The following is a 228,335-nucleotide window of genomic DNA, read 5'->3' as shown; positions in this document are numbered from 1 at the left end:
ATTGCCGATGTAGCGTTCGGTGGTGGCGTAGGTTTGGGCTTTGGGCGGCACCGGATACATCTCGGCGGTGTCGATGAAATTGATCCCGGCGCTCTTGGCCCGTTCAATCTGCGCGAAGGCCTCGGCCTCGCTGTTTTGCTCACCCCAGGTCATGGTCCCAAGGCAAATTGCACTCACGTTCAGATCGGTACGGCCTAGCTGGCGATAGTCCATCGGGTGCTCCCTTGGCAAAACAATCATAAAAGCAGGTTGAAAATTTTTTCGCAATCTGCATAATTGCGCACCTCTTTCTGCAGTGGAAGTGATGCGCCGCCGCCGAAGAATCTTGCCGTTGAACGGACGCGCCGACCCGAGCCCCCGAAAGCGTCTGTATCCGGCTGCCTTTGACTTGTCAAAGTACGCACTATTCAGTAAGATCCGCCGTCTAAATTATCAGGGCGGCCCCTGAGGCTATAAAGAATGAAAACTTTTACTGCTAAACCGGAAACAGTAAAGCGCGACTGGTTCGTCGTCGACGCTGCTGGTCAGACCCTGGGTCGTCTGGCCACCGAAATCGCGAGCCGTCTGCGTGGCAAGCACAAGCCTGAGTACACTCCTCACGTTGACACCGGCGACTACATCGTCGTAATCAACGCTGAGCAGATTCGTGTAACAGGTGCTAAAACCACCGACAAAATCTACTACTCCCACTCCGGTTTCCCGGGCGGCATCAAGTCGATCAACTTCGAAAAGCTGATCGCCAAAGCCCCTGAGCGCGTGATCGAGACCGCGGTTAAAGGCATGCTGCCTAAAAACCCGCTGGGTCGCGACATGTATCGTAAGCTGAAAGTCTATGCGGGCGCTGCACACCCTCATACTGCTCAGCAGCCCCAAGAACTGAAGTTTTAACGGAATAGTTCATTATGTCGGCGACTCAAAATTACGGCACTGGCCGTCGCAAGACCGCAACCGCACGCGTTTTCCTGCGTCCGGGCACTGGTAACATCTCCATCAACAACCGTTCGCTGGATAATTTCTTCGGCCGCGAAACTGCCCGCATGGTAGTTCGTCAGCCGCTGGAATTGACTGAGACTGTCGAAAAATTCGACATCTACGTCACCGTGATCGGTGGTGGTGTAAGTGGTCAAGCTGGCGCAATCCGCCACGGTATCACTCGCGCTCTGATGCAGTACGACGAAACTCTGCGCGGTGCACTGCGCAAAGCTGGCTTCGTTACTCGCGATGCACGTGAAGTTGAACGTAAGAAAGTCGGTCTGCGTAAAGCGCGTAAGCGTCCGCAGTACTCGAAGCGTTAATTCGCTTTCGCGTTCAAAGCGCCCAGTCTCCTCGCGGAGCTGGGCGTTTTTTATGGGCGGCGTTTTATGGTGTGACAACTTGCCACATCCGCAGAGGCCCTATACTACAAGGCTTGGCGCTGGTGTCGGGTGGTAATTACCTTGTCAGAATAGGGGCTTTTCATTACCATTCTGCAAAATTTTTATAAGTTCAGATTTTTACTTAGTAGATGCCTGATTTAACAGGCCACAAAGCTGATGGGAGAGGACTGAATGAGCAATGACGGCGTGAATGCAGGCCGGCGTCGCTTCTTGGTAGCAGCCACATCCGTGGTGGGTGCTGCAGGAGCGGTGGGGGCTGCGGTCCCGTTCGTGGGGTCATGGTTTCCCAGTGCCAAGGCGAAAGCTGCAGGTGCACCGGTGAAAGTGAATGTCAGCAAGATTGAACCAGGTCAGCAGATGATTGCTGAGTGGCGCGGTCAGCCGGTGTTCATTGTCCGCCGTACCGAGGAAATCCTGGGGAATCTTAAGAAGATCGAGGGACAGCTGTCTGACCCTTCCTCCAAGAACTCGACACAACCAACTTATGTCGACCCGGAAGTGCGATCGATCAAGCCAGAAATTCTGCTGCTGATCGGTATTTGCACTCACTTGGGCTGTTCGCCGACCTTCCGTCCAGAAGTGGCGCCTGCGGATCTGGGCAAAGACTGGGTGGGTGGCTATTTCTGCCCTTGCCACGGTTCCCACTACGATCTGGCTGGCCGCGTCTACAAGTCGCAACCTGCGCCTTTGAACCTGCCAGTTCCCCCGCATTCCTATGAGTCGAACGACATCATTGTCGTTGGCGTCGATACGGAGAAAGCGTGATGAGCAAGTTCATGGATTGGGTTGATGCGCGCTTCCCCGCAACCAAAATGTGGGAAGACCATCTCAGCAAGTATTACGCCCCGAAGAACTTCAACTTCTTCTACTTCTTTGGCTCCCTGGCACTGCTGGTTCTGGTTAACCAGATCGTTACCGGTGTCTGGCTGACCATGAGCTACACCCCGTCGGCGGAAGAGGCCTTCGCCTCCGTCGAATACATCATGCGCGACGTCGAGTACGGCTCGATCCTGCGTCTGCTGCACTCCACCGGCGCTTCGGCGTTCTTCATCGTGGTTTACATGCATATGTTCCGTGGCTTGCTCTACGGTTCGTATCAGAAGCCGCGTGAGCTGGTGTGGGTCTTCGGCATGCTGATCTACCTGGCGCTGATGGCTGAGGCCTTCATGGGCTATCTGCTGCCGTGGGGCCAGATGTCCTACTGGGGTGCCCAGGTGATCATCTCGCTGTTCGGTGCGATCCCGGTCATCGGTAACGACCTGACCCAGTGGATCCGTGGTGACTACCTGATTTCCGGTATTACCCTGAACCGCTTCTTCGCCTTGCACGTCGTGGCGCTGCCGATCGTGATTCTCGGTCTGGTGGTGTTGCACGTTCTGGCGCTGCACGAAGTTGGTTCGAACAACCCGGACGGCGTGGACATCAAGAAATACAAAGACGAAAACGGTGTACCGCTGGATGGCATTGCTTTCCACCCGTACTACACCGTGAAAGATATCGTCGGCGTGGTGGTGTTCCTGTTCATCTTCTGCTCGATCGTGTTCTTCTTCCCTGAAATGGGTGGTTACTTCCTCGAGAAGCCTAACTTTGAAGTTGCGAACGCCTTCAAGACCCCGGAACACATTGCACCGGTTTGGTACTTCACCCCGTTCTACGCGATCCTGCGTGCGGTTCCGGACAAGCTCCTGGGTGTTATCGCCATGGGTGCTGCGATTGCCGTGCTGTTCGTGTTGCCTTGGCTTGACCGTAGCCCGGTCAAATCCATGCGCTACAAAGGCTGGCTGAGCAAGATCTGGCTCTGGGTGTTCTGCATTTCGTTCGTGATTCTGGGTGTGCTGGGCGTTCTGGCGCCTACGCCAGGTCGTACGTTGCTGTCGCAGGTATGTACCTTCCTGTACTTCGCCTACTTCATTCTGATGCCGTTCTACACCAGGCTCGAGAAGACCAAACCGGTTCCGGAAAGGGTGACTGGCTGATGAAAAAGCTATTTGCTGTATTGATTCTCGCGGCGTTGCCTGTGTTCTCCTTTGCGGCTGAACACGGTGGCCCGGAGCTGGAAAAAGTCGATATCGACGTTTCCGACAAAGCGGCCATGCAGGACGGCGCGCGTACGTTCGCCAACTACTGCATGGGTTGCCACAGCGCCAAGTTCCAGCGCTATGAGCGTGTTGCCGACGATCTGGGGATTCCTCACGATCTGATGCTGAAAAACCTGGTGTTCACGGGTGCCAAGATCGGCGACCACATGAGCATCGGCATGCAGCCGGCAGACGCCAAGGCATGGTTCGGCGCCGCGCCGCCAGACCTGACCCTGGTGGCTCGTGTTCGTGGCACTGACTGGCTCTACGGTTACCTGAAGTCGTTCTACGAAGATCCGTCGCGTCCTTGGGGTGTGAACAACAAGGTGTTCCCGAACGTCGGTATGCCTAACGTTCTGGTCGGCCTGCAAGGTCGTCAGGTGGTAGGTTGCAAGCAGGTTCCAATCGTCGAGGGTGGCAAGAAGCAGTATGATCCTCTGACCGGTACGCCTTTGACTCATGAGGCGTGTGACCAGCTGACCATCGTGGAAAAAACCGGCGCGCTGAACGAAGAGCAGTTCGATGAGAAGGTCAAGAATCTGGTGACCTTCCTGGCCTACTCGGCCAACCCGGTGAAGCTGCAGCATCAGCGCATCGGTACCTACGTGTTGCTGTATCTGGCGTTCTTCTTCGTATTCGCTTACTTGCTCAAGCGTGAATACTGGAAAGACGTACATTGATAAAACGTTAAGCAATTGCTGTTGAACGCGCGCGCCCAAGGGCGTCTCTGAACGTGTAACGAGCCTGGTCCGTCAGGCGTTACGGGAGACGCCCTCTGGGCGCGCGCGTTTTTCCGCTTCCGATAATTTCAACAAGCGAGGAGGACCGCCATGGGCGTGACCAATCGGTTGGCCTGTTACTCCGACCCCGCTGACCACTATTCCCACCGAGTGCGCATCGTACTGGCAGAGAAGGGTGTCAGCGCCGAGATCATCAGTGTGGAGGCGGGTCGTCATCCGCCAAAACTGATCGAAGTGAACCCTTACGGCAGCTTGCCCACCCTGGTCGATCGTGACCTGGCGTTGTGGGAGTCGACCGTGGTGATGGAATATCTGGATGAGCGTTATCCGCACCCGCCGCTACTACCGGTTTATCCTGTAGCGCGTGCCAACAGTCGCCTGCTGATTCATCGTATTCAGCGTGACTGGTGTGGTCTGGTGGATCTGATCCTGGATTCGCGGACCAAAGAGGCGGCGCGTGCCGTGGCCCGTAAAGAGTTGCGTGAAAGCCTGACCGGTGTTTCGCCGTTGTTCGCCGACAAACCGTTCTTCCTCAGCGAGGAACAAAGTCTGGTGGACTGCTGCCTATTGCCAATACTCTGGCGTTTACCGATTCTGGGTATTGAACTGCCGCGGCCTGCCAAGCCGCTGCTTGATTACATGGAGCGCCAGTTTGCGCGTGAGGCTTTCCAGGCGAGTCTGTCTGGCGTCGAACGCGATATGCGCTAAGGCTTAAGGAGCCGCTATGAACTCCAGTCGACCTTATCTGGTCCGCGCGCTCTACGAGTGGATTGTGGACAACGATTGCACCCCGCACATGCTGGTCAATTCCGAGTACCCGTCTGTACAGGTGCCACAGGGTTTTGCCAGTGATGGACAAATTGTCCTGAACGTTTCGCCTGCCGCTGTGCGTCACCTGCACATGGACAACGACGCGGTCAGCTTCGAAGGGCGTTTCGGCGGCGTGCCGCACACCCTGTACGTGCCTATCGCTGCGATCCTGGGCATTTACGCCCGGGAGAATGGCCAGGGCATGGTGTTCGACCTGGAATCGCCTATGGACGACGAGGAAGAGATCGAGCCCGATGACGATCTGCCGCCACCCGATAGCGAGCCGCCACGCCCAACCGGCCGGCCAAGCTTGAAGGTAGTGAAGTAACAAAAAAGGCGATCCAGATGGATCGCCTTTTTTGTGTCTGTTGTTCTATCAATCTATCGGACTGTAGGAGCAAGCCGTGCTCCTACAGGGGCGCGGCAGTTATCAGTCGATGTATTCGAACAGTTTCACGATCTTCTGCACGCCGGAAACACCTTGTACCAGGTTGGTGGCCTGAGCGGCTTCCTGCTTGGTCAGCAGGCCCAGCAGGTAGACGATGCCGTTCTCGGTCACGACTTTGATGCGCGAGCCAGGGATGCTGGCGTCGGTGAGCATCTGGGTTTTGATCTTGGTGGTCAGCCAGGCATCGTTCTGGCGGGCCAGCAACGAAGATGGTTGCAGGATTTGCAGTTCGTTGTGCACGGTCTTGACGCGCTGAACGGCGGCTGCAGCTTGCCCGGCCTGTTCCTTGAGATCGGCGCGCGGGGTTTGTCCGGCGAGCAGCACCACGCCGTTGAAGCTGGTGACGACGATGTGCGAGTTGTTGTCCAGGTCCGGATTGGCCTTGGCAACGTTCACGCCCACCTTGGTATCAATCAAGGAGTCATCGATCTTGCTGCCGAAAGTGCGGGTGCCGCGGTCGTCTTCAATGGGGGCTTCACGGCTGGCGGTAATCACCGAGGTGCAACCGCTGATGCCAAGGCACAGGGTCAGGGCCAGAAGGCCAAGGCGATGAGGGGTCATTCTTCACTCCCGAACAATTGGCTGTCGATCAAATCGCAAAGGCAATGGATCGCCAGCAGGTGGACTTCCTGAATACGTGCAGTGACGTTGGCCGGTACACGAATCTCGACGTCTTCGGGCAAAAGCAGCGAAGCCATGCCGCCGCCGTCACGACCGGTCAATGCTACGACAATCATTTCGCGATCATGTGCGGCCTGGATCGCTTGAATAATGTTTGCCGAGTTGCCGCTGGTAGAAATCGCCAACAGTACGTCGCCGGGTTGGCCGAGGGCGCGGATCTGTTTGGAGAAGATTTCGTTGTAGCTGTAGTCGTTGGCGATCGAGGTGATCGTCGAGCTGTCGGTTGTCAGTGCGATGGCAGGCAGGCTCGGACGCTCACGTTCGAAGCGGTTGAGCAACTCCGAGGAAAAATGCTGGGCATCGCCGGCCGAGCCGCCGTTGCCGCAGGAAAGCATTTTGCCTTCGTTGAGCAGGGCGTTGACCATCACCTGGCTGGCTTGCTCGATGTGCGGTGCAAGTACGTCCATCGCCTGTTGCTTGGTGTCGATACTGGCCTGAAAAAGCTGGCGAATTCGCGATTGCATGTCCATCTGTGTGACCTTAAGTAGCGCGGCGTGGTGGCACAGGAATGTGCAGCCCGCAAAGCAAAGAGCAAAAGTGCAGGGTGAAAATCGGCCTTGCCTGAGAGCATTCAGCTGTCAAAGGCGTTCCGTAGCCAGTTCAATTGGGCGGCGGTGCTGTCGATGGCAACCACATCGAAACGACAGGGGTGGTTGGCCCAGCGTGACTCGCGCTGCAAAAAATACTGCGCCGCGAGAATCAATTTTTGACGCTTGCGCGCATCAATGCTGGCGAGCGCGCCACCCCATTGGGTGTTTTGTCTGTAGCGGACTTCGACGAATACTACTGTATCGCCGTCAAGCATGACCAGATCAAGCTCGCCGCGTTTACACAACCAGTTCTGCGCCAGAAGGCGCAGACCCTGTTGCTGGAGATGCCTGAGCGCCTGGCTTTCTGCATCTCGACCGCTTTGTGAGCTTGACCTGTCGGGCATCAGCGCGGGGTATCGGGCAGGCGTTGAACCTGGCCGCTGACAAACTGTGCCCACGGCAACTGGCGCTGGATGCGTTGAGATGGCGTCATGCCCAGGCTGCCCGACTGACCTTCGATGCGGCTATCCGGCAAGGCCTTGAGCTGGCCCAGGCGCGGCGCCAGACGATAGGCGTCCACGCCCATGGCGTACAAGCGGCCCAGGCTGCTGCCGGCTTGCGGCCACTGTGCGGTCACTTGTTTGCGCAGTGGGTCGTTGGCGTCCAGTAGCCACGGGGTTTCGCAGAAGCGAATGCCGTTCATGTCGTTGTACTGATTCTGGTCACCGCTGGCGCTGTACACGTGGGAGGTCGCGTAGACCGGCACGTCACCGGCGTACTGGAAGTTCAGGGTCGGCTTGATCTGCTGGGCTTGCTGAGGCGTGCCGGCCAGGAAGATGAACTCGATATCCTGACGGCGTGCAGGCTGGGCCGCGATCTGGGTGCCGACGGTACTTTGCAGGCTTTTGGCGCGACCTTCGCTTTGACGCAACTGGAACAGGTCGGCGATCTGCTGGGCCAGGGCGACCGGCTGGTCAATGCGCTCGATACCGATAACCGTGCCGCCATTGGCTTCCCAATCCTGACGGAAGGCTTTGAGCACGCGATCGCCCCATTCGCCTTTCGGCACCATGGCAGCGGCACGATGCAGGCCGTCGGCGCGCGCGCGACGCGAAACCTCGCGGGCTTCGTCTTCGGCGGCAAGGCCGAACTGGAACAGTTGCGCAGGGCCTTGTTCGCCTTCGCTGTAGTTCAGCGCAAGGGTGGTGATTGGCAGTTGCGGGCGGGCGCTGAGTTGCTTGACCAGTGGTTTTTCCAGCGGACCGACCACCAGTTGCACGCCATCGGCCTGGGCTTTGCGATAAAACTCGTCCAGCGAAGTCAGGCGCGAGCTGTCATAGAACTGGATGCTTGGCGGTTTTTGCCCGGCTTGTTGAGCCTGGTAATGAGCCGCCATGAAGCCTTCACGCAGTGCTTTGGCAACCGATGCCAGTGGGCCATCTTGCGGCAGCAGCAGGGCGATCTTGTTCAGTGGCTGGCTGGCCAGTTCCTTGAGCTTGGTCAGTGGCAGCGGCAGTTGAATGGCGGCCGGGTGCTTGGGGTTCTGAGCGCGCCAGTTGTCGATGGCGGCCTGTTGTTGCTCCAGGGTGCCGGCGGATTTAACGGCCAGGGCCAGGCTCAACCAGCCACCGAGGTCGTCAGTGCTGGCAGGTTGCAGCTGTTCGGTCGGCAGCGAGGCGATCAGTGCCCAGATACTTTCGTGGTTCTTGCTGGCTGCATCACCGCTGAGCAGCGGTGCGATGAAGATCCGCTCGCGAGCGGCGGCCAGTGTCTGGCCGTCTGCTTCAAGCGCTCGGGCGTGAACAGTGCCGGTACGCACTTGTTGCTCCACCAGCAATTCACCCAGGCGTTGCAGGCTTGGGTGACCCAATGCGCTCAGCGCGGCTTTCGGCTGGTTGCGGGTCATGGCCAGTTCGGCCGCCAGGGTGCTGGCGAAGACCTGTTGGCCAGGTTTCAACTGCTCCAGCGGGACGAGTTGAAGAATTTGTGCGGACTTGCCGGCATTGCCCTGGCGGTAGGCCAGGTCGGCCGCGCTCAAGCGCAGCAAGGCTGCCTTGTCCGGTGATTTGCTGGCAGTCGCCTGTTCAAGCAATTGCTCGATACTGGCATCCGGGGTCCGTGGAAGTTCGCCAAGGCTGGAGGAGGGCGAGCTGGCGCAAGCCGCCAACAGGGCAGCGAGGCAAAGGGCAGAGAGCAGCCGCAGGCAAGCGATCATGTAAGTGTTCCTGATACTCGATCAAATTAGCGTCGAATTGTACCCAAGCGCTGGCCGGGGCGCGATGTTACTGGCGTTAAACGGTCAATTTAGGTCGTGTAAATGTTGCTGGACCCGAGAAAAGCCTGCGTCGCAAGATTTCTGCCACACGCATTCAAAGTGCTTCTACGCGCTACAATGCCGGTTTTACCGATCATGAGGTGTGCGTTTTGACTGCTCCAGGTGCTTTGAATTCCGCTGCTGGCTCGCTTTATGTGGTGGCGACGCCCATCGGCAACCTGGACGACATCAGTGCGCGGGCACTGAAGATCTTGCGCGAGGTGGCGTTGATCGCCGCTGAAGATACCCGTCATTCGTTGCGTTTGTTGCAACACTTCGGGATCACCACTGCGCTGGCGGCGTGCCATGAGCACAATGAACGCGATGAAGGCAGTCGCTTTATCACGCGTTTGCTGGCCGGTGACAATGTCGCGTTGATCTCCGATGCCGGCACGCCGCTGATTTCCGATCCGGGTTATCACCTGGTGCGTCAGGCGCGCGCGGCCGGCATCAGTGTGGTGCCGGTGCCGGGTGCGTGCGCGTTGATCGCCGCGCTGTCGGCGGCGGGCCTGCCCTCGGACCGGTTTATTTTCGAGGGTTTCTTGCCGGCCAAAGCGGTGGGGCGTCGGGCGCGTCTGGAGGCTATAAAGGAAGAGCCGCGCACGCTGATCTTCTATGAGGCGCCGCACCGGATTCTTGAATGCCTGCAAGATATGGAACTGGTGTTCGGTCCTGAGCGTCCGGCCTTGCTGGCGCGTGAGCTGACCAAAACCTTCGAAACGCTTAAAGGACTGCCATTGGCTGAGCTGCGCGGGTTTGTCGAAGCCGACAGCAATCAGCAGCGCGGCGAGTGTGTGGTCCTGGTGGCTGGCTGGACGGCGCCGGAAACCGAGGATGCGGTCAGTAGCGAGGCGATGCGCATTTTGAATCTGCTGCTTGAAGAGATGCCGCTCAAGCGTGCGGCGGCGCTGGCAGCGCAAATCACTGGCGAGCGCAAGAATGTGCTGTATCAGGTAGCACTGGAAAAACAAAAAACCGAGTAAAAACGCGGGTTGTAGAGCGGCAAAAGGCTTTTAGCGCTTGTTCTTCGGCCGCTCTGCCGTTAACCTTCGCGGCGGAGAGTCGATCGGACAGTCGCTGCCCTCTATGAAAATTAGGGGGGGGAGGAAAGTCCGGGCTCCATAGGGCGAAGTGCCAGGTAATGCCTGGGAGGCGTGAGCCTACGGAAAGTGCCACAGAAAATAACCGCCTAAGCGCTTCGGCGCCGGTAAGGGTGAAAAGGTGCGGTAAGAGCGCACCGCACGTCTGGCAACAGTTCGTGGCTAGGTAAACCCCACTTGGAGCAAGACCAAATAGGGTCCCAAGGCGTGGCCCGCGCTGGGACCGGGTAGGTTGCTAAAGGTGTCCAGTGATGGCCATCGTAGACGAATGACTGTTCAAGACAGAACCCGGCTTACAGATCGACTCTCCACCTTTTTTCGCGTCTGCTGAGTCATCGGCAGCAGCACCGGTAATACTGATTGGCCACCTGCTTGATCTCAAGGCAGTGGCACCGAGATAGTGGCCATTTCCCTCCCTGCTTGAATCACTAGCAGAAGCGCTTTTGTAATACCGAAAAAATCTTACTCTTAACAAATTACTTTAACTTCTGAGTCTAGCTTTCTGAGTGGATTGAAGTTATTGGGCAAAATCCTCCGCCAAATTCTCGTTACCCCTCCTCTTACGCTCCTAAATCTCCGTTCTGTAAGGGTTTTCCTTTAATCCGTGCCTTGACGGTGCAGTGGGCGCATTCCTATAGTGTGCGCAAGTGGCGGAAAGTGGCATGAAGTGGGTTTTTTGAGCTCAAAACGCTAATATTTGGAGAAACGCAGACGTGTTTCGCGGAGCCAACGCTATCAGTCTCGATGCAAAAGGCCGACTCGCCATGCCGAGCCGGTATCGTGACGAGCTCGTTTCGCGAAGTTCCGGGCAATTGATCGTCACGATCGATGCCGTTGATCCCTGTTTATGTGTTTACCCGCTCGATGAGTGGGAGCTGATTGAAACCAAACTGCGCGCACTGCCTTCGCTTCGCGAAGAAAACCGCCGTTTGCAGCGTTTGCTGATTGGTAATGCCGTCGACCTCGAGCTCGACGGCAGTGGTCGTTTTCTGGTTCCACCCCGTCTGCGCGACTATGCCAAGTTGGATAAGCACGCGATGTTGGTAGGCCAACTGAACAAGTTCCAATTGTGGGACGAGGATGCCTGGAACGCGGTTTCTGCTGCGGACCTGGCTGCTATTCAACAACCGGGCGCCATGCCTGATGAACTGCGTGATTTGATCCTGTGACTATTGATAGCGGCTTTAACCACATCACCGTACTGCTTGACGAAGCCGTCGAGGCTCTCGCTGTACGCCCTGATGGTTGCTATCTGGATGGCACATTCGGGCGCGGCGGACATAGCCGCCTGATACTCAGCCAGCTCGGTCCCGATGGACGGTTGCTGGGGTTCGATAAAGATCCCCAAGCGATTGCCACCGGGCAAACGCTAGCGGCCGAAGACGGCCGCTTTGTCGTTGTGCAGCGCAGCTTTGCCGAGCTGGGTTCGGAAGTAGCCGAGCGTGGTCTGGCCGGTAAAGTCAGCGGCGTTTTGCTCGATCTGGGCGTGTCTTCGCCACAGCTCGACGACCCTGAGCGCGGTTTCAGTTTTCTCAATGACGGCCCGTTGGACATGCGCATGGACCCGTCCCGCGGGATCAGCGCTGCCGAATTCGTCAACACCGCCCCCGTCGAAGAAATTGCCCGTGTGTTCAAGGAATACGGCGAGGAGCGTTTCTCCGGTCGTATGGCGCGCGCGGTGGCCGAACGTCGTGATATCAAACCGTTCGAGCGTACGGGCGACCTGGCGGAAGTCCTGAAAGTTGCGAACCCGGCGTGGGAGAAGGGCAAGAACCCGGCGACCCGTGCGTTCCAGGGGCTGCGCATTCACGTCAACAACGAACTGGGTGATCTTGAGGCCGGCCTCGAAGCCGCGCTGGAATCCCTTGAAGTGGGCGGGCGTCTGGTGGTGATCAGCTTTCACTCGCTGGAAGACCGTATCGTCAAACTGTTCATGCGCAAACTGGTCAAGGGTGAAGCCGACAACCTGCCGCGCAACCTGCCGGTGCGACACGTCGCCTTCGAACCCAAAATCAAAGTCCATGGCAAAGCGCGGACGGCCTCCGACGCCGAACTCAAAGCCAACCCTCGTTCCCGTAGCGCCGTCATGCGTGTCGCGGAGAAGCTGCGGTGAGCAAGCTTTTCGCCAAGCCACTTCCAGGCGGAAGCTTTTTCATGCTTTTGCTGTTCGTCGGCATATTGGTGTCCGCGATTGCGGTGTCTTACAGCGCCCACTGGAACCGTCAGTTGCTGAATGCGCTGTATGGCGAATTAAGCGTGCGCGACAAGGCGCAAGCCGAATGGGGCCGGTTGATTCTTGAGCAAAGCACCTGGACCGCGCACAGCCGTATCGAAGTGCTGGCGAGCGAACAATTGAAGATGCACATCCCGGGCGCGGCAGAAGTCCGCATGGTGGCGCCATGATGAAACTCGAGGGCGCCCTCTTTCCCTGGCGATTCCGTGTGGTGTTGGGGCTGCTGGCACTGATGGTCAGCGCGATCGCCTGGCGTATTATCGACCTGCAAGTGGTCGACCGCGATTTCCTCATCGGTCAGGGCGATGCGCGCAGTCTTCGCCATATCCCCATTCCGGCTCACCGTGGTTTGATCACCGACCGCAACGGCGAGCCGTTGGCCGTGAGTACTCCGGTGACTACGCTGTGGGCCAACGCCAAGGAAATGCAACTGGCCAAGGACAAGTGGCCGGCCTTGGCCGTTGCGTTGGGGCAGGACCCGAAGGCGCTGACCGAGCGTCTTGAGGCTCAGGCCAACAAAGAATTCATTTACCTGGTGCGCGGGTTGACCCCCGAGCAGGGCCAGGTCGTGCTCGACCTTAAAGTGCCTGGCGTTTATGGCATTGAAGAATTCCGGCGCTTTTACCCGGCCGGTGAGGTCACCGCCCACATGGTCGGTTTTACCGACATTGATGACCGTGGTCGGGAAGGCGTCGAATTGGCCTATGACGAATGGCTGGCCGGAGTCGCCGGCAAACGTCAGGTCATCAAGGACCGCCGCGGCAGACTCATTAAAGATATACAGGTCACCAAAAACGCCAAGGCCGGCAAGCCCTTGGCGTTGTCGATTGACCTGCGCCTGCAATACCTGGCCAACCGCGAGCTGCGCAACGCCATCGTCGAAAACGGCGCCAAGGCTGGCAGCCTGGTGATCATGGACGTGAAGACCGGCGAGATTCTCGCCATGGTCAACCAGCCAACCTATAACCCGAACAACCGTCGCAACCTGCAACCGGCAATGATGCGTAACCGCGCCATGATCGACGTGTTCGAGCCGGGCTCGACCATGAAAGCGATCTCCATGAGCGCGGCACTGGAAACCGGCCGCTGGAAACCGAGCGATACCGTCGAGGTTTATCCGGGCACCCTGCAACTGGGCAAATACACCATTCGTGACGTCTCCAAGACCGAAGGGCCGGTGCTCGACCTGACCGGCATTCTGATCAACTCCAGTAACGTGGGCATGAGTAAGGTTGCCTTCGATATTGGCGGTGAAACCATTTTCCGCCTGGCGCAGAAAATAGGCCTCGGCCAGGACACCGGCCTGGGGTTCCCGGGTGAACGCGTCGGTAACCTGCCCAACTATCGCGAGTGGCGCAAAGCCGAGACAGCCACGTTGTCGTATGGCTACGGCCTCTCGGTGACCGCCATTCAGTTGGTCCACGCTTTCTCGGCGCTGGCCAACAACGGTCGCATCGCGCCGCTGACCCTGATCAAGACCGACAAGACTGCGCAAACCACCCAGGTGATTCCGGAGAAGGTCGCGAAAACCATGCAGGGCATGTTGCAGCAAGTGATCGAGGCCCCGCGTGGCGTATTCCGTGCCCAAGTGCCGGCTTACCATGTGGCCGGCAAGTCCGGTACTGCACGTAAAACGTCGGTGGGCACCAAAGGCTACGCCGAGAACTCCTACCGCTCGCTGTTCGCCGGTTTCGGCCCGATGAGTGATCCGCGTTATGCCATCGTGGTGGTCATCGATGAGCCGAGCAAGGCAGGCTACTTCGGTGGTCTGGTCTCTGCGCCGGTGTTCAGCAAAGTGATGTCCGGCACCCTGCGCCTGATGAACATCACCCCGGACAACCTGCCGCCGACCCAGCAAGCCAACGCAGCACCGGTCATTCCCGTTAAAGCCAATGGAGGGCGTGGCTGATGTCTCTGAGCCTGAACAAGATTTTCGCCCACGCGGGTCGTGATCTGCTGATTCGCGAACTGACCCTGGACAGCCGCAATGTGCGGGCTGGCGATCTGTTCCTCGCTGTGCCTGGCGGAAAACTCGATGGCCGCGCGCACATCGCCGATGCCTTGCAGCGTGGCGCAGCCGCCGTGGCTTACGAAGTCGAAGGCGCGACCGTGCTGCCGATTACCGACGTGCCGCTGATCCCGGTCAAGGGGCTGGCCGCGCAACTGTCGGACATTGCCGGGCGCTTTTACGGCGACCCGAGCCGCCACCTGAATCTGGTCGGTGTGACCGGCACCAACGGCAAAACCAGCGTGACCCAATTGGTTGCGCAGGCACTGGACCTGCTGGGACAGCACTGCGGCATCGTCGGCACCTTGGGCACCGGTTTTTACGGTGCGCTGCAAAGTGGCCTGCACACCACGCCCAACCCGATTGCGGTGCAAGCTACCCTTGGCGACCTGAAAAAGGCTGGCGCCAAAGCCGTGGCCATGGAAGTGTCGTCCCATGGCCTGGATCAGGGGCGCGTCACCGCGCTGGCCTTCGATGTGGCGGTGCTGACCAATCTTTCCCGCGATCACCTGGACTACCACGGCACCATGCAGGCCTACGGCGAAGCCAAGGCCAAGCTGTTTGACTGGAGTGACCTCAAGTGCCGGGTGATCAACCTGGACGACGAGTTCGGTCGCCAGTTGGCCGCTGAAAAACGCGAGTCCCGACTGATTACCTACAGCCTGGAAGATGCCAGCGCTTACCTGTATTGCCGTGAGGCTCAATTCGACGACGAAGGCGTGCGCGCCACACTGGTTACGCCTCAAGGCGAGCACCATTTGCGCAGCACCCTGCTGGGTCGCTTCAACCTGAGCAATGTGTTGGCGGCTGTCGGTGCCTTGCTGGGGCTGGACTACGCGCTGGATGAGATCCTGCGCGTGCTGCCGAAACTTGAAGGCCCTGCCGGTCGCATGCAGCGTCTGGGCGGCGGCTCTCAGCCGCTGGTGGTGGTCGATTACGCCCACACCCCGGATGCGCTGGAAAAAGTCCTGACCGCGCTGCGCCCGCACGCCAAGGGCAAATTGCTCTGCCTGTTCGGGTGTGGCGGTGATCGCGACCGTGGCAAGCGCCCGTTGATGGCTGAAGTGGTGGAACGTCTGGCCGATGGTGTGCTGGTCACCGACGACAACCCGCGCACCGAAGACCCGGCACGAATTTTCGACGACATCCGCGCCGGTTTCACGGCTGTGGATAACATTCGTTTCGTCGCTGGCCGTGGCCAGGCGATCGCCCAGTTGATCGCCGGTGCCTCGGCGGATGACGTGATCGTCCTCGCGGGCAAAGGTCACGAGGACTATCAGGAGATCAGCGGCAAACGCCATGATTTCTCCGACCTGGTGGAGGCCGATCGTGCCTTGGCCGCGTGGGAGGTGGCCCATGCTTAAGGCCTTGTTGCTGAGTGACGTGGCCGGTCCGTTGGCCGGTCGTGTGCTCGCCGCCGATAGCCGTTTCGAGGGAGTGAGCATCGACAGCCGGGCAATCAAGCCGGGCCAGTTGTTTGTCGCCCTGACCGGGCCGCGTTTCGATGGTCATGACTACCTGAACGAGGTGGCTGCCAAAGGTGCGGTCGCAGCCCTGGTCGAGCGTGAAGTGGCAAACACCACCCTGCCTCAGTTGCTGGTCAAGGACACCCGTCAGGCCCTGGGCGAACTGGGCGCGCTGAACCGTGCGGCCTATTCGAATCCAGTCGCGGCGATCACCGGCTCCAGCGGCAAGACCACCGTCAAGGAAATGCTCGCGAGCATCCTGCGCACGCGCGGGCCAGTGCTGGCGACCCGTGGCAACCTGAACAACGACCTCGGCGTGCCGTTGACACTGCTCGAACTGGCGGCCGAACACGCGGCTGCCGTCATCGAGCTTGGCGCTTCTCGGATCGGCGAGATTGCCTACACCGTGGGCATGACCAAGCCGCATGTCGCCGTGATCAACAATGCCGGGACCGCTCACGTGGGCGAGTTCGGCGGGCCGGAAAAAATCGTTGAAGCCAAGGGCGAGATTCTCGAAGGGCTGGATGCCGATGGCGTCGCTGTTCTGAACCTTGATGACAAGGCCTTCGCGATCTGGAAAACCCGAGCGGGCGGTCGTCAGGTATTGAGTTTTGCCCTGAGCAACAGTGCGGCCGATTTCCATGCCAGCGACCTGGGTCGCGATGCGCGTGGCTGCCCGTCCTTCAAATTGCACAGCCCGCTGGGCGTCGAGCACGTTCAACTGAACCTGCTGGGTAACCACAACGTGGCGAATGCCTTGGCCGCCGCGGCTGCCGCTCATGCCTTGGGCGTGACGTTGTTCGGCATCGTCGCGGGCCTGAATGCCGTGCAACCAGTCAAGGGGCGTGCCGTTGCCCAGTTGGCGACCAGCGGCCTGCGTGTAATTGATGACACTTACAACGCGAACCCCACCTCAATGTGTGCCGCCGTTGATATACTCGCCGGCTTTTCCGGCCGCACCGTCCTGGTGCTCGGAGATATCGGCGAGTTGGGCGAGTGGGCGGAGCAGGGGCACCGCGAAGTGGGCGAGTACGCCCGCGGCAAGGTTTCCGCGCTTTACGCTGTTGGTCCGATGATGGCGCATGCCGTCGCGGCCTTCGGTGAGCACGCACATCACTTCGCCAATCAGGCTGATCTGATCGCGGCGCTGGGCGCCGAGCACGCAACAAACACCACTATTTTGATCAAGGGCTCGCGCAGCGCGGCGATGGAAAACGTCGTTGCGGCTCTGTGCGGTTCGAGCGGGGAGAAACATTAATGCTGCTGCTGCTAGCGGAGTATCTGCAACAGTTCTACAAAGGCTTCGCGGTCTTCCAGTACCTGACCCTGCGCGGGATTCTTGGCGTACTGACCGCGTTGTCGTTGTCGCTGTGCCTGGGGCCGTGGATGATCCGCACCCTGCAGAATCGTCAGATCGGTCAGTCGGTGCGTAACGACGGTCCGCAATCGCACCTTTCCAAGTCGGGTACCCCGACCATGGGCGGCGCGCTGATTCTTTCCGCCATCGGCGTCAGTACCTTGCTTTGGGCAGACCTGCACAACCGCTACGTGTGGGTGGTGTTGCTGGTAACCCTGTTGTTCGGCGCCATTGGCTGGGTCGACGACTACCGCAAAGTGATCGAGAAAAACTCCCGTGGCCTTCCGAGCCGCTGGAAGTACTTCTGGCAGTCGGTGTTCGGTCTCGGCGCGGCTATCTTCCTGTACATGACCGCACAAACCCCGGCCGAAACCACGCTGATCCTGCCGATGCTCAAGGATTACAGCATTCCGCTGGGCCTGGGCTTCATCGTCCTGACCTACTTCGTGATCGTCGGCACCAGCAATGCGGTCAACCTGACCGACGGCCTCGACGGTCTGGCGATCATGCCGACCGTGATGGTCGGCGGCGCACTGGGGATCTTCTGCTACCTGTCGGGTAACGTGAAATTCGCTGAGTACCTGCTGATTCCCTACGTACCGGGCGCGGGCGAGTTGATCGTCTTCTGCGGTGCATTGATCGGCGCGGGTCTGGGGTTCCTCTGGTTCAACACCTACCCGGCCCAAGTCTTCATGGGCGACGTCGGCGCACTGGCGCTGGGTGCGGCCCTGGGCACCATTGCAGTGATCGTTCGTCAGGAAATCGTTCTGTTCATCATGGGCGGCGTGTTCGTGATGGAGACCCTGTCAGTGGTCATTCAGGTTGCCTCCTTTAAGCTGACCGGTCGCCGTGTGTTCCGCATGGCACCGATTCACCACCACTTTGAACTCAAGGGCTGGCCCGAGCCGCGCGTGATCGTCCGTTTCTGGATCATCACCGTGATTCTCGTGTTGGTCGGCCTTGCCACCCTGAAGCTGAGGTAGAACGAGTGTCTCTGATCGCTTCTGACCACTTCCGCATCGTTGTCGGCCTCGGCAAGAGCGGCATGTCCCTGGTTCGCTTCCTGGCGAACCGGGGCGTGTCCTTTGCCGTCGCCGATACGCGGGAAAATCCGCCGGAGCTGGTTACGCTGCGCCGCGATTACCCGCACGTGGAAGTGCGTTGTGGCGACCTGGACGTCGATTTCCTTTGCCGCGCCGACGAGCTCTACGTGAGCCCCGGCCTGGCCCTGGCGACACCGGCCCTGCAAGCGGCCGCGGCCCGTGGCGTGAAACTGTCCGGTGACATCGAGCTGTTCGCGCGTAACGCGAAGGCACCGATCATTGCCATCAGCGGCTCCAACGCGAAAAGCACCGTGACCACCCTGGTCGGCGAAATGGCCGCTGCGGCGGGCAAGCGTGTCGCCGTGGGCGGTAACCTCGGTACGCCGGCGCTGGACCTGCTCAGCGATGACGTCGAGCTGTACGTGATGGAACTTTCGAGCTTCCAGCTCGAAACCACCGATCAGCTTGGCGCTGAAGTGGCCACCGTGCTCAACGTCAGCGAAGACCACATGGACCGTTACAGCGGTCTGCCGGCCTATCACTTGGCCAAGCACCGGATTTTCCGGGGGGCGAAGCAAGTGGTGGTCAATCGTCAGGATGCCTTGAGCCGTCCGCTGATGAGCGAAGGCCTGCCGTGCTGGACCTTCGGCTTGAGCAAGCCGGATTTCAAGGCCTTTGGTCTGCGTGAAGAAAACGGCGAGAAGTACCTGGCCTTCGAGTTCCAGAACCTGATGCCGGTGCGCGAGTTGAAAATTCGCGGTTCCCACAACCAGTCCAATGCCCTGGCGGCGCTGGCATTGGGGCACGCCGTTGGCCTGCCGTTCGACGCCATGCTCTCGAGCCTGCGTACTTTTGCCGGGCTTGAACACCGCTGTCAGTGGGTTCGCGACCTGGACGGCGTCAGCTACTACAACGATTCCAAAGCCACCAACGTCGGCGCCGCACTGGCCGCCATCGAAGGCCTGGGCGCGGACATCGACGGCAAACTCGTGCTGATCGCTGGTGGTGATGGCAAGGGTGCCGAGTTCAAGGATCTGCGTGATCCGGTTGCGGCCAACTGCCGCGCCGTGGTGTTGATGGGCCGTGATTCCGGGTTGATTGGCCAGGCCATCGGCGATGCCGTGCCGCTGATTCACGTCAACTCCTTGAATGAAGCGGTCGAGCAATGCCGGGCCATCGCTCAGCCGGGCGATGCCGTGTTGCTGTCGCCAGCGTGCGCCAGTTTCGACATGTTCAAGAACTACGAAGAACGTGGTCACCAGTTCGTCCGCGCAGTGGAGGATCTGGCATGAGCCTGAGAAACATCATCAAGCCGTATCCTTCGCCGCTCATCACCGGGCGTGGCATTGACCTCGATTTCCCGATGCTCGCGGGCTGTCTGGCATTGCTCGGCCTGGGGCTGGTCATGATTGCATCGGCCTCGACCGAAGTGGCGGCGGCGCAGTCGGGCAGTGCGCTGTACTACATGATTCGCCACCTTATCTACATCGTGCTGGGCCTGGGCGCCTGCGTTGTCACCATGATGATTCCGATCGCCACCTGGCAACGCCTGGGCTGGCTGATGCTGATTGGTGCGTTCGGTTTGCTGGTGATGGTGATCATTCCGGGCATCGGCCGTGAAGTGAACGGTTCGATGCGCTGGATCGGCTTCAGTTTCTTTAACGTCCAGCCTTCCGAGATCGCCAAGGTGTTCGTGGTGATCTACCTCGCCGGTTATCTGGTGCGTCGCCAGAAAGAAGTGCGCGAAAGCTGGATGGGCTTCTTCAAGCCGTTCATTGTTCTGCTGCCGATGGCGGGTCTGTTGCTGATGGAACCGGACTTCGGTGCCACCGTCGTGATGATGGGGGCTGCTGCGGCGATGCTGTTCCTCGGTGGAGTGGGGCTGTTCCGGTTTTCCTTGATGGTTGTCCTGGCGGTTGCGGCGGTGGTGTTGTTGATTCAGGTGCAGCCGTATCGAATGGCGCGTTTGACCAACTTTGCGGATCCGTGGGCGGACCAGTTCGGTGCCGGCTATCAGTTGTCTCAAGCGTTGATCGCTTTTGGTCGCGGAGAGTGGCTGGGTGTCGGCCTGGGCAACAGCGTGCAGAAACAGTTTTACCTGCCGGAAGCTCACACCGACTTCGTGTTCTCGGTCCTGGCCGAAGAGCTGGGTGCCGTGGGTTCTTTGTGCACGGTAGCGCTGTTCGTTTTTGTCTGTATTCGTGGCATGTACATCGGTTATTGGGCCGAGAAAGCCAAGCAATTCTTCGCCGCCTACATCGCGTACGGCTTGTCATTCCTGTGGATCGGCCAGTTCCTGATCAACATCGGGGTGAACGTCGGTTTGCTGCCGACCAAAGGGCTGACCTTGCCGTTCCTCAGTTACGGCGGCAGCTCCCTGGTAATCTGCTCTGCGTGCCTGGGCCTGTTGTTGCGAATCGAGTGGGAAAGTCGAACTCACCTGGGCAGCGAAGAGATGGAATTCAAGGAAAGCGACTTTGCCGAGGAGCCACCCCATGGGCGCTAACGTGCTGATCATGGCCGGTGGCACCGGTGGCCACGTGTTCCCGGCGCTGGCCTGTGCCCGCGAGTTTCAGGCGCGCGGTTACACCGTGCACTGGCTCGGGACCCCGCGTGGCATCGAAAACGAACTGGTTCCGGCGGCGGGTCTGCCGCTGCACCGGATCAACGCCAGCGGTCTGCGCGGCAAGAGCAAGCTGTCGCTGCTCAAGGCGCCGTTCATGCTGCTCAAGTCGATCTGGCAGGCGCGGGCGGTCATCCGTCAGTTGAAGCCTGTTTGCGTGCTGGGCTTTGGCGGTTACGTGACCGGCCCTGGCGGGGTGGCTGCGAAATTGACGGGCGTGCCGGTGATTGTTCATGAGCAGAACGCCGTGGCCGGTACCGCTAATCGGTTGCTGGTGCCGTTGGCCGCCCGAGTCTGTGAAGCGTTCCCCGACACCTTTACCCTGTCGGACGGTCGGCGTACCACCGGTAATCCGGTGCGCACCGAGCTGTTCCTCGAGACACCGCGTCAGGCCCTGGCCGGACGCAAGGCGCGTTTGCTGATCCTGGGCGGAAGCCTGGGCGCAGAGCCGTTGAACAAGTTGCTGCCTGAAGCCCTGTCGCTCGTCGCCCCAGACTTGCGCCCGGAGGTGTTTCATCAGGCCGGCAAACACCACGATGAAGTGACTGCCGAGCGTTACCGCGCTGCGGGTGTCGAGGCGCAGGTGCAGCCTTTCATCAAAGACATGGCCCACGCCTATGGCTGGGCCGACCTGGTGGTTTGTCGCGCAGGCGCGCTGACCGTCAGTGAACTGGCCGCCGCCGGTCTGCCCTCGTTGCTGGTGCCTTTGCCCCATGCGATCGACGATCACCAGACCCGCAACGCCGATTATTTGGCACACGAGGGCGCTGCCTTCCTGATGCCGCAAAGAACGACTGGCGCAGCGGATCTCGCTGCACGCCTGACAGAGGTCTTGATGCAGCCACAACGACTCAACGATATGGCTGGCGCCGCGCGCCGTCTCGCCAAACCCGATGCCACCCGTGATGTGGTCGATATCTGCCTGGAGGTGGCCCGTGGTTGAGAATCAGAAAGCCATGCCACAACCGGAAATGCGCCGCATCCGCCGCATCCACTTCGTCGGCATTGGCGGCGTGGGCATGTGCGGGATTGCCGAAGTGTTGTTGAACCTGGGCTATCAAGTCTCCGGCTCCGACCTGAAAGCGTCGCCGGTGACCGAACGTCTCGAATCGTTCGGCGCACAGATTTTCATCGGCCACCGCGCCGAGAACGCTGCGGCCGCTGATGTTCTGGTGGTGTCGAGCGCCGTGAACACCTCGAACCCGGAAGTCGCGACCGCCCTTGAGCGCCGCATTCCGGTGGTGCCACGGGCTGAAATGCTGGCTGAGCTGATGCGCTACCGCCATGGCATCGCTGTGGCCGGTACTCACGGCAAAACCACCACCACCAGCCTGATTGCTTCGGTGTTCGCGGCCGGTGGCCTGGATCCGACATTCGTGATCGGTGGACGTTTGAATGCTGCTGGCACCAATGCACAGCTGGGCACCAGCCGTTACCTGATCGCTGAAGCCGACGAAAGCGATGCAAGTTTCCTGCACTTGCAGCCGCTGGTGGCCGTGGTGACCAACATCGACGCCGACCACATGGCGACCTACGACGGCGACTTCAACAAACTGAAGAAAACCTTCGTCGAATTCCTGCACAACCTGCCGTTCTACGGTTTGGCCGTGATGTGCCTGGACGACCCGGTCGTGCGCGAAATCCTGCCACTGGTCAAGCGTCCGACCGTGACCTACGGCTTCAGCGAAGACGCTGACGTGCGTGCGATCAATGTTCGCCAGCAGGGCATGCAGACCTTCTTCACCGTGCTGCGTCCTGACCGCGAACCGCTGGATGTGTCGGTGAACATGCCGGGCAACCACAACGTGCTCAATTCCCTGGCCACCATCTGCATCGCCTCCGACGAGGGCGTCAGCGATGAAGCCATCGTTCAGGGCCTGTCGGGCTTCCAGGGTGTGGGTCGACGCTTCCAGGTCTACGGCGAGCTGCCAGTCGAAGGCGGCAACGTGATGCTGGTGGACGACTACGGTCACCACCCGACCGAAGTCGCTGCGGTGATCAAAGCCGTGCGCGGTGGTTGGCCGGAGCGCCGTCTGGTGATGGTCTACCAGCCGCACCGTTACAGTCGCACCCGCGACCTGTACGACGATTTCGTCAATGTATTGGCCGACGCCAACGTGCTGTTGCTGATGGAAGTCTACCCGGCCGGCGAAGAGCCGATTCCCGGTGCCGACAGCCGCAAGCTGTGCAACAGCATCCGCCAGCGCGGTCAGTTGGACCCGATCTACATCGAACGCGGCGTTGACCTGGCGCCTGTGGTCAAGCCGCTGCTGCGTGCCGGCGACATCCTGCTGTGCCAGGGCGCCGGAGACATCGGTGGTCTTGCGCCGAAACTGTTGAAAAGTCCGTTGTTCGCGGGCGCCGTTGCGGCTGCCGGCCCGGAGAAATTGAAATGACTGCTGCCTACGCCAATCTGTTCTCGACGATTGCCCCGAAAGACTTCGGTCGTGTCGCTGTGCTGTTCGGCGGTAAAAGCGCCGAACGTGAGGTATCGCTGAAATCCGGCAACGCGGTGCTTGAAGCCCTGCAAAGTGCGGGCGTGGATGCGTTCGGTATCGATGTCGGCGACGACTTCCTGCAGCGTTTGCTGAACGAGAAGATCGATCGCGCGTTCATCATTCTCCACGGCCGTGGCGGTGAAGACGGCAGCATGCAAGGCCTGCTCGAGTGCCTGGGCATTCCGTACACCGGCAGCGGCATCCTCGCGTCGGCACTGGCGATGGACAAGCTGCGGACCAAACAGGTCTGGCACACCCTGGGTATTCCGACGCCACGTCATGCGGTACTGAGCAGCGAAGCCGACTGTATTTTGGCGGCGACGGAACTGGGCTTCCCTTTGATCGTCAAACCGGCCCATGAAGGTTCCAGTATCGGTATGGCCAAAGTGTCCAGCGCGTCTGAACTGATCGACGCCTGGAAAGCGGCCAGTACCTACGATTCGCAAGTGTTGGTCGAGCAATGGATTCAAGGTCCGGAGTTCACCATCGCCACCCTGCGTGACCAGGTGTTGCCGCCGATTGCCTTGGGCACACCGCACACGTTCTACGACTACGACGCCAAGTACCTGGCCTCCGATACCCAGTACCGGATTCCTTGTGGCCTGGACAGCGCCAAAGAACAAGAACTCATGGACCTCACGGCGAAAGCCTGTGAGGCGCTGGGTATCGCCGGTTGGGGACGGGCTGACGTGATGCAGGACGCCGAAGGGCGGTTCTGGTTCCTGGAAGTCAACACCGCACCGGGTATGACCGACCACAGTCTGGTCCCAATGGCAGCACGCGCCGCCGGTCTGGATTTCCAACAGTTGGTGTTGGCGATCCTGGCGGCCAGTGTTGGCAGCAGCGCTGCCGGTAACAAAGAGCCGCGAGGGTAAGTCCATGCAAGGCCACCAGCTACGTCATCAGCCACCCGCACCCGGCCGCAAGCCGGTGCCGCGGGGTGCCAGCCGGATGGTGGCCAAAGAGCCGATGTCGGTGCGCCTGCCGAAAGCCAATTTTGGTTTTCTCAAAGCCTTGTTCTGGCCCGTGCTGCTGGTTGCCCTTGGGTTCGGTACTTATGAAGGCGCGCAGCGGTTGCTGCCCTACGCCGACCGGCCGATCACCAAGATCAACGTGCAGGGCGACCTGAGCTACATCAGCCAGCAAGCGGTGCAGCAGCGGATCGCCCCGTACGTGGCGGCGAGCTTCTTCACCATTGATCTGGCAAGCATGCGTACCGAGCTGGAGCAGATGCCATGGATCGCTCATGCCGAAGTACGGCGCGTGTGGCCGGACCAGGTGGTGATTCGCCTGGAAGAGCAATTGCCCGTGGCCCGTTGGGGCGACGAAGCGTTGCTGAACAACCAGGGCCAGGCGTTCACGCCGCGTGAGTTGGCCAACTACGAACACCTGCCTCAACTGTTCGGGCCTCAACGGGCACAGCAACAAGTGATGCAGCAGTACCAGGTGTTGAGCCAGATGTTGCGCCCGATGGGCTTCTCGATTGCACGCCTGGAACTGCGTGAACGGGGCAGTTGGTTCCTGACCACTGGCGCCGGTAGCGCAGGCCCCGGGATCGAACTGCTGCTGGGACGCGGTGCCCTGGTAGAAAAGATGCGCCGCTTCATTGCCATTTATGACAAGACGCTCAAAGAACAGATTACGAACATCGCGCGCATCGACCTGCGTTATGCCAACGGCCTCGCCGTCGGCTGGCGGGAACCTGTAGCGCCCACGACGGCCCAACCCGCCGTCGCGAAGAATTAAGAGAGGCAGGACCATGGCAAACGTGCAAAGCGGCAAAATGATCGTCGGTCTGGATATCGGCACCTCCAAGGTAGTGGCGCTGGTAGGCGAGGTTTCGGACGACGGCACGCTGGAAATCGTCGGGATCGGCACCCACCCCTCGCGTGGCCTGAAGAAGGGCGTGGTGGTGAACATCGAATCCACAGTGCAATCGATCCAGCGCGCCATCGAAGAAGCGCAACTGATGGCCGGTTGCCGGATCCACTCGGCGTTCGTTGGCGTGGCGGGCAATCACATCCGCAGCCTGAACTCCCACGGCATCGTCGCGATCCGCGATCGCGAAGTCAGCTCGGCTGACCTTGAGCGCGTCCTCGACGCGGCCCAGGCCGTTGCGATCCCGGCTGACCAGCGGGTTCTGCACACCCTGCCGCAGGACTACGTGATCGACAACCAGGAAGGCGTTCGTGAACCCCTGGGCATGTCCGGCGTGCGTCTGGAAGCCAAGGTTCACGTCGTGACATGCGCGGTGAACGCGGCACAGAACATTGAAAAATGCGTGCGTCGCTGCGGTCTGGAAATCGATGACATCATTCTTGAACAACTGGCTTCCGCGTACTCGGTGCTGACCGATGACGAGAAAGAACTGGGTGTTTGCCTGGTGGACATCGGTGGCGGCACCACCGACATCGCGATCTTCACCGAAGGCGCGATCCGTCACACCGCCGTGATCCCGATTGCGGGCGACCAGGTGACCAACGACATCGCCATGGCGTTGCGCACTCCGACCCAGTACGCCGAAGAAATCAAGATTCGTTACGCCTGCGCGCTGGCCAAACTGGCCGGTGCCGGTGAAACCATCAAGGTTCCAAGCGTTGGTGATCGTCCGCCACGCGAGCTGTCCCGCCAGGCCTTGGCCGAAGTGGTCGAGCCGCGTTACGACGAACTGTTCACGCTGATCCAGGCCGAACTGCGTCGCAGCGGCTACGAAGACTTGATCCCGGCCGGCATCGTGCTGACTGGCGGTACATCGAAAATGGAAGGCGCGGTCGAACTGGCCGAAGAGATTTTCCACATGCCGGTGCGCCTGGGCGTGCCGCATGGCGTCAAGGGGCTGGACGACGTGGTGCGCAACCCGATTTATTCCACCGGCGTTGGCTTGCTGATGTACGGCCTGCAAAAGCAGTCCGACGGGACGTCCTTCTCGGGCATCGGCAGCCGCGACAGTTACAGCAACGAAGAACCTAAAGCCGCCTTGCTCGACCGTATCAAGAGCTGGGTTCAGGGCAACTTCTAAAGATTTACCGCAATACAGCAGCAAGCAGGTTTCAAGCGGCAGGCAACAAGCAGTAGGCAGTAGGCGCAGTAGGCGAAAAAACTAGAGAAATGAAAGGAGAGGGAAAATGTTCGAACTCGTAGACAACATCCCCGCAAGCCCGGTTATTAAAGTTATCGGTGTTGGCGGTGGCGGCGGTAACGCCGTGAATCACATGGTCAAGAGCAACATTGAAGGCGTTGAGTTCATCTGCGCCAACACTGATGCCCAGGCGCTGAAAAGCATCGGCGCGCGGACCATCCTGCAACTGGGCACAGCCGTTACCAAAGGGCTGGGCGCGGGCGCGAACCCGGAAGTCGGTCGTCAGGCCGCTCTGGAAGACCGCGAGCGTATTGCCGAAGTGCTGCAGGGCACCAACATGGTGTTCATCACCACGGGCATGGGCGGTGGTACCGGTACCGGTGCTGCGCCGATCATTGCCGAAGTGGCCAAGGAAATGGGGATCCTCACCGTTGCGGTGGTGACCCGTCCATTCCCGTTCGAAGGTCGCAAGCGCATGCAGATTGCCGATGAAGGCATCCGTCTGCTGTCTGAAAGCGTCGACTCGTTGATCACCATCCCCAACGAGAAGCTGCTGACCATCCTGGGTAAAGACGCCAGCCTTCTGTCGGCTTTTGCCAAGGCTGACGATGTACTGGCCGGTGCCGTTCGCGGTATCTCCGACATCATCAAGCGTCCGGGCATGATCAACGTCGACTTCGCGGACGTGCGTACCGTGATGAGCGAAATGGGCATGGCGATGATGGGCACTGGCTGCGCCAGCGGTCCGAACCGTGCACGCGAAGCAACGGAAGCGGCCATCCGCAACCCGCTGCTCGAAGACGTGAACCTGCAAGGTGCACGCGGCATCCTGGTGAACATCACCGCCGGTCCTGACCTGTCCCTGGGTGAGTACTCCGACGTGGGTAGCATCATCGAAGCCTTTGCTTCCGAGCACGCCATGGTCAAGGTCGGTACTGTTATCGATCCGGACATGCGCGACGAACTGCATGTGACCGTGGTTGCCACGGGCCTGGGCGCAAAAATCGAGAAGCCTGTGAAGGTCATCGACAATACCGTTCATACCTCCATGGCTGCTCAGGCGCCAGCCCCTGCTCGTCAGGAACTGCCGTCGGTCAACTACCGTGACCTGGACCGTCCAACTGTAATGCGCAATCAGGCTCAGGCCGGTGCAGCAGCAGCGGCGAAGCTGAATCCGCAAGATGATCTGGACTACCTGGACATCCCGGCTTTCCTGCGTCGCCAGGCCGATTGATGAAATGTATCAGGGGTATTAGGGTGATTGGTGTTCAGCAAAGGTCTGGTCTGCTATCATCGCCAGCCTTTGTTGATACCAGTTCGCAATTTGCGCTGAAGCGGCCCATGCCATGATTAAACAACGCACCCTGAAGAATATTATCCGTGCCACAGGTGTAGGCCTGCATTCCGGGGAGAAGGTTTACCTGACTCTCAAGCCTGCGCCTGTCGACACTGGCATTGTGTTTTGTCGTGCCGACCTCGACCCTGTGGTGCAGATTCCTGCTCGCGCGGAAAACGTTGGTGAAACCACTATGTCGACCACACTGGTCAACGGTGACACCAAAGTGGATACGGTGGAGCACTTGCTCTCGGCCATGGCTGGCCTGGGCATCGATAACGCCTACGTCGAGCTCTCCGCGTCCGAAGTCCCGATCATGGATGGTAGCGCTGGACCTTTCGTATTCCTGATTCAATCGGCTGGCCTGGAAGAACAGGACGCAGCCAAGAAGTTCATCCGCATCCTGCGTGAAGTGACAGTGGAAGACGGCGACAAGCGCGCCACTTTCGTCCCTTTCGAAGGATTCAAAGTGAGCTTCGAGATCGATTTCGATCACCCGGTGTTTCGCGACCGCACCCAAAGTGCCAGCGTGGATTTTTCCAGTACTTCGTTCGTAAAAGAAGTCAGCCGCGCCCGTACCTTTGGTTTCATGAGTGATATCGAGTACCTGCGCAAGCACAACCTCGCACTCGGCGGCAGCGTCGAAAACGCCATTGTGGTCGACGCGGATGGTGTACTGAACGAAGACGGCCTTCGCTATGAAGACGAATTCGTGAAGCACAAGATCCTCGATGCCATTGGTGACCTCTACCTGCTGGGCAACAGCCTGATAGGTGAGTTCAAAGGCTTCAAGTCGGGGCATGCACTGAACAACCAGCTTCTGCGCAAATTGATTGAGCAGAAAGATGCGTGGGAAGTCGTGACCTTCGAAGACGCCAGCACTGCGCCGATCTCTTACATGCGTCCGGTTGCGGCCGTGTAAGCATTACTCTCTTTCTTTAGTTTTTAAAGGCTGCCTTCGGGTGGCCTTTTTTTATGACCTGTATAACGAGGTAGCCTGCGTTTTTTGGGCGCCTGTTGGGGCCTCATCGCGGGTAAGTCGGATCGCCGCACCGCTTGCTCCTGCGCGCGGCGTGGCTTTGGGTGCGTCAAACCCGTTCGCCAGCTGCCACCACCCGGTTACGCCCGGTGTGCTTGGCGCGGTACAGCGCTTTGTCAGCCTCGAGCATCAACGCTTCAAGACTCTCACCGGGTTTACCCGCCCACGTGCCGAGCCCGATGCTGACGGTGATCGGTGACGTGTCACCGTCGACCGGCGGCAACTGCTCGACGGCAGCGCGGATGTTCTCGGCGATACGCAGTGCGCCGAGGTGATCGGTTTCGGCCAGGACCACACAAAACTCCTCGCCGCCATACCGTGCCAGCAGGTCGGCCGGGCGGCGGATACTCTGGCTGATGACCTGGGCGACATTGCGCAGGGCGTCATCGCCGACCTGATGACCATGGCGGTCATTGAACGCCTTGAAGTGGTCGGCATCGATCATCAATACCGACAGTGGCTTGCTGGAGCGCTGTGCGCGGGACCATTCACGGCTCAGTGCCTGATCCAGTGCGCGGCGGTTGGCCACGCCGGTCAATGCGTCGGTGGCTGCCAGTTGGGCCAGTTCCCGCTCGGCCTGCTGACGCAGCCGCAGTTCGCGGCACAGTAACCAGGTCAGCCACAACAGGCCGAGGCACAGCACGCCGGTTGCGCCGCTGATCAGGATTGCAGTCCGCCGCCACGCGGCGAACACCTCTTCGGTGGACAGTGCAACGCTGACGGTCAGGGGCAGGTTGCCGACACGTGAAAAGGTGTACAGGCGATTTTTTTGGTCGATGCTCGAGACACTGGTGAAGCTGCCAGTGCCCTCGCGCATGATGCGCACGACGTTGGGTCGGCTGCCGAAGTTCTGGCCGATGGCTGCATTGTTCAAGATGGGTTTCTGCGCCAGCAGGATGCCGTCGCTGTTGAGCACGTTGAGGGTACTGTCGCGCCCGATGTCCAGGCTGTTGAACAGTTCGTCGAAGTACGCCAGGTGCATGGAAGCAACGGCGACGCCGAGAAACTCGCCGGTCGAGGAGGAGATACGGCGGCTGAAACTGATGCGCCAGAGGTCTCGATCATCGCAGTTGCAACGCGGCTTGAACGGGCGACTGATGAACATCCCGGTGTCTTTGTTGACGGTATGGGCAAGAAAGTAATCGCGGTCGGCGAAGTTGCCGGGTTTGGGGTCTACCCGCGACGAGTCGGCAATGACATTGCCGTGCTTGTCCAGCAACAGGAAGTCGCCCCGGAAGCGGGCGGTACTGGCGCGGTCGAACAGCACCAGATGGCGGATCTGTGGCGAAACCTTTTGCAGGTCGTCACGCATGGAGGCGGTAATCAGGCCTTGCAGCGCCAGGTCGTAGAGTTCGACGTTGCGCAGCACATCGGCATCGATCAGTTGCACGATGTTGGTCGCGCCACGGGTTGCCGACTGTTTGGCGTTGGCGTGTTCGCGGATCAACAAAAAAGTGACGATGCTGAGGATGGCGATAACGGTCAGCGAGCTGCCGAGGATCAGCATGAATTCGGGGCGTCCGGTCTTGATCGGAACCTCGAGGGGGGTGCGGCTCACAGTCATGGTTCTGATTTCTGCTGGAGGGACGGTATAAGCGTAGTGCCCGAACAGAGGGGGCAGCGTCGCAGCTATCAGTTCATTGATGCGTGTTCATATGATGAGAATGTATAAATCCGGGACACAAAAAAGGCCAGCGAAAGATGCTGGCCTTTTGATGGGGGTGCTTAGAACACATCCATCGGGTAGTCGACGATCACCCGATACTCGTCGGTGTCCTGATCAAGCGTGCCGTAGCCGTTGCCGCCACGGTTGGTCGCCCATTGCAGGCGCACCGCCAGATCCTTGGCTGCGCCACCCTGAACCACGTACTTGAGGTCCAGGTCTCGCTCCCAGTGTTTGGCGTGCTCGCCGTTCTGGTTGTACCAGGAGGCATAACCACGGCTGTGCGGATCGACCTTGCTCAGGTCCAGTTCGCCACGCGAGTACGACACGGCCGAGGTCAGGCCCGGGAAGCCAAGACCGGCGAAGTCGTAGGCGTACTTGAGCTTCCAGGAGCGCTCGTTCGGGCCGTTGAAGTCCGAGTACTGCTGCGAGTTGTCGAGGTAGATGCTGTCGCCCTGGCTGATGTAGTCGAACGGCGTGTTGCCATTCACCCGCTGGTACGCGGCTGTCACGCTGTGGTTACCCACGCCGACGGTGAAGTGCAGGCTGTAGGTGTTGTTGTCGATCTTGCCCAGCAGCGAATCGCCGGTGTCCTGGGTGTGATAGTAATGCAGGCCAGGGTTCAGGCTGACCAGCTCGTTGACCGCATAGGTGTAGTCGAGGTCATAGTAGTACTGGTTCCAGATATTCTTGAGTTCGGACGCATATAGGCTGCTGGTCAGCCCCGGCAAGCCGCTCCAGGCCACGCCGGTCCAGTTCAGGTGCTGGCTTTCGTCGCCGTCCGCCAGTTTGCCGTAGGACGTGCCGATGCGCTGACGGCCGCTTTCGTTGTACGGCTTGGTGAAACTGGCCTGGCCGCCTTCGATCATCCAGCCGTCGAAGCTGTGGTTGGTCAGGCTGACGCCACGAAAGGTCTGCGGCAACATGCGGCTCATGCCACCGGCAATCACCGGGTTGTTGAGGAACAGGTCGCCGGCCTTCAGCTCGGTGTCGAAGGCACGCATTTTCAGGGTGCCGCCCGCGCTCGAAAACGAGCCTGGGGCTTTGCCGTTACCGCTGCCGACCGGCAGGATGCTCGAGCCGTCGGTGCCGCCACCGCCGTCGAGTTTGAGCCCGAGCATGGCGTTGGCGTCAACGCCGAAACCGACCGTGCCCTGGGTGTAACCGGATTCGAAAATCCCGATGAAGCCCTGGCCCCATTCGATGTTGTCGTCGGTCCGCTGCTGGCGGTTGCGATTCATGTAGTAGTTGCGCGCGGTCAGCTTGAGGCTTGCGTCGTCAACGAAACCTTCGCTGTTTGAGGTTTCTGCCGCTTGGGTACTGGCAGCCATCATTGCGGTCATTGCAATGAACAACGGGCTGAGTTTTAAAGTGATACTCACGTGGGGTACAGCTCCTTGGGTTTATAACAAACTTTATTCTTTTAACTGGACGGTGTTTCTTGTTAGAGAAAACGAGTAACCCGATGTGTTTTACACAACGAAAAAAAGCCGCTGACAGCAGCGGCTTTGAAGACAACTTCACCAGGGAAAGAGCCTCGTGAAGTGTCGAGGGAAACTAAGGGGTGTGGCGGATCAGCTGTCTTTTTCAACCTGGGGTTGAGCGTGATTGACGGATGTTTGCTGGGGTTGCACAGCATTTTGCGCCTTGGCGGTCAGTTCAGCCTGGGACTTTTCGAAGGCGTCGGCCCGCGCGGCGTTTTGCGCGATAAAGGCAGGCGACTCTTCGGCCATGGCGAACGGTGACATCAACAAGGAAGACAAAACAAAAGCGCTGGCAATACCCATACTGTTGGACATGTTCAAAGACCTTCTTGCGTGGCAAGTGCTGTTTGGTGCGGCCAAAGTAAAGGTCTTCGGTGTTTCGAAAAAGAGCGGATTACAGAAAGGACTGTTGCGCCATTAGCAATAGTCAGTGACGTTTCGCGTTTCTGTTACTTGAACTCGGCGCCAGTGCATGGGAACGATGATCATCGTTCAGGCGCTCAGGGCGCGCAGTCTAGCGAGATTAAACCGGCAGATAAATACCAAATGTATTTACGCCGCCATCACTGCGCGCAAACACATCCCCGCCATGCATCAACGCAATCGCCTTGACGATGGCCAGCCCCAGCCCATGGTTGGCGCCGCTGTTGCTGCGTGAGGCGTCGACCCGGTAGAACCGCTCGAACAATCGCGGCAGATGCTCACTGGCAATCGGCAACCCCGGATTGGCCACGCTGATACTCACCTGATGTTCCTCGGCTTCAATCCGCACCAGGATCACTTGGCCGGGCGCGGTGTGCTGCACCGCGTTGCTCAGCAGATTGATCAGCGCCCGGCGCAGGTGGGCGATTTCAATCCGCACCTGGGCATCGCCGCTGACCTGGACCTTGACCTGCGCATCCTCAAGAATGAAATCCAGATACTCCAGAGTGGTCGCCACTTCATTGGCCAGCGAAGTCGAGGTCAGTTGGGTGGCCTTGCTGCCCTGATCGGCGCTGGCCAGAAACAGCATGTCGTTGATGATCGAGCGCAAGCGTTCGAGTTCTTCAAGGTTCGATTGCAGGACTTCAAAGTAATGCTCTGCCGAGCGTCCACGGGTCAGGGCAACCTGGGTCTGGCCGATCAGATTGGTCAGGGGCGAGCGCAGTTCGTGGGCGACGTCGGCGTTGAACGACTCCAGGCGTGTGTAGGCTTGTTCGACGCGTGCCAGGGTCGAGTTGAATGCAGTCACGAACTGATCGAGCTCAGGCGGCAGCGGTGACAATTGCAGGCGTGCCGACAGCAGCGGGGGGGCCAGTCGCTGGGCTTCCTGGGACAGTTTGATCAAGGGCTTGAGGCCGATCTTCGCCACCCAGTAACCCAGCAGCGATGCCAGCAACACGCCGATGAACGCCAGGCTGATCAGGGCCATCAGCAACTGGTGTTGGGTCTCATAAATCGTGTGGGTATCGATGCCGATCATGAAGCGCAGCGGCGGGCGCTGGTCCTTGGCCGGGAATTGGCTGACCAGCACTTTCAACGGGTAGGGCTGATCCGGCAATTGCAGGTCGCGCATGCCCGTCGGGCCTTCGGCGAAGGCGCGGATCTGCGGCGTGAGGTTGCCGTATTCGTAAGTCGCATCGCCGCTGATGATCCAGAAGCGGATGCGCTTGTCTTCCTCGCTGAGCAGATTGAGTTTGTTATTGATCTTCACCCAATGTTCCAGCGTGCCGTAACGGCCCACCGTCGACTCCAGCACACTGTAACGCGCATCCAGCTCGGCCTCGGGCAACAGGCCCAGGCCCTTGTCGACCTGTTGATACAACACCCAGCCAATCACCAGGAACACCAGCGCCGCCACCAACGTGAACAGACCACTGAGGCGTAACGCGATTGAATTACGAGGCACGGCGGCTCTCCAACACGTAACCCATGCCGCGAATGGTGTGCAGCAGCTTCTCTTCGAACGGCCCGTCGAGTTTGGCGCGCAGGCGTTTGATCGCGACTTCGACGACGTTGGCGTCGCTGTCGAAATTGATGTCCCAGACCATTTCGGCGATGGCGGTTTTCGAGAGGATTTCGCCCTGACGCCGGGCCAGCACGCTGAGCAGCGAGAACTCCTTGGCGGTGAGGTCCAGTCGCGTCCCGGCACGGGTGGCCTTGCGGCTGATCAAATCGATCCACAGGTCGGCGATGGTCACTTGCACGGGCTCATGCCCACCGCTGCGCCGGGTCAAGGCTTGCAGGCGCGCCACCAGTTCAAGAAAGGAAAAGGGTTTGCCCAGGTAATCGTCGGCCCCGTCACGCAGGCCTTTGACCCGATCTTCGACGCGTTCGCGAGCGGTGAGCATAATCACCGGGGTTTGCTTGCGTGCCCGCAGCGCGCGCAGTACGCCATAACCGTCGAGACCGGGCAGCATCACGTCAAGGATGATCACCGCGTAATCGGTTTCCAGTGCCAGGTGCAGGCCTTCGACCCCGTCCGGGGCGAGGTCCACGGTGTAGCCCTGCTCGGTCAAGCCGCGGTGCAGGTAGTCTGCGGTTTTTTCTTCGTCTTCGATAATCAGAACGCGCATGACCCGCCTCAGTGTGTGCTCGCCAGCGCAGGCGCTGGTGTGGGCCGATGGAATAGCCGCTCAAGCCACAAGTATATGACCGGCGTGGTAAACAGCGTCAGGGCCTGGCTGACCAGCAACCCGCCGACCACCGCGATCCCCAGTGGCTGGCGCAGTTCGGCACCGGTGCCGTAACCGAGCATCAGCGGCAGTGCGCCGAGCAGGGCGGCCAGGGTGGTCATGATGATCGGTCGGAACCGTGTCAGGCAGGCTTCGTAGATCGCTTGCTCGGGTGGCAACCCTCGATTGCGTTGGGCGTCGAGGGCGAAGTCGATCATCAGGATGCCGTTTTTCTTGACGATCCCGATCAGCAGCACCAGGCCGATCAGCGCCATGATCGAGAAGTCCTGCCCCAGAATCCACAGCAGCATCAGGGCACCGAGGCCGGCCGAGGGCAGGGTGGAGATGATCGTCAGCGGGTGCACGAAACTCTCGTAGAGAACGCCGAGAATGATGTAAACCGCCACCAGCGCCGCGAGAATCAGCCACGGCTGGCTGGCCAGCGAACTCTGGAACGCCTGCGCCGCGCCCTGGAAGTTGCCGTTGACCGAGGCCGGCATGCCGATCTCGGTCTTTGCCTGATTGAGCATGATCACCGCGTCACCCAGCGCGATGCCGGGTGCCAGGTTGAACGACAGGTTGGCGGCCGGGAACATGCCGTCATGGGCGATGGACAACGGGCCGATGGTGGGTGCGTCGAACCTGGCCAGCGCCGACAGCGGCACCATTTCACCGCTCAGCGGCGAGCGCAGGTAGAAGTAGGCCAGGCTCTCGGCCTTGCCACGCTGACGGGTGTCGAGTTCGAGGATCACGTTGTACTGGTTGATCTCGGTCTGGAACTCGTTGATCTGCCGCTGCCCGAAGGCGTCGTACAGCGCTTCGTCGACGTCGCTGGCGGTCAGCCCGAAGCGCGCCGCCGCCGCCCGGTCGATGTTGATGTGGGTAATGCTGCCGCCCAGTTGCAGGTCGTTGGAAATGTCGCGGAACGCCGGGTTGCTGCGCAGTTTTTCCGTCAGGCGCTGGGTCCAGGTGTTCAGTGTCGGGCCGTCGTTGCTCTTGAGCACGTACTGATACTGGGCGCGGCTGGGGCCGGAGCTGAGGTTGATGTCTTGCCCGGCGCGCAGGTACAGGACGATGCCGGGCACGTTCATCAGTTGTGGGCGAATCCGGTCGATGAACTGGCTGGCCGACACATCGCGGTCACCGCGTTTTTTCAGGGCAATCCAGAAGCGCCCGTTGGCGATGGTCTGGTTGCTGCCCGAGACGCCCACTGAATGGGAGAAGGCCTGTACCGCCGGGTCGGCGGCGACGATCTCGGCCAATACCTTGTGTTTTTTCACCATGTCCGGAAACGACACATCGGCGGCGGCTTCCGTGGTGCCGAGGACAAACCCGGTGTCCTGGACCGGGAAGAACCCCTTGGGGATAAACACGTAGCCGGCAATCGCCAGGCACAACGTCAGGCCAAAGATGCCCAGCATCAGTTTCTGATGGGCCAGGGCCCGGCGTAGGCCTCGTTCGTAGAGGGCCAGCAAGCGTTCGCCGAACGTGGCTTTGGCGTGGGCGTGATGCACTGGCGCGCGCATGAACAGCGCGGCCAGGGTGGGCGCCAGGGTCAGGGACACCACCACCGAAATCATGATGGTCGAGGTGGCGGTCAGGGCGAACTCCTTGAACAGCCGCCCGACCACACCGCCCATGAACAGCAGCGGAATGAACGCAGCCACCAGCGAGAAGCTGATCGAGACCACGGTAAAACCAATCTCGCCGGCGCCTTTGATCGCCGCTTCGCGCATGCCGTCGCCGGCCTCCAGATGGCGGTGGATGTTTTCCACCACCACAATGGCATCGTCGACCACGAAGCCCACGGCGATCACGATCGCCACCAGCGTCAGGTTGTTCAGGCTGAAACCCATCACGTACATCAAGGCGAAACTGGCGATCAGTGACACCCCGAGCACGCTGGCGACGATCAGCGTCGCGGACCACTGGCGCAAAAACAGCGCCATGACCGCGACGACCAGCAGAATCGCGATCAGCAGGGTGATTTCCACTTCGTGCAGCGACGCGCGAATGGTCTGCGTGCGATCGATCAGCACGTTGACCTGCACCGACGCCGGCAGCATGGCTTCAAGGTCCGGCAGTGCAGCCTGAATCCGGTCCACGGTGTCGACGATGTTGGCCCCCGGTTGCCGTGAAATGACCAGGTTCACCCCCGGTTCATCGCCGGACCAGGCCTGGACGTAGGCGTTTTCCGAGCCGCTGACCACCTTCGCCACATCCTTGAGCTGGACCGGCGCACCGTTTTTATAGGAGACGATGAGCTGGCCGTACTCCTGGGGGTGGAACAACTGATCGTTGGTCGACAGCGTGGAAATACTCGATTCACCGTACAGCGCACCCTTGGCCAGGTTGAGGCTGGTTTGCTGGATGGCCAGTCGAATGTCGGCCAGCGTCAGACCGATGGCCGCGAGTTTGTCGGCCGAGGCCTGGACCCGGATCGCCGGGCGTTGCTGGCCGGTGATGTTGATCTGGCCGACACCATCGATCTGGCTCAATTGTCGTGCCAGCAGGGTTTCGGCGTAGTCGCTGAGTTCGGTGCCGGGCATTTGCGTGGAACTGATACTGAGGATCAGCACCGGGCTGTCGGCCGGGTTGACCTTGCGCCAGGTCGGCAGCGTCGGCATGTCCTTGGGCAGTTTGCCGGCAGCGGTGTTGATGGCGGCCTGCACTTCTTGCGCGGCGGTGTCGATGCTTTTGTCGAGAGTGAATTGCAGGGTCAGGTTGGTCGAGCCCAAGGCACTGCTGGAGGTCATCTGGGTCATGCCGGGAATGGCACTGAACTGCACCTCCAAAGGCGTGGCCACGGAGGAGGCCATGGTGTCCGGGCTGGCGCCGGGTAACTGGGCGGCGACCTGAATCGTCGGGAACTCGGCCTCGGGCAGCGGCGCAACCGGCAGGCGCGGGAAGGCAATCAGCCCCAGCAGCACGAGTGCGAAGGTCAGCAGGACCGTCGCAACCGGGTGGTCGATGCACCAGGCTGAAATCGAGCCCCGGCCCTTCATGGCTGCTGCTCCGACGTGGCAGCCTGGGTTGCGGCCGGCAGGGCGCTGAGCACCTGCACGGTGGCCCCCGGTTTGAGTCGCGACTGACCGTCACTGACCAACACATCACCGGCCTGCACGCCTTTGATGATGTTCAGCTCGCTGTCCTGATAGACCATGTGTACCGGCACGGTTTCGACCTTGTCACCTTTGACCCTGTACACGAAATGCTGGTCCAGGCCTCGCTGGACCACGGTCGGTGGCACCACCAGGGCGCCTTTGTCGAGAGCGGTCTGGATCTTGATCGTCACCAATTGCCCCGGCCAGAGCTTTTGCGTGGCGTTGTCGAACTCAGCCTTGGCGCGCAGGGTTCCGGTGTTGGCACTGATCTGGTTGTCGATCAGCGTCAAATGGCCTTCGCCCAGCAAATCACCGGTAGCACCGTCGGCGCCAATGTAGGCGTCAACGGCTGCGGGCTGCGGTGCGGCGATCAGCCGTTGCAGGGTCGGCAGCATCTGCTGCGGCAGGGAAAACTCGACCGCAATCGGGTCGATCTGGGTCACCGAAAACAACCCCTGGGTATCATTCATACGCAGGAAGTTGCCTTCGTCGACCGTACGAATACCGACCCGGCCTGTCACCGGTGAGTGAATCTGGGTGTATGAAAGCTGTACCTGTGCAGCATCAATGGCGGCCTGATTGCCCAGCGCCGTGGCTTTCAATTGATTGACCAGCGCCTGTTGCTGGTCGTAGGTCTGCCTGGAGACGCCGTCATCCACCGTCAGCAGTTTATAGCGCTTGAGATTGACCTCGGCCACCTGCAACTGTGCCTGGCTTTGGCCCAGTTGGGCGCGGGCCTGATCGAGGTTGGCGCGGATCGTTCGATCATCGAGGGTCGCCAGCAGGTCCCCGGTCTTGACCCGTTGGCCTTCCTTGACCAGCAGTTTGGTGAGGATGCCGTCGATCTGCGGCCGGATCACCACGCTGTGCAATGACAGCACCGAGCCGATGCCGCTGATGTAGCGCGGCACGTCTTGCTCGACAACGCGGACCACATGCACCGGGATCGCCGTCGATGCCGAGAGTTTGCTCGTTGCCGGCCGGATCAGAGCCCAGGTACCGATAGCGACAAGTACGGCGAGGGTGCCGAAAGTCAGGAGAGATTGTTTTGTGATGGGCATCAGGTCAATCGCCGGGGCCAGTGAGTCGGAACGGGGGCCAGTCTGTTTCTGTTATAGCCCTTCGGTCCGGTCAGTACCGTGACGGCTAACTGACAGCGCTGTCAGCTGAGATGACGTCTACGCTGGTTAAACGTCCGGCACCGTGGGCGGACAGAGAGTCCATGGGGTATGGAGATTGCAGCACCCACGTACTTTCCAGACTCCCAGGATGGATCCAGCGTCAGAGAGAAGCCTTGAAATGAAATTGAAAATAGCCGTTTCGAGTGGTGTTCTGTTGTTGTCCCTGGCTGGCATTGCTCATGGGCAGGGCATCAGTTTTGTCGGGAGCATTGTTGAGCGTGGTTGTGAAGTCGCACGTATTGGTGCGATGAATTCTACTGATGCACAGCAGATTGACGTTGGAGCCCGGCTCAGATTGGAGGTTAACCGTGTGGATAACGTCTGTCGCCATGGCACCATACCCTTTACGGCCCGTTATGAGCCGTTGGTTCGCTCTGGTGGGCACAGCAGCTCTGAGTCTGAAGCCGGCGTTGTGACGATTACTTATCTGTGAGGTATTGGGCGACGCGAAAAATCTTTGGGGGGCGACCGAAGGCGAGGGCATGGGTCTCAATCGCACAGGTATACTGCCGGCCTTTCGCGGCCCGCTCATCGGGCCCGACTCAATGCAACACCCGGAGCTTTCATGACTTCCCCGACACAACCGCCTGTGGTTGAAAACGACCAGGCTGACCTGCCAGACAGCGTCGACTCCAGCGCCGACAGCGAAACCAAAGCCGCGATCCCGGCGTTCAAGTTCCCGTTCAAACCGGGCGAACTGGCCGCTGCCAAAAATGCCAATCAGCCGTGGTACAAGAACGGCGCGAAGAACGGTCACACCAAGACCCCCGGCGCAGCGCCTCCTGGCACCCGCCGCTCGATGGGCAAACGCTGAGTCGCCCGTTTACGGCTGGCTGGTAGTTATCCTTCTGTGCTATCGCCTATTCCTACGTGAAATCGGGCTGCATCTTCTGGAAACTCTGCGACCAATCCAAGAGAGTTCTCTGACCTTTCGTTAAACCCCTCAAGCAGGGTACGCAAGGTTCATTGAACTCAAGGAGTCCGTTGCATGTGGTTCTGGAAAAACGCGCAGAAGGTGTTGCTGACGATGGTTTTCGGGGGGCTGGCGAGCGCTGCGGTGGCCCAGGAAAATCGCTGGACAGAGATTCGTTTTGGAGTCGAAGCTGACGTTCCTCCCTTTGAAAGTCGCAATGCCAAGGGTGAACTGATCGGGTTAAACATCGAGTTGGGCAATGCGTTATGCGCCGAACTCGCGGCTCGTTGCGTCTGGGTCGATCAGCCATACGCGACCAATATCGCAGCACTTGAAGCCGGACGTTTTGACGCGATCATGCCGATGACAGCAACGCCGTTGCGTCAAGAAAAAATCGACTTTACCGACAACCTCTATCCGCTGGCCAGCGCCCTGGTGGCGCGCAAGTCCGTTGGCCAGCTATCCACCGTGCAATCGCTCAAGGGTAAACGAGTCGGTGTACTGGCCGGGACCAGCCGAGAAGCCTATGCAAAGGCCAAATGGGCACCTGAAGGTGTAATCGTCCAGAGCTTTGCACTCAACGGTGAGTTGATCAGCAGCCTGCAGGCAGGCGAGATTGATGCCACCTTGCAAGACACCCTGGAAATATCCACCGCTTTTCTGCAAACCCTGACGGGTGCCGATTTCGGTTTTGCCGGTGAGGAAATCAAGGATGAAATGTTGGGCAGTGGGGTGGCCATCGGTGTGCGCAAGGCCGACCCTGATCTACGCGATGCTCTGAACGTTGCGATGCAGCGACTCAAGCAAAAGGGGCAGTACCAAACCATTCTGCAGCGCTATTTACCCTCGTCCGGGCATTCAGGTGGGCTGACGTTTCACCCAGGAGAGGCCGGGCAGGCCTTTTCTCAGGCGGTGCAGGTCGGTTCGACGCTTTACCTTTCCGGAATCCTTGGCGTTGGTGCCGATGACAAGCTGGCGTCGGGAGGGATTCGAGGGGAAATGACCCAGGCCATGAACACCCTGCGCAATACTCTGGAACATCATGGTTCCTCCCTGGATCAGGTGGCCAAGTGCACGGTGATACTCGCGGATATCAAGGACTTTTCCACCATGAATGCGGTGTACACCGGCTACTTTTCACCAGGTCGCCTACCTGCGCGAACGACCTTTGCCGGCAAGCAGTTGGTGCTGAATGCCCATGTCGAGATTGATTGCGTTGCAGTAGTCAAAGCGTAGAGAGGGGATAGTCATAATCGCCAATGATGGCTAAGTGCTCATTTCCTGAGCCAGATCAGTGTTTGTGGAATCAGTGCGCTTAGAGTCAGCAGCCCTGCCGACTCTTCCAATAAAACGAGCGCGCTCTCCATGAAGATCAATCTCCCGGTAACGGGGCGAAATGTGGATTTTGCCCCCGATGCGAACATTCTTTCGACCACCGATCTGACCAGCGCGATCACCTACGCCAACGCCGATTTTATTCAGATCAGCGGCTACAGCCGGGAAGAGTTGCTGGGCTCACCTCACCATTTGCTTCGTCACCCCGACATGCCGTCGGCCGCGTTCGGCCATATGTGGCGCACGCTCAAGCGGGGCCGCTCATGGATGGGCATGGTCAAGAATCGCTGCAAAAACGGTGACCACTATTGGGTCAGTGCCTATGTCACGCCAGTGACGCAGGGCGGGCAGGCGATGGAATACCAGTCTGTGCGCACCAAACCCAGTGAGCAGCAGATTGAGGCGGCCGAAAAAGCCTACGCCCGGATGCGCAGCCCCCGTTCGTCGTTATGGCGGCAGCTGCCGGTGCCAGGGCTGAAATTCAAACTGTGGGCATCGTTCAGTGCGGTGCTGGCCTTGAGCCTGGCGGCGGCCGATTGGTTGGCGTCGTGGTCGCCGTGGTGGTCGTTGCTGGCGCTGGCAGTCGGCAGTGGCGTTGCCGGGATTGCCGTCGGCCTGGCGTTGCGCCCGCTGGGGCGCTTGACCGAACGGGCCCGGGTGATTGCCGACAACCCGCTGAGCCAGGGGATTTATACCGGGCGTCGGGATGAGTTCGGTCAGGTCGAGTTTGCCTTGCAGATGCTTGAAGCGCAGGTCGGCGCGGTGGTGGGGCGCATCGGCGATGCTTCGCAACGCTTGGCGGGCCACGCGGCCGAGTTGGTCGAACACTTGCAAAGCAGCCACAGCAGCACCCTTGATCAACAGGCGGAAACCGACCAGGTCGCTGCCGCGATTCATCAGATGGCGGCCAGTGTGGCTCAGGTCGCCAGCCATGCGCAGCAAGCCTCGCAGGCCGCCGATCAGGCGGAAAGTGAAACCCGTGAAGGCCATCATCTGGTGGGCGAAAGCCGCAGCGCGGTGTTGCGCCTGGCCAGCGAACTGTCCCGTGCCACCGAGGTGATTCATCAACTGGAAGGGCACAGCACGGATATTTCCGGGGTGCTGGAGGTGATCCGCAGCATTGCCGATCAAACCAACCTGCTGGCGCTCAACGCGGCCATCGAAGCCGCCCGCGCCGGGGACGCCGGCCGTGGGTTTGCGGTGGTGGCCGATGAGGTGCGGGGGCTGGCGCAACGCACGCAGCAGTCGACCAACGAAATCCAGCGCATGATCAGCACCCTGCAAAACGGTGCGCGGGACGCGGTGCAGGCGATGCAGCAAAGCAGCGAGCACGTGGAGAACAGCGTCGACCAGGCCCAACGCGCCGCAACGGCGCTGGACGGCATCAGCCAACGGGTCAACCAGATCACCGAAATGAGCCTGCAAATCGCCGCCGCCGTGGAGCAGCAAAGCGCTGTCAGTGAAGACATCAACCGCAACATCATCAGCATTCGCACCGCGTGCGAGGCCACGGTCAGCGCCGGGCAGCAGAGCCACATCAATTCAGAGGACGTGGCGGGGCTGGCGGGTGACTTGCAGTTGCTGGCGCGCGAGTTTTGGCACAAGCGCGGGTAGGTGATCATGCGCCCGTGTGGGAATGCATCCTGTGGCGGGAACAATGTTCCCGCAAGGCATGGGCGCGATGTGCTTATGCGGCGCGCAGGGAAATAAACGCATAGTTCAATGGTGCGGCCGTGGCCACGTGAGCGCCAGCGGCCTGCACCTGCCCGGCGATGTCATCGCACGAGACATGGAACAGCCATTCGCCAGGCGAATCCGGCAACGGCGCTGCCCGAACCTGATCGATGGCTTGGGCAAACGCGGCCATGTCCGGCAGGTAAGCGGTGAAACCGTCGCCTTTGAGGGCCGTGGTGCGAATCCCCAGCCGTTCGCAAATCGCTTCCTTGGCCTGAATGTCGTCGCGGTCGGCCTGGCGTGAGTGCTGGATGAGCGTCGCGAGTTCCGAGTCCACCAACTGGCCACCGACGATCAGCGCCGGGCCCTGTTCCCAGGATTCGGGCGGGCAATCCTTGGCGCTCGGGTTCAGGGGAATATGCGGGTTGATTTCCATCGGGTAGATACGGCACACCAGCGGTCGGCGCTCGTAGATGCCGCAGCGGTTGTCTTCGTCAAGATTCCGGCAGGGACCGGCGTTATACGCGGCAAAGGTGATCGCCACGTGGGCCTGGGTCTCGCCGCTCTGAACGATCACCGACCGGCGTTCGGCGTGTTCGCGTTGTTGCACCGGCAGGCCCAGGCCATTGCCAAGAAAGCCTTCCACCAGCACGATCACGGTGCCGCCATCCGCCGCCCACATGCGGGCTTCGGCGAGAGTCAGAGGGACGTGGTGGTCGTTGCAGCATTTGCCGCAGCCTACGCAGGAATAGGTTGTGTTCATCGGGTGGCCGGTCACAGTCCAGAGGTGTCAGCGATGGCGAAAAACCACCGCGAGGGGCGGTGTCGAAGCAAGTTGTGCGCCAGTCACCGGGGCTGATCGGACGAACGGATCGAGTCCCATTCGGTGACCACCGCGGTTCTGGTTTTTTTGCTGTACAGGCACAGCTCGGTGCCTTGCTGGCCTTTCATGTGTTTTTGCGGGTATTGGCCTTGCAGCAACAGCGCGGTGTAACCAACCCGGTCGTCGAACTGTGCGGGGTTGCCGACGGGTTTGGGGTGGCTCAATTGACTGGCCTGGGTGCAGCGGGCGAGTACGGCTTTGTCGAAGGCTGCCCAGGCATCCGGGCTGGAGGCTTGGGCCAGAGGGGCCAGGGTGGTGAAGCAGAAAAAGCTCAGGGTGGAGGCTTTCATGGTTGGGGCATCCTTGAGTGAACCAAGGTTGGAGTATGCCTGATGGTGTCGGGATGGTTAGGTGGGCCTCATCGCGGGTAAGCCCGGAAGACGTACATTGTGTAGGTGCCGAGCTTGCTCGCGATGGTGGTGTCAGTCCGGAACGATTTCCCGGCGGACGACGCGCATCCCGGCGCTTTCATACAGCGCCCGGGCGCGATGGTTGTCTTCCAAAACCTTCAAGTCGACAAACCCCTCGCGCCGCTGTTGAAACGCATGGAAAGCCTGCAGCAGCAACGCCCGGCCCAGCCCTTGGCGCTGAGCGCGCGGGTGCACCACCAGGTTCTTGATGTAGGCGCTGGTCCAGCACTGAACCACGCCGACAATGCCCTGGGCGTCGGTGGCGATGAAGCACAGTGCCGGGTCGTATTCGGCGTCGGATTCAAAACGCTCGCGCCAGACATCGAGCGCCGGCACTCGGCCGCCGCCTTGTGGATAACCCAGCGCCATCAGCCCATGAATGGCTTCGGCCGATGTCGGGTGGTATTCGCTCAACCGGACGCCATCCGGCCAGACACTCGGCGGCACTTGCGATGAAAGGTCGCGCCGCATGAGCAGGCAGTACGCCTCAGCCAAGGCTTAATACCCTTGCTGGGCGACGGTTTTGGCGGCCTCGATCAGGCACTTGGTCAACTCTGGCGACGAGAACTTGGTCAGCACGGCGTTGGCCCCGGCCAATCGGGCTTTTTCGCTGTTCATCGCGCTGTCCAGCGAGGTGTGCAGCAGCACATAGAGGTGGGCAAAGTCTGGTGTTTCGCGCAGGGTGCGGGTGAAGGCGTAGCCGTCCATTTCCGACATCTCGATGTCCGAGACGATCAGGTTGATCTGCTGGGCGGTGCCTTGCAGGTCCAGCAGGCAATCAATGGCTTCCTTGGCGCTGCGGGCGGTGTGGCATTGCAGGCCGAGATTGCGCAGGGTGTGGACCGACTGTTGCAGCGCCACCTGGCTGTCATCGACTACCAGGATCTTGGCGTTGCCCAGCACTTCGGCGTCTTCCATGCTCAGCTCGGTCGGGGCCATTTCGATCTGCGCCGGGGCGATGCCGTGGATGACCTTTTCGATGTCCAGCACTTGTACCAGCGTGCCGTCGACCTGGGTCACGCCCGTGATGTAGGAGCGCACGCCGCCGGAGCCGAAAGGTGGCGGACGGATGTCGGTGGTCAGGCAGTGAACAATCTTGCTCACGGCTTGTACGTGCAGACCCTGTTTGGAGCGGCTCACGTCGGTGACGATCAGGCAGCCGCCATCCGGGTCGGCCAGGGGCATTTCGCCAATCGCCCGGCTGAGGTCGATGACCGACAACGAAGCACCGCGCAAGGTGGCGATACCTTTGACGTGCGGGTGCGACTCCGGCAGTTTGGTCAGGGGCGGGCAGGGGATGATTTCACTGACTTTCAGCAGGTTGATCGCCATCAGCTTGCCGCTGCGCAAGGTAAAGAGCAGAAGCGAAAGTGAGTCTGCGCGGGCTTTGTTGGAAGACATAAAAACCTTCTGTGGAAAAAGGTGATGGGCGACCGCAAGGGTCGCCAACAACTATCGATGCCGGGTTATCGACTTGTCGGGGGCAGGCTTTAGGGTTAATGGCAGCCCGTTAGTCATACGCTGAAGCTTGTGGCGAGGGAGCTTGCTCCCGCTGGACCGCGAGGCGGTCCCCAGGCATCGGGTTTACGACCGTTGCGGGCGGAGCGGGAGCAAGCTCCCTCGCCACAGGTGAACGAGTTCGGCATGCGATCACTTCATACCCAGTCTTTTGGCCATCCGCCCAAGGTTCGCCCGATCCAAGCCTAGCTCACGGGCGGCGCTGGCCCAATTGTTCTGGTGGCGCTCAAGGCTCGCAGCGATCAACTGACGCTGGTAGTTTTCGGTGGCCTGACGCAGGTCGCTGCCAGCCTCAAGGGCCGGTGCTGCCATGGCGGCAGGCTGCTCGGGTGCGGCGTCGAGGGGGGCGTGAGGTAAGTCCAGGTCTGGCGCGCCGAGGCTCAGAATCTTCGGTCGTTCACGGCAATTGCCCAAGGCCTTCAAGGCGCTGCGGCCAATCAAGTGTTCCAGTTCGCGCACGTTGCCCGGCCAGCCGTAGGCCAGCAGCGCGGTTTGGGCATCGCTGGTCAGGCGCAGGCTGTTAAGGCCCATGCGCGAGCGGTTCTGTTCCAGAAAGTAGCCGCTGAGCAGCAACACGTCCCGGCCGCGATCCCGCAGCGCCGGCACCAACAACGGATACACACTGAGGCGATGGTAGAAGTCGGCGCGGTAGCGGCCGCTGCGTACCTCGAAGGCTAGGTCGCGGTTGGTCGCGGCGATCAGGCGCACGTCCACCTGATGTTCCTTGTCCGAACCGAGCCGTTGCAACTGGCCGCTTTGCAGGACCCGCAGCAACTTGGCCTGAACCGCCAGGGACAACTCGCCGACCTCATCGAGAAACAGCGTGCCGCCATTGGCCAGTTCGAACTTGCCGCGCCGGTCATTCATCGCTCCGGTGAACGCCCCGCGCACGTGGCCGAACAGCTCGCTTTCCACGAGGGTGTCCGGCAGTGCGGCGCAATTGAGGCTGATGATCGGTTTGTCGGCCCGCGGGGACGCGGCGTGAATTGCCTGTGCCACCAACTCCTTGCCCACCCCGGTTTCGCCGGTGATCAGCACGGTCAGGTCGCTGCCGCCGACCAGGTTGATCTCCTCGACGAGGCGTTTGTGGGCCTTGCTCTGGCCAATCATTTCACGCTGCTGCTGGCCGCTGGCCTGGCGATAGACCTCGGCGCGCTGGTGCTCGTCCTCGGCGCGAGTGGCCAGGCGCTCGATGCGCTCGGCGGCGTTGACCGTGGCGGCCGCGAGGCTGGCGAAGGCTTGCAGGGCGTCCAGTTCAATCGGTTCGAAGCGTTCCGGGTCCAGTGCATCGAGGGTCAACAGGCCCCACGGTCGCTCGTCGATGAACAGCGGGCAGCCCATGCAGTCGTGAACTTGCAGGTGTTCGTCGAGGCCATCGACCAGCCCGTCGTAAGGGTCCGGCAAATCACTGTCGCTGGGGAAGCGGGTCGGCCCGGGGCTGGCGAGCAGTGCGGCGAAGCGCGGGTGCTCGCTGACTTTGAAGCGCCGGCCCAGGGTGTCGGTGCTCAGGCCGTTGACGGCGAGCGGCACCAGCCATTCGCCATCGAGGCGCAGCAGGGCGGCGGCATCGCAAGGCAGCAGGGCGCGCAGGGCTTCGAGCAGGCGCCGGTAGCGCTCGCCTTCGGGCAGTTCGCGCGAGAGGTCGGACACCAGCGGCAGAAGGGTGGTCAGCAGGGATTTTGCAGTCATATTGACTCCATGTAGTCAGCGTGACTATAAAACAGCTTGGGTCTTAATGACTACGTGTTATTCAAGTTATTGATTTATATGGTTTTAATTGTTGGCATGGAAACTGATACGTATAGGGTAATCCACTAGAAACTCATTTGTTCAGGAGTGTTCCTTATGCTGAGTGCCCAAGACCGTGCCATCGTTAAATCCACCGTGCCGCTGCTTGAAAGCGGCGGGGAAGGGCTGATCACCCATTTCTACCGCATGATGCTCTCCGAGTACCCGCAAGTGCGGGTGCTGTTCAATCAGGCACACCAGGCCAGTGGCGATCAGCCGCGTGCCTTGGCCAACGGCGTGCTGATGTACGCCCGCCACATCGACCAACTCGATCAGTTGGGCGACCTGGTGGCGAAGATCATCAACAAGCACGTGGCGCTGCAAATCTTGCCGGAGCATTACCCGATTGTCGGCCATTGCCTGCTGCGGGCGATTGGCGAAGTGCTCGGTGAAGAGATCGCCACGCCGCAAGTGATCGCGGCCTGGGGCGCGGCCTATAACCAGTTGGCCGACATCCTGATCGGCGCCGAAACGGCCATCTATGACGAAAAAGCCGCGGCTGTCGGCGGCTGGCGCGGGGCGCGTGAGTTCAAACTGGCCAAGCGGGTGGAGGAGAGTTTTGAAATCACCTCGTTCTACTTCGAACCGACAGATCATGGGCCGATCCTCGCCGCAGAACCGGGTCAGTACATCGGCCTGCAACTGTTTGTGGACGGGGAAGAGATTCGCCGCAACTACTCGCTGTCGTCCCTGGGCGACAACGGCCAGTACCGCATCAGCGTCAAGCGCGAGAACGGTGGCCGTGCCTCCAATTACTTGCATGACCAGTTCCAGGTCGGCGCGAGCATCATGCTGTTCCCGCCCTCGGGCGAGTTCACCCTGACCGCCAGCGACAAACCGCTGGTGCTGATCAGCGGCGGAGTGGGTATTACCCCGACCCTGGCGATGCTGGAAGCTGCGCTTGCCACCGAGCGGCCGGTGCACTTTATCCACTGCGCGCGCAACGGTGCGGTGCATGCGTTCCGTGATTGGGTCGATGGCCTGGCGGCACGTCATCCGCAGCTCAAGCGCTTCTATTGCTACGCCGAAGACGACGGCATCAGCCCGGCGGCGCACAAGGTCGGGATACTGAGCCAGGAGCAACTGGCTGACTGGCTGCCGCAAGAGCGCGACCTGGACGCTTACTTCCTGGGGCCTAAAGGCTTCATGGCGGCGATCAAGCGCCACCTCAAGGCGCTGGGTGTGCCGGAGAAGCAGAGCCGCTACGAGTTCTTCGGCCCGGCTTCGGCGCTGGAGTGATTTTTGAAGGCGACCCGGGAATCCGGGTCGCCTTTTTCGCGAGCAGGCTCGCTCCCACTGGACCGCGTCATACACAGATCAAATGTGGGCTTGCCCGCGAATGGCCTCACCACGGTCCCGATTAGTAAAAATCCCTTAAAAGTTAATCCGCTCTTAACCGGTTTATCGTTTATTCCCCGATGCTGATGATAGGCGCTCGTTCGCAATCATGATCAGGATCACCCCATGTCGCAGGTCGTCATCTCCCGTCGTTTCTCCCTCGCCAGCCTCAGCCTGGCGGCCCTGTTGCTCAGCTCCGTTGCCACGGCCGACAGCGCGTTACTCCAGCCGCAGACCCTGATCGTCGATCAGAGCCTGCCCCAGGCGCAACGCGACTCAATGGTATTGGCGGCCCGGCGCTATGGCAGTTTCTGGAACAGCGGCGATGCGGCACTGGCCAAGGCAGCCTTGTCGGAGCAGTTCATCGACAAGACCCCGCCCGAAGGCCGGGTGCAAGGGCCGAGCGGGCCTTTGCTGGCATCGGCGTTCTTTCGCACGGCGGTACCGGACCTGAGCTGTGAGATCGAGCAGATGATCGTGGTCGGCGACCGCGTGGTGGTGCATTTGCACTTTCGTGGACACTTCACGGGGCAGTTCAATGCACTCAATGGTCATGGTCAGCGTGTAGACTTCCGGGCAACTGATATCTATCAGATCGACAACGGCCGCATTGCGGCCAACTGGCATATCGAAGACAACATCAGCTTGATGCAGCAGCTCAATACGCTGGCGCCTTCGAGCTGATCCACGTACGAAAAAGGGAAACGCGATGAGTGAGGAAATGATGCGGTTGGGACGTGAGCGGCGCTTCCTGGTGTTGTTGGGCATTATCTGCCTGGCACTGATCGGTGGTGCGCTGTACATGCAAATCGTGCTGGGCGAGGCCCCTTGCCCGCTGTGCATCCTGCAACGTTATGCGTTGCTGCTGATTGCCATCAGCGCCTTCATTGGCGCGGCCATGCGCACCCGCCGCAGCATTACCGTGTTCGAAGTGCTGGTGGTGATCTTCGCCCTCGCGGGGATGGGGGTGGCCGGGCATCACGTCTACACCCAGTTCTACCCGGCGGTCAGTTGCGGCATTGATGTGCTGCAACCGATTGTCGACAGCCTGCCGCTGGCCACGCTGTTCCCGCTGGGTTTCCAGGTCGACGGTTTCTGCTCCACGCCGTATCCGCCGATCCTCGGTTTGTCCCTTGCACAGTGGGCGCTGGTGGCGTTCGTGCTGATTGTGGTGCTGGTGCCGCTGCTGACCTCGCGCAATCGCAAACACCTGCGCTGAAAGCCATGCGCTCACCGCCCGGTGAGCCCAAAACGCCCCGGTCCTCCTTGAGAGGTCCGGGGCGTTTTGCATTTCAGTCTCGGTGTAAAAAGTCTGTGATGCGTAGCAATGAACGGTGCGACCCATGTGCGACATGTTGTCACAGGGGGTGTGTCGCAAGCTATTTCAAGGCGGCGAAAAGTTCCCCGGCCGAACCTGAAAAATTCGCCGCTGATCCGTCATTTAAGAGCCCCCCTGATCTGCCGCAGCAGGCAGTTTTAACAGGCTTCAGTGAAACGCCACAGCCCCTGTCGCAAGGGGTTTTGCGGGGGCGAGACGATGGCCTGAAGGGGCGTGACCCTGTCTGAAGTGGGCGAAGTAGGCCTACATTTTCTGGGGTTCTTGTTGAGAATTAATCGCGATAAGATTCGAGATCTTTGCGAAATTCGTTAATGATTGTTGCTGGATTCGATAAAAATTATTTCGGGATGAGTCATGGTTTATAAAACGTTACATATCTACAATCGCCCGCACTGAATTTCCGGCACTGCTCTTTCTTGAGCACGAGGGGCGGTCGAGGGGCTTTTTGAGCTCCATGCGACGCCAGGTGTCGGCGCCTTCCAATAATCCGCACCAAATGGAATTGGTCTGTAACAAGGCCTTTGACCACGAATTCGAATAAGAACTAACCGCTTGCCCAGGATGTGTCGATCGCCGTTTACGTGCGACGGGCAGGCCCTTATTCAATCCAAGAAAAATGCCAACCCTTGGCAGGGTGAAGTGTTGGCGATCAAAACCCAACTGCATTGCGCAAGCTGCTTTAGAGGTCGTGAGATGAGTAAAAACAGGTACCCCAGATTACTAGGCTTATTGCCGCTGCTCGGCACGTTGTTGCTGGGAGGCTGCAACATGACCTTGCTCGATCCCAAGGGGCAGGTGGGTCTGGATGAACGAAACCTGATCATCACCGCAACGCTGCTGATGCTCCTTGTCGTGGTGCCGGTCATCGTGATGACCTTCGCTTTCGCCTGGAAATACCGCGCATCGAACACTGAGGCGACCTACGCGCCGAAGTGGTCGCACTCCACCAAGATCGAAATCGCGGTGTGGGCTGTTCCGGTACTCATCATCATTGCCCTGGGTTACGTGACCTACAAGTCGACCCACGCACTGGACCCGTATCGTCCGCTGGAATCCGACGTCAAGCCGATCACCATCGAAGTGGTCTCCATGGACTGGAAGTGGCTGTTCATCTATCCCGAGCAAGGGATCGCCACCGTCAACAAGATCGTGTTCCCGGCCAATACGCCGATCAACTTCAAGGTGACTTCCGACACCGTGATGAACTCGTTCTTCATCCCGGGCCTGGGTGGCCAGATCTACGCGATGGCAGGCATGCAGACCAAGCTGCACCTGATCGCCAACCAGAACGCCGAGCTTGACGGGATCTCCGCCAACTACAGCGGTGCTGGCTTCACCGGCATGAAATTCAAAGCAATCGCAACGTCTCAGGCAGATTTCGATGCCTGGGTCAGTGACGTCAAGAAGTCACCTAAACAGCTTGAAAAGGCTGAATACGAAGCCCTTTCCAAACCCAGCCAGAACAACCCTGTAGAGCTCTACTCCTCGTTCACGCCGAACCTGTTCCAGACCATCATCGACAAGTATGAAGGCATGAAACCGGGCAAGCCGATGCACCACGAGAAGAAAGAGCACGAAGTGGCCGGCGCCGGTATGGAAGGGATGGACATGAGTTCGCATTCAGCTGCCGGGGCAGAGGAGTAAACGATGTTTGGTAAATTAAGTTGGGAAGCGGTCCCGTTCCACGAGCCGATTGTGATGGTGACCATCGCCATGATCGCGCTCGGCGGTCTGGCGGTGTTCGCTGCAATCACCTATTTCAAGAAGTGGACCTACTTGTGGTCCGAGTGGCTGACCTCGGTCGACCACAAGAAAATCGGCGTGATGTACATCATCGTTGCCATGATCATGCTGCTGCGTGGTTTTGCCGACGCCATCATGATGCGTTCCCAGTTGGCCCTGGCCACCGAGGGTTCGCCTGGCTACCTGCCACCTGAACACTATGACCAGATCTTCACCGCTCACGGTGTGATCATGATCATCTTCATGGCGATGCCATTCTTCACCGGCCTGATGAACCTTGTCGTGCCGCTGCAGATCGGCGCCCGTGACGTTGCCTACCCGTTCCTGAACTCCCTGAGCTTCTGGCTGCTGGTATCCGGCGTAGTGTTGGTAAACGTGTCCCTGGGTGTCGGCGAATTCGCCCGTACCGGTTGGGTTGCGTATCCACCGCTGTCGGAGCTGGGCTACAGCCCTGGCGTGGGTGTGGACTACTACATCTGGGCGCTACAGCTGTCGGGTCTAGGTACGACGCTGACCGGGGTCAACTTCCTGGCCACCGTGCTGAAAATGCGTACCCCTGGCATGAAAATGATGGACATGCCGATCTTCACCTGGACCTGCACCTGGGCCAACGTTCTGATCGTCGCTTCCTTCCCGATCCTGACCGCTACCCTGGCATTGCTGACGCTTGACCGTTACATGGATTTCCACATTTTCACCAATGAACTTGGTGGCAATCCGATGATGTACGTCAACCTGTTCTGGGCCTGGGGTCACCCCGAGGTTTACATCCTGATTCTGCCGGCGTTCGGGATCTTCTCCGAAGTCATCTCGACCTTCTCCGGCAAGCGTCTGTTCGGCCACCACTCGATGATCTACGCCTCGGGCGCGATCTCGATCCTGGGCTTCATGGTCTGGCTGCACCACTTCTTCACCATGGGTTCGGGGGCCAGCGTCAACGCCTTCTTCGGCCTGGCGACGATGCTGATTTCGATCCCGACGGGGGTGAAGCTATTCAACTGGCTATTCACCATCTACCACGGTCGTCTGCGCTTCACCAGCCAGGTGCTGTGGACCCTGGGCTTCATGGTCACCTTCGCCATCGGCGGCATGACCGGCGTACTGCTGGCCATCCCGGGTGCTGACTTCGTGCTGCACAACAGCCTGTTCGTGATCGCTCACTTCCACAACGTGATCATCGGCGGCGCGGTATTCGGTTACATCGCAGGCTTCAGCTTCTACTTCCCTAAAGCGTTCGGCTTCAAGCTGCACGAAGGTTGGGGCAAGGCGGCGTTCTGGTTCTGGATCTCGGGCTTCTTCGTCGCGTTCATGCCGCTCTATGTACTGGGCTTCATGGGCATGACCCGTCGCCTGAACAGCACCACCAACCCTGAGTGGACGCCTTACCTGCACGTGGCCATGTTCGGTGCGGTTCTGATCGCCATCGGTATTGCCTGCCAGTTGATCCAGCTCTACGTGAGTATCCGTGATCGCAAGCAGAACATGTGCGAAGCCGGCGACCCGTGGAATGCCCACACGCTGGAGTGGTCGACCTCCTCGCCACCACCGTTCTACAACTTCGCGGTACTGCCCAAAGCCGAAGGCATCGACCCGTTCACCGAGGCCAAGGAAAACGGTACGGCGTACCAGGCTCCAAGCCGCTATGAACCGATCCACATGCCAAACAACACCGCGACCGGTCTGGTCATGGGTGCTCTGTTGACCGTGTTCGGTTTCGCAATGATCTGGCACATCTGGTGGATGGCCATCGCAGGTCTTGTCGGGACCGTGGTGTACTTCGTGATCCACGCTGCACGCGATGACCAGGGCTACATGGTGCCGGTCGAGACAATCGAACGCATCGAAGCCGAGCAGCACCAGCGTCTGGTAGCGGCCAAAGCCATTCCGGCCACCGCCACCCGTGTTGAAACCTCGTTGGAACAGGCTTAAACCATGTCGAACTTAGTGACCCCTGTTGGACACGCCCATGGTCATGACCATGGGCACGATGACCATCACCACGACTCGGGCGAGATGACCGTATTCGGTTTCTGGCTCTACCTGATGACCGACTGCATTCTGTTTGCGTCGATCTTCGCGGTGTACGCGGTACTGGTTAACAACGTAGCGGGTGGCCCGTCGGGCCACGACATCTTCGAACTGCCGTACGTGCTGGGCGAAACCGCCCTGCTGCTGTTCAGTTCGATCACCTACGGCTTCGCCATGCTGGCGTTGTTCAAGGGCAAGAAGAATCAGGTACTGGGCTGGTTGGCCATGACCTTCCTGTTCGGTGCCGGCTTCATCGGCATGGAGATCAACGAGTTCCACATGCTGATCTCCGAAGGCTACGGCCCTAGCCGCAGCGGCTTCCTGTCCGGGTTCTTCACCCTGGTCGGCACCCACGGCCTGCACGTGACCAGCGGCCTGATCTGGATGGCGATCATGATGTATCAGGTCCAGAAAAACGGCCTGACGGCGACCAACAAGACCCGTCTGAGCTGCCTGAGCCTGTTCTGGCACTTCCTGGACGTCGTGTGGATCTGCGTATTCACCGTTGTTTACCTGATGGGGACTATGTAATGGCTAACGCAGCTCACTCACACAATGGCCACGATAGCCACGACGCCGGCCACGGCAGCGTCAAGTCCTACGCCATCGGTTTCATCCTGTCGGTGATCCTCACCGTCATTCCTTTCGGCCTGGTGATGTACCCGACCCTGCCAAAAGACGTGACCCTGTGGATCGTGCTGGCCTTCGCAGTGATCCAGGTGCTGGTGCACCTGGTGTACTTCCTGCACCTGGACCGCTCCGCTGCCCAGCGTAACAACGTGATTGCGTTCGTGTTCGCTGCGCTGGTGATCGTCCTGCTGGTCGGCCTGTCGCTGTGGATCATGTTCAGCATCCATCACGTCATGATGGCGCACTGAGGAAAGTCCGGATGTCCTTAAAGCACTTTATCCAAATCACCAAGCCGGGGATCATTTTCGGTAACGTGCTTTCTGTGGCAGGCGGGTTTTTCCTGGCCTCGAAAGGGCATGTCGATCTGGCCATCTTCCTGGCGGCGATGATCGGCACGTCCCTGGTCGTGGCGTCAGGTTGCGTGTTCAACAACTGCATCGATCGCGACATCGACCTGAAGATGGAACGCACCAAGAACCGCGTGTTGGTGCAGGGCTTGATCTCCCTGAAACTGGCACTGGTTTACGCGACCGTCCTGGGTGTTGCCGGTGTGGCGCTGTTGTACCGCGTGGCGAATCCGTTGGCCGCGTTGTTCGCGGTGATCGGGTTTGTGATCTACGTCGGCTTCTACAGCCTGTACCTCAAGCGCAAGTCGGTTCACGGCACGCTGGTGGGCAGTCTGTCGGGCGCCATGCCGCCAGTGATCGGTTATGTCGCGGTCAGCAATAGCTTCGACATGGCGGCGCTGACGCTGCTGGTGATGTTCAGTTTGTGGCAGATGCCGCATTCCTACGCCATTGCGATCTTCCGCTTCAACGATTACCTGGCGGCATCGATTCCGGTGTTGCCGGTGAAGCGCGGGATTCAGGTGGCCAAGAAGCACATCCTGATCTACATACTGGCGTTCCTGGTGGCGACGTTGATGCTGACGTTCAGCGGCTACGCTGGCATGAGCTATCTCGCTGTCGCGGCGGCCATGGGCATGTACTGGTTGTACATGGCGTGGACTGGCTATAAGGCGGTGGATGACACGGTCTGGGCACGCAAGCTGTTCGTGTTTTCGATTTTCACCATCACTGCGCTGAGCGTGATGATGTCGCTGGACTTCAAGGTGCCGAGTGAGTTGTTGCTGACTTACGCGCCTTAAGGTTTTTGCGGTTGTACGAAAAGCCCCGCCTTCGAGAGAAGCACGGGGCTTTTTGTTGGTCGTGATTTACCTGTGGGAGCGGGCTTGCTCGCGAAGACGGTCTGACGGGCGACCCATCTCTTGCAGGTGTACATATCCGTTGCTGTAGTCATGACTGCTTATGGTTTCGCCCTGACGGCGACTCACTTTTGCAGACGCCGAAAAGTAAGCAAAAGGCTTCGCCCCAAGCGTACGGCACCTCGCCAAGGCTCGGCGTTCCCTCGCTCCGGTGTCCCGAAGGGGCGGGTGGATCAAGATCAACAGCACGGCGGCCTGACAGCCGACCAATATCTGGCAGTGTGCCGAGCCTTCTGCAGAACTGTGGATGACTGTTCGTCAGTACGGGGAATCGTTGCTTGCAGAACTATAAGCAACTTGCCTATAGTTTTGTGATGCGAACCGTTTTCTTTGAAACCTCCTCGTTTACGGCAACTGTCGGTGACTATCTGACGGATGATGAGTATCGAGCGCTTCAGGTCGATATGCAGTTGAACCCACATGCGGGCGACGTTATGCCCCGCACAGGTGGGTTTCGTAAGCTGCGATGGGCAGATGGACGTCGGGGTAAAGGCAAGCGAGGCGGTTTGCGGGTCATCTATTATTGGCTGATGAATGACGGTCAGTTCTGGATGTTCGCGATTTATGACAAAGATGAGCTTGAAAATCTGACCGCCGACCAAGAGAAGGCGCTCAAGAAAGCCATAGAGACAGAGTTAAAAGCACGAGGTACCCCATGAAAAAGCGCGACCTGTTTGCAGAGTTGATGCAGGGCGTTGATGAGATGGCAGCTCAACGAGAAGGCAAGATTACGCTGCGCAACAATACGCTGGAGGACAAGCCGGCTCCGGAGGTAGGCGCACAAGAAATCGTCGCGCTTCGGGCGAAGTTGCATATGTCTCAGGCCGTTTTTGCCAAGCGAATCAGAACCAGTCCCAGCACCCTGAGAAATTGGGAGCAGGAAAAGTCGAAGCCCAATGCGCAGGCCGCCTTGTTGATTAGGCTGGTGGAGAAATTCCCCGACATGGTTGAGCGGTTAGGCGCCGTTTGAGCAGATAACCAAACACCTGAAAAGCCCCGCCTTCAAGAGAAGCGCGGGGCTTTTTCCATTCAGTCGCGGTTGTTACCCGGCGCACCCAGCACCTTCACCACATCATCAATCACCGCTTTACTCATCTCCTGCAAATAGTACGACGCCCAGGCATAGCGGTCCGTGCCGCGCACCATTGCCGCGTCTTCGGCCAGCAGTTTGGAGAGGTGGAGCAAGTCGGACACGTGGCACAACGCTTCACGGATCGGGACGCCACTGTTGACGCGAAATAGGGGTTGGTCGCAGTGGATCGAGAAGGGCGTGAAGCCGGCGGTTTTCAGGTCTTGGGAAGATGGGATCTGACCAGAAGAAGTTTTGGATGAATCGATGGCGCACATAGGGAGAACTCCGATAAGTGGCTGCATCTTGTTCGAGTTCTCAGGCCCGGTCGCTGACTGGGCAGCGACAAGTTCAGGCTAGTAGGCAGGGTCAGAGGGCGCAATCGTAGCAATGTACTGGCTTGTGTAAGATTTTGTGTGCTCGGCGATGATCGTTCCTGAATGAGCGATCAGTTGCCAGTTTGTTAGACAGGTACCCTGTGGGAGTGAGCCTGCTCGCTCCCACATTTGATCTGCTGGCGTGGATATCACTGCACAGCGATGCTGTAACCCTCAAACGCCGTCTGCTGTTGCAGTGCAGTAACGATGGCCTTGCGCGTAGCCGGTTGTTCGGCGCCGGTGTTGTCGAGGAATGTCTCGCTTTCCAACTCCGCCTCATTGCCTTCACCCACGAAGACAAAACCGAGGAACTCGAACGCTTCGCGGTCCACATTCGGCTTGGAGCGTGGGGTGCGCAGCGGCAGGCTGACGCTCACGCCGTCCTTGCTGATGCTGAACACTTCGGCTTCTTTCTTGGCGCGTGCGGCCTTGCTCTTGCCGCTGCTCGGGTTGCTGATGGCTTGATGCGTCTGGTTCAGCACTTTCAGGGCCAGGCTGTAGACCAGCTCCTGAAAGGCCGGGTCATCCTTGTAGCTCGACAGAATCCGGCTGATCGAGAACTTGCTGCTCAGGTCTTCCAGGGCGGCGATGTCGGCGGCCTCGGCGTCCTTGAGTTGCTTGAGTTCGCCCATCAGCTCATAGGCTTTATCGTCGTCGAAGCGGTCGTGGGCCTGGCGAATCGCTGCGCGCAGTTCGCGGATCTGGTCGCTTTCTTTCGCGCTCTGGAACGCGTCGAGGACCATCTCGCTGATGGTTTTGGCCTGCGGCACATGCTGGGAAAGATGGATGGAGTTTTCGTATTCCGCTTTGGACGACAAGGCGACGACGGATTCAGCGATGTTGGAATCAGGCATTGAAATTTCACTACTTCTTTAAACAGAGTTTGAGACAGGAACAGGGTCGAGCATTTTTCAGGTCGCCTAATCTATTGGACCCACGCCGCATTGTCACGGCTGAACAGGCCAGCGGTGTATTTTGTACGCGTGGGGGATTTCGGGTCAGAGAGCCGTGGCGGCGCGCCGGGCCTTGAAGGAGCGGAACAGGCGATAGAACTTCAATGACCGACCGCTGAAAATTCCGACGGCCAGACCCGCTGCGCCGGCCTTGAGCGTGAGCATTTCAAGGTTCGTGGCGTTCTCGGGGTGAACATCATTCTGATAGCCGAAGTAGTAGTTCGCCACAAACAGCAGCAGGTAGAACACCAGGGTCTTCACCGTGCCGGGAACGATCAAGCCATTTTCCGGATCGTCCAGTTCAACGCCTCGGGTGGAGAAAACAATCATCCCCAGCAGGCTGCCAAGCAGCAACGCCGCGATCCCGACGCCGATCAACAGTGTTGGGTCTGCTGAAAAGTCCAGGGCAAGCGCCACCCAGGCCAGCAACACCAGCGGGCTGAAGATCAATGAGTTTTTGCTTTCCTGGGTGGGCGAACAGGCCTTGACGCCGTGGTAACCCAGAAACAGCAACACGAGATACGCCCAGAACGGCGTATTCAGCAGAATATCAATCATCGGTTATCCCCGAACAGCCAGGCCAGTGGGGATCGTATGTGCGCAGCAACGCGGCATTGTCAGCATCCTTGCAGGGCGCGACTGATGGCGTCGCGAAGGGCGCTGATAATGCCTGAACCTCACGCCTGTGTCTGTTGCCGGAATTCGGCAAACGACACCATGCGCTGGCGCGCCGGGTCCCAGAGTTTCAGGCTCAGGCAGCGATAAATATCGCGCGGGTGCAACGAGGTGCTGATCGGCGTGCCCAGCGCCGGGATCGCCGCCATGGCCTCTGGCAGCCGATAAAACGGAATGCCCGGATTGGCGTGATGCACATGGTGATAGCCGATGTTGGCGGTGAACCAGGCCATGACCGGGCCGGTGCGCATGTAGCTGGAGGAGAAAACTGCGGTGGCGGCGTAGTCCCAGTGTTCGCGGTCGGGGTAACGCACGCCGGGAAAGTTGTGCTGGCAGTAGAACATGTACGCACCCAGCGCCGAGCCGCTGAGGCTGGGGATCAGCACCGAGTACAGCAGAATGTCCGGCGCGAGCACGGCCAGGGTGATCCCGGCGGTCAGGTTGAGGGTTAGCGCCAGCAACGACCAGGCCCGGTGCCGGGGTTGGGTGATCAGCGAGACCATGCAGATGCTGAAGAGGAAAATCGTCAACGAGGCCAGCGCGATCATCAGTGGATGGCGGGCGATCCGGTAGCGCAGGCGTTTGCCACGGCTGGCCCGGGCATACTCGTCGGTCGAGAGCAGGGGGAAGGTCCCAAGGTCGGTGTGGGTCGACAGCAGCGGCAGTCGCCGCTCTTCGGCACCGACGTACTGGCAGCTGTGCCCATGGTGGTAGTCGTGGGACTGTTTCCACAGGGTCGGCGGCGCCATCAGCAGCACGCCGAAGGTTTTGAAGAACCCGGCGGCGAAACGCGAGTCCTGCAAGATCGCCCCGTGCATGTAGTCGTGGTACAGCACGAACAGGCGCACCAGTGAAAGCCCCAGCAGCACGCCAAAGCACGCACGTAACGGCCACCACAAGGGGCTGGCCGCCGCGGCCCCGAACAGGCCGATCACCAGCAGCGTCGAGTAGAAGTGCCACCAGCTCAGCCGCCGGTTTTCCACGGTGAAGGGCAGGGTCTGGCGGATCAGGTCGCGCCCATAATCTGCCAGTGCTTCGCGGTTCAGCCCGTCGGTTGGCCAGGGCACGAATGTGCCGGGGTCGACCGGTTGGGCGTGGGCATCGGGGTGCCGTGGGGAGTGCGACGTCTCGGCTGCGCTCATGCTTGGTGCTCCAGGTTCATCCGGCGAGGGCCTCGCGGTTCAAGGGTTGTAGAAACAACGTGGGACGGCGGTTTTTCCACGGTTGGGCTTGTTCCAGTTGGCCAGCCAGGCGCAACAGCAAGGCTTCTTCGCCGACGCCCGCACTGAGCATCAGGCCAATCGGCAAGCCCTGGGCATTCCAGTGCAACGGCAGCGAGATCGCCGGTTGTCCGGAGGCGTTGTGAATCGCGGTGAACGGGCTGTAGTCGAGCAGCGGTGAATAGACTTTTTCCACGTCCGATTGCTGCACATCGACCACACCGTTACGCAAGGGTGGGGCGGCCAGGGTCGGGGTCAGCCAGCAATCGTAGGTCTGGTGGAAGCGGGCCATTTCCCGGCCGGCCTGTTGCAGCACCAGTTCGGACATCTGGTAGTCGACCGCGCTCATCGCCAACCCGCGTTGGTGTACGCCTTGGGTAAAGCCTTCAAGTTCACCCGGCAGCGGGCCGCGGCCCAGTTGCAGGGTCATCAGCTCGACGGCGAAGGCAATCCCGGAAAACCACAGGGCGCTGAACGCGTCGACGAAACTCGGTTGATCGATCTGCGGCGAGGCTTCTTCGACCTCGTGCCCCAGGGATAGCAAGAGCTTGGCCGTGTGTTCGACCGCCGCAATGCAGTCGGCGTGCAGCGGTCGCCCGGCCGGGTCGACACGGGAGAAGGCGATGCGCAGGCGTCCGGGGTCAAGGGACAACTGCTGCAAGAAGCTGCCGTGCATGGTCGGCGCACGGTAGGGGTCGCCGGGCACCACGCCGTGGGTGGCGTCGAGGATGGCGGCGCTGTCGCGCACCGTGCGTGTCAGCACATGCTCATCGAGCAGGCCACTGAGCAACTCACCGAAGTCCGGGGCCAGGGAGTTGCGGGCGCGGGTCGGCTTCAACCCGACCAGCCCGCAGCACGACGCCGGGATGCGGATCGAGCCACCGCCGTCGTTGCCGTGGGCGGCGGGCACCATGCCGGTAGCGACGGCCGCTGCGGCGCCACCGCTGGAGCCGCCGGTCGAGTAGTCGAGGTTCCACGGGTTGCGCGCAGGGCCATAGAAGGCGCCTTCGGTGGTCGGCAAAATGCCGAACTCCGGGGCATTGGTTTTGCCGACGAACACCAGGCCTGCCTGCCGAAACCGGCTGACCAGTTCACAATCCTGTGGCATCACGCGTTCACACAGCATACGAGAGGCGAGCGTCGAGGGCAGGCCCTGGCAATCGCCGAGGATGTCCTTGAGCAAGAACGGTACCCCGTGCAATGGCCCGCTGGGCGTTGACAGGTCTTGTGCGGCCGCCATGTCGCGGGCCAGGTCATAGGCTTTGAACACCACGGCGTTGACTGACGGGTTAAAGGCTTCGATCCGTCGAATCGCTTCCTCTGTCAATTCTGAGGGCAGCACTTCCTTGTTTCTGACCAGCTCGGCCAAGCCTACGGCATCGAATTCAGCGTACTCGGTAAAAGACATCCCTTTCTCTCCTGTTGCGCTCGATTTCAGGTCGGCCAGGACGTTTTTGTCGCGCTGCCGCGTCTCATGACACAGCGCGCAATACATGCTCGGCTGACGGATGTGCCTTGTTGTCGGTACGACGTGACTCAGGCAGCAGGCATCTGGCGCACAGCAGCGATCGCCGGGCGCGCCACACACCCGAAATCGACTATGCGCCGAAGGCCAGAATTGCGGGTATACGCCGTTCGGAGTATTAACTTCGGCGGCCCGGTCCCAGAGGATGAACAGGCGTAAAGGATGCGGAAAGCCTTGATTCAGGGCGTTCCGGGAGTTTGGCTAAGTATGGCTGCCTGGATAAAAACAATGACTACGAACGACCACGACCGCGACGTTCCGTATGTGAATTTTTCGGAATGTCTACAGCACCACGCACAAACGATCCCCCACCACCTGGCGTATCGGTTTCTGCAAAACGGCCGCGATGAAGAAGTACTGATCAGCTTCGCTGAACTGGACATGGCTGCACGCGCAGCCGCGGCGACCCTGCAACGTCATTGCCTGGTCGGCGACCGGGTACTGATCTTGCTCAGGCCCGGCCTCGACTATGTGACGGGCTTCATGGCCTGCCTTTATGCCGGGCTGGTAGCGGTTCCGGCCTATCCACCGGGGGCGAGCAAAACCCTGGACCGGCTCGACGGGATCATCAATGACTGCCAGCCGGCAGCCGCGCTGGCGACGGCCGAGGATGCTCCGACCATCCGCGCCCGGCTTGAACAAGCCGCCTCATCGGCGCAGGTGCTGGATATCTCGGCCCTCGATCAGATGATCGCGGCGCAATGGCGCCCGGTGGCGGTGTCGCGTGGCGACCTGGCGTTTTTGCAATACACCTCCGGCTCCACGGGCACACCCAAAGGGGTGACGGTGACGCACGGAAACCTGATTCACAACTCGCGCAGCATGAGCCGTGGCTTCCTGACCCATCAGGGCAGCCACATGGTGAGCTGGTTGCCGCCTTATCACGACATGGGGCTGATCGGCGGCATCTTGCAGTCACTGTTCGTGGGGTTCTCTTCGACGTTGCTGGCGCCGATTCACTTTCTGCAACGGCCGTTGCGCTGGTTGCAAGCGATCAGCAAGTACCGTGGCACAGTGAGCGGTGGACCGAACTTTGCGTATGAATTGTGCCTGCGCAAAATCAAGGACGAGGAGTTGGTCGGGCTCGACCTGAGTGGCTGGGAAGTGGCGTTCAACGGTGCCGAGCATGTGCGGGCGCAGACCATCGACGCCTTTCACCGGCGCTTTGCGCAGTGCGGTTTTCCGCGCACGGCCGCGTTCCCTTGCTACGGGCTGGCCGAAGGCACGCTGATGGTCAGCGCCGCCGGCACGGTGCGTGAGCCGTTGATTCGACCGTTTCATGCCGCCATGCTGGAGGACAACCGCGCCGAGCCGTTCACCTGCGAACGGCCCGAGGATGCACGGGTGCGTAACCTGGTCAGTTGTGGCCGGGGGATTCCCGGCAGCGAGCCGTTCATTTGCGACCCGGCCACCGAGCAACGCCTTGAGGAGGGCCAGGTCGGGGAGATCTGCATCGTGGGTGACAGCGTCGCCAGTGGTTACTGGCAGCGCCCCGACAGCACCGCCGCAGCGTTCCGTGATGCACTGCCCGAGCAGACCCCATGGCCGCGTTTTTTCCGCACCGGCGACCTGGGCTTTTTACTCGACGGCGAACTGTTCGTCACCGGACGTCTCAAGGACCTGATTATCGTTAACGGCGTAAATCATCACCCCGGTGATATTGAAAACACGGTGCTGCGTACCCACGACAGTTTCCGCCCCGATGGCAGCGCAGCATTCAGCATAGAGCTGGACAATACTGAGCAGGTGGTGATCGCCCAGGAGATCGAGCGCCGCGCCCTGAAGTCTCTCGATGTACCGGCATTGTTTGCCGACCTCAAGACGCGTCTTTGGCAGCAGCATCAACTGGCTCGGCCGATCCTGATACTGGTGTTTGGCGGCACGTTGCCGCGGACCTCCAGTGGCAAGATCAAGCGTCAGGAGTGTCGCAAGGTTTTCCAACCGTGGCTGACGCGCGCAGCTACTGTGCAGGAGGGAGCGGGTGTGGTTTGGGACAAGTCGATCGTGGCCGTGGAAAGTAACGGGCAGATCGTCTTCGATATCACACTCGCCAGTCAGGTCCTGGAGGTATGACCAGCGTATGGATTGGCCCGGCGCATGCCCATAAACCTGCGGCGCTGCTGTTTGCCCCGCCGAGCTTTGGAGAACCGCGCATCGAGCTCAGTAGTCGCCCGCGCGGTGTGCTCGCGTTGCCCCCCACCGACAGCCAGCAACGCTTGCAGCTGACGGGGGTGCTCAACTCGATCACTTCGGCGCGGACTATCGCTGACCTGAAAGTGCAGACGCAACTGGCGCTGCCGCAGATCATGCCGTGCGAAAGCTTTGTCTTCGCCAGCGGCAGGATCCGTGGGCACCGGGTGTTCATTTCGCACCTGATCTACCCCGACAATGTCAGCGAGGCATTCGTCCAGGCGATTGTCGGGCGTGACGGCATGGTACCGCCGATGGACATCGACCCGGTCGAACATTGCGGCCGGCCAAAGTTCACGTCGCTGGACCGTCTGGACAGTCCTCTCGACCGGGTCTGGGCCAACATCTTCCGGGCTCACGGCATTCGCAACCTGGGGTGGACCTTCCTCCCCGGGCTGCACCGCAACACCTTTACCGGTTACTTCTTCCACAACATTTCGCCGGTGGTCGCCCACGAAAGCAAGATGCGCATGATGGTCTTCGCGCCGTACCTGCACATTGCCCTGAACCGCGCCCTGGGCAGCAAACTGCTGCGCCATCAGCAAAGCCGCGATCCGCATCAGCAGTTGATTTCGATCCTCTCCAACCGGGAGGCCGAGATTGCACGCTGGGTTTCCCGTGGCAAGACCAATTGGGAAATCGGACAGATCCTGGGGATCAGCGACAAAACCGTGAAAACCCACATGCAGAACATCTTTTTCAAGCTCGAAGCCTCGAGCCGGGCCCAAGTCGCCGCGCTGTTTTCTGACGAATAAGCTGTATTTGTCACCCCTTCGATACGCCCTGTAACGGTTAGCGCTGACAGGTTCAGCGCTATGAGCGGCATGGCCGCGCCTGTTCACTTCATCTCCCTGTGTCATGCACAGCGTCCCGGACCCGGTCTGCGGCTGCGTGTCGCCTGCCAATTGCCGCGTCGGTGTCCCGGTGGTTACTCCGTACGGAGTATTGAGAGCAGAGGCCCGTGCGCCGAGCATTGGGGCGTAGGAACGGTTCTGCCCGAGGGGGCAGTTATCCACTCACGCGCTTGCAGCATGGTGCCGATCAGCGAGTACGGCGAACCTCTCGCTGGTCATTGGCACGGCACAGGGAGCGAAAAACATGCATGGAGGCGAATGTGCACATTGATGAAATTACCGACGCAGTCACACAGACCCTGGCGACGTTGCTCGAAGTTGATTCGGCAGGTCTGGATGTCGAGCGGTCGTTCCATGAAATGGGGGTCGACTCGGTGCTGATCGTCGGCATGTCGGCCGAGTTCGAGGACCGTTTCGGGGTCTCTCTGGACCCCGAACTGGGCTACCTGCACGACACCGTGCGCAAGATCAGCCAGCACTTGTACGGCGTTATCAACCAGGCGAGAGCGAACTAAGCCATGACCCTTTCACTGCTCAACATTACCCGTCAGGAACTGTTGGATTTCGTCGGCCTCAACGAGACCGTGGTCAATGCCCGTGGTACCCGCATCGAGACCGCCAGCGGCCAGACCCTGATCGACTTCGTCGGCCAGTTCGGCGCGGTGCCGTTCGGTTATGCGGCGCCGTCGATGGTCGCGGCGGCGAATGCCTTTCTGGCCTCCGGGAAGCCGAGCCTGATCCAGCCGCTGCTCAACCCGGATGCCGAAGAACTGGCCCGGCGCCTGATCGAACTGGCGCCCGGCAACTACTCGAAAGTCACCTTCACCACCAGCGGCGCCGAGGCCGTGGAAGCGGCGATCAAACTGGCCCGCGCGGCGACCAACCGTGAGTTGATCGTCGGCACGTTCAGCGGTTTTCACGGCAAGACCCAGGGCGCGGTGGGCGTGACCGGCAAGGCCTCCTATCGCGATCCGTTTCACCTGCGTTCCGATGGGTTTGCCCATGTGCCTTACGGCGACCTCGGGGCGCTGGAAGCTGCGCTCAAAGACAAACGCGCCGCCGCGTTTTTCGTCGAGGCCATACAGGGCGAGGCGGGGATGATTACCCCACCGGGCGGTTACCTGCTCGCGGCGCAGAACATGTGCCGGCAGTACGGCACGCTGTTCGTGCTCGACGAAGTGCAGACCGGACTCGGCCGCACGGGTGAGTTGTTTGCCGCGTCGGCCGAGGGCTTGAGCCCGGACGTGATGCTGCTGGCCAAGGCCCTGGGCGGTGGCCTGGTGGCCATTGGTGCGTGCATCTATGGCGAGCAATGCTGGACCCGCGACTTCGACCGTCATCACAGCTCGACCTTCGCCGTAAACGGCTTCAGCGCGGCCATCGGCCTGGCGGTGCTCGACCAGCTCACCGCAAAGGACGGCGCGTTGGTCAAGCAGGCGGCGAAGCAGGGCGCCTACTTGCATGACGGGCTCGCCGCGCTGGTGCAGCGTTACCCCGAGGTGTTCGAAAGCCTCGACGGGCGCGGGCTGATGCTCGGCCTGAAGTTCCGACGCTGGAGCGGCGAGCGTCTGTACACCTTGTCCCTGGCCAGTGCCTTTGGCGCGCTGGTGCCCATCGTCTGTGGCTACCTGAAAACCCGGCATGGGGTCTATTGCCTCCCCACGCTCACCGAAGGCAACGTGCTGCGGATTCAACCGCCGCTGACCGTCACCCGACCCGACATCGACGTACTGCTTGAAGGCCTGCGCTCGGTGGCCGAACTGGTGATGCAGCACCAGCAGCATCGCTTGATCCTCGAGGCCCACGGGTTTGCCGCCGCGCCGCAGCCGCTGGTGAACTGGCCGCAACCGGTGGCCGGCAAGCCTCGCCTAGACAGCGGAAAGTGCCTGGGGCGCTTTGCGTTCCTGCTGCACCCGACCACCGCCGAAAGCGTCAACGGTGACAGTGTCGTCGAGGGGTTGGGCCTGGTGGGCGAGGAAAAAGCCTTCATTCAGGATTGGCTCAACGAGTTCTCCGAGTGGGCCAAACCCGATCTCGACACCGGCGTCTCGTTCCATGCGCGGCGCCTCTACAACCTGGCCGGTGATTACGTCGAAGGCTGGCTGGTGGGCAGCCTCTTGCAGCCGCGGGACCTGATGCGCCTGAGCCTGGGCAAGCGCCGCAAGCTGCTGGGCAATTACCTGGAAAGCGTCGGCAAACTCAACGTCGATTTCGTCGGCCTGGGCGCCTACACCTCGGTGATTTCCAATGCCGGCGAAGACATGCTCAACGAGCGTTTCCACACCACCACCGGCAACAGCCTGACGGCGATGGTGGGGGTCGATGCCTTGCTCACCACGTGCGCCAACCGTGGCACGCCGTTGGCCAAGCGCTTGACCGGCGTCATTGGTGCCTACGGTTCGGTGGGGCGTCTGGCGAGCCTGCGCCTGGGCAAGTTCTGCGAACACCTGGTGTTGCTCGGCAATGCCGCCAACCGGGGCGCGATGGATGAGCTGCGGCGTGTGGGCGGCGAGTTGTACCGCGATGCGTTGCTGGCGATTCAGCACGGACACAGCAGCGGCATCGCCAAGAGCCTGGTGCAACTGTTGCCGAGCCTGGCGAGTGTCGAGCACTTGCTCGACCGGGATTTCAACGACGACGAACAACTGCGTGCGCTGTTCGATGTGGTCGACGGGCTGGCTCGGGAGAAACCCAACATGCAGCCGCCGCTGGTGATTACCGCCGACCTTGCGGTCTGGCTGCCACGCCTGGAAACCGTGCTTTCGGCAACCTCCAACGGCTCGGCGTTCATCGACCCGGCCGTGCTGCACCCCAACGCGGTTCTGTGCGATTGCGCGCAGCCGCCAGACATTGGCCCGGCCGCCCTGGCCCTGCGTCCGGACGTCACGGTGATCGAGGGCGGGCTGATCAATCTGCCCGAGCGCAGTTACCGCTTCGGCCAGCAGAACCTCACCTGCCTGCCGACCGGTGTGACCTTCAGCTGCCTCGCCGAAACGATTGTCCTGACCATGGCCGGTGCGCAGCGTGACTACAGCATTGGTAAACGACCGTCGCTGGAAGACGCCGAAGCGATCTTCGACCTGGCCCGCAGTTTCGGCTTTGCGCCGGCCATCGAGCTGTCGATCGAGAAGGCCGGTTAATCCCTTTACCCCGAACAGAGACTTCAATCATGTCCATGCACAGCGCCGTAAGCGCCACTGAAAAATACCTGCCGGGTCTGTTGGCCACGCTGGAAAGCCGCGGCTTGATGGCCCTGGAGCAGGCTGACCCGAGCGAAATCTGTGAGTTGTTTCGCGGTTTTCGCGCTGCTGGCCTGATCATTCCCCAGAGCTACGGTGGCCTCGGCGCCACGCCGAGCGAGACCGTGGAAATCCTGCGGGCCATCGGTTCTTACTGCCCGTCACTGGCCGTGATGATGACCATGCACCACCACACCATCGCCACCATCGTGCAGTTGGGCGGCTTGATTCCAGCAGCCGACGAATTGCTGTGGGGCATCAGCCAGAATCAGCTGCTGATTGCCTCTGCCTTCGCCGAGGGCAAGCCGGGCGCGGAGATTTTCAACACCAGCGTCAAGGCCCGCGCCGTGGAGGGCGGCTTTGTCCTCGATGGCGTCAAGAAGCCTTGCACCATGAGCCACCAGATGGACGTGATCGTCGTCGGTGTGGCCTGCGAGCAAGCCAACGGCAGCGTCAGCCAGGGTTTTGCCGTGGTGTTTGCCGATGGCAGCAATGTCAGCCGCGAACCGTTCTGGAATGCCACGGTGCTGCGTGCCTCGGACAGCCACGCGCTGGTGTTCAACGGCGTATTCGTGCCGGCCGAACGCATGCTGCTGGCCGATGGGGCCGACGCTGCCGAAGTGGCGGCCACCGCCATGGAAACCTCGTTGAACGGCTTGAGCTGGTTCCAGTTGATGGTCGGCGGCACTTACCTGGGCGTGGCCTCGGCACTGGTGCGGATGCTGCTGAAAAGGACCAGCGTCGACGCCGCGCAACTGGCGCAACTGACTATCGAGTTTGAAGGCGCCCACCAGGCGCTGATGGGCACGGCGGCTGAGCTGCAAGCGCAAACCGTCGCGCCGCTGACCACGTACAACAAGGCCTTGTGCACGCGGTTCCTGGTGCAGGCGGCCATTGAGCGCGGCACTAACCTGAGCGTCGAGTTGCTGGGGGGGATGGCGTTTATCGGCTCCGATGACGTCGCCTACTTGCTCGCCGCTTCACGGGCTATCTGCTTTCACCCGATCTCACGGGCCGCCGCCACACCCATGCTGGTGGCTTTTCTGCGCGAGTCATTCATCGCAGACACCTGACCGCCATCGTTGCCGAAGGCGACGTCGCACCCGCGCCGTCGCCTTCAGCGGCGATGAACTTGATGCCTGAAGGAGTAGGAATCTTGAGCACCTCCACCGATACGCTGTACCCGCAACGCCCGGCCAACATCAGCCGGCTCTTGCACTTTTTGGCCATCCCGCTGTTCAGCGTGTTGATGGTTTTCAACCTCGCCGCCGTTGCCGTGATCCTTGCCATCGCCTTCACCTTGCAGGGCGCTCGTTGGCTGTTGGCGAAAATCCCGGGCGTCAGCGCTGCCAGCAGCGCCTGGGTGCGCGGCTATCACCGGTTGGTGCAGCGGCTGGCGAACAAGATCCTCAAGGACCCGCGCGACGAGCAGATTCTCGCGGCGGCCATCAGCCTGAGCGTGACCGCTGTACCGGTGTTCATTGCGCAGCTGTGGCTCAAGGACATTTCCTGGCCGCTGGTGTTGGCGTTCTACGCCTGTGTCTATGGGCCGAACATTCGCAGCTTCGTGCGTTCCTTCAGTGCCATGCACCAGGACGGGCATGTGCCGGGCGGGATTTTCAAACAGTCGAGCGTGCTGGATCGCTGGGTCGGCAATTCGTTCCTGTACATGTACTTCGCCATTCCCATGGGCCTGACGCCCCACGCGGCGGCCCATTTGCAGCAGCATCACCGCGAAAGCGCCGGGCCGCTGGATGTCTACGCCACGGCCCGTTATGACCACGCCAATCTCTGGCACTTCATGGTCTACATGGTGCGCGAGGTGATGTACCAGCAACTGCTGATTTCACCGTGGCTGTATTTCAAGAGCAAAGACAAACCGACCCAGGCCCGCAGCATGGTCGCCGGCGTGCTGGTGCACCTGGGCGTATTCGTGGCGCTGGCGCTCTACAGCCTGCCGATTGCCGTGCTGTACATGCTGGTGCCGTGGTGCGCGAGCAACATTCTGATGGGCGTTATCCACTGGAGCCAGCACGCGTTCTACGGTGGCCAGCAAGACCCCCATGACTGGATGTACAACACCGTCACGCTGCTGGAAAAACCGGTGAACATCTTCAATGAGGGCTACCACGCCTGCCACCACCACTGGTCCATCGGCCACTGGACCGAAGCGCCTGCGCTGTTCGAAAAACTCAAGCCGGAACTGGCGGCTGCCCAGTCGATGGTGTTTCGCGACCTGAGTGTACTGGACATCTTTTTCATGCTGATTTTCCGGCGCTTCGACGCCATGGCGCACAAGCTCGACTGGTGGGAGCCGTTGACCCACGAAGAGAAAGTCCAGCTGCTGCGCCGCCGCGTATTGCCGGCCCCGATCCATGCCCACGAACAGGCGCATCAGCACCGTACGCCAGCGCCTTCGTCGGCCCCTGAACCTCAAGCAGCGTACAACGCCATGAGCCCGCCATGAACAAGCCGCTGACCCTGAAAGTTGCCTCCATCGAGCGGGAAACCGACGACGCGGTGACCATCCACCTCAAGCAACCGATGCTGCGCAAAGTGCGTTACAGCGCGGGGCAGTACCTGACGCTTGAAGTCGAGGTCGACGGCGTCAAAGGCTGTCGCGCGTATTCCATCAGCAGCACGCCGGGGCTGGACAAAACCTTGTCGATCACCGTCAAGCGAGTGGCCGGCGGCAAGGTGTCCAACCAACTGGTGCAACAGCTGAGTGCCGGCGATGTGGTGCAGACCCTCGGCACGCACGGGCGGTTCACCTTCGCCCCGCAGCCGGGGAGCCGACGGCACATTGTGTTGTTGGCGGCGGGCAGTGGCATCACGCCGATCTTCTCGATTTTGAAGTCGGCGCTGCACTTCGAACCGGATTCCCAGGTGTCGCTGATCTACGGTAACCGCAACACCGGCTCGGTGATTTTTCGCGACAAGCTCGAGCAGTTGCAACGCACCTTCGGCGAGCGTTTGAAGCTGGTTCACGTGCTGTCTCAACCCGAGGCGCCTGCTGCCCAGGGCGGCCGGTTGACCCAACAGCGGCTGGTGGAACTGTTGCGTGCGTTGCCCGACAGCGGCACGCAAACCCGTGAGTATTACAGCTGCGGGCCGGGCGGGATGATGGATGAAGTGACGGCTGCGCTTACTTCCCTGGGCATCGCCGCCGAGTCGGTGCATCAGGAGCGTTTCACTCCTGCCAAAGCCGCGGCTGTAGCGCCCGTGTCCGAGGCACCGAAACGCGTGCAACTGCTGATGCAGGGGCAGGAGTTCAACTTCATGGTACCCAGTGGCCAGACCCTGCTCGAAGCCGCGCTGGCCAGCGGCGTGACCCCGCCGTTTTCCTGCCGTGCCGGTTTCTGTACCGCGTGTGTGTGCACGCGCCTGGCGGGTGACGTGCGCATGCGCGAGGACCACGGCCTCTCTACCGCTGAACTGAACATGGGGCAGGCGCTGCTGTGTGTCGGCTATCCGCTGACGGACAACGTTCGCTTGCAAGTCCATTAGCGCTTATTCCAGGGAAGGGAGATTGAATTCATGAACACTCACACTGTTTTTGCCGCTGATGATGAGTACCGCTTGGCCAAACGTGCCGAGCTACGGGTCGACCGTGAGCGTCAGGCCCGGTTGCAGGCGCTGATGCAACCGCAACCGCTGAAGTTCGCGCTGTGGTCGTTGTTCCATGTCGCGGTCTGGGTTGGCGCCGCGTTGTACCTCTTGAGCGCTGAAAACCCTTGGGGACAACTGGCGGCGGTGCTGGTGCTGGGCAATCAGTTGCATGCGTTCACCGTGCTGCAACATGACTGCGGCCATCAAAGCGCTTTCCGCGCGCCGTGGCAGAACCTCTGGGTTGGGCGTTTCATGGCCTGGTTCATTGTGTTTCCGTTTTCATCGTTTACCGAGTGCCACAAGTATCACCATCGCTACCTGGGGGATCCGCAGAAGGACCCGGACGACTGGAACTACGAGGCCGGCGTGGCCTGGATGTTCGTGCGTATCGCCGTGTTCGTGCCGCGGTTCATCTACTTCTCGCTGGTGCGCTATGGCCGCCAGGTGCGCAACCTGGTGCTGCGCGAGCTGGCCTTCAATGTGTTGAGCATGGCGGCGCTGTGCGCCTGGTTCGTCAGCCAGGGCCTGCTGTTGCAGTTCGTGCTGATCTTTGTCGCCCCGTTGTTGGTGCTGGCGCTGGTGATCAATCCGGTCTCCCGGGGTTACGAGCATTTCCCCATGGCGACCCTCGCTCCCGAACACCATGACCGCCTCGACCTGGCGAAAAACACCGTGACCGTGACCGACCGGCTGATCGGTTTTTTGTGGGCAAACATCAACTACCACGTCGAGCATCACATCTATCCCAACGTGCCCTTCGTCAACCTGCGCAAACTCTCGGCGTTGCTGGACAACAAAACCTATATACGTGACCGCTGGCTGCTGGCGCGGATGTTCAAGCGGCGCCCATCGTCGCCCGATACTGAACCGGGGAGGGTGGCGTGAGCTACATTTACTGCGCCTATTGGAAAAATACCCGGCGAGGAGTCACGGATGAACTGTATTTTCTGCCAGATCACAGCGGGCACACTGCCCGCCGCCCAGGTCTATCGCGACCCGCACTGCATGGCGTTCATGGACGTTCATCCCCTGGGGCAGGGCCATTTGCTGCTGATTCCGTTGCAGCACGTGGAGAAACTCGAGCAATTGCCCGACACCACCCGGTTTCACCTGTATCGGGTGTTCGACACGCTGATCGCGGCCCAGCGCAGCGCCGGTTTCGGCGTCGAGGGCACGCACCTGATCGTCAACGACGGCAAGGCCACCAACCAGCACATTCCCCATGCGCACCTGCACCTGGTGCCGCGTCGGCAGGGCGATGCGCTGGGCTTTGGTCTGCGCATGTTCATGCATCTCACCGGGCTGTTCGGCCCGCGTACCCGTCACGAAAAACTGCTGGCCCAGGCCTCGGCCATCGCCACCCATATCGATCCGATGGCGTTGCAAACGTTGTCCGTGCGAGCCGTGCAATTAGGCAACCCTCAACCGGTTTGACCCTCTGCGCCGGGGGCTTGGCCCCGGCGCCCAACCCCGTGTTTTCAAAGTCCAGTCGTTCATGTGCTGCGGGCACGGTTGCCCGGCTACAGCGTTGTCAGGAGCAAGGAAAATGAGTGCCGTACTTCAGGAACAAGCGTCAGTGGCGCGGGTTTATCGCGTCTTGATCATGGGGGCCGGGTTCTCCGGCATCGGCATGGCGGTGAGCCTCAAGCAACGGGGCGAGCAGGACTTTTTCATCTACGAGCAGGAGGCCGGTGTCGGCGGAACCTGGTGGGTCAACCAGTATCCAGGGTGCGCTTGCGATATTCCCTCGCACCTTTACTCGTTTTCCTTCGAGCCGAACCCCCACTGGTCACGGCGTTTTTCGCCACAGCCGGAAATTCGCGACTACCTCAAACACTGTGCGGACAAGTATCAGGTGCTTGCTCATTGCCGCTTCAATACTCAGGTTACCGGCCTGCGCTGGCTGGAATCCCGGGCCCTGTGGGAAGTGACAGACGCTGCAGGAAACGTGGCCTACGCCCGTGTGGTGGTGGCCGGCACGGGGGCATTGTCGACACCTGAAGTGCCGGCGCTGGAAGGGCTTGAGCGATTTGGCGGGCGGATATTTCACTCACAGCAATGGGACCATAGCTACTCACTGGCCGGAAAACGCGTCGGGGTGATTGGCACCGGGGCCTCGGCGATCCAGTTCGTTCCGCAGATCCAGCCTCAGGTCGCACAATTGAGTGTGTTCCAGCGGACCCCGCCGTGGATCATTCCCAAGCCTGATCGAGCCTTCACCACCCGATCACAGCGTCTGTTGCAGCGTTTCCCCACGCTGCAGCGGCTGCTGCGAGGGCTGATCTACAGTGCCCACGAAGTTCGGGTGTTGGGGTTTGTATTCAGCCCACGCTTGATGGCGTTGCACAAACTGCTGGCCCTGAATCTGTTGCGGCGCCAGGTCAAGGACCCGGTGCTGCGGCAGCAACTGACACCGAATTACTCGATTGGCTGCAAGCGCATCCTGCTCTCCAACAATTACTTTCCGGCGTTGGCACAAGCCAACACCCACCTGGTCACCAGCGGCATTCAGCGCATCAGCAAGGACGCGGTCATCACCGCCGACGGTCAACGTCATCCGGTGGATGCGCTGATTTTCGGCACCGGGTTCAAGGCCCGCACGCCGTTTCCCAAAGGCATGATTTTCGGTCGGGAGGGGGCTGACATCGTCGATACCTGGCAGGCCGGTTCCGAGGCATACAAAGGCACCACCGTCAGCGGCTTTCCCAACCTGTTTCTGTTGATGGGACCTAACACCGGCTTGGGGCATAACTCCATCGTCTACATGATCGAGTCGCAAATCACCTACATCCTCGGCGCGCTTGACACCCTGGACGCCGAAGGCATCGCCAGCCTCGATGTGCACCCCGAGGCCCAGCGGGCGTTCAATCAGCGCTTGAGCCACCGCATGCGGGGCGCGGTATGGAGCGTCGGCAGTTGCAAGAGCTGGTACATGGACCCGGACTCCGGGCGCAACGTTGCGCTGTGGCCCGGCTTCAGCTGGAAATTCCGCCAACAGACCCGGCGCTTCGACGCCGAGGTCTATCGCCTGATGCCTGAACCACAAGGACCTCGACCATGAGTCATTCCGGGAAAACCGTGTTTGTGTTTGGCCTCTACATGCTGTTGCTGGGCGCGCCGTTGTTGATCGCCCCGAATCTGTTGCTGCCGTTGTTCGGCTTTGCCCTGACAGATGAAGTCTGGATCCGCGTCATGGGGCAACTGGCGTTGTACCTGGGCATTTACTACGTGTGGGCCGGGCGCAAGAACCAGCGCGAATTCATCGCGTTGACCGTGCCGGTCCGACTGTCAGTGATCGTGTTTTTCGCGGTCTTCGTCGCCGCAGGCCTGGTGCCGCCAGTGTTGCTGCTCTTGGGATTGCCGGACCTGTGCAGCGCCACGTGGACCTGGCGGGCGTTACGCCGGGAGCGGAGCCGGGCCGTGATTGGCGAGCGGGTGATGGACCGTTAAATCGGGCACTGCCCATCGATACTCAGGAGCGGTCGTGCAGCGAGTTCACATTCATCGAGCGCACGGCCAGCGGCGCTGCGGTTTCTTCGTCCTGTGGCAGCGAGAAGCGAAAGGTCGCGCCCCGGCCGGCGACATCCACCAGGCGGATGTCCAGGCCATGCAATTGCAGGATCCGGTGCACGATGCGCAGCCCGAGGCCGCCGTCGCGGCGGGCGCCACCGATGTTGAACGGCCGCAGGAACAGGCCTTCGCGCAGTTCGGCGGCGATACCGGGGCCGGTATCACTGACCGTGACTTCGATGAATTTCCCGACGGGCAAGAGGCTGATTTCGACGTCCCCGCCCGCCGGTGTATGGCGCAGGGCGTTGTCGAAAAGGTTGGTCAGCACACGCTCGATCAGCCCCAGGTCGGCGCAGACCACCCCGGACACGTTCGGCGCGAATGCAGCCTGAAGGGTGACCTGCCGGGCCTCGGCGGTCAGTTCGAACTTCTGGAAGATATCCTGCACCAGATCGGTCAGGGAGAAACGTTCGAGGATGGGCTGCACGAAGCCGTGTTCCAGGCGCACCAGCTCCAGCAGCGATTGCGCCAACCCGCCGACCTTGCGGCTCTGGTCCAGTGCGATGCCCAGGTAGCGACGGCGTTCGGCCGGGGTCAGTGTGCTGTCCTTGAGTGACAGGGTTTCGAGGTAGCCGTGCAGCGATGCCAACGGTGTGCGCAGGTCGTGGGAAATGTTCGCCACCAGCTCACGCCGCTCCTGATCCTGGCGGGTCAAGGTGTGCCACTGATCCCGCAAGCGGGTTTGCATCTGCCGGAACGCGGCATCGAGCACGATGATTTCGTCGTGGCGAGTGGTGTCCGGCGGGAGGGCGGGGGGCAGTGGTGCGGCGGGAATGGCGTCGATGTCGAATTGCGCGACGTTTTCGGTCAGCCGGCGCAACGGCCGGGTGATCAGGGTAAACGCGGTGAGGCCCGCGATCAGGCACAGCAACGCCACCAGGCCTATTGACCAGAGCGCGGTGGTCAGCGCCACGCTGGTGGCGCCGCGCTCGGCGAGGCGGTCGTGTTCTTCGCTGAGCAGCACCACGTAGAGGTAACCGGCCGGTTGACCGTTGACCCGCAACGGCGCGGCGCTGAAGACCTTGCGCCCGTCGGGGCTGCGCGGGTCGTCGCCCAGGATCGGCAGCGCGTCGCCATTGAGCAAGCGCTGGAGTGGGGCCAGATCCACCTGTTCGCGGCGCAAATGGCCTTCGGGCGCAGCGTTGCCGACCACGCGACCGGTGGTGTCGAGCAGGTACACCTCAACGCTCGGGTTGACCCGCATCAGTTGGCTGAACAGTTCGCGCAGGGCCTCGGGTTTCAGGCCGTTGGCGTCCATCAGTTGGGTGTCGCGGGCAATGTGCCGGGCGAGATCGCGGGACAAGCCTTGTACTACTTCCAGCTCATGCATTTTGTTGGAGCGCACCTGCATCCACACAGACGTACCGCAGCACACCAGCAACAGCAGGGCGAACACGGCCGACAGGCGTTGAGTCAGTTTCATGGTTGTTCCTGCGCCGAGGCAAACTTATAACCGCGCCCCCACACCGTGAGAATGCGCACCGGTTGGGCCGGGTCGGTTTCTATTTTCGCCCGCAGGCGGTTGATGTGGGTGTTCACCGTATGCTCGTAGCCTTCATGGCTGTAACCCCACACGGCGTTGAGCAAATCCATGCGCGAGAAGACCTTGCCGGGTTGGCGGGCGAAGAAATACAGCAGGTCGAATTCTCTGGGCGTGAGGTCCAGCCGACGCCCGTCGAGGGTCACATCGCGGGTGATCGGGTCGATGAACAAACCGTCGGTGATCAGGCTGCCGGCGTCCATTTTCAGGTTGCGTGCCATGGCGTCGACCCGGCGCAGCAGGGCCTTGACCCGTGCCACCAGCTCCAGCATCGAGAAGGGTTTGGCCAGGTAGTCGTCGGCGCCCAGTTCCAGGCCGAGGATGCGGTGCACTTCGCTCGAGCGGGCGCTGGTGATGATGATCGGTGTGTAGCGGGCCATGGCGCGGGCGCGGCGGCAGATTTCCAGGCCATCGACACCAGGCAGCATCAGGTCGAGGACCAGTGCATCCCAACCGCCCTGTTCGAGCAGTTGCAGGCCCTGATGGCCGTCGGCGCTGTGCACGACCTCAAAGTGTTCATCGCGCAGGTGCAGGCAGATCAGATCGGCGATGTGTTGGTCGTCCTCGACGACCAGGACGCGTTTGGGTTGGTCCATGTGAGCGGAATCCTGTGGCGCAGTGAGCGCATTGTGCGGGTTTTCTTCCCGCCGAGTTATCACGAATTGTTTAACTCCCCGTGAGGATTTGGCGATCACCTCAAGCCTAGGCTGTGTTCCATGTAAACCACGGCGAATTTAGGGAGAGGGCCATGTTTTCACGGCGACAAATTCTTCTGGCAGGCGGCGGGCTGGGCGTTGCAGCACTGATTGCCGGTGTGTTGCCAAAATTGACTGCCAGCGTTGCGCTGGCTGGCGACGCGGTTGCCGCCGAGGCTTTCGAGGTGACCCACACCGAGGCCGAATGGCGGGCCCTGCTCAGCCCCGGGCAATACGACATCCTGCGCGAGGAAGGCACCGAACGGGCCTACAGCAGCGAACTGAACAACGAACACCGCGAGGGCACGTTTGCCTGTGCCGGGTGCGATCTGGCGCTGTTTTCGTCGGACACCAAATTCGACAGCCACACCGGTTGGCCGAGTTTCTGGGCGCCGCTGGAACATGCCGTGGCAATCCGCGACGACCGATCGTTCGGGGTGTTGCGCACGGAGGTTCACTGCCGTCGTTGTGGCGGCCATCTGGGCCATGTGTTCAACGATGGGCCGAAACCTACCGGGCTACGCTATTGCATGAACGGTCTGGCCATGACCTTCAAGCCGCGAACGGCGTAATCCCATGGGCATGTCATTTTCCTCACTTCATACAGGTCATCGTTATGTGGCTTCTGGTCCTCGCTTATCTCGGTGGTGTGCTGACGATTGTCAGCCCGTGCATTCTGCCGGTACTGCCCTTTGTCTTCGCTCGCACCGGGCAGCCGTTTATGAAAAGTGGCTTGCCGCTGTTGGCGGGGATGGCGCTGACCTTCGCGCTCGTCGCCTCGTTGGCGGCGGTGGGCGGCGGTTGGGTGGTGCAAGTCAATCAGTACGGTCGCTGGCTCGCGTTGCTGTTCGTAGCACTGTTCGGGCTGACGTTGCTGCTGCCGCGCCTCGCCGACCGGTTGACCCGGCCACTGGTCGCGGCTGGCAGCCGGCTGTCGGAAGCAGCGGGCGCCGATGCCCGGCCGCGTCCCGGTGCTTCGTTCCTGATCGGCGTCGCCACGGGCCTGCTCTGGGCACCGTGCGCCGGGCCGATTCTGGGGTTGGTGCTGACCGGCGCAGCGTTGCAAGGCGCCAGCATCGGCACCACGTTGCTGTTGCTGGCCTACGCGGCGGGCGCTGCCACTTCCCTCGCCGGGGCGCTGTTGCTGGGCGGTAAAGTCTTCGCGGCGATGAAACGCTCGATTGGCGCGGGTGAATGGCTGCGCCGGGGCTTGGGTGCGGCGATGCTGGCGGGGGTGGCAGCCATCGCCCTCGGGCTGGACACCGGCATTCTGGCGCGGGTGTCGACGGCCTCCACGGGCGGGATCGAGCAGGCGCTGGTCGGGCGTCTGGCTGGCAAGTTACCCGCCAACAACAGCGCGATGATGGCGCAGGTTCCTCAGTCCCAAGCGGGGGATGCGGGGGCAAACATGATGGCGGCCGGCGGTGCGATGAAACTGTCCGCCAACAGTCCCGCGACACTGCCGATCGAAGGCAATTTGCCGCCGCTGGACGGCGCCGTGCAATGGCTCAACTCGCCGCCTCTGGATGCCCAGGCATTGAAGGGCAAAGTGGTGTTGGTGGATTTCTGGACCTACTCCTGCATCAACTGCCTGCGCACCTTGCCGTACGTCAAGGCCTGGGCCGAGAAGTACCGCGATCAGGGCCTGGTGGTGATTGGCGTGCACGCCCCGGAATTCGCCTTCGAACGCGACGTGGGCAACGTGACCAAAGCCATGAAGGATCTGGGCATCACCTACCCGGTGGCGATCGATAACGACTACCGGATCTGGCGGGCGTTCAACAACGAATACTGGCCGGCGCATTACTTCGCCGACGCACAGGGACGTATCCGTTATCACCACTTCGGTGAGGGCGACTACGCCGAGTCGGAACGGGTGATCCAGCAGCTGCTGCGTGAGGCTGGCGCCGCGAAAGTCGCGGACGGCCTGATCAATGCCAACGCCCAAGGCGTGCAACGGGCCTCGGACATGAATGAAGTACGCTCGCCGGAAACCTACGTTGGCTATCAGCGCTCGGAACATTTTGTACCCCAAGCCAGTCTTGCCCCGGACAAGGAGGCGGCCTACAGCGTGCCAAGCGCTTTATCGCTCAACGACTGGGGGCTGAACGGGCAGTGGAACGTAGGCGCCGAACGGGCGACTTCCACCGCGCCCGCCAGTGGCATCGTCTACCGCTTCCATGCCCGTGATTTGCATTTGGTGCTGGGCCCTGGCCCCGACGGCAAACCAGTGCGTTTCAAAGTCACGATTGACGGCAAGGCCCCGGGCGATGCCCACGGCACTGACGTCGCGCCGGATGGCAGCGGGAGTGTCACTGAACAGCGCCTCTACCAATTGGTGCGTCAGCCGGGTGATGTGGCGGATCGCACCTTCAGCATCGAGTTTCTGGATTCGGGTGTGTCGGCCTATGCCTTCACCTTTGGTTAACGGCCTGCGGTTCTCGCCGCCTATTCAGCAGGAGTCAGCGCCATGAAATCGTCATCGAAAATCACCGCCACGGGCGTGCGTCGGGTCCTTCTGGGGCTGGTCATCGCTGCGGCGGCGGGCCAATGCTCGGCGTTTCCCTTTGGCACGTCCGAGGATGCAGTGGCCATCGCGCCGCCAGCGCTGGACGAAACGCCCCAGGCCGGCAGCGAGACCGCTGTCTTCGCGGGCGGCTGCTTCTGGGGCATGCAGGGCGTGTTCCAGCACGTCAAAGGCGTGAAGAACGCGGTTTCAGGTTACGCCGGTGGTGCCGCCAACACGGCTCAGTACGAGCGAGTCAGCGATGGCGATACCGGCCACGCCGAATCCGTTGAAGTGACCTTCGACCCGAGCCAGGTCAGCTATGGCGCCTTGTTGCAGATCTACTTCTCGGTGGCCCACAACCCCACCGAGCTCAACCGCCAGGGGCCTGACAGCGGCACTCAATACCGCTCGGCGCTCTTCATCCGCAGCCCCGAGCAGCAGCGCATTGCCAAGGCCTACATCGCTCAGCTCGATGCGGCCCATTCGTTCAACAAACCGATTGTCACCACGCTGGAAACCTACAACGGCTTCTATCCCGCCGAGGCGTATCACCAGAACTTCCTGACGGAGCACCCGAGCTATCCCTACATTGTCATCAATGACCTGCCGAAAGTGGCGCAGCTCAAACAGTTGTACCCGCAGCGCTATCAGGAACAACCGGTGCTGGTGAAGGCGGGTTTGTAGGTGTTGGGGCGGGTACAACGCTCTACAGCTTCGTGCGTGGGCGCTCCATGGCGATGGTCGACTCCTCGAACCCCAGGCCTGTGAAAAACGCCGAGGCGCCCGACCGACCGGCGCGCAACACCCAGGTAATGTCCGGGTTGTCCCCCATGATGTGCTGAACCAATGCGCGGCCCACACCTGCGCGCCGATGCCGCTCGGACACCACCACCATCGACAGGTAGCCATTGGATAAACCATCGCTGATGCCCCGTGCAAACCCGATGATCTGCGACGCTTGAAAGGCAATCGCCGTACGCTGGGAGTTGGCGATGAGTTGGGCGAAGTGTTCGGGAGAGCCGATGCGGTGTTCCCAGCCATTGGCGGCAAGAAACTGGCGAACGGCTTCGACTTCGGTGGGTAGCAGGTCACGAATGGTCATGGGTAGTACCGGGCGATCTCGCGCCAGAGGTAGGCGTAGCGAAACCTCAGCCAGCGAATGTGCAGGGTGCCCAAGTGCCGACGAAAGCGGCTGCGTTGGCGCTTTTCAAGCATGGCCTGGATCTGGATTTCCAGGCTGTGCGGGTCAAAGCACGACCAGATCGGCGGAATGACGGTTTCCAGGTTCGTGTGGCACACCGGCGCCACTTCGGCATACAGGATGTGTTCGATGAGATTGCGCTCGTAATCGGCGGTGTCCCGGGCAATCACGGCGTAGTTCACGTCGTTGTCGACAAAAGCATCCGATAACGTCCAGTGGATGGCTGCGCGTTCTTCCTGGCTGATGGGGCGTCCCATTCCAGCAACTCCTGTTGTGCAGGTCTCAGTCTGACTGAACCGGGCCGACCATCCGGGTCGGCGGTGAGCCGTTGGCATTGTGTTGAAAAATCGCTTGTGGCTGGCCGTTGGCATTGAAGAACACTTGGCCGACCCCGGCCGAGTTCCACAAGCGCTCGCCGGCTTGCGCGTGTTCGGGAATGTGCGGGACCACCCGCATCAAACGGCGTTTGGTCAGCCAGTTGAGCGGCGAACGTGGCGAGTAGAGCCAGCGGTTGAGGCGGTCGAACCATTCGAGCAAGGTGTGCGGGAACTCGTTCTTGATGCCGCTGCTGGTGATCTGCCAGATCCTCGGGCCGGCCTTGCGGTGGCGGATCAGCACTTCATAGACGAACGAATAATGCACGTCCCCGGACAGAATCACGTAGTTCCCCGGCGTGCGTGAATGGCGGAAAATATTCAGGATGACCTGCGCCGAGCCCCGGTGGGCCATCCAGTTTTCCGCGTCGACCAGCAGCGGATAACCGCACCAACTGAAGACGCGCTGTATGGTTTCTATCAACTTGACGCCAAACACTGGCGCCGGTGAAACGATGATCGCCGACGGGTGATCGAGCAGTGCCTGTTGCAGTTCGCTGAGGGCTTCCCAGTCGAGCAGGCCCGAGGGTTGTTTCAGGTTGAACTCGCTGCGCCAGCGCCGGGTGCGGGTGTCGAGCACCACCAGCGCCGGGCGGGTCGGCAGCACGTAATGCCAGTCCTGGAATCTCAGCAGTTCATCGATCAGGTTGTCCTGCGCGGTGCTGTCCAGGTAACGGTTCTGGCTCGCAGCCTTAAGGGCGCGGGTTTTCTCCAGCACGGCGTCGAACACATCCGGGTTGTTGCCCCAGCCCTGGCACAGCAGGTAGGCAATCAACGCGTTACCGATGATGCGTTTTGAGAACGGGTGACCGTAGGCGGTTTCTTCCCACTGGGCGGACAGGTTCCAGTCATCGGTGATGTCGTGGTCGTCGAAAATCATCAGGCACGACAAGTGCGCCAGTACCCGGGCGACGCCGCCAAGCCCGGCCTGGAAGGTATCGACCCGCGTCTGTTCATGGGCGTAGCGCTTGCGCCGTTCGGGTGTCAGCGTGGGCGGTTGCGGGGCGATCAGCGTCCAGGGTGTCGGCGACCAGACCAGCAAGTACATGGCCATGACTTCGGCGAAGGTCACTAAATGGTTGTCGGCGTTGCTGCTGGTGAAAATCGGTTTGCGCACGCCGCCGAAAAACCGTTCGCGCAGGGTTTCGTTGCTCGAAAGCTTCGGTAGCAGGTCGGCGCGATGGTAGTAGCTGGCCGGGTGTTCGTAGAGCTTGGCGCTGTCGCTCACCACCGCGCCGTCCAGGTGCTCCTCGAACAAGCCCAGCCGTTCGATCAGCGCATGAATCGCGCGCAGCATCGGCCCGGCCACGTCGTCGGCGTACACCTGGTCGCCGCTCATCATCAACAGGGCGGGGCGCTGAGCGACCTCAGTGTTGGCCGCCAGCAATCGGTCAACGCATAGCAAGCCGTCGTCGGCCGGGTGATGGGGCTTGCGGCAGGAACCGTGCAGCAGTTGATCGATACGGCTGCGCAGCACGAAGTTCGGACGGCAGGCCTCGCCGTAAAGAAGATGGGGCGCCCAGTCGGCAATCCCGGTGTGTGAACCGTCAGCCTGAGTGATTCGCACGTCGTACTCGATGGCCACGTCGCAGGGCAGGGCGCTGTCCAGGTGAACGTCGATCAGATGAACAAAGGCGTGGGTGCCGACCGGAATGACCTGGCACTGGCGGGCGTCGAGCGCAATGTCCACGCCCGGTTCGCCATCGACCTGCACGCGCAGTGTCAGCGCCAACGCCTGCGACCCGACCAGCCACAGCACCAGCCGCGTCGGTTCCAGACGCCGCAACAGCGGGCCGACCAGCACGGGAGGCAGGGTTTGATGATCATCAGGCAACAGGGCGGGCATGGACATCCGGGGTAAAGGCTCTTGGTGCTAAATAGCTGGCGATAATAGCGCAGCCCATCGAGCGTAACCGGCTATCGCGATGTTTCCAATGATGTCCCTTATGCCTTGGGTGCAGAAGCGTCTGGCGATTGTTCAACCCGTTCAATCGTCTTCTTGCAACGCCGATCGCAGAGATCACGTCAGCCATGGTGACCCAGGCGCATTTCTGACGAATCTGTAGGTTGCGACGCTCAGTGGACGATGCAAGGGCTCATGGGGCTCCCATTATTGGACTGTTCAGAATCAAGCTGATGTGGGTAATGCTTTGCTCGACTGCCCCAGTTTTCTTCTGAACAGTGTGGACATTGGCAACTCGATGTATTTGTAACTCAGGAAAGAGCACAACACGGTTGTCAGGCAAATAGCTGTCAGCGTGAGAGCCTGGTTTAGTTCAAATGAGTGCTGAGCGGTAAGCGCGTACCAGATAATGAGTGGGTGTACTAAGTAAGTCGAATAAGACCAGTCGCCCAGTTTGCTGAGCAGTGATGTTTTCGAGAAAAAGGATTCTTGGGAAATAAGTGCCAGGATTATTGCGGTGCAGGGTAATCCGATTCGTAAAGGGCTGTGGTCGACAAAGTCTGATGCGGCTATCGCAGTAATGGACAGCAAGATAATAGCAATGGCAGGCGCAAGGGACAGGGCTCGGTGATACCCGTTTTTGTAAACTATCGACAGGGTAACGCCAAACAGAAAGTCATAAATAATGGGCGCGCCGTAAAATGTCAGTGAACCTCCTGCTTTAGGCAAGACGGTCTCTATCAGGGTGATGCCTATTAATAAGGCCGGGGCCAGACATTTTTTCGGAAGGAACAGTGAAAAAGCAAAGACGATGTAAAAAACAGCCTCGAAGTTTAAGGTCCAGCCTACCGTGAGTATCGGATACAGCCCCAGCCCTGAAGGGTTTTCAGCGGGTATGAAAAACATACTTTTGAGTAAGAAATCTGGCGCGAATCCAAGGGGGGGCATGACAGAGGGAAGTAGAATTATTGTTAAGCTGGCCGCAAAGGTATACAGCCAATAGGCGGGTACTATCCGTGCGGCTCTCTGAATGGCAAAGTCACGGGCGGAGATTGTTTTTTTTGAGGCGGATGTGTAAATGACAAACCCGCTGATTACAAAGAAAATGTCTACGCCAATTGAGCCGTAGTTGTAGAGCAAGGTTGTAATGGTGTTGGCGTTTTTGTTGCCGAAAATCTGTACGTAATGATGCAGCACTACACTCCACGCGGCAAAGGCTCTAAGGAACTGTATTGAATTGAGCATCGGCTGGTCATCTTGAAATCGGGAAGTATAATCCGTCTTGCCTACCTGTCATAGAGTTCTGGAGTTCTAAAGATTGGTGAAGGGTTAATGGGGACATGTTTTTTCAAAACGGCATCCAGCCCTTATGAAAATAAACCTGCCCCCTGTTGTTCACATGCCTGGCGAACGGAGCCTCAGGCAGGCTCTAACCGGTCAGCTCATCGGCAAGGCTTTCGACGTCTCATTACCTTGTACCAAGGTTTGCGGCTCGCCATGAGCGATCAGCCAGCGCAGCATGTCGGTCACCGGCACGCGGTGGCGGCGTTCGAGCGATTGCATGCCGTCGGGGCTGTAGTGTTCGCTGTAGCGCGTGAGGATCAGCTCGCGCTGGTCGCTCGATAACTGCAGGCTGACTTCGCGGCAGTGCACGTCGGTGTTGGCGCGCTTCACCACGTGTTGGTGCAGGATCAGGGGTTGGTTGTCAGAAACCATCGGCAGGGTCTTCCTGGCAGCGTTGCTTTTGCGGTTCGGGGGCGCCTTGTTGGCCTTCCAGCACAACGTCGGCATGGTGTTCGGCGATCATCCGCTCGGCCAGCGTGCGGTTGCTGCGTCCCGTCAGGTGGGCCAGGGGCAGCAGGCCAGCGTGGCGAGTCAGAGCGGGTGAAGGCTTGAGCGAAGGCATAGGCAAACAGTCGTCGGAGAACAGGTGCCAGATGCTGACATCCGGGTCTTGCACAAAGATGTCTGGTTTTTTACCGCGTTGACGCTGTGTTACCGAGTTGAAATAAATGACGGAGCGCGCTGAATGGTTTTAGATGTTGGCTCTTTCAGACGTTAAGTGATGCCCGCCGGTGAGCAGTCTTTTGATCGTGGACGATGACCTTGAGGTCCTCGCTCTGCTGAAGAAGTTTTTTATGCAGCAAGGTTATGACGTCGAGGTCGCCACCGAGGGCGTCTCGCTGTGGGCGGCAATGGAGCGCCAGGTGCCGGACCTGATCATTCTCGACCTGATGTTGCCGGGGGAGAACGGCCTGATCTTGTGCCAGCGCTTGCGCCAGCAATACGCGACCCCGGTGATCATGCTGACCGCCATGGGCGAGTTGAGTGATCGGGTGGTCGGGCTGGAAATGGGCGCCGACGATTACCTGAGCAAACCCTTCGACGCCCGGGAGTTGTTGGCCAGGGTGCGTGCCGTGCTGCGCCGCGCTGGGGAGAGCCGACCGCTGGCCGGACAGGTGCCGCACCCGCTGATCAAGTTCGCGGACTGGCAACTGGACCTCACCCGCCGCGAGTTGCGCTCGCCAGATCAGGTGATGATTCCGCTGTCGGCCGGGGAGTTCGATTTGCTGCTGGTGTTCGTCGAGCATCCGCAGCGCATTCTCACCCGTGAACAGTTGCTGGACCTGGCGCGGGGGCGTTCCCATGAGGCGTTTGATCGCAGCATCGACGTTCAGGTCAGCCGCTTGCGGCGCAAGCTGGAATACGACACCAAACGGCCAGAGATGATTCGCACCGTGCGCAACGGCGGCTACCTGTTCACCCCCAGCGTGACCCGCCAGTGATCCGGTTCAGGATGGGCTGGCGCCTGCGCCCCCGGGACACGGTGGCCCGCTGGATCGCCCTGACCACCCTCGTCGCCATGCTGATTTCCCTGGCCTTCAATGCGCTGTTTATTCAACTGGCCGGTGTTTGGGCGTATCCACCGCTGGCCGAGACCGGCCTTCTGGAAAAAACCGCGTCCGTTACCCGGATGATCGAAGCCTCGCAAGCCTCGCAGCGCGAACAGCTGGCCGAGGCCGCCAGCACTAGCGTTTTTAGCGTGAGCTGGCATGCCACCCGTCAAGGCCTCGATTTGCCAGACACTCCCGAAGCGGCTTACCGCACCGCTTCACCGCAGGCCCAGCGTCTGTTCAACACGCCGACCCGCCGAGTCGAAGCCTATCAACCCGGCGACTGGCCGCAAAAGAACGGGCACTACGCCTTGTTGGTGCAACTGGCGGATGAATCCTGGCTGATGTTCAGCGTGCCCTCGCGCAGTTGGGGGCTGGCGGAAGGGCCGCGAACCCTGATCGTGATCGTGTTGGTGTTGCTGTCGACCAGCATCGTCACACTGATCGCCACCCGCCGACTGGCCAGACCCCTGCAGCACTTCGCCCAAGGCGCACGACGCTTCGGCGTCGACTTTCGCGCCCCGCCCATCGAACCGGTTGGCCCGCATGAAATCCGTCAGGCAATCCTCGCCTTCAACGCCATGCAGGCGCAGTTGCAGCACTTCATCAAAGACCGCACCCAGATGCTCGCGGCCATCTCCCATGACTTGCGCACCCCGTTGACCCGGATGCGTTTGCGCGGCGAGTTCATCGAAGACCCGGAGCAACAACAACGGTTGTTTCGCGACGTTGACGAAATGCAGGCGATGATCAACTCGGCCCTGGAGTTCTTCCGCGACGACGCCCGGCTGGAGCAGGCGACCCCGTTCGACCTGGCAGAACTGCTGCAAACCCTGATCGACGACTACCGCGACCAGTCCATCGATATCACCTTCAGCGGCCCGCCCCGACTGGTGTACTTCGGCCGCCCGCTGGGCCTCAAGCGTGTCATCACCAACCTGGTGGACAACGCGATCAAATACGCCAGTGAGCCGGCCATTGAATTGCGCAACGCAGAGGATCAGGTGACCATCCGCGTACTCGATCGTGGGCCGGGGATTCCTGCGGACAGTTATGAACAGGTGTTCACCCCGTTTTTCCGCTTGGAAGCCTCGCGCAATAAAAGCACGGGCGGAGTTGGGCTGGGGCTTTCGACGGCAAGAGCCATTGTGTTGGAACAGGGAGGGCAGTTGACGGTGAGGAATCGCAAGATTGGAGGGCTGGAGGCGCGCGTGGTGTTGCCGGTGCAGGTGACGGCCCAATGAAGCGCTATCCATTTGGCGCTCTGCTAGTGAGCGCTATCGGTTTGATGGGTTTTCCCGTAACCCTGCTGGCTGACGCGCAATTGTGTTCAATCAATGTACCGAACACTGCGTGGGTGGTTGCCGATTGCCACAAGGAAGGGGGCGTCGAAATACTAAAACTAGTCCCCGCAAACGTCCCCCTCTCTGGCTCGGAGTTCGACACGCTTCCAACGGTCATCGTGGCTGGGAGTAACCCGGATGAAGTCACCAGAAAAGTCGGTCTGGGCGCTGCCAATCCCTACAACAACTTGATTGAACTCCCCAACTCTGGGGCGATCGTTCGCTACTCCGACGCCGCCGGCACAGCGAAAGCCAAAATGATGCAAGAGGGCTGGAAGTTACTGGACATGAAAGATATCCAGTATGTGGCCGGGCGCGAAAGCGATGGGGAAGGGTACAGCCTTGTTTGCAGTACGTTTGAACGAGTGATCGGGCAGCGGGTTGTGGTGGTTTCGCAGTGCAATGACTTTTATGAAGACGATATCTCCAGGTTGAAACATGTACTTCGGTCGTTGGAGGGGGGAGGTTTTGGGGGCGTATGAAGTGTCCGTGAGTGATTCCCGACTGTAGCCATGGATGCCGTCTCCTCGGAAAAATCGCAACCACCGTCCTAGGACTTTTCCCGCAAACCGTCGCGCCTTCCATGAACTGGCGGCTGCTCTTCTTCAGGGATAGCCTTCAGGTGTGGCTGCGCATCAGCGATCGGCTTTGACAGGCTGAAAAAAACACAGGCTTTCACTCCTCTTGATAAAACGGCATGCTTTCCCGCGTGCAGTTTCTTTCTGGCGGCTGTGCGTGGGGCATCTTCGGGTGCACCGGGTGTGCTTGTGCTCCTGGTCTGTCAACCCGCGTACAGTTGCCACCCAATCCTGTTTGACAGCAGGGGGTTGGCAGCTTCTATAACCAACACAGGAGCTCCACCATGAAAAAGGTCACTCCCAATCCGCCGGAAGTCCCAACCTCGTCTGCCTCTGATCCCGTCCCGCTCAGCGAATCCGCCCAACGCACCGTCAGTGCCCGTTTGCGTAACCCCTGTCACCCTGATCCCATCAGCCATGTATTCACCATCGTCCCCAACGTCGACACGCCAACCTTACTGGTCCACGCCAGCGAAACCCTCGCTTCTATCAACGCCATGACCACCGACCTGGCGTTCGAACTCGAAGGCTCGCGACGCAATGTGGCACTAGCCATTCAACAGTTGGCCGTGCTGGCCGAGTTGCTGGTAAACCGAGCACTGGACCACCTCGACACTCCCGATGGGGCGAGTGAGAGTAAGCCCACCGTCCACCACTGAGTGGCCGCGCTCGTTTACCCAAAGGAGGTTTGTCATGGATCGATACATGCCAGTCACCGGCATTGACTGCACCATCCCGTCACTGCTGATCGATACCCACGCGCCGCTCGACGTACTGCACGAAACCGCCGCCTACCGCATCCGTACCGCGACTCACTGCTGGAAAACATCGCCATGGGCGAGGGGGTTCACAGTGAACTGGCGCGGGTGCTGGTGACTTCACTGCGTGATGATTGTGATTTGCTGGATGTGGTTGGGTGGCGATTGCAGGCGCAGGTGCTGTTGGTGTGAAAAATGGGCGACCTTGTTTAGGTCGCCCATTTTAGTTGGTGGAAAGCAGGGGCAGGCTAGGTTTTACTCACACCCATAATCGTGGTCTTTTCGTGTATCTCTGAAAATAAATCTGTCCCGTTTTTCGGTCCCGTTTTTCCCGCTGCGTGGTCTGTATGGTCGTCACGAGTTTGTGATTGTGCTTTGCCTAGAATGCCGATTAATATCTAGATACAACCTCTAGGGAAGAAAATATGCACCTTGTTACCAGATCTTACTTTGATACATTTTGCAAGGACTTTGGCGCTCCGTATGATGAGTCTAAGAACTTCGAGGCGTTTGTAAATTACTGTGCCTTCTCTAAATACTCTGGGGACAGGGTTGAGGTGGCTGATGTGGTTTATGAAGGTGCAGATCCAGGGATAGATGGTGCACTTTTATTTCTCGATGATCGCGCTATATTCTCATTGGAAGAACTAGAGGAGATATTCGCAACGAGTAGGCGCGAGTATAAGGTGTCGATAGTTTTGATTCAAGCTAAAAGATCCGTAACTTGGTCTAAGCAAGAGATTGATTCTTTTGTTGCTGCCATAGTCGACTATCTGTCAGAGGTGCCAGCGCAGCCTCATAGTCAATACTTGGCGGACTTTAAGAAAATGTTCAATAAGATATTTGAGAATATTGGAAGAATTAGAGGAGGATTACCTAATCTTCACGCATATTTTTTTACTGCTGCCCCGGACACGGAAGCAGTTGAGATTGATGCAGCATTTCAAGTCGGAGAGGCTGCGCTGAAAAAAATGGGGTATTCTAATGAGACTCTCCTCATTAAAGCGCATCGCGAGCTAATTCATGAGCTTTGGCTATCGGCAGATGGGCCGATGGAGGCCAAATTAGCGACTGTCGGGTATGCTCCCTTTCCTGCTGCTCCCGACATTAACAACGCTTACGTCGCCACGGTAACTGCGAGAAGCTTTATAGATTCGGTACTAAAAGACCCAAGTGGAACACCACGAAAGAAGCTCTTCGAAGAGAATGTCAGGGATTTTTTGGGCGTAGATGTTGAGGTAAATTCTGAAATCGCCGAAACTTTAAATAGCGCTGATAAAAAGCAAAGATTTGGCCTTATGAATAATGGCATTACAATAGTTGCGTCTAGTATTAGGCCTGCAGGGCAGGAAATATTTATCCGGGACTTTCAGATTGTGAACGGGTGTCAGACCTCTAATATTCTTATTTCCTTGGATGCGCAGGTTGATAGCTCAGTCAGTTTAATGATCAAGCTTATTGAGGCCGATGATCCGTCAGTGATCGACGACATCGTGCGTGCAACCAATAGACAGTCTAAAGTTGAAGATGCTCAATTCATATCGACGTTAGATGCATTGCGGGTGTTGGAACAGTACTTTAACGCTAGAGGTGCAGCAGAGTCTAATAGACTATATTTTGAGCGCCGCAAAGGGCAGTATAGATCTGAGAATGTTGCGCCTGCACGAATCTTTGATGCGAGGGAGGTAGCGCGTTGTTATGCAGCGGTTGTAATGATGCGTCCGGACTATTCCAGTAGGTACCCGAATAGGTTGACTGGAGAGCTCTTGAATGATGTTTTTTCACGAGCTGCTCACGAAGAAGATTATTATACTGCCTGCTACAGTCATTACCGATTAAGAATGCTTACTGGGAATAAGCGCTTTGACGGTAGGTACTCGAAACTACGTTGGCACATAATGACTGCGGCATCTAAGTACTGCCAATCGATGTATAAAAAATTTGGCTGTAAGACAAAAAATGAAGCTTTGTATAATTTGTTTTCTTCCAATGATGGAGATTGGTTTGAGAGGCTTGATCTCTTAATTAAGACTGCGTTGCCGGATCCAGATATATCGCGCGACCTGCTCAAATCACCGCCATTGACATCAACAGTCCTTGCAAATGTGGATACTTTAATTGTTTGAAGATACCTGAAGTCGAGGTGGTAGTGCGGGCGCTCTAGCGCTCGCACTAAATTTCTAATGAAAAAAGGGGGCAAATTCATTATTTGTCAGCTGATCGAGGCAGTGCGGGATGGGGTTGTGGTTTTTGATAGTGGGGTGTTGCAGCTTATTGCGACGCGGAGCGTTATGGGATGCATTACCACGCGGAGCGTGGGAACGATCAGTGGGGGACAGGTCCATTCTCATATCAGCCAAACCCCCGCCCAGTATCAGTCGGTGCAAAGGGCCACCAAACCTGCCCCCACCCAATCATTCACTGAATATCTTTCAAATAATCCTTAAGCGCAATCAGCGGACTATCAAGCTGCTCCAGCGTCTGTGCAGCGCTGAAATCTCCCGACAATCTATCCAACTCTCGCCCCAGCGGCGTACCCGCCCCACCTATCGCCTCAAGCGCCAGCCCCACGCATTCAGCCACTTTGACCTTAATGGTCTCGACATCACCTCTGCGTACCAGCAAGCCGAATACGTCCCGCTGGTAGTCGCCCATCATCAGGTCGTCGCGCAGGATCGGGCTTTGGCCTTCGGTTTCGTAAGCGAGTTTGAGGGAGAAGAGGGCGACTGTTTCCAGGGGTAATTCCATGGGGGGAATCCTTGTGAAATGGTCCGCGGGTCAAGGGGTGTGGAAGGGAAGCAGGATCAAAAGATCGCAGCCTTCGGCAGCTCCTACGGGGGCGGGGTGGCTTTTCTTTGGGCGAAAAAAAAGGCCTTGCTAAGCAAGACCTTTCTTAATTTTGGTGCCCCGAGGGAGACTCGAACTCCCACTCCTTTCGAAAACGGATTTTGAATCCGCCGCGTCTACCAATTCCGCCATCAGGGCTCAATGGCGGCGAAGTATAGAGATGAGATAACCATCGGTCAATCAGGTACATGGAGAATTTTCACTATTTCCGCTAGACTTCCCGGCCCTGCTAGACGAACTCCATCATGCGCGTTGCTGACTTTACTTTCGAACTCCCTGATTCGCTGATCGCTCGCCACCCTTTGGCTGAGCGGCGCGGCAGTCGCCTGTTGACCCTGGATGGGGTCAGCGGCGCTATGGCACACCGTCAATTTACTGATTTGCTTGAGCATTTGCGCCCAGGCGACTTGATGGTGTTCAACAATACCCGGGTGATTCCGGCGCGGCTGTTTGGCCAGAAAGCTTCTGGCGGCAAGCTGGAAATTCTGGTCGAGCGGGTGCTCGACAGCCATCGCGTGCTGGCCCATGTGCGTTCCAGCAAGTCGCCGAAGCCGGGTTCGAAGATCCTCATCGACGGCGGTGGCGAGGCTGAAATGCTCGCGCGCCACGATACGTTGTTCGAACTGGGGTTTGCCGAAGAAGTGCTGCCGCTGCTCGACCGTGTCGGGCACATGCCGTTGCCTCCTTATATCGATCGCCCGGACGAAGGTTCGGACCGCGAGCGCTATCAGACGGTCTATGCCGAGCGCTTGGGTGCGGTGGCGGCGCCTACTGCCGGTCTGCATTTCGACCAGCCGTTGCTGGAGGCGATTGCCGCCAAGGGCGTTGAAACCGCGTTTGTGACCTTGCACGTCGGCGCAGGCACTTTCCAGCCAGTGCGCGTGGAACGGATCGAAGATCACCACATGCACAACGAATGGCTGGAAGTCAGCCAGGATGTGGTGGATGCGGTTGCCGCGTGCCGTGAGCGTGGCGGACGTGTGGTGGCCGTGGGGACCACCAGCGTGCGCTCGCTGGAAAGCGCTGCCCGCGATGGCGTGCTCAAGCCGTTCAGCGGCGACACCGATATCTTTATCTACCCGGGCCGGCCGTTTCATGTGGTCGATGCCCTGGTCACCAACTTTCATTTGCCCGAATCCACGTTGTTGATGCTGGTTTCGGCCTTCGCCGGTTATCCCGAAGCCATGGCGGCCTACAAGGCTGCCGTCGAGCATGGATACCGCTTTTTCAGCTACGGTGATGCGATGTTCATCACCCGTAATCCGGCGCCAACCGCACCCAAGGATTCGGCCCCAGAGGAAACAGAATGAGTCGCCAAAGTCGTATGTCTTTCGAGTTGCTGGCCACTGACGGCAAGGCTCGTCGCGGTCGCCTGACCTTTCCGCGTGGCACTGTCGAGACCCCGGCGTTCATGCCGGTCGGTACTTACGGTACGGTCAAGGGTATGTTGCCGCGCGATATCGTCGCCACCGGCGCCGAGATCATTCTGGGCAACACCTTTCACTTGTGGCTGCGTCCTGGCACGGAAGTAATCAAGAAGCACGGCGACCTGCATGATTTCATGCAGTGGAAAGGCCCGATTCTGACCGACTCCGGCGGTTTCCAGGTGTTCAGCCTGGGCGCCATGCGCAAGATCAAGGAGGAGGGCGTGACCTTCGCCTCTCCGGTGGATGGCGCCAAAGTGTTCATGGGCCCGGAAGAGTCAATGCAGGTCCAGCGTGACTTGGGCTCCGACATCGTGATGATTTTTGACGAGTGCACGCCGTACCCGGCCGACGAAGACGTCGCGCGGGTGTCCATGGAGCTGTCGTTGCGTTGGGCGCAGCGCTCGAAAAACGCCCATGGCGACAACACCGCAGCGCTGTTCGGTATCGTTCAGGGCGGCATGCACCAGGACCTGCGCATGCGCTCCCTGGAAGGCCTCGACAAGATCGGCTTCGATGGCCTGGCGATCGGCGGTCTGTCGGTGGGCGAGCCCAAGCACGAGATGATCAAGGTGCTCGACTACCTGCCAGGCCAGATGCCTGCGGACAAACCTCGTTACCTTATGGGCGTTGGCAAACCGGAAGACTTGGTTGAGGGTGTGCGCCGCGGGGTGGACATGTTCGATTGCGTGATGCCAACCCGTAATGCCCGCAATGGGCATCTGTTCATTGATACCGGCGTGCTGAAGATCCGTAACGCGTTCCATCGCCATGATGATTCGCCGCTCGATCCGACCTGCGATTGCTATACCTGCCAGAACTTCTCCCGCGCTTATCTGCATCACCTGGACAAGTGCGGCGAAATGCTGGGGAGCATGCTCAATACCATCCATAATTTGCGCCATTACCAAGTGCTTATGGCTGGTTTGCGCGAGGCTATTCAACAGGGTACATTGGCCGCCTTTGTCGATGCCTTCTATGCCAAACGCGGGTTGCCTGTTCCGCCTTTGGACTGAGTTTTAAAACGTTTACGACACTAATTTTGCAACTGGAGTGCTAAATGAGCTTTTTTATCTCTAATGCGATGGCAGACGCCGCTGCACCGGCTGCCGGCCCTGCTGGTACTGGCTTCGAGTGGATTTTCCTGGTCGGTTTCCTGGTCATTTTCTACCTGATGATCTGGCGTCCACAGGCCAAGCGCGCGAAAGAGCAGAAGAACCTGCTCAGCAACTTGCAAAAAGGTGACGAAGTTGTGACGTCTGGCGGTATCGCCGGCAAGATCACCAAAGTAGCTGATGATTTCGTTGTTCTTGAAGTTTCTGACTCGGTAGAGCTGAAGTTCCAGAAAGGCGCTATCGCAGCCACCCTGCCAAAAGGCACGCTGAAAGCGATCTAAGTTTCATCTTTTACCAATCGACGGGGCGCGCAAGGCGCCCCGCGTCATAAGCGGGCGGCGTGATGCTGAACAAATACCCTCTGTGGAAATACATACTGATCCTGGCGGTGCTGGCGATCGGTTTAATTTATTCCGCTCCCAATCTTTATCCTGACGACCCGGCCATTCAGGTCAGCGGTGCAAGCACTGCGCTGCAAGTTACTCAGGCAGATCTGGATCGTGCGAGCAAAGCGCTCTCCGACGCCGGGATCAACGTCAAGGCCGCCACTGTCGCGGCGAACGGCAAGGGCGGTTTGTTGCGTCTGACCAAGCAGGAAGACCAGCTTCCAGCCAAGGACGTAGTGCGCAAGGTGTTGGGTGATGACTATGTCGTCGCGCTGAACCTGGCACAGACAACCCCGCAATGGCTGCGCAGTCTCGGCGCGCATCCGATGAAGCTGGGTCTGGACTTGTCCGGTGGTGTGCACTTCCTGCTCGAAGTGGACATGGACAAAGCCCTCGATGCACGCCTGAAAGTCTACGAAGGCGACGTCAAGAGCCTGTTGCGTAAAGAGCGTCTGCGCTATCGCAGCCTGCCGCAACTCAATGGCGCCATTCAGCTGGGTTTCAGTGATGAAGCTTCCCGCGAACAGGCCCGTGTGTTGATCCGCAAGAACTTCAACGATTTCGACATTGTTCCGGCCGACCTCAATGGTCAGGCGGTACTGCGTCTGGCGATGACCCCGGCCAAGCTGGCGGAAATCCGTGAATACTCCATCAAACAGAACTTGACCACGGTACGTAACCGCGTCAACGAGCTGGGTGTTGCCGAGCCTATCGTGCAGCGTCAGGGTGCCAACCGCATCGTGGTTGAACTGCCGGGCGTGCAGGACACTGCCGAAGCCAAGCGTATCCTCGGCAAGACGGCCAACCTTGAGTTCCGTCTGGCCGCTGAGCCTGGCGCTTCGAAAGCGACTTCCGAAACCTTCGAGTTCCGCGAAGGCAAGCGTCCTCCTGCGCAAATCGAGCGTGGCCTGATCATCACCGGTGACCAGGTGACTGACGCCAAGGCCGGTTTCGGTGAGCACGGCACGCCGGAAGTGAATATTCGTCTGGATGGTCATGGCGGCGAACTGATGAGTCGTGCGACTCGCAGCAACGTCGGCCGCAGCATGGCGGTGATCTTCATCGAGCAGCGCCCGGTGACCACCTACGTCAAGCAAATGGTCAACGGCGTCGAGAAAGACGTGCCGGTCCAGACCTTCAAGGAAGAGAAAAAGATCATCAGCCTGGCGACCATTCAGTCGCCGCTGGGTGCTCAGTTCCGCATCACTGGCCTGAACGGTCAGGGCGAATCCTCGGAGCTGGCCTTGCTGCTGCGCGCCGGTGGTCTGGCGGCGCCGATGTACTTTGCCGAAGAGCGCACAATCGGTCCGAGCCTGGGTGCTGACAACATCACCAAGGGTATCGATGCGTCGCTGTGGGGCATGCTGTTCGTGTCGCTGTTCATCATCGCCATCTACCGCTTCTTCGGCATCATCGCCACGGTTGCGTTGGCAGTGAACATGGTGCTGTTGCTGGCCTTGATGTCCTTGCTGGGTGCCACGCTGACCTTGCCGGGTATCGCCGGTATCGTGTTGACCATGGGCATGGCGGTCGACGCCAACGTACTGATCTTCTCGCGGATACGTGAAGAGATCGCGGCCGGCATGACGGTGCAGCGGGCAATTAACGAAGGCTTCGGCCGGGCATTTACTGCGATTCTCGACGCCAACCTGACCACGTTGCTGGTCGGCGGCATCCTCTTTGCCATGGGCACCGGCCCGGTCAAGGGCTTCGCAGTGACCATGTCCCTCGGGATCTTTACCTCGATGTTCACGGCCATCATGGTGACCCGCGCGATGGTCAACCTGATCTTCGGTGGTCGTGACTTCAAGAAGTTGTGGATTTAAGGGGCTGCCATGTTACGTACAATCAACTTCATGGGCGTTCGCAACTTCGCGTTCGGCGTCACATTGTTCCTTACGGCGCTGGCCATTTTCAGCGTTGTCCACAAGGGCATGAACTGGGGCCTGGACTTCACCGGCGGTACGCTCATCGAGCTGACCTACGAGCGTCCGGCCGACGTCACCAAGGTTCGTGAGCAACTGGTCACCGCCGGTTATCACGAAGCCATCGTGCAGAACTTCGGTGCAACCACCGACCTGCTGGTGCGTATGCCAGGTGAAGACCCGCAACTGGGTCATCAGGTAGCTGAAGCGCTGCAGAAAGTCGGCGGCGACAACCCGGCGAACGTCAAGCGCGTCGAGTTCGTCGGCCCGCAGGTGGGTGAAGAGCTGCGAGACCAGGGCGGCCTCGGCATGCTGATGGCGCTGGGCGGCATCCTGATCTACCTGGCTTTCCGCTTTCAGTGGAAGTTCGCGGTCGGGGCGATTGTCTCGTTGATCCACGACGTGATCGTGACTATCGGTATTCTGTCGTTCTTCCAGATCACCTTCGACCTGACGGTGCTGGCGGCGGTACTGGCGATCATCGGTTACTCGCTCAACGACACCATTGTGGTGTTCGACCGGGTTCGTGAGAACTTCCGTGTGCTGCGCAAGGCCAGCCTGATCGAGAATATCAACATCTCGACCACGCAAACCCTGCTGCGGACCATGGCCACGTCGATCTCCACCTTACTGGCGATTGCCGCGCTGCTGTTCTTTGGTGGCGACAACCTGTTCGGCTTCTCCATTGCGTTGTTTGTCGGTGTATTGGCGGGTACTTACTCGTCGATCTACATCGCCAACGTGGTGCTGATCTGGCTGAACCTGAGCAGCGAGGACCTGATTCCTCCGGCCAATACCGAGAAGGAAGTGGACGACCGTCCTTGAGGCGTTATTTCTTCTCGTTATAACCAGAAGGCGCGAGCATTGAACTCGCGCCTTTTTTTATGCTCCAAGGTTGGGAGAAGCGCGGGCAAGCCCGCATGTGATGGTCAGGAGGTTCATGTGAACAAGTCGTTACTGGTTGGTGCGGTATTGGGTGCTGTCGGTGTGACTGCCGGGGGTGCTGTTGCCACCTACAGCCTGGTAAAAAGCGGCCCTGAGTATGCGCAAGTACTGGCAGTTGAGCCGGTCAAGACACAAATCAAGACCCCACGTGAAGTCTGCAAGGATGTCACCGTCACCCGGCAAGCGCCGGTGAAAGATCAGCACCAGATCGCCGGTACGGTGGTTGGTGCGTTGGCTGGTGGTTTGCTGGGTAATCAGATCGGCGGCGGCACCGGCAAGAAAATTGCCACGGTTGCGGGCGCTGTCGGTGGTGGTTATGCCGGTAATAAGGTCCAGGAAGGTATGCAGAATCGTGATACCTACACCACGACGCAAACCCGCTGTAACACAGTCAATGACATTAGCGACAAGGTTATCGGTTACGACGTGCGTTACTCGCTGGACGGCAAGGAAGGCAAAGTGCGGATGGACCGTGACCCAGGCAACCAGATTCCAGTCAACAAGGACGGTCAGTTGATCCTTTCGCAGGCTCAGTCGGGTCAATAAATACTCAGGTTACAGATGCACAAAGAAGCACCCTTCGGGGTGCTTCTTTTTGTCCACAGTTTCTGCATTCCCATCAATCCCCCGTGGGAGCGAGCCTGCTCGCGAAGGCGTCGCCACATCCGGCATTGGTGGTGGCTGATACACCGCTTTCGCGAGCAGGCTCGTTCCCACATTGGATTTTCAGTGTGTTGGAGGCCGAATTCCAGGCATAAAAAAGCACCCCGAAGGGTGCTTTTTGTGCCTGTCGCTTAGCGTTTCAGCGAGGCTGGCAGGTGCGGCTGGATGGCCGTCAGTACTGCTTTGAAGCATTTGGTATTGCCGGCAACGATGTGACCTTTTTCAAGGAAGTCATGGCCGCCGGTGAAGTCGCTCACCAGGCCGCCAGCTTCCTGGATCAGCAGGGCGCCTGCTGCCATGTCCCACTCGGACAGGCCCGACTCCCAGAACGCATCGAAGCGACCAGCGGCAACGTAAGCCAGGTCCAGGCTCGCGGCGCCAGCACGGCGGATGCCGGCAGTCTGGCCAACCAGGCTGCGGAACATGCCCAGGTAGTTTTCGAGGTTGTCCATCTGGTCATCACGGAACGGGAAGCCCGTACCCAGCAATGCGCCTTCCAGGCTGGTACGACCGCTGACACGCAGGCGGCGACCGTTAAGCTGGGCGCCACGACCACGGCTGGCGGTGAATTCTTCCTGGCGAACCGGGTCCAGGACCACTGCGTGTTCCAGGCGGCCACGGTATTTGCAGGCGATGCTCACGGCGAAGTGAGGAACGCCGCGCAGGAAGTTGGTGGTGCCGTCCAGTGGGTCGATGATCCACAGGTAATCTGCGCCTTCGCCGCTGCCGGCGTGCATGCCGGTTTCTTCGCCCATGATGGCGTGAGTCGGGTAGGCCTTGCGCAGCGCATCGATGATTTTCTGTTCGGCGGCGCGGTCAACTTCGGACACGTAGTCCTTGGCGTCTTTTTCGTCGACCTTGATGGTATCCAGGCGCTCGATGGAGCGGAAGATCAATTCACTGGCGCTGCGGGCGGCGCGCAGCGCGATATTCAGCATGGGCTGCATGGATGTGTCACCTAAGGTTGTTAAAGAAAGCCGAGCATTCTAGCAGAAAGTTTCTACAGATGAACGACGACGTTCGCTTTCGTCGCTTAACTTTGCATCCGGCTCCGGAAATACCTTCAGTTTTTGACGAGCGGTCACTGTTGTCAGGTAAGTCGCCGCGACGACTCATTGCAGGCTATAGGGGGAGTGGCAACGAGGTATGGCAGCAGTGGACGCGGTCAAAAGTGAATAGTTATTTTTGAGGCGGGATGCCTGGATGAGCTGTAAGATTTGCTCCCCTTTTCACTGTCCGAGAGCGCCTCCCTTGCTGCAGAACATTCGTGTCGTCCTGGTCAATACCAGCCATCCGGGAAATATCGGCGGGGCTGCGCGTGCCATGAAGAACATGGGGCTGTCGCGGTTGGTGTTGGTCGAACCACGGCTTTTTCCTCATCACGAAGCCGATGCGCGGGCCTCTGGTGCCGGCGATATTCTGGAAAATGCGCAAGTCGTCGCCACGCTCGAAGACGCCTTGGTCGGCTGCAATCTGGTATTGGGCACCAGTGCTCGCGACCGTCGTATTCCCTGGCCGCTGCTGGACCCTCGTGAGTGCGGCGTGAAAGTGGTCGAGGAGGCCGCACAAGGCGCCGAGATCGCGTTGGTGTTTGGTCGTGAAGACTCCGGCCTGACCAATGAAGAGCTGCAGCGATGTCATTATCACGTGCACATCCCGTCAGACCCTGAGTTCAGTTCCCTGAATCTTGGGGCGGCGGTGCAGGTGCTGGGCTATGAAGTGCGCATGTCCTGGCTGGCGGCCCAAGGTCAGCCGAGCAAGGTCGAGAAGGATGAAGTAGCGTCCACCAAGAGTGGTGAGCTGGCGACCATGGATGAGCTGGAGCGATTCTATGAGCACCTGGAGCAAACGCTGGTAGCCATTGAATTCCTCGATCCGCAAAAGCCGCGACACTTGATGGCGCGCCTGCGCCGGTTGTACGGACGAAGCTCGGTCAGTCGGGCGGAAATGAATATTTTGCGTGGCATCCTCACGGAAACCCAGAAAGCGGCCCGTGGCGAGCTTCTTAAGCGGAAGGATTAATAATGTTCGAGCGTTTGCGTGAAGATATCCAGAGCGTTTTCCACCGTGACCCGGCGGCACGTAATGCGTTTGAAGTGCTGACCTGCTACCCGGGCATGCATGCGATCTGGATTCATCGTCTCTCTTCCGCATTGTGGGGCATGGGCTGGAAATGGCTGGCGCGCGTGGTATCGAACTTCGGTCGCTGGTTGACCGGGATCGAAATCCATCCGGGTGCCAAGGTTGGGCGGCGCTTTTTTATTGATCATGGCATGGGCATTGTTATTGGTGAAACGGCAGAAATTGGCAATGACGTGACGCTGTATCAGGGTGTGACTCTCGGCGGTACCAGCTGGAACAAAGGCAAGCGCCATCCGACGCTGGAAGACGGCGTGGTGGTAGGGGCGGGCGCCAAGGTGTTGGGTCCGTTCACCGTGGGGGCGGGTGCCAAGGTGGGTTCTAACGCGGTGGTAACCAAGGCTGTTCCCGCAGGTGCGACCGTTGTCGGTATTCCGGGCCGGATCATCATCAAGTCCGATGAGGAGCAGGAAGCCAAGCGCAAGGCCATGGCCGAGAAAATCGGCTTCGATGCCTATGGTGTCGGTGAGGACATGCCGGACCCGGTGGCGCGTGCCATCGGTCAGTTGCTGGATCACTTGCAGGCAGTTGATGGTCGACTGGAGGGTGTGTGCGGCGCACTCAAGGATCTGGGCAGCCCTTACTGTGCCAAGGACTTGCCCGAGCTGCGCGAAGAAGACTTCGCCTGCGTAAAAGACAAGGGTGAAAGCCAGGCCAGCTAATTCGCGGCGCGGCATTCGCGAGCAAGCCCGCTCCCACACTTGATCTCTGTTGTGCGCAAATTTGCGGCCTCTGAAGATCCAATGTGGGAGCGGGCTTGCTCGCGAAGAACGATAACGCGCATTTACTGGTCGTTCGCCACCAGCCTTTGCTATAGTGCGCGCGCTCTTTTTGCGGGTAAACCTGACTAAAGTACTAGGTCTTATAGTTGACTTAAATACTCGGGAATTGCATACTCGCTCCATCCCGTAACCCCCGTGGTAATTGTCCATGCGACTGACTACAAAAGGCCGATACGCTGTCACCGCCATGCTTGATCTGGCGTTGCACGCGCAGCATGGCCCGGTGTCCCTGGCCGATATCTCTGAGCGCCAAGGCATTTCCCTGTCCTACCTTGAACAGCTTTTTGCCAAATTGCGCCGCAGCAATCTGGTTTCCAGTGTTCGTGGCCCAGGCGGTGGCTATCAGCTATCGCGTGAGATGCAGGGCATTCAGGTCGCTCAGGTGATCGACGCGGTGAACGAATCGGTCGATGCAACCAAATGCCAGGGCCAGGGTGACTGCCATTCCGGCGACACCTGCCTGACCCACCACTTGTGGTGTGACCTCAGCCTGCAGATCCACGAATTTCTGAGCGGTATCAGCTTGGCTGACCTTGTGACTCGCCGTGAGGTGCAAGAAGTAGCCCAGCGTCAGGACCAGCGTCGTTGCAATGGCAAGGCGCCGCGTCTGGACAAGATTGAAGCGTCCGCCGTCGAATGACAGCCAAAGAGCTAGCGGCACGCCAGCCAGCCTGATTTTAGGAGATAGTCCATGAAATTGCCGATTTACCTTGATTACTCTGCGACCACCCCGGTTGATCCGCGTGTCGCGCAAAAGATGAGTGAATGCCTGCTGGTCGACGGAAACTTCGGTAACCCGGCGTCCCGCTCCCACGTGTTTGGCTGGAAAGCCGAAGAAGCGGTCGAAAACGCTCGCCGCCAGGTCGCCGACCTGGTCAACGCCGACCCGCGTGAAATCGTCTGGACCTCCGGTGCCACCGAGTCCGACAACCTGGCAATCAAGGGTGTCGCGCATTTTTACGGTTCCAAAGGCAAGCACCTGATCACCACCAAGATCGAACACAAGGCTGTCCTCGACACCATGCGCCAACTGGAGCGCGAAGGTTTCGAAGTCACCTACATCGAGCCTCGTGAAGATGGTCTGGTCACCCCTGAGATGATCGAAGCCGAGTTGCGTGATGACACCATTCTGGTGTCGATCATCCACGTGAACAATGAAATCGGCACCATCAACGACATCGCAGCCATTGGCGAATTGACCCGCTCCAAGGGCATTCTGCTGCACGTCGACGCTGCGCAGTCCACTGGCAAAGTCGAGATCGATCTGCAAAAGCTGAAAGTCGATCTGATGTCCTTCTCTGCCCACAAAACCTACGGTCCTAAAGGCATCGGCGCGCTGTACGTGAGCCGCAAGCCGCGTGTTCGCCTTGAAGCGACCATGCACGGCGGCGGTCATGAGCGCGGCATGCGCTCCGGCACCCTGGCGACTCACCAGATCGTCGGCATGGGTGAAGCGTTCCGTGTGGCCAAGGAAGACATGGCTGCCGAAAACGTCCGTATCAAAGCCTTGAGCGAGCGTTTCTTCAAGCAGGTCGAAGGCCTCGAAGAGCTGTACGTCAACGGCAGCATGACTTCGCGCGTTCCGCACAACCTGAACCTGAGCTTCAACTACGTTGAAGGCGAGTCGCTGATCATGGCGCTCAAGGATCTGGCGGTATCGTCCGGTTCTGCGTGCACTTCGGCATCGCTTGAGCCTTCGTACGTACTGCGCGCCCTGGGCCGCAACGACGAACTGGCACACAGCTCGATCCGTTTCACCTTCGGCCGTTTCACCACCGAAGAAGAAATCGATTACGCCGCGCAGAAAGTCTGCGAGGCCGTTACCAAGCTGCGCGCTCTGTCGCCGCTGTGGGACATGTACAAAGACGGCGTCGACATTTCGAAGATCGAGTGGGCGGCGCACTGAATTTAAGTCGCCGCACACGGGCTCTGTCGTACGTATTGAAAGGTCGGCTTGCAGAGCCCAAAGAGCGACTCTCTGATGAGTGAGGATTAAGAATCATGGCTTACAGCGAAAAGGTCATCGACCACTACGAAAACCCGCGTAACGTCGGCAAGATGGACGCGGAAGATCCTGATGTCGGCACTGGCATGGTCGGCGCCCCGGCGTGCGGCGACGTTATGCGCCTGCAAATCAAGGTTAACGAGCAAGGCATCATCGAAGACGCCAAGTTCAAGACCTATGGCTGCGGCTCTGCCATTGCTTCCAGCTCCCTCGCTACCGAGTGGATGAAGGGCAAGACCCTGGACGAAGCCGAAACCATCAAGAACACTCAGCTGGCTGAAGAACTGGCTTTGCCGCCAGTGAAAATTCACTGCTCGGTACTCGCTGAGGACGCCATCAAGGCCGCCGTTCGCGATTACAAGCAGAAGAAAGGCTTGATCTGACTTTCAAGATTTGGCGACGAGTAAGGAGTCACCGATGGCTATCAGCATGACAGAAGCGGCAGCTCAACACGTGCGACGCTCCCTCAACGGGCGCGGCAAAGGTGAAGGGATTCGTCTGGGTGTTCGCACCACAGGCTGTTCCGGCCTTGCCTACGTGCTGGAGTTTGTCGACGAGGTGGTTGCAGAAGATCAGGTGTTCGAAAGTCACGGCGAGAAAGTGATTATCGACCCGAAAAGTCTGGCTTACCTGGACGGCACCGAGCTCGATTTCGTCAAGGAAGGGTTGAACGAAGGCTTCAAGTTCAACAACCCCAACGTGCGCGGTGAATGTGGCTGCGGCGAAAGCTTCAACATCTGAGGCTGGTCGTGGGTACTCCTTGTCATTTCGCTTTATTCGAGCTGCAACCGAGCTTCACTCTGGACCTCGATCAGCTGGCTACGCGCTACCGTGAGTTGGCGCGCGGCGTTCATCCAGACCGCTTTGCCGACGCTTCCGAGCGTGAGCAGCGGCTGGCGCTAGAGCAATCCGCGAGCCTCAACGAGGCCTACCAGACGCTCAAAAGTCCCCCCAAACGTGCGCGTTACCTGCTCGCCATGGGTGGTCGTGAGCTGCCGCTGGAGGTCACGGTGCATGATCCGGAGTTTCTTCTGCAGCAGATGCAATGGCGCGAAGAGCTCGAAGACCTGCAAGACAGTGCCGATCTGGCCGGGATTGCGGTGTTCAAGCGCCGCCTGAAGGTCGCTCAGGATGAATTGAACGACAGCTTCGCAGCTTGCTGGAATGATGCGGCGCAACGTGAACAGGCAGAACGCCTGATGCGGCGCATGCAGTTTCTCGACAAGCTCACCTACGAAGTGCGCCAGTTAGAAGAGCGCCTCGACGATTAACCCAGTGCCGCCTCGGTCGCACGCCTGATATACAGATAAGTCCTGATAACGATGGCCCTACTGCAGATCGCCGAACCCGGCCAAAGTCCTCAACCGCACCAGCGTCGTCTGGCTGTGGGGATCGACTTGGGCACTACCAATTCGCTGGTCGCTGCATTGCGCAGTGGTCTTTCCGAGCCTCTGGCTGACGCGCAAGGGCAGGTCATCCTGCCGTCTGCCGTGCGCTATCACGCCGATCGCGTCGAGGTCGGCGAATCCGCCAAGCTGGCTGCTGCCACCGATCCCTTGAACACCGTGCTATCGGTCAAGCGCTTGATGGGTCGTGGTCTGGCCGACGTCAAGCAATTGGGTGATCAGTTGCCGTACCGCTTTGTCGATGGCGAGTCGCACATGCCGTTCATCGACACCGTGCAAGGCCCGAAAAGTCCGGTCGAGGTTTCCGCCGATATCCTCAGGGTGCTGCGTCAGCGCGCCGAAGCGACATTGGGTGGCGAATTGGTCGGTGCGGTGATTACTGTTCCGGCTTACTTCGATGACGCTCAGCGTCAGGCCACCAAGGACGCAGCCAAGCTGGCCGGTCTGAACGTGCTGCGTCTGCTCAACGAGCCAACCGCTGCTGCCGTGGCTTACGGTCTGGATCAACAGGCCGAAGGCCTGGTTGCCATTTACGACTTGGGCGGCGGCACCTTCGATATTTCTATTCTGCGTTTGACCGGTGGTGTGTTCGAAGTGCTGGCCACCGGGGGCGATAGCGCCTTGGGCGGCGATGACTTCGATCACGCCATTGCTGGCTGGATTATCGAGAGTGCGGGCCTGTCCGCCGATCTTGATCCGGGCGAGCAACGCAGTCTGCTGCAAACCGCTTGTGCGGCCAAAGAAGCGCTGACCAACGCTGCGAGTGTTGAAGTTGCTTACGGCAACTGGAAAGCCTCGCTGACTCGCGAAGCCTTTGATGCGCTGATCGAGCCAATGGTCGCTCGCAGCCTGAAAGCCTGTCGTCGTGCGGTGCGCGATTCCGGTGTCGAGCTGGAAGAGGTGCAAGCGGTGGTGATGGTCGGTGGTTCGACCCGCGTACCGCGTGTTCGTGACGCGGTGGCTGAGGCCTTTGGTCGCCAGCCGTTGACCGAAATCGATCCGGATCAAGTGGTGGCCATCGGTGCCGCGATCCAGGCCGATACCTTGGCGGGCAATAAGCGCGATGGTGGTGAACTGCTGCTGCTCGATGTGATTCCGTTGTCCCTGGGGCTGGAAACCATGGGTGGCCTGATGGAGAAGGTGATTGCGCGTAACACCACCATCCCGGTTGCTCGCGCCCAGGACTTCACTACCTACAAAGATGGCCAGTCGGCCATGATGATTCACGTGTTGCAGGGCGAGCGTGAGCTGATCAGCGATTGCCGCTCCCTGGCGCGCTTCGAGCTGCGTGGCATCCCTGCGATGGTGGCGGGTGCAGCGAAGATTCGCGTGACCTTCCAGGTTGACGCCGATGGCCTGCTCAGCGTTGCCGCCCGCGAACTGAGTTCGGGCGTCGAGGCTAGCATTCAGGTCAAGCCATCCTACGGTCTGACTGACGGCGAAATCGCCCGGATGCTCAAGGATTCATTCCAGCATGCCAATGACGACAAAGTCGCCCGCGTGCTGCGTGAGCAACAAGTTGACGCCCAGCGCCTGATCGAAGCAGTGCAGGGCGCCCTTGATGTTGACGGCGAGCGCCTGCTCGACGCTGAAGAGCGCATGGTCATTGAGTTGCAGATGCAGGAACTGACCGAATTGATGAAAGGCACCGATGGTTATGCCATCGAGCAGCAGACCAAGCGTCTGTCGCAAGTGACCGATGCCTTTGCTGCCCGCCGCCTGGACTCGACGGTGAAAGCCGCGCTGGCGGGGCGCAACCTGAATGAGATTGAGGAATAACGATGCCGCAGGTCATTTTTCTGCCACACGAAAAGTTTTGCCCGGACGGCATGGTCGTGGAGGCTGAACCCGGTACGTCCATCCTCGATCTGGCGCATGAGCACCATATCGAGATGGAAAGTGCCTGTGGCGGCGTCTGCGCTTGCACGACGTGTCACTGCCTCATTCGGGAAGGTTTCGACTCGCTGGAAGAAGCTGACGAGTTGGAAGAAGACTACCTTGATAAGGCTTGGGGGCTGGAAGCTCAGTCGCGCCTGGCCTGTCAGGCAAAAGTCGGGACTGAAGACCTGACTGTCGAAATTCCGAAATACTCGCTCAACCATGCCGCCGAAGCGCCGCACTGATTCAAGGAGTTGTCATGAGCCTGAAATGGGTTGATGTGCTGGAAATCGCGATCCAGCTGGCTGAGTCCAAGCCGGATGTGGACCCGCGTTATGTGAACTTCGTCGATCTGCATCAGTGGGTGCTGGCATTGCCGGAGTTCAGCGATGATCCGACCCGCGGTGGCGAGAAGGTGCTTGAAGCCATTCAGGCCGCCTGGATCGAAGAAGCCGACTGAGCGCACCGTACGCCGTTAGGCAATACCAAAGAACCCGCGTATAATTCGCGGGTTTAATTTTTCGCAAATTACCGTTTCTGGAGTTACACCATGGCTGTTCAACGTACTTTCTCGATCATCAAGCCTGACGCTGTTGCAAAAAACGTTACTGGTGAAATCATCACCCGTTTCGAAAAAGCTGGCCTGCGCGTTGTAGCTTCGAAAATGAAGCAACTGTCCAAAGCCGAAGCTGAAGGCTTCTACGCTGAGCACAGCGCTCGTGGTTTCTTCGGCGACCTGGTTGCTTTCATGATCTCCGGTCCGGTTGTTGTTCAGGTTCTGGAAGGCGAAAACGCTATCGCTCTGAACCGTGAGCTGATGGGCGCTACCAACCCTAAAGAAGCTGCTGCCGGCACCATCCGCGCTGACTTCGCTGATTCCATCGACGCCAACGCTGTGCACGGTTCGGACTCCGAAGCCGCTGCTGCTCGCGAAATCTCGTACTTCTTCGCAGCTACTGAAGTAACCACTCGCTAAGCATTGGCTTAAGAGTGAAGGTGAATCCATGACTACATCGACTGTTAAAACTAACCTGCTGGGTCTGACTCAGCTGGAAATGGAAAAATTCTTCGACTCAATCGGGGAGAAGCGTTTCCGTGCCGGTCAGGTAATGAAATGGATTCACCACTTTGGTGTCGATGATTTCGACGCCATGACGAACGTCAGCAAAGCCTTGCGCGACAAGCTCAAGGTCATTGCTGAAGTTCGCGGCCCCGAAGTGGTCAGCGAGGACATCTCCAGCGACGGCACCCGTAAGTGGGTGGTGCGCGTGGCGTCCGGTAGCTGCGTCGAGACCGTGTACATTCCCCAGGGCAAACGCGGCACCTTGTGCGTTTCGTCCCAGGCAGGCTGTGCCCTGGATTGCAGTTTCTGCTCCACCGGCAAGCAAGGTTTCAATAGCAACCTCACCGCCGCCGAAGTCATCGGTCAGGTGTGGATTGCCAACAAATCCTTTGGCAGCGTCCCGGCAACCGTCGACCGTGCCATCACCAACGTGGTGATGATGGGCATGGGTGAGCCGCTGCTGAACTTCGACAACGTCGTGGCTGCCATGCACCTGATGATGGACGACCTGGGGTACGGCATTTCCAAGCGCCGTGTGACCCTGTCGACTTCAGGCGTGGTGCCGATGATCGATGAGCTCTCCAAACACATCGACGTCTCCCTGGCGTTGTCCCTGCACGCACCGAACGATGCGCTGCGCAATCAGCTGGTACCGATCAACAAGAAGTACCCGCTGAAAATGCTCCTTGAGTCCTGCCGCCGCTATATGTCGTCCTTGGGCGAAAAGCGCGTGCTGACCATCGAGTACACCTTGCTCAAAGATATCAATGATAAGGTTGAGCACGCTGTTGAAATGATCGAGTTGCTCAAGGACACGCCTTGCAAGATCAACTTGATCCCGTTCAACCCGTTTCCTCATTCCGGTTACGAACGGCCGAGCAACAACGCCATTCGTCGTTTTCAGGATCAACTTCATCAGGCAGGCTTCAATGTCACCGTGCGCACCACGCGCGGTGAAGATATTGATGCGGCTTGTGGCCAACTGGTCGGGCAGGTGCTGGATCGCACCCGTCGCAGCGAGCGTTATATTGCCGTGCGTGAATTGAACGCCGACAGCGATATGGCGCAAGACGCTGCGAATCGTACTTAAAGAGAGGACCTCTATGCCATTGCGCCTCGCGCTGCTTCTGCTGTTCGCCAGCCTGTCGGCTGGTTGTGTTCTGTCGGGTGATTTCAATCCGATGAAAACCAGCAAGGGCCGCGATGAGGCACGTGCTGCGTATGTGCAGCTAGGCGTGGGGTATCTGCAGCAGGGCATGACCGAGCGGGCGAAAGTCCCGTTGAAGAAGGCCATTGAGCTGGACAGTTCCGACCCGGATGCCAACGCGGCGCTCGGTCTGGTGTTTCAGGCCGAGATGGAAAACGAGCTCGCGGACCAGCATTTTCGCAAGGCGCTGTCTTCTCGTCCTGGCGATGCGCGCATCCTGAATAACTACGGCAGCTTTCTTTTTGAAGAAAAACGTTACAAAGAAGCTTACGAGCGCTTTGAGCAGGCGGCGGCCGATAGCCTTTACCCTGAGCGTTCGCGGGTTTTCGAGAACCTGGGCATAACAGCCTCGATGCTTGGCCAGCGTCAACTTGCCCAGCAACAACTGGAAAAAGCCCTGCGTTTGAACCGTCAGCAACCACGTGCATTGCTGGAAATGGCTGAGTTGTCCTTCGAAGACAGGCATTATGTGCCGTCGCGCGACTATTACGACCGTTTTAGCCTGCTTGCCGAGCAAAATGCACGTAGTCTATTGCTCGGCGTCCGGTTGGCTAAGGTGTTCGACGATCGCGACAAGGCCGCCAGTTTTGGCCTGCAATTAAAACGACTCTATCCCGGTACGCCGGAATATCAGCAATACCTGTCGGAGCAATGATGAAAGCGGCGCATCCCGAAGTTGTAGCAGCGACTCGCGTAAACCCCGGTGAGACCCTGCGTCAGGCCCGCGAAAGCAATGGTTGGACGCTGGCTGAAGTGGCCCTGAAGCTCAATCTCACCGTGACTTCCTTGAGCAACCTGGAAGCCGGCGCTTTCGACAAGCTGCCAGGGCACACCTTTGCTCGCGGCTATATCCGTGCTTATGCAAAATTGCTGGGCATGGACCAGGCGATCCTGGTTCAGCAGTTCGACCAGAGCACAGGCACCGATTCCCAGGGCAGCAATGTCCATAGCCTGGGGCGTATCGAAGAACCTTCACGGGTTTCCCACACCATTTTGCGAATTGTCAGCCTGTTGCTGCTGATCGCGGTGGTGGGGGGCGGTTTCGTCTGGTGGCAGGATCAAACCTCGCTGCGCACCAAAGAATTGATTGGCATCAACCCTGAACACGTTGAAGTCGAAGGTGCTGACGGCACTACGCAGATCCATCCGCTCGACGAGCCGGAAGATCAGGCCGTGGTTGAAGGTCAGACCGAGGGCGAGACTGCACTGGCATTGCCGGAAGGTCAGGCTCCGGCTGAAACCCCGGTCACCGCTCAAGCCCCAGCGCCAATGGCTCCAGTGGTCGCGCCTGCTCCTGTGACCCCCGTGGCCCCTGTTCACGTGGCGCCAATCGTAGCCGCAACACCGGCCGCACCGGCTCCCGTCGTGCCTGTCGTTGCGCCTGTCGTGACCGCACCGGTTGCTCCAGTCGCGCCAGCGGTGGCAGCAAGCGCTCCGGTTGCCGGGGCGGGTCAGGTCCGGCTCCAGTTCACCGCCGATTGCTGGGCGCAGGTCACCGACGGCAACGGCAAAGTGTTGCTCAGTGGCCTCAAGCGTAAAGGCGAAACCGCCGACGTCAGCGGCAAACCACCGTTTGCAGTACGCCTGGGCTATGCCCGTGGCGCGCAGGTCAGCTACAACGGGCAAGTGGTCGATGTAGCTCCGTTCACCAGTGGCGAGACCGCTCGCCTGAAGTTGGGTCAATAAGTCATGCACGGCGAATCACCAATCAAACGTCGCGAGTCCCGCAAGATCTGGGTCGGTAACGTGCCTGTGGGCGGCGATGCACCTATCGCTGTGCAGAGCATGACCAACAGCGATACCAATGACGTCGCTGCCACCGTGGCGCAGATCAATCGTCTGGAAGCTGCCGGTGTCGACATCGTGCGGGTTTCCGTACCCGACATGGATGCAGCCGAAGCTTTCGGCCGCATCAAGCAACTCGTCAAGGTGCCGCTGGTTGCCGATATCCACTTCGACTACAAGATCGCCTTGCGTGTAGCGGAACTGGGTGTGGACTGCTTGCGAATCAACCCGGGAAACATCGGTCGCGAAGATCGTGTACGCGCCGTGGTCGATGCCGCGCGTGACCGGGGCATTCCGATTCGTATTGGCGTCAACGCCGGTTCGCTGGAAAAAGACCTGCAAAAGAAATACGGCGAGCCGACCCCGGCTGCACTGGTCGAGTCTGCCTTGCGTCACGTTGAGCACCTTGAACGTCTGAACTTCCAGGACTTCAAGGTCAGCGTGAAGGCGTCCGACGTGTTCATGGCCGTCGAAGCCTACCGTTTGCTGGCCAAGGAAATCGTCCAGCCGCTGCACCTGGGCATCACCGAAGCCGGTGGTTTGCGTTCAGGCACAGTGAAATCCGCCGTGGGCCTCGGTATGCTGCTCGCCGAAGGGATTGGCGATACTATTCGCATCTCGTTGGCGGCTGACCCGGTCGAGGAAGTGAAAGTCGGCTACGACATTCTCAAATCCCTGCACCTGCGTTCTCGTGGCATCAACTTCATCGCCTGCCCGAGCTGCTCGCGGCAGAACTTCGACGTGGTGAAAACCATGAACGAACTGGAAGTGCGCCTTGAAGACCTGCTGGTACCGCTGGATGTCGCGGTCATCGGTTGCGTGGTCAACGGTCCAGGCGAAGCCAAAGAGGCGCATGTGGGCCTGACCGGCGGCACGCCAAACTTGATTTACATCGACGGCAAGCCGTCGCAGAAATTGACGAATGACAATCTGGTGGATGAGTTGGAACGGCTGATCCGCCAGAAAGCGGCCGAAAAGGTCGAAGCCGACGCGGCGCTGATCGCCCGCGGCTGATTCAACCGAATTTAAGGATTTATAGTGAGCAAGTCTCTGCAAGCCATTCGTGGCATGAACGACATCCTGCCCGAACAGACCCCGCTGTGGCGTCATTTCGAAGGCACCGTTTCGCGTTTGCTGGATAACTACGGTTACAAGCAGATCCGCATGCCGATCGTCGAATTCACTGAGCTGTTCAAGCGCTCCATCGGTGAAGTGACCGACATCGTCGAAAAAGAGATGTACACCTTCGACGACCGCAACGGCGACTCCCTGACCCTGCGCCCTGAAGGCACGGCGGCCTGTGTGCGCGCAGTGCTGGAACACGGGATCACCGGTGGTGGGCAGGTGCAGAAACTCTGGTACATCGGCCCGATGTTCCGCCACGAGCGTCCACAGAAAGGCCGTTATCGCCAGTTCCACCAGATCGGTTGCGAAGTCTTCAACCTCGACGGTCCGGACATCGATGCCGAGCTGATCGTCCTGACCTGGCGCTTGTGGGGCGAGCTGGGTATTCGCGACGCGGTCAAGCTTGAGCTCAACAGCCTGGGTACCAGCGAATCCCGTGGTCGTTATCGCGAAGCGCTGGTGGAGTTCCTGACAGCTCGCCTGGACAAACTGGATGAAGACAGCCAGCGCCGTCTGAAAACCAACCCGCTGCGCGTGCTCGACACCAAGAACGCTGACACACAAGCCGTGCTGGTCGACGCGCCGAAAATGGCCGACTACCTGGACGATGAATCGCGCATTCACTTCGAAGGCCTGAAGGCGCGACTGGATGCCGCCGGCATTCCGTACGTGATCAACCCGAAGCTGGTGCGTGGTCTGGATTACTACAGCAAAACCGTTTTCGAATGGGTCACCGACAAACTCGGTGCTCAGGGCACTGTTTGCGCGGGTGGCCGTTACGACGGTCTGGTTGAGCAGATGGGTGGTAAGCCGACCGCAGGTGTTGGTTTTGCCATGGGGATCGAGCGTCTGGTGCTGTTGCTGGAAACCCTGGAGCAGATCCCGGAAGAAATCTCCCGGCAGGTCGATGTCTACCTCTGCGCTTTCGGCGAAGCCGCCGAACTGGCAGCACTGACACTGAGTGAGCGGGTTCGCGATCAGTTGCCTGGCTTGCGCCTGCAGATCAATGCCGGTGCCGGCAGCTTCAAAAGCCAGTTCAAGAAGGCCGACAAGAGCGGTGCGTTGTACGCATTGATCCTCGGTGACGACGAAATGGCCCAGCAAGTGGTAGGTTTCAAACCCCTGCGTGGCCAGGGCGAACAACAAAGCATTGCCTGGGATGCGCTTGCCGCTCACCTGGCCACCTGCGTCGTGCAGGGTTGAAGCTGTCAAACAGCCGATTTAGCGAATAAGGAGTATTGGGGTGTCGAGTACCGAAGACGAACATCTGGCGGAATTCAAAGACTGGTGGCAGCGTAACGGCAAACCTCTCGTGACCGGTGGCCTGTTGGCGCTGGTCATCGTGTTCGGCTGGCAGGCGTTTCACAAGTATCAGAGCAATCAGTCGCAAGGCGCCTCGATGCTCTATCAGCAATTGCTCGAAACCACGCTGACGCCTGACGGCAAGCCTGACGCAGGCCGCGTTGCGGACCTGGCCGGCAAGCTCAAGAGTGAGTTCGGCGGTTCGGCGTATGCGCAGTACGGCAGCCTGTTCGTAGCAAAAGTCGCGGTCGACAGCGGCAAGCTGGACGATGCGGCCAGCGAACTGAAAGGCGTAGCCGACAAACCAGCCAACCCGACCCTGGGTGAAGTGGCGCGCCAGCGTCTGGCTCAGGTGCTGGCGGCACAGAACAAGACCGAAGAAGCACTGAAATTGCTCGAAGGCGATGCCGACAAGGCGTTCCTGGCCACTCGCGAAGAACTCAAGGGTGACCTGCTGGTCCAGTTGGGTCGTACCGACGAAGCCCATGCTGCGTATCAAAAAGCCAAGGCTGCACTGTCGGATGAAGCGGCGGTCGGTGGCCTACAAATCAAGCTGGACGACCTGGCCAAAGGGGATGCGTGACGTGATCCGTTGGAAACATGCAGCATTGCTGGCTCTGGCCGTTCTGGCCGCGGGTTGCAGCAGCAACAGCAAAAAAGAACTGCCACCGGCTGAGTTGGTCAACTTCAAAGAAGAAGTGGTCCTGCAAAAGCAGTGGAGCCGTTCGATCGGTGACGGTCAGGGCGAAACCTACAACATGCTGGTGCCGGCGATTGACGGCGACACCATCTATGCGGGTGACGTTACCGGCGTCGTCATGGCGATGGATCGCAGCAACGGCGACGTCAAATGGAAGAAAGACCTTGAACTGCCTGTTTCCGGCGCCGTTGGCGTGGGTTACGGTCTGGTCATGATCGGCACCCTGAAGGGCGAAGTGGTTGCCCTGGATGCCAGCAGCGGTGAAGAGAAATGGCGCGCTCGCGTGACCAGCGAAGTTCTCGCACCGCCCGCAAACAACGGTGACGTGGTCGTGGTTCAAACCCAGGACGATCGTCTGATCGGTCTGGATGCAAGCACCGGCCATCAGCGCTGGTTGTATGACAGCACCCCGGCGGTCCTGACCCTGCGCGGCACCAGTGCGCCGGTGGTCACCAACCGTCTGGCGGTTGCCGGTCTGTCGACCGGTAAAGTGGTTGCACTGGATATTTCCAACGGCGTGCCGGTCTGGGAACAACGTGTAGCCATTCCGCAAGGTCGTTCGGAACTCGATCGTGTGGTCGACATCGACGGTGGCCTGCTGTTGTCCGGCGGCACGTTGTATGTAGCCAGTTATCAGGGGCGCGTTGCGGCGCTGGACCTGGAGAGCGGTCGTCAGCTCTGGCAGCGTGATGCTTCCAGCTATGCCGGCGTTGCCCAAGGTTTTGGCAGTGTTTACGTGAGCCTGTCTTCGGGTACCGTTGAAGGCGTCGACGAGCGTTCGACCACCGCATTGTGGACCAACGACTCGCTGGCCCGCCGTCAACTGTCGGCTCCGGAAGTGTTCTCCAGCTACGTTGCAGTGGGTGACCTGGAAGGTTACCTGCACCTGCTGAGTCAGGTGGACGGTCGTTTCGTCGGCCGCGAACGCATCGACAGCGACGGTCTTCGTGCCCGTCCGCTGGTGGTGGGTGACACGATTTATGTGTATGGCAACAGCGGCAAACTGGAAGCCCTGACCATCAAGTAACATTTTCTCCAAAGGCGCCGAGCGAAGATCAAGCCAGGTGAACATCAGCAAAGGGGCGGCGTTGGCGTCAGTCAATGAGCCCGCCGAGCTGATTTTTACCCCCGTGTGATTGAGTGCAGGCCTTTTGGCTATGCTTGGGGTAATCCCCAAGCGGCCTTGCTCTGCAAGGCTTGCGGCACATTACGTGCTGCCCCGAGCACCAGCCGCTGCCTCGCAGCGGCTTTTGTATTTTCTGAAATAACGAAGTGGAGAGCCGCATGGTTCCCGTAATCGCCCTGGTGGGCCGACCGAACGTCGGCAAGTCCACCATGTTCAACCGCCTGACCAAAAGCCGCGACGCCATTGTCGGCGACCTCTCTGGTCTGACCCGTGACCGCCAATACGGTGAGGCAAAGTGGCAAGGGCGCTCCTACATCCTGGTCGACACCGGTGGTATTTCCGGTGACGAACACGGCATGGACGAAAAGATGGCCGAGCAGTCGCTGCTGGCCATCGAAGAAGCCGATGTCGTTCTGTTCCTGGTAGACGCCAAGGCTGGCTTCACCGCTGCCGACCAGATGATTGCCGAGCACTTGCGCAAGCGCAACAAACGCTCCCTGCTGGTGGCCAACAAGATCGACAACATCGATCCTGAGATGGCCCGTGCCGAATTCGCCCCGCTGGGCATGGGCCACGCTATCGGCGTTGCCGGTGCGCAAGGTCGCGGTGTGAACACATTGCTGGAAGCCGCGTTGAGCGAATTCCCGCGTGACACCGAAGAAGAGGATTTCAACGCTGACGTCGCCGAAGGCGAAGAAGCGGTACGGATTCCTGGCCCGAGCGAAAAGGATGGCATCAAGATCGCCATCATCGGTCGTCCGAACGTCGGCAAGTCGACCCTGGTCAACCGTATGCTCGGTGAAGACCGGGTTATCGTGTATGACGAGCCCGGCACCACCCGTGACAGTATCTACATCCCGTTCGAGCGTAACGACGAGAAGTACACGCTGATCGACACTGCCGGTGTGCGCAAGCGCGGCAAGATCCACGAGGAAGTCGAAAAGTTCTCGGTGGTCAAAACCCTGCAGGCGATCAAAGACGCCAACGTGGTGATCTTTGTGATGGACGCCCGCGAAGGCGTGGTTGATCACGACTTGAACCTGCTGGGCTTCGCCCTGGAAACCGGTCGCGCCATCGTTATCGCCCTGAACAAATGGGATGGCATGACGCCTTCCGAGCGTGATTTCGTGAAGATCGAGCTGGAACGTCGACTGTTCTTCGTCGACTTCGCTGATATCCACTTCATCTCCGCTTTGCACGGCACTGGCGTGGGCAACCTGTATCAGTCGGTACAGAACTCGTTCAAGTCGGCGATCACTCGCTGGCCGACCAACCGCCTGACCCAGATCCTGGAAGATGCCGTTGGCGAGCACGCGCCGCCGATGGTCAACAACCGCCGGATCAAGCTGCGTTACGCTCACTTGGGTGGTGCGAACCCGCCGTTGATCGTGATCCACGGTAATCAGGTCGAGCGCGTTCCGAAGTCTTATGTGCGTTATCTGGAAAACACTTACCGCCGTGTGCTGAAGCTGGTCGGTACGCCGATCCGCATCGAGTTCAAAGGTGGTGAGAACCCGTACGAAGCCAACAAGAACACTCTCACCGACCGTCAGGTCAACAAGAAGCGTCGCTTGATGTCGCACCACAAGAAAGCCGACAAGAAGCGCCGCGATAAGCGTTGATTGGTGCACCGGCTCGTCCTGTCAGGATGGGCTCCCTCGCCACAGGTGAAGTGGTAGCTGTATTAGAAGAAGGGCGCCCATGGCGCCCTTTTTCGTGCCTGGTGTTTAAGCTATCCTCGGGTTCTCCCGCGCCGCCGTAGAGCCGGGTGTTCAGCAGGGAACCACCGATGATCACCAGCAAGCTGCCGAATGTCGGCATCACCATCTTCACCCAAATGTCTCAGCTCGCGGCTTCGAGCGGCGCGCTGAACCTGTCTCAAGGGTTCCCTGATTTCGATGGCCCGCAAGCCCTGCGCGATGCGGTCGGTCGGCACATTGCCAATGGCCATAACCAATATTCGCCCATGACCGGTTTGCCGGCGCTACGCCAGCAAGTCGCGGGGAAAATCGTCCGCAGCTACGGCGCTCACGTCGATGCCGACAGCGAGGTGACGATTACCCCTGGCGCGACCCAGGCGATTTTCTGCGCCATTGCTGCCGTGATCCACAGTGGCGATGAAGTCATCGTTTTCGACCCTGCCTATGACAGTTATGAGCCCGCCGTGCAGTTGGCGGGTGGTCGATGTGTGCATGTGCAACTGGGCCTGAACGACTTCGCCATCGACTTCCAGAAACTCGCTGACGCACTGACGCCGCGCACGCGGATGATCATCCTCAACACTCCGCATAACCCGAGCGGGGCGCTGATCTCTCGCGCCGAGCTGGATCAATTGGCGGCGCTGATTCGTGACCGTGACCTCTACCTGATCAGCGACGAGGTGTATGAACACTTGGTGTTCGACGGCGTGCCCCACGTCAGCGTGCTGGCCCATGAAGAACTGTATCGACGCGCCTTCGTGGTCAGTTCGTTCGGCAAGACGTACCACGTCACGGGTTGGAAAACCGGTTACGTGGTCGCGCCGCCGGCCCTCAGTGCCGAATTGCGCAAGGTGCATCAGTACGTCAGTTTCTGCGGCGTGACGCCGCTGCAATACGCCTTGGCCGACTACATGGCCGAGCACCCGGAGCATGTCGAAGAGTTGCCGGGTTTCTATCAGGCCAAGCGTGATCTGTTCTGCGACTTGCTCGCGCCGTCCCGGTTCAGCTTTACCAAGGTCGCAGGCACCTACTTTCAGTTGGTCGATTACTCGCAGATTCGCCCGGACCTGAATGACGTCGACATGGCGATCTGGATGACCCGTGAGCACGGCGTGGCATCGATTCCGATCTCGGTCTTCTACCAGAATCCACCGGCAGGGCAGCGGCTGGTCCGTCTGTGTTTTGCCAAGCGTGAGGAGACGCTGCGTCAGGCAGCGGAAAAACTATGCGTGATCTGAGTGCCTTGCCCAACCTGAACGTCGCACTCATCCAGACCACATTGGCCTGGCATGACCGGCAGGCCAACCTCGAGCATTTTGAACGGTTGCTGGAGCAGGCGCGAGGTGCTGATCTGGTCATCCTGCCGGAGATGTTCACCACCGGGTTTTCCATGGAGTCCGAAACCCTGGCCGAGTCTGAGAACGGTCCGACCAGCAAATGGATGCGGGTGCAGGCAGCCAGGCTCGATGCGGTGATCACCGGCAGCGTGATCGTCCAGGCGGCCGATGGCAGTCATCGCAACCGCTTGTTGTGGGCGCGGCCAGACGGTGAGGTCTGGCATTACGACAAGCGCCATCTGTTTCGCATGGCCGGCGAGCACAATCACTACACGCCGGGTGAGCGTCAGATGCAGTTCGAGCTCAAGGGCTGGCGGATTCGTCCGCTGATTTGCTACGACCTGCGTTTTCCAGTGTGGAGCCGCGATGCTCAGGACACCGACCTGTTGCTGTACACCGCCAACTGGCCGGGTGCACGCCGTCAGCACTGGAATCGGCTGTTGCCGGCGCGAGCCATCGAGAACCTGTGCTATGTGGCGGCGGTGAACCGTATCGGCACAGACGGTAAAGGTTTTGCGTACACCGGGGACAGCCAGGTGCTGGACTTCCAGGGCGAGACGCTGCTCGGTGCGGGTGATGCGGACGGGGTTTTTCAGGTCGTTCTGAATGCTGCGGATCTTGAGGCTTATCGCACGCGCTTTCCGGCTAATCTGGATGCCGATACGTTCGAGTTCACCTGAGATCTTGGCTGCCTGACAGTCCGTCTTCGCGAGCAAGCCCGCTCCCACATTAAACCTGCGTCGTTCATGCAGTTTGTGAACTGAAGAAGATCCAATGTGGGAGTGGGCTTGCTCGCGAAGAGGCCATTACAGACAACACAAAGCTTGCAGGCAAAAAAAGGCCCCGAGGTTTTCACCTCGGGGCCTTTTGCGTTTCAGCTGGCGGGTTACGCTGCTTTCGCTTCCGGTTGGCTCAGGGAGCGGTTCAGCGCACTGAACAGGGCCTTGAAGCTGGCGGTGGTGATGTTTTCATCGATACCCACGCCATGCACAGCGCGTTCGCCGTTCACACGCAGTTCAATGTAGGCCGCCGCCTTGGCATGGGTGCCCGCACCGATGGCGTGTTCGTTGTAGTCCATGATTTCGACCGGGATCGGCAGGCCTGCCACCAGTGCTTCCAGGGCCCCGTTGCCCTTGCCGCGCCAGTGCAGGTTGGTTTCGCCCTGGCCCTTGCCGGAGACTTCCACTTCCACCGTGCTGTGGCCGTTTTCTTCTTGAAGACGATGGCTGACCAGCGCGTACGGTGTGTTGGCCTGCAAGTACTCGCTGTGGAGCAGACCGTGGATTTGCTGCGCAGTCATCTCAAGACCCAGGCGGTCGGTTTCACGCTGTACTACCTGGCTGAATTCAATCTGCATGCGGCGCGGCAAGCTGATGCCGTATTCCTGTTCCAGAAGGTACGCGATGCCACCCTTGCCCGACTGGCTGTTGACGCGAATGACGGCCTCGTAGCTGCGGCCGATGTCGGCCGGGTCGATCGGCAAGTAAGGCACTTCCCACAGTTCGTCCGGTTTCTGCTGGGCGAAGCCCTTGCGGATGGCGTCCTGATGGGAGCCAGAGAATGCGGTGTGGACCAGATCGCCGACATACGGGTGACGTGGGTGCACCGGAATCTGGTTGCACTCTTCGACGACCTTGCGCACGCCGTCGATGTCGGAAAAGTCCAGCTCAGGGTTGATGCCCTGGGTGTAGAGGTTCAGGGCCACGGTCACCAGGTCGACGTTACCGGTACGCTCACCGTTGCCGAACAGGCAGCCTTCGACGCGGTCGGCGCCGGCCATCAGGCCCAGCTCGGTAGCGGCTACGCCGGTGCCACGGTCGTTGTGGGTGTGCAGGCTGATGATCACGCTGTCACGACGGTTGATGTGACGGCCGAACCACTCGATCTGGTCGGCATAGATGTTCGGCGTGGCACATTCGACGGTGGCCGGCAGGTTGAGGATCACCTTGTGCTCAGGTGTCGGGTTCCAGACCTCGATCACCGCATCGCAGACTTCCTTGGCGAACTCAAGCTCAGTGGCGCTGAAGGTCTCTGGCGAGTATTCAAAGCTCCACTCGGTTTCAGGCTGCTGGGCCGCGTATTTGACGAACAGCTTGGCGGCGTTCACCGCAATGGCCTTGACCCCGTCCTTGTCCTGGTTGAAGACAATGCGGCGGAAGGAAGGGGAGGTCGCGTTATACAGGTGAACGATGGCTTTTTTCGCCCCGCGAAGGGATTCGAAGGTGCGCTCGATCAGGTCTTCACGGCCCTGGGTCAACACTTGAATGGTGGTGTCGTCCGGGATGTGGCCGTCTTCGATCAGGGTACGCACAAAGTCGAAGTCGGTTTGCGACGCGGCCGGGAACGACGCTTCGATTTCTTTGACGCCAACCGATACCAGGGTTTTCCAGAAACGCAGCTTTTTCACCGCGTCCATTGGCTCGATCAGCGACTGGTTACCGTCGCGCAAGTCGGAGCTGCACCAGATCGGCGCGGCGGTGATGGTCTTCGACGGCCAGGTACGGTCCGGAATGTCGATGGTCGGGAACGCGCGGTATTTCGAAGACGGGTCTTTGAGCATGCTCATCGGGTAATCCTTATTGTGTGGGCCGAAAAGAGGCGGCCTGCCGGTGGATCAAAACTGTGTGGGATAAAACGGGAGACGAGGCGCCACGATTCAGCCTGGCAGTCGTGCGCTGACAAGGCACAGGCTGCGGTGCTGGCGAAGCTGAATGAGGGTGTGAGAGGTTTTCATGCCTTCAACCCTAACCGCGGGGAGGGGAGGATGGCAAGGGGGCGAAAAACTTTGAGAGGAATACTCGAAAAGTATTTTTTTGCGAGATTTTATTGCTGTGTATGGCTGAGATTGTTGTGATGTTTGCGCGAGGGTTGGGCTAGGCGCAATTGAAGATTTCAGGCTTCGGGAAGTTTTTCGGTGTCTGTGAAATTGTCATCGCGAGCAGGTTCGCTCCCACGAATATAGGTGCGACCACACATTTGGTGAACGCCCCAGATCCACTGTGGGAGCGAGCTTGCTCGCGATGAGGCCAGTGGCCTCATCCAGGATTCAAGGTTGGAACGCCCCGATGAAAATCGCCGGGTCCACCCGCGCATCGTTCAGGCTGACGTTCCAGTGCATGTGCGGTCCGGTGGCGCGGCCGGTGGAGCCGACCTTGCCGACCACGCCGCCGCGAGCCAGTTGCTGCCCGACCTTCACGTCGATTTTCGACATGTGGCAGAACATGCTGATGAAGCCCTGGCCGTGGTCGACGAACACGGTATTGCCATTGAAAAAGTAGTTACCGATCAGGATCACCTTGCCGGCTGCCGGGGTTTTGATCGGCGTACCTGCGGGCACCGCGAAGTCCAGGCCGGCGTGGGGATTGCGCTCTTCGCCGTTGAAGAACCGGCGTACACCGAACTTGCTCGACAGCGGGCCATTGACGGGTTTGTCCAGCAACAGGTTGCTCGGGGTGTTCGGACTGAATGTGCGGTAGGCGCGGATCTGCTCGGCCAGCTCACCGTCGATGCGTTTGAGGTCGGCCGGGTTTGGGTTGACCTGACGCTGGTTCTTCAAGGTGATGTGCTGTTCGGGGTACTTCTTGTTGCCGACCATGAAGTTCAGGTTGCGGCCGCCGCTGTTCAATTGCTGACTGCCGGGTTTGATGGTCAGGGGCACGCCGACAATCGCCAGCCAGTCGTTCTGTTCCTTGACCACCAACACCGGTTTACCTTGATAGCTGGCCTTGGGCGCCTGGGCCGAAGCGCCCAGGTTCACCACCGCCACGCCCCCCGGCACCGGTTTGTTCAGCAGGCGGGTGATGTAGCTGTCGGCATGGGCGTTGAAGGTCAGGCAAAGCAACAGCAGGGAGCTAAGAAAACGCGGCATGGATCAATCCAGTAAAGAGAGGGTGACAGGCGTCAGATGGTTGTCTTCGACCCGCACCTGCAATTCGCCGTCGCCGAGTCTGGCTTTCAGGCGTTGGCCATTTTGGGTTTGTTGGGCGCTGCGGATCGCGTTGCCGCGTTCGTCCAGCAAAATGCTGTAGCCCCGGCCCAATGTCGCCAGCGGGCTGACCACGTGCAGGGTTTGCATCTGGCTTTGCAGTTGCAGGCGCCGGGCCTTCAGGCCTTCGCGCATCGCGCGGGGCAGGCGCTCGGCGAGGCTGTCGAGGCGCTGGCGGAGCATCGCCAGTTGGCGTCCCGGATGTTGCCCGGCAAGCCGGGTTTCCAGGCGAATCAAGCGCTCACGGCGTACTGCCAGGCTGCGTTCGAATGCCCGACGCATGCGCATGTCCAGGTCGTCGAGGCGTTGCGCTTGCTGACGCAGGCGTTCGCCGGGATGACGCAAGCGGCGTGACAGGCCCTCCAGGCGCAGACGATCGCGCATCAAGCGGTCGCGAATGCGCATGACCAGACGCCGATGCAGGCTTTCGACCCGGCGCACCAAGTCGCTTGCGTCCGGGGCCAGCAGTTCGGCGGCGGCGGAGGGCGTCGGGGCCCGGACATCGGCGACGAAGTCACTGATCGAGACATCGGTTTCATGACCGACGGCACTCACGATAGGCGTGACGCAGGCGTCCACGGCGCGGGCCACGGCTTCTTCGTTGAAGCACCAGAGGTCTTCCAGCGAACCGCCGCCACGGGCCAGGATCAGCGCGTCAAAACCGCGCGCATCGGCCAGCTTCAGGGCACGAACAATTTGCGCGGTGGCCTCGCGGCCCTGCACGGCGGTGGGGATCAGTGTCAGTTCCACTTGTGGGGCGCGGCGGCGGAAAACGCTGATGATGTCGCGAATCACCGCGCCGGTCGGCGAACTGATGATGCCGATGCGTCGCGGGTGAGCTGGCAGCGGTACTTTTCGCTCGGCGCTGAACAGGCCTTCGGCGCTGAGTTTTTCTTTCAGGGCATCGAAGGCCAGGCGCAGTGCGCCGTCACCGGCCGGCTCCACGGTATCGAGAATCAGTTGGTAATCGCCACGGCCTTCGAACAGCGAGACCTTGCCGCGCACCTTGACCGCCAGACCGTCTTTCAACGCCTGGCGGACCCGCGCCGCATTCTGGCGGAACAGGGCGCAACGCACCTGGGCGCCGCTGTCCTTGAGGGTGAAATAGACGTGGCCGGACGCCGGTCGGGCGAGGTTGGAGATTTCGCCTTCGACCCAGATGTTGCTGAACACGTCTTCAAGCAACACCCGCGCGCGGCCGTTGAGCTGGCTGACCGTGAGGACTTCGCGGTCCAGGCCGAGTCTTGCAAAGGGATCTTTAATCATGGGGCGCATGATAAAGGCATTCGTCCATCAATCTCCATGACTCAACACAAATCCCCGGTGGGAGCGGGCTTGCTCGCGAAGAGGTCGTGTCAGTCGCCATCATTGTTGAATGACCCACCGCCTTCGCGAGCAAGCCCGCTCCCACAGGGACCTGTAAAGGTATTGATGAATTGCTGGACCAGCGCCGAGGGATTTTGCGGGTAAGCGAGGGCTACGGTGCTGTGGCAATCAGTGCCCGCCAGGGGCAGGAAGTGGATGTCGGGCGGTGCGATGTCCTGCATCGATTCCGGCAGCAGGGCGATACCGAAGCCGGCCTGGATCAATTGCAGTTGTGTGGTTTTACGCGACACCACCCGGGCGGCCTTGGGAAAGAAGCCTTGGCGCATGCACAGCTCGGCGGACAGATAACTCAGCCCACCGCGTTGCGGATGGGGAATGGAGATAAACGCTTCATCCTTTAATTGCGCCAGATCGATGCCTTGAGTGGGCTTATCCACAGCCAGCCGATGCTTCGGGGGGACGGCCAGCAGTAATCGCTCGCTATACAGAGGAAGAATTTGCACCCCTTCGCGCTGGCGCAGCACTGGCAAGCGCAGCAGCCCGACATCCACACGCCCTTCGGCCAGGGCTTCAAGTTGTGCTTCGGACGAGCGTTTGGCGATGTCCATCGAGACGCCGGGGCAGTGATCGAGGTAGCCACTGATGGCGCTGAGCAACCGGCCGCTCATGGGAACGGTGCTGGAATGGCTCAAGCGCAAGGTGCCCAATTGGCCATTGCCCACTTGGGTCGCCATTTCGCTGGCCTTGGTCAATTCGTTCAGCAGGTTTCTGGCCCGAGGGTAAAAGGCTTCGCCGGCAGCTGTCAGTCGGGGCTGGCGCGCAGTGCGTTCGAACAGTGGTGTTTGCAGGCGGTTTTCCATGTCCTTGATCTGCCGGCTCAGGGCGGACTGCGCGATAAACAGTCGTTCGGCGGCAGCGCTGAAACTGCCGGTCTCTGCAATTTCGACGAAGTAGCGCAGTTGGCGGGTTGAGATCACAAGTCATGCCTTTTTGAGATGGATTAGCGGCTTTGATGATATTAGTCGCAAGGCTCGCGGCTGGCTAAAGTCATCTCACATGAACTCAGGAAGTTGACCGATGAGTGTTGTCGCACTGTTGCAGCAATGGCCGTTTGGCACTGTGGACTGGCTGGTGATCGGCGCAGGCATTGTCCTGGCCTACATCGTATTTGGCATTGCCGGTTTCGGCACGGCGCTGGTGGCGGGGCCGATCCTGATTCTGTTCATGCCGCTGTCGAAGATCGTGCCACTGCTGGTGTTGCTGGATTTTGTCGCGGCGTTCGGCAACCTGCTGCCCTCGCGGCGGGACGTGGCCAGGCCCGAGCTGCTGCGGCTGCTGCCGTGCATGGCGGTCGGTTGCACGTTGGGGGTGATCTTTTTGTTGAACCTCAAGTCCGACCTGTTGCTGTTGTTGATGGGGCTGTTTATCAGCGCTTATGCGATTTACAGCCTGGGGGTGAAAGCCCGGCCGGCTCAATTGGCAGCGGGTTGGGCGGTGCCGATGGGCACGGTGGGAGGCATGTTCGGGGCGTTGTTCGGCAGCGGAGGCTTTTTGTATGCGATCTACCTGAACAGTCGCTTGCCCAAAGACGCGGCGCGGGCAACCCAAAGTGCGCTGATCAGTTGCAGCACGGTGGTGCGCTTGAGCCTGTTCGTCATTGCGGGTGTCTACGGCGAGCTACCCTTATTGGTATTGGCGGCGTGTTTGTTGCCGGCCATGGCGCTGGGGCTGTGGATCGGTCGTCGCTTGACGATGCGGTTGTCCCGCGAGGCCTTTGTACGGCTGGTGACTTGGCTGGTGCTGGCCAGTGGCATTGCCCTGATCAGTCGTTATTTGAGTACTTGACCTGTGTGTGTCAGGGATTAAGCTGCCGGCCGCTCTATCGCCTTCGCGAGCAAGCCCGCTCCCACAGGTGATCTCTGGTGGTCCACAATTATGGGGCCACAGGTGATCAAGTGTGGGAGCGGGCTTGCTCGCGAAGGCGCCATCCGGTACGCCGCAGAACATCCATTTGACGCAGTAGGCTGCACCCATGAATTCGCAAAGCATTATTGTCCCGAAAATCTCTACTCTGCCGGTGCATGAGCCCCGGGCGCGGGCGGTTGTGCGGTGGCTGGTGCGCAAGAACATCATTGAAGAAGAGCTGACCACGTGCGGGCGTACCGGCAATCGCATGGCCCACGCCATCGCGCCCGGTGCGCGGGCGGTGGTGCTGCACCCCGATGCGCTGCCATTCGGTCAGCCGATCAACGGGCTGGAGATCATCACCAAACGCTGCATCTATACGCCGTCCAGGGGCTTTCTCGAAGAAGCTGGCTGCGCCGAGTGTCGCAAGGAAATCGGCGAAGCGCTGTTTGAAAGCCTGGAAGACTGGATGCCGGGGCGCACCGATAACTTCACTTGCCCCGAATGCGGGCATGAAGACGACATCAACGGTTTTCTGTTCTTGCAGGAATGCGGTTTTTCCAACCTGGGGTTTATTTTCAATAACTGGCTTGAGGCCGGGTTCAAGCAGAGCTTTATCGACGAGTTCGCCGAATGGCTGGACCTGCCAGTGAGCTGGGTCAAGGTAGAACTGTAGGAGCAAAGCTTGCTCGCGATGCGGGCAACTCGGTCGACCTGATGCTGGGCAGTGATGCCATCGCGAGCAAGCTTTGCTCCTACGGGATTGGGGCGTGAAATGCTCCGTCGATCACTGCGCTGATAATAGACAGACTTTTACCTTTCGCCTTCGGGGGTGTCTGAGTATAATGGCGCGCTTCCATTTTCCCGCTCGGGAGCCCCCGCGATGCTGCGTATCAGCCAAGAAGCTCTGACCTTCGACGACATTCTTTTAGTGCCTGGTTATTCCGAGGTACTTCCTAACGAAGTCAGTCTCAAAACCCGCCTTACCCGTGGCATCGAGCTGAATATTCCACTGGTTTCTGCCGCCATGGACACCGTCACTGAAGCCCGTCTGGCCATTGCCATGGCTCAGGAAGGCGGTATCGGTATCATCCACAAGAACATGACCATCGAGCAGCAATCTGCCGAAGTGCGCAAGGTCAAGCGGTACGAGGCCGGCGTGGTCAAGGACCCGATCACCATCGAGGCTGAAGCCACGGTGCGTGAACTGTTCGAACTGACTCGCCTGCACAACATCTCCGGTGTTCCGGTGCTGCACGATGGCGACCTGGTCGGCATCGTCACTTCCCGTGACGTGCGTTTCGAAAACCGTCTGGAAGCCACCGTTCGTGAAGTGATGACGCCTAAAGAGCGTCTGGTCACGGTCAAGGAAGGCGCCGACAAGAACGATGTTCGTGAGCTGTTGCACAAACACCGCATTGAACGCGTGCTGATCGTCGACGACAAATTTGCCCTCAAAGGCATGATGACTGTCAACGACATCGAAAAAGCCAAAGCCTACCCACTGGCCAGCAAGGACGACCAAGGTCGTCTGCGTGTCGGCGCTGCGGTCGGTACCGGTAAAGACACCGGCGATCGCGTTGCAGCCCTGGTGGCTGCCGGCGTTGACGTGGTGGTGGTCGACACCGCTCACGGTCACTCCAAAGGCGTGATCGACCGCGTTCGCTGGGTCAAGCAGAATTTCCCTGAAGTACAAGTGATCGGCGGCAACATTGCCACTGGCGCAGCCGCCAAGGCCCTGGCCGAAGCGGGCGCGGACGCGGTCAAGGTCGGTATCGGCCCTGGCTCGATCTGCACCACCCGTATCGTTGCCGGTGTCGGCGTGCCGCAAATCAGCGCCATCGCCAACGTAGCCGCTGCCCTTGAAGGCACGGGCGTACCGTTGATCGCCGACGGCGGCATTCGTTTCTCCGGTGACCTGTCCAAGGCCATCGTTGCGGGCGCATCCTGCGTGATGATGGGCTCGATGTTCGCCGGTACTGAAGAAGCACCGGGCGAGATCGAACTGTTCCAGGGCCGTTCGTACAAGGCTTACCGCGGCATGGGTTCGCTGGGCGCCATGTCCCAGGCGCAAGGCTCCTCCGACCGTTACTTCCAGGACTCTTCGGCAGGCGCCGAGAAGCTGGTTCCGGAAGGTATCGAAGGGCGTGTTCCGTACAAGGGCACCCTGAGCGCCATCATCCATCAACTGATGGGTGGCCTGCGTTCTTCCATGGGCTACACCGGTAGCGCCAACATCGAAGAAATGCGTACCAAGCCAGAGTTCGTGCGCATCACCGGCGCCGGCATGGCGGAATCTCATGTTCACGACGTGCAGATCACCAAAGAAGCGCCAAACTACCGCGTAGGTTGATGCTTCGAGCAAAACGTTAAGTAACCGGGGCTGTTTTCAGCCCCGAGTTGTTTCTGAATTACGACTGTTTACGAATTACTTAGACGAGACTGAATCATGGCCCTCGACATTCACGCTCACCGCATCCTGATCCTCGACTTCGGTTCCCAGTACACCCAACTGATCGCCCGCCGCGTGCGTGAAATCGGCGTGTATTGCGAACTGCACCCGTTCGACATGGATGAAGAAGCGATTCGCGAATTCGCTCCCAAAGGCGTCATCCTCGCCGGTGGCCCCGAGTCCGTCCACGAAGCCAACAGCCCGCGCTGCCCGCAAGCGGTGTTTGACCTGGGCGTACCGGTTTTCGGTATTTGCTACGGCATGCAGACCATGGCCGAGCAACTGGGCGGCAAGGTTGAAGGTTCCGAGCTGCGTGAGTTCGGTTATGCCCGCGTTGACGTGGTCGGCAAGAGCCGTCTGCTTGACGGCATCGAAGACCACATCGACGCCGATGGCCTGTTCGGCCTCGACGTGTGGATGAGCCACGGTGACAAGGTCACCAAGATGCCGGAAGACTTCCACGTCCTGGCCAGCACCCCGAGCTGCCCGATCGCGGGTATGTTCAGCGACGAGCGCCGTTACTACGGCGTGCAGTTCCACCCGGAAGTGACCCACACCAAGCAGGGCGGTCGCATCCTGTCGCGCTTCATCCTCGACATCTGCGAGTGCGAAGCCCTGTGGACGCCGTCGAAAATCGCTGAAGACGCCATCGCCAACATCCGCGCCCAGGTCGGCACCGACAACGTCCTGCTCGGCTTGTCCGGCGGTGTGGACTCCTCGGTGGTTGCCGCGCTGTTGCACAAAGCCATTGGCGACCAACTGACCTGCGTCTTCGTCGACAACGGCCTGCTGCGTCTGCACGAAGGCGAGCAAGTGATGGCCATGTTCGCCGAGAACATGGGCGTCAAGGTGATCCGCGCCAACGCTGAAGACCAGTTCCTGAACAACCTGGCCGGCGAGTCGGACCCTGAGAAAAAACGCAAAATCATCGGCCGCACGTTCATTGACGTGTTCGATGCCCAGTCCAACAAACTGGACAACATCAAGTACCTGGCTCAGGGCACCATCTACCCGGACGTGATCGAGTCGGCTGGCGCGAAAAGCGGCAAGGCTCATGTGATCAAGTCGCACCACAACGTGGGTGGCCTGCCGGAAGAAATGAACCTCAAGCTGGTTGAACCCCTGCGCGAGCTGTTCAAGGACGAAGTCCGTCGTCTGGGCCTGGAACTCGGCCTGCCGTACGACATGGTCTACCGTCACCCGTTCCCGGGCCCAGGCTTGGGCGTGCGGATCCTGGGTGAAGTGAAGAAGGAATACGCCGACCTGCTGCGTCGCGCCGACCACATCTTCATTGAAGAGCTGCGCAAGGCTGACTGGTACCACAAGGTCAGCCAGGCATTCGTGGTGTTCCAGCCAGTGAAATCGGTTGGCGTGGTTGGCGATGGCCGTCGTTACGCCTGGGTTGTGGCCCTGCGTGCGGTAGAAACCATCGACTTCATGACTGCGCGTTGGGCACACCTGCCTTACGAACTGCTGGAAACCGTCAGCGGCCGCATCATCAATGAAATCGAAGGCATCTCCCGCGTCACCTACGACGTGTCGAGCAAGCCGCCAGCGACCATTGAGTGGGAGTGATCCCGCGCAGGCCTTGATGGCTTGATCGCAGGACACTGAAAAGGCCGTGTGAACACTGTTCACACGGCCTTTTGCGTTTCAGACGCCGGGTATTCGGACGGGGGTCATGCCCATTCTGTGCAGCGCTGAACTCAAACCCTCTGGGGTTTGAAAACGTCGACCGCTGATTTGCCAGGAATCCCGTTCGACGTAGTACCCACCAGCATCTCGTTTTATGGGCGTTCGGACGAGTGTTCCACGGGTGAGGATGCCGTTGCTGGTGATGACTCTATTGGAGAGGGTTTTACTGCGGTGAACCATCAACGGTTCACCGGTGCTGGTGCTGAGGGTGTACATGCCAGGATCGCGCAGGCCATCCTCCAGCTTCTGTGCAACGATCACACTCTGCGGCGTCTTGATTTTCAGCAACAAGTCATTCCTGGCAAAACCGGCTGCTGTTCCCGGGCGCGTCACGTCAGATACCCCAGGGTCGATTTCGATACCGCCGAGTTCATCCGGGCTCACGCTTTCAATCCGCAACCCGATGCCCCCTTCAAGCTCACTGACTCCCGCCACGCCGGCATAGGTGTTGGCGTGGCTGTTGCCGACTAAAGCGACCCAGCGGTGTGCTCCTCTGGCTGTCTGGTCGGCGCTGATCACTTGGTGGGCGAAGTAATTCATCATTTTTTGCCGAAAATGACTATCTGCACCCTCAATGCCAGTACTACGGTAACTGGCAAGAGAGTCGATGGCCTGAACGCGTATGTGGTTGGTTTTCGCCGCCCTGACCACTTGTTCAAAGGTGAACTGTTCGCTGGGATCAGTCGAAAAACCTGCATCAAGGTCCTTGAGATAGCTTTCAAGATTCTCGGACATCACACCGGTTCTGTTGAACACGTCCAGATCAGCTTGATGGAAGTCCGTCAGCAGATGCTCCATGTACAAGGTCTTGACCTTGTTTTGGCGCAGCACGCTCATGTTTTCGACCAAGAACTGTTTACTGCCCACGCTGGCGTGACTCTCACCGATGACCAGGCTCTGTGACCGCTTGAAAATGGTTTTGATGATGTCCTTGAACTTTGCATTCGGGATGAAAGAGGGAATGGCCGGCCTGGCTGGCAGTTGCAGCTGCGCATAAAAGGCGACGGCGTCGTTGTGCAGTGTCCGGCGCAGCCTCTTGAAGGCTCCCAGACTATGGTCAGGATCAGTCTGGCTCACGAAGCCGTCCTTCAAATCCCATTTCATGCTTGTGCCGTTGGCCACGCGTTCGAGGTCTGGCTTCAACTCCGGCGAAACATCGTAGGCAGTTGCCGGGGCATCGAAGTCCGGTAGTGGCGGTTCAGCCCTGGTAAACAGGTCGGAAAACCTGCCGCCACCCGTAAGCCCTGCACGGTTTAGCGTCACCCATTCACCCGATTCGTTCAGGCGTACCGGTACATTGCGGTAAAAAGAGTAAGGATTGACCGGGTCGACGATGCTCCAGAGCTTCAATTCGTTGTTGTAATGCACCAGGAAAAAACTGTCGTCGATGGCAATGTAATTACCCCCCGTTTCAGGTTGGTAAATACCCTGGAACTTGCCTGCATTGCTGACCGGAGAATAGCCATCGAGAATCTCGTTGGTTTCAAAAGGGGCCAGAATCTCAGCGTCGGACGGCTCAGGAGCAAGGGCCTCGATGAGAGGAGGTGGCGCGGTGTCCGTTTCAACTTCTGTGTTCAGTTCTTCCTCGGTCGAGAGGGCCTCTTCAACGTCTAGCGCCTCTGCCAATTCGGTCGCGCCTCGCAGAAATGGCAAATTGAACAATACATCCACGCTGCCGAGGATGGCGGCGGTGACAGCCGCCTTGCGTTCCATCGGGGTCGTGCCGTTGATGGCCTGGTCGATGTGCAGCCCGACATTGGCGATGCCGGCGCCGATGACCACCAGCGCTGCCGGCCATGCGAGGGCGGCCATCGGTCCGAAGGTGTGGTTGAAGGCATTGAGATAGCCGATCCACAGTTTTTTCCTGATCTCGCCGTTGGAGTGCAGCAGGAAGTTGGCGTCGCTGAGCATGCGCTCATGGGTGGACTGGTTCAGATGGGTGAATGCATCACCATGAATTTTTTCGCCACGGTAATGGAGTAAATGATGGCCCGCGGCTTCATCGTCGCCGGCTAATACCTCATACGCATGGGTGAGGCCGACATCATCAATGGGCGTTTCCTCGAACGCGTGGACGATCAGGCCAATGCCGGTGAAATTGGCAAGCTTGTGCCCCAGTGAAGTGGGCCTTTCCTGAAGAATGTCGCGCTCTTGCTGTTTGAAGTGCATGAGCATGCGCTCGCGGCCTTCGGCATTCTTGACTTCATTGGCCAGCCATTTGTGCAATTGCTCGACGCTGGTGAAGCAGTGAAACCCTCTGGGTTCACCCGGAACGTAGAGAATGTTCAGGTCACTGTCGTCAGTGATGCTGAGGATGTCCGTCGACACGTACTGATCAATGCAAAATTTGCGGATCGATAAGCCGCTGCCTGTTGGCGCCTCGTCCAGCAGCATTTGCCGGGTAAGCGGCCTGCTCACATTACCGACGGCGGCACTGAGCACCGTGGTGAAGTGTTCGCGGCTCAGGTGTCCCTTCTCATAGTCTTCAATGGCTTTGGCGATAAAGGTGCACTTGGCCAGCGCGCGGAAGTTGGCACTGTGTTTTTCCCAGAACGTCGCGATGGCTGTCGTGTAGCGGTCGCTGAAGTTGATGTCCCAGAAGGCTTTCAGCGCATCCCTGGCATGCAGGCGGACTTCGTTGGTTTCATCGTAGTTTTCGCCATCCGCACCGACGCGATAGAAGCCGCTGTCAGCGTCCAGCAGGTCAGCGTTGTCCTGGTCGTGGACACTGAAACGCTGCATGACCAGTTGTGGGAAAGTCATCGACTCCCTGGGTTTTTCAAAGACGTGCTGCCAGCCGGTAAACGTCTTCGAGCTGCTTTGCGCGGCCCGAAAACGGTGCCAGTAGACCTTGTCGGGCTCGATGTCGGTGATCTGGTGCTGAACGAGTATGTCTTTGGCGACCTGGTACGCCATGGCGTACATATCGGGGCAATCGGCAGCCAGGTCAGGGATCAGGGCCTTGAGCGCCAACGCATCGGCGGCGTTGGGCAGGTGTATGTCTTGAGTATCGTCCATGATGCTCTCCTTGAGAGGTCGCTTGGGGGCGCTCACTATCTCAAGGGGCATCGGTTCTATCTGTAAGGCACTGTGTAGCGGGTGCTGGTCAGTTGCTGATAGAAGCAGCAGGACATGGCAAGTGTTTGAGTCAGGCTCAGCGCCGTGCAATGTCCGAAAAGTAGAACTTGTCCAGGGTATGCCGCGATTCGGTGTACTCGAACTGGCGGCCATCCTGCAGAAAGGTCTGGTTGCTGACCACGATCACATGGCTCTGACCGTCGAGGTCCAGGTGTTGCTGGTCGTCCTTGCTGCGTGGCACCGCTTCGATGGTGCGTTGTGCGTAGCTGATCTGCAATTGCAGGGTCTGCTCGATGAAGGCGTAGATCGAGTGTTCGGCGATCTCGCGATTCAGCCCCGGAATCAGCTCGGCGACAAAGTGGTTGATGTCCAGAATCACCCGTTTGCCGTCGATGCGCCGTACGCGTTTGATGCGCGTGATCAGGCAGCCTTCTTCGGCCTTGAGGTGTTCCAGCAGGGCGCCCTGAAGCGGGATCTGTTCGAACTCGACGACTTCGGTGCTGACGTCATTGCCCAGCCGAGGGTAGGTTTCCTGGAAGCTGACGATGCCGCCGAGCTGGAATTCGATCGGGTTGGGCGACAGCACGAAGGTGCCCTTGCCATGGACTTTCTGGGCAAAACCGCGTTCCTGAAGCAGTTCGATGGCCTTGCGTACGGTGCCGCGACTGGCCTGGTAGCTGTCCATTAATTCGGTTTCGGAAGGCAGGCGGGCGCCGCGTTCCAGACGTTCGGTGCTGATGCTGGCAAGCAGATCGCTGTAGATCTGGTTGTACTTACTCATGGGAATGGCCGGGTTGTGCTCAAGGCAGGAACCTTAGGGAACGCGTGCCGGTTTGTCTATTGCACAGACGGCGGGTTCGTCATGACTGTCAGGAATGCCGCCACTGGTCGGGTCGTGGATAAACAAAAGCAAACTCGTCTGTACGAGTTGTTGCTTTAACTCGTACAGACGAGTACTTTTCGCTTCGGCATGCTGCCAACAACAAAAAAACACAGTGGATGAAAAAGCATGAGCCACGATTACGCGACTATCGCCAGCGAGCTGCTTCATAGCCTCGGTGGTGTCGACAACCTTGAACAGGCCGCGCATTGCGTCACGCGTCTGCGCCTGGCCCTCAAAGACCCGCAGCGGGTCGACAGCGCGACGCTGAACCAGATCGATCTGGTCAAGGGCTCGTTCTTCACCGGTGGTTTGTTTCAGGTGGTCATTGGCCCTGGCGAAGTGGAGAAGGTCTACGCCGCACTCCGCCAGCAGACCGGCCTCGCGGCCTCGACCATCGCCGACGTCAAACAGAAGGGCGCCGACAAAGCCAATGCCATGCAGCGCCTGGTGCGGGTGTTCTCCGATGTGTTCATGCCGATTCTGCCAGCGCTGATCATCGCAGGCCTGCTGATGGGCGTGAACAACCTGATCGGCGCCAAGGGCATGTTCATCGCGGACAAAACCCTGCTTGAGGCTTACCCGACGCTGGACGGTGTCTGGAGCCTGATCAACCTGATGGCCAACACCTCGTTCGTGTTCCTTCCGGCGCTGGTGGGCTGGTCGGCGGCCAAGCGCTTTGGCGGCAGTGAAATCCTCGGCATCGTGCTGGGCCTGATGCTGGTTCACCCCGATCTGCTCAACGCCTGGAACTACGGCAAAGCGGTGGCCGGGCTGGACGGCCAGAGCCTGCCGTACTTCGATATTTTGGGCTGGTTCAAGATCGAGAAAGTCGGTTATCAGGGGCAGATTCTGCCGATCCTGCTGGCGGCCTATGTGATGAGCGTTATCGAAAAATGGCTGCGGGCGCGGGTGCCGAATGCCATTCAACTGCTGGTGGTGCCGATCACCACCATCGTTGTCACCGGCGTGCTGGCGCTGGCCGTGATCGGCCCGGTGACCCGGCACCTGGGGATTCTGATCACCGAAGGCGTGGTCACCCTGTTTGACCTGGCGCCGATGGTCGGCGGGGCGATTTTCGGCCTGCTCTATGCGCCGCTGGTGATCACCGGCATGCACCACATGTTTCTCGCCGTCGACCTGCAACTGATTTCCACCCAGGGCGGCACGTTCATCTGGCCGATGATCGTCATGTCCAACCTGGCGCAGGGCAGCGCGGCACTCGGGGTGTTCTACATGAGCCGCAATGCGCGGGATAAAAGCATGGCCTCGACCTCGGCGATTTCCGCTTATTTCGGCATCACTGAACCTGCGATGTTCGGCGTCAACCTGCGCTACAAGTTTCCGTTCTATGCCGCCCTGCTGGGGTCGGCGCTGGGCTGCATGTTCCTGTCGCTGAACAAGGTCCAGGCCTCGGCGATTGGCGTTGGCGGGTTGCCCGGTTTCATTTCGATCATCCCGCAGTTCATTCCGATGTTCATTGTCGGGATGATCATCGCCATGGTCGTGCCGTTCGTTTTGACCTGTGGCCTGAGCATGAAAATCGTTCGGCCGGGGTATCGCGTTGCCTGATGGATCGCTTTCGCGAGCAAGCCCGCTCCCACAGATTGACCGCATTCCAATGTGGGAGCGGGCTTGCTCGCGAAGAGGCCATAACGGGCGCTGCATCAACTTACTGAAGGAATCCGCCATGCAAGACTGGCAGCGTTCGGTGATCTACCAGATCTACCCGAAGAGTTTTCACAGCCATGCCGGCAATCCCACGGGCGATCTGCTCGGGGTGGTGGCCAAGCTTGATTACCTGCAATGGCTGGGGGTCGATTGCCTGTGGATCACCCCGTTCCTGCGCTCGCCGCAGCGCGACAACGGCTACGACATCAGCGACTACTACGCCATCGACCCAAGCTACGGGACCATGGCTGACTGCGAGTTGCTGATTGCCGAAGCGGCAAGGCGCGGGATCAAGCTGATGCTCGATATCGTGGTCAACCACACCTCCATCGAACACACCTGGTTCCAGCAGGCGCGCTTGAGCCTCGATAACCCTTACCGCGACTTCTACATCTGGCGCGATCAGCCGAACAACTGGGAGTCCAAGTTCGGCGGTTCGGCCTGGGAATACGAAGCGCAAACCGGCCAGTACTTCCTGCACCTGTTCGATCACACCCAGGCCGACCTGAACTGGGACAACCCGTTGGTGCGCGCCGAAGTCTTCAAACTGATGTGCTTCTGGCGTGACAAGGGCGTGGGCGGTTTCCGTCTGGACGTGATCAACCTGATCTCCAAACCGGCGGACTTCCCCGAGGACGACACCGACGGCCGACGTTTCTACACCGACGGCCCGAACGTGCACGAATACTTGCAGGAAATGCACCGCGAAGTTTTCGACGGTCACGACCTGATCAACGTCGGCGAGATGTCCTCCACCAGCCTTGAACACTGCATTCGTTACTCGCGGCCAGACTCGAAAGAGCTGTCGATGACCTTCAATTTCCATCACCTGAAGGTCGATTACCCGAACATGCAAAAGTGGGTGCGTGCCGATTTCGACTTCCTCGAACTCAAGCGCATCCTTTCCGACTGGCAAACCGGCATGCAGGCCGGTGGCGGCTGGAACGCGCTGTTCTGGTGTAACCACGACCAGCCACGGGTGGTGTCGCGGTTTGGCGATGACGGCGAGCACCGGGTGGTCTCGGCGAAGATGCTCGGCACCGCGCTGCACTTTCTGCAGGGCACGCCGTTCATCTACCAGGGTGAAGAGCTGGGCATGACCAATCCGGGTTTCGAGCGCATCGAGCAGTACCGCGATGTCGAGACCCTGAACATCTACCGCCTCAAGCGCGAAGCCGGAGAGTCCGAGGCGTCGAGCATGAGCGCGATCATGCAGAAGTCCCGCGACAACAGTCGCACCCCGATGCACTGGAACGCGCAACCGAATGCAGGTTTCAGCAGCACCGAGCCGTGGATCGGCGTGCCGGCCAACGCCACGCTGATTAACGTCGAAAATCAGCTCGACGACACGACTTCGGTGCTGCACCACTATCGCCAGTTGATTGCCTTGCGCCGCAGCGAACCGTTGATTCAGGACGGCGTGTACCGCCAATTGCTGGCCGACCACTCTCACGTTTGGGCCTACCTGCGCGAGGGCGAGGGCGAACGGCTGCTGGTGGTGAACAACTTCTACGGCGCGCCGTGCGAAGTTCGTTTGCCTGACGGGGTCATCAGCGATCAAGTGGTGCAACGGCTGGTTATCAGTAACTACGCCGACCATGAGCGCCGGTCCGCGCAGTTGTTCTTGCGGCCTTATGAGTCGTTCGTGTTGCACCTGACTGAATAAAAATACCAATTCACACAACTCGCAGAACCCTGCGCGGGGGCGCTTTGCGCGCAGGTTTTGCCCAGCAAACAATAAAAATAATGGGGTGGTTCTTGAAGACATTACTCAATCGCAGCCTGGCGGTGTCCTGTGTATGCCTGGTGTTGCCGTTTTCGGCCCAGGCGCTGGAGTTTGCCGGTTACCTGCGCAGCGGCGTCGGGACTTCGGTCAACAGCAGCTCGCAATCGTGCTTCCAGTTGCCCGGCGCACAGTCCAAATACCGTTTGGGCAACGAGTGCGAGCAGTACGCAGAGCTGGAGTTGCGCCAGGATCTGTTCACCCTCGACGACGGTTCGGTGCTCAGCGTCGACGGCATGGCATCGCTGTACAACCAGTACGACCGCAACCTGACCTTTCAGGGCGACAACGGCTCGGTGCGCATGCCGCAGATGTACGCCCAGTGGTCGAACATGCCGAGCCTCAATGGCGGCTCGCTGTGGGCCGGCCGGCGTTACTACAAGCGTAACGACATCCATATTTCCGACTTCTACTACTGGAACCAGAGCGCCACGGGCGGCGGTATCGAGGACGTGAAGATTGGCGACCTGAAATACAGCTACGCCTTTTCGCGCAAGGACAACCTCTACCAGAAGGACTACGTCACCCGGCACGACTTCAACGTCGCGGGGTTTAAGACCAACCCGGACGGTGAGCTGGAATTGGGCCTGAGTTACCTCGACAAACCGGACCGGCGCAACGCCCATGCAGGCTGGGCGATCACCACCCAGCACGTGCAGAAGAACTTCCTCGGCGGCAAGAACAAACTGGCCCTGCAATACGGCGAAGGCCCGGGCACCGGCCTGGGTTACACCGGTAACGTGGGCCTGGACGACAGCAACAAAAGCTATCGTCTGGTGGAGTTCTTTGACTGGCAGGTGACGCCGCGTTTCGGCGGGCAGGTCGAGGCGGTCTATCAAAAGGATATTCGCCCGGACGGCAACGACCAGAATTGGATTTCCTTAGGCATTCGCCCGGCGTACGCGATCACCGAGCAGTTCAAGCTGGTCACCGAGCTGGGCCACGATCAGGTCGAGGCGCCGGGCGGTACGCGCAAACTGAGCAAATTCACCTTCGCCCCGACCTGGTCACCCAAGGGCCCGGACTTTTGGGCACGCCCCGAGGTGCGTCTGTATTACACCTATGCGAGCTGGAACGAGGCGGCCAAACGGGCGGCCAACGAACTGGCGGCAGGCTCGGCGTTATCCGACACAGGTGCCTTCGGTACGGCGCGCCATGGTGCGAACGTCGGATTGCAGGTCGAGTACTGGTGGAAATAAGCGATGCTGTCGGGGCTCGCGCCCCTTCGGCACTTCAAAGAACAAAACCGCAGGTGACGTCATGACCACAACCCAACCACTGCAACTGCTGGCGCCGCTGTCCGGGCTGCTGATGCCGCTCGACCAGGTGCCGGACCCGGTGTTCGCCAGCCGTGTGATCGGCGATGGCCTGTGCATCGATCCGACCTCGCAGACCCTCTGCGCGCCGTTGGCCGGGGTGGTCAGCAACCTTCAGCGCACCGGGCACGCCATCAGCATCACTGACGACAACGGCGTGCAGGTGTTGCTGCACATCGGCCTGGACACGGTGAACCTGGCGGGCAAGGGGTTCAGTGCGCTGGTCGGGGAAGGTCAACGCGTGGAGGCCGGGCAGCCGCTGATCGAGTTCGATGCCGATTACGTGGCCGTGCATGCACGCAGCCTGCTGACCTTGATGCTGCTGGTCAGCGGCGAGCCGTTCAGCCTGTTGATGCCGGACAGCGGTCTGGTGGCGAGCGGGCAGCCCTTGCTGGCGGTCAATGTTTCAGATGAGCGCTCAGCCGTTGCGGCGCAGGAGGAGGGTGAGGCGTTGTTCTCCAGACCGGTGAACCTGCCCAACCCCAATGGCCTGCACGCGCGCCCGGCGGCGATTTTTGCGCAAGCGGCGAAGGGCTTTGCCGCGAGTATTTACCTGCACAAACAAACGGCCAGCGCCAATGCCAAGTCACTGGTGGCGATCATGGCGTTGCAAACGGTGCAGGGCGATGCGGTGCAGGTCAGCGCCGTGGGCGAGGATGCCGAACGGGCGATCAACACCCTGGCCGAGCTGCTGGCGGCGGGGTGTGGTGAAGCGCTGATGGCGCCGGTGAAGAGCGAGCCGATTGCGGCGATTGCAGCGTCTTTGAGCAACCTGCTGCGCGGTGTCTGTGCCTCGCCAGGTTCGGCGTTTGGCCGGGTGGTTCAGGTGGCGCAGCAGCGGTTCGAGGTGGAGGAGTCCGGTTCGGATCAAGCGGTTGAGCGCACACGTTTGACGCAGGCCTTGAAGCTGGCGGATCAGGCGTTGCAGGCCTTGCGTGACAACGCCGTCGGCGAGGCGCAGGCGGGGATCTTCCAGGCCCATCAAGAGTTGCTGCAAGACCCGAGTCTGTTGGAGCAGGCCCTGGCCTCGATAGCCGAGGGCAAGAGCGCGGCATTCGCCTGGCGGGGCGCCACCGAAGCGACGTCGGCGTTGTTCAACAGCCTGGGCAGCACGTTGCTGGCCGAGCGGGCGCTTGACCTTGCCGATGTCGGCCAGCGAGTGCTCAAACTGATTCTCGGGGTGCAGGACAGCGCCTGGGACCTGCCGGAGCAGGCGATCCTGATCGCCGAACAACTCACTCCGTCGCAGACCGCAGGCCTGGATACCCGAAAAGTCGTGGGTTTTGCCACGGTGGGCGGCGGCGCGACCAGTCATGTGGCGATCCTCGCCCGGGCCTTCGGTTTGCCAGCGGTGTGTGGCTTGCCCCTTGAGGTACTGACGCTGAGCAACGGCACACAGGTGCTGCTCGATGCCGACAAAGGTGAGCTGCACCTGAACCCGGCGGCGTCGGCCATCGACGCGCTACATACCCGACATCAACAGCAACGCCAGCGTCACCAGCGTGAACTGCAAGACGCGGCACTGGCGGCCACCACCCGCGACGGCCATCACGTCGAGGTCACGGCCAACGTCGCCTCGCTGGCGGAAGTCGAACAGGCCCTGAGCCTGGGCGGCGAAGGTGTTGGCTTGCTACGTTCGGAGTTCCTGTACCTGGAACGCCACAGCGCTCCGACGCATGACGAACAAGCGCAGACCTACAGCGCCATCGCCCGAGCCCTCGGCCCGCAACGCAATCTGGTGGTGCGCACCCTGGACGTGGGCGGCGACAAGCCCTTGGCTTACGTGCCGATGGACAGCGAGACCAATCCGTTTCTGGGCATGCGCGGGATTCGCCTGTGCCTGGAGCGCCCGCAGTTGTTGCGCGAGCAGTTCCGGGCGATTTTGAGCAGCGTCGCGCTGGCGCGCCTGCACATCATGTTGCCGATGGTCAGTCAGTTGTCGGAGCTGCGTCTGGCGCGGCAGATGCTGGAAGAAGAGGCGCTGGCCCTCGGGCTCACGGAACTGCCGAAACTGGGCATCATGATTGAAGTCCCGGCCGCTGCGCTGATGGCCGACCTGTTTGCCCCCGAGGTGGACTTCTTCTCCATCGGCACCAACGACCTGACCCAATACACCCTGGCCATGGACCGCGATCACCCGCGACTGGCCAGCCAGGCTGACAGTTTTCACCCCTCGGTGCTGCGTCTGATCGCCAGCACCGTGAAAGCCGCGCATGCCCATGACAAGTGGGTCGGGGTGTGTGGCGCGCTGGCCTCGGAAACCCTGGCGGTGCCGCTGTTGTTGGGGCTAGGGGTGGATGAACTGTCGGTCAGCGTGCCGTTGATTCCGGCGATCAAAGCCGTGGTTCGCGAGGTTGACCTGATTGATTGCCAGGCCATCGCCCAACAGGTGCTGGGCCTGGAAAGCGCCGATCAGGTGCGCGAGGCGCTGCGCCTGTATCACGCGGCCACTGTCGATACTTCATTGGTTCTGGAGAACTGAGCATGTTCGAAAAAATGCAGCGGGCGTTCTGGAAGGCCCTGACCCCGGACCTGGTGGTGGATGAGCCGAAGGTGGTTGCTCATCCTGTCTCGGACTTGGCAGTGAATATCGTGGCCGCTCTGGGCGGGGCGAATAACCTCAAGTCGCAACAGCGGGTTGCCCTGACGCGGGTGCGGGTGGAGTTGAAGGATGCCGCGCTGCTGGACGCGACGGCCTTGCGTGCAGCGGGTGTGCCGGGGGTGATGGCGTTGGCGGGTGGGGTGGTGCATTTGATCGTGGGATTGCCGGTGGCTTGAGCTGGGCGTTTGCCTCAAGAACCGCCCCTCACCCTAACCCTCTCCCCAGGGGGAGAGGGGACTGACCGTGGGTTTCTGAAGGTTTACTGCGACCTGCGAATTCGAGTCGAACTCAGGCTCAAGAACGAAAGATATCTGCTCCCTTCCCCCTCTCCCTCCTGGGGAGAGGGTTGGGGTGAGGGGTGGTTTTTGAAGCCAACCCAAAAGCAAGGCCCGCCATCCACCGAGTTGCCCTTACTGTTTCTCAACCGCAGGTGTATCGTATTCGCCTTTTGCGGGCGAAGGTCCGCCGCTGATACGTGAGGTAGTTGAGTCCATGTCCTTTACCCGTCGACAAATACTCGGTGGTTTGACCGGTCTTGTAGTGGTTGGCGTGGGGGCCGGCGGCGCATCGCGTTACTGGCTGGGGAAAATGGCCGACGAACAGGCCGGGCACGATTACGAACTGATCGCCGCACCGCTGGACGTCGAACTGGTGCCGGGCCACAAAACCGAGGCCTGGGCCTTTGGTCCGTCGGCACCGGGCACCGAACTGCGCGTGCGTCAGGGCGAGTGGCTGCGGGTGCGCTTCATCAATCACCTGCCGGTGGCGACCACCATTCACTGGCACGGCATCCGCCTGCCGCTGGAGATGGACGGCGTGCCTTACGTCTCCCAGCTCCCGGTGCTGCCGGGCGAATACTTCGACTACAAATTCCGCGTGCCGGACGCCGGCAGCTACTGGTATCACCCCCATGTGAACAGCAGCGAAGAGCTCGGTCGCGGGCTGGTCGGGCCGCTGATTGTCGAGGAGCACGAGCCCACCGGCTTCAAGTACGAGAAGACCCTCAGCCTCAAGAGCTGGCATGTCGATGAAGAGGGCGCCTTCGTTGCGTTCAGCGTTCCTCGCGAAGCTGCTCGCGGCGGTACGGCCGGGCGCTTGTCGACCATTAACGGGGTGTCGCAAGCGGTGGTCGAGTTGCCGGCTGGGCAGATCACCCGGGTGCGCTTGCTGAACCTCGATAACACCCTGACCTATCGCATCAACATTCCGGGCGTTGAGGCGCAGATCTACGCACTGGACGGTAACCCGATCGAGCCGCGCCCGATGGGCAAGGAATACTGGCTGGGCCCCGGCATGCGCATCTGTTTGGCGATCAAGGCACCGGCGGCGGGCGAAGAGTTGTCCCTGCGCAACGGTCCGGTGCGCCTGGGCACGTTCCGCTCGGTGGCCAATACCGACGCGCCGACCGAGTGGCCACCGGCCCTGCCGGCCAACCCGATCTCCGAGCCGGACATGGCCAACGCCGAGAAACTCAACTTCAATTTCGAGTGGGTTGGTTCGGTGTCGGTGAACGTCGACAACGGCAAGCCGCCGAGCCTCTGGCAGATCAACGGCCGGGCCTGGGACATCACCGACAAGACCTGCGCCGACCGGCCGATTGCGACGCTCAAGAAAGGCAAGACCTACATTTTCGAATTGAAGAACATGACCCAGTATCAACACCCGATCCACTTGCACGGCATGAGCTTCAAAGTCATCGCCTCGAACCGCAAGAAGATCACCCCGTACTTCACCGACACCTACCTGCTGGGCAAGAACGAGCGCGCCCAAGTGGCGTTGGTGGCGGATAACCCGGGGGTGTGGATGTTCCACTGCCATGTGATCGACCACATGGAAACCGGCCTGATGGCCGCCATCGAGGTGGCGTGATGCGTCAGATTCGCCCCGCGCAGATCATCGACCGCAGCCGCGATCAGCACTTCATGCGCGAAGCCCTGGCCCTGGCCGCACAAGGTGCGGCCCTCGGTGAAGTGCCGGTGGGCGCGGTGCTGGTGCAGGACGGGGAAATCATCGGGCGCGGCTTCAATTGCCCGATCAGCGGCAGCGACCCCAGCGCCCACGCCGAAATGGTCGCGATCCGCGCCGCCGCGCAGGCGGCCAGCAACTATCGCCTGCCGGGCAGCACGCTCTACGTCACGCTGGAACCGTGCAGCATGTGCGCCGGGTTGATCGTGCATTCACGGATTGCGCGGGTGGTTTACGGCGCGCTGGAACCCAAGGCCGGAATCGTGCAGAGCCAGGGACAGTTCTTCACCCAGGGCTTTCTCAACCATCGGGTGCTGGTCGAAGGCGGGGTGTTGGCCGAAGAGTGCGGCACGGTGCTGAGCGAGTTTTTCAAGGCCCGACGCGCCAAACCAACAGAATAAACACAGAACCAATGTGGGAGCGGGCTTGCTCGCGAATACGGATTAACATTCAACAGAGATGTTGACTGATCTACCGCTTTCGCGAGCAAGCCCGCTCCCACATTTTGATCTCCATTGGTGCGGAGATCGGTGTTTTATTTGCGGGCAACGATGACGGCGCGCATCGGTGCCGGCAGGCCTTCGATGGTTTTGCTGTGATCGTGCGGGTCGAGGAAGTCGCTCAGGGACTGATACTTCATCCACTCCGTGCCGCGCTGTTCCTGCACCGTGGTCATGCTGACGTCCACGCAGCGCACATCGCTGAACCCGGCGCGGCGCAGCCAGAGCATCAGCGCTGGTACCGACGGCAGGAACCACACGTTACGCATCTGCGCGTAGCGGTCTTCGGGCATCAGCACTTGTTGCTCGTCGCCTTCGATCACCAGCGTCTCCAGCACCAGCTCACCGCCCTTGACCAGGCAATCCTTTAACGCCAGCAAATGTTCGATCGGCGAGCGGCGATGGTAGAACACGCCCATGGAGAATACGGTGTCGAAGCCTTCCAGGTTCGGCGGCAGGTCTTCGAAGGGAAACGGCAGGTGCCACGCGGACGGCTCGGACAGGTAACGCTGCACGGCCTGGAACTGGCAGAAGAACAGCCAGTTCGGGTCGACGCCGATCACGCTGTCGGCACCGGCACCGAGCATGCGCCACATGTAGTAGCCGTTGCCGCAGCCGACATCAAGGATGCGTTTGCCCACAAGGTCCAGGTGTGGGGCGACGCGCGACCACTTCCAGTCCGAGCGCCACTCCGTGTCGACGTGCACGCCAAACAGGTCGAATGGCCCTTTGCGCCATGGCGACAACCCCATCAACGCGGTGCGCATTTGTGCACGGGTCTCATCGTCGCAGTCAGTGTCCAGGGTCAAGCCGTTCAGCAAGTCGACTTCGCTTGGCTGGATCTTCGGCAACGCGTCCAGCGCACTCTGCCAGCGTTCCAGGTCGCCATGGCCCTTTTCCATCTTTGCATCGAGTTGCGCTTGCAGGGTGTTGGCCCAGGCGGCCAGCGGTGTACCGGCCAGGCGGCGGGCGAGGGGAGACAGATCAATCATGGCAAGGCAATCAACGAGGCAAAGTTAAGACACTGGAACCACGGCACGACTTTCGAGAACCCGGCCGCCAGCAGGCGTTCGCGGTGTTCTTGGAGGCTGTCGGGCTTCATGACGTTTTCGATGGCGCTGCGCTTCTGGGCAATTTCCAGTTCGCTGTAGCCGTTGGCGCGTTTGAAGGCAATGTGCAGGTCGGTGAGCAGGGCGTGCTCCTCACTGTCTTCAAACCGCAGTTTTTCCGAGAGGATCAGCGCGCCGCCCGGCAACAGCGACTGGCGGATACGGCCCAGCAGTGCCAGGCGCTGGTCCGGGGCGATGAATTGCAGGGTGAAGTTCAACGCCACCACCGAGGCCGGTTTGAAATCCAGCGCAAGGATGTCGCCTTCGATCACTTCAACCGGCAGCAACTCCTGGAACATCGAGTCCTGGGCGTTGAGGTATTCGCGGCAGCGCTCGACCATCGCCGCCGAGTTATCCACCGCGATCACCCGGCAACCGTCGGTGCGCACGTGACGGCGCAGCGCCTGGGTCACCGCGCCAAGGGACGAACCGAGGTCATAGAGCACGCTGCCCGGCTGGGCGAATTGCGCCGCGAGCACGCCGAGGTTTTCGACAATGGTCGGGTAACCCGGCACCGAGCGCTTGATCATGTCCGGGAACACCCGCACCACGTCCTCGTTAAAGGCGAAGTCAGGCACCTGGGCCAGGGGTTGGGCGAAAAGGCGATCGGGTTCTTTGCTCACGACGGTTCCAGCGGTGGAGGTGGAAAAGGCCGGCATTTTAGCCAAGTTGGCGAGGGGATGCGCGGGTTGTCTGATAAACCGCCGACGTTCCACCGGTTGCATGGCAGATCAGTGGTTGTGGCGAGGGAGCTTGCTCGCGCTCGGCTGCGTAGCAGTCGTCTCCCGGTGAACGTGCGGGGCTGGGGTTGAGCGCGAGCAAGCTCCCTCGCCACAGGATTCAGCGCGGTTTCTGGTGGAACGCCGACGCTGTGATCCCCCATTGCCCCAGCCAGTAACTGAGGATGATCAGGTACGGTGCGGCGGCGAACGGCTCCACAAAACGGCTGATACCGATCACGCTGTCAGAAAACACAAACGCCAGCGCACCCGCCGCCGCGAGCCAGGCCGAGCGCTTGGGCACGTCGGTGCCGAGCCGCGCCAGCGCTCGCCAGAGCATGGCGCTGATGGTCAGGCCATAAACGATCACCGGTATCAGCAAGGGGCCCAGGCCTTTGGAGGTCAGCACCCACAGCAACACGGCACCGGCCGCCAGCGCGATCAGCAGTGGCAACAGCGCCCACCGACGGCAATCGCTCACATAGGCCTTCACGTACAGCAGGTGGGCCACCAGAAACGCCCCGAGGCCAAACACGAACAAGTCCATGGGCATCGCCAGCAACACATCGCCCACCAGTGAAAACATCAGGCCCAGGCTGATCCAGCGGCGATACTCGGTAGGCGGTGCATCGTGCAGCCAGCCGAGCAACGCCAGCACCGGCAGCGGCTTGACCAGCAAACAGAGCAAGTCGGCGTGAACGCTCGTCCCGTAAAGAAAGGTCACCGCGCCCATCAGCGCCAGAATCAGCCAGCCCATGATCAGTTCACCGTAATTGCACAGTCGAAGGTTTGCGCAGGTTCCACTTCCGGTTCCCACGGCTGTTGAGAGGTCAGGCGCAAACGCCCGGTGCCGGCGGAGAAGGCTTGAAAGCGCCAGGTCGATTGCCCGCCGCTGCCCACCAGCCCGGTGTTTTGCGGGTTGGTGTAAACCTCAGGGCTGATTGCGCGCAGCACGCCGCCCGCTGAATCCTGGATCGCCCAGCGATAACCCGTGGTCGGGTTGCTTGGCAGGGTCAGGATCAGGTGTTGACCGCTGGTGAGCGTGACCGGGCATTCGTCCTGCGCCTCCACCGTGACGTTCTGTTTCGGCGAGCTGGCGCAGGCGGCCAGCAGGGCGAGGCTCAGGGGTAACAGCAGGCGGATGGGGGACATAGGGTCAAGCGCTCCGGTTTTCACGACGAACGGCGAGCATAACCGAAGATGAGACAAAGTGTGACAGCGCCAGCCCTCACCCTAACCCTCTCCCGGAGGGAGAGGGAACTGATCGAGGTGATCGGACAAGGTACATCGACCTGAAGTATCGAGCCGAACTCAGGTTTAAAGGCAACAAGGATCGGCTCCCTCTCCCACCGGGAGAGGGTTGGGGCGAGGGGCTTTTGATTAGAACAACACCTTCGCCACATCCGCAAAGCGCTTGGCGAAGTGCACGGTAATCCCTTCTTTCAGGTAGTCCGGCAGTTCTTCAAAACTACCCCGGTTAGGCTCTGGCAAGATCAGTTCGAAGATCTTCTGGCGCCGCGCCGCAATCACCTTCTCGCGCACGCCGCCAATCGGCAGGACATGCCCGGTCAGGGTCAGTTCGCCGGTCATGGCCACGCCTTTTTTCGGCGGCTGGTTGCGCGCCAGCGAGAGCAGGGCGCTGGCCATGGTCACGCCGGCGCTCGGGCCGTCTTTCGGCGTCGCACCTTCCGGAACGTGCAGGTGGATGAAGGCTTCGTCGAAGAACTTCACGTCGCCACCGAATTGCTTGAGGTGCGAGCTGACGTAGCTGTAGGCGATCTCGGCGGACTCCTTCATCACATCGCCCAGTTGCCCGGTGAGCTTGAAGCCACGGTTGAGGGTATGAATACGTGTGGCTTCGATCGGCAAGGTCGCGCCGCCCATGCTGGTCCACGCAAGACCGGTAATGACCCCGGTGCCGGACAACACCTGTTCGTTACGGAACACCGGCATGCCGAGGGAGGCTTCAAGGTCTTTGGGACCGAGCTTGATCACAGCTGCAGGTTCGTCGATCAGTTTCACTACGGCTTTGCGCACCAGTTTGCCCAGTTGTTTTTCCAACTGACGCACACCGGCTTCGCGGGCATAGCCGTCGATCAAGGCTTTCAGCGCGCTGTCGCTGATGCTCAGGCTGGTTTTCGATACCCCGGCTTTCTCAAGCTGTTTGGGCCACAGGTGACGCTTGGCGATGGCGACTTTTTCTTCGGTGATGTAGCCCGACAGGCGAATCACTTCCATGCGGTCGAGCAACGGGCCGGGGATCGAGTCCAGGGTATTGGCGGTGCAGACGAACAGCACTTTGGACAGGTCCAGGCGCAGGTCCAGGTAATGGTCGAGGAATTCGACGTTCTGCTCCGGGTCCAGGGTTTCCAGCAGCGCCGAGGCCGGGTCGCCCTGGTAGCTTTGGCCCATCTTGTCGATCTCGTCGAGCATGATCACCGGGTTCATCACTTCAACGTCTTTCAACGCCTGGACGAGTTTGCCTGGCAGTGCGCCGATGTACGTGCGGCGGTGGCCCTTGATCTCGGCTTCATCGCGCATGCCGCCGACGCTGAAGCGATAGAACGGTCGGCCCAGCGACTCGGCGATGGATTTGCCGACGCTGGTCTTGCCCACGCCCGGGGGGCCGACCAGCAACACGATGGAACCGGAGATTTCGCCTTTGTAGGCCCCGACCGCAAGGAACTCAAGGATCCGGTCCTTGATGTCGTCGAGCCCGGCATGGTGTTTGTCGAGCACTTTGCGTGCGTGTTTGAGGTCAAGTTTGTCTTCCCCGTAAACACCCCACGGCACCGCAGTGGCCCACTCCAGGTAGTTGCGGGTGACCGCGTATTCCGGCGAGCCGGTTTCCAGGATCGACAGTTTGTTCATTTCCTCTGCAATGCGTTTTTGCGCCTGCGGTGGCAGGACCTTGCCCACCAACCGTTGCTCGAACTGCTCGACGTCGGCGCTGCGGTCGTCCTTGGTCAGGCCCAGCTCCTGCTGGATGACCTTGAGCTGTTCCTTGAGGAAAAACTCGCGCTGGTGCTCGCCGATCTTGCGGTTCACTTCGGCGGAGATTTCTTTTTGCAAACGCGCAACTTCAACTTCCTTGCGCAGCATCGGCAGGACTTTTTCCATGCGTTTGAGCATGGGCACGCAGTCGAGCACTTCTTGCAGCTCGTTGCCTGTCGCCGAAGTGAGGGCGGCGGCGAAGTCGGTCAGCGGCGACGGGTCGTTGGGGCTGAAGCGGTTGAGGTAGTTTTTCAGCTCTTCGCTGTACAGCGGGTTGAGCGGCAACAGTTCCTTGATCGCGTTGATCAGCGCCATGCCGTAGGCCTTGACCTCGTCGGTCGGCTCGCTCGGTTGGTGCGGGTATTCGACTTCCACCAGGTACGGCGGGCGATGGTGTTTGAGCCAGGTGCGGATGCGCACGCGGGTGAGGCCCTGGGCGACGAATTGCAGCTTGCCGTTTTCCCGGCTGGCGTGATGGACCTTTACCAGCGTGCCGTAGAGCGGTAGGGCGCTGGTGTCGAAATGCCGTGGATCTTCCGGCGGCGTGTCCATGAAAAACAGGGCAAGGGAGTGGTGGTCGGACTTGCTGACCAGCTCCAGGGTTTCGGCCCAGGGTTCTTCGTTGACGATCACCGGCAACACTTGCGCCGGGAAGAACGGCCGATTGTGAATCGGGATGACGTAGACCTTGTCCGGCAGGTTCTGTCCCGGCAGGGCCAGGCCTTTGCCTTGCGAGGTGAGGGGGTCGGCGTTTTCGGGGTCGGCGTAGTCGCTCGGGTTTTCGGGGAATGCTTGCTGGTCGCTCATGGGGCACCTGCGCAATGGGGTATGGGAGTTAGATGGGGCAGGTGCGGGGTGGTTTCAATGGGGGGCGGTTGTTAGCAGGTATTTCATGGGCGGTGTTCAGGTCGGGGACAGGTGCCTGAGCTGCTACTGGCCGGACTCGGCCCTGGCCAGCAGGCTCGGCAGTTCGGGCTCTATTGCGTCGTGGGGCAGGTGCTGCAAAACGTCCTGGATGCTGGCGGCGTACATCGCTTCGATGGGCGCATCAGCCCACTCGAGTTCGCAGGCGGCGGATGCTCGAACGTTGAGGTAAGGCGAGGCCAGCAGCAGGGTTTTGAGCAACTTGATGGCGTGGGTGGAGCGTTCCGCCCCCAGCGCCTCGGCGCAGCGTGCTTGCCAGTGCTGCGGCTGGGTGGTGATGCACTGGTGCAGTTGTTCCCATTGCGCGGTGCTGAAGTTGGCCAGTACGCCTTTTGCCACGTGCTCGCAGTGGTATTCGCTCCAGGGGCTGCTTTCGCTGTCGCCGATCCAGGCGTTCAAGGTGTCCATGGGGGGGCTCCGTGATCGGCGTTTCCGATGATGCGTTCGATCATTGCCTGAGCTTCTCGCAAGCCCTGTTCAAGTGTTTGCAGGGAGTTTGCGTGGGTCTGCGCGCAGGGATAATCCCACTGCTGGTCCTGGATGATGTAGATCCGAAACGCGCCGTCGGCACAGAACTCGGGATACCAGCCGACGTCGATCAGCAGGTTTTGCGGATACTGGACCTGAAGCAGGTCTTCTTTCAATGAGTCGAGCTGATCGTGCACGTCGACATTGTCGAGGGTCGACAGGTCATTGAATGTGACTGTGCCGTGCAGGTAACCGAGGTCAATCATGTGGGCGCCGATGCTTTGAACGCTGGGGGGATGCAGTGTAATCAGGTTTGCTTGCGATAAGCCGGCCAATCTCTTTCAGATGTACATATCCGTTTCTGCGGTCGTGGCCACTTAGGGTTTCGCCCTTACGGCGACTCACTTTTTTTACAAGCGCCAAAAAAAAGTAAGCAAAAAAACGCCCGCCCCAAGCGTACGGCACCTCGCCAAGGCTCGGCGTTCCCTCGCGAAGGGGCGGGTGGATCAAAGTCAAAGCACGGCGACCTGCCGGTCGGCCTGAGTGGTTGGGGCGCGCATGACTTTAGATCAATCTGCGATCCACAAAAAAGGCGACTACCTCACGGTAGTCGCCTTTGTCTTTACTGCCGCTAACGCTTATTCCGACAGTTTGTAAGCGATCACATAGTCGCCCATTTTGGTGCCCAGGGAGCCGTGGCCACCGACGACGAGCAAGACGTACTGTTTGCCGTCCTTGCCGGTGTAGGTCATCGGCGTAGCCTGGCCGCCAGCCGGCAGGCGCGATTTCCAGAGTTCCTTGCCGGTGTTCACGTCATAGGCGCGCAGGTATTGGTCCAGCGTGCCGCTGAGGAAGCCGACGCCGCCGGCCGTGACGATCGAGCCACCCATGCTGGGTACGCCGATGGGCAGGCCGATCGGAATCGGCGAGCTGTCGCGGCTGGTGCCGTTCTTGCGTTTCCAGACCACTTTGTTGGTGGTCAGGTCGATACCGGCCACATAGCCCCAGGCCGGTGCCTGGCAAGGTACACCGAGCGGCGACATGAATGGGTGCATGGTCACCGCGTACGGTGCGCCTTTGTTGGGTTGTATGCCGGCCGTCTCGCTCTCGCGCTTGCTGTCCGCAGCCACTTCGGACTGAGGGATCATTTTGGAAACGAACGCCATGTAGTTCGGGCTGGTGAACAGCATCTGGCGAACCGGGTCGACCGACACGCCGCCCCAGTTGAAGACACCGACGTTACCCGGATAGATCAGGCTGCCCTGGAGCGACGGCGGGGTGTACTGGCCTTCGTAACGCAGCTCCTTGAACTGGATGCGGCACAGCATCTGGTCGAACGGGCTTGCGCCCCACATGGCTTTCTCGTTCAGCTCCGGCGCCAGCAGGTTCAGGTCCGAACGGGCCTGGGTCGGGGCGGTGTGATCGCCCGGGACCGCGCCTTGTGGCACCGGGATTTCGCGGATCGGCACGATCGGTGTGCCGTCGCGACGGTCGAGCACATACAGGCTGCCCTGCTTGGTTGGTGCGATCAGCGCAGGCTTGATGCCGTCGGCGGTTTTCAGGTCGAGCAGGGTTGGCTGGCTGCCGACGTCCATGTCCCACAGGTCATGGTGAGTGAACTGGTAGTTCCAGCGCACCTTGCCGGTGGCCAGGTCCAGCGCAACCATGCCGGCGCTGAATTTCTCGGCGCCCGGCGTGCGGTCACCACCCCATTGGTCAGGCGTCTGGTTGCCCAGTGGCAGGTACACCATGCCCAGTTTTTCGTCGACACTGGCCAGTGACCACATGTTCGCCGAATTGCGGCTGTAGATCTGGCCGGGTGCCAGCGGTTCGGTGGCGTCCGGGTTGTTGCTGTCCCAGTTCCAGACCAGGTGACCATCGCGCACGTCGAAGGCGCGGATCACGCCGGACGGCTCGTTGGTCGACTCGTTGTCGGTGACGTGACCGCCCATGATCACCAGATCGCGGGTAATCGCGGCGGGCGAGGTGGAGTAGTAACCGCCCGGGGTGAACGGGCCGATACCCTGGGTCAGGTCAACCACGCCTTGATTGCCGAAGCCTTCGCAGATTTTGCCGGTGTCGGCGTTCAGGGCGATCAGGCGTGCATCGGCGGTCGGCAGGTACAGGCGACGCGGGCAGGCCTGGGCCACGGCTTTTCCTGCTTCGGAGACGGCGGCGGCCGAGGCATTGTCAGCCTTGGCGTAAGCGTTCTCGTCGTAGTAGGAAACGCCACGGCAGGTCATGTGGGCGAAGCCCTTGAAGCCTACCGGGCTTTTGATCTGCGGGTCGAAACGCCAGAGTTCCTTGCCGGTGTCCGGGTCCAGCGCCAGCACTTTGCTGTGGGCGGTGCAGGCATAGAGCATGCCGTTGGCCTTCAGCGGGGTGTTTTCGTTGGTCAGCTCCACCGGGTCGCCAGCAGTCGGCAGGTCACCGGTGCGGATGCGCCAGGCTTCTTGCAGTTTGCCGACGTTGGCCGGGGTGATCTGCTTCAGCGGCGAGTAGCGGTCGCCGAATTCGCTGCGGCCATACGCCTGCCAGTCGCCTTCGGGCATTTGTGGCGCGGTGCTGGTCATGTCGGCGCTGTCACGACCCAACTCGCCGAGGACTTCGCCAGGGTGGGTGAACTGGCTGGCAATGGCTGTCGCGCCCGCCAGTACCACGGCCACGCCAAGCGCGCCGGTGGCCATCGGTGCAGCGCCATCGCGCAGCAACGGACGGCGGAACCACGGCAGCAGCATGACCACGCCAAGGGCGAACCACAGCGACAGGCGCGGCACCAGTTGCCACCAGTCGAGGCCGATTTCCCACAGCGACCACACGGTACTGGCGAACAGCACCAGTGCGTACACGCCCAGCGCCGCACGCCGGGCTGCCAGCAGCAGGACCCCGGTCAGCAGCAGGCCGATACCGGCCAGCAGGTAGTACAGCGAGCCGCCGAGCATGCTCAGCTTGATCCCCCCGGCCAGCAAGGCCAGGCCCATTAGCAGAAGCACGATACCGAGCAGGCTCGGCAGCAGACGGCTTCGACTCAAAGCACCATCAGTGCTCATAGTGTGGTTCTCCGTGACGTTTTAAGTAGTCCCGCGCCTGTTCACTGTAGATGACGATCAGGCATGGGCAGGGTTCAGTTGGAAAAGTGAAACTTGGTTAGAGACTGTTTGGTTCATGCAATCCCTGTGGGAGCGGGCTTGCTCGCAAAGGGGCCGTCAGCTTCGACATCAACGTGACTGACCCACCGTCTTCGCGAGCAAGCCCGCTCCCACAGGTTTTTTGTGTTGTTGGTCAGAACGACGACTGGATTTTGATCCCGCCGATCAGCGCGTCATCGACCTTGTCTACGCCGCCCGGATGGCGGATGTATTGCAGGTTCGGGCGCACGGTCAGCCAGTCGGTCAGGTGCACGCCGTAATAGAGTTCGGCGCTGTATTCGGTGTCTTGCGGCGGCAGGTAGGTCGGGTTGTCGTAATCGAAGACCGCGTGCGCCTGGTTGGCAGCCTCGGCGTTCTTGCGATAGGCCGGGTTGACGTGAACCCGGGCCATGGCGAAACCGATGTCGTCCTTGGCGCGGGCGTCAAACAGGCCCTTGTAGACGACGCCCGCCTGGACGTAGTTGTCGACGGCGTTGGTTTTCTTGTCGTGCATCGTGCCGTTGGCGAACACGCTCAGGCCGCGCGAATGGTCGCTGGCACGGCTGGTCAACTGTTGCTGTACGCCCAGCCACACGCCGTGCTTGCTTGAGGCGCTGCGGTAGGCTTCGCCGCTGAGGGCGGCCGGTTGACCGTTGCGGTCCTTGTAAACATCGGTGGCGCTGGCGTTGCTGTAGTAGTAACCGGCGCGGTATTCGCCTGGCAGGCCGTTGAGTTTAGGTGTCCACACCAGTTCCACCGGCAGGACGGCGCCCTGGGTGCCGCTGCCGCTGAGCTTGAAGCCGTTGTCGCGGTCCAGGTTCGACGGGTTTTGCTCGTAGGCACCGATCTGGGCGTAGAGCTCGGGGGTCAGGTGATACTTGACCCGCAGCGCCCACTGGCTAACGGGCCAGTTGTACCAGATGCCACCGGCCCAGTTACCGACCTGGGAGCCGCAGAACGCCAGGTTCTGGAAGTCGCAAGGGAAGCTGTTGAAGTCTTCGCCTTCGCCGAATCGACCGACCTTGATGTCGAGTGTCTGGTCGAAGAATTTCTGCTGATACCACATCTGCGTCAGCCGGGTGGTCTGGCCACGGCCCCAGACTTCCTGGGCCGAGGTGAAGCCCGGTGCACGCGGGTCATTGATCCGGTCGTTGCTGATGTTGTTGCCGTTGCGCCTGGTAATGGTCAGCTGGAATTCAGCGTCGTCCCAACCGAGGATCTTCTGCAAGTCCAGGTGCGTACCGAAGCCGAACTGGTCGCTGTAGCGCGCCGTGCGGTCGTGGTCGTAGCCACCGTGCAGGTTGCTGCCCATTTCACCGGTGTAATCGACTTTGAAGTCGTAGCCTTTTTCCGAAAGTTCGGTGCGCGTGCCGTTCCAGTCACCGAGCATCCACGGTGAATCGCTGTCGAAGGCCGGCGCGGCCTGAACGCAGGTGGCGAGGCCAAAAGCGCTGACGCTGACAAGCAGGTTCAGGGATGTGGCGCGAGAGCGCGTGCGTCGGACAGCGCTGTCTTTGAATGTCTGGAAGTCGGGCATGGAGGCAGTCTTAGATCTTTTCTGGGGATGGACACGAATACCGGGCGCGCACCCGAATGCTGCAGCGGGTGCATGGACCGTTGATTTCAAGGAAGAAGGTGAAACGGTTCAGCGTGAAGGCCGCAAGGATAAAGCGCTGCCTCTGGGAGAGAAAGCGCTTTTATTGACATGGATCATTTCTGATTTGGTAACAGTCAGTTCGGATCAGGCCGATCAGTGCTGCGGCGGTATCAGCAGCCCCAGTTGAGTGTGGAGGGCAGCCAGTGCGTCGTGACGGCTGAAGTCCTCTGCAATCGCTTGGGCGTTTGCCTTGAACGACGGGGTTCGCAGGGCTTTTTCGACCGCTTCGCTGATCGCCTGTTCTGTCGGATAGCTGGTGCCCAGGTTGATCCCGCAGCGTGCCCAGACCACTCGCGCCGCCGTTTCGGCCTTGTCTTCACCGGTGCCGGCAACGATCACCGGAACGCCATGGCTGAGGGCGCCATTGATGGCGCCGAAGCCGCCGTTGGTGATGAACACACTCGCCTCGGGCAGCACGTCGACATAGGAAACGAAGTCGATGATGCGGGCGTTTTGTGGTGCCACCGCGTCGGTTTCCCGCCCCCCTGTGAGGGCCAGCACCTTGACCGGCAGGTCGGCCAGGGCGCGCAGGGTTGGCAACAGCAACTGGTTCAGGTCGGCATTGGCCAGGGTGCCCTGAGTCACCACCACCAAGGGTCGTTCGTCACCGGGAAACAGTTCGGCGACGCTCTGGCCATTCGGGTGTTTGACGTTCAGCGGGCCGACAAACTGCACCGTCGCGGGCAGTTCGGCGCGGGCGTAGTCGAAAGCCTGAGTCGAGAGTTGCAGGAAGCGGTCAACGTTGAGAATCAGGCTGTCGGTCACCGCCGATTGCAACGGTGGATGCCCGTGGGCGCCGAGTGTGGCGTTGAAGTACGCCTGCACCTCGTCAATCAATTGTTGAGTGGACGGCTCGACCAGCGTGCTTCGGCTCAGGTCGTCGGGCAGTACGGCAGGCGGAATCCGTGGGCCGTAGAAAATCGAGTCGCGTGAGGACAGGGTCAGCGGTGTCACGCCGATGCAGGCCACTTTGGGGCGCTGATCCTTGGGCCCCAGCAGTAACGGCAGCGCTCCGTAGAAGGTGTTTTCGATCAGCACAACGTCGGGGGCCTGTTGCGAAATCAACCGCCGCAGGTCCTGATCCTGAAACGGCATGGCGTCGGCGAAGAAGTTTTTTAGCGCCAGGGCCATTTGCGCAGGCCCTGGCGGCAACGTGGCGCGCAGCGGGAAGTGGCTTTCGAGGTGGCGGTAATCGAAGTCGATACGCTCCTCGAAAGGCTGGAACTGCGCGCCGGTTTTTTCCACGTCCTGGCGAAACAGCTTGCCGCTGAGCACGGTCACGGCATGACCGTGGCGGACCAGGTGTTCGGCGATTTTCAGCAGCGGGAAGACATGCCCCGGCGTCGCGGTGGAGGCAATCAGAATACGTGCCATGGGAAGTCCTTATCCTTGAACTGCGGTGGGCAGACCGTCGCCGGCATGGGCCAGCGCGGTGTTGTGGCACACGGGCGAGCCGTGGATGTGCACGCGCTGCAAGTGCCGTGCAGAGCGGGCGGTGAAGGCTTCGCGGCCATGCAGCAGGGAGAAGTTGTCGGCGATCACCACGTCGTTTGGCTGCCAGGTGTGAGCGTAGAAGAAACGCGGGTCGTGCAGGCGCTGGTGCAGGTCCTGTTCGAAGGCTTCAACCTGCTCGGGCGCCAGGCCGTGGTACTCCAGCGCGTGACGGTTGAGGAAGCGTTTGTCCTTTTCCGCCGGCTCGTTGTAGCGCAGCACCCACTGCCCGTCACGCGGGTCGGCCACCAGCAGCGGCGAGCAGACCTCGCCGCCGTAGTGCACGACTTTCTGGATGCGGTAAGTCACTCGCACGGTTTTCCACCGCTCCAGAACGGCGGGCGGAACGTTGGCGAGCAGGGCGCGGGTGTTGAGGAACGTGGTGCAACCGCCCTCGTTTTCAGCGGGGGCATGCAGGCAGTTGAACAGCTGGAACTCGGGAATGGTCGGCTTGTACATGCCGTCCCAATGCAAGGGCACGCCACTGTGGTCGAAGATGTGGTCGGTGGCGTCGTGGTGTTCGCGCACATCCAGTACGGCACCGAACGGCCACATTTTGATTTCGCCCCACTGCTGGGCGTAGCGGGTCAGCGACGGTGAGTCGCTGAAGGTCGGCGCAAAGCCGCGCAGGATCAGCAAGTGATGCTCGCGGGCCAGCGCTCGCAGCTCGCTGACCGGCAGTTGCTCGACGGTCTGGCCGCTGAACGCCGGGCCGATGAGCAGGCCGAAAGGCTGATGGGGTGTGATGTGAAAACGCGTGTGTGGGTTCATGGTGATTCACCGATGTGGAGGCTGGGAGAACGTGGCCCTCAGGCCACTTCGGCGCGCGGCTGGGTGGTGACCTGGTAGTGGCTGTGAGCGCCATCGATCCACACCGGCTCGGCGTTGATTTCCAGGGCTTCGGCCTTCTTCATCAGCACGAAGCTGCCATCGATGTCGACGGCGGTGCCGTGCCATGGCGTCAACCAGTCGTCCTTGGTCGGCAGCATGTGGATGCCCATCTTCAGGCTCGACGCCGGTTGCGGGTGGATCGACAGCCGAATCGCGTCGGGAAAGCACCGGGCCAGCAGATTGCCCCAGGCCCAACTGCTCTGGATCACCCCGTAGGCGCGTTGCCGGGCGTCGCGTTGCAGCGCAGTCTTGGAACCCTGGTAGTCCGGCAGCAAACCGTCTTCAAACAGGAAACGGGTGATGGCGCGGTACAACCGGGTGCCGTCCTCGTCGCTGATCAGTTGATCGCGGATGGCGTCCAGCGGGTCGGCATAGCCCTTGATCAGCGTGTCGCGCAGGGCGTCGTAGTTGCCGATCAGTGCCGAGAACTCCTGAATGTCACCCAGGTTCAGCACCGCCAGGTGTTGCAGGTTTTCATCGCGGATCAACGCCTTGATCTGGTCCTGATAGACGTTGATGGTGGCATCGGAAACGCCGATCAGGTCGGAAAACACGTGGCCGTCGGAACAGATCGTCAGCCGTGCGCCGGGGGCGTAATGCTGCTGGATGGTGCGGCAGACCTCATTGAGGAAGGTCAGCGAGAGTTTCTCGGCCATGTCCGGCACTTCGCCCAGCACTTTGTTGGGGTTCGGCGATTTGGCCGGGAACGCCGGCAGCACAAACTCGATCGGCCGGTTCTGGGCCACGAAGGCTTCGATGCGCGGCAATTGGGTTTGCCGCACCAATCGGTTTTCTGCGCTAAGGTCTTGGTCGGCCGCTGAAAAGCGTCGGCGGTATTGCAGGATTTCGTCGAGGATGACTGAAGCGGTGGATTGGCTAGGGATTCCGTGCACGAAAAGGCTCCATCTGTTGTAGGAAACAAGAGGGCGCCAGCGTGAAGGGGGCGAAAGGGCCACGTGCGGTACATATGTATAGGTTTCAGTTTTTTTGTGTGCGCAGCCGGAGTGTCACGAACAGCGACGCAACGCCTGGAACTCTCCTACAGTTAAGCTCGCATCTGACGAACGCCATTGCGCAAGGTCCTTCCACCGGACGACCCCCTCGGCTAAGGTGCGCGGCTTCCTTTTCCTACTTCGCTCAAAGGCCTGGCATGACCGAACAGAACACCAACCCGCTGCACGGCGTAACGCTGGAACAGATCCTCACGGCGCTGGTTCAACACTACGAGTGGTCGGGGCTTGCCGAGCGGATCGACATTCGTTGCTTCAAGAGTGACCCCAGCATCAAGTCCAGCCTGACGTTCCTGCGTAAAACGCCATGGGCGCGGGAGAAGGTCGAACGTCTCTACGTGAAGCTGATGCGTACCAAGCGTCCGCTTTAAGGAGCCGCGATGCACGCCGAGCCGGTTGCCCGATCACGGGGGATGCGCGCTTCCATTCGCGTGGCGGCGGTGCTGGGCTGGGTCGGGTTGAGCATTCAGCTGTACCTGATTTTGTACGGGCGCTGGAGCGTCGGGGCGAGTTTGCTCGGCGGGCTGGTGAGTTTTTTCAGTTTTTTCACCGTGTTGACCAACACCTTGGTGGCGGTGGTGCTGACCTGTGAGCTGACAACCCGGGAGTCGGCGGCGCGACGCTGGTTTTTGCAGCCATCGGTCAGCAGCGCGATTGCCGTAAGTATCGCCGTGGTTGGGCTCGCGTACAGCCTGTTATTGCGCCATCTATGGCATCCCGAAGGCTGGCAGTTACTCGCCGACGAATTGCTGCACGACGTGATGCCGCTGCTGTTTCTGCTCTATTGGTGGCTCTGCGTACCCAAGGGCAGCTTGCGCCTGAGGCATGTCGGTTGCTGGGTGATTTATCCGCTGGTGTATTTCGCCTATGCGTTGCTGCGCGGGCACCTGATGGGGGTGTATCAATACCCGTTCATCAATGTCGAGAAACTCGGTTACCCCCAGGTGTTCCTCAACGCTGGGGGGATCTTGCTTGGGTTTGTGGTGATTGCGCTGTGGGTGGTCGCACTGGATCGGTGGCGCGGACGTCTTGGCAAAGGTATGGATGTGTAGTGTTTGTGGCATCGCCTTCGCGAGTAAACCCGCTCCCACATTAATTCATCAGTGAACACAGCGTTTGTGAACACCATCGATCAAGTGTGGGAGCGGGCTTGCTCGCGAAGAGGCCCGCAAGGTGGTTACTCCTCGTCGCTGTCGTCCAGTTTCCAGTAGCCCACGGCTTTCACAAAGTCCTGGTTCAAGCCTTTCTCATCGAGCAACACCCGCCGAATCTGCCGTGAGACTTTGCTCTCGGTCGCCACCCAGGCGTACAGGGCGCCACCGGGCACCTGCGCGTGCTGCACCGTGCTCAGCAGGGTGTTTTTGCTGTCGTCACGCAGGACCCAGATCACCTCCACCTGCGCGGCGCTTTCCAGCACCTGCTGTTCGGCACCGTTGGCCACTTCGATGATCACCAGCGCTCGCCGATTGGCGGCCAGGCCTTCGAGACGGCGGGCGATGGCCGGGATAGCGGTTTCGTCGCCGATCAGCCAATAGCTGTCGAAGACATCCGGCACCACCATCGAACCCCGTGGCCCGGCGATGTGCAGGTGTTGACCGGGTTTGGCCTGTTCGGCCCAGGTCGAGGCAGGGCCATCGCCGTGCAGCACGAAGTCAATGTCCAGCTCCAGGGTGTTCAGGTCGTAGCGGCGCGGGGTGTAGTCGCGCATGGCGGGCATCGGGCCATTGTTCTTGCCGGCACCGATCACCAGGGTTTCCAGCGCGGCCTGTTCTTCGGCGGTCTGCGGGAACAGCAACTTCACATGGTCGTCGGTGCCCTCGCTGACAAACCCGGCCAGTTGCGGCCCGCCGAGGGTGATGCGGCGCATGCGCGGGGTCAGGTCGACCACGCGCAGCACTTCCAGGCACCGGCGTTTGATTTCGTGGCTGACGCGGTGGATGGTTTGCACGTTCACTGAATTCATTCGGCGTTCTCCTGTGCCGCGAGTGGGGTGGGGCCATCGACAATGGCCTTGGCGGTGTTGTTGAGCAGGTCGCGTACCCGAAGAATCTCTTCGGCGCTCCAGCGACCGTGGTGCATTTGCAGGGCGTGACGCAGGTTGTGCACCGCCTCGTGGATTTCGGCGGGGCGGTCGTGGCCGCGCAACGAACGCTTGCTGACCTCGATGCGCATACGCACACCGTCCAGGGCAATCGCCTGGTCTGTTAAAGACAGACGTCCGGCGTCGGTGATGCTGTAGCGTTTTTTTCCGCCATCGGCGTCGCCCAGAATCATTTCGCTTTCTTCCAGGAACGTCAGGGTCGGGTAGATCACTCCGGGGCTGGGGCTGTAGGCGCCGTCGAACATGCTTTCGATCTGGCGGATCAGGTCATAGCCGTGGCACGGCTGCTCGGCGATCAGGGCCAGCAGCAGCAATTTCAGGTCGCCGGGGGCGAATACCCGAGGGCCGCGACCACCGCGTTCACGGCCGGGGCCAGGGCGTTTTTCGAAGCCATCGCGGCTGTCGGCGTGTTCGCGGTGGACATGATGGTCTCTCATTTTTAAGTGCTCTCGTCGTGTTTAGATACAACTTAAGATATATCTTTACGAGAAATCAAGGCCTGGGGACCAACGGTCGGACGCAGGAGCCGAGCAAAGGGGCGTGCCGCTCCCGGACACATGCCCGGGCGTTTTTCCTATCGATTATTTGCGGGTTTTAAATCAGGTGCATGTTTGAAAATTAGTGTTAACTCTCTAATAGTGGGAGTTTGGCCTGTGTTTGCTAGTTGTGTGGTACAGGTCTTACGGACACAGCGTGGGTCAAAGTTCTGTATTGTTTTTCTCTTCTTTCTGTTTGTAGTCTGACTCTTACGGCTAATAACCGCATTTTTCGATATTTCAGGTTTTGTCACACTAGGCTTGCGGCGTCATGGCTACAGGTGTGCCGGAACTTGCCTGCTTACTTTCCATAGGAATTGCCCGATCATTTGTCGGCGTTGGAAGTTGAGACAAAACGCCATCTTTTAATATTTTTGGCCGGTGGTCTTAACTTCCAATGATCCAATTCATTTAAAAAACAGGTATTGAATGATGTTCAAGAAATTCGTGATGACTGCTCCCTTGGCTGTCCTGGCTCTGAGTACTTCGGTCGTGTTTGCGGCCGGCAAAGCTGAACATTCCATTAGTCTGGTGGCTCACGTACCGACGGATGGTTTCTACGTGGTGCCGACGAATTGGGACCTGGTTAACAAAGATCAGGATATGAGCCATAACCCGGCTACCGGTGCGATGCGGGAAGTGACCGGTTTCTTTGATGTGCGCAACAACAATGGTTCGGTGTTCGCCAGCCTGGCAACCCCGGCCACGCTCAAGTCAGGATCGACCGTCGTACCCGTGAGAGTGGAAATCAATAACGAGGAACTCGGTACCGTACCGAAAAAGGTTGTCGGCGAGGAAGAGTCCAATGATAACTTCCGAGCGTCTCTGCGGATTTCCGTGGCCGGTGCCGTTCCGCCGGCCGGAGACTACACCGGTGAAGCCAATATCATATTTGACGCCGTTCTTCCGGAATGAATCCCGGCATGACAATAAACGCTTACTTGCCTAAGTAACGCAACCGGTTGGCAAGTACTCCTGTTTGCCGACCGGGCTTTAACTTATTTGTAAATAGAGTACGTCTTCATGTTCCCGATGACGCCCATCGCGGCTGCGCTTGCGTTGTTGTTTTGTAGCAATGCACTGGCAGCGCCTACTGCTGTTGGTAACACGCCCAGAAGTTTGTTGGCTCAGGCCAAAGGTCTGCCCGCGGAGTTTGAGGAGCACTTCTTCGAGGTGCCACTGGCTGTCCGGGTTGAGCGTGATCAACAACCACTCGGCGAGGCAATGATTGTGTTGTCCCGTGATGATCGCATTACCCTGCTTGAATTTACTGATGTCAGCGAAAGCCGCTTCAGCGCCAGTGAACGTGAAATCTGGGCCGACTATCTGGCACACGGGGTGCCATTGGGTGCCTGCACGGGCACCTGTCCGCAGCAAATGCTGGCAATCCACTACAACCTTGAAAACTCATTGGTGTCGATCGTCACAGAACATGCCGAGCGCGACACTGAAACCAAGCGTTATTACAACCAGCCCGAAGGTGGCAGCAGCGGTCTGATGGTGCGCAACCAGCTCAATCTCAATGGTGGGCAGGATCAGGACCTGGGCGGCCGTTTTGGCCTTGAGGCCAGTGGCAGCCTGGGCAACTGGAGCCAGACCCTCAACCTGCAACTGGCCCGCCTTGGCGGGCCGGATGACAAGCTTTATCACTCGGTCTATGAGCTCTATACCCAACGCGAGTTGCAAGGCAGTTTTGCACGGCTGGGCTACTTCACCCCCAACTCCGAAGGCCTGACCCGTCAGCCACGTTCGTTCGGGACCAGCCCCGACACCGCCGTGGGCGTGATGTATGGCAGTTCCGACAGCCTGGCGATCAACAGCCCGAAACCCAGCGTCTATCCGATTTATGTCACGGCCAACCGCCAGGCGGCGGTGGAGATTTACCGCGATGGCCTGTTGATCAATACCCAATCGGTACAGACAGGTTTGCAGACGCTCGACACCCGGCCATTGCCCGGCGGCATTTATGAAGTGGAAGTGCGACTGATCGAGGACGGTCAAATCACCTCGACGACCCTGGAACTGGTCTACAAACCGAGCAATTGGCGCAACCACGATGAGCGCTGGCGCTACAACCTGTTTGCCGGGCAGGAAACCAAACTGCTCAGCAACTGGGACCAGCAGGCCAGTGGCAGTGCAACGGCAGGGGCTTCGATCAATTACCTGCTGCACCCACGGGTCATTCTTGGGCTGTCGGCGCGTCAGGTGCGCGAAAAACTGCAATACGGCAGTTCCATCGACTGGACCCTGGCCAACAGCACCAGCCTGTACGCCAACCTCTATCAGACCGAAGACCACGGCACCGGCGCGGATCTGCAAGGCCTCTACAACTATGGCGCCGGCAGTCTGGTGATCAGCCACAACCGCAGCTGGCTCGACACTCGCGATATCTACGAAACCCTGCCCGACGGCACCCGTGTGCGCCAACGCAATGTGTTCACCGGCCAGACCAGTAATTCATCGCTGGCGCTGAACCATCGGGTCAGCCGCAAGAGTTCGCTCAACGCCCGGGTTTCCCACAGTGAGGGCAACACCGAAGGCGTGGGCGTCGACCTGGGCTGGACCCAACGCAGCGTGGTGTTTGGCAGCGACGCCCAATGGCGGCTGTCGCTGTTCGACCGCCCCGGCAGTTTCAGCAGCGGCGATGCGCGCAATCGCGGGGTCGACCTGAGTATCAGCATGGCGCTGGGCGGGCCAGGGCAGCAGTGGTCGGGCAGTATCGGTTCGCGCACTGCGCGTGACGGCAGCCGCGACAACAATGCCTCGCTCGGCTACCGCAAAGACTTTCAGGACCATGTGCTGCAAAGCGTGTCGGCCACGGCGATCACCGACACCTATGGCGTCGGCTTGTCCAGCCTGGCGAACTTTCGTACCGACGCCATCAATGGCGACGGGTTTGTTCAGCGCTCTTCCTATAACGGTAACTTCACCGGTGGCCTGAACCTGGACAGCACGGTGGCCATGGGAGCCCGGAACATAGTGATGACCAGCCAGTATCAGGGGCGCGGCGCGGGGATGATCGTCGACGTCGAGTCCGACATCGACGACATTGCCTTGCGCGTCGACGACCTGGGTGGCGGTAGCGCGGCTTTGCGCCCGGGGCGCAACTTCATCCCGATCACCGCCTATAAAAACAGCTCGGTGAGCTTCGATTTCGACGGTACCGATGTACCGGCGGCAACCATTCAACCTGCGCGCTCCAGTTATCACCTGAACAAGGGCGGTGTGGACTACCGCAAGGTCCGCGTGATGCGAACCCTGACGGTGCTCGGTCGCTTGCTCGACCCTCAGGGCCGGCCGCTCAAGGGCCATCACATCATCAACCACGCCAGCCGTGGAGTGAGTGAAGTCGACGGGTTCTTCTCCATGGAAATGAACGCCGGTTCGCCGACCCTGGAAGTGCGTTATGGCAATCAGTTGCTGTGCCAGTTTCGCCTGGACCCCAAGGCGGGGCGCACGGAAAACAATGTGCTGATGATCGGGGATCTGCGTTGCAGCCCGGACACGTTGGCGGATGCAACCTATACGGCTGAGAAGGCGGGCTGATGAACAGGTTCAACAGGTTTGGAAGAGAGCTGAGCCGCCGGGCATCGCTGACGGTGCTCTGTGTGATGTGTTGGGCACCGGCAAGTGCGGCGGTGATCGATATCGATGCGGTCTTCACACCGGATTCGTCAGCCCCGCATAAAAATGAGTTCGTGAACAAAACGGCATCTCAAGGCTTCTGCACTCAAGTGCCCAAAGCCTGTGAACCGGAAGGTTTGTTCAGTCTGATTGCGCCTATCAGTTTTACCGCCAATGCGCCGATCCGCGCCCGCCATGCCGATCCACGCCAGGGCGGAATGGCCAAGGTGCCGTCGGAATGGCGGGATGTGATCGTCACTCATGAGTCCGGAGAGCGCGCTACTGTCAAAATTCGCATTGCCGGTATTGGTCATGAGTCGCAGATTCCGGTACCGATTGTCCAATTGACGGGCATCGTGGGCGGGGCGGGTTGGGACCGACTGTGGCAAGGCGGGTCATGGTTGTATGCGCCGTCACCCTGTCAGGGCGTGGGGTGGTCTACGGTTGGGCAGCGAGGTTTCAACAGTTTCTGGAAAGTACCTCTGGGCGCGGGAGCCTGCTCCAAACAAGCGTTGTTTGAAATTCCGATGTCCTTTCGTTTCCTGTATTTCGTATTTGCTTATCAGTTGATCACCCCTGATCCGTTGGGTATGAAAAGCGGTAAATACCACGGTCCGATCACTTTCAGCGTTGGGCCGCGTCAGGATTTCGACATGGGGGATCTCATGCAACCCGACGACACGACATTGACCTTGAACTTCACGCTGGATGTTCAACACACCCTCAAGGTCGAAATTCCTCCAGGAGGCAACAAGGTCCAGTTGGTGCCGCCGGGTGGCTGGCAAGGCTGGCTGCAGGCCGGACGCAAGCCGGTGCGGCTGTTCCGGGATCAGACGTTCACTATCTCGGCGTCATCGAAATTCAAGATGCAACTGGAATGCGAGATTTCGGCACCTTCCTTCGAATGCATGATCAGGGACTCTGTCTCCGGACGTGCGGTCGAGGTACAGGTCAGCACCAGCCTGCCCAACGGGTTGACGGATCTTGCCGGGCAACCCGTCAAGCATCTGCGGCTACGAACCGGTGCGGCCAGCGCGCCACAGTTTCAACCGGGTTTCTATGTGGACAGAGCCCCCGGTGTGCTGCACTTCGAGGTCCCGGCTGATCAGATGGGGTTCATGTTGTCCCCCGGTCAGCCAGGCCACTATTCCGGCAAAGTCACGGTGATCTGGGATTCGGAAGCCTGATGGCCCGCGCATCGATCGGCCAGGCCAGTGTTGTGTTCAATGTCATGAGGTTCAAGGTTATGAAGCGTCTGGTAGCACTGTTGGGTTTGAGCGGGTTGTCCCTGGCGATTCAGGCGGCACCGAGTATCAATGTCGGGACGGTCTACGACTACCTCGATGGCGATAAAAGTACTTACCTGAAACGGGTGTTCAACGGTGGTGACAGCACGGCCTTCGTCAAGGTCAACGTGCTGGAAATTATCTATAACGCGGATGGCACGTCTACCGAAGTGCCGGTCAAGGCTCAGGCGGATGCCAGTGCCCGCGATGGCTTGATGGCCAGCCCCGCACGTTTGATCGTGCCGGCCAATGGCATGCAGGGCACGCGGCTGCTGTACATGGGCAATCGGGAAGCCGAGCGTTACTTCCGGGTGCGTTTCGTGCCGGTGGTGCCGGAAAAGGAAGACGAATTCGCGGTGTCCAGCGAGGAGCGCGAAGACTACAAGAAACAACTGACCGCCGGGGTCAACGTCATGGCCGGTTTCGGCACGGTGTTCTTCGTTCGGCCGAAAAACACTCGTTTTGACAGCGTGATCGACGACGGTGCCGCGACGTACAGCCTTCGCAATAACGGCAACACGGTGGTGATTATCGATGAGTTCAAGAACTGCTCGTTGAAAGACGAAACCGCCTGCGAGCCGACGACCAAACACCACGTCATGGCGGGAAAGACCTTTGCGTTCCAGAAGCAGGCTGGCCGCGAGTATCGCTTCAACCTGATCGAAGGGCAGTCCAAAAAGGCACTGCACATCGTCAGCCGATAGCGTTCGCGCAGGTTTCTCTTTGAGGCAACAGGTACCCGACATGATCAAGCAATGGCTAATCGCGACGTCGATGGGCGTCGGGGTGTTCATGAGCCCCCAGGCCTTCGCCGCACGCGAAGTACACGAATTCGAGGTGTCGGTGGACATCCCCACCCTGGGCTTCTACGTGATACCGGCCGAGACCGACTGGATTCACCGCGAGCAGATTCTGCCGTGGAATCCGAACACCTCCACCCTGGGCAGTTTGCGCAAGACCTTTGACGTCAGGCACGACTCCAGTGCGATTGAGGCTCGCCTGGAGAGCGAGCCTCACTTGTCCAACGGCAGTGACAAAATTCATCTGCGTGTGCGCTTCAACGATCGGGAACTGAGCCATGACCCGCAGCCCCGGGAAGTCGTGTCCGCCACGGATGCCATGGCGGGAAGTCGCGTGCGCCTGGACATCGAGCCCAAGACAGAGCCGGGCGGTTATAAACCGGGCAGCTACTACGGCAATGTGAGGTTGATCTTTAGCGCAGTGGCCCCGTGATTTGAACTCAACGTGTCGAAACTCGACAGATGAAAAGTGTGCTTTCACCTGTCGAACGCATTGCTGTGTGGGGGAGTCAGCCTGTTACAGACCGGCTTTTTTCAGTGCTTCGTGTGTCAGGCGTCTGCTTAGGTTGCGTTCCTGATCGTACAGTTCATTGTTCAGGCGTTCCTCTGTTTGCAGGGACATCGGCTGTTGGGTAAAGATCTCCTCGTGAGGTATCGACAGGCTGTCCGCCAAGCCTTTCAAGCGCTCGCGCAACGCGGTTCGTTGCCCGCTGGGCAACTCATCGGAGGCAGCCCATTCCCGCTGCGCTGTAATCAGCTCGGTCAACAGCCCCGACCGGGTCTGATACAGCGCTTCATGTTCTCTGAATTCGCTGGGGTAGCGCTCATTCAGGTACTTGATCCAGAAGTCCCGCTCATTCATCGAATCCACCAGGCCGTCGCCTTCCTCAAGTGCGGTGACCGTTTCAAAGGCTTGCTCGATGCTGGCTTCGCTGACACCGGCAACGCGCCTAAAGAGCATGCGTTGCGACTGCCACGGCAGATCCAGGCGCTTGGCCAGGGAAGTCTGGTAGGCCAGGTAGACTTCGACGTCATCCGGGTCGCCCCCTCGCGCCTCGATGTCGGCACGGGCAATCTCGTTGACCCGCTCCAGGCGCGCAGCGCCCCTGGCCAACGTCACCAGCCTGGTTTCCAGCACGGCGTTCGAGGTCGAAAACGCGTGCGCCTCGGCGGCCAGCACCTGCACACCCATGTTGTTGAAGAGCTGAGCACCCGCGTCGGCGCAGTTGGCGGGGGTGGACGCCATGGCGAACAGTTTTTCACGCAACTGAGGGGTCAGGTCCATGGCATCGATGGTTCGCCACACCCGTGAAGACAGCTGCTGGCGTGCGTCGCCACCGGCGCGGTAGTCCGCAGACTGCGTCAGGTTATCGATGACGGTGAAAAAATCAGTTGCACCGGTTTCAGCCATCAGGTCAGACCAGGCTTCGGGCCTGGCAACGCCTTGTCCATCGAGATAGCCCCACCAGCCCTTATCGTTGGGTCTTGGCCATTGGTCCCTGGCGTTTTCGGCGAGTGCGTTGTAGGCATGACGGCGGGGTATTCCCACCGATGTACGATAGTTTTCATAGCTCAGCCGGTTCGGTTCCGACAGGTCCGCTGCGTTGAGGAGTGTACGCGCCACGATGAAGGCTTCATCGGACCCCGGAACGACATGGGGGACCGTTGTAATAGGGTTGAACCTCATGTCGAGGAAAAACCCGCGCGGTCGGCGTTTGCTCCAGAGGCCCTCTGGCCAGGTGTCGATATTGGTGTTGAACAGCGTCAATTCGCGCAATGCCGGCATGCGGCCGATGTCGGGGACACGACTCAATGGATTGTTGTCGAGCCTCAGGACTTCCAGACGGGTCAGGTCTTTGAGTTGCTGAACATTTTCGGCCGTCAACGGTATGAAGTTGTCGCTCAGCCGTAGGGTCTTGAGAAAGTGCATCTGGGCGATGTGTTCAGGCAACGCGGTCAAATTGCATCGGCGTGCTGACAGGTTGCGCAACTGTCGAAAGTTTTTCAGCAGGCCGGTGGCGTGTGCGGGAAACGGGGTGCTGTCCAGATTCAAGGCCGTGATTTTATCCAGGTACTTGCCCAGATCCGGCAGCGTTTCCCACCAGTGGCCCAGATTAATGTCCTGATTGTAAGCACTCGACAGATCCAGGGTGTAACCGCTGTCCAGTTGCAGTCCCGGCGTATCTAACACGCGGGTTCGTCGTTCGAAGCACTTGATCAGTTGCCTGGCGATGTAGCGCCCTCCACCGTTGACGAACCCCCGGCTATCAGGACCCCAACTGTCCGGTTGTTGATAGCGCCATTGGTTCAGGGTGACGCGCAGTTCGTCGAGCTCTTGCTCAAGCCGCGTCACGGTTGCGATGGGCTCGGGGTGGCTGTTCAAGGATTCAACGAACGCGGCCACCTCATGGTCATTCATGCCGGGGTAGAGGTTCTGGACCCTGTCGGCCAGTGTCTTGCCTTCGCTGCTCAGGGCACCACCGCGAAGTAACAGCAGGGTTTCGCGCCGAGGAGCCCCTTGCACTGGCGGCTCGGCCAGCAGGGTGCGACGCACGCTGGGTGGTTCGGTTTTGGTCATGACCCATTGCTTGAGTCGTTCGCCTTCGCCAACGCCGTAGCCCAGGGCCTGGCGTTGCTTATCGGGCAGGGCGCGCAGGAGTGATGCATGGAAGTCATCGGCTTGGTGCAGCAGATTATGTTTGGCATCACGGACCTCGTACTGCTGCGGTCCCTTGTTGATCAGCAGCCTGACGGTGGAGGCATCCTGTGGGCCGGCACCGCTACTCAGTGGACCGTCGACGTTGCCCTCGCGGACCTCGATTCGCAGGTCACCGAACGTGTCGGTGTTCTGGCGCAAGGCCCCGAGCACCAGCCGTTCGGTGTCTGGGGTAAACAGCGAGTCGCGGATCAGACCTTCACTGGCGCGGGTGGCCCGGACCTCGGATTGCAGCTCCCGGGCGATGTTTTTCAAGCGCAGGGGAATGCGCTCCTCGTTGTAGAGGATGGCCCCTTCCAGTGGATCGGCGCTGGCCAATAGACGTTCGACCACGGTGGTGGGCAGTTCGGGGAACTGGCGTTTGATCACCTCGACAGGCTTGTCGTTGGTATGTCCGCGGCTGGCGTAGTCATCATTGAACAGCGCTGCCCGGTTTTGCTGTGCCAGTGCTGCCAGTTTCTGGCGTAGTTTTTGGGTACGAACCTTGAGTGAGGGGTGTGGGGTGTCCAGCGGTTGGTCGAGAATGACCGACGTCGCATTGGCATCGAGTGTTTCCATCACGCTGTCCAGCAGCTTGCCCTCAATGAGCTGCCGTTCACTCAATTGCACGATCAGTTTGCGGCCATGCGCCGCTTTCGAGCTGCGGTATTCCCAGAGGGTATTGGCCTGATTGTCGATGATTCGCATCGAGACACCGTCGGGCCAGAGACCGTAACGCGTCATGAGGTGCAATTGCGTGATAGGGCTTGCCAGGGCGTAGACCGCGGGGTCGGCGCTGTTCATCTGATCAATGAAGGTTTGCACGTCGGTGTCGATGGTCAACCGGGTGAGGGTGTCGTCGAACAACGGCGGGGGCGTGGTGTTCTCGACATACATCCTGCGCAGTTCGTCCGCCTGTGTACCGCTGGTCTGCAGGGCCTCTTCACGTTGGTCCTCGCTCAGGTCGTTCACCGAGCGCCCCATACGGCGTAGCAGGGTTGACCTGTCCCAGGTGCGTGGCTGCTCGCTTTCGAGCACGTAAGCGCCGGCACCGTTATGGCTGAGTGCCGGTTGGTAGGCATCGGTGCGCGCGGGGTGCTGGAGTTGTTGCAGGCCGGTTCGGGCGTTGTCATTGACCTCATAGAAGTGTGTATCGAGCTGCACCAGGGTTTTTCCGGCATGCCGGTAGACGCCCGGTTCAATCGGGGTGAGGTTTTCCGGCAGTCGACCCTTGAAGCGGTAAGGTGCAAGGTCAGGTTTCCACAAGCGGGTTTTGCCATCGGGCAGTTTGATCGGCTTCAATCCTTCGATAAAAGGTGAAACCGTGTAGTGGAACACCGGTGCGAGGACGATGGCGGTGGCGACGTTTTCGATGACGTCGGTGATGTGCGCCCAGCCGGCCTCGCGGTCACCTTCGCCGAGTTCTATGGCGCCTTCGAGGACTTCTGAAAGCAACTGGCCGGCCATGACCACCAGCATGGCCTCACCGAGACCCGGCACGAACATCGCAAATACGCCTACGGTGGTAAAACCGATGTTCAGGTAATTGGCCCAGCGCGCTGATCGAGCCTTGGCATCTTGATCCTCGGTGGGGACGGCCATGACTCGGGCATCCTCAAACAGACGATCCAGCTTGATGTCGTGAAGCAACGACCAAGGGTCGAAAGACTCCCACAACCCTTTGCCTCTCATGGTCACCCCCCGGATGTAGACGTTGGGGTTGTCTATCGGGTCGCGTCGTGTATCCCGATCCGGTGGGCCTGGAAGCGCGACATTGAGCAGTGCCTGTTCGGTGATCCGAACCAGTTCATGACGCCGCCAGGTGACCGCAAAGGATTCTGGCGGGCCGTCGCTGACCTTCTCGGTAAAGCGACTGAAGTAATAGGATTTGTCTCGCTCGGCCACGAACCGGCTGAAAAAAACCTGGTAGTCGGTCGGTTCCAGAGCCGCTTGCCCGCTGGCACTGCCTTGCGGGCGGAACATGAACTGTCGGGTCAACTCCTGTTCGAACTCGGTAAACGAGGCGTAGCGCTTGACCGGGTGTTCAGGGTCATCGGGAATGTAGGCAATCACGTAGCCGTGGTGATAGCGATGGGGAACGGTGGGCATGAAGACCATGCAGTCGGACAGCCTCAGGCCCATGACACTCAGGCTGGTGAAAAAAACCTGCTTGTCACCCTCCATGATCTTTTGTTGGCCCGCGACCACCTTCAGCAGCAGTTCGTAATCGCGCGGCTCAATGTCTTTTTTGACCAGTGCCATATACGCCGCGGCTTTCAGGGCGTTCTTGTGATGGGTTGTCACCTTGTTCTGCAAAAACGTGCGGGCAACCGGGGCTTCGGGGCGCAAAAAATCCTTGAGGTAAGCCTGATACTTCCCACCTATGTCCAGGGTTCGGCATAGACGCGTGAAGGCCTCGATGCCCAGTGACGTCCGGACGCGATCAAAGTGGCCACGCTTGTCGGGTTGGCTGATGAAGCCAGAACTGCTGTCAAAGAATCCGGGTTCGACCTCCTCGGCTTCGAAGTTGTGCAGCGCAGCGTGGAACAACGAAAACGTCTTGACGGCAAAGCCACCGCTCTTGATGCCGAACAGGCCCAGGCTCTTTGGGGCATAGAGCCTCAGCCAGGTTGTATCGGGGTCGAGGTTGGCATCGAGTTTTTTCAGCTCCGGCAGCAGCAGCTCCCTGGCGAAGTCATGAATGTTTTTCAGGGTTTTCTTGAAGATCCGGTCCTGCTCGTTCTGGGATTTCAAGAGTGCATCATTGAGGGCTTTAAGCTGGCTCTTCTGTTCCGGTGACGCGTTGTCGTACCAGGCGGGCGTGATCGGCCGGGTTTGCTTGAGTGCGGCACGTCGGTCGGCAGTCGCCTGGAAATGGTGCGGCGAAATGGCATTTTTGATGAGTTGAAAATGTGTGCCCTGATCGTTGAGGGCGGGTAACCCGAGTGGGCTTCCTGGAAATTCAGACACGGCTCGTCTCCTTGAGTCAGTCGGGAAAGCCCCAGCCTACTCAGACGTGCCGCGTGAATGAGCTACATAGTTATCGTGTGATCAACGGTTGGCCATGCTCGCCTGACACAGGGTGTTGGTGCCCGGTTGCAAGTACGGCGTGAGAATCGGCGCCATGCCCTTTAGCACTTGCACCGGCAACGCCGAGGTGAACTTGAAGGCCTGCGCCGAGGCGCCGGGAACGTAGGCGGTGAGGGTGCCGAAGTGGTTGTCGCCGATGTAGAAGACAAACGTGGCGGTGCGGTTGATCGATTTGGAGCTGAGAATCCGCCCACCGGGTCCGATGGCTTCGATGCGGTTATCCCCGGTCCCGGTCTTGCCGCCCATGGCCAACGGTGTGCCGTCGGCCAGTTTGAAACTGCCCGCCACGCGTTTGGCCGTACCGGCGTCCACCACTTGCGAGAGGGCTTCACGCAAGGCCGTGGCGACTTCTGAAGGCATGACCCGTTTGCCGTTATCCGGGTCGTTGATCAGTCGGGTTTCATAGGGGGTGTCGGCGGCGAAATGCAGGCTGTCGATGCGCAGGGTCGGCATGCGCACGCCGTCGTTGAGGATGGTGCCGATCAGTTCCGCCAGGGCTGCCGGGCGATCGCCGGAACTGCCGATGGCGGTGGCCAGTGACGGCACCAGGTGATCGAACGGATAGCCGACTTTCTGCCAGCGCTGGTGAATGTCCAGGAACGCTTCGATCTCAAGCATGGTGCGGATGCGGCTGTCACGGGCGCTCTTGTGCCGGCTCTTGAACAGCCAGCTATAGACTTCCTGACGCTCGAACTCGCTGGCTTTCACAATCTGGCTGAACTTGGCGTCGGGGTTGTTCAGCAGGTAGCCCATCAGCCACAGGTCCAGCGGGTGGACCTTGGCGATGAAGCCCTGATCGGGCAAGTCGAAGGCGCCGGGGCCATAGCTGGTGTAGAGCTTGTCCAGACGTTCGTCGGTAAGTTTTTCAGTGCTCTTGCCGGTCTTTTTATCGGTGGTCTTGACGGATTTCAGGTGTGAGCGCACGAAGCTGTTGAAACTCTCCTGACTGGCCTCCGGCAGCAGGTAGCGGTGCACGGCGGCCAGGCGAATGGCGGTGGGGTGCATGCTGTCCAGGAAGGTGTCGAGGCGAGCCTGGGTGTCCTTGTTGCGGTATTTTTTCCAGAAGCGCAGCAGGAACGACGTGCCTTCGCGGTCCGCGAATTGCGCCAGGTACTCTTGCCGGCGTGGATCGTCGTCATCCTTGAGCAATTGAGCGCTGTTATTGGGGCCGGAGTAAGTGCTGTAGCGCACCAGGTCGCGCATCAGGCGAATGAACGGCAGGTTGATCGACTCGCGCAGGGCATCGCGCAGGGTCGGCATGCGGCCGTTGTCTTCACTGCGAAAGTTGTGGAACGTGTGCAGGCCGCCACCGGTGAAGAACGCCTCGCCGGGGCTTGCCGAGTATTTGCGGTCGAGGGCGGCGGCGAGCATTTTCGGCAGGCTGCGGTCGTTGTTCTGGATCAGGTAGTCGACGGCCCAGCGGGTCAGGCGATCCTGGTCGGGCACCTCGACTTTTTTCAGTTCGGCTGGCGTTTGCACGCCATAGCGGTCGTGCAGTTCCGAGATGATTTGCAGGTAGGTGGTCAGCACCCTCAGCTTGGCGGTGGAGCCGAGTTCCAGCTTGCTGCCCTCGTTGATGTCGAACGGTTGGTCGGTGCTGTCGGTCTGTACCCGCACGCGCGAACCGTCGGGTGTCAGCTCCAGCAGGGTAAAGCTGTAACGCACCTGAGTGGTGCTGGTGGGCGTCAGCAGGCGTTCGCCAAGCAGGCCCATTTGTGCGGCGAATGTCGGGTCGGCCAGGTGTTTGAGGTATTCGGTGGCCTGGGCTTGCAAGTCGCTTTGCAAGGTACTGGTGGCGGAAAGGTCGAGACGGTCGAGGTCATACAGCGGCCGGTTGAGCAGAGTGGCCAGGCGACTGCGGGCGACGCTGATGCCTTTGTTGGTTTCGATCGGCTGAATAGTCGGCTGCTGCTGCCAGTCGCGGTAGGTCACCTTGCTGGCCAGTGCGGCCGCCGTGAGTTTGGCGTCGATCACGTTGTTCTGCGACAGCAGGCGAATGTGGCTGTCGGTGAGTTCGACCAGTTCCGCCCGGCCCTTGGCCAGGTAATGCGAAGGCCGGCGCTGGGCGATCATCAGCGACAGCACTTCACGCAGGGCCAGGCCCTTTTCCGCCAGGCTCTTTGGATCGGTGGCGTCACTGGCCAGGCGTTCGTTGACCTTGGCGAAGTCTGCGCCATACCAGACCCGCAGCCCTTCGGCCATGCCATGGACTTCACCGTGACCGGGCACCGCCGACAACGGCACGCTGTTGAGGTAATCACGCACAATGTTTTTGCGCGCCTCGAGGGTCTGCGGTCCGTCCTGATAGGCCCGCACGCTGGCGGAAATCATCTGGCGGATTTTCTCGCCCCCGGACACGGTCAGCCCGTCCGGCGAATGGCGGTACTTTTCCAGTTGAGTCGCCAGGGTGCTGCCTCCCGCAGTCTGGCCGGGCAAGTGCAGCAGTTTGGCGATCTGTGACCACGCCGCCTTGCCAAAGCGCGGCCAGTCCACGGCGGGGTTGGCCAAGGGTTGTTTGGGGTCGAGCAGGTAGCGGTTCTCGATGAACAGCAGGCTTTGCACCATCACCGGCGGGATCGAGGCAAAGCTTGAATAGAGTTGTTGCGGGTATTTGAACTGGTACAGCGGCGCGGCGCGGCAATCGGTGATGGACAACCCGGCCTGGATTTTTTCGGCGTAGGGCACGAAAAAGCCTTTTTCGCTGTAGTCGAACAGTTGGGGTGAGAAGCGGGTTTGTGCCTGCACCAGGTAATTGCGCTTGAGCAGCCGGGGCAGGAACTCGCCCAGCGCGCTGTAACCCAGGCGCTTGTCGAAGGGCCCGGCGCCCGGATAGAAAATCGAATCACTGGGGCCGGCTTCCAGGGAGTAGCTCAGGGACGCGGCGAGCGAACTGAACTCCCGTGCCTGCCATTTCGAGGTGCGCATTTCCTTGGAGGCGACGAAGCCCAGGGCAATCAGGGCAATCAGCAGCAATAGCCAGAACAATCGCCAGGCATGCCTGCTACGGCGAGGTTTCTTGGGTGACGGCGCTTCATCCACACGGTTTGTTGGCACCACTGCTTCACTCGAATCGGTTTGCCACAAAGCGCCCATAGTCGACTGATCCATTCACGCAGATTGATCTGACCTGACTGAAGCTTAGACGCTGGTTGGGCGTGGTGAAAAAATTGTGAATGCAAAAATATTGCGAACCAATCACTGACCGTGGCGAGGGAGCTTGCTCGCGCTGGACAGCGAAGCTGTCTCAAACCTGTAGGCGTGGTTTGCCAGGAGAGTCGTATTCAATTGGTTTACGACGGCTTCGCCACCGAGCGGGAGCAAGCTCCCTCGCCACGGAGGATAGAGATTGTCTGAGAGTATTGGGTTAGAGCCATCATGACGGTAAATACGGCCTAGGTAGGGGCATGACGATGCACCAAGGCTGTGCAATACTCGGCAACATTCGAACGACCACTCAATCGATGAAATACAGGTAATGCGCCTCGGTAAACCGCGCTTTTACCGAGATTTATCACTGAATTTAGTCGTTTATAGAGTGAAAGGTTCTGTATAGAGCTTTTTATACTGCACGCCCCGCTGATCTTGCAGGTTTTGTCCTACAAGACGGTTCTACCCACGAAGTAGTCCCGGTATTGGGAAGTCCAGGTCTATCGGCCGGGGCTTCGCACACTCGGTGGTCACATCCAATAACAAGACGAGGTTGTACCCCTATGCCAGTTGGCAATCCCCTGCCTCACGGCGAGACCGCTCAAGGCGGACCGCTCAAACGCGAACTCGGCGAACGGCATATTCGCTTGATGGCGCTGGGCGCCTGTATCGGCGTCGGTCTGTTCCTGGGCTCGGCCAAGGCCATCGAAATGGCCGGCCCGGCAATCATGCTGTCCTACATCATTGGTGGCCTGGCGATCCTGGTGATCATGCGCGCCCTCGGCGAGATGGCCGTGCATAACCCGGTGGCCGGCTCCTTCAGCCGTTACGCGCAAGATTATCTGGGCCCGTTGGCGGGTTTCCTGACGGGCTGGAACTACTGGTTCCTGTGGCTGGTGACCTGCGTTGCGGAAATCACCGCGGTGGCGGTGTACATGGGCATCTGGTTCCCCGATGTGCCGCGCTGGATCTGGGCACTGGCGGCGCTGGTGAGCATGGGCTCGATCAACCTGATCGCGGTCAAGGCCTTCGGTGAGTTCGAGTTCTGGTTCGCCCTGATCAAGATCGTCACCATCATTGCGATGGTACTCGGCGGCATCGGCATCATCGCTTTCGGTTTCGGCAATGACGGCGTGGCGCTGGGGATTTCCAACCTGTGGACGCATGGCGGCTTCATGCCGAACGGCGTGCAGGGGGTGTTGATGTCCCTGCAAATGGTGATGTTCGCCTACCTGGGCGTCGAGATGATCGGCCTCACGGCCGGTGAAGCGAAGAACCCGCAGAAGACCATTCCCAATGCCATCGGCTCGGTGTTCTGGCGCATTCTGCTGTTCTACGTCGGTGCACTGTTTGTGATTCTGTCGATCTACCCGTGGAACGAAATCGGCACTCAGGGTAGCCCGTTTGTGATGACCTTCGAGCGTCTGGGTATCAAGACCGCTGCCGGTATCATCAACTTCGTGGTGATTACTGCGGCGCTGTCGTCCTGCAACGGCGGTATTTTCAGCACCGGGCGCATGCTCTATAGCCTGGCGCAGAATGGCCAGGCCCCGGCCGGTTTCGCCAAGACCTCGAGCAACGGTGTGCCACGTCGTGCGCTGCTGCTGTCGATTGGTGCATTGCTGGTGGGCGTGTTGCTCAACTACCTGGTACCCGAGAAAGTCTTCGTCTGGGTGACGGCGATTGCGACCTTCGGGGCGATCTGGACCTGGGTGATGATCCTGCTGGCGCAGCTCAAGTTCCGTAAAGGCCTGAGCCCGACCGAACGTGCAGCGCTGAAGTACCGCATGTGGCTGTACCCGATCAGTTCCTACCTGGCGCTGGCGTTCCTGGTGCTGGTGGTTGGCCTGATGGCTTACTTCCCGGATACCCGCATTGCGCTGTACGTCGGCCCGGCATTCCTGGTGCTGCTGACCGTGGTGTTCTACGTGTTCAAGCTGCAACCGAACACTACTGCGCAAGGTGCGGTGGGTTCGGCGTCGTAAGTGCATGACGCTGTAAAAGCAAAAGCCCCGGTCGATTGACCGGGGCTTTTGCGTTTCAGGCCGTGGCCATGGGCATTGGCCGGTTCAGCCGTTTGTTGAAGTCCAGCCACGCCCCCAGCGTTGCCATCAGCGCAACCCCCAGCAGCGCACTGAAGATCTGCATCGCGAGGGCATCGTTGGCCTGGGCGTTGAGCATGTCTGCCAGGGGCGCCAACAGCACGCCAAAGCAGAACACTTCCAGCGAGTAACGGCCCATGCGGCAGCTTTGCTGCGCGAGCCAGTTCTGGGTCCAGCCACCGCTGGGCAGCAGTTTGGCGACGACATACGCCATGGCCAGGAAGTGCAGCAACCGTACCGGCGACAGGTTGGTCTTGCTGATCGGGTACAGCCATTCACCGAGCATTGTGGGCATGAAGGCATCGTGAATCGTCGGCCATTTCCATGACAAGGCGATCACCCCCGTTACCAGCAGATAGACCGCAGCGGCGACAAACAACGGCTGACGAGGCAGGGCGCGCGCCTGCGGTACACGCGGACGTTGCCCATGGATCGCCGCTGCGCCGCCGAGGATAAACAGCAGTTGCCAGGCCATCGGGTTGAAGAACCACACGCCGCCGTCGGTGGCGGCCAGGTTCCATTGAAACCATGGCGCCGCGAGGTACAACAGCACTGAAAAGCCTACCACGTACTCGGCTTTGCGCAGCATCAGCGGCAACACGGCGGGCAGCCCCAACAGCAGCAGGATGTACAGCGGCAGCGGGTCCATCAGGTTGGGTTTGAAGCGCAACAGCAGCTCATCGACCAGCGCCTGCTGCGGGTTGCTGAGGAAATACTGCAAGCCCATTTCCTGCACCAGGTCGCGGGTTTCAACATGGCTGTTGGCAAAAAACACGATACCCATCAACAGCGCCAGCAAGAAGATATGCACCACGTACAGCACCCAGGCGCGGCGCAGGATTTTCACCGTGGCGATCAGAAAACCGTCGCGCCGGGCGATCTTGCCGTAGGCCAGTACCGCCGCGTAACCGGCCAGGAACACGAAAATCTCCGCTGCATCGCTGAAGCCGAAGTTGCGCACAGTGAACTGGGCCAGCGGGTTTTGCGGCACGTGATCCCAGAAAATGAAGATCAGCGCCAGACCGCGAAAGAAGTCGATGCGAGGGTCGCGTCCATTAGTCATGACTACGGGCTCTTGAACGGGTGTGAGTAAGAAGAGTGATCTGGCAGGCAAAAGGTTGCGCGCCACCTGCCGGCGGCGCGCAGGGTGGCGGTATTCGCCGGGAATTGCAAAGGCTGGATATTACGGGATGTCTCGTGAGGCTGGCGCCTGTGAGCACATCCGAATTTGCCACTATGCTGAAGCATCGATCGTTGAGCGCGCCATGCATCAAGTGCTCAATGCCAGGAGGCCGTCATGAAGGAGCTTAAGGTTGAGTATTAAGGGTGGAGCAAGCAGCGGGTATGGTTTCAGCAACTTTTGGTGGTTAGCGCTTATCGCATTGGCAGCATGGGTACGCTTTTATGGTGTGAGCGAGCCGGCTGTTTGGTCCGACGAAGGTTTTACCTTGTTGCTGAGCTCGCGCCCGGTGCCTCAGATCCTTTTTCATACCGCGCAAGATGTTCACCCACCGCTCTATTACGTGTTGCTGCATGGGTGGATGAACGTGTTTGGGCCTGGCGTGTTCTCTGCCCGCAGCTTCAGCGTGCTGGCCGGTGTGGGAACCGTAGCGCTGGGTATCTGGCTGGTTCGCTTGATCAGTACCCGGCGCGCGGCGGTTCTGGCCGGGATGTTGCTGGCGTTGCTTCCATTTGCCGTTCGTTACAGCCAGGAAGTGCGGATGTATGCACTGCTTGGCCTGTTGTTGCTCGGGGCAACGGTCGCACTGGTCTACTGGGTCAGTAACCCCGCCAATTATCGTGCGCTCGCCGTGTATGTGCTGTTGATGGTCGCGGGGTTGTACACCCACTACTTTGCCGGGGTATGCCTGGCGTCGCATTGGGCTTACTTGCTGGTGTTGAGGTGTCAGCGTTCACTGCGGCATCAACCGCTGTCGATGCCTGCGTGGTGGCTGGCCAATGGCTTGATCGTTGTGCTTTTCCTGCCTTGGGTGCCGAGTTTGATAGCGCAGCTAAGGTTCTCGGGGTTCAACTGGATAGCGCAGCCAGACGTTTCCACAGTGGTTGCTGCTGTCTGGAAATTTGTAAGTTTCAGTGACGGGCCAAGATCATGGGTTTGGCTGGCGATTATGTTACCAGCGGTGTTTTTGACTGTTTCAGTAATGATCGCCATGCGCGATAGAAGTGAGGGCAGGTTTAGCACGCTTCTGGTTATCTATACTTGGTTGCCCTTGGTGTTGATTGTGATTGCATCGTTCATCATTCCCTTATTTGTCGATCGCTACTTCTTATTTTCCGCATTGGGTTTGCCGATGATTATAGCTATCGCGCTGGAGGGTATTTGGGAACGCAGATTGTTGATTTCCTGGACGCTGTTGGCACTGATGGTCGTTGTGGAGAGCGCGGGTATTTATAACGTTCATTCTCAAGGACACAGAGTGTATGACGAGGTGAATAAAATTGATGCGCTTGCAGGGCACGTCAATCGACTCTCCCTCCCAAACGACAAAATTGTTGTGATGAATGAGTTTCTTTATTTTCCTTTTGCCTACTACAACCATAGCGGGGTAACTCCCTCGCTCTATACCCCCGTGCAAAAAGATGGCACTTCCGGGCGCCCGAATGGTCGTCAGATCTGGACACTGGTTCAACAAGAGGCCGAGGCGGTGTACCTCGATGAACTAGGGCAGTTACAACCGGGTTCAGGCCGGGTATGGGTTCTGGATGGTACGGGACGTCGGGCACGAACCGTTGTTTTTCCGGAGCGCTGGCACTTGATCAGTGCCTTCGTCGCAGGTGACGCTCAAGTCCGGTTGTTCGCTATCTGTACGGACGCCACCGCTATCACTCAGCCGTTATGTCGCCAGCCTTGAGCGCTGTCAGGTCACAGGTTCAGACATCGACAATCACCAGCGTGCCCTGGCTGCCGGGCAATACGGCGTGGGGGATATGAGCCTCTACGAGGTACATCTCGCCCGGCTGCACGAGCACGGTTTCACCGGCGATGCCCAATTTCAAACATCCTGAAATGACCAACAGCCCTTCGTTGTAGTCGTGGGACTCCTCTTCATAAGCCTGTTCATCCATGCGCAGGACCTTGATCTTCGCGGCGCCGACCTGACCGACCACCGAGGATTTCCAGGTGCCCGGCAGTTGGCGGGACAGTTGATCAAATGACAGTAACGGCATGCTGCAACTCCTTGCGGATTCACTGGGCCGTCGGTGGTCCGGTCAGGCGGGGTTAGGGGAGAAGGCTGTGTCAGAACGCATCCATCAGCACGACGATGCAGTCTTTGGCCTGATGGCGATTGATCTGCGGTACCAGTCGGCGGAAGTGCTCCGACTGGCAATGAGCATCCAGCGCGGCCTGATTCGGCCATTGTTCAATGAAGACAAAGTGCCCGGGGTCTTTCTGGTCGACGAACAGGTCGTAGGCGATGCAGTCGGGTTCCAGCCGGGTCTTTTCCACCAGTTCGGCGTACCACGGGCGAACCGTTTCCAGGTGTTCGGGTTTGATGAAGTCCCGGGCAATGACTTTGAGCATGAATGTTCTTCCTTGAGTAGAACGCCAACCCCGGGACGGGGTCGGCGCTGAAGCGGTTGTCAGGCGACGGCGACGTCATTGGGTTCGAAGCTGTCGGCCCGTGCCATCTGCCACATCCGCGAATAGAACTCGCCGCTGACTTCGCCGGTCAGCAGTTCGCCGGGCTTGAGGAACACATGCAACTGCGAGAACAGTTTGATCTCGGTCGCCGACATGCGCCGTACCAGGTGTTTGGCCGACAACTGCGAGGGGTGTTCGAGGCCGGCGGCGGCGAGCATTTCGGCGAGGGCCTTGAGGGTGCTGCGGTGGAAATTGAATACCCGTTGGGCCTTGTCCGGCACCACCAGGGCGCGCTGGCGCAGGGTGTCCTGGGTGGCGACGCCGGTCGGGCACTTGTTGGTGTGGCAGCTCTGCGACTGGATGCAGCCGATGGCGAACATGAAGCCACGGGCCGAGTTGGCCCAGTCGGCGCCGATGGCCAGGACGCTGGCGATGTCGAAGGCGCTGACAATCTTGCCGCTGGCGCCGAGTTTGATTTTGTCCCGCAGGTTCAGGCCCACCAGGGTGTTATGCACGAACAGCAACCCTTCGCGCATTGGCACGCCAATGTGGTCGGTGAATTCCACCGGGGCGGCACCGGTCCCGCCTTCCTTGCCATCGACCACGATAAAGTCAGGCAGGATGCCGGTTTCCAGCATGGCCTTGGCGATGCCCATGAACTCCCACGGGTGGCCCAGGCAGAACTTGAAGCCCACCGGTTTACCGCCCGACAGTTCACGCAGCTGCTTGATGAAATGCATCATCTCGATGGGCGTGGAAAACGCGCTGTGCCGTGAAGGCGACACGCAGTCTTCGCCCATCAGGATGCCGCGTGTTTCAGCGATTTCTCGGGTCACCTTGTGTTTGGGCAGGATACCGCCGTGGCCAGGTTTGGCGCCCTGGCTCATTTTGATTTCGATCATCCGCACTTGCGGGGTCTGTGCCTGGGCGGCGAAGCGTTCCGGGTCGAACCGGCCGTCAGCGGTGCGGCAGCCGAAGTAACCGCTGCCCAGTTCCCAGGTTAGGTCGCCACCGTGTTCGCGGTGATAGGGGCTGATGCTGCCTTCGCCGGTGTCGTGGGCGAAATTGCCGAGTTTGGCGCCCTGGTTCAGCGCGCGAATCGCGTTGGCGCTCAGCGAACCAAAACTCATCGCCGAGATGTTGAATACCGATGCCGAATACGGCTGGGTGCACTGCGGGCCGCCGACGATCACCCGAAAACCGCTCGGGTCGCTCAACGGCGCCGGGCGCATGGAATGGCCGATGAATTCGAAGCCCGACTGGTACACGTCGATCAGTGTGCCGAAGGGTTTGTCGGCGCTTTCATTCTTGGCGCGCGAGTAAACCAGCGAACGCTGGGCGCGGGAGAAGGGCAGGGCGTCGCTGTCGGATTCGAGCAGGTACTGGCGGATTTCCGGGCGGATGCCCTCCACCAGGTAGCGGATGTTGCCCAGGATCGGGTAGTTGCGGCGCACGGCGTGGGGGCTTTGCAGCAGGTCGAAAATGCCCAGCAGGCTCAGCAGGCCGGTGACGATGCTGATCGGCCAGAGCCAGTCATGTTCAAGAAATGGCAGGCTGGCGAGGGTAAATATCACGCAGACGGCAAAGAAGGCGTAGCGGCTCAGGAGGGACAGGCTCATACGGTTTCCTTGGGTTCGGACTCGGTAAATTCACTGTAGGAGCCGAGCTTGCTCGCGATTGCGCCGTGTCAGGCAACAGATCTCTGACAGAGAGATCGCGAGCAAGCTCGGCGCCTGCACAAAGGCGCTGCATCAGGCATTTTGTGCCTGGAGAAAGATCGAAAACAGCTCGGACTGGGATTTGATCCCTAGCTTGCTGTAGATGTGTTTCTTATGGACTTTCACGGTTTCAACAGAGATTTGCAGCTTACGAGCGATGTCCTTGCTGGAGCAACCGCCGAGCATCAGGCGCCCGACATCCAGTTCGCGTGCGGTCAGTTGCACGCCGTTGAGTTGCTGCACCGAGGCCACGAGCCGGGCCCGCCAGTCGGTGTCCGGGGCTGCCTGCGCCGGCGTCTCGCGCAGGTCATGGGCAAGGCGCTGGCGCATCAGGCTCAACACCCAGGGCTCGATCAGCGACAGCAGCGCCATCTGCTCGGGGCCAAAGTGCTGTTTGCTGCCCAGCGACAGGCACAGGATACGCTCGCCTTCGAGCAGGCAATTGAACTGGATTTCGTCGGCCACCACATTCAGACGAAAGTAGCGCTGGTAATACTCGGTTTGCTCGAAATGCTCCGGCGCCACGTCGGCCAAGCGATAGAGCCCGGTGCGCGTATGCTCGCGGCAGTTGAGGTAGAACGGGTCGAGCAGGTACAGACCCTTGAGGTAGTCCTGGAACAGCAGGTCTGGGCGGCCGTCTTCGCTCGGGCATTCGGCAAATACCTGGGGCGCTTGTTCGCCATTGAAAAGCAGGACGACCCAGCTGTCGAAGGTCACGTACTGACCCAATTGACGCACCAGTCGGGTCCAGAAGACGGGCTTATCCAGCACGTCGATCAGTTGCCCGACCGAGCGATGCCAGGCGATGTCTTGCAGCGAGTGGGTCATATCCAGCCCTGTCGGGTGACTTGGCCGCGTCACGCGCCGGCCGGTTGCAGGTGCACATACTGGCGCACCGTGGCGGAGTGGGCAATCACTCTGCCTGCCGGCCAAGTCTACCGTTCATGCGGCAGGTTTTGATTGGCGCACTGGCAATTCGACCCTGAACGTTGTCCCCACCCCCACTTCACTGCGTACCGAAATCTCGCCGCGATGCTTTTTCACGATGCCATACGACAGCGACAGGCCAAGCCCGGTGCCCTGGCCCACCGGTTTGGTGGTGAAGAAGGGATCGAAGATTTTCTTCAAACTGTGCGGTTCGATACCTGAACCGGTGTCGGCGACTTCTATCCACACCCTTTCCCCTTCAAGCCCGTTGCTCAGGGTGATGGTGCCGCGCTCGGGCCCGATGGCCTGGGCGGCGTTGACGATCAGGTTCATGACCACCTGATTGATTTGCGAGGGCAGGCATTCGACGTCCGGAAGGGGCTGGTACTGCTTGACCACATCGGCCTTGTACTTGATTTCATTGGCGACGATGTTCAGCGTCGAGTCGATGCCGTGTTGCAGATTGGCCCACTGCCATTCCTGCGAGGAGTCCACCCTGGAGAAGTCCTTGAGGTCCTTGACGATTTGCCCGACTCGCGTAATGCCGTCCTTGGATTCCTTGATCAATAGCGGAATATCGTCGCGCAGGAAGTCCAGCTCGATCCGGTCACGCAACGCTTTCAGGCGTGCGATCAGTTCACTCGAACCGATGGCTTCTTCGGCGTCCCGGTAGGCGTCGAGCATTTCCTGCAATTGCTTGAAGTAGCCGTCCAGCGTGCCGAGGTTGGAGGAGATGAAGCCAATGGGGTTGTTGATTTCATGGGCAACGCCGGCCGCCAGTTGGCCCAGGGAGGCGAGTTTTTCCGACTGCACCAGTTGGCTTTCGAGTTGTTTGCGCTCGTCGATTTCCTGTTGCAGATCGACGCTCGCCTGCCGGTATTGCTGGGTCCGGCGCTCTACCAGGTGGCCCAATTGGTCCAGTTGCACGCTGGCGCGCTGGGTCATGTCCCACTTGGACGTCAGGGTGCTGGCCATTTGCTGGACTTCGATGTTGTCGAAGGGCTTTTTCAGGATCAACAGACGGTCACGGGCCTGCAAGCGCTCCAGCAGTTCGTCCCATGAGTGGTCGGAATAGGCGGTGCAGACCACCACTTGCAGGCGCGGGTCTTCTTTCCACAAGTGCTCGATGGTTTCGGCACCGTCCCAGCCCTGAGGCATGCGCATGTCGACGAAGGCCAGCGCATAAGGGCGCTGCTGTTCCATGGCGTGCAGCAGTTTGCTCAAGCCTTCCTGGCCGCCATAAGCCGAATCCAGTTCGAACAGGGTCGCCACGGGTTTGGCCTCGCTGCCGAACAACGCGGCTTCCATGTCGTCCAGCTCGGCCGTGTGCTGCGCTTCGGGCGTCAGGATTTTGCGAAAGTCCTCATGTATGGAGGGGGTGTCGTCAATCAACAGGATGCGCCGGTTCGGCGGGGTACTCATGCCTCACCTGCCACGGTTTTCAAGGGGATTTGCAAGGTGAACAATGCGCCTTTGCCGGGCCCGTCACTGTGGGCGGTGAGGTGGCCGTTCATCTCGATCGCGGCCAGGGCGCAACTGTGCAGGCCGAAGCCGTGGCCTTCCTTTCGGGTGGTGAAACCGTGGGCGAAGATCCGCGTCATGTTCTCCGGGGCGATCCCTTCGCCTTCGTCCTTGACGCTGACTTGCAGGGTGACGTCGTCGACAACCTTGATCCCCAGGGTCATTTCCCGAGGGCGGTCGCTGAGATCGGACATCGCGTATTTGGCGTTGCTGATCAGGTTGATCAGGATCAGCAGCAGACGGTGCTTGTCGCCCATCACTTGCGGAACGTCACTGTAGTCCTTGACCACCGTGACGTGGTGCCGGGTCAGGGCACCGGAGTTCATTCGCAGGGCGTCCTCAAGCAGTTCGTTGAGGTGCAGCGGTTCCATCAGGCTGGTGGCGCCCGCATAGGATTGTTGCGTGGCGACGATGTCCTTGATGTGATCGACGCTTTTGCTCAACTGCGCCAGTTCATCGGTGATGCCTTGCTGCTCGACCGCGATGGCGTCCACCAACTGATTCAGGTAACCGGGGAGCAACTTGCCCTTTTCATCTTCGGTGATGAAGTGCCCGAGGTCCTGCGGGTGTTCGTTGATCAATTGCATCGCCTTGCCCAGGCCGAGCGCCTTGCTGGTGCGCAGCTTGCGGGTCACCAGGTCGGCGGAGATGTTCACGCTGTTGAGCACGTTGCCGACATTGTGCAAAACGTTGGTGGCAATCTCGGCCATGCCCGCCATGCGCGCTGTGTCCAGCAGTTCGCTCTGGGTATCGCGCAGTTCCCGGGTGCGTGCCTCGACCCGTTGTTCAAGCTCCTCGTTGGCGGTTTGCAAGGCCTTGTTGACGCGGTTGATCTCCGAGAAGCTGCGCATCAGGCGAATCGCCAGGTACAGCAGCAACAGCACCAGCAGCGTGGAGAACACCAGCATGTAGAAGTGATATTTCTGATTCACCGCGTCGTTGAGCTGTTGGTCCTTGTTCAGCAGGGAGGTGATGTCGTCCAGCCGTTCGGCGACCGGGATTGTTTCGATCTTCTCCAGCAGCGTGTTGACGATCGGTTGTTCGCGCAGGATCAGCGCGATGTGGTTGCTGAGAATGTCCACGGGCCCATGGAATTGTGCAGGTAACCGTTGCTTGTTCACCGTCAGTTTGTTCAGCCCCACCAGAATGTCCGCCGCCCTGTCGTCGGTGGTGACCTGGGAAAACTCCAGGCTGCTGAGCAGCAAGTCATAGGTGTCGGTGGCGGTGTTCTGCAGTTGCAGTTTGTCTTCGTCGGTCACATTGGCGAGCTGGTTCTGGATGTCGTCTTCGGCGGTCGGCAGGAACGCCAGGGAGTTGCGCAGTACTGCGTTGTGGGATTTGAACTGCTCCACCAGCCGGGTCTTTTCCTTGATGGCGTTCAAGTAACCATCATGGCTGGTCGCCCACAGTGCCGAGTCGTTGCGGCCATGGCTGGACTCCATCGTGTCGAACCGTTCCCACAACCGGTTCATTTCGGTCAGGGGGGAAACCAGCGGGTCGTAGTTGTGGCTGATGGCGATGCGGGCCTTGAGGATTTCAGCTTCCCATTGCGCGTCCAGTTGCTTGATCTGGCGAATCAGGTCCCGTGATTCGGTGTAGGTCGTGGTCTGGTCGGAGCTGGACATGAAATACAGGAATAGCAGGATCGAGGCCAGGAGTGCGGTCATGCCCGACAGGATGGCCAGGCTGAGGTTGCGAGAGACGGTCATAGCGGCTTGCCTCCCCATTCACCGGTCAGGGTCTTGAGGAATTTGATGATCAGGGTTTTGTCGTCGGCCGATGGCACGCGCCCCAGTTGAAACGTGAACATGATGTCCACGGCTTCTTCGAGGGTCTTGGCCGAGGCGTCGTGAAAGTACGGTGCGGTCACCGCGACGTTGCGCAGGCTGGGGACCTTGAACACGTAGCGGTCCTCTTCGTCCTTGGTCACCAGGTAGCGTCCCAGGTCCGACTCCAGCGGGTTGCCCCGGGCCTGGAAGTAATCGCCCATCACACCAAACTTCTGGAACATGTTGCCGCCGATGTTCACGCCCTGATGGCAGGCGATACAGCCGTAGTCCTTGAAGCGCTGGTAGCCGTATTTTTCGTCGATATCGAGGATGTCGGTATTGCCCAGCAGGTACTGGTCGAAACGCGAGTTGCTGCTCAGCAGTGTGCGTTCGTAGGTAGCCAGTGCATCTTGCACATTCGCGGTGGTCACCCCGTCGGGGTAGGCCTTGCCGAACGCCGATTGATAGGTCGGGTCAGTGGAGAGGGTCTCGATGACATGCTTCCACTGACTGCCCATCTCGCTCGGGTTTTGCACCACTTCGTGGGCTTGCGCCTCCAGAGTGTCGGCGCGACCATCCCAGAACTGTCGGAAATTAAGGCTGGCATTGAACACGCTCGGGGTATTGAACGCCACGGGGGTGCCATTGACACCGATGGAAAACCCTTTGTCGTCGGCCCCGCCTTTTTCCAGTTGATGGCAACTGGCGCACGACAGGCTGTTGTTGACCGATAACCGGGGTTCGTTGAACAACAGACGGCCAAGTTCAACGCGCTGCGGGTCCTGTTTGGGCGCCGGCGGCAAGGGTTTCAGCGGTTCATCCAGCGGTTCGGCGCTCGCAGTCAGGGCCGCGGCAAGCAGCAGGGGCAAGGCGAGGGTTGGTCTGTGTGGCCACATCAGAAGCCTCCTTGGCGCGGTGGCGCTACTGACCTGCTAATGGATACGGCGTTGCCGGTTTGAGGAAGTGCGCGAAGTCCTCGGGGGACACGGCTTTGCTGAAGTAGTAACCCTGGCCTTCTTCGCACTGGTGGGCTTTGAGAAAGTCCAATTGCTCAAGGGTTTCGATGCCTTCGGCGATGATGTTCAGGTGCAGGCTCTTGCCCAGGCTGATAATGGCGCTGACCAGCGCCGCGTCGTTACTGTCGTGGCTCACGCCGCGCACGAACGACTGATCGATTTTCAGGACGTCCACCGGGAATTTACGCAAGTAGCTCAGGCTCGAATAACCCGTGCCAAAATCATCGATGGCCAGCCTGACGCCCAAAGCCTTGATGGCTTTCAGGGTCAGGACCGTGATGTCGATACTTTGCATCAACACACTTTCGGTGATCTCCAGTTCCAGTAACCCCGGTTCAAGGCCGGTCTGCTGCAATACTTCCACGATCCCGTCCACAAAACCGCGTTGGCGAAAATCGATGGCGGACACGTTCACCGACATGCAGATCGTCGGCAGCCCGGACTTTTGCCAGGCGCAGGCTTGTCGACAGGCCTGGCCCAGCACCCACTTGCTCAGGGGCACGATCAACCCGCTGTCTTCGGCCACGCCGATGAAGTCTGACGGGTAGACCCAACCCTGACCCGGTTTGAACCAGCGTATCAACGCCTCGGCACCGACCACCCGACCGCTGTTGAGGTCAAGTTTGGGTTGGTAATGCAGAACGAATTCGTTGCGCTCCAGGGCCAGGCGAATGCCCGATTCGATGCTTTGTTGCTGGCGTGCACGCTGGTTCATTTCGTCAATGAAGAAGCTGAAATCGTTCGGGCCGCTTTCCTTGACGTTACGCATCGCCGTTTCGGCTTTTTTGATCAGTGCCACGGCGTCGAAGCCGTCGTCGGGGTAAATGCTGATACCCAGGCTGGCAGTCACGCGCAGGTCATGGCCGGCGATATGCTGTGGCGTGCTGACCGCACCCAGGAGTTTTTCAGCGATGCCTTTGGTCTGCTGGGGGTGGTGGACGTCGGCCAGGATCACCACGAATTCGTCCGCGCCGTAGCGAAACACCGAATCGGATTCGCGCACGTTGCTCACCAGGCTCTGACCGACCCGCTTGAGCATTTCATCGCCGGTCGGGTGGCCCAGGGCATTATTGATGCGCTTGAAGCGGTCCAGGCCCAGAAACATCACCGCCAGTTGTTTGTCATGGCGCCGCGAAAGGGCCAGGGACTGATTCAGGCGATCACCGAGCAAAGTGCTGTTGGGCAGTTCGGTGAGGACGTCGTACTGCAACAAGTGGGAGACCTTGAGCAATTCGTGGACACGGTCCTCGATGGTTCGCTCAAGGGCGAGCATCTTGAGGGCGGCGTCCTGCGCCATCTGCCATTTCCACGTCAGGGCACTGGCCATCTGACGGATTTCCAGGCTGTCGAATGGCTTTTTCAGCACCAGCAACTGGTCGCCGAACTCCAGTCGCTCGGCCATCGCTTCCCAGGAGTAATCGGAGTAGGCGGTACACAGGGCGATTTGCAGGTTCGGGTCGACCTTCCACAAACGTTCGATGGTTTCCAGGCCATCCCAGCCGGGAGGCATGCGCATGTCGGTGAAGGCCAGGGCATAGGGCCGGCCCTCAGCCTGGGCGCGGGTGACCAGGTCCAGTGCTTCCTTGCCTTGATAGGCTGAATCGAGGTCAAAGGTTGGACGGCTTTTTGGTGGGGTGCCGAACAGGCACTCCTCTGTATCGGCCAAAGCACTTTCACCCTGGGCATCGGGCCCCAGGATCTTGCGAAAGTCCTGATGGATCGAAGGCGTGTCATCAATGATCAGGATGCGCCGGTTGGCCGGGGCAAATGCTGGATTCATCGCATGGCCTCCGGAGGCGGCGGATCTTGCGCGGTCGGAGCCGGTAGAGGCGCGGGCACGATACTGCCGGCCTGCAATAGCTCGGCAGCCTGTTCGCTGCTGACAGCTTTGCTGAAGTAGTAACCCTGGGCGTTCATGGGGGAACCGGTGGACATCAGCGAACTGCGCTGTTCCTGCGTCTCGACGCCCTCGGCGATGATGCCGATGCCCACTTCCCGGGCAAAGTTGATGATGGCGCGCAGGGTGGTGGCGCTGGCCGGGTCGCGACTGGCGTTATCAATGAATGCCTGGGCGATTTTCAAGTGATTGACCCGGTAGGTCTTCAGGTAGTCGAACGAGGAGTACTCGGTACCGAAATCATCGATGGCGATTTTCACCCCCAGCTCGCGCAGGCGTGGAAGCACATCGTTGTGGGTCCATTTGGTCTGCGCCAGCGTGGCTTCGGTGACGTCGAAGCGCAGGTCCCACGGGCAGAGGCTCCAGCGAGCGGTGGTGCGCAGCACATCATAAATCAGGTCCGGGCCGCTTTTGAGCTGGGCCAGGGACAGCTTGATGGCGATCACCGGGGGCGACATGCCCTGGTCCCGCCATTGGCGCATTTGCTGGCAGGCGCGATCCAGCAACCAGTGCCCGAGGGCGATGACCGTGCCGGTTTTTTCGGCGGCGGGCATGAAGGTGTCTGCTTCAAGAAGGCCGCGCTGCGGGTGGTTCCAGCGCACCTGGGCTTGCATGCCGAGGATCCTGCCGGTGCCCAGGTCGACTTCCGGCAGGTAATGCAGTTCCAACTGATCCAGTTCCAGGGCCTGTTTCAAGTCATTGGCGATGGTCATCCGGTCGACCACTTCCTGATTGATCTCTTCTGAGTGGAAGTGGTACTGGTTGCGGCCCTTTTCCTTGGAACGGTACAGCGCCATGTCGGCCTGGGTCAGCAGCGTGTCGGCACTGGGGGTTTCCTGGGTGCAGGTGCTGATGCCGATGCTGACCGAGACCCGCACGTTGTTGCCGTCCAGCGAGTAGGGCAGCACCAGCCTGTCGCGAATCTTGGCGGCGAGGGAGGCACACTGCGACGGGTCGCCGATGTCCAGCTGCAAAATCGCGAATTCGTCACCGCCCAGACGTGCCACCACATCGTTTTCCCGCACGCAGGCCTTGATGCGCCGGGCGACTTCCTGCAACAACAAGTCTCCGATGGGATGGCCCAGGGTGTCGTTGATGCGTTTGAAGTGGTCGAGGTCCAGGTAGAAGATCGCAAAGGGTGTCGCCCCACGGCGGGCCGCGGCGAAGGCCTGGTTCAGGCGTTCGATCAGGGTGGCGCGGTTGGCCAGGCCGGTCAGCCCGTCGGTGCGTGCCAGTTGGGCGATTTTCTCTTCGGCCAGCTTGCGTTCGGTGATGTCGATGATGATGCCTTCGACCTCCAGCAGCCGACCGTCATGATCACGCACCGGGACATAGCGGTTTTCGACCCAGCGCCAGTCGCCATCACCGGTTCGCAGGCGAAACTCGATGGATGCGCCAGCGGCATGCCGGTCGAGCACTCGCGCCATGGCCGCGTCGACCTTGTCCTGGTCCTCGGGGTGAATCAACTCTTGAGCCCAGTTGGCCGAGGCCACCAAATGTGCCGCCAGGTGGCCAAACTTGGTGATGTTGTGGGAGATGTACATCAGCGGAAACGACGGCTCGCCGCGCAGCCGGTACAGAATGGTCGGGCTGTTCTGGACGATGACGTTGGCGTCGGACAACTCGCGGGTGCGCTCTTCAACGGCGTGTTCCAGCAGGCTCATTTTCAGCGCGGCGTCTTCGGTCATCTGCCACTTGACCGTCAGGGCGCTGGCCATCTGACGGATCTCAATGGCATCGAAGGGTTTTTTCAGGATCAGCAGGCGATCGCCCAGCTCCAGGCGCTCGGCGATGTCATCCCAGGAGTAGTCGGAATAGGCCGTGCAGAGCGCGACTTGCAGTTTGGGGTCGACCTGCCACAGCCGTTCGATGGTTTCCAGACCATCCCAGCCCGGCGGCATGCGCATATCGATGAAGGCCATGGCGTACGGCAGGTCCTTGGCCAGGGCAGCTTCGACCTTGGCCAGGGCTTCCAGGCCCTGGAACGCCGAATCGAGCACAAAACCCTGCAGGGCAACCGCTGCCGGGGCGCCGAACAAGGCTTCTTCGGCGCTGCTCAGTGCGTTGTCATCAAAGATCTGCGGGGCGAGAATCTTCCCGAAGTCCTGATGGATCGACGCCGTATCGTCGACGATCAGAATCCGCCGGTTGGCCTGGCCCAGCGGCGTCTTCATCGGGTTGCACCCTTACCGATGTTCAACAAGGTCGTGTTCATGTGGCATCCCTTCCTGATCGCCTGGCAGTGCGGGTACAGACACTGGATCCGTGTTGACTGAGCATAGCCGCGCTCTTTTGAGTTCGCCCGGCGGCTTGTCTCAAATCACTTCGGAGTGGCGCAAAAAATCATCTAGCCTGTAGGTCAAGCGCTGGGTATCGAGGACGTTTCCTGGGGCACACACACGATCATGTGTCTGTTTCAAGCGAGGAGAGGCCATGGAAGAGCAACCCCCGATGACTCAAGCCCTTAAACCCAGGGTGCTGCTGGTCGATGACGAGGAGCCGATTCTCAACAGCCTGCGCCGCTTGTTGCGTACCCAGCCCTATGAGGTGCTACTGGCGACCAGTGGCGCCCAGGCACTGGAAATCATGGCGCAGCAACCGGTTGATCTGGTGATGACCGACGCGCGCATGCCCAACATGGACGGTGCGACCCTGCTGGCCCATGTCCATGAACGCTACCCCGACACGGTCCGCATCCTGCTGACGGGGTATGCGGATCTACCGACGATTATCAAGGCAATCAACAACGGGCAGATCGATCGTTACCTCAGCAAACCCTGGAGCGACGAAGAAATGCTGCTGACGTTGCGCCAGTCCTTGTTTCATCAGGACTGCGAGCGCGAGCGGATACGGCTGGTGCAGGTAACCTGGGATCAGAACGAGCAGTTGAAGGTGCTCAATGAGTCCCTGGAAAGGCGCGTTCTGGCGCGCACGGCCGAACTGCAACAGACCGCCGACATGCTTGATCTGGCGTACGAAGAACTCAAGCACAGCTATGTCACCGGCACCGAAATGTTCTCGCTGCTGGCCAACCTGCGCCTGCCGCCCTCCAAGCAGACTAGCCGGCAGATCATCGAGCTGATCCGGGTTTACTGCAAAATCCATGAGATGGACGAAGTCAGCAGCCGCAACCTGATCATGGCGGCCGCGCTTTACAACATTGGCAAGATGAGCTGGACCGACAGCATGATGACGGCGCCCGCAGACCTGCTGCACCACACGGACCGCGAGCGCTATCGCAGTTACCCGAAACAGAGCGAGTCGCTGTTGATGACCCTCGACCCGATGAAGGATGCCGCGCGGCTGATCCTTCATCATCAGGAGCGCTGGGACGGCAGCGGGTTTCCGGACCGTCTCAAGGGCGAGGCGATTCCCTTCGGTTCGCGGTTGTTGAAGCTGGCAGTGGACTTCATCGAATTGCAGCGCGGCTTGATCCTCGAACGGCAGATGAACAGCGATGAGGCGCTGGTTTATATCCGCCAATACACCGGCAAACTCTACGACCCGGACCTGGTGGAAGACTTCATCAAGGTGTGTGCTGAGTATTTGAGCGATGTCACCCTGGCAGACCCGAGCGTGAAGGTGCTGGGCACTCGCGATCTGGCTGCGGGCATGGTACTGGCTCGCAACCTGAATGCTGACAACGGCATGTTGCTGCTCAATGCCGGCAAGGTGTTGAGCGGGCCGCTGGTGGAAAAACTCATCGCCTTCGAGGCCATGGAGGGCGGCAAATACAGCGTATTTGTAAAAGTTGCGGAGCTGCAAGAGTCCATCGCCGCAACAGGTTGAGTGGGAGCGCACCGTTTGCTCCGAGCGCCATGACCGTGTGATCCTTGCGCTTTTTGCGCTCAAGGCACGCGTTTCCATGACCCTGTTATCCGCCGTTGTATCCCCGTCCATCATCCGCATCGCCGCCGCGCTTTTGATCGGCGCCGATGGCCGGACCCTGCTGGTGCGCAAGCGCGGCACCCAGGCTTTCATGCAGCCGGGTGGCAAGATTGAGGCCCATGAGCGGCCGGTCGATGCCCTGGCCCGTGAGCTGGAAGAAGAACTCGGGCTGGTGATCGACCCGGCCCAGGCGAGCTACCTCGGGCATTTTTCGGCGCCTGCCGTCAATGAACCCGGCTTCGAAGTTCAGGCCGAACTGTTTGAAGTGCATATCGCCTGTGCAGTGACGCCGGCCGCCGAGATCGAAGAGGTGGTCTGGATCGACCCGGCCACCGACGGTGACTTGTTGCTGGCGCCATTGACACGGGACCTGATCCTGCCGTTTTATCGCTCTCGCTGACCCCTTCGGCCTGACCGTCCACGGACAAAGGATTGCTCCATGATTCCCACGCAAGACTTGCTGATTTTCGCCGCCGCCGCGTTGCTCATGGTGCTCACGCCGGGGCCGAACATGATCTACCTGATTTCCCGTTCGATCTGCCAGGGGCGCAAGGCCGGGGTGACGTCGCTGCTGGGCGTGGTGGCGGGGTTCTTTGTGCACCTGTTCGCGGCTGCGGCGGGGTTGACGGCGGTGTTTCTCGCGGTGCCGATGGCTTATGAGGTGCTCAAATGGGCCGGTGCCCTGTACCTGTTGTGGCTGGCCTGGCAGGCGCTCAAACCCGGTGCGCGTTCACCGTTTGAAGCACAACAACTGCCACCGGATTCTTCGCGAAAACTGGTGCTGATGGGTTTTTTGACCAGCGCCCTGAACCCTAAAATTGCGGTGTTCTACCTCTCGGTGTTCCCGCAGTTCATCACCCCGGAACACGGTTCGGTGTTTACCCAAAGCCTGATTCTGGGCACGGTCCAGATCACCGTGAGCTTTTCGGTCAACCTGTTGATTGCCCTGTTTGCAGCGGGCATCGCCTCGTGGTTCGTCAACAACCCGACCTGGCTGGTGGTTCAACGTTATTTCATGGGGTTTGTACTGGCGGCGCTGGCGGTGCGGCTGATGCTCGAGCAACGTCGTACGGCCTGACCCCGTGACTGTCCAGCGATTGAACGCCCGCCATGCCCAGGCCTACCGGGCACTGATGCTGGAGGCTTACGAGCTGCATCCGCAAGCGTTCACTTCCAGCGTTCGCGAGCGGGCGCTGATGCCGCTGACGTGGTGGGAAGAGCGCTTGAGCGGTCCTCTGGACGTACTGTTCGGTGCCTTTGACGGCGAACAGTTGGTGGGCATTGTGGGGCTGGCCTTCGAAGCCCGGGAAAAGGCCCGGCACAAGGCGACATTGTTTGGCATGTGCGTGTCAGCCCGTGTCAGACAACGCGGGCTCGGCTATCAACTGGTGCAGGCGGCGTTGACCGAAGCGCGAACCCATCACGGGCTGCGCCTGGTTCAACTGACCGTCACCGCCGGCAACGACGCCGCGTTCGCGCTGTATCAACGCTGCGGCTTTGTGCAGTTCGGGCTTGAACCGTTGGCGGTACGGGTGGGCGAGGACTACTTCGACAAGATTCACCTGTGGCGCGAGATCACCGCCTGAAACCTGCTACCCCATTACCTCAGATACACCGCATACGCTGGATTCACGACTGCTTCGCTCGAGCGCCGACCCGCCGAGCGGGAGCAAGCTCCCTCGCCACAGGGACAGTGTCGTGTGAGGTTTCAGCGTACCGCGCTGACACCATCGAGGGTTGAGAACGAGGTGTCCTTGGCCGTCAGCAGGAAGTCGCGCATGTACGGCGCATCCAGCATGTCCGCACGGATCCCGGCGTACAGCGTGGCAAACAAACCTTTCTCGCCCAGCCGCTTGGCCTTCACGTAACCCCGTGAGCTGTACTCATGCAGTGCCCAGTGCGGCATGCCACACACGCCGCGGCCGCTGGCCACCAATTGCATCATCATCACCGTCAGCTCCGAGGTCCGGACCTGCGCCGGTTCGATGTCGGCCGGCTCCAGGAAGCGGGTGAAGATGTCCAGCCGATCCCGCTCCACCGGGTAGGTGATCAGGGTTTCGCTGAGCAGGTCTTCGGGGACGATGTACGGTTTGCTCGCCAAACGGTGTTGGTTGGCCACCGCCAGCATCGCTTCATAGGTGAACAACGGCACGTAAGTGATCCCGGCCAGTTCCACCGGGTCGGACGTTACCACCAGGTCGAGGTCGCCACGGGCCAGGGCCGGCAGCGGGGCGAAGGAGAAGCCCGAGGCCAGGTCCAGCTCGACTTCCGGCCAGGCATCGCGGAACTGGTCGATGGTCGGCATCAGCCACTGAAAGCAGCTGTGGCATTCGATCGCCATGTGCAGCCGCCCGGCGGTGCCACCGGCCAGTCGCGCAATGTCACGCTCGGCGCCGCGCAGCAGCGGCAGGGTAGCGTCGGCCAGTTGCAGCAGGCGCAGGCCGGCACTGGTGAAGCGTACCGGTTTGGTCTTGCGCACGAACAACGGCATGCCCATGCGCTCTTCCAGCTCCTTGAACTGGTGAGACAGGGCGGACTGGGTCAGGTGCAGGCGTTCAGCGGCTTCGACCAGGCTGTCGGCTTCGCGCAAGGCGTGCAAGGTCTTCAGGTGACGGATTTCGAGCACCAGGGTCTCCATGAGTAAATTTTGTGATCAACACGAAAAGGTTGAGTTTGTCTCATGTTGGGTTGGCTGTCGACAATAGCGCCATCATTTACTCAGGAGGAACACGCCATGGCCTTGGCCCATACACTCGGTTTTCCACGCATCGGTGCCGACCGCGAATTGAAAAAAGCCCTTGAATCCTATTGGAAGGGCGACCTAGAACAGTCCGCATTGCTGACCGTGGGCCGTGAATTACGGGCCAGGCACTGGCAGTTGCAAAAAGACGCCGGCATCGACCTGCTGCCGGTGGGCGACTTCGCCTGGTACGACCAGGTACTGACGCACTCGTTGACCTTTGGTGTGATCCCCGAGCGCTTCGACACCACCCTGGATGCTCAGGGTCGCCCGACCCTCGACACCCTGTTCGCCATGGCCCGTGGCGCCAGCACCGGTTGCTGCGGCGGCGACCACGCCAAGGCGCAGTACGCCCAAGAACTGACCAAGTGGTTCGACACCAACTACCACTATCTGGTCCCGGAGTTCACCGCTGATCAAGTGTTCAAGCTGAATTGGGAACAGTTGTTCGACGAAGTCGATGAAGCCCAGGCGTTGGGTCACACCGTCAAGCCGGTGATCATCGGCCCGCTGACTTACCTGTGGCTGGGTAAAACCAAAGGCAATGACTTCGACAAGCTCGACCTGCTCGAACGTCTGCTGCCGCTGTACGGTGAAATCCTCAACCGCCTCAAGACCCAAGGCGTGGAGTGGGTGCAGATCGACGAACCGATCCTCGCCCTCGACCTGCCGCAAGCCTGGAAAAGCGCCTTCGAACGCGCCTATCACATCCTTCAGTACTCGCCGCTGAAAAAACTCGTGGCCACCTACTTCAGTGGCCTGGAAGACAACCTCGGGCTGGCCGTGAGCCTGCCGGTAGACGGCCTGCACATCGACGCCGTGCGTGCGCCGGACCAACTGGGCCAGGTGCTCGACCGCCTGCCGACCTACAAAGTGTTGTCGGTGGGTTTGGTCAACGGTCGCAATGTCTGGCGCTGCGAACTGGAGCAGGCGCTGGCACAACTGCAACCGGCGCAGGAGCGTTTTGGCGACAACCTGTGGGTCAGCAGTTCCTGCTCGCTGCTACACAGCCCGGTCGACCTGGACCGTGAAGACAAACTCGATGCCGAACTCAAAAGCTGGCTGGCGTTCGCGGTGCAGAAGTGTGGCGAAATCGCCGTGCTGCGCGATGCCTTGAACGATCCGCAGTCGCTGAAAGTCAAAGCCGCCCTGGCCCAAAGCCGCGCCGTACAGGCCAGCCGTGCACAGTCGCCACGCATCCACAAAACCGAGGTGCAGGCGCGGATCAAGGCCATTCGCGACACCGACAGCCAGCGCCATGCCCCATTTGCCAAGCGCATCGAGTCGCAACGCGCCCGCCTGAAACTGCCAACGTTCCCGACCACCACCATCGGTTCGTTCCCGCAGACTGCGTCGATCCGGCTGGCGCGTCAGGCGTTCAAACAGGGCAAGTTGTCGGCCAACGATTACACCGACGCCATGCACAGCGAAATCCGCCATGCGGTGCAGGTTCAGGAGCGCCTCGGCCTCGACGTGCTGGTGCACGGTGAAGCCGAGCGTAACGACATGGTCGAGTACTTCGCCGAGCAACTGGACGGCTACCTGTTTACCCGTTTCGGCTGGGTTCAGAGCTACGGTTCGCGCTGTGTGAAACCGGCCGTGATCTACGGTGACCTGAGCCGTCCGAAAGCCATGACCGTCGACTGGATCACCTACGCACAGAGCCTGACCGATAAGGTCATGAAAGGCATGCTGACCGGCCCCGTGACCATGCTGATGTGGTCGTTCCCGCGTGAAGACGTCTCGCGCAAGGTCCAGGCCCGGCAGTTGGCGTTGGCCCTGCGTGACGAAGTGGTCGACCTGGAAAAGGCCGGGATCAAGATTGTGCAGATCGACGAGGCCGCGTTCCGCGAAGGCTTGCCGCTGCGCCGGGCGCAATGGCAGGAGTACCTGGACTGGGCGGTGGAAGCGTTCCGCTTGAGCGCCTCGGGTGTGCGTGATGAAACCCAGATCCACACCCACATGTGCTACAGCGAGTTCAACGACGTGATCCAGTCCATCGCGGCCATGGATGCCGACGTGATCACCATCGAAACGTCGCGTTCGGACATGGAGTTGCTGGAAGCCTTCGAGGCGTTCGACTACCCGAATGACATTGGTCCGGGAGTCTATGACATCCACTCGCCTCGGGTGCCGGACACGGCTGAAATGGTCAAGCTGATCAGCAAGGCAGTCCAACGCATTCCAGCCGAACGGCTGTGGGTCAACCCGGACTGCGGCCTGAAAACCCGCGCCTGGCCAGAGACCGAAGCGGCGTTGGTGAACATGGTGGCGGCCGCGCGACAGTTGCGTAGCCAGTTGGCTTAAAGTCCTGCGGCCCCTGGTTGGGCGCCTTCGCGAGCAAGCCCGCTCCCACATTTGATTGGTGTCGTACACAAACTCTGTATCTGACATAAATCCTGTGGGAGCGGGCTTGCTCGCGAAGAACGATAACGCGGTCTACGAACCGACCGTTCGGCACTCTTCATCAAACTGTCACGCAACTGTGGCAGCGCGCTTGAACAAACATCATCAGACTCGCGCTCTACTGGGGTTCTGCGTTTCGGTGTTTTTCATGCGGGTACGATTTTTTTCCATTGCACTGCTTCTGGCCGCACTGTTGTTCGGCCCGCCGTCCTTGGCGGCTTCGCGTTGTGACGTCAATGTGCCGACCCAGCGGGTCGATCTTCCACAGGTGAGCCTGGCGTACCAGAGCATTGGTCGCGCCTCGGACCCTGCATTGCTGCTGGTGATGGGGCTGGGCGGGCAGTTGATTCACTGGCCGGATGAAGTGGTGGTGGCGCTCTGTCAGCAGGGGTTTCGGGTGATTCGCTATGACAACCGTGACGTTGGGTTATCCACCTGGCGCCAGGCCCCCGCGAGCGCCAACCTGACCTTCGAAGTGCTGCGCTACAAGTTGGGCTTGCCGGTGGCGGCGCCTTATACGCTGACCGACATGGCTGACGATGCACTGGGTTTGATGGACGCCCTGCACGTGGAGCAATTCCATGTGCTGGGCGCAAGCATGGGCGGGATGATCGCCCAGCATATGGCGGCCATGGCGCCGCAGCGGGTGGAAAGCCTGACGCTGATCATGACCAGTTCCGGTGCCGAAGGGCTGCCGGCGCCGAACGCGGCGCTGGTGCAGTTGCTGTCACGGCGCAGTGCGCCGAACCGTGAGGTGGCGCTGGAACAACAGGCCGACTTGTTGGCGGCGCTGGGCAGCCCGCAGGTGAGGGATGATCGTCAGGCGTTGTTGCATCAGGCGGCGGTGTCCTATGACCGGGCGTTCAACCCCGAAGGCGTGAAGCGCCAGATCATGGCGATCCTCGCCGAACCGAGCCGGGTGGCGCTGCTGAATCAGCTGCGGGTGCCGACCCTGGTGGTGCACGGCACCGCTGACCCGCTGCTGCCGGTGATGCACGGCATTCACCTGGCAGCGCATATTCAGGGTAGCCAGTTGAAGCTGATTCCAGGGTTGGCCCACCGTTTTCAGGAAGCCTTCAAGGCCCCGTTGCTGGCGGCGGTGCTGCCGTACCTGAAAACCCACCGCGAAGACACCTCACATTGGGCGCAGATCGATCCGGTACAGGCACCGAACCTGTTGTAACGTTCAACAGGCCTGAAGGTGCGCCTTTGTGGCGAGGGAGCTTGCTCCCGCTGGGCTGCGAAGCGGCCCTAAACCCGTCACCGCGTACTTTCAGATAGAAGCAATCTGCGACTACTACGCCGTCGAACGGGAGCACGCTCCCTCGCCACAGGGACCGCATCGAGCGTTTCAGCGAACGATCTTGTCCACATGAATCCCGAGTTTCTTCAGCCGATACCAGAAGCTGCGCTCGGAGATGCCGATCAGTTGTGCGGCGGCGGCTTGTACGCCGTTGCTTTGCTGGAGTGCGGCAAGGATGTAGGCCTTCTCGACTTCCACCAGTGCGGCGTCGAGGTCGGCAGGGACGCTGCTGCCTTCGCTGAGCATCGCACTGGCGCTGCCATCGTTGGCACGAGAGGCGAACAGGTAGGCCGGCAGGTCCTCTTCTTCGATCACCGCACCCGAGGCGACGATGGTGGCGCGCTCGACGCAGTTTTGCAGTTCGCGGATGTTCCCAGGCCACGAGTAATTGGCCATGGCCTGCAAGGCTTCCGGGCTGAAACCCGTGATGCGCTTGCCGGCTTCGGCACCCAGGGTGTGGGCGAAGTGCCGGGCCAGTGGGCCGATGTCTTCGGCCCGCTCGCGCAAGGCCGGCAGCGGGATCGGAAATACGTTGAGGCGGTAATAGAGGTCTTCGCGAAACTCCTTGTTGGCCACCGCTTCCAGCAGGTTCTTGTTGGTGGCGGCGATGACCCGCACATCGACCTTGCGCTCGCGCGGGTCGCCCACCGGCTCGATCACCCGTTCCTGCAAGGCCCGCAGGATTTTTGCCTGCAAGGCCAGCGGCATGTCGCCGACTTCGTCGAGAAACAGCGTGCCTTTGTCGGCCTGCATGAAGCGCCCCACGCGGTCAGCCACGGCACCGGTGAATGCGCCTTTGCGATGGCCAAACATTTCGCTTTCCAGCAAGCCTTCCGGGATGGCCGCGCAGTTGACCGCGACAAACGGTTTGTCGGCGCGGTTGCCATGTTTGTGGATGGCCCGGGCGACCATTTCCTTGCCGGTGCCGCTTTCGCCGGTGAGCAGGATGGTGGCGTTGCTTTCACGCACCGAGTCCACCGCTTGCAGGACCCGGCGGAAGGTCGGGCTGTCGCCCACCAGGCTGTCGATCTGCTGGTGTTCGTCGAGTTCGGCGCGCATGCGCTGGTTGTCTTTGAGGATGTCGCGAAATTGCAGGGCCTTGCTGACGGTGATGTCCAGTTCATCGATGTCGAACGGCTTGGCAATGTAGTCAAACGCACCGTTGCGCATCGACTGCACGGCGTTTTTTACCGTGCTGTAGGCGGTCATGACGATCACCGGCAGTTGCGGGTAACGCACCTTGATTTCCGCCAGCAGCTGCGGCCCGTCCATGCCGGGCATGCGCCAGTCGCTGATGACCAGGTCGATGTCTTCCTGCTCCAGCACTTTGAGCGCATGCAGGCCGTTGCCGGCGGTAAACACCTGGATGTCGTTCTGGCCAAGGGCGGAGGCCAGCAGGTCGCAGAGCTTGGGCTCGTCGTCCACCACCAGAAGGTTATGCGTCATCGCTGTCCTCGCCATCGTCTTTACCGTTGGCAGGAATGTACAGGCTGAACGTGGCGCCGGCATCTTTTTCACTGACGCATTCGACCCGCCCGTCATGGTTCTCCATGATCGAGAAGACCTTCGCCAGACCCAGGCCCGTGCCGGAAGCCTTGGTGGTGACAAATGGGGTGAAGATGCGTTCGAGCATGTCCGATTCGATGCCCTGGCCGGTGTCGGACACGCTGATCACGGTGTATTCGTCGTCACTGCTGATGCCCAGGGTCAGGCGTCCGCCGTCGGGCATGGCGTCGATGGCGTTGAGCACCAGGTTCAGGCACGCCTGCTTGAGCTGGCGGGCGTCGGCGTGCAGTGTTGCGCCGGGCGCCTTGTCTTCGATCCGCGCATCAATATTGTGGGTGGCCAGTTCCGGTGCACAAAAGCCCAGCAGTTCATCCACCAGCGGCCGTGCCAGCACGGTGGCGCGCATTGGGGCGCTGGGTTTGGCGAAGTCGAGGAAGTCGGTGATCAGGTCGTTGATCCGGCTGACTTCGCTGACGACATATTCAAGATGCCGTTTGTCGGTCTCCGGCAGGTCGGCGCGGCGGTGCAGCAACTGGGTCGCGGTTTTGATGATGCCCAGCGGGTTGCGGATTTCATGGGCCAGGCCCATCGCGACCTCACCGAGTGCATGCAAACGGTCGCGACGGCGCAGTTGGGATTCCAGGTGCTGCAATTCGCCCAGGCGTTCGCTCATGTGGTTGAAGGTGCTGCTCAGTTCGGCCAGCTCATCGCCACCGATAACCGGTACCCGTTGGCGGTAATCCCCGGCAATCACTGCCTGTACGCCTTTGGACAGGCCCCGAAGAGGCCGCGTCAGGCGTTGGGACACCAGCCAGCCGACGCACAGCGAGGCGGCGGAACTGAGCAGGAAAATAAACACGAACAAGCTGCTCTGGTTGACCAGCCCGACGAGGCTGGAATGGCGCAGCAGGCCACTGAAAATCACGCCCTGGAGTTCACCGTTATCGTTGAGGATCGGTCGATAAATGCCGCTGTAGCGGTTGGTGAATTGCTCGATGGGTTCCTTGGTGCTGCGCAGGATCTCTTCGATTTTGTGCGGCACCAGTTGTGGGTGATCCTCGAAGCGCTGGGTGGAGAATATCTCCGAGAAGTCATCGGCCTTGGCCAGGTACAGGCGCAGGTCCAGGGAATGCACTTCGGCCACGCTGGTGAGGAAGCTGCTGTCCAGGTAGGTGGCGATCACCAGTTGATAGTCGACACCGTCCTGGGTCGTCTCAAAGGTCGAGACCACCGTGCCGGTGGCAACGCCGCCGACTTGCAGCGTCTGCAGTACGGCTTTGGGCGCAGTGTTGATTTGCCGCACGATGTCATCGGCTGCCGTGCTGAACACCACTTTGCGGTCGTGGATGCGCACCAGCGCCACCACATCGATGCCCATTGAATCGGCGATATCGGCGGTCAGTTTGTCGTGCTTGGTCGAGGTGTGGTCGGTGGGCGGGCGGGTGTAGCGCAGGAACAACTGTGCCACCCGGGCGTTGTCACGCAGGATTTCGGTAATTTCGTCCTCGACGATTTTGGTTGATTCCTGCAACCAGATCCGCACGTTGCTATCGAAAATCTGCGACAGGGTGGTGGCCGCAAGTTCGGCGGCGATCATGGTCGGGATCACGCTGACCAGCCAGAATGCCAGGACCAGCTTGCGTTGCAGGCTCCAGCGGGAGATGGCGAAGGGGCGGGCTTTACGGCGGCGGTCTCTGATCATCGGGTTTCGCTTATCGCAGCAGCCATGGCAGGGTCGGATCGATCCGGTCGGATAAACAGCTTGACGACTTTCAACAGGGCGTTGAGCAGCCGGTTACGGTGGTGAAAGAACAGCGTATTGCCTTCAAACGAGCAACCGAGCCGCAGCTTACTGGCATACCCGGCCTGGCCGCACTCGTACAACGGGATTTTATGCTGAATACAATAGTCGACATTGGCCAGCCAGCTTCTGAAGTACAGGTTGTACTCGCGGGTCTGGTCCAGGTCGTGGGCGAAGAATTTGTCCACCAGCCGTTGCTCGTCGAGCAGCACCAGGTTGAACGCCACCAGTTGCTCGTCGACCCAGTACAGTACGCACGCGGCGCGGTCTTCGAGGTGTTCGAGGATGTTGGTGAAGTACGCCGGTGACAGGCGTTCGAACTCCAGATCACTGCGCGCCAGAGTGGCTTCGTACAGGCGCATCATGGTCGGCAGGACGTCGTCCACCGAGCGTCGCCATTCGATGCGCGGGCCTTTGGCCCGGAGTTTTCGACGCAGGTCCTTGCGGGTTGATTTGCCCAGTGAGCCCAGGTACGCGTCCAGGGAGCCGAACGCGATGGGCAGCACGGCGCTTGGCAATCCGGGCATGTCTTGCAACCCGGCCTCACGGCAAACGTCCAGCCATTGCGGGTCGTTGCTGGGCGCATCCTTGACCGCCAACAAGCCGATGCCCGCCTGATTGGCGTCACTGCGGGCCAATGTCAGCAACTGGCGCAGCAAGGCCGGGCGCTGCGCCTCGGTCACGGAGCGAGCCGTGCCCACGTGGCACTGCTCGGCAACCGGTGAACCGAGGGCATACAGGTGGATATCCAACACGCCCGGCAGCCAACGCCGCAACCGTTCGGTGACCCGCTTGGCCAGCCCCTGAACCGTGGTGTCGAGCGAATACACGGTGGTGAACGCCACCGCGGCCGCGATGACGCAACCGTCCTCTTGCAGCGTCAGGTAACGCCACTGGAAGTCGGCGATTCCTGCCTTTTCAACGGCCCGATAGTAGTCCCAGTCCTCGAGTTCTGCGGGGAAGCAGTCATTCCAGGCGCAGCGTTCGATGGCCTCGATGGTTGAAAAGGCTTGGGCGGTGATCACGTCGGTTCCTTAGGCTACGCCAGCTGTCGATACGCTTCGCGCACGGGCGGGGTTACCGTCCGCTGGGCGATGAAGTCCGCGCTCAACTCCACGACGCGGCGGTACTGCAGGTCGACCGTGATCATGTGGTAGCAGTTATCCAGCAGGATCTTGGTCACGGGGCCGCCGAGTTTGCGTTCCACGTAATCGGCGTTCCAGCGGCTGGTGATGTCGTCCTCGCGCGAATGCAGCACCAGTGCGGGGACGTTGATCGAAGGCATGCGTTTCTTGACCACCGCGTTCATCCGGTGCAGTTCGCGCACGGTGACGCCTTCCATGGTCAACAGCCCGGCATTGCTGCTTTCGCCGGCCTTCATCTGGCGCTCGACGATGGCCCGCAGGCGCTCGTTCTTGATGCCATAGGGCGGTTTTTCTTCGAAACGGCAGATGTGCACGCCAAACGGAATCTTCATCAGCAAAGGCGTCAGGAACGCCAGTTTGTGAATGCTCCAGCCGTCATAGCGCAGGGTGGTGGAATACATCAGCAGGCCGCTGATCTGCCCCGGGTGTTCGGAGGCCAGGTACATGGACATGACCGCGCCCATGGACAGGCCGCCGACGAACACCTGTTCGTGTTTACGGCGAATGCCGGCGAACGTCTTGCGCACGCCTTCGTACCAGTCGCGCCAGCCCGTGGCTTGCAGGTCGGCGTTGTCACCGCAGTGCCCGGCCAGGGTGGGCACGTACACCGTGCACCCTGCCTTGGCCAGGCCGATGGCCACCCGACGCAACTCCGTCGGGGTGCCGGTCAGGCCGTGGATCAACAACACCGCGACCTCACCACTGCCGAGAACGAAACCGGCGCTACCTTCGCCCATGTCGATCTCTGGTTGGATCATCGTTTCATCGCTCGAGCAAGCAAGCGGTCGAGCAGGGCGATGCCCAGGTCGATTTCCGGGTAGCTGATTTCCAGCGATGGCGCGAGGGTGATCACGTTCTTGTAGTAACCGCCCACATCGAGAATCAGGCCCAGACGCTTGCCGTCGATTTCGATGTCGCCCTTCATGCCTTCTTCAACCATGAAGTCCAGGGTGGCCTTGTCCGGCGTGAAACCGTCCGGGCCGCAGATTTCGCAGCGCAGCGCCAGGCCCAGGCCGTCGACGTCGCCGATGATCGGGTAGCGTTTTTGCAGGTCCTTGAGGCCTTCCAGGAAGTATTTGCCCTTGGCCATGACCATCGCGCCGTAATCGACTTCGCTGGTCATCTTGAACATTTCCAGGCCGACCGCCGTACCCAGCGGGTTGGAGGCGAAGGTGGAGTGAGTCGAGCCTGGCGGGAAGATTTTCGGGTTGATCAGTTCTTCTTTCGCCCAAATGCCGCCCAGTGGGTTGAGGCCATTGGTCAGCGCCTTACCGAAGACGATCACGTCCGGTTTGACGTCGAAGTGCTCGATCGACCACAGCTTGCCGGTGCGCCAGAAACCCATCTGGATTTCGTCGACGACCATCAGGATGCCGTGCTGGTCCAGCACCTGCTTGAGTTCGCTGTAGAAGTTCATCGGCGGGATCACGTAGCCGCCGGTGCCCTGGATCGGCTCGACGTAGAACGCTGCGTATTCACTCTGGCCGACTTTCGGGTCCCAGACACCGTTGTATTCGGTTTCAAACAGACGGGCGAATTGTTGGACACAATGGCTGCCGTATTCTTCCTTGGTCATGCCTTTTGGGCCACGGAAGTGGTACGGGAACGGGATGAAGTTGGCGCGCTCACCGAAGTGACCGTAGCGGCGACGGTAGCGGTAGCTCGAGGTGATCGACGAAGCGCCGAGGGTACGGCCGTGGTAGCCGCCTTCGAAGGCGAACATCAGGCTCTTGCCGTTGGTGGCGTTACGCACGACTTTCAGCGAGTCCTCGATGGACTGCGAACCGCCGACGTTGAAGTGCACGCGACCGTCGAGGCCGAACTTCTTCTTGGCATCGACCGCGATCATTTCCGACAGCTCGATCTTGCCTTTGTGCAGGTATTGGCTGGCGATCTGCGGCAGGGTGTCGATCTGCTGTTTCAGTGCATTGTTCAGGCGCGGGTTGGCGTAACCGAAGTTGACGGCCGAGTACCACATTTGCAGGTCGAGGTAAGCCTGGTCTTCGGTGTCCCAGACGTAGGAGCCTTCACAGCGGCTGAAAATACGCGGCGGATCGATGTAGTGAACAGTGTCGCCGTAAGAGCAGTACTTGGCCTCTTTGTCCAGAAGGACCTGGTCTTCTGCGGTAGCGATTCGGATATCAGACATGGTGGAAGAGTTCCTGTTGTTCAGAAGTGTGTTCGCAGGGGTGATCAAGCGAGAAGGTGCTGGCGTTGGCAGCGCTGCCGTTTGGCAACTGGGCCAGCAACGCGGGCAGTTCGGCGAAGCTGTCGAAGCGGGCGTAGGCAATGCCGTTGCGCTCGCAATGCTCGGCCAGGCGGTCCTTGGCAAATACGAAGTCGGCGGTGGAGGCCACGCACATGTCGGATTGGCCGTCACCGATCACCAGCACGCGTTTGCTGCTGGGGGTGGACTTGCATTTGCAATTGCCGGAAGCGGCGCGGCAGGCGTCGCTCGAGTACGGAAAGTCGATACGCCAGCTGTTGTGGTCGACTTGACGCAGGCGATTGGCGAGGATCGGCAGCAAGCTCACGTAGTTGCGTGCCAGGATCCGGGCGATGCCTTGCTCGATGCCGTCGCTGACCACTTCCAGGGTGGCGCCGAGGCCGACCACGTGGTCGACGAAGTCGGGGAAGTCCGGGTCGATCTCGACGGTGTCGAAAAAGCCGAGCAGCTCGGCAGGCGAGGCCTTGACCAGCGAGAGCTGGCGACTGAGGCATTCACGCGAACCGATGTCACCGGCCAGCCACTGTTCCTCAATCACTTCCCAACTTGGGTCGGCGAAGCGTTGAAGGATGCTGTCGATCACGTCGGTGCGGGTGATGGTCCCGTCGAAATCACACACGATGTGCCAGTCAATCATCTGTAGTACCTGTTTATGGCGAGGCAGTGGGCAGGGCGCGCTGTTTGCGCTTGCAGTGGGGTACAGCAGGGACTGTGCCAAGTTGTTTCGGCCCATGACTGGCGGGCTTTCGGCGCGCAGGGGCGAAATCGGAGCTACAATTTTTGTAGGTCGCTACAAACAACATGAGTGCTTGCGCAGGGAGCTGGACCTGAGGATTGATGCGCGCATGTCACGATAAGGAATCGCACCATGTTCAGGTTTATCTCTGCTGTATTCGCCAGTCTGCTGTGCCTGTGCGGTGTGTCCGCTACGGCGCGGGCCGACGGCATCACCGGTGAAGCGGGGCTGGGAATCAGCTATCAACCCTACGACCCGACCGGCAGCCGCTACGAGACAGTCCCCGTGCCGTACTTCGATCTGGACTGGGGCGATGTGAGCCTCGGCACCGACGACGGCTTGACCTGGAGCGCCCTGAAAACCAACGGTTTCAGCACCGGGCCGTTCATTAATTACCTGCCGGGGCGCAGTGCCAACCGGTCGCTGTACGGCTTGCGCGATGTGCCGGACATGGGCGAGGTCGGTGGCTTCATTCAGTACAGCCCGGCCGACTTCTGGCGGGTGTTCGCCCAGGTCGGTCAGGCCGTGGGCGGTAAAGGCGGCCAGGGTGGCGTGTTGGGCCGGGTCGGCGGGGAAATAGGCTATCCGCTGGGCGGCGGGGTGATTGGCAGCAGTAACCTGACGGCGCATTTCGCCGATGGGCGCCAGACCCAGACCTTCTTCGGCGTGACGGACAAGGAGTCCCGGGCCTCGGGCATTCGCGAGTACAACGCCAGTGGCGGTTTGCAGAATGTGGCCCTGACCCAGAGTTTCGAATTCCCGCTCACGCAGCACTGGTCGCTGGTGACCAGCGCCAGCTGGATTCACCTGACCGGCTCGGCGGCGGACAGCAGTATCGTCAAGGAAAAGGGCAACGTGAACCAGGGCGAAGTGCAGGCGGCGATCAGCTACAAGTTCGACTGATCGCAGCGATCAAGGATCGCAACGCTGCCCCGGACGCTCTGGATGTGACGCAAATCGTCACCCGGTGCATTCCCGCACGAAAGCGTGGGAATGCTCATGAAAGACGTGTCGAGTTTGGTCTGCTGTTTGCAGTGGTCGTGGAGAACTCAATTGCTCAGGAAGTTCTTCATGGCTCGTCCCGTCTATCGTTTGCTCGCCTATTCATTGTGGGACTTGATCCCGATCATGCTGGGCGTGGCCCACCTGGCGTTTGTCCTGTGGCTGGTAACGGCTTTTCATGACCTGTCATGGTGGGCCATCGTGCCGCTGGCCCTGGTCTATGCCGTCAGCCTGTCGTGGAGCATCAATAGCATCTCCCATAACCAGATCCACAACCCGTACTTCACGATGGGCTGGATGAACCGGGCGTTTGATCTGCTGTTGTCCGTGACCATCGGTTTCTCCCAGACGCTCTACCGCGATATCCACAATCGCCATCACCGGGGCAACTCCGACCTGCCGGGAGCGGACGGTAAAACCGTCGACCCGCTGTCGATCTACCTGCGTGGCAAGGACGGCCAGCCGGAAAACCCGTGGGCCTACACCTTCCTCAGCTTCTTTCGCGATGACCCCAAACCTTTTTATGAGGAAATGCAGCGCAAGCGCCCTGACGATGCGCGCTGGGTGAAGGTCGAGATCTACGTGACGGTCGCCACCTACCTGGCGCTGGCGTTCTATGACTGGCGTGCGGTGCTGTTGCTGGTGCCGTTCTGGTACCTGGGCCAGGCGTTGTCGTCGCTCAATGGGTATTACGAGCATCTGGGCGGCAATCCGGACTTGCCGATTGCCTGGGGCGTGAGCACTTACAGCGTGCTCTATAACGTGATCTGGATGAACAACGGTTACCACGCCGAACACCATTACCGACCGAAAATGCACTGGACCAAGGTCAAGGCGTTCCACCGCGAGATTGCCGAGCAGCAACGGGCGGCGGGGGTGAAGGTGATCCCGGTGTCCCATGGCCTGGGCTTTCTGGTGGCTCACCGCAAAGAACAGTGAGTCGGGCGATGGTTTCCCCGTCGAACGGGTCTGCGGGGGCACTCATCGGACTGCGGCTGGCCCGTCCCTTGCATTTACCCCCTGAAGCCCGTTCGGCCGGCCTTCATGAGTGATGGAGCCGGTGTCTGAGGGGGTCTGACAAGGGTGAATCCAAACCTTGAACATTTTAGATCTCGACCACAGCCTGACGGCCCAGGCGCCTATCGCTCGACTGCTGGAAAGCGGCCGTGCGCGGCGTCTGGACCTGCTCGACCTGGGCCCGAAACTGCGCTTATGGTCCAGCGAGAAGAACTACCGGCGTTTTTCCGAGCGCCTGCGCCAACGGCCCCGCCACACGGGCTCGCAACCGGAAATCTTCTTTGTCGGCTCCGGTGACTATCACCACCTGACCCCGGCCTTTCTCGCCGATATCGCAGAGCCGGTCAGCCTGATTCACTTCGACAACCACCCCGACTGGGTACGTTTTGCGCCACGTCGCCATTGTGGTTCGTGGGTCAACCGGGCGCTGAAACTGCCGAACATCAAGCGCATCGTCACCCTCGGCCCGTGCAGCGACGACCTGCATAACCCGCAACTGCGCGGCGGTAACCTCGGCGCGTTGAAGCGTGGCGACCTGCAATTGTTTCCCTGGCAACACCCGCCGTCCCAGGTCTGGGGCCGGATCGGCGATGGCGCCGGGCACCGGCAACTCGAAAACCACCTGCACTGGCGCAACCTGGCCGACCTCGATTGGCCGGTGTTTCTGGCGCAGTTGATCCAGAGCCTGCCCACCGACGCGGTGTGGATCACCATCGACAAAGATGTGCTGGCCAGCGAAGACGCGGCCACCAATTGGGATCAGGGCGGCATGCGCCTGACTCACTTGCTGCAAGCCTTGCGCGCACTGGCGGCGAGCAAGCGGATTCTGGGCATCGACGTCTGTGGCGAGTTCGCCCAGCCGGCGTTCAGTAACGCCTTCAAACGCTGGGAAGCCAAGTCCGACCAACCGCCTCCCGAGCGCTGGAGCGATGACGACTTACTGCGCAACTCAACCACCAACCAAGCGCTGATCAGCCTGTTCGAGGAGTTGTTCCCGTGACCCTGACCGTGGTTTTACTGGTGGCCTTTTCGATTGTCCTCGATGTCATTGGCCAGCTCTGTTTCAAACTCGGCCTGGACCGGTTGCCCGAACTTGAAGGCGGTTTTCGCCTGAACGCATTCTGGGGCCAGGTGTTCAACGCACCGCTGCTCTGGTGCGGGATCGGCGCCTATGTGATCGAATTTTTCGTTTGGCTCGAAGCCCTCTCCCGAGCGCCCTTGAGCCTGTTGTTTCCAGCCGCGGCGCTGGCGTATTGCGGGGTGGTGCTGGCCGGCAAAGTGGTGCTGGGGGAAACCGTCAGCCGCCGACGCTGGCTCGGCACCCTGGTGATTACGGCGGGCGTCATGCTCGTGTGTGTGGCCCATGTCTGAAGCTCAATCAATGATGGAAGGGAACAGCACCATGGGGTGGTTGCACGGACGGCTGGGCACGGTGGTGCTCTGGATGTTGCTGATCGGCTTTGAAAGTGGTGGCCAGATCGCCACCAAGGTCGGCGGCGATCAACTGGGGCAGATGGATTTTACCTGGCAATGGCTGCTGGCCGTGGCCGGAAATCCGGGCGTTTTGACGGCTATCGCCTGCTACATCGGGGCGTTTTTCGTGTGGATGCTGATCCTGCGACGCAGCAGCTTGTCGCTGGCGTTCCCCCTGAGTTCGCTGGTATTTGTCGGGGTCTTGCTCGGTTCGTGGCTTGGCCTGGGCGAGCAGATCAGCCTGCTGCACTGGTTTGGCGTGGCCGTGATCATGGGCGGGATTGCGTTGCTGGCCGAGGGAGAAGAGGCCTGAATGCCCACTGTTTCCTGTAGGTGCCGAGCGTGCTCGGCGTCTACAGGGCGGGGTCTCAGCCTACATCTGGTTTGACGCTTCGGCGCGACAACGGCCGCAAGCAATGTCAGGCGTGCAGGCGCACCCAAACGCTGACCAACACCGTCGCCGCCATCAACCACGCCACCGCCGCAACGGCCAGCGACGCCTCCAGCCGCATCCGGTCGACCATCACGTACAAGGTCGCCAGGTACACAAAGTACGGAATGATCGACCACATGCCAAACACGATGGTGGTTTTCAGGTCATCCAGCGAGCGGCCCTTGCCGACGATGTAGTGGGCGATCAGCGCAAAGGTCGGAAACAGCGGCACCAGGCCTGCAATGTAATAGTTTTTGGTCTTGGCCAGTGCGGCGAGGATCACCACCACTGCGGCGCCGAGTGCAGCTTTCAACAGTAAGTCCACGGGCATTCTCGCGGCGGGTTAATGGCTCAGGCCGTACTTCTTGACCTTGTCGAACAGCGTGGTCTTGGCCATGCCCAGTTCCAGGCTGGCCTGGGTCAGGTTGCCGCCGCTGCGTTGCAAGGCATCGTTGAGCAGGTTGCGCTCGAAGGCTTCCACCGCTTCGGCGAACGCCAGGCCCTGAGTGCTGCCGCCGGTGCCGGACTTCTTGAAGGCCGGCAAGCCAAGGGCGAAGCGTTCGGCGACGTTACGCAGTTCCCGCACGTTGCCCGGCCAGTCGTGGCTCATCAGGTTCGACAGGGTCTGGTTGTCCAGTTCGGGCAACGTACGGTCAAAGCGCAAGGACGACTGCTGCAAGAAGTGTTCGAACAATTGCAGGATGTCTTCGCGGCGCTCACGCAGGGGGGGCAGTTCCAGGGTCACCACGTTGAGGCGGTAATACAGGTCGCTGCGGAACTGGCTGGCGCGGCTCAATTCGTCGAGGTCGGACTTGGTCGCGGCGATCACCCGGCAATCGACGGCAACGCTCTGGTTCGAACCGAGGCGCTCCAAGGTGCGTTCCTGCAAGACCCGCAGCAACTTGATCTGCAAGGGCAGCGGCATGCTTTCCACTTCATCGAGGAACAGCGTGCCGTCATGGGCGTGTTCGATTTTGCCGATGCGCCGTTTGCCGGCACCGGTGAAGGCGTTGGCTTCGTGGCCGAATATTTCGCTTTCGAACAGGTTTTCCGGCAGGCCGCCGCAGTTCAGGGCCACGAACTGCTGGGAGTGGCGGCGACTGAAGTCGTGCAGGCAACGGGCAACCAGTTCTTTACCGGTGCCGGTTTCACCTTCGATCAACACGTTGGCCGAGGTGTCGGCCACGTTGGCGATCAACTCGCGCAGGTGCTGCATGGCCGGTGAACGGCCGATGATCCGGCCTTCAAGGGAGTCGCGTTCGGCCAGTTGTCGACGCAGCGATGTCACCTCGCGGGCCAGTCGGCGCTGTTCCAGCGCGCGGCGTGCGACGTCCACCAGACGTTCGGGGGAGAAGGGTTTCTCCATGAAGTCGTAGGCGCCTTTTTGCATCGCGCCAACGGCCATGGAGATATCGCCGTGGCCGGTAATCAGCACCACGGGCAGGCTGCGGTCGCGGGCCTTGAGGCGGGTCAGCAACTCCAGGCCGTCGATGCCGGGCAGGCGAATGTCGCTGACGACAATCCCGGCGAAGTTCTCGCCGACGCGCTCCAGCGCTTCTTCGGCACTGCCCACGCCAATGCACGGAATGTCTTCCAGGGTCAGGGCTTGCTGGCAGCCGAGCAGGACATGGGGGTCGTCTTCGACGATCAGCACACTAAGGTCGTTGTTCATATTGGCTCGGCGGGAAGGGGGCTTACCAACGGTAAACTGAGGACGAAAGCGGTACCACCGCTGGCCGGGTGCTCGACGCCCAAATGGCCGCCAGTGGCGGCGGCCAGGCTCGCCGAGAGGGTCAGGCCGAGGCCCAGGCCCTGTTCACCGGGTTTGGTGGTAAAGAAGGGTTCGAACAAATGTTTGCGCGTCTCAAGGTCAATGCCGTGGCCATTGTCGCGCACGCGCAGGCGATATTTGCTCTCGACAGCGTCGCCCTCCAGCCATAGCACCGGCAGTGGCTGCGCTTGCATGGCGTCGAGCGCGTTGCCGATCAGGTTGACCAGAATCTGCTCCAGACGGGTCTGGTCGATCTGCACCTGAACATCGGAAAAGTGCCGATGTACCTGCAAGTGCGCGGACTCCACGCGACTGCCCAGCAGTTGCAGCGCGGCGTCTACCGCTTTGCCCAGGCTGGCCTGACCCTGATCGTCACCGCGCCGGGCGAAGGAGCGCAGGCTGGCGGTGATCCGGCCCATGCGGTCGATCAGTTCGTTGATGGTCTTGAGGTTGGTGCTGGCGACGTCGAGCTGACCACGTTCGAGGAACCGAACCGTGTTGCCCGACAGCGTGCGCAGGGCCGCCAGCGGTTGATTCAATTCATGGGCGATGCTGGTGGACATCTGCCCGATGGCGGCGAGTTTGCCGGCCTGCACCAGTTCATCCTGGGCGCGGCGCAAGGTTTCTTCGGCCTGGCGCCGCTCGCGGATCTGGCTCTTGAGGCGCTCGTTGCTGGCGCGCAGGTCGCCGGTGCGCTCGGTGATCCTGCGCTCCAGTTGGTTGTTGGCCTCTTGCAGCGCTTCACGGGCGGCGAGGCGGGTGGCGATGACCTTGCGTCGTTCGTTCCAGGCGATCAACAGAAACGCCACCAGGGCAAACGCCACCGCCACCAGGATTCCCTGATTGATTGCCTCGCGCCGCAAATCCTGTAACGGCGTGAGCAGGGTGAAGTTCCACGGCGTATCGCTCAAGGGCCGGGTCTGTGACAGGTAGCTGACTTCTTCTTCGTCTGACACCAGTTCGGTGTTGGCCGGGAAGGTCAGTTTCTCCACGCCTTCGGCCAGTCGCTCGCGCGCCAGCGGTTCAAGTTCGTTGAGCGGGAACCAGTAATATTGAAGGCTGCGGGCCAGCCGCTCCTTGGTTTCATCACTCAGGGGCAGGACCGATTTGAGCCGCCGCGCCGGGTCGCTGGAAAGGATGATGATGCCGTTTTCGTCACTGACGAAGGCTTCCAGTCGGGCGCGTTGCCAGCGTTCTTCCAGCGCTTCGAGGCGGACCTTGACCACCGCGACGCCGATGATCTTGCCTTGTTCTTCCAGGCCATGGGCCAGGTAGTAGCCGGGTTCGCCGTTGGTGCTGCCGATGCCATAGAAACGTCCGGGCTGGCCACGTATGGCGTTCTGGAAATAGGCGCGAAAGGACAGGTCTTCACCGAGGTAGCTGTCGACATCGCGCCAGTTACTGGTGGCCAGCACGCGGCCGGTGGTGTCCATCACGTAGATAGCCCGACTGCGGCTGCGCCGGTTCAGGCCTTCGAGGTAGTCATTGACCGCTTGCCGGTGTTCCGGCGACGGGTCGTCCAGCAATTGCGAAACACTCGATTCGAGTTCCAGCAGGCTGGGCAGGTAGGTGTATTTGCTGATCTCGCTTTCGACCGTGCGGGCGTGCAGTTCCAACTGACGCTGGCCGTTCTCGCTCAGGCTGCGGATGCCGTAGTGTTCGCTGGTCCAGAAACCGACGTAACCGAGACCGACCATCAGCAAGATGACCAGTGGCGGTAGAAACAAATGGCGAATCAGACGGGGTTTCACGGCGAGTGATGGCGGTGCGGCGCGATAGAGAGTGGGGTCGCATTTCATCACAGATGCCTTGGGTCAACCAGCGTGGTAGCGGGCTTACCCTTTATTCAGTCGAGCGCAGAACCTGTGGCGAGGGAGCTTGCTCCCGCTGGGACGCAAAGCGGCCCTGAAACTTGCCAATGCAATTTATCTGATACATCGCACTGGCTGGTTCTACGACTGCTTCGCAGTCGAGCGGGAGCAAGCTCCCTCGCCACAAGGGCAAGCCTGCTCTCCTATCGAGAGCAGTTCCGGTTTTAGTGCTGCAGGATTTTCTCGAGGAAGTGTTGTGCACGCTCGGAGCGGGCGCTGATGTCGCCGAAGAACTCTTCTTTCTGGCAGTCTTCGATGATCTTGCCCTGGTCCATGAAAATCACCCGGTCCGCCACTTTACGGGCGAAGCCCATTTCGTGGGTCACGCACATCATGGTCATGCCTTCGTGGGCCAGTTGCACCATCACGTCGAGTACTTCGTTGACCATTTCCGGGTCGAGCGCCGAGGTCGGTTCGTCGAACAGCATGACGATCGGGTCCATCGCCAGCGCACGGGCAATCGCCACACGCTGCTGCTGACCACCGGAGAGCTGGCCAGGGTGCTTGTGGGCGTGAGCGGAAAGACCAACGCGCTCAAGCAGTTGCAGGCCTTTCTTGGTAGCCTCTTCCTTGCTGCGCCCCAACACCTTGATCTGCGCGATGGTCAGGTTTTCGGTGATGGTCAGGTGCGGGAACAGTTCGAAATGCTGGAACACCATGCCCACGCGTGAGCGCAGTTTCGGCAGGTCGGTCTTCGGGTCGGCGATGGATGTGCCGTCGACCACCACGTCGCCTTTCTGGAACGGTTCCAGGGCGTTGACGCATTTGATCAGGGTGGATTTGCCGGAGCCGGATGGCCCGCACACCACGATCACTTCGCCTTTTTTGACCTCGGTGCTGCAATCAGTCAGTACCTGGAAGTCGCCATACCACTTGTTGACATTCTTGATAGAGATCATACGGCAAACCTTTTTTGCAGACGCTTGACCAGCAGCGAGGCGGCAAAGCTGATTGTGAAGTACACGAGACCTGCGAAGATCAGGAACTCATTGGAGCGGCCGATGATGTCGCCACTGGCTCGCGATGCATTGAGGAAGTCCACCAGGCCGACCGCGTACACCAGCGAGGTGTCCTGAAACAGGATGATGCTCTGTTGCAGCAGCAGCGGGGTCATCTTGCGGAACGCTTGCGGCAGGATGATCAAACGCATCATCTGGCCATACGTCATGCCCAGAGCTTGGGCGGCGCCCATCTGGCCTTTTGGAATCGACTGCACGCCGGCACGGACGATTTCGCAGAAGTACGCCGCTTCGAACATCATGAACGCCACGATGCACGAGGCGAACGCGCCGATCGGGGTGTCTTCGCCGGTGATCCAGCGCAGGACGAACGGCACCGCCAGGTAGAACCAGGTGATCACCAGCAGCAGTGGGATCGAACGGAAGTAGTTGACGTAGGCGCCGGCAATGTTCGACAGCAGCTTGCTGTGGGACAGGCGCATCAGTGCCAGGATCGTACCGAGGATGATCCCGCCGACGACGCCGAGCGCCATCAGTTGCAGGGTCATGACCATGCCGTTCCACAAGCCCGGCAGGGACGGAATGACGCCCGAGAAGTCGAATTCCATCATTTACCCCCTACGGAGATCAGGCCGGGCACCGCGACTTTCTTCTCGACCACACGCATCAGCAGCATCAGGCTCATGTTCAGGGTGAAGTAGATCAGGGTCGCCAGGGTGAAGGCTTCGAACAGGTTGGCGGAGAATTCTGCGGTCTGTTTGGTCTGCGCGAGCAGCTCCATCAGGCCGATCAGGGACGCCACGGACGAGTTCTTGAAGACGTTGAGAAATTCCGAGGTAAGCGGCGGAATGATGATCCGGTAGGCCTGGGGCAGCAGCACGTTCCAGTAGATCTGCGGCAGGCTGAAACCCATGGCGCGGGCGGCCGATTCCTGGCCACGCGGCAGCGCCTGGATACCGGTGCGCACTTGTTCGCACACCCGGGCAGCGGTGAACAGGCCCAGGCACACGACAACGCTCAGGTAGGCGGAGGTGGTCGGGTTCAGGTCCTGCTTGTACCACTCTTGCAGGTTGGCGGGCAGCAGGTCGGGCACCAGGAAGTACCAGATGAACAGCTGAACCAGCAGCGGCACGTTACGAAAGAGTTCCACGTAGCAGGTGGCGATGCCCGCTACCAGGCGATTCGGTACGGTGCGCATGACGCCCAGAATCGAACCCAGCAGCAACGCGATGATCCAGGCCACGATGGCGATGGCGATGGTCCAGCCCAGCCCGGAAATGAACCAGTCGAGATAGGTCTCGCTGCCCACGCCGGTGGACTTGAAGAACACGCCCCAGTCCCAGTTGTAATTCATTAGGGTCTCCCCTCAGATCGATCGATGTACAAGTGCCCGCCTGGGGAAAATCCGTTCCCGCCCGAACAGGTGGCCTGTGTGATCAGTTTTTTCAGCTCAAACTGACCGTACAGACCTCTGCAATCAGGCACACGCGATCGGCTCGACAACCACCGGTTCGAGTGCTTCCAAAAAAGTGCCAGCAGGGAGTGACAGCCTTCTGAAAGGGCATGGGCCCTTTCAGAAGGTAAGGTTAGTCAGAAATCAGGATTTTTTGTCGTCAGCCGCTTTGTCGGTCGGGTTGGCGATCAGGGCCTTGAGCTCGTCGCTCATCGGGAACATCAGGTTCAGGCCTTTTGGCGGAATTGGCTGCAAGAACCACTTTTCGTAGATCTTGTTGATTTCGCCCGAAGCGTAGGTCGCTTTGATGGCGTCATCGACAGCCTTCTTGAACGGTTCGTCGCCCTTGCGGACCATGCAGCCGTAGATTTCATAAGACTGTGGTGTGCCGGTCACGGCCCAGTCAGTCGGCTTCTTGGCCTTGGCCATTTCACCGGCCAGCAGCGCGTCGTCCATCATGAAGGCAACAGCGCGGCCCGATTCCAGCATCTGGAAGGACTCGCCGTGGTCTTTGGCAGAGATGACGTTCATGCCCATCTGCTTGTCGGCGTTCATCGACTTGAGGATGCGCTCGGACGTGGTGCCCGCGGTGGTCACGACGTTCTTGCCTTTGAGGTCAGCGAAATCCTTGTAGGTCGAGTCCTTTTTGGACAGCAGACGTGTACCGATTTCGAAGATGCCGACAGAGAAGTCAACTTGTTGCTGACGCTCGACGTTGTTGGTGGTGGAGCCGCACTCGACGTCCACGGTGCCGTTCTGCACCAGCGGAATACGGGTTTGCGAGGTGACCAGGTTGTACTTGACCTGCAGGTTAGGCATGTCCAGGTCTTTTTTGATGGCTTCGACGATTTTCAGCTGAATATCGTGGGAGTAGCCGACCGGTTTGCCGGTAGCGTCCGCGATGTAGGAAAACGGAATGGAAGCGTCGCGGTGGCCCAGGGTGATGGTGCCGGACTCTTTGATCTTCTTCAGTGTGCCGGTGAGTTCGGCGGCGAAAACTGGAGTGCTAATCAGTGCGGCAGCGATAGCTGCGCCCAGAAGATGGGGAACGATGCGCATCAAATTTTCCTCGACATTGTTTTTATATGGAGCCAGTTCGTCGGCTCTTTTTTTGTACTGCGAATGCCTTGACTGCTCCTGAAGTGTTGGCACATCCGGCATTCGTCCCAGAGTGTAGAGCATGAGTCGTGCCAGGCCAGGCGAGTCTTATCAACGCATTGATTTAGAAGGGTATTAAGTATTTATGACGGTGTTTTTCATGCCGATTCATCCGGTTTACCGAATTGACCAGAAGGTCGCGTTCGGAAAACCGAATGCAATCCAGGGGGGGCGCTGAGCACCTTGTGGGTGCGAGCCTGCTCGCGATGAGGTCAGCGCATCCAGCATTGAAGTTGCCTGACACACCGCTATCGCGAGCAGGTTCGCTCCCTCCGTGGAGTTGCGGTGTATTCCGGAATGCAGAAAGCCCCTGGACCTTTCGGTGCCAGGGGCTTTCGTTTAACCGGGTTACCGATCAGGCCGCTTCGATCTTGCTGCGGTTCTGCTCGACTTTGTCCAGATAGCGTTGCACGTTTTCCTGCTCTGCCTGGGTGGTGAACAGCCCGAGTTTGCTACGGCGCCACAGGATGTCGTGAGCGGTGGTGGCCCATTCTTCGCTGCACAGGTAATCGACTTCGCGGGTATAGAGGCCGCCACCCAGGTGTTCGCCCAGGTCGCTGAGGTTCTGCACGCCTTCCAGCATGCGCCAGGTACGGCTGCCGTAGGTGGTGGCCCAGCGGCGGGCAATTTCGGTCGGCACCCAGTCGAACTTGTCGCGAATCAAGGCGCTCAAGGCTTGAGGCGTGGTCATGTCTTCGCCGCCCGGCAGGGTCGCGGTGGCAGTCCAGCTTGGCTTGATGTGCGTGAAATACGGTGTCAGCTGCGCCATGGCCGACTCGGCCAGTTTGCGGTAGGTGGTCAGCTTGCCGCCGAACACCGACAACAGTGGCGCTTCTTCGCCACTGCCAGACAGCGCCAGAGTGTAGTCGCGTGTCACGGCCGATGGGTTGTCGGATTCGTCGTTGCACAGCGGGCGAACACCGGAATAGGTGTGCACGATGTCGTCGCGGCTCACTTGCTTCTTGAAGTGGGCGTTGACGACCTTGATCAGGTAATCGGTTTCGCCTTCGGTGATCGCCACTTTTGCCGGGTCGCCGGTGTATTCGCGGTCGGTGGTGCCAATCAGGGTGAAGTGATTGAGGTACGGAATGGTGAACACGATGCGCTGGTCTTCGTTTTGAAGGATGTGCGCGTGGTCGCCTTCGTACAGCTTCGGCACGATCAGGTGGCTGCCCTGGATCAGACGGATGCCGTAGGGCGATTCCATCTTCAGGTCGTCCTTGATGAACTTGGCGACCCAAGGGCCGGCAGCGTTCACCAGCGCCTTGGCGCGGATCGAAAACAGGCTGCCATCGGTGCGTTCCAGGTTCAGTTCCCACAGGCCTTTGCTGCGGCGGGCGCTGACGCAGCGGGTTTGGGTGTGAACGTGAGCACCTTTTTCGCGGGCGGCCATGGCGTTCAGCACCACGAGGCGGGCGTCGTCGACCCAGCAGTCGGAATATTCGAAGCCTTTGGTGATTTCGCTTTTCAGTGCGCTGTCGGCACCGAACTTCAGGCTGTTGGAGCCTGCGAGTTTTTCCCGCTTGCCCAGGTGGTCATAAAGGAACAGGCCTGCGCGGATCATCCACGCCGGACGCAGGTGAGGGCGGTGCGGCAGCACGAAACGCATCTGCTTGACGATGTGCGGGGCCTTGGCCAACAGCACTTCGCGTTCGGCCAGGGCTTCACGCACCAGGCGGAACTCATAATGTTCGAGGTAGCGCAGACCACCGTGGATCAGCTTGCTGCTGGCCGACGAGGTGTGGCTGGCCAGATCGTCCTTTTCGCAAAGGAACACCGAAAGACCGCGACCGGCTGCGTCTGCTGCAATCCCGACGCCGTTGATCCCGCCGCCAATAACGGCAACATCATAGACTTCGGCAAGCGGTGGAGCAGGCAAGGTAGAGGTGGTCATGAGCAGGCCTCGCGATCTTTTATGATCTGATCGTATTGGAATTCGAACATTAATGTTCATTTGCGAAAATGTTAGCCCATAAAGCCGCTCACAGCCAGTTAACTTCGATTGAAAATACTGATCGAAGGGCCGTTAAAGGAAAGTTTCCGAACATTTAGATGCGCGTAAGGACGCGAAAGAGGAGGTGCGGCAGAGATTGCTATCGCGAGCAGGTTCGCTCCCACAAGGGTTGCGCTGAACTTGTGGGAGCGAGCCTGCTCGCGATGGCGTCTGGACAGGCGACGAAGATGTGAGGGGAGGCTAAACGACTTCCAGCCGAATCTTGTGTTGATTCAGCAACTGCGCCAGCGCCGGCACCGGCTGCTGGTCGGTGACCAGGCAATCGATCAGGCTGATCGGTCCCAGGCGAATCATAGCGTTACGCCCGAACTTGCTGGAGTCGGCAGCCAGGATGACTTGCCGGGCGTTGGCGATGATCGCCTGGGAGACGCGCACTTCCTGATAGTCGAAATCCAGCAGGCTGCCGTCTTCGTCGATACCGCTGATGCCCACCAGGGCGAAGTCGACCTTGAACTGGTTGATGAAGTCGACGCTGGCCTGACCCACCACACCGCCATCACGCCGCACGTTACCGCCCGTCAGCAGGACGTCGAAATCGTCCTTGGCACTGAGCATGGTCGCGACGTTCAGGTTGTTGGTGATGATTTTCAGGTGGCTGTGATTGAGCAGCGCCCGAGCAATGGACTCGGTGGTGGTGCCGATGTTGATGAACAGCGAGGCGTGATCGGGGATTTGCTTGGCGATGGCTTCGCCGATGCGTTGTTTCTCATCGCGCATCTGATCGGCGCGCATGGCGTAGGCGGTGTTTTCAACACTGGAGTCGTAGGCTGCGCCGCCATGGTAGCGACGCAACAGATTCACTTCCGCCAATTGATTGATATCGCGGCGGATGGTTTGCGGTGTAACGACGAACAGCTGGGCCATTTCCTCGATGCTGACGTAACCGCGTTCGCGGACCAGTTCGAGGATTTGCTGCTGACGGGGAGGCAGATTCATGGGGCTTCCTTTGGGCTGCCGTGCAAAATTTGCCCATGATGCCGCAGGAATCCGCTCCCTACCAGTTAGAACCCTTTAAGGGGCCAGAGGCCTGGCTTATTCAGCGCCTTCGTGTGGTTCCCAGTCGCGGGTGCGGCTGACGGCTTTTTTCCAGCCGGCGTAGAGTTTTTCCTTCGCGGTTTCGTCCAGGGTCGGATCGAACTCGCGCTCGATCACCGCCTTGCCGCGCAGTTCTTCCAGGCTGCCCCAGAAGCCGCACGCGAGGCCGGCCAGGTAGGCGGCACCGAGGGCGGTGGTTTCACGCATTTGCGGGCGCTCGACCTGGGTGCCGAGGATGTCGGCCTGGAACTGCATGAGGAAGTTGTTCGCGACTGCGCCACCATCCACGCGCAGGGCCTTGAGGCGCTCGCCGGAGTCCTGCTGCATGGCATCGAGTACGTCGCGGGTCTGGTAGGCAATCGACTCCAGCGCTGCGCGAATGATGTGATCCACGCGTACGCCACGGGTCAGGCCGAACAGTGCGCCACGGGCATACGGGTCCCAGTAAGGGGCGCCGAGACCGGTGAAGGCCGGGACCAGGTACACGCCATTGCTGTCCTTGACCTTGTTGGCGAAGTATTCGGTGTCGTGTGCGTCGTTGATGATTTTCAGCTCGTCACGCAGCCACTGCACGGTGGAGCCGCCGTTGAAGACCGCGCCTTCCAGGGCGTAAGCCACTTCGCCACGAGGGCCGCACGCGATGGTGGTGAGCATGCCGTGCTTGGACTTCACGGCTTTGTCGCCTGTATTCATCAGCAGGAAGCAGCCGGTGCCGTAGGTGTTTTTGGCTTGGCCCGGTTCCACGCACATCTGGCCGAACAACGCTGCTTGCTGGTCGCCGGCGATACCGCCGATAGCGATGCCGCTCTTGGTGTGGCCGTAGATTTCGGACGACGACTTGACCTCTGGCAGCATCTCGCGCGGGATGTCCAGGATCTCCAGCATCTTCGCGTCCCACTCCAGGGTGTGGATGTTGAAGAGCATGGTGCGCGAGGCGTTGGTGTAGTCGGTGACGTGGGTCTTGCCGCCGGTAAATTTCCAGATCAGCCAGCTGTCGACGGTGCCGAACAGCAGTTCGCCGTTGCGGGCGCGTTCGCGGCTGCCTTCAACGTTGTCCAGGATCCACTTGAGTTTGGTGCCGGAGAAGTACGGGTCGGTGACCAGGCCGGTGGTGTCGCTGATGTATTGCTCGTGGCCATCGCGCTTGAGCTGCTGGCAGATCTCGGTGCTGCGTCGGCACTGCCAGACGATCGCGTTGTAGATCGGGCGGCCGGTGGTCTTGTCCCAGACCACAGTGGTTTCACGCTGGTTGGTGATGCCGATGGCGGCCACCTGGTCATGGTGCAGGCCGGCTTGAGCCAGGGCCTCGACCATCACGGCGCTTTGTGTGGCGAAGATTTCCATCGGGTCATGCTCGACCCAGCCGGCTTGCGGGTAATGCTGGGCGAATTCGCGCTGCGCAGTGCAGACCACGTTGGCGTCGCGGTCAAAAATGATCGCTCGCGAACTGGTCGTACCCTGATCGAGGGCAATGATGTAGTTCTTATTCTGAATGTCGGTCATGTCGATTGCCTTGGACGAAATAAGGGAGAGGGCGCAAGCGCGAGATCAGGTTGGGCAGGATCTCGCGCCATCGGTTTCAAGAAATTCTTGGTTTGCCGTCAATGGCCTGTTCTGCATCCTTTGTAGCAGGTGTGGCGTTGGGCAGATAACGGGCAATCAGCCCGCGATAAGCGGCAGCGCCGAGGCAGGCACCCACGATGGGGGCGAATACCGGAATCAGGAAGTACGGAATATCGCGGCCGCCAGTGAAGGAAATTTCACCCCAGCCAGCGAAGAAAGTCATCAGTTTCGGACCGAAGTCTCGCGCCGGGTTCATCGCAAAACCGGTCAGCGGGCCCATCGCGCTGCCAATCACCGCAATCAGCAGGCCGATCAGCAGGGGCGCCAACGGGCCCTTTGGCAGGCCGTTGTTGTCATCGGTCAGGGACATGATCACGCCCATCAGGATGGCCGTGATGATCACTTCCACCAGGAACGCCTGGCCAGTAGACAGTGCCGGGTGCGGGTAGGTGGAGAACACCGACGCCGTTTCCAGGCTGGCTTGCGTGCCGCGAACAATGTGGTGGGTTTGTTCGTAATCGAAGAACAGGTTGCTATAAAGCGTGTAAACCAACAACGCCGCGCAGAAGGCGCCAGCGACCTGGGCAAGGATGTAGAACGGCAATTTGCGTTTTTCAAAGTCGGCGAAAACGCACAGCGCGATGCTCACGGCCGGGTTCAGGTGGGCACCGGAAACGCCGGCGGTCAGGTAGATCGCCATGCTGACGCCAACCCCCCAGATGATGCTGATTTCCCACAAGCCGAAACTCGCACCCGCAACCTTGAGCGCGGCAACGCAACCTGTGCCGAAGAAGATCAGTAGCGCAGTCCCCAGAAACTCGGCCATGCATTGGCCGGAGAGTGACGGTTGTTGTAAAGCAGTTGTCATTGAAAACCTCGGTTTTTGTTGTTGTCGGGCGCTGTTTCCGAAGGGGCTGAGCGCGATTTTCACCGAGGCAGGATCCCCATCCTGGTCTCGGCTTTACTGCTGGGTGCTGCGTAGGATGTTTCACATGGTATTCAGATTCGAAAAAATATAGACAAGAAACACTGCTGTCAAAGGTCGAAAGTGAACCGTCAGTCACTTTTAAACTATTAGTTACATGAATGATCGCGTTAGTCAGGTTTTGCGGGTTGCCAAAAATCGGCGGATGGCCGGGCCTGCGGCGGCGAAACGGTCTTGAGGTAGAGCCTTTTCCAGAGGCATGACCTAGAATCGTGCGGTAACGATTTTCCTCTCTCGCCCGGCTTGGAGCTGCCATGACCCCCGCATTGGACCTGCTGAAAAAAGTTCGTGCCGAACATCGCGTGCACAGTTACGAACATGATCCGAAAGCGGCTTCCTATGGATTGGAGGCAGCGGAAAAACTGGGGCTGGATCCGGCGCAAGTCTTCAAGACGCTGTTGGCGGCCAGTGAAAAAGGCGAGTTGCTGGTGGCGGTGGTGCCGGTGGCTGGCACCCTGGACCTCAAGGGGCTGGCCCACGCCGCCGGGGTCAAGAAGGTTGAAATGGCTGACCCGGCGGCTGCGCAACGTGCGACTGGCTACCTGTTGGGTGGGATCAGCCCGTTGGGGCAGAAAAAGCGCTTGCGCACGTTTATCGACAACAGTGCTCAGCCTTTCGCGAGCATTTACGTCAGTGCGGGACGACGTGGTCTTGAGGTCGAATTGGCGGCGACGGTGCTGGCCGAGCACACGCAGGCCAAATTCGCCGATATTGGTCGGGCCTGATTGCCGCGCTGTATGGTGAAAACCGGCAGGTTCTTTCTCTGGTTGCCACTTGGTGGTTGATGCAAACTCGTCCTTACCTACAGAAGGAGAACACCCATGCAGCTAGCGTTTCATCAGGTTGATGCATTCAGTGATCGACCGTTCAGTGGCAATCCGGCAATGGTCTATCGGCTCGACGCCTGGCTCGCCGATGACTTGATGCAAAAAATCGCCGCCGAACACAACCTTGCCGAAACTGCGTTTGTGGTGCGTGAGGCTCAAGGCTGGCGTATCCGCTGGTTCACGCCGATCACCGAAGTGCCGTTGTGCGGCCATGCGACGCTGGCCAGCGCTTATGTGTTGTTCAAGGTCTATAAAGAGCCGGTCGAACGACTGGACTTCATCAGCAAGTCGGGCCCCTTGAGTGTGAGTCGGGAAGGCGAGCGGCTATGGCTGGACTTTCCGACGATTGAACCGGGCAAAGTCGATGTGACCCTCGATGTGGAGCGGGCGCTGGGCGTGCAGGCGGTTGAGGTGCTGGGTTCCAAGAAATTGTTCGTGGTGCTGGAGTCAGAGCAGGAGGTGCTCGATTGCCAGCCGGACATGGCTGCGCTGGCCAAGTTGCCTTGGCCTGGTGCAATCGTTACGGCGCGGGGTACGGGGCATGATTTCGTTTCGCGCTACTTTGCGCCGGCCATCGGTATTAACGAAGACCCGGTCACCGGCTCGACGCATTGCAGCCTGATTCCGTACTGGTCGCAGCGGTTGGGTAAATCGAGCCTGACGGCGTATCAGTGTTCGGCGCGGGGAGGGGAGTTGTTCTGCCGCCTGGAAGGGAGTCGGGTGAAGATCGGTGGTAATGCGACGCTCGTTGCAAGCGGGACGCTGATGCTCGGCTGACGGAAACTTGCTGTGGGAGCAAGCCTGCTCCCACAGTAGTCCGTGTTGTTCAGTGCGCGGTGCTGTACCGACGAACCCCGGACTCTACCGCCGGAATGTGCGCTGCCGTGCTGCCACTGGCCTGGAACAACACCAGGTGTTCGGCTGCCACGCGGATACCGACATCGGCACCGACCAAATGGTCAGCATGGCTCGGGAAGATCGATTCCAGTTGGCTGCCGGTCGGGAGTTGCAAGCGATACAAGGTCGAGGCGCCGAGGAAGGTCTTGCCGACAATCCGTGCCTGCAAGTCACTGTCCGGCGCATAAACGATATCGTCCGGGCGCAGCAGTACATCAACCGCGCCACCCGTAGGCCAGGTGTAGGCTCGGTTACCGCGTAGCACGCCCAGCTCGGTTTGCACCGACTCCGGGGAGTGCAACTGGCCGCGAATGAAGTAACCCTGACCGATAAAGCTCGCCACATACGGTGTTTGCGGTTCGTGGTACAGGTTGTAAGGCGTGTCCCACTGCTCCAGGCGACCCTCCTTGAATACGCCAACCTGATCGCTGACGGCGAAGGCTTCTTCCTGGTCGTGGGTCACCAGAATTGCGCTGGTGCCACGGGCCTTGAGAATGTCGCGCACCTCGTGACTGAGCTTGCGGCGCAATTCGCCATCGAGGTTGGAGAACGGCTCGTCGAGCAGCAGCAGTTGCGGTTCTGGCGCCAGTGCCCGGGCCAGGGCAACACGTTGCTGCTGGCCGCCAGACAGTTCATGAGGGAAGCGCTTGCCCAGGTTCTTCAGGTTGACCAGTTCGAGCATCTCCTCGGTGACCCGATCTTTTTGCGGATGCTTGCGGATGCCGAAGGCAATGTTCTCGGCCACGCTCAGGTGTGGGAACAGGGCGTAGTCCTGGAACACCATGCCGATCCGGCGTTTTTCCGGTGCCAGGGTGAAGCCGGCACTGGAGATGGTTTCGCCGGCCAGTTGTATTTCGCCTTCATGCACCGGTTCGAAACCGGCGATTGCCCGCAACGTGGTGGTTTTGCCGCAACCGGACGAACCGAGCAGGCAACCGATGTCGCCAGCATTCAGGTGCAGGTTGAGGTTCTGGACGACCCGTTGGTCCTGATAACCGCAGGCCAGATTGCGCAGGTTCAGCAGTAATGGATGGCTCATGCGTGCTGGTACGCCGGTGTGACGAGAAATTCGAGCAGGGCCTTTTGTGCGTGGAGACGGTTTTCGGCCTGGTCCCAGGCGACCGAGCGCGGGTCGTCGAGCAGGTCGAGGCTGATTTCTTCGCCACGGTGAGCGGGTAGGCAATGCATGAACAGTACGTCCTCCGCGGCCAGATCGAGCAAGGCACGATTGACCTGGAATGGCGCAAACAGTTTGAGTCGCTTGGCGGTTTCTTCTTCCTGGCCCATCGAGGTCCAGACGTCGGTGCTGACTAGATGGGCGCCCAGTACAGCGTCACGAGGATCGCGGACGATGGTCACTCGATCGAAGGCTTTGGCGACGAACTCAGGGTTGGGTTCGTAACCTTCAGGGCAGGCGATGCGCAACTGGAAGTCGAACTGAATCGCGGCTTCTATATAGCTGTTACACATGTTGTTGCCGTCGCCGATCCAGGCCACGGTCTTGCCTTGAATCGAGCCACGGTGTTCCAGGAAGGTTTGCATGTCGGCCAGCAACTGGCACGGGTGCAGGTCATCGGACAGGCCGTTGATCACCGGTACGCGGGAGTTGGCGGCAAATTCGGTCAGGGTATTGTGGGCAAAGGTGCGGATCATCACGGCATCGAGCATGCGCGACATGACAATGGCGCAGTCGCCGATCGGCTCGCCACGGCCCAGTTGGGTGTCACGCGGCGAGAGGAAAATCGCCTGGCCGCCGAGCTGGATCATACCAGCCTCGAACGACAGGCGTGTGCGGGTTGAGGATTTCTCGAAAATCATCCCCAGAACGCGGTTTTTCAAAGGCTCGAACAGTACGCCGCGATTACGCAGGTCTTTGAGCTCAATGCCTCGACGGATCATGCTGACCAGCTCTTCGGGCGTGCAATCCATCAGGGAGAGAAAGTGCCTTGCGCTCATCATTGACTACCTTTTGCAACGGACCGCAGATACTCAAAGCCTTGTTTAACTGGAAAACGGGCGAGACCTGCGGCGGGAGCCGCACGGGGCGACGAAATAGGGGAAGGCGCGATATTGACACTAAATGTCGCGTCTTACCAATAGGCTACAGTTTTTAGGGGATATCAGAGGAGCTACCGGATCGTCACGGTAGCGCTTTTGAAGCCTGTTTCCTGCTAGCAACAAGCCATTTGTACACCGCCCTCGCGCGCGTTGGCAATTGATAGCGGCGGCCAAAGCCTTGTGTGGGTCGGTTTCTGACCCGTCGGCCGAAGCGTTGCCCTGCATGATCTGCCCGGCGGGCAGTCGAAACATTTGCTAATGCAAAGTGCTGGGTTATAACTAACTCACATGCGACACAGGACGCTTGGAATGGAATCGAAAGAACAGCAATTGTTGGCGCTGCTGGGGCTCACGGCCCGTACCCTGACTCACTTGACCGCGTCCATGACCTCGATGTCGTTCGAATTGCTGCGCAGTGAGGACGAAGTGACCAAGGCAGCCGGTCGACGGATGATCGACCGAATGGCCACCGTCAGCGCCGGCCTCGATGAGCATTGGCGGTTGATCGGTGAGCTCACGGGCGTGCATGTCGCTCATGAACAGATCGAAACCATTGAGGAAATCCAACTGCAGATGCCATCCGGCTGGCCGCAGGCCTGAGCGTGTGGCCGCTATCGGCTGGCCTGATGCCCCTCGATTCACAAGACGAACGTCGCTGGCGCAGCGCCAGGTCACAGCCCATAGTTTTGTTCCCGCAACCTGATGCCGGTTGCCCGAATACAACAGAGACTGGCCATGACCAAGACTCTTCATCACCGTGCCTGCCACCTGTGTGAAGCCATCTGCGGCTTGACCCTCGAAACTACTGCCACCGATGACGCCGTGCAGATCACCTCGATCAAGGGCGATCCTCAGGACAGTTTCAGCCGGGGTCATATCTGCCCCAAGGCCGTGGCGTTGCAAGATATCCAGAATGATCCGGATCGCCTGCGCCAGCCAATGCTCAGGGTTGGCAGCGAGTGGCAGCCGATTGCCTGGGACGACGCTTTCGCGAGGGTAGCTGAACGTCTGGCGGATATTCAGGCCCGTCATGGGCAAAAC

204 protein-coding genes, 1 tRNA gene, 1 other RNA gene and 2 pseudogenes (2 of these 208 only partly in view) are annotated in these 228,335 nt (G+C 60.0%); 123 read left to right on the top strand and 85 right to left on the bottom strand.

The features are described 5' to 3' along the window. On the bottom strand, positions 1 to 213 hold the beginning of the coding sequence (locus tag AC1Z1G_RS22090) for an NADP(H)-dependent aldo-keto reductase (RefSeq protein ID WP_483622458.1). The gene continues 828 nt to the left of window position 1, outside the view; only the first 213 of its 1,041 coding nucleotides appear in the window; it begins with the start codon at positions 211 to 213; the stop codon falls past the left edge of the window. Positions 214 to 459: 246 nt separating this feature from the next. Here AC1Z1G_RS22090 and rplM point away from each other — a divergent pair, with 246 nt between their 5' ends. The 7 genes from rplM (at position 460) to AC1Z1G_RS22055 (ending at position 5,332) form a co-directional block, all read left to right on the top strand. Continuing rightward, positions 460 to 888: a 50S ribosomal protein L13 gene (gene rplM / locus AC1Z1G_RS22085; RefSeq protein WP_019693576.1), complete on the top strand. Its 429-nt coding sequence runs from the start codon at positions 460 to 462 to the stop codon at positions 886 to 888. A gap of 14 nt (positions 889 to 902) precedes the next feature. After that, positions 903 to 1,295 carry a 30S ribosomal protein S9 gene (gene rpsI, locus AC1Z1G_RS22080; protein ID WP_002555064.1) on the top strand — a complete coding sequence of 131 codons (393 nt, stop codon included), beginning with the start codon at positions 903 to 905 and terminating at the stop codon, positions 1,293 to 1,295. Between the two features lie 252 nt (positions 1,296 to 1,547). Beyond that, positions 1,548 to 2,141, top strand: coding sequence for a ubiquinol-cytochrome c reductase iron-sulfur subunit (gene petA / locus AC1Z1G_RS22075; RefSeq protein WP_347901956.1), 594 nt, complete (start codon positions 1,548 to 1,550; stop codon positions 2,139 to 2,141). Further along, entirely contained in the window at positions 2,141 to 3,352 is a 1,212-nt protein-coding gene (locus AC1Z1G_RS22070) for a cytochrome b (RefSeq protein ID WP_347901955.1), read from the top strand. Before petA ends, AC1Z1G_RS22070 begins: the two co-directional genes overlap by 1 nt. Further along, positions 3,352 to 4,134: a cytochrome c1 gene (locus AC1Z1G_RS22065; protein WP_483622457.1), complete on the top strand. Its 783-nt coding sequence runs from the start codon at positions 3,352 to 3,354 to the stop codon at positions 4,132 to 4,134. The genes AC1Z1G_RS22070 and AC1Z1G_RS22065 overlap by 1 nt, the downstream gene beginning before the upstream one ends. A gap of 150 nt (positions 4,135 to 4,284) precedes the next feature. Next, a complete protein-coding gene (locus AC1Z1G_RS22060) occupies positions 4,285 to 4,902 on the top strand; it encodes a glutathione S-transferase N-terminal domain-containing protein (protein ID WP_347901953.1) in 618 nt (205 codons plus the stop codon). 16 nt (positions 4,903 to 4,918) lie between these two features. Beyond that, on the top strand, positions 4,919 to 5,332 hold the full coding sequence (locus AC1Z1G_RS22055) for a ClpXP protease specificity-enhancing factor (protein ID WP_347901951.1): 414 nt from the start codon (positions 4,919 to 4,921) through the stop codon (positions 5,330 to 5,332). Between the two features lie 102 nt (positions 5,333 to 5,434). On the opposite strand, the gene AC1Z1G_RS22050 is transcribed toward AC1Z1G_RS22055, so the two are convergent. The 4 genes from AC1Z1G_RS22050 to AC1Z1G_RS22035 form a co-directional block, all read right to left on the bottom strand. Next, a complete protein-coding gene (locus AC1Z1G_RS22050) occupies positions 5,435 to 6,013 on the bottom strand; it encodes a BON domain-containing protein (protein WP_347901950.1) in 579 nt (192 codons plus the stop codon). Continuing rightward, positions 6,010 to 6,603, bottom strand: a complete 594-nt coding sequence (locus AC1Z1G_RS22045) for a phosphoheptose isomerase (RefSeq protein ID WP_007904374.1) — start codon at positions 6,601 to 6,603, stop codon at positions 6,010 to 6,012. The genes AC1Z1G_RS22050 and AC1Z1G_RS22045 overlap by 4 nt, the downstream gene beginning before the upstream one ends. Before the next feature lie 101 nt (positions 6,604 to 6,704). After that, entirely contained in the window at positions 6,705 to 7,067 is a 363-nt protein-coding gene (locus tag AC1Z1G_RS22040; protein ID WP_483622456.1) for a YraN family protein, read from the bottom strand. Continuing rightward, on the bottom strand, positions 7,067 to 8,878 hold the full coding sequence (locus tag AC1Z1G_RS22035; protein ID WP_483622455.1) for a penicillin-binding protein activator: 1,812 nt from the start codon (positions 8,876 to 8,878) through the stop codon (positions 7,067 to 7,069). Before AC1Z1G_RS22035 ends, AC1Z1G_RS22040 begins: the two co-directional genes overlap by 1 nt. Before the next feature lie 209 nt (positions 8,879 to 9,087). Between AC1Z1G_RS22035 and rsmI the strand changes: the two genes are divergently transcribed. The 18 genes from rsmI (at position 9,088) to lpxC (ending at position 28,642) form a co-directional block, all read left to right on the top strand. Continuing rightward, entirely contained in the window at positions 9,088 to 9,960 is an 873-nt protein-coding gene (gene rsmI / locus AC1Z1G_RS22030; protein ID WP_483622454.1) for a 16S rRNA (cytidine(1402)-2'-O)-methyltransferase, read from the top strand. A 75-nt stretch (positions 9,961 to 10,035) separates the two neighbouring features. Further along, positions 10,036 to 10,389, top strand: an RNA gene (gene rnpB, locus AC1Z1G_RS22025) — RNase P RNA component class A. Between the two features lie 401 nt (positions 10,390 to 10,790). Beyond that, positions 10,791 to 11,246, top strand: coding sequence for a division/cell wall cluster transcriptional repressor MraZ (gene mraZ, locus AC1Z1G_RS22020; protein WP_347901946.1), 456 nt, complete (start codon positions 10,791 to 10,793; stop codon positions 11,244 to 11,246). Then, positions 11,243 to 12,190, top strand: coding sequence for a 16S rRNA (cytosine(1402)-N(4))-methyltransferase RsmH (gene rsmH / locus AC1Z1G_RS22015; protein WP_483622453.1), 948 nt, complete (start codon positions 11,243 to 11,245; stop codon positions 12,188 to 12,190). Before mraZ ends, rsmH begins: the two co-directional genes overlap by 4 nt. Further along, a complete protein-coding gene (gene ftsL, locus AC1Z1G_RS22010) occupies positions 12,187 to 12,480 on the top strand; it encodes a cell division protein FtsL (protein WP_483622452.1) in 294 nt (97 codons plus the stop codon). The genes rsmH and ftsL overlap by 4 nt, the downstream gene beginning before the upstream one ends. Then, on the top strand, positions 12,480 to 14,219 hold the full coding sequence (locus AC1Z1G_RS22005; protein WP_483627959.1) for a peptidoglycan D,D-transpeptidase FtsI family protein: 1,740 nt from the start codon (positions 12,480 to 12,482) through the stop codon (positions 14,217 to 14,219). Before ftsL ends, AC1Z1G_RS22005 begins: the two co-directional genes overlap by 1 nt. Further along, complete coding sequence (locus tag AC1Z1G_RS22000; RefSeq protein WP_483622451.1) at positions 14,219 to 15,682, top strand: UDP-N-acetylmuramoyl-L-alanyl-D-glutamate--2,6-diaminopimelate ligase; 1,464 nt, start codon at positions 14,219 to 14,221, stop codon at positions 15,680 to 15,682. The genes AC1Z1G_RS22005 and AC1Z1G_RS22000 overlap by 1 nt, the downstream gene beginning before the upstream one ends. Beyond that, positions 15,675 to 17,042, top strand: coding sequence for a UDP-N-acetylmuramoyl-tripeptide--D-alanyl-D-alanine ligase (locus AC1Z1G_RS21995; RefSeq protein ID WP_483622450.1), 1,368 nt, complete (start codon positions 15,675 to 15,677; stop codon positions 17,040 to 17,042). Before AC1Z1G_RS22000 ends, AC1Z1G_RS21995 begins: the two co-directional genes overlap by 8 nt. Continuing rightward, positions 17,042 to 18,124, top strand: coding sequence for a phospho-N-acetylmuramoyl-pentapeptide-transferase (mraY, locus tag AC1Z1G_RS21990; RefSeq protein WP_347901942.1), 1,083 nt, complete (start codon positions 17,042 to 17,044; stop codon positions 18,122 to 18,124). Before AC1Z1G_RS21995 ends, mraY begins: the two co-directional genes overlap by 1 nt. Before the next feature lie 5 nt (positions 18,125 to 18,129). Next, on the top strand, positions 18,130 to 19,476 hold the full coding sequence (gene murD / locus AC1Z1G_RS21985) for a UDP-N-acetylmuramoyl-L-alanine--D-glutamate ligase (protein ID WP_483622449.1): 1,347 nt from the start codon (positions 18,130 to 18,132) through the stop codon (positions 19,474 to 19,476). Then, entirely contained in the window at positions 19,473 to 20,690 is a 1,218-nt protein-coding gene (gene ftsW, locus AC1Z1G_RS21980; protein ID WP_483622448.1) for a putative lipid II flippase FtsW, read from the top strand. Before murD ends, ftsW begins: the two co-directional genes overlap by 4 nt. Then, the gene (gene murG / locus AC1Z1G_RS21975; protein WP_483622447.1) at positions 20,680 to 21,750 is read left to right on the top strand and encodes an undecaprenyldiphospho-muramoylpentapeptide beta-N-acetylglucosaminyltransferase; all 1,071 of its coding nucleotides are present in this window, start codon (positions 20,680 to 20,682) and stop codon (positions 21,748 to 21,750) included. The genes ftsW and murG overlap by 11 nt, the downstream gene beginning before the upstream one ends. Positions 21,751 to 21,763: 13 nt before the next feature. Continuing rightward, positions 21,764 to 23,203, top strand: coding sequence for a UDP-N-acetylmuramate--L-alanine ligase (gene murC / locus AC1Z1G_RS21970; protein WP_483627957.1), 1,440 nt, complete (start codon positions 21,764 to 21,766; stop codon positions 23,201 to 23,203). Further along, positions 23,200 to 24,180 carry a D-alanine--D-alanine ligase gene (locus AC1Z1G_RS21965; protein ID WP_483622446.1) on the top strand — a complete coding sequence of 327 codons (981 nt, stop codon included), beginning with the start codon at positions 23,200 to 23,202 and terminating at the stop codon, positions 24,178 to 24,180. The genes murC and AC1Z1G_RS21965 overlap by 4 nt, the downstream gene beginning before the upstream one ends. Before the next feature lie 4 nt (positions 24,181 to 24,184). Beyond that, positions 24,185 to 25,051, top strand: a complete 867-nt coding sequence (locus tag AC1Z1G_RS21960; protein ID WP_347901938.1) for a cell division protein FtsQ/DivIB — start codon at positions 24,185 to 24,187, stop codon at positions 25,049 to 25,051. A gap of 13 nt (positions 25,052 to 25,064) precedes the next feature. Then, positions 25,065 to 26,324, top strand: a complete 1,260-nt coding sequence (ftsA, locus tag AC1Z1G_RS21955) for a cell division protein FtsA (RefSeq protein ID WP_347901937.1) — start codon at positions 25,065 to 25,067, stop codon at positions 26,322 to 26,324. Between the two features lie 106 nt (positions 26,325 to 26,430). After that, the gene (gene ftsZ, locus AC1Z1G_RS21950; protein WP_483622445.1) at positions 26,431 to 27,618 is read left to right on the top strand and encodes a cell division protein FtsZ; all 1,188 of its coding nucleotides are present in this window, start codon (positions 26,431 to 26,433) and stop codon (positions 27,616 to 27,618) included. Between the two features lie 112 nt (positions 27,619 to 27,730). After that, positions 27,731 to 28,642 carry a UDP-3-O-acyl-N-acetylglucosamine deacetylase gene (gene lpxC / locus AC1Z1G_RS21945; protein WP_347901935.1) on the top strand — a complete coding sequence of 304 codons (912 nt, stop codon included), beginning with the start codon at positions 27,731 to 27,733 and terminating at the stop codon, positions 28,640 to 28,642. A 166-nt stretch (positions 28,643 to 28,808) separates the two neighbouring features. On the opposite strand, the gene AC1Z1G_RS21940 is transcribed toward lpxC, so the two are convergent. The 7 genes from AC1Z1G_RS21940 to AC1Z1G_RS21910 all read right to left on the bottom strand — a co-directional run bounded on the left by AC1Z1G_RS21940 (position 28,809) and on the right by AC1Z1G_RS21910 (position 38,725). After that, a complete protein-coding gene (locus AC1Z1G_RS21940) occupies positions 28,809 to 30,323 on the bottom strand; it encodes a sensor domain-containing diguanylate cyclase (protein ID WP_483622444.1) in 1,515 nt (504 codons plus the stop codon). A 161-nt stretch (positions 30,324 to 30,484) separates the two neighbouring features. Then, positions 30,485 to 31,765, bottom strand: a complete 1,281-nt coding sequence (locus AC1Z1G_RS21935) for an OprD family porin (RefSeq protein WP_483627956.1) — start codon at positions 31,763 to 31,765, stop codon at positions 30,485 to 30,487. 231 nt (positions 31,766 to 31,996) lie between these two features. Next, on the bottom strand, positions 31,997 to 32,221 hold the full coding sequence (locus tag AC1Z1G_RS21930) for a hypothetical protein (protein WP_483622443.1): 225 nt from the start codon (positions 32,219 to 32,221) through the stop codon (positions 31,997 to 31,999). Positions 32,222 to 32,429: 208 nt separating this feature from the next. After that, positions 32,430 to 33,794, bottom strand: a complete 1,365-nt coding sequence (locus AC1Z1G_RS21925) for a heavy metal sensor histidine kinase (RefSeq protein WP_483622442.1) — start codon at positions 33,792 to 33,794, stop codon at positions 32,430 to 32,432. Next, positions 33,784 to 34,461, bottom strand: a complete 678-nt coding sequence (locus AC1Z1G_RS21920) for a heavy metal response regulator transcription factor (protein ID WP_483622441.1) — start codon at positions 34,459 to 34,461, stop codon at positions 33,784 to 33,786. The genes AC1Z1G_RS21925 and AC1Z1G_RS21920 overlap by 11 nt, the downstream gene beginning before the upstream one ends. Positions 34,462 to 34,469: 8 nt before the next feature. Next, entirely contained in the window at positions 34,470 to 37,565 is a 3,096-nt protein-coding gene (locus tag AC1Z1G_RS21915; RefSeq protein ID WP_483622440.1) for a multidrug efflux RND transporter permease subunit, read from the bottom strand. Next, on the bottom strand, positions 37,562 to 38,725 hold the full coding sequence (locus AC1Z1G_RS21910) for an efflux RND transporter periplasmic adaptor subunit (protein WP_483622439.1): 1,164 nt from the start codon (positions 38,723 to 38,725) through the stop codon (positions 37,562 to 37,564). The genes AC1Z1G_RS21915 and AC1Z1G_RS21910 overlap by 4 nt, the downstream gene beginning before the upstream one ends. 238 nt (positions 38,726 to 38,963) lie before the next feature. Here AC1Z1G_RS21910 and AC1Z1G_RS21905 point away from each other — a divergent pair, with 238 nt between their 5' ends. The 5 genes and pseudogenes from AC1Z1G_RS21905 (at position 38,964) to AC1Z1G_RS21885 (ending at position 42,707) form a co-directional block, all read left to right on the top strand. Then, complete coding sequence (locus AC1Z1G_RS21905) at positions 38,964 to 39,278, top strand: hypothetical protein (protein WP_483622438.1); 315 nt, start codon at positions 38,964 to 38,966, stop codon at positions 39,276 to 39,278. Between the two features lie 132 nt (positions 39,279 to 39,410). Further along, positions 39,411 to 39,659: a hypothetical protein gene (locus AC1Z1G_RS21900; protein WP_483622437.1), complete on the top strand. Its 249-nt coding sequence runs from the start codon at positions 39,411 to 39,413 to the stop codon at positions 39,657 to 39,659. A gap of 213 nt (positions 39,660 to 39,872) precedes the next feature. After that, on the top strand, positions 39,873 to 40,994 hold the full coding sequence (locus tag AC1Z1G_RS21895) for a transporter substrate-binding domain-containing protein (protein WP_483627954.1): 1,122 nt from the start codon (positions 39,873 to 39,875) through the stop codon (positions 40,992 to 40,994). A gap of 129 nt (positions 40,995 to 41,123) precedes the next feature. Then, positions 41,124 to 41,405: pseudogene (locus tag AC1Z1G_RS21890) on the top strand (PAS domain-containing protein); the annotation flags it as partial. A gap of 255 nt (positions 41,406 to 41,660) precedes the next feature. Beyond that, a complete protein-coding gene (locus AC1Z1G_RS21885) occupies positions 41,661 to 42,707 on the top strand; it encodes a methyl-accepting chemotaxis protein (protein ID WP_483627952.1) in 1,047 nt (348 codons plus the stop codon). Positions 42,708 to 42,780: 73 nt separating this feature from the next. On the opposite strand, the gene AC1Z1G_RS21880 is transcribed toward AC1Z1G_RS21885, so the two are convergent. The 5 genes from AC1Z1G_RS21880 to norR all read right to left on the bottom strand — a co-directional run bounded on the left by AC1Z1G_RS21880 (position 42,781) and on the right by norR (position 47,267). Further along, positions 42,781 to 43,530 (bottom strand): YkgJ family cysteine cluster protein, encoded by a 750-nt coding sequence (locus AC1Z1G_RS21880; RefSeq protein ID WP_483622436.1) that lies wholly within the window; start codon positions 43,528 to 43,530, stop codon positions 42,781 to 42,783. A gap of 83 nt (positions 43,531 to 43,613) precedes the next feature. Continuing rightward, on the bottom strand, positions 43,614 to 43,940 hold the full coding sequence (locus tag AC1Z1G_RS21875; protein ID WP_483622435.1) for a hypothetical protein: 327 nt from the start codon (positions 43,938 to 43,940) through the stop codon (positions 43,614 to 43,616). Between the two features lie 132 nt (positions 43,941 to 44,072). After that, positions 44,073 to 44,555, bottom strand: coding sequence for a GNAT family N-acetyltransferase (locus AC1Z1G_RS21870; RefSeq protein WP_483622434.1), 483 nt, complete (start codon positions 44,553 to 44,555; stop codon positions 44,073 to 44,075). A gap of 3 nt (positions 44,556 to 44,558) precedes the next feature. Continuing rightward, positions 44,559 to 45,461: a chemotaxis protein CheW gene (locus tag AC1Z1G_RS21865; protein ID WP_483622433.1), complete on the bottom strand. Its 903-nt coding sequence runs from the start codon at positions 45,459 to 45,461 to the stop codon at positions 44,559 to 44,561. 249 nt (positions 45,462 to 45,710) lie between these two features. Beyond that, positions 45,711 to 47,267, bottom strand: a complete 1,557-nt coding sequence (gene norR, locus AC1Z1G_RS21860; protein ID WP_483622432.1) for a nitric oxide reductase transcriptional regulator NorR — start codon at positions 47,265 to 47,267, stop codon at positions 45,711 to 45,713. Positions 47,268 to 47,423: 156 nt separating this feature from the next. Between norR and hmpA the strand changes: the two genes are divergently transcribed. The 10 genes from hmpA (at position 47,424) to AC1Z1G_RS21810 (ending at position 56,678) form a co-directional block, all read left to right on the top strand. Beyond that, entirely contained in the window at positions 47,424 to 48,605 is a 1,182-nt protein-coding gene (gene hmpA / locus AC1Z1G_RS21855; RefSeq protein WP_483622431.1) for an NO-inducible flavohemoprotein, read from the top strand. 225 nt (positions 48,606 to 48,830) lie between these two features. Beyond that, complete coding sequence (locus AC1Z1G_RS21850; protein WP_483622430.1) at positions 48,831 to 49,388, top strand: ester cyclase; 558 nt, start codon at positions 48,831 to 48,833, stop codon at positions 49,386 to 49,388. 25 nt (positions 49,389 to 49,413) lie between these two features. Further along, positions 49,414 to 49,923, top strand: a complete 510-nt coding sequence (locus AC1Z1G_RS21845; protein WP_347901919.1) for a disulfide bond formation protein B — start codon at positions 49,414 to 49,416, stop codon at positions 49,921 to 49,923. Positions 49,924 to 50,736: 813 nt separating this feature from the next. Further along, complete coding sequence (gene cyoA / locus AC1Z1G_RS21840) at positions 50,737 to 51,687, top strand: ubiquinol oxidase subunit II (RefSeq protein WP_483622429.1); 951 nt, start codon at positions 50,737 to 50,739, stop codon at positions 51,685 to 51,687. Between the two features lie 3 nt (positions 51,688 to 51,690). Next, positions 51,691 to 53,715 carry a cytochrome o ubiquinol oxidase subunit I gene (gene cyoB / locus AC1Z1G_RS21835; RefSeq protein WP_483622428.1) on the top strand — a complete coding sequence of 675 codons (2,025 nt, stop codon included), beginning with the start codon at positions 51,691 to 51,693 and terminating at the stop codon, positions 53,713 to 53,715. 3 nt (positions 53,716 to 53,718) lie between these two features. Further along, positions 53,719 to 54,345, top strand: coding sequence for a cytochrome o ubiquinol oxidase subunit III (locus AC1Z1G_RS21830; RefSeq protein WP_483622427.1), 627 nt, complete (start codon positions 53,719 to 53,721; stop codon positions 54,343 to 54,345). Beyond that, positions 54,345 to 54,692, top strand: a complete 348-nt coding sequence (gene cyoD / locus AC1Z1G_RS21825; protein ID WP_347901914.1) for a cytochrome o ubiquinol oxidase subunit IV — start codon at positions 54,345 to 54,347, stop codon at positions 54,690 to 54,692. The genes AC1Z1G_RS21830 and cyoD overlap by 1 nt, the downstream gene beginning before the upstream one ends. Positions 54,693 to 54,703: 11 nt before the next feature. Then, the gene (cyoE, locus tag AC1Z1G_RS21820) at positions 54,704 to 55,591 is read left to right on the top strand and encodes a heme o synthase (protein WP_347901913.1); all 888 of its coding nucleotides are present in this window, start codon (positions 54,704 to 54,706) and stop codon (positions 55,589 to 55,591) included. Between the two features lie 431 nt (positions 55,592 to 56,022). Next, on the top strand, positions 56,023 to 56,367 hold the full coding sequence (locus AC1Z1G_RS21815; RefSeq protein ID WP_483627950.1) for a toxin: 345 nt from the start codon (positions 56,023 to 56,025) through the stop codon (positions 56,365 to 56,367). Next, positions 56,364 to 56,678, top strand: coding sequence for a helix-turn-helix domain-containing protein (locus tag AC1Z1G_RS21810; RefSeq protein ID WP_019693530.1), 315 nt, complete (start codon positions 56,364 to 56,366; stop codon positions 56,676 to 56,678). The genes AC1Z1G_RS21815 and AC1Z1G_RS21810 overlap by 4 nt, the downstream gene beginning before the upstream one ends. A gap of 59 nt (positions 56,679 to 56,737) precedes the next feature. Here the strand turns inward: AC1Z1G_RS21810 and AC1Z1G_RS21805 are convergent, their stop codons facing one another. The 5 genes from AC1Z1G_RS21805 to AC1Z1G_RS21785 form a co-directional block, all read right to left on the bottom strand. Beyond that, entirely contained in the window at positions 56,738 to 57,055 is a 318-nt protein-coding gene (locus AC1Z1G_RS21805; protein ID WP_483622426.1) for a DUF3077 domain-containing protein, read from the bottom strand. Positions 57,056 to 57,303: 248 nt separating this feature from the next. Then, positions 57,304 to 58,008 (bottom strand): hypothetical protein, encoded by a 705-nt coding sequence (locus AC1Z1G_RS21800; RefSeq protein ID WP_483622425.1) that lies wholly within the window; start codon positions 58,006 to 58,008, stop codon positions 57,304 to 57,306. Positions 58,009 to 58,152: 144 nt separating this feature from the next. Continuing rightward, entirely contained in the window at positions 58,153 to 58,665 is a 513-nt protein-coding gene (locus AC1Z1G_RS21795) for a hypothetical protein (protein ID WP_483622424.1), read from the bottom strand. Between the two features lie 119 nt (positions 58,666 to 58,784). Beyond that, positions 58,785 to 59,924: a fatty acid desaturase family protein gene (locus AC1Z1G_RS21790; protein WP_483622423.1), complete on the bottom strand. Its 1,140-nt coding sequence runs from the start codon at positions 59,922 to 59,924 to the stop codon at positions 58,785 to 58,787. 16 nt (positions 59,925 to 59,940) lie between these two features. Then, a complete protein-coding gene (locus tag AC1Z1G_RS21785; RefSeq protein WP_483622422.1) occupies positions 59,941 to 61,410 on the bottom strand; it encodes an amidase in 1,470 nt (489 codons plus the stop codon). Between the two features lie 345 nt (positions 61,411 to 61,755). Here AC1Z1G_RS21785 and AC1Z1G_RS21780 point away from each other — a divergent pair, with 345 nt between their 5' ends. The 11 genes from AC1Z1G_RS21780 to AC1Z1G_RS21730 all read left to right on the top strand — a co-directional run bounded on the left by AC1Z1G_RS21780 (position 61,756) and on the right by AC1Z1G_RS21730 (position 74,869). Further along, positions 61,756 to 63,600: a fatty acyl-AMP ligase gene (locus AC1Z1G_RS21780; protein ID WP_483622421.1), complete on the top strand. Its 1,845-nt coding sequence runs from the start codon at positions 61,756 to 61,758 to the stop codon at positions 63,598 to 63,600. Continuing rightward, positions 63,597 to 64,472: a LuxR C-terminal-related transcriptional regulator gene (locus tag AC1Z1G_RS21775; RefSeq protein WP_483622420.1), complete on the top strand. Its 876-nt coding sequence runs from the start codon at positions 63,597 to 63,599 to the stop codon at positions 64,470 to 64,472. Before AC1Z1G_RS21780 ends, AC1Z1G_RS21775 begins: the two co-directional genes overlap by 4 nt. Positions 64,473 to 64,831: 359 nt before the next feature. After that, entirely contained in the window at positions 64,832 to 65,086 is a 255-nt protein-coding gene (locus AC1Z1G_RS21770; RefSeq protein ID WP_347901903.1) for an acyl carrier protein, read from the top strand. A gap of 3 nt (positions 65,087 to 65,089) precedes the next feature. Continuing rightward, positions 65,090 to 67,711: an aminotransferase class III-fold pyridoxal phosphate-dependent enzyme gene (locus tag AC1Z1G_RS21765; protein WP_483622419.1), complete on the top strand. Its 2,622-nt coding sequence runs from the start codon at positions 65,090 to 65,092 to the stop codon at positions 67,709 to 67,711. A 29-nt stretch (positions 67,712 to 67,740) separates the two neighbouring features. Continuing rightward, complete coding sequence (locus tag AC1Z1G_RS21760; protein WP_483622418.1) at positions 67,741 to 68,883, top strand: acyl-CoA dehydrogenase family protein; 1,143 nt, start codon at positions 67,741 to 67,743, stop codon at positions 68,881 to 68,883. Between the two features lie 83 nt (positions 68,884 to 68,966). Then, positions 68,967 to 70,277 (top strand): fatty acid desaturase, encoded by a 1,311-nt coding sequence (locus AC1Z1G_RS21755; RefSeq protein ID WP_483622417.1) that lies wholly within the window; start codon positions 68,967 to 68,969, stop codon positions 70,275 to 70,277. After that, positions 70,274 to 71,317 (top strand): FAD-binding oxidoreductase, encoded by a 1,044-nt coding sequence (locus AC1Z1G_RS21750; RefSeq protein WP_483622416.1) that lies wholly within the window; start codon positions 70,274 to 70,276, stop codon positions 71,315 to 71,317. The genes AC1Z1G_RS21755 and AC1Z1G_RS21750 overlap by 4 nt, the downstream gene beginning before the upstream one ends. A gap of 30 nt (positions 71,318 to 71,347) precedes the next feature. After that, positions 71,348 to 72,304, top strand: coding sequence for a fatty acid desaturase family protein (locus AC1Z1G_RS21745; protein ID WP_483622415.1), 957 nt, complete (start codon positions 71,348 to 71,350; stop codon positions 72,302 to 72,304). A 48-nt stretch (positions 72,305 to 72,352) separates the two neighbouring features. Further along, positions 72,353 to 72,853 (top strand): HIT family protein, encoded by a 501-nt coding sequence (locus tag AC1Z1G_RS21740; protein WP_483622414.1) that lies wholly within the window; start codon positions 72,353 to 72,355, stop codon positions 72,851 to 72,853. Between the two features lie 112 nt (positions 72,854 to 72,965). Continuing rightward, positions 72,966 to 74,480 (top strand): flavin-containing monooxygenase, encoded by a 1,515-nt coding sequence (locus tag AC1Z1G_RS21735; RefSeq protein ID WP_483622413.1) that lies wholly within the window; start codon positions 72,966 to 72,968, stop codon positions 74,478 to 74,480. Continuing rightward, entirely contained in the window at positions 74,477 to 74,869 is a 393-nt protein-coding gene (locus AC1Z1G_RS21730; protein ID WP_483622412.1) for a hypothetical protein, read from the top strand. Before AC1Z1G_RS21735 ends, AC1Z1G_RS21730 begins: the two co-directional genes overlap by 4 nt. Positions 74,870 to 74,891: 22 nt before the next feature. Here AC1Z1G_RS21730 and AC1Z1G_RS21725 read toward each other — a convergent pair whose 3' ends face one another. Both AC1Z1G_RS21725 and AC1Z1G_RS21720 read right to left on the bottom strand, forming a co-directional pair. Continuing rightward, positions 74,892 to 76,412: a sensor histidine kinase gene (locus tag AC1Z1G_RS21725; RefSeq protein ID WP_483622411.1), complete on the bottom strand. Its 1,521-nt coding sequence runs from the start codon at positions 76,410 to 76,412 to the stop codon at positions 74,892 to 74,894. Continuing rightward, the gene (locus tag AC1Z1G_RS21720) at positions 76,409 to 77,125 is read right to left on the bottom strand and encodes a response regulator transcription factor (protein ID WP_483622410.1); all 717 of its coding nucleotides are present in this window, start codon (positions 77,123 to 77,125) and stop codon (positions 76,409 to 76,411) included. Before AC1Z1G_RS21720 ends, AC1Z1G_RS21725 begins: the two co-directional genes overlap by 4 nt. A gap of 152 nt (positions 77,126 to 77,277) precedes the next feature. On the opposite strand from AC1Z1G_RS21720, the gene msrB reads away from it, so the two are divergent. The 3 genes from msrB to msrA are packed head-to-tail and all read left to right on the top strand — an operon-like array spanning position 77,278 to position 80,417. Further along, entirely contained in the window at positions 77,278 to 77,796 is a 519-nt protein-coding gene (gene msrB, locus AC1Z1G_RS21715) for a peptide-methionine (R)-S-oxide reductase MsrB (RefSeq protein ID WP_483622409.1), read from the top strand. A gap of 44 nt (positions 77,797 to 77,840) precedes the next feature. Beyond that, positions 77,841 to 79,652 (top strand): cytochrome c biogenesis protein DipZ, encoded by a 1,812-nt coding sequence (locus AC1Z1G_RS21710; RefSeq protein ID WP_483622408.1) that lies wholly within the window; start codon positions 77,841 to 77,843, stop codon positions 79,650 to 79,652. A gap of 42 nt (positions 79,653 to 79,694) precedes the next feature. Further along, positions 79,695 to 80,417: a peptide-methionine (S)-S-oxide reductase MsrA gene (msrA, locus tag AC1Z1G_RS21705; protein ID WP_483622407.1), complete on the top strand. Its 723-nt coding sequence runs from the start codon at positions 79,695 to 79,697 to the stop codon at positions 80,415 to 80,417. Positions 80,418 to 80,439: 22 nt separating this feature from the next. Here msrA and AC1Z1G_RS21700 read toward each other — a convergent pair whose 3' ends face one another. The 6 genes from AC1Z1G_RS21700 to AC1Z1G_RS21675 all read right to left on the bottom strand — a co-directional run bounded on the left by AC1Z1G_RS21700 (position 80,440) and on the right by AC1Z1G_RS21675 (position 85,171). Continuing rightward, on the bottom strand, positions 80,440 to 80,835 hold the full coding sequence (locus tag AC1Z1G_RS21700; RefSeq protein ID WP_483622406.1) for a GNAT family N-acetyltransferase: 396 nt from the start codon (positions 80,833 to 80,835) through the stop codon (positions 80,440 to 80,442). Beyond that, positions 80,832 to 81,191 carry a DUF7079 family protein gene (locus AC1Z1G_RS21695; RefSeq protein ID WP_483622405.1) on the bottom strand — a complete coding sequence of 120 codons (360 nt, stop codon included), beginning with the start codon at positions 81,189 to 81,191 and terminating at the stop codon, positions 80,832 to 80,834. The genes AC1Z1G_RS21700 and AC1Z1G_RS21695 overlap by 4 nt, the downstream gene beginning before the upstream one ends. 25 nt (positions 81,192 to 81,216) lie before the next feature. Continuing rightward, on the bottom strand, positions 81,217 to 83,160 hold the full coding sequence (locus AC1Z1G_RS21690) for an alkaline phosphatase D family protein (RefSeq protein WP_483622404.1): 1,944 nt from the start codon (positions 83,158 to 83,160) through the stop codon (positions 81,217 to 81,219). 276 nt (positions 83,161 to 83,436) lie between these two features. Continuing rightward, entirely contained in the window at positions 83,437 to 84,456 is a 1,020-nt protein-coding gene (locus AC1Z1G_RS21685; RefSeq protein WP_483622403.1) for an acyltransferase family protein, read from the bottom strand. Positions 84,457 to 84,648: 192 nt separating this feature from the next. Then, the gene (locus tag AC1Z1G_RS21680) at positions 84,649 to 84,927 is read right to left on the bottom strand and encodes a hypothetical protein (RefSeq protein ID WP_483622402.1); all 279 of its coding nucleotides are present in this window, start codon (positions 84,925 to 84,927) and stop codon (positions 84,649 to 84,651) included. Beyond that, positions 84,917 to 85,171 (bottom strand): hypothetical protein, encoded by a 255-nt coding sequence (locus AC1Z1G_RS21675; protein WP_483622401.1) that lies wholly within the window; start codon positions 85,169 to 85,171, stop codon positions 84,917 to 84,919. Before AC1Z1G_RS21675 ends, AC1Z1G_RS21680 begins: the two co-directional genes overlap by 11 nt. A 115-nt stretch (positions 85,172 to 85,286) precedes the next feature. Here AC1Z1G_RS21675 and AC1Z1G_RS21670 point away from each other — a divergent pair, with 115 nt between their 5' ends. The 6 genes and pseudogenes from AC1Z1G_RS21670 (at position 85,287) to AC1Z1G_RS21645 (ending at position 90,910) form a co-directional block, all read left to right on the top strand. Further along, entirely contained in the window at positions 85,287 to 85,997 is a 711-nt protein-coding gene (locus AC1Z1G_RS21670) for a response regulator (RefSeq protein WP_483622400.1), read from the top strand. An 11-nt stretch (positions 85,998 to 86,008) separates the two neighbouring features. Beyond that, positions 86,009 to 87,349 carry a sensor histidine kinase gene (locus AC1Z1G_RS21665; protein ID WP_483622399.1) on the top strand — a complete coding sequence of 447 codons (1,341 nt, stop codon included), beginning with the start codon at positions 86,009 to 86,011 and terminating at the stop codon, positions 87,347 to 87,349. After that, positions 87,346 to 87,930: a hypothetical protein gene (locus AC1Z1G_RS21660; protein WP_483622398.1), complete on the top strand. Its 585-nt coding sequence runs from the start codon at positions 87,346 to 87,348 to the stop codon at positions 87,928 to 87,930. Before AC1Z1G_RS21665 ends, AC1Z1G_RS21660 begins: the two co-directional genes overlap by 4 nt. A 380-nt stretch (positions 87,931 to 88,310) precedes the next feature. Beyond that, on the top strand, positions 88,311 to 88,685 hold the full coding sequence (locus AC1Z1G_RS21655) for a DUF6124 family protein (RefSeq protein ID WP_483622397.1): 375 nt from the start codon (positions 88,311 to 88,313) through the stop codon (positions 88,683 to 88,685). A 34-nt stretch (positions 88,686 to 88,719) separates the two neighbouring features. Beyond that, positions 88,720 to 88,976, top strand: a pseudogene (locus AC1Z1G_RS21650) (hypothetical protein). 233 nt (positions 88,977 to 89,209) lie between these two features. Beyond that, on the top strand, positions 89,210 to 90,910 hold the full coding sequence (locus AC1Z1G_RS21645) for an AIPR family protein (RefSeq protein ID WP_483622396.1): 1,701 nt from the start codon (positions 89,210 to 89,212) through the stop codon (positions 90,908 to 90,910). 292 nt (positions 90,911 to 91,202) lie between these two features. Here AC1Z1G_RS21645 and AC1Z1G_RS21640 read toward each other — a convergent pair whose 3' ends face one another. Continuing rightward, entirely contained in the window at positions 91,203 to 91,532 is a 330-nt protein-coding gene (locus tag AC1Z1G_RS21640; protein ID WP_483622395.1) for a hypothetical protein, read from the bottom strand. Positions 91,533 to 91,684: 152 nt separating this feature from the next. Then, positions 91,685 to 91,769, bottom strand: a tRNA-Leu gene (locus AC1Z1G_RS21635). A gap of 107 nt (positions 91,770 to 91,876) precedes the next feature. Here AC1Z1G_RS21635 and queA point away from each other — a divergent pair. From queA to AC1Z1G_RS21605, 6 genes are all read left to right on the top strand, one after another. Beyond that, the gene (gene queA, locus AC1Z1G_RS21630) at positions 91,877 to 92,941 is read left to right on the top strand and encodes a tRNA preQ1(34) S-adenosylmethionine ribosyltransferase-isomerase QueA (protein ID WP_483622394.1); all 1,065 of its coding nucleotides are present in this window, start codon (positions 91,877 to 91,879) and stop codon (positions 92,939 to 92,941) included. Positions 92,942 to 92,955: 14 nt separating this feature from the next. Continuing rightward, positions 92,956 to 94,071, top strand: a complete 1,116-nt coding sequence (gene tgt / locus AC1Z1G_RS21625; protein ID WP_019651852.1) for a tRNA guanosine(34) transglycosylase Tgt — start codon at positions 92,956 to 92,958, stop codon at positions 94,069 to 94,071. A 44-nt stretch (positions 94,072 to 94,115) separates the two neighbouring features. Continuing rightward, positions 94,116 to 94,451 (top strand): preprotein translocase subunit YajC, encoded by a 336-nt coding sequence (gene yajC / locus AC1Z1G_RS21620; protein ID WP_095166066.1) that lies wholly within the window; start codon positions 94,116 to 94,118, stop codon positions 94,449 to 94,451. 62 nt (positions 94,452 to 94,513) lie between these two features. After that, positions 94,514 to 96,382, top strand: a complete 1,869-nt coding sequence (gene secD, locus AC1Z1G_RS21615; RefSeq protein WP_483622393.1) for a protein translocase subunit SecD — start codon at positions 94,514 to 94,516, stop codon at positions 96,380 to 96,382. Positions 96,383 to 96,391: 9 nt separating this feature from the next. After that, on the top strand, positions 96,392 to 97,306 hold the full coding sequence (gene secF, locus AC1Z1G_RS21610; protein WP_483622392.1) for a protein translocase subunit SecF: 915 nt from the start codon (positions 96,392 to 96,394) through the stop codon (positions 97,304 to 97,306). Positions 97,307 to 97,423: 117 nt separating this feature from the next. Next, complete coding sequence (locus tag AC1Z1G_RS21605) at positions 97,424 to 97,972, top strand: glycine zipper 2TM domain-containing protein (RefSeq protein ID WP_483622391.1); 549 nt, start codon at positions 97,424 to 97,426, stop codon at positions 97,970 to 97,972. A 248-nt stretch (positions 97,973 to 98,220) separates the two neighbouring features. Here the strand turns inward: AC1Z1G_RS21605 and suhB are convergent, their stop codons facing one another. Next, positions 98,221 to 99,036 carry a type III secretion system regulator SuhB gene (suhB, locus tag AC1Z1G_RS21600; RefSeq protein WP_347901862.1) on the bottom strand — a complete coding sequence of 272 codons (816 nt, stop codon included), beginning with the start codon at positions 99,034 to 99,036 and terminating at the stop codon, positions 98,221 to 98,223. Between the two features lie 304 nt (positions 99,037 to 99,340). On the opposite strand from suhB, the gene trmJ reads away from it, so the two are divergent. From trmJ to AC1Z1G_RS21495, 21 genes are all read left to right on the top strand, one after another. Next, complete coding sequence (trmJ, locus tag AC1Z1G_RS21595; RefSeq protein WP_483622390.1) at positions 99,341 to 100,111, top strand: tRNA (cytosine(32)/uridine(32)-2'-O)-methyltransferase TrmJ; 771 nt, start codon at positions 99,341 to 99,343, stop codon at positions 100,109 to 100,111. Positions 100,112 to 100,113: 2 nt separating this feature from the next. Then, the gene (gene cysE / locus AC1Z1G_RS21590; RefSeq protein ID WP_483622389.1) at positions 100,114 to 100,890 is read left to right on the top strand and encodes a serine O-acetyltransferase; all 777 of its coding nucleotides are present in this window, start codon (positions 100,114 to 100,116) and stop codon (positions 100,888 to 100,890) included. Positions 100,891 to 101,158: 268 nt separating this feature from the next. Next, entirely contained in the window at positions 101,159 to 101,650 is a 492-nt protein-coding gene (iscR, locus tag AC1Z1G_RS21585) for a Fe-S cluster assembly transcriptional regulator IscR (protein WP_092278442.1), read from the top strand. Between the two features lie 51 nt (positions 101,651 to 101,701). Further along, positions 101,702 to 102,916: an IscS subfamily cysteine desulfurase gene (locus tag AC1Z1G_RS21580; protein ID WP_483622388.1), complete on the top strand. Its 1,215-nt coding sequence runs from the start codon at positions 101,702 to 101,704 to the stop codon at positions 102,914 to 102,916. Positions 102,917 to 103,011: 95 nt separating this feature from the next. Next, positions 103,012 to 103,398 (top strand): Fe-S cluster assembly scaffold IscU, encoded by a 387-nt coding sequence (iscU, locus tag AC1Z1G_RS21575; RefSeq protein WP_003443374.1) that lies wholly within the window; start codon positions 103,012 to 103,014, stop codon positions 103,396 to 103,398. 34 nt (positions 103,399 to 103,432) lie between these two features. Continuing rightward, entirely contained in the window at positions 103,433 to 103,756 is a 324-nt protein-coding gene (gene iscA / locus AC1Z1G_RS21570) for an iron-sulfur cluster assembly protein IscA (RefSeq protein ID WP_007903589.1), read from the top strand. An 8-nt stretch (positions 103,757 to 103,764) separates the two neighbouring features. Continuing rightward, positions 103,765 to 104,286 (top strand): co-chaperone HscB, encoded by a 522-nt coding sequence (hscB, locus tag AC1Z1G_RS21565; protein WP_483622387.1) that lies wholly within the window; start codon positions 103,765 to 103,767, stop codon positions 104,284 to 104,286. Between the two features lie 51 nt (positions 104,287 to 104,337). After that, entirely contained in the window at positions 104,338 to 106,200 is a 1,863-nt protein-coding gene (gene hscA, locus AC1Z1G_RS21560; protein ID WP_483622386.1) for a Fe-S protein assembly chaperone HscA, read from the top strand. Positions 106,201 to 106,202: 2 nt separating this feature from the next. After that, positions 106,203 to 106,544 (top strand): ISC system 2Fe-2S type ferredoxin, encoded by a 342-nt coding sequence (gene fdx / locus AC1Z1G_RS21555; protein WP_483622385.1) that lies wholly within the window; start codon positions 106,203 to 106,205, stop codon positions 106,542 to 106,544. A 14-nt stretch (positions 106,545 to 106,558) separates the two neighbouring features. Continuing rightward, positions 106,559 to 106,759 (top strand): Fe-S cluster assembly protein IscX, encoded by a 201-nt coding sequence (gene iscX / locus AC1Z1G_RS21550; RefSeq protein ID WP_007941386.1) that lies wholly within the window; start codon positions 106,559 to 106,561, stop codon positions 106,757 to 106,759. A gap of 90 nt (positions 106,760 to 106,849) precedes the next feature. After that, positions 106,850 to 107,275 carry a nucleoside-diphosphate kinase gene (gene ndk, locus AC1Z1G_RS21545; RefSeq protein ID WP_347901853.1) on the top strand — a complete coding sequence of 142 codons (426 nt, stop codon included), beginning with the start codon at positions 106,850 to 106,852 and terminating at the stop codon, positions 107,273 to 107,275. Between the two features lie 28 nt (positions 107,276 to 107,303). Beyond that, positions 107,304 to 108,452, top strand: a complete 1,149-nt coding sequence (gene rlmN, locus AC1Z1G_RS21540; protein WP_347901852.1) for a dual-specificity RNA methyltransferase RlmN — start codon at positions 107,304 to 107,306, stop codon at positions 108,450 to 108,452. A 13-nt stretch (positions 108,453 to 108,465) separates the two neighbouring features. After that, on the top strand, positions 108,466 to 109,224 hold the full coding sequence (pilW, locus tag AC1Z1G_RS21535; RefSeq protein WP_483622384.1) for a type IV pilus biogenesis/stability protein PilW: 759 nt from the start codon (positions 108,466 to 108,468) through the stop codon (positions 109,222 to 109,224). Continuing rightward, entirely contained in the window at positions 109,224 to 110,255 is a 1,032-nt protein-coding gene (locus AC1Z1G_RS21530) for a RodZ domain-containing protein (protein ID WP_483622383.1), read from the top strand. Before pilW ends, AC1Z1G_RS21530 begins: the two co-directional genes overlap by 1 nt. Before the next feature lie 3 nt (positions 110,256 to 110,258). Further along, positions 110,259 to 111,368, top strand: coding sequence for a flavodoxin-dependent (E)-4-hydroxy-3-methylbut-2-enyl-diphosphate synthase (ispG, locus tag AC1Z1G_RS21525; protein ID WP_347901849.1), 1,110 nt, complete (start codon positions 110,259 to 110,261; stop codon positions 111,366 to 111,368). A gap of 24 nt (positions 111,369 to 111,392) precedes the next feature. Beyond that, positions 111,393 to 112,682, top strand: coding sequence for a histidine--tRNA ligase (gene hisS / locus AC1Z1G_RS21520; protein WP_483622382.1), 1,290 nt, complete (start codon positions 111,393 to 111,395; stop codon positions 112,680 to 112,682). Positions 112,683 to 112,722: 40 nt separating this feature from the next. Next, on the top strand, positions 112,723 to 113,364 hold the full coding sequence (locus AC1Z1G_RS21515; RefSeq protein WP_483622381.1) for a tetratricopeptide repeat protein: 642 nt from the start codon (positions 112,723 to 112,725) through the stop codon (positions 113,362 to 113,364). Beyond that, positions 113,357 to 114,508, top strand: coding sequence for an outer membrane protein assembly factor BamB (gene bamB, locus AC1Z1G_RS21510; RefSeq protein ID WP_483622380.1), 1,152 nt, complete (start codon positions 113,357 to 113,359; stop codon positions 114,506 to 114,508). The genes AC1Z1G_RS21515 and bamB overlap by 8 nt, the downstream gene beginning before the upstream one ends. A gap of 257 nt (positions 114,509 to 114,765) precedes the next feature. Further along, positions 114,766 to 116,229, top strand: coding sequence for a ribosome biogenesis GTPase Der (gene der, locus AC1Z1G_RS21505; protein ID WP_483622379.1), 1,464 nt, complete (start codon positions 114,766 to 114,768; stop codon positions 116,227 to 116,229). 167 nt (positions 116,230 to 116,396) lie between these two features. Continuing rightward, the gene (locus AC1Z1G_RS21500; protein ID WP_483622378.1) at positions 116,397 to 117,545 is read left to right on the top strand and encodes a pyridoxal phosphate-dependent aminotransferase; all 1,149 of its coding nucleotides are present in this window, start codon (positions 116,397 to 116,399) and stop codon (positions 117,543 to 117,545) included. After that, positions 117,533 to 118,324 carry an amidohydrolase gene (locus AC1Z1G_RS21495; protein ID WP_483622377.1) on the top strand — a complete coding sequence of 264 codons (792 nt, stop codon included), beginning with the start codon at positions 117,533 to 117,535 and terminating at the stop codon, positions 118,322 to 118,324. Before AC1Z1G_RS21500 ends, AC1Z1G_RS21495 begins: the two co-directional genes overlap by 13 nt. 206 nt (positions 118,325 to 118,530) lie before the next feature. Here AC1Z1G_RS21495 and leuA read toward each other — a convergent pair whose 3' ends face one another. The 4 genes from leuA to AC1Z1G_RS21475 all read right to left on the bottom strand — a co-directional run bounded on the left by leuA (position 118,531) and on the right by AC1Z1G_RS21475 (position 123,932). Continuing rightward, positions 118,531 to 120,210 carry a 2-isopropylmalate synthase gene (gene leuA / locus AC1Z1G_RS21490; RefSeq protein ID WP_483622376.1) on the bottom strand — a complete coding sequence of 560 codons (1,680 nt, stop codon included), beginning with the start codon at positions 120,208 to 120,210 and terminating at the stop codon, positions 118,531 to 118,533. Positions 120,211 to 120,690: 480 nt separating this feature from the next. Continuing rightward, on the bottom strand, positions 120,691 to 121,512 hold the full coding sequence (locus tag AC1Z1G_RS21485; protein ID WP_483622375.1) for a peptidoglycan DD-metalloendopeptidase family protein: 822 nt from the start codon (positions 121,510 to 121,512) through the stop codon (positions 120,691 to 120,693). 3 nt (positions 121,513 to 121,515) lie between these two features. Next, on the bottom strand, positions 121,516 to 122,895 hold the full coding sequence (gene xseA, locus AC1Z1G_RS21480) for an exodeoxyribonuclease VII large subunit (protein ID WP_483627948.1): 1,380 nt from the start codon (positions 122,893 to 122,895) through the stop codon (positions 121,516 to 121,518). Between the two features lie 89 nt (positions 122,896 to 122,984). Continuing rightward, positions 122,985 to 123,932 (bottom strand): LysR family transcriptional regulator, encoded by a 948-nt coding sequence (locus AC1Z1G_RS21475; protein WP_483622374.1) that lies wholly within the window; start codon positions 123,930 to 123,932, stop codon positions 122,985 to 122,987. A gap of 100 nt (positions 123,933 to 124,032) precedes the next feature. On the opposite strand from AC1Z1G_RS21475, the gene AC1Z1G_RS21470 reads away from it, so the two are divergent. The 4 genes from AC1Z1G_RS21470 (at position 124,033) to guaA (ending at position 128,887) form a co-directional block, all read left to right on the top strand. Then, entirely contained in the window at positions 124,033 to 124,800 is a 768-nt protein-coding gene (locus AC1Z1G_RS21470) for a sulfite exporter TauE/SafE family protein (protein ID WP_483622373.1), read from the top strand. A 187-nt stretch (positions 124,801 to 124,987) separates the two neighbouring features. After that, positions 124,988 to 125,536, top strand: a complete 549-nt coding sequence (locus AC1Z1G_RS21465) for a sugar ABC transporter ATPase (protein ID WP_483622372.1) — start codon at positions 124,988 to 124,990, stop codon at positions 125,534 to 125,536. A 207-nt stretch (positions 125,537 to 125,743) separates the two neighbouring features. After that, the gene (gene guaB / locus AC1Z1G_RS21460; protein WP_483622371.1) at positions 125,744 to 127,213 is read left to right on the top strand and encodes an IMP dehydrogenase; all 1,470 of its coding nucleotides are present in this window, start codon (positions 125,744 to 125,746) and stop codon (positions 127,211 to 127,213) included. Positions 127,214 to 127,309: 96 nt separating this feature from the next. Continuing rightward, a complete protein-coding gene (gene guaA / locus AC1Z1G_RS21455) occupies positions 127,310 to 128,887 on the top strand; it encodes a glutamine-hydrolyzing GMP synthase (protein ID WP_483622370.1) in 1,578 nt (525 codons plus the stop codon). Positions 128,888 to 128,965: 78 nt separating this feature from the next. On the opposite strand, the gene AC1Z1G_RS21450 is transcribed toward guaA, so the two are convergent. Both AC1Z1G_RS21450 and treR read right to left on the bottom strand, forming a co-directional pair. Then, positions 128,966 to 132,025, bottom strand: coding sequence for a membrane-targeted effector domain-containing toxin (locus AC1Z1G_RS21450; protein ID WP_483622369.1), 3,060 nt, complete (start codon positions 132,023 to 132,025; stop codon positions 128,966 to 128,968). A gap of 136 nt (positions 132,026 to 132,161) precedes the next feature. Beyond that, on the bottom strand, positions 132,162 to 132,866 hold the full coding sequence (gene treR, locus AC1Z1G_RS21445; protein ID WP_483622368.1) for a trehalose operon repressor: 705 nt from the start codon (positions 132,864 to 132,866) through the stop codon (positions 132,162 to 132,164). Positions 132,867 to 133,094: 228 nt separating this feature from the next. Here treR and treP point away from each other — a divergent pair, with 228 nt between their 5' ends. From treP to tadA, 7 genes are all read left to right on the top strand, one after another. After that, on the top strand, positions 133,095 to 134,537 hold the full coding sequence (gene treP / locus AC1Z1G_RS21440; RefSeq protein WP_483622367.1) for a PTS system trehalose-specific EIIBC component: 1,443 nt from the start codon (positions 133,095 to 133,097) through the stop codon (positions 134,535 to 134,537). Positions 134,538 to 134,655: 118 nt separating this feature from the next. Then, positions 134,656 to 136,302: an alpha,alpha-phosphotrehalase gene (gene treC, locus AC1Z1G_RS21435; RefSeq protein ID WP_483622366.1), complete on the top strand. Its 1,647-nt coding sequence runs from the start codon at positions 134,656 to 134,658 to the stop codon at positions 136,300 to 136,302. Between the two features lie 92 nt (positions 136,303 to 136,394). After that, positions 136,395 to 137,618, top strand: coding sequence for a carbohydrate porin (locus AC1Z1G_RS21430; RefSeq protein WP_483622365.1), 1,224 nt, complete (start codon positions 136,395 to 136,397; stop codon positions 137,616 to 137,618). Positions 137,619 to 137,679: 61 nt separating this feature from the next. Continuing rightward, positions 137,680 to 140,217: a phosphoenolpyruvate--protein phosphotransferase gene (gene ptsP, locus AC1Z1G_RS21425; protein ID WP_483622364.1), complete on the top strand. Its 2,538-nt coding sequence runs from the start codon at positions 137,680 to 137,682 to the stop codon at positions 140,215 to 140,217. 2 nt (positions 140,218 to 140,219) lie between these two features. Continuing rightward, positions 140,220 to 140,513, top strand: a complete 294-nt coding sequence (locus AC1Z1G_RS21420; protein ID WP_483622363.1) for a PTS sugar transporter subunit IIB — start codon at positions 140,220 to 140,222, stop codon at positions 140,511 to 140,513. A gap of 316 nt (positions 140,514 to 140,829) precedes the next feature. Then, the gene (locus AC1Z1G_RS21415; protein ID WP_483622362.1) at positions 140,830 to 142,206 is read left to right on the top strand and encodes a multicopper oxidase family protein; all 1,377 of its coding nucleotides are present in this window, start codon (positions 140,830 to 140,832) and stop codon (positions 142,204 to 142,206) included. Continuing rightward, entirely contained in the window at positions 142,206 to 142,703 is a 498-nt protein-coding gene (tadA, locus tag AC1Z1G_RS21410; protein WP_483622361.1) for a tRNA adenosine(34) deaminase TadA, read from the top strand. The genes AC1Z1G_RS21415 and tadA overlap by 1 nt, the downstream gene beginning before the upstream one ends. A 134-nt stretch (positions 142,704 to 142,837) precedes the next feature. Here the strand turns inward: tadA and cmoB are convergent, their stop codons facing one another. The 9 genes from cmoB to AC1Z1G_RS21365 all read right to left on the bottom strand — a co-directional run bounded on the left by cmoB (position 142,838) and on the right by AC1Z1G_RS21365 (position 153,681). Continuing rightward, positions 142,838 to 143,794, bottom strand: a complete 957-nt coding sequence (gene cmoB, locus AC1Z1G_RS21405) for a tRNA 5-methoxyuridine(34)/uridine 5-oxyacetic acid(34) synthase CmoB (protein ID WP_483622360.1) — start codon at positions 143,792 to 143,794, stop codon at positions 142,838 to 142,840. Beyond that, positions 143,791 to 144,534, bottom strand: a complete 744-nt coding sequence (gene cmoA / locus AC1Z1G_RS21400; RefSeq protein WP_483622359.1) for a carboxy-S-adenosyl-L-methionine synthase CmoA — start codon at positions 144,532 to 144,534, stop codon at positions 143,791 to 143,793. The genes cmoB and cmoA overlap by 4 nt, the downstream gene beginning before the upstream one ends. 217 nt (positions 144,535 to 144,751) lie before the next feature. Continuing rightward, positions 144,752 to 145,387: a lysoplasmalogenase gene (locus tag AC1Z1G_RS21395; protein WP_483622358.1), complete on the bottom strand. Its 636-nt coding sequence runs from the start codon at positions 145,385 to 145,387 to the stop codon at positions 144,752 to 144,754. A gap of 2 nt (positions 145,388 to 145,389) precedes the next feature. Next, a complete protein-coding gene (locus AC1Z1G_RS21390; RefSeq protein ID WP_483622357.1) occupies positions 145,390 to 145,782 on the bottom strand; it encodes a protease inhibitor I42 family protein in 393 nt (130 codons plus the stop codon). A 228-nt stretch (positions 145,783 to 146,010) separates the two neighbouring features. Continuing rightward, positions 146,011 to 148,431: an endopeptidase La gene (gene lon, locus AC1Z1G_RS21385; RefSeq protein WP_483622356.1), complete on the bottom strand. Its 2,421-nt coding sequence runs from the start codon at positions 148,429 to 148,431 to the stop codon at positions 146,011 to 146,013. 123 nt (positions 148,432 to 148,554) lie between these two features. After that, entirely contained in the window at positions 148,555 to 148,956 is a 402-nt protein-coding gene (locus AC1Z1G_RS21380) for a HEAT repeat domain-containing protein (protein WP_483622355.1), read from the bottom strand. Next, entirely contained in the window at positions 148,944 to 149,282 is a 339-nt protein-coding gene (locus AC1Z1G_RS21375; RefSeq protein ID WP_483622354.1) for a hypothetical protein, read from the bottom strand. The genes AC1Z1G_RS21380 and AC1Z1G_RS21375 overlap by 13 nt, the downstream gene beginning before the upstream one ends. 372 nt (positions 149,283 to 149,654) lie before the next feature. Further along, entirely contained in the window at positions 149,655 to 152,066 is a 2,412-nt protein-coding gene (locus AC1Z1G_RS21370) for a glucose/quinate/shikimate family membrane-bound PQQ-dependent dehydrogenase (protein ID WP_483622353.1), read from the bottom strand. Positions 152,067 to 152,298: 232 nt separating this feature from the next. Beyond that, the gene (locus AC1Z1G_RS21365; protein WP_483622352.1) at positions 152,299 to 153,681 is read right to left on the bottom strand and encodes a carbohydrate porin; all 1,383 of its coding nucleotides are present in this window, start codon (positions 153,679 to 153,681) and stop codon (positions 152,299 to 152,301) included. Between AC1Z1G_RS21365 and AC1Z1G_RS21360 the strand changes: the two genes are divergently transcribed. Continuing rightward, on the top strand, positions 153,680 to 153,928 hold the full coding sequence (locus tag AC1Z1G_RS21360; protein WP_483622351.1) for a hypothetical protein: 249 nt from the start codon (positions 153,680 to 153,682) through the stop codon (positions 153,926 to 153,928). The two genes, AC1Z1G_RS21365 and AC1Z1G_RS21360, sit on opposite strands and share 2 nt — an antisense overlap. Here AC1Z1G_RS21360 and AC1Z1G_RS21355 read toward each other — a convergent pair. Genes AC1Z1G_RS21355 through AC1Z1G_RS21345 form a run of 3 tightly spaced genes read right to left on the bottom strand, consistent with a single transcriptional unit; the run spans position 153,895 to position 157,076 of the window. Then, positions 153,895 to 155,175, bottom strand: a complete 1,281-nt coding sequence (locus AC1Z1G_RS21355) for a glycosyltransferase (protein ID WP_483622350.1) — start codon at positions 155,173 to 155,175, stop codon at positions 153,895 to 153,897. The genes AC1Z1G_RS21360 and AC1Z1G_RS21355 overlap by 34 nt on opposite strands. 9 nt (positions 155,176 to 155,184) lie before the next feature. Next, positions 155,185 to 156,063: a TauD/TfdA dioxygenase family protein gene (locus AC1Z1G_RS21350; RefSeq protein WP_483622349.1), complete on the bottom strand. Its 879-nt coding sequence runs from the start codon at positions 156,061 to 156,063 to the stop codon at positions 155,185 to 155,187. A gap of 38 nt (positions 156,064 to 156,101) precedes the next feature. Next, a complete protein-coding gene (locus AC1Z1G_RS21345; RefSeq protein WP_483622348.1) occupies positions 156,102 to 157,076 on the bottom strand; it encodes an L-tyrosine/L-tryptophan isonitrile synthase family protein in 975 nt (324 codons plus the stop codon). 257 nt (positions 157,077 to 157,333) lie between these two features. On the opposite strand from AC1Z1G_RS21345, the gene AC1Z1G_RS21340 reads away from it, so the two are divergent. Together AC1Z1G_RS21340 and AC1Z1G_RS21335 are read left to right on the top strand one after the other, a co-directional pair. After that, on the top strand, positions 157,334 to 157,564 hold the full coding sequence (locus AC1Z1G_RS21340) for a VF530 family protein (RefSeq protein ID WP_483622347.1): 231 nt from the start codon (positions 157,334 to 157,336) through the stop codon (positions 157,562 to 157,564). A 9-nt stretch (positions 157,565 to 157,573) separates the two neighbouring features. Continuing rightward, on the top strand, positions 157,574 to 158,245 hold the full coding sequence (locus tag AC1Z1G_RS21335) for a Pr6Pr family membrane protein (RefSeq protein ID WP_483622346.1): 672 nt from the start codon (positions 157,574 to 157,576) through the stop codon (positions 158,243 to 158,245). Positions 158,246 to 158,370: 125 nt separating this feature from the next. On the opposite strand, the gene AC1Z1G_RS21330 is transcribed toward AC1Z1G_RS21335, so the two are convergent. Together AC1Z1G_RS21330 and AC1Z1G_RS21325 are read right to left on the bottom strand one after the other, a co-directional pair. Continuing rightward, positions 158,371 to 159,156: a siderophore-interacting protein gene (locus AC1Z1G_RS21330; RefSeq protein ID WP_483622345.1), complete on the bottom strand. Its 786-nt coding sequence runs from the start codon at positions 159,154 to 159,156 to the stop codon at positions 158,371 to 158,373. Beyond that, a complete protein-coding gene (locus AC1Z1G_RS21325) occupies positions 159,153 to 159,731 on the bottom strand; it encodes a PadR family transcriptional regulator (RefSeq protein ID WP_483622344.1) in 579 nt (192 codons plus the stop codon). The genes AC1Z1G_RS21330 and AC1Z1G_RS21325 overlap by 4 nt, the downstream gene beginning before the upstream one ends. A gap of 528 nt (positions 159,732 to 160,259) precedes the next feature. Between AC1Z1G_RS21325 and AC1Z1G_RS21320 the strand changes: the two genes are divergently transcribed. The 5 genes from AC1Z1G_RS21320 (at position 160,260) to AC1Z1G_RS21300 (ending at position 165,973) form a co-directional block, all read left to right on the top strand. Then, on the top strand, positions 160,260 to 160,745 hold the full coding sequence (locus AC1Z1G_RS21320; protein ID WP_483622343.1) for a CS1 type fimbrial major subunit: 486 nt from the start codon (positions 160,260 to 160,262) through the stop codon (positions 160,743 to 160,745). A 108-nt stretch (positions 160,746 to 160,853) separates the two neighbouring features. After that, positions 160,854 to 163,376, top strand: coding sequence for a CS1-pili formation C-terminal domain-containing protein (locus AC1Z1G_RS21315; RefSeq protein WP_483622342.1), 2,523 nt, complete (start codon positions 160,854 to 160,856; stop codon positions 163,374 to 163,376). Then, entirely contained in the window at positions 163,376 to 164,641 is a 1,266-nt protein-coding gene (locus AC1Z1G_RS21310) for a hypothetical protein (RefSeq protein WP_483622341.1), read from the top strand. Before AC1Z1G_RS21315 ends, AC1Z1G_RS21310 begins: the two co-directional genes overlap by 1 nt. A 59-nt stretch (positions 164,642 to 164,700) precedes the next feature. Beyond that, positions 164,701 to 165,444, top strand: coding sequence for a molecular chaperone (locus tag AC1Z1G_RS21305; protein ID WP_483627946.1), 744 nt, complete (start codon positions 164,701 to 164,703; stop codon positions 165,442 to 165,444). A 40-nt stretch (positions 165,445 to 165,484) separates the two neighbouring features. Beyond that, positions 165,485 to 165,973, top strand: a complete 489-nt coding sequence (locus AC1Z1G_RS21300) for a CS1 type fimbrial major subunit (RefSeq protein WP_483622340.1) — start codon at positions 165,485 to 165,487, stop codon at positions 165,971 to 165,973. An 84-nt stretch (positions 165,974 to 166,057) separates the two neighbouring features. Here the strand turns inward: AC1Z1G_RS21300 and AC1Z1G_RS21295 are convergent, their stop codons facing one another. Both AC1Z1G_RS21295 and AC1Z1G_RS21290 read right to left on the bottom strand, forming a co-directional pair. Continuing rightward, a complete protein-coding gene (locus tag AC1Z1G_RS21295; RefSeq protein WP_483622339.1) occupies positions 166,058 to 171,205 on the bottom strand; it encodes an NEL-type E3 ubiquitin ligase domain-containing protein in 5,148 nt (1,715 codons plus the stop codon). Positions 171,206 to 171,286: 81 nt separating this feature from the next. Then, the gene (locus tag AC1Z1G_RS21290) at positions 171,287 to 174,418 is read right to left on the bottom strand and encodes a transglycosylase domain-containing protein (RefSeq protein WP_483622338.1); all 3,132 of its coding nucleotides are present in this window, start codon (positions 174,416 to 174,418) and stop codon (positions 171,287 to 171,289) included. A 617-nt stretch (positions 174,419 to 175,035) separates the two neighbouring features. Between AC1Z1G_RS21290 and AC1Z1G_RS21285 the strand changes: the two genes are divergently transcribed. Next, on the top strand, positions 175,036 to 176,457 hold the full coding sequence (locus tag AC1Z1G_RS21285) for an amino acid permease (protein ID WP_483622337.1): 1,422 nt from the start codon (positions 175,036 to 175,038) through the stop codon (positions 176,455 to 176,457). 55 nt (positions 176,458 to 176,512) lie between these two features. Here AC1Z1G_RS21285 and AC1Z1G_RS21280 read toward each other — a convergent pair whose 3' ends face one another. Then, a complete protein-coding gene (locus AC1Z1G_RS21280; protein ID WP_483622336.1) occupies positions 176,513 to 177,637 on the bottom strand; it encodes an OpgC family protein in 1,125 nt (374 codons plus the stop codon). A 250-nt stretch (positions 177,638 to 177,887) separates the two neighbouring features. Between AC1Z1G_RS21280 and AC1Z1G_RS21275 the strand changes: the two genes are divergently transcribed. Beyond that, the gene (locus AC1Z1G_RS21275) at positions 177,888 to 179,447 is read left to right on the top strand and encodes a glycosyltransferase family 39 protein (RefSeq protein WP_483622335.1); all 1,560 of its coding nucleotides are present in this window, start codon (positions 177,888 to 177,890) and stop codon (positions 179,445 to 179,447) included. A gap of 19 nt (positions 179,448 to 179,466) precedes the next feature. Here the strand turns inward: AC1Z1G_RS21275 and AC1Z1G_RS21270 are convergent, their stop codons facing one another. The 9 genes from AC1Z1G_RS21270 to AC1Z1G_RS21230 all read right to left on the bottom strand — a co-directional run bounded on the left by AC1Z1G_RS21270 (position 179,467) and on the right by AC1Z1G_RS21230 (position 191,200). Continuing rightward, complete coding sequence (locus AC1Z1G_RS21270; RefSeq protein ID WP_483622334.1) at positions 179,467 to 179,763, bottom strand: cupin domain-containing protein; 297 nt, start codon at positions 179,761 to 179,763, stop codon at positions 179,467 to 179,469. A 70-nt stretch (positions 179,764 to 179,833) separates the two neighbouring features. Beyond that, positions 179,834 to 180,118 (bottom strand): putative quinol monooxygenase, encoded by a 285-nt coding sequence (locus tag AC1Z1G_RS21265; RefSeq protein ID WP_483622333.1) that lies wholly within the window; start codon positions 180,116 to 180,118, stop codon positions 179,834 to 179,836. Between the two features lie 59 nt (positions 180,119 to 180,177). Then, the gene (locus AC1Z1G_RS21260; RefSeq protein WP_483622332.1) at positions 180,178 to 181,797 is read right to left on the bottom strand and encodes an FMN-binding glutamate synthase family protein; all 1,620 of its coding nucleotides are present in this window, start codon (positions 181,795 to 181,797) and stop codon (positions 180,178 to 180,180) included. Positions 181,798 to 181,929: 132 nt separating this feature from the next. Continuing rightward, a complete protein-coding gene (locus AC1Z1G_RS21255) occupies positions 181,930 to 182,724 on the bottom strand; it encodes a helix-turn-helix transcriptional regulator (RefSeq protein WP_483622331.1) in 795 nt (264 codons plus the stop codon). Between the two features lie 114 nt (positions 182,725 to 182,838). Next, positions 182,839 to 184,245: an ATP-binding protein gene (locus AC1Z1G_RS21250; RefSeq protein ID WP_483622330.1), complete on the bottom strand. Its 1,407-nt coding sequence runs from the start codon at positions 184,243 to 184,245 to the stop codon at positions 182,839 to 182,841. Then, entirely contained in the window at positions 184,242 to 186,053 is a 1,812-nt protein-coding gene (locus AC1Z1G_RS21245; RefSeq protein ID WP_483622329.1) for a DAHL domain-containing protein, read from the bottom strand. Before AC1Z1G_RS21245 ends, AC1Z1G_RS21250 begins: the two co-directional genes overlap by 4 nt. Further along, positions 186,050 to 187,009 (bottom strand): cytochrome-c peroxidase, encoded by a 960-nt coding sequence (locus AC1Z1G_RS21240; RefSeq protein ID WP_483622328.1) that lies wholly within the window; start codon positions 187,007 to 187,009, stop codon positions 186,050 to 186,052. Before AC1Z1G_RS21240 ends, AC1Z1G_RS21245 begins: the two co-directional genes overlap by 4 nt. Before the next feature lie 25 nt (positions 187,010 to 187,034). After that, the gene (locus AC1Z1G_RS21235) at positions 187,035 to 188,909 is read right to left on the bottom strand and encodes a GGDEF/EAL domain-containing response regulator (protein WP_483622327.1); all 1,875 of its coding nucleotides are present in this window, start codon (positions 188,907 to 188,909) and stop codon (positions 187,035 to 187,037) included. Further along, on the bottom strand, positions 188,906 to 191,200 hold the full coding sequence (locus AC1Z1G_RS21230) for a GGDEF/EAL domain-containing response regulator (RefSeq protein ID WP_483622326.1): 2,295 nt from the start codon (positions 191,198 to 191,200) through the stop codon (positions 188,906 to 188,908). The genes AC1Z1G_RS21235 and AC1Z1G_RS21230 overlap by 4 nt, the downstream gene beginning before the upstream one ends. Positions 191,201 to 191,459: 259 nt before the next feature. Here AC1Z1G_RS21230 and nosR point away from each other — a divergent pair, with 259 nt between their 5' ends. The 4 genes from nosR (at position 191,460) to AC1Z1G_RS21210 (ending at position 194,500) form a co-directional block, all read left to right on the top strand. Next, positions 191,460 to 192,815: a response regulator c-di-GMP phosphodiesterase, NosR family gene (gene nosR / locus AC1Z1G_RS21225; protein WP_483622325.1), complete on the top strand. Its 1,356-nt coding sequence runs from the start codon at positions 191,460 to 191,462 to the stop codon at positions 192,813 to 192,815. Between the two features lie 76 nt (positions 192,816 to 192,891). Further along, positions 192,892 to 193,314: an NUDIX hydrolase gene (locus tag AC1Z1G_RS21220; RefSeq protein WP_483622324.1), complete on the top strand. Its 423-nt coding sequence runs from the start codon at positions 192,892 to 192,894 to the stop codon at positions 193,312 to 193,314. A gap of 39 nt (positions 193,315 to 193,353) precedes the next feature. Beyond that, a complete protein-coding gene (locus AC1Z1G_RS21215; protein ID WP_347901786.1) occupies positions 193,354 to 193,992 on the top strand; it encodes a LysE family translocator in 639 nt (212 codons plus the stop codon). A 4-nt stretch (positions 193,993 to 193,996) separates the two neighbouring features. Further along, positions 193,997 to 194,500 (top strand): N-acetyltransferase family protein, encoded by a 504-nt coding sequence (locus AC1Z1G_RS21210; RefSeq protein ID WP_483622323.1) that lies wholly within the window; start codon positions 193,997 to 193,999, stop codon positions 194,498 to 194,500. A gap of 122 nt (positions 194,501 to 194,622) precedes the next feature. Here AC1Z1G_RS21210 and metR read toward each other — a convergent pair whose 3' ends face one another. Further along, a complete protein-coding gene (gene metR, locus AC1Z1G_RS21205; RefSeq protein ID WP_347901785.1) occupies positions 194,623 to 195,540 on the bottom strand; it encodes a transcriptional regulator MetR in 918 nt (305 codons plus the stop codon). 108 nt (positions 195,541 to 195,648) lie between these two features. Between metR and metE the strand changes: the two genes are divergently transcribed. Together metE and AC1Z1G_RS21195 are read left to right on the top strand one after the other, a co-directional pair. After that, the gene (gene metE, locus AC1Z1G_RS21200) at positions 195,649 to 197,961 is read left to right on the top strand and encodes a 5-methyltetrahydropteroyltriglutamate--homocysteine S-methyltransferase (RefSeq protein WP_483622322.1); all 2,313 of its coding nucleotides are present in this window, start codon (positions 195,649 to 195,651) and stop codon (positions 197,959 to 197,961) included. A 247-nt stretch (positions 197,962 to 198,208) separates the two neighbouring features. Further along, positions 198,209 to 199,243, top strand: a complete 1,035-nt coding sequence (locus AC1Z1G_RS21195; RefSeq protein WP_483622321.1) for an alpha/beta fold hydrolase — start codon at positions 198,209 to 198,211, stop codon at positions 199,241 to 199,243. A 168-nt stretch (positions 199,244 to 199,411) separates the two neighbouring features. Here AC1Z1G_RS21195 and AC1Z1G_RS21190 read toward each other — a convergent pair whose 3' ends face one another. Genes AC1Z1G_RS21190 through AC1Z1G_RS21165 form a run of 6 tightly spaced genes read right to left on the bottom strand, consistent with a single transcriptional unit; the run spans position 199,412 to position 206,679 of the window. After that, positions 199,412 to 200,809: a sigma-54-dependent transcriptional regulator gene (locus AC1Z1G_RS21190; RefSeq protein ID WP_483622320.1), complete on the bottom strand. Its 1,398-nt coding sequence runs from the start codon at positions 200,807 to 200,809 to the stop codon at positions 199,412 to 199,414. After that, positions 200,799 to 202,571, bottom strand: a complete 1,773-nt coding sequence (locus AC1Z1G_RS21185) for a sensor histidine kinase (protein WP_483622319.1) — start codon at positions 202,569 to 202,571, stop codon at positions 200,799 to 200,801. Before AC1Z1G_RS21185 ends, AC1Z1G_RS21190 begins: the two co-directional genes overlap by 11 nt. After that, positions 202,568 to 203,695 (bottom strand): GNAT family N-acetyltransferase, encoded by a 1,128-nt coding sequence (locus tag AC1Z1G_RS21180; protein WP_483622318.1) that lies wholly within the window; start codon positions 203,693 to 203,695, stop codon positions 202,568 to 202,570. The genes AC1Z1G_RS21185 and AC1Z1G_RS21180 overlap by 4 nt, the downstream gene beginning before the upstream one ends. 14 nt (positions 203,696 to 203,709) lie before the next feature. Further along, the gene (locus AC1Z1G_RS21175) at positions 203,710 to 204,573 is read right to left on the bottom strand and encodes an alpha/beta hydrolase (protein ID WP_483622317.1); all 864 of its coding nucleotides are present in this window, start codon (positions 204,571 to 204,573) and stop codon (positions 203,710 to 203,712) included. Continuing rightward, complete coding sequence (locus AC1Z1G_RS21170; RefSeq protein ID WP_483622316.1) at positions 204,570 to 205,964, bottom strand: aspartate aminotransferase family protein; 1,395 nt, start codon at positions 205,962 to 205,964, stop codon at positions 204,570 to 204,572. The genes AC1Z1G_RS21175 and AC1Z1G_RS21170 overlap by 4 nt, the downstream gene beginning before the upstream one ends. After that, positions 205,957 to 206,679 (bottom strand): HAD-IB family phosphatase, encoded by a 723-nt coding sequence (locus AC1Z1G_RS21165; protein ID WP_483622315.1) that lies wholly within the window; start codon positions 206,677 to 206,679, stop codon positions 205,957 to 205,959. The genes AC1Z1G_RS21170 and AC1Z1G_RS21165 overlap by 8 nt, the downstream gene beginning before the upstream one ends. A gap of 231 nt (positions 206,680 to 206,910) precedes the next feature. Between AC1Z1G_RS21165 and AC1Z1G_RS21160 the strand changes: the two genes are divergently transcribed. The 5 genes from AC1Z1G_RS21160 (at position 206,911) to AC1Z1G_RS21140 (ending at position 210,583) form a co-directional block, all read left to right on the top strand. Next, on the top strand, positions 206,911 to 207,681 hold the full coding sequence (locus AC1Z1G_RS21160; protein WP_483622314.1) for a MipA/OmpV family protein: 771 nt from the start codon (positions 206,911 to 206,913) through the stop codon (positions 207,679 to 207,681). Between the two features lie 168 nt (positions 207,682 to 207,849). Then, on the top strand, positions 207,850 to 208,719 hold the full coding sequence (locus AC1Z1G_RS21155; RefSeq protein ID WP_483622313.1) for a fatty acid desaturase family protein: 870 nt from the start codon (positions 207,850 to 207,852) through the stop codon (positions 208,717 to 208,719). A 157-nt stretch (positions 208,720 to 208,876) separates the two neighbouring features. After that, positions 208,877 to 209,797, top strand: coding sequence for an arginase family protein (locus tag AC1Z1G_RS21150; RefSeq protein ID WP_483622312.1), 921 nt, complete (start codon positions 208,877 to 208,879; stop codon positions 209,795 to 209,797). Beyond that, entirely contained in the window at positions 209,794 to 210,168 is a 375-nt protein-coding gene (locus AC1Z1G_RS21145) for a DMT family transporter (protein WP_347901773.1), read from the top strand. Before AC1Z1G_RS21150 ends, AC1Z1G_RS21145 begins: the two co-directional genes overlap by 4 nt. A 10-nt stretch (positions 210,169 to 210,178) precedes the next feature. After that, positions 210,179 to 210,583 carry a DMT family transporter gene (locus AC1Z1G_RS21140; RefSeq protein WP_483627944.1) on the top strand — a complete coding sequence of 135 codons (405 nt, stop codon included), beginning with the start codon at positions 210,179 to 210,181 and terminating at the stop codon, positions 210,581 to 210,583. A gap of 106 nt (positions 210,584 to 210,689) precedes the next feature. Here the strand turns inward: AC1Z1G_RS21140 and AC1Z1G_RS21135 are convergent, their stop codons facing one another. The 11 genes from AC1Z1G_RS21135 to AC1Z1G_RS21085 all read right to left on the bottom strand — a co-directional run bounded on the left by AC1Z1G_RS21135 (position 210,690) and on the right by AC1Z1G_RS21085 (position 223,395). After that, complete coding sequence (locus tag AC1Z1G_RS21135; RefSeq protein WP_483627942.1) at positions 210,690 to 211,019, bottom strand: GlpM family protein; 330 nt, start codon at positions 211,017 to 211,019, stop codon at positions 210,690 to 210,692. Between the two features lie 27 nt (positions 211,020 to 211,046). Continuing rightward, complete coding sequence (gene aauR, locus AC1Z1G_RS21130; RefSeq protein WP_347901772.1) at positions 211,047 to 212,375, bottom strand: two-component response regulator AauR; 1,329 nt, start codon at positions 212,373 to 212,375, stop codon at positions 211,047 to 211,049. Beyond that, complete coding sequence (gene aauS, locus AC1Z1G_RS21125; protein ID WP_483622311.1) at positions 212,372 to 214,273, bottom strand: two-component sensor histidine kinase AauS; 1,902 nt, start codon at positions 214,271 to 214,273, stop codon at positions 212,372 to 212,374. Before aauS ends, aauR begins: the two co-directional genes overlap by 4 nt. A gap of 236 nt (positions 214,274 to 214,509) precedes the next feature. After that, positions 214,510 to 215,244 carry an amino acid ABC transporter ATP-binding protein gene (locus tag AC1Z1G_RS21120; protein ID WP_150709842.1) on the bottom strand — a complete coding sequence of 245 codons (735 nt, stop codon included), beginning with the start codon at positions 215,242 to 215,244 and terminating at the stop codon, positions 214,510 to 214,512. Next, the gene (locus tag AC1Z1G_RS21115) at positions 215,241 to 215,912 is read right to left on the bottom strand and encodes an amino acid ABC transporter permease (RefSeq protein WP_483627940.1); all 672 of its coding nucleotides are present in this window, start codon (positions 215,910 to 215,912) and stop codon (positions 215,241 to 215,243) included. The genes AC1Z1G_RS21120 and AC1Z1G_RS21115 overlap by 4 nt, the downstream gene beginning before the upstream one ends. Then, positions 215,912 to 216,658: an amino acid ABC transporter permease gene (locus AC1Z1G_RS21110; protein WP_483622310.1), complete on the bottom strand. Its 747-nt coding sequence runs from the start codon at positions 216,656 to 216,658 to the stop codon at positions 215,912 to 215,914. The genes AC1Z1G_RS21115 and AC1Z1G_RS21110 overlap by 1 nt, the downstream gene beginning before the upstream one ends. Positions 216,659 to 216,901: 243 nt before the next feature. Then, positions 216,902 to 217,816: a glutamate/aspartate ABC transporter substrate-binding protein gene (locus AC1Z1G_RS21105; protein WP_347901769.1), complete on the bottom strand. Its 915-nt coding sequence runs from the start codon at positions 217,814 to 217,816 to the stop codon at positions 216,902 to 216,904. Between the two features lie 454 nt (positions 217,817 to 218,270). Next, positions 218,271 to 219,809, bottom strand: coding sequence for a glycerol-3-phosphate dehydrogenase (gene glpD, locus AC1Z1G_RS21100; RefSeq protein WP_483622309.1), 1,539 nt, complete (start codon positions 219,807 to 219,809; stop codon positions 218,271 to 218,273). A 300-nt stretch (positions 219,810 to 220,109) separates the two neighbouring features. After that, on the bottom strand, positions 220,110 to 220,865 hold the full coding sequence (locus AC1Z1G_RS21095; RefSeq protein ID WP_347901767.1) for a DeoR/GlpR family transcriptional regulator: 756 nt from the start codon (positions 220,863 to 220,865) through the stop codon (positions 220,110 to 220,112). A gap of 96 nt (positions 220,866 to 220,961) precedes the next feature. Then, positions 220,962 to 222,467, bottom strand: coding sequence for a glycerol kinase GlpK (gene glpK, locus AC1Z1G_RS21090; RefSeq protein ID WP_483622308.1), 1,506 nt, complete (start codon positions 222,465 to 222,467; stop codon positions 220,962 to 220,964). A gap of 76 nt (positions 222,468 to 222,543) precedes the next feature. Further along, positions 222,544 to 223,395, bottom strand: coding sequence for an MIP/aquaporin family protein (locus AC1Z1G_RS21085; RefSeq protein WP_483622307.1), 852 nt, complete (start codon positions 223,393 to 223,395; stop codon positions 222,544 to 222,546). A 371-nt stretch (positions 223,396 to 223,766) separates the two neighbouring features. Between AC1Z1G_RS21085 and ybaK the strand changes: the two genes are divergently transcribed. Both ybaK and AC1Z1G_RS21075 read left to right on the top strand, forming a co-directional pair. Next, positions 223,767 to 224,237, top strand: coding sequence for a Cys-tRNA(Pro) deacylase (gene ybaK / locus AC1Z1G_RS21080; RefSeq protein ID WP_483622306.1), 471 nt, complete (start codon positions 223,767 to 223,769; stop codon positions 224,235 to 224,237). Positions 224,238 to 224,333: 96 nt separating this feature from the next. Further along, positions 224,334 to 225,116, top strand: a complete 783-nt coding sequence (locus AC1Z1G_RS21075; protein ID WP_483622305.1) for a PhzF family phenazine biosynthesis protein — start codon at positions 224,334 to 224,336, stop codon at positions 225,114 to 225,116. A 49-nt stretch (positions 225,117 to 225,165) separates the two neighbouring features. Here the strand turns inward: AC1Z1G_RS21075 and AC1Z1G_RS21070 are convergent, their stop codons facing one another. Together AC1Z1G_RS21070 and argF are read right to left on the bottom strand one after the other, a co-directional pair. Then, positions 225,166 to 226,275, bottom strand: a complete 1,110-nt coding sequence (locus tag AC1Z1G_RS21070; protein WP_483622304.1) for an ABC transporter ATP-binding protein — start codon at positions 226,273 to 226,275, stop codon at positions 225,166 to 225,168. Then, positions 226,272 to 227,192 carry an ornithine carbamoyltransferase gene (gene argF, locus AC1Z1G_RS21065; RefSeq protein WP_483622303.1) on the bottom strand — a complete coding sequence of 307 codons (921 nt, stop codon included), beginning with the start codon at positions 227,190 to 227,192 and terminating at the stop codon, positions 226,272 to 226,274. Before argF ends, AC1Z1G_RS21070 begins: the two co-directional genes overlap by 4 nt. 411 nt (positions 227,193 to 227,603) lie before the next feature. Between argF and AC1Z1G_RS21060 the strand changes: the two genes are divergently transcribed. Together AC1Z1G_RS21060 and AC1Z1G_RS21055 are read left to right on the top strand one after the other, a co-directional pair. Then, positions 227,604 to 227,894: a type 1 glutamine amidotransferase family protein gene (locus AC1Z1G_RS21060; RefSeq protein WP_483622302.1), complete on the top strand. Its 291-nt coding sequence runs from the start codon at positions 227,604 to 227,606 to the stop codon at positions 227,892 to 227,894. A gap of 135 nt (positions 227,895 to 228,029) precedes the next feature. After that, positions 228,030 to 228,335, top strand: the 5' portion of a protein-coding gene (locus AC1Z1G_RS21055; protein WP_483622301.1) for a molybdopterin oxidoreductase family protein. It continues 1,800 nt past the right edge of the window; 306 of the gene's 2,106 nt are visible here — the first part of the coding sequence; it begins with the start codon at positions 228,030 to 228,032; its stop codon lies beyond the right edge, outside the window.

Source organism: Pseudomonas sp. JL27(2026), from assembly GCF_056933555.1.
The sequence above is the reverse complement of the archived record's forward strand: the minus strand, read 5'-3'. Positions and strand labels throughout refer to the sequence as shown.

Bases quoted from the DNA above. Each gene is read 5' to 3' on its own strand.
- AC1Z1G_RS21245 (WP_483622329.1), bottom strand. From the start codon at position 186,053: ATGACCGTCTCTCGCAACCTCAGCCTGGCCATCCTGTCGGGCATGACC.
- AC1Z1G_RS21260 (WP_483622332.1), bottom strand. From the start codon at position 181,797: ATGAGCCTGTCCCTCCTGAGCCGCTACGCCTTCTTTGCCGTCTGCGTG.
- AC1Z1G_RS21220 (WP_483622324.1), top strand. From the start codon at position 192,892: ATGACCCTGTTATCCGCCGTTGTATCCCCGTCCATCATCCGCATCGCC.
- AC1Z1G_RS21765 (WP_483622419.1), top strand. From the start codon at position 65,090: ATGACCCTTTCACTGCTCAACATTACCCGTCAGGAACTGTTGGATTTC.
- AC1Z1G_RS21665 (WP_483622399.1), top strand. From the start codon at position 86,009: ATGGGCTGGCGCCTGCGCCCCCGGGACACGGTGGCCCGCTGGATCGCC.
- AC1Z1G_RS21865 (WP_483622433.1), bottom strand. From the start codon at position 45,461: ATGTCTTCCAACAAAGCCCGCGCAGACTCACTTTCGCTTCTGCTCTTT.
- AC1Z1G_RS22060 (WP_347901953.1), top strand. From the start codon at position 4,285: ATGGGCGTGACCAATCGGTTGGCCTGTTACTCCGACCCCGCTGACCAC.
- AC1Z1G_RS21500 (WP_483622378.1), top strand. From the start codon at position 116,397: ATGATCACCAGCAAGCTGCCGAATGTCGGCATCACCATCTTCACCCAA.
- AC1Z1G_RS21320 (WP_483622343.1), top strand. From the start codon at position 160,260: ATGATGTTCAAGAAATTCGTGATGACTGCTCCCTTGGCTGTCCTGGCT.
- AC1Z1G_RS21895 (WP_483627954.1), top strand. From the start codon at position 39,873: ATGGTTTTCGGGGGGCTGGCGAGCGCTGCGGTGGCCCAGGAAAATCGC.
- metE (WP_483622322.1), top strand. From the start codon at position 195,649: ATGGCCTTGGCCCATACACTCGGTTTTCCACGCATCGGTGCCGACCGC.
- rplM (WP_019693576.1), top strand. From the start codon at position 460: ATGAAAACTTTTACTGCTAAACCGGAAACAGTAAAGCGCGACTGGTTC.
- secF (WP_483622392.1), top strand. From the start codon at position 96,392: ATGTTACGTACAATCAACTTCATGGGCGTTCGCAACTTCGCGTTCGGC.
- AC1Z1G_RS21695 (WP_483622405.1), bottom strand. From the start codon at position 81,191: ATGGGACGCCCCATCAGCCAGGAAGAACGCGCAGCCATCCACTGGACG.
- AC1Z1G_RS21335 (WP_483622346.1), top strand. From the start codon at position 157,574: ATGCACGCCGAGCCGGTTGCCCGATCACGGGGGATGCGCGCTTCCATT.
- AC1Z1G_RS21750 (WP_483622416.1), top strand. From the start codon at position 70,274: ATGAACAAGCCGCTGACCCTGAAAGTTGCCTCCATCGAGCGGGAAACC.
- AC1Z1G_RS21240 (WP_483622328.1), bottom strand. From the start codon at position 187,009: ATGTGGCCACACAGACCAACCCTCGCCTTGCCCCTGCTGCTTGCCGCG.
- AC1Z1G_RS21305 (WP_483627946.1), top strand. From the start codon at position 164,701: ATGAAGCGTCTGGTAGCACTGTTGGGTTTGAGCGGGTTGTCCCTGGCG.
- AC1Z1G_RS21355 (WP_483622350.1), bottom strand. From the start codon at position 155,175: ATGGCACGTATTCTGATTGCCTCCACCGCGACGCCGGGGCATGTCTTC.
- hscA (WP_483622386.1), top strand. From the start codon at position 104,338: ATGGCCCTACTGCAGATCGCCGAACCCGGCCAAAGTCCTCAACCGCAC.
- glpK (WP_483622308.1), bottom strand. From the start codon at position 222,467: ATGACCGACATTCAGAATAAGAACTACATCATTGCCCTCGATCAGGGT.
- AC1Z1G_RS21255 (WP_483622331.1), bottom strand. From the start codon at position 182,724: ATGACCCACTCGCTGCAAGACATCGCCTGGCATCGCTCGGTCGGGCAA.
- AC1Z1G_RS21915 (WP_483622440.1), bottom strand. From the start codon at position 37,565: ATGAAGGGCCGGGGCTCGATTTCAGCCTGGTGCATCGACCACCCGGTT.
- AC1Z1G_RS21290 (WP_483622338.1), bottom strand. From the start codon at position 174,418: ATGGGCGCTTTGTGGCAAACCGATTCGAGTGAAGCAGTGGTGCCAACA.
- lpxC (WP_347901935.1), top strand. From the start codon at position 27,731: ATGATTAAACAACGCACCCTGAAGAATATTATCCGTGCCACAGGTGTA.
- AC1Z1G_RS21325 (WP_483622344.1), bottom strand. From the start codon at position 159,731: ATGAGAGACCATCATGTCCACCGCGAACACGCCGACAGCCGCGATGGC.
- AC1Z1G_RS21685 (WP_483622403.1), bottom strand. From the start codon at position 84,456: ATGCTCAATTCAATACAGTTCCTTAGAGCCTTTGCCGCGTGGAGTGTA.
- tadA (WP_483622361.1), top strand. From the start codon at position 142,206: ATGCGTCAGATTCGCCCCGCGCAGATCATCGACCGCAGCCGCGATCAG.
- AC1Z1G_RS21250 (WP_483622330.1), bottom strand. From the start codon at position 184,245: ATGAGTACCCCGCCGAACCGGCGCATCCTGTTGATTGACGACACCCCC.
- AC1Z1G_RS21845 (WP_347901919.1), top strand. From the start codon at position 49,414: ATGAGTGAGGAAATGATGCGGTTGGGACGTGAGCGGCGCTTCCTGGTG.
- AC1Z1G_RS21725 (WP_483622411.1), bottom strand. From the start codon at position 76,412: ATGAAACTGACTCAACGCCTGTCGGCCGTGTTCGCCCTGCTGTTGCTG.
- AC1Z1G_RS22070 (WP_347901955.1), top strand. From the start codon at position 2,141: ATGAGCAAGTTCATGGATTGGGTTGATGCGCGCTTCCCCGCAACCAAA.
- AC1Z1G_RS21940 (WP_483622444.1), bottom strand. From the start codon at position 30,323: ATGACTGTGAGCCGCACCCCCCTCGAGGTTCCGATCAAGACCGGACGC.
- AC1Z1G_RS21880 (WP_483622436.1), bottom strand. From the start codon at position 43,530: ATGAACACAACCTATTCCTGCGTAGGCTGCGGCAAATGCTGCAACGAC.
- iscA (WP_007903589.1), top strand. From the start codon at position 103,433: ATGGCTATCAGCATGACAGAAGCGGCAGCTCAACACGTGCGACGCTCC.
- AC1Z1G_RS22005 (WP_483627959.1), top strand. From the start codon at position 12,480: ATGAAACTCGAGGGCGCCCTCTTTCCCTGGCGATTCCGTGTGGTGTTG.
- AC1Z1G_RS21340 (WP_483622347.1), top strand. From the start codon at position 157,334: ATGACCGAACAGAACACCAACCCGCTGCACGGCGTAACGCTGGAACAG.
- AC1Z1G_RS21645 (WP_483622396.1), top strand. From the start codon at position 89,210: ATGCACCTTGTTACCAGATCTTACTTTGATACATTTTGCAAGGACTTT.
- murG (WP_483622447.1), top strand. From the start codon at position 20,680: ATGGGCGCTAACGTGCTGATCATGGCCGGTGGCACCGGTGGCCACGTG.
- cysE (WP_483622389.1), top strand. From the start codon at position 100,114: ATGTTCGAGCGTTTGCGTGAAGATATCCAGAGCGTTTTCCACCGTGAC.
- AC1Z1G_RS22055 (WP_347901951.1), top strand. From the start codon at position 4,919: ATGAACTCCAGTCGACCTTATCTGGTCCGCGCGCTCTACGAGTGGATT.
- AC1Z1G_RS22000 (WP_483622451.1), top strand. From the start codon at position 14,219: ATGTCTCTGAGCCTGAACAAGATTTTCGCCCACGCGGGTCGTGATCTG.
- AC1Z1G_RS21190 (WP_483622320.1), bottom strand. From the start codon at position 200,809: ATGACGCATAACCTTCTGGTGGTGGACGACGAGCCCAAGCTCTGCGAC.
- murC (WP_483627957.1), top strand. From the start codon at position 21,764: ATGCCACAACCGGAAATGCGCCGCATCCGCCGCATCCACTTCGTCGGC.
- AC1Z1G_RS21060 (WP_483622302.1), top strand. From the start codon at position 227,604: ATGGAATCGAAAGAACAGCAATTGTTGGCGCTGCTGGGGCTCACGGCC.
- AC1Z1G_RS21900 (WP_483622437.1), top strand. From the start codon at position 39,411: ATGACTTCCCCGACACAACCGCCTGTGGTTGAAAACGACCAGGCTGAC.
- AC1Z1G_RS21910 (WP_483622439.1), bottom strand. From the start codon at position 38,725: ATGCCCATCACAAAACAATCTCTCCTGACTTTCGGCACCCTCGCCGTA.
- AC1Z1G_RS21235 (WP_483622327.1), bottom strand. From the start codon at position 188,909: ATGAATCCAGCATTTGCCCCGGCCAACCGGCGCATCCTGATCATTGAT.
- AC1Z1G_RS21265 (WP_483622333.1), bottom strand. From the start codon at position 180,118: ATGCTCAAAGTCATTGCCCGGGACTTCATCAAACCCGAACACCTGGAA.
- AC1Z1G_RS21580 (WP_483622388.1), top strand. From the start codon at position 101,702: ATGAAATTGCCGATTTACCTTGATTACTCTGCGACCACCCCGGTTGAT.
- AC1Z1G_RS21930 (WP_483622443.1), bottom strand. From the start codon at position 32,221: ATGTCCAACAGTATGGGTATTGCCAGCGCTTTTGTTTTGTCTTCCTTG.
- xseA (WP_483627948.1), bottom strand. From the start codon at position 122,895: ATGATTAAAGATCCCTTTGCAAGACTCGGCCTGGACCGCGAAGTCCTC.
- AC1Z1G_RS21735 (WP_483622413.1), top strand. From the start codon at position 72,966: ATGAGTGCCGTACTTCAGGAACAAGCGTCAGTGGCGCGGGTTTATCGC.
- AC1Z1G_RS21965 (WP_483622446.1), top strand. From the start codon at position 23,200: ATGACTGCTGCCTACGCCAATCTGTTCTCGACGATTGCCCCGAAAGAC.
- AC1Z1G_RS21185 (WP_483622319.1), bottom strand. From the start codon at position 202,571: ATGATCAGAGACCGCCGCCGTAAAGCCCGCCCCTTCGCCATCTCCCGC.
- AC1Z1G_RS21815 (WP_483627950.1), top strand. From the start codon at position 56,023: ATGCGAACCGTTTTCTTTGAAACCTCCTCGTTTACGGCAACTGTCGGT.
- AC1Z1G_RS21115 (WP_483627940.1), bottom strand. From the start codon at position 215,912: ATGGAATTCGACTTCTCGGGCGTCATTCCGTCCCTGCCGGGCTTGTGG.
- AC1Z1G_RS21270 (WP_483622334.1), bottom strand. From the start codon at position 179,763: ATGCCGTTACTGTCATTTGATCAACTGTCCCGCCAACTGCCGGGCACC.
- ndk (WP_347901853.1), top strand. From the start codon at position 106,850: ATGGCTGTTCAACGTACTTTCTCGATCATCAAGCCTGACGCTGTTGCA.
- glpD (WP_483622309.1), bottom strand. From the start codon at position 219,809: ATGACCACCTCTACCTTGCCTGCTCCACCGCTTGCCGAAGTCTATGAT.
- der (WP_483622379.1), top strand. From the start codon at position 114,766: ATGGTTCCCGTAATCGCCCTGGTGGGCCGACCGAACGTCGGCAAGTCC.
- AC1Z1G_RS21740 (WP_483622414.1), top strand. From the start codon at position 72,353: ATGAACTGTATTTTCTGCCAGATCACAGCGGGCACACTGCCCGCCGCC.
- AC1Z1G_RS21530 (WP_483622383.1), top strand. From the start codon at position 109,224: ATGAAAGCGGCGCATCCCGAAGTTGTAGCAGCGACTCGCGTAAACCCC.
- AC1Z1G_RS21195 (WP_483622321.1), top strand. From the start codon at position 198,209: ATGCGGGTACGATTTTTTTCCATTGCACTGCTTCTGGCCGCACTGTTG.
- aauS (WP_483622311.1), bottom strand. From the start codon at position 214,273: ATGAAATGCGACCCCACTCTCTATCGCGCCGCACCGCCATCACTCGCC.
- AC1Z1G_RS21170 (WP_483622316.1), bottom strand. From the start codon at position 205,964: ATGTCTGATATCCGAATCGCTACCGCAGAAGACCAGGTCCTTCTGGAC.
- mraY (WP_347901942.1), top strand. From the start codon at position 17,042: ATGCTGCTGCTGCTAGCGGAGTATCTGCAACAGTTCTACAAAGGCTTC.
- AC1Z1G_RS21105 (WP_347901769.1), bottom strand. From the start codon at position 217,816: ATGCGCATCGTTCCCCATCTTCTGGGCGCAGCTATCGCTGCCGCACTG.
- AC1Z1G_RS21075 (WP_483622305.1), top strand. From the start codon at position 224,334: ATGCAGCTAGCGTTTCATCAGGTTGATGCATTCAGTGATCGACCGTTC.
- AC1Z1G_RS21365 (WP_483622352.1), bottom strand. From the start codon at position 153,681: ATGCCCGACTTCCAGACATTCAAAGACAGCGCTGTCCGACGCACGCGC.
- AC1Z1G_RS21465 (WP_483622372.1), top strand. From the start codon at position 124,988: ATGAATTCGCAAAGCATTATTGTCCCGAAAATCTCTACTCTGCCGGTG.
- AC1Z1G_RS21995 (WP_483622450.1), top strand. From the start codon at position 15,675: ATGCTTAAGGCCTTGTTGCTGAGTGACGTGGCCGGTCCGTTGGCCGGT.
- AC1Z1G_RS21960 (WP_347901938.1), top strand. From the start codon at position 24,185: ATGCAAGGCCACCAGCTACGTCATCAGCCACCCGCACCCGGCCGCAAG.
- AC1Z1G_RS21905 (WP_483622438.1), top strand. From the start codon at position 38,964: ATGAAATTGAAAATAGCCGTTTCGAGTGGTGTTCTGTTGTTGTCCCTG.
- ftsA (WP_347901937.1), top strand. From the start codon at position 25,065: ATGGCAAACGTGCAAAGCGGCAAAATGATCGTCGGTCTGGATATCGGC.
- petA (WP_347901956.1), top strand. From the start codon at position 1,548: ATGAGCAATGACGGCGTGAATGCAGGCCGGCGTCGCTTCTTGGTAGCA.
- AC1Z1G_RS21850 (WP_483622430.1), top strand. From the start codon at position 48,831: ATGTCGCAGGTCGTCATCTCCCGTCGTTTCTCCCTCGCCAGCCTCAGC.
- AC1Z1G_RS21315 (WP_483622342.1), top strand. From the start codon at position 160,854: ATGTTCCCGATGACGCCCATCGCGGCTGCGCTTGCGTTGTTGTTTTGT.
- msrB (WP_483622409.1), top strand. From the start codon at position 77,278: ATGTTTTCACGGCGACAAATTCTTCTGGCAGGCGGCGGGCTGGGCGTT.
- AC1Z1G_RS21760 (WP_483622418.1), top strand. From the start codon at position 67,741: ATGTCCATGCACAGCGCCGTAAGCGCCACTGAAAAATACCTGCCGGGT.
- AC1Z1G_RS21780 (WP_483622421.1), top strand. From the start codon at position 61,756: ATGACTACGAACGACCACGACCGCGACGTTCCGTATGTGAATTTTTCG.
- AC1Z1G_RS21920 (WP_483622441.1), bottom strand. From the start codon at position 34,461: ATGCGCGTTCTGATTATCGAAGACGAAGAAAAAACCGCAGACTACCTG.
- AC1Z1G_RS21680 (WP_483622402.1), bottom strand. From the start codon at position 84,927: ATGGTTTCTGACAACCAACCCCTGATCCTGCACCAACACGTGGTGAAG.
- cyoE (WP_347901913.1), top strand. From the start codon at position 54,704: ATGTCCTTAAAGCACTTTATCCAAATCACCAAGCCGGGGATCATTTTC.
- treC (WP_483622366.1), top strand. From the start codon at position 134,656: ATGCAAGACTGGCAGCGTTCGGTGATCTACCAGATCTACCCGAAGAGT.
- AC1Z1G_RS21380 (WP_483622355.1), bottom strand. From the start codon at position 148,956: ATGGACACCTTGAACGCCTGGATCGGCGACAGCGAAAGCAGCCCCTGG.
- cyoB (WP_483622428.1), top strand. From the start codon at position 51,691: ATGTTTGGTAAATTAAGTTGGGAAGCGGTCCCGTTCCACGAGCCGATT.
- AC1Z1G_RS21730 (WP_483622412.1), top strand. From the start codon at position 74,477: ATGAGTCATTCCGGGAAAACCGTGTTTGTGTTTGGCCTCTACATGCTG.
- lon (WP_483622356.1), bottom strand. From the start codon at position 148,431: ATGAGCGACCAGCAAGCATTCCCCGAAAACCCGAGCGACTACGCCGAC.
- cyoD (WP_347901914.1), top strand. From the start codon at position 54,345: ATGGCTAACGCAGCTCACTCACACAATGGCCACGATAGCCACGACGCC.
- AC1Z1G_RS21300 (WP_483622340.1), top strand. From the start codon at position 165,485: ATGATCAAGCAATGGCTAATCGCGACGTCGATGGGCGTCGGGGTGTTC.
- AC1Z1G_RS21805 (WP_483622426.1), bottom strand. From the start codon at position 57,055: ATGTGCGCCATCGATTCATCCAAAACTTCTTCTGGTCAGATCCCATCT.
- AC1Z1G_RS21370 (WP_483622353.1), bottom strand. From the start codon at position 152,066: ATGAGCACTGATGGTGCTTTGAGTCGAAGCCGTCTGCTGCCGAGCCTG.
- AC1Z1G_RS21655 (WP_483622397.1), top strand. From the start codon at position 88,311: ATGAAAAAGGTCACTCCCAATCCGCCGGAAGTCCCAACCTCGTCTGCC.
- AC1Z1G_RS21110 (WP_483622310.1), bottom strand. From the start codon at position 216,658: ATGAATTACAACTGGGACTGGGGCGTGTTCTTCAAGTCCACCGGCGTG.
- leuA (WP_483622376.1), bottom strand. From the start codon at position 120,210: ATGAGCATGCTCAAAGACCCGTCTTCGAAATACCGCGCGTTCCCGACC.
- AC1Z1G_RS21360 (WP_483622351.1), top strand. From the start codon at position 153,680: ATGGAGGCAGTCTTAGATCTTTTCTGGGGATGGACACGAATACCGGGC.
- AC1Z1G_RS21810 (WP_019693530.1), top strand. From the start codon at position 56,364: ATGAAAAAGCGCGACCTGTTTGCAGAGTTGATGCAGGGCGTTGATGAG.
- argF (WP_483622303.1), bottom strand. From the start codon at position 227,192: ATGAGCGCAAGGCACTTTCTCTCCCTGATGGATTGCACGCCCGAAGAG.
- AC1Z1G_RS21710 (WP_483622408.1), top strand. From the start codon at position 77,841: ATGTGGCTTCTGGTCCTCGCTTATCTCGGTGGTGTGCTGACGATTGTC.
- pilW (WP_483622384.1), top strand. From the start codon at position 108,466: ATGCCATTGCGCCTCGCGCTGCTTCTGCTGTTCGCCAGCCTGTCGGCT.
- guaA (WP_483622370.1), top strand. From the start codon at position 127,310: ATGGCCCTCGACATTCACGCTCACCGCATCCTGATCCTCGACTTCGGT.
- bamB (WP_483622380.1), top strand. From the start codon at position 113,357: ATGCGTGACGTGATCCGTTGGAAACATGCAGCATTGCTGGCTCTGGCC.
- AC1Z1G_RS21875 (WP_483622435.1), bottom strand. From the start codon at position 43,940: ATGAAAGCCTCCACCCTGAGCTTTTTCTGCTTCACCACCCTGGCCCCT.
- treP (WP_483622367.1), top strand. From the start codon at position 133,095: ATGAGCCACGATTACGCGACTATCGCCAGCGAGCTGCTTCATAGCCTC.
- AC1Z1G_RS21795 (WP_483622424.1), bottom strand. From the start codon at position 58,665: ATGATTGATATTCTGCTGAATACGCCGTTCTGGGCGTATCTCGTGTTG.
- nosR (WP_483622325.1), top strand. From the start codon at position 191,460: ATGGAAGAGCAACCCCCGATGACTCAAGCCCTTAAACCCAGGGTGCTG.
- ftsW (WP_483622448.1), top strand. From the start codon at position 19,473: ATGAGCCTGAGAAACATCATCAAGCCGTATCCTTCGCCGCTCATCACC.
- ftsZ (WP_483622445.1), top strand. From the start codon at position 26,431: ATGTTCGAACTCGTAGACAACATCCCCGCAAGCCCGGTTATTAAAGTT.
- iscX (WP_007941386.1), top strand. From the start codon at position 106,559: ATGAGCCTGAAATGGGTTGATGTGCTGGAAATCGCGATCCAGCTGGCT.
- tgt (WP_019651852.1), top strand. From the start codon at position 92,956: ATGTCTTTCGAGTTGCTGGCCACTGACGGCAAGGCTCGTCGCGGTCGC.
- AC1Z1G_RS21800 (WP_483622425.1), bottom strand. From the start codon at position 58,008: ATGCCTGATTCCAACATCGCTGAATCCGTCGTCGCCTTGTCGTCCAAA.
- AC1Z1G_RS21165 (WP_483622315.1), bottom strand. From the start codon at position 206,679: ATGATTGACTGGCACATCGTGTGTGATTTCGACGGGACCATCACCCGC.
- AC1Z1G_RS21120 (WP_150709842.1), bottom strand. From the start codon at position 215,244: ATGATCTCTATCAAGAATGTCAACAAGTGGTATGGCGACTTCCAGGTA.
- AC1Z1G_RS21495 (WP_483622377.1), top strand. From the start codon at position 117,533: ATGCGTGATCTGAGTGCCTTGCCCAACCTGAACGTCGCACTCATCCAG.
- AC1Z1G_RS21160 (WP_483622314.1), top strand. From the start codon at position 206,911: ATGTTCAGGTTTATCTCTGCTGTATTCGCCAGTCTGCTGTGCCTGTGC.
- norR (WP_483622432.1), bottom strand. From the start codon at position 47,267: ATGACTGCAAAATCCCTGCTGACCACCCTTCTGCCGCTGGTGTCCGAC.
- ptsP (WP_483622364.1), top strand. From the start codon at position 137,680: ATGACCACAACCCAACCACTGCAACTGCTGGCGCCGCTGTCCGGGCTG.
- AC1Z1G_RS21330 (WP_483622345.1), bottom strand. From the start codon at position 159,156: ATGAATTCAGTGAACGTGCAAACCATCCACCGCGTCAGCCACGAAATC.
- AC1Z1G_RS21285 (WP_483622337.1), top strand. From the start codon at position 175,036: ATGCCAGTTGGCAATCCCCTGCCTCACGGCGAGACCGCTCAAGGCGGA.
- AC1Z1G_RS22050 (WP_347901950.1), bottom strand. From the start codon at position 6,013: ATGACCCCTCATCGCCTTGGCCTTCTGGCCCTGACCCTGTGCCTTGGC.
- iscR (WP_092278442.1), top strand. From the start codon at position 101,159: ATGCGACTGACTACAAAAGGCCGATACGCTGTCACCGCCATGCTTGAT.
- AC1Z1G_RS21085 (WP_483622307.1), bottom strand. From the start codon at position 223,395: ATGACAACTGCTTTACAACAACCGTCACTCTCCGGCCAATGCATGGCC.
- AC1Z1G_RS21070 (WP_483622304.1), bottom strand. From the start codon at position 226,275: ATGAGCCATCCATTACTGCTGAACCTGCGCAATCTGGCCTGCGGTTAT.
- AC1Z1G_RS21420 (WP_483622363.1), top strand. From the start codon at position 140,220: ATGTTCGAAAAAATGCAGCGGGCGTTCTGGAAGGCCCTGACCCCGGAC.
- AC1Z1G_RS21785 (WP_483622422.1), bottom strand. From the start codon at position 61,410: ATGTCTTTTACCGAGTACGCTGAATTCGATGCCGTAGGCTTGGCCGAG.
- AC1Z1G_RS22035 (WP_483622455.1), bottom strand. From the start codon at position 8,878: ATGATCGCTTGCCTGCGGCTGCTCTCTGCCCTTTGCCTCGCTGCCCTG.
- AC1Z1G_RS21775 (WP_483622420.1), top strand. From the start codon at position 63,597: ATGACCAGCGTATGGATTGGCCCGGCGCATGCCCATAAACCTGCGGCG.
- AC1Z1G_RS22065 (WP_483622457.1), top strand. From the start codon at position 3,352: ATGAAAAAGCTATTTGCTGTATTGATTCTCGCGGCGTTGCCTGTGTTC.
- AC1Z1G_RS21700 (WP_483622406.1), bottom strand. From the start codon at position 80,835: ATGACCATTCGTGACCTGCTACCCACCGAAGTCGAAGCCGTTCGCCAG.
- cyoA (WP_483622429.1), top strand. From the start codon at position 50,737: ATGAGTAAAAACAGGTACCCCAGATTACTAGGCTTATTGCCGCTGCTC.
- AC1Z1G_RS21230 (WP_483622326.1), bottom strand. From the start codon at position 191,200: ATGAAGACGCCGCTGGGCCAGGCCAACCGGCGGATTCTGATCGTCGAC.
- guaB (WP_483622371.1), top strand. From the start codon at position 125,744: ATGCTGCGTATCAGCCAAGAAGCTCTGACCTTCGACGACATTCTTTTA.
- queA (WP_483622394.1), top strand. From the start codon at position 91,877: ATGCGCGTTGCTGACTTTACTTTCGAACTCCCTGATTCGCTGATCGCT.
- rpsI (WP_002555064.1), top strand. From the start codon at position 903: ATGTCGGCGACTCAAAATTACGGCACTGGCCGTCGCAAGACCGCAACC.
- AC1Z1G_RS21280 (WP_483622336.1), bottom strand. From the start codon at position 177,637: ATGACTAATGGACGCGACCCTCGCATCGACTTCTTTCGCGGTCTGGCG.
- aauR (WP_347901772.1), bottom strand. From the start codon at position 212,375: ATGAACAACGACCTTAGTGTGCTGATCGTCGAAGACGACCCCCATGTC.
- AC1Z1G_RS21640 (WP_483622395.1), bottom strand. From the start codon at position 91,532: ATGGAATTACCCCTGGAAACAGTCGCCCTCTTCTCCCTCAAACTCGCT.
- iscU (WP_003443374.1), top strand. From the start codon at position 103,012: ATGGCTTACAGCGAAAAGGTCATCGACCACTACGAAAACCCGCGTAAC.
- AC1Z1G_RS22040 (WP_483622456.1), bottom strand. From the start codon at position 7,067: ATGCCCGACAGGTCAAGCTCACAAAGCGGTCGAGATGCAGAAAGCCAG.
- AC1Z1G_RS21155 (WP_483622313.1), top strand. From the start codon at position 207,850: ATGGCTCGTCCCGTCTATCGTTTGCTCGCCTATTCATTGTGGGACTTG.
- AC1Z1G_RS21935 (WP_483627956.1), bottom strand. From the start codon at position 31,765: ATGACCGCAATGATGGCTGCCAGTACCCAAGCGGCAGAAACCTCAAAC.
- AC1Z1G_RS21095 (WP_347901767.1), bottom strand. From the start codon at position 220,865: ATGAATCTGCCTCCCCGTCAGCAGCAAATCCTCGAACTGGTCCGCGAA.
- fdx (WP_483622385.1), top strand. From the start codon at position 106,203: ATGCCGCAGGTCATTTTTCTGCCACACGAAAAGTTTTGCCCGGACGGC.
- AC1Z1G_RS21745 (WP_483622415.1), top strand. From the start codon at position 71,348: ATGAACACTCACACTGTTTTTGCCGCTGATGATGAGTACCGCTTGGCC.
- AC1Z1G_RS21830 (WP_483622427.1), top strand. From the start codon at position 53,719: ATGTCGAACTTAGTGACCCCTGTTGGACACGCCCATGGTCATGACCAT.
- rlmN (WP_347901852.1), top strand. From the start codon at position 107,304: ATGACTACATCGACTGTTAAAACTAACCTGCTGGGTCTGACTCAGCTG.
- AC1Z1G_RS21450 (WP_483622369.1), bottom strand. From the start codon at position 132,025: ATGGACGATACTCAAGACATACACCTGCCCAACGCCGCCGATGCGTTG.
- AC1Z1G_RS21415 (WP_483622362.1), top strand. From the start codon at position 140,830: ATGTCCTTTACCCGTCGACAAATACTCGGTGGTTTGACCGGTCTTGTA.
- AC1Z1G_RS21660 (WP_483622398.1), top strand. From the start codon at position 87,346: ATGAAGCGCTATCCATTTGGCGCTCTGCTAGTGAGCGCTATCGGTTTG.
- cmoB (WP_483622360.1), bottom strand. From the start codon at position 143,794: ATGATTGATCTGTCTCCCCTCGCCCGCCGCCTGGCCGGTACACCGCTG.
- AC1Z1G_RS22045 (WP_007904374.1), bottom strand. From the start codon at position 6,603: ATGGACATGCAATCGCGAATTCGCCAGCTTTTTCAGGCCAGTATCGAC.
- secD (WP_483622393.1), top strand. From the start codon at position 94,514: ATGCTGAACAAATACCCTCTGTGGAAATACATACTGATCCTGGCGGTG.
- AC1Z1G_RS21690 (WP_483622404.1), bottom strand. From the start codon at position 83,160: ATGTCCATGCCCGCCCTGTTGCCTGATGATCATCAAACCCTGCCTCCC.
- yajC (WP_095166066.1), top strand. From the start codon at position 94,116: ATGAGCTTTTTTATCTCTAATGCGATGGCAGACGCCGCTGCACCGGCT.
- ybaK (WP_483622306.1), top strand. From the start codon at position 223,767: ATGACCCCCGCATTGGACCTGCTGAAAAAAGTTCGTGCCGAACATCGC.
- AC1Z1G_RS21470 (WP_483622373.1), top strand. From the start codon at position 124,033: ATGAGTGTTGTCGCACTGTTGCAGCAATGGCCGTTTGGCACTGTGGAC.
- AC1Z1G_RS21310 (WP_483622341.1), top strand. From the start codon at position 163,376: ATGAACAGGTTCAACAGGTTTGGAAGAGAGCTGAGCCGCCGGGCATCG.
- AC1Z1G_RS21485 (WP_483622375.1), bottom strand. From the start codon at position 121,512: ATGCCGCGTTTTCTTAGCTCCCTGCTGTTGCTTTGCCTGACCTTCAAC.
- ispG (WP_347901849.1), top strand. From the start codon at position 110,259: ATGCACGGCGAATCACCAATCAAACGTCGCGAGTCCCGCAAGATCTGG.
- msrA (WP_483622407.1), top strand. From the start codon at position 79,695: ATGAAATCGTCATCGAAAATCACCGCCACGGGCGTGCGTCGGGTCCTT.
- hmpA (WP_483622431.1), top strand. From the start codon at position 47,424: ATGCTGAGTGCCCAAGACCGTGCCATCGTTAAATCCACCGTGCCGCTG.
- AC1Z1G_RS21175 (WP_483622317.1), bottom strand. From the start codon at position 204,573: ATGATCCAACCAGAGATCGACATGGGCGAAGGTAGCGCCGGTTTCGTT.
- AC1Z1G_RS21215 (WP_347901786.1), top strand. From the start codon at position 193,354: ATGATTCCCACGCAAGACTTGCTGATTTTCGCCGCCGCCGCGTTGCTC.
- AC1Z1G_RS21350 (WP_483622349.1), bottom strand. From the start codon at position 156,063: ATGAACCCACACACGCGTTTTCACATCACACCCCATCAGCCTTTCGGC.
- suhB (WP_347901862.1), bottom strand. From the start codon at position 99,036: ATGCAGCCCATGCTGAATATCGCGCTGCGCGCCGCCCGCAGCGCCAGT.
- AC1Z1G_RS21375 (WP_483622354.1), bottom strand. From the start codon at position 149,282: ATGATTGACCTCGGTTACCTGCACGGCACAGTCACATTCAATGACCTG.
- AC1Z1G_RS21790 (WP_483622423.1), bottom strand. From the start codon at position 59,924: ATGAGCGCAGCCGAGACGTCGCACTCCCCACGGCACCCCGATGCCCAC.
- treR (WP_483622368.1), bottom strand. From the start codon at position 132,866: ATGAGTAAGTACAACCAGATCTACAGCGATCTGCTTGCCAGCATCAGC.
- AC1Z1G_RS21390 (WP_483622357.1), bottom strand. From the start codon at position 145,782: ATGTCCCCCATCCGCCTGCTGTTACCCCTGAGCCTCGCCCTGCTGGCC.
- AC1Z1G_RS21395 (WP_483622358.1), bottom strand. From the start codon at position 145,387: ATGGGCTGGCTGATTCTGGCGCTGATGGGCGCGGTGACCTTTCTTTAC.
- AC1Z1G_RS21720 (WP_483622410.1), bottom strand. From the start codon at position 77,125: ATGGACCAACCCAAACGCGTCCTGGTCGTCGAGGACGACCAACACATC.
- AC1Z1G_RS21140 (WP_483627944.1), top strand. From the start codon at position 210,179: ATGATGGAAGGGAACAGCACCATGGGGTGGTTGCACGGACGGCTGGGC.